The 230,686-nt window shown below is 43.3% G+C and carries 177 protein-coding genes, 8 tRNA genes, 6 rRNA genes, 2 pseudogenes, 1 CRISPR repeat array and 2 riboswitches (2 of these 196 only partly in view); of the genes and pseudogenes, 109 read left to right on the forward strand and 84 right to left on the reverse strand.

Going from position 1 to position 230,686, the window contains the following annotated elements:
* Together AC30SH_RS03160 and qseC are read left to right on the forward strand one after the other, a co-directional pair.
* On the forward strand, positions 1-215 hold the 3' portion of the coding sequence (locus AC30SH_RS03160) for a response regulator (RefSeq protein ID WP_314311217.1). Its footprint begins 451 nt before the window's first position; only the last 215 of its 666 coding nucleotides appear in the window; its start codon lies off the left edge, out of view; its stop codon occupies positions 213-215.
* Positions 205-1,575 (forward strand): quorum sensing histidine kinase QseC, encoded by a 1,371-nt coding sequence (qseC, locus tag AC30SH_RS03165; protein WP_376921990.1) that lies wholly within the window; start codon positions 205-207, stop codon positions 1,573-1,575. Before AC30SH_RS03160 ends, qseC begins: the two co-directional genes overlap by 11 nt.
* A 147-nt stretch (positions 1,576-1,722) precedes the next feature.
* Here the strand turns inward: qseC and argG are convergent, their stop codons facing one another.
* From argG to AC30SH_RS03185, 4 genes are all read right to left on the reverse strand, one after another.
* Positions 1,723-3,060, reverse strand: a complete 1,338-nt coding sequence (argG, locus tag AC30SH_RS03170; protein ID WP_489582095.1) for an argininosuccinate synthase — start codon at positions 3,058-3,060, stop codon at positions 1,723-1,725.
* An 85-nt stretch (positions 3,061-3,145) separates the two neighbouring features.
* Positions 3,146-3,976 carry an SDR family oxidoreductase gene (locus AC30SH_RS03175; RefSeq protein WP_314885357.1) on the reverse strand — a complete coding sequence of 277 codons (831 nt, stop codon included), beginning with the start codon at positions 3,974-3,976 and terminating at the stop codon, positions 3,146-3,148.
* Between the two features lie 65 nt (positions 3,977-4,041).
* On the reverse strand, positions 4,042-4,902 hold the full coding sequence (locus tag AC30SH_RS03180; protein ID WP_485861379.1) for a phosphoribosylaminoimidazolesuccinocarboxamide synthase: 861 nt from the start codon (positions 4,900-4,902) through the stop codon (positions 4,042-4,044).
* A gap of 235 nt (positions 4,903-5,137) precedes the next feature.
* Positions 5,138-6,175, reverse strand: a complete 1,038-nt coding sequence (locus tag AC30SH_RS03185) for a porin (RefSeq protein WP_489582394.1) — start codon at positions 6,173-6,175, stop codon at positions 5,138-5,140.
* Between the two features lie 724 nt (positions 6,176-6,899).
* On the opposite strand from AC30SH_RS03185, the gene prfC reads away from it, so the two are divergent.
* Positions 6,900-8,483, forward strand: coding sequence for a peptide chain release factor 3 (gene prfC, locus AC30SH_RS03190; protein WP_489582096.1), 1,584 nt, complete (start codon positions 6,900-6,902; stop codon positions 8,481-8,483).
* 75 nt (positions 8,484-8,558) lie between these two features.
* Here the strand turns inward: prfC and AC30SH_RS03195 are convergent, their stop codons facing one another.
* On the reverse strand, positions 8,559-9,506 hold the full coding sequence (locus AC30SH_RS03195) for a bile acid:sodium symporter family protein (protein WP_489582097.1): 948 nt from the start codon (positions 9,504-9,506) through the stop codon (positions 8,559-8,561).
* Between the two features lie 178 nt (positions 9,507-9,684).
* Positions 9,685-12,618 carry a bifunctional [glutamate--ammonia ligase]-adenylyl-L-tyrosine phosphorylase/[glutamate--ammonia-ligase] adenylyltransferase gene (gene glnE, locus AC30SH_RS03200; RefSeq protein WP_489582098.1) on the reverse strand — a complete coding sequence of 978 codons (2,934 nt, stop codon included), beginning with the start codon at positions 12,616-12,618 and terminating at the stop codon, positions 9,685-9,687.
* Between the two features lie 245 nt (positions 12,619-12,863).
* Here glnE and cas3 point away from each other — a divergent pair, with 245 nt between their 5' ends.
* The 14 genes from cas3 to bioB all read left to right on the forward strand — a co-directional run bounded on the left by cas3 (position 12,864) and on the right by bioB (position 29,956).
* Entirely contained in the window at positions 12,864-15,155 is a 2,292-nt protein-coding gene (cas3, locus tag AC30SH_RS03205; protein WP_489582099.1) for a CRISPR-associated helicase Cas3', read from the forward strand.
* 80 nt (positions 15,156-15,235) lie between these two features.
* Entirely contained in the window at positions 15,236-16,987 is a 1,752-nt protein-coding gene (locus tag AC30SH_RS03210; protein ID WP_489582100.1) for a hypothetical protein, read from the forward strand.
* An 87-nt stretch (positions 16,988-17,074) separates the two neighbouring features.
* The gene (cas5c, locus tag AC30SH_RS03215) at positions 17,075-17,749 is read left to right on the forward strand and encodes a type I-C CRISPR-associated protein Cas5c (RefSeq protein WP_489582101.1); all 675 of its coding nucleotides are present in this window, start codon (positions 17,075-17,077) and stop codon (positions 17,747-17,749) included.
* Positions 17,746-19,524 (forward strand): type I-C CRISPR-associated protein Cas8c/Csd1, encoded by a 1,779-nt coding sequence (cas8c, locus tag AC30SH_RS03220; RefSeq protein ID WP_489582102.1) that lies wholly within the window; start codon positions 17,746-17,748, stop codon positions 19,522-19,524. Before cas5c ends, cas8c begins: the two co-directional genes overlap by 4 nt.
* An 11-nt stretch (positions 19,525-19,535) precedes the next feature.
* Positions 19,536-20,402: a type I-C CRISPR-associated protein Cas7/Csd2 gene (gene cas7c / locus AC30SH_RS03225; protein WP_005636528.1), complete on the forward strand. Its 867-nt coding sequence runs from the start codon at positions 19,536-19,538 to the stop codon at positions 20,400-20,402.
* Positions 20,312-21,070, forward strand: a complete 759-nt coding sequence (cas4, locus tag AC30SH_RS03230) for a CRISPR-associated protein Cas4 (RefSeq protein WP_489582395.1) — start codon at positions 20,312-20,314, stop codon at positions 21,068-21,070. Before cas7c ends, cas4 begins: the two co-directional genes overlap by 91 nt.
* Positions 21,071-21,132: 62 nt before the next feature.
* Positions 21,133-21,870, forward strand: a complete 738-nt coding sequence (locus tag AC30SH_RS03235; protein ID WP_489582103.1) for a HEPN domain-containing protein — start codon at positions 21,133-21,135, stop codon at positions 21,868-21,870.
* Positions 21,871-22,054: 184 nt separating this feature from the next.
* Positions 22,055-23,068 (forward strand): type I-C CRISPR-associated endonuclease Cas1c, encoded by a 1,014-nt coding sequence (gene cas1c, locus AC30SH_RS03240; protein ID WP_489582104.1) that lies wholly within the window; start codon positions 22,055-22,057, stop codon positions 23,066-23,068.
* Between the two features lie 3 nt (positions 23,069-23,071).
* A complete protein-coding gene (cas2, locus tag AC30SH_RS03245) occupies positions 23,072-23,365 on the forward strand; it encodes a CRISPR-associated endonuclease Cas2 (protein WP_005702619.1) in 294 nt (97 codons plus the stop codon).
* Between the two features lie 191 nt (positions 23,366-23,556).
* A CRISPR array of direct repeats spans positions 23,557-24,458; the repeat unit is 32 nt; unit sequence GCAGCCGCCTCCGCGCGGCTGTGTGTTGAAAC.
* A gap of 114 nt (positions 24,459-24,572) precedes the next feature.
* Positions 24,573-24,660, forward strand: a riboswitch (TPP riboswitch).
* Positions 24,661-24,787: 127 nt separating this feature from the next.
* A complete protein-coding gene (gene thiD / locus AC30SH_RS03250) occupies positions 24,788-25,597 on the forward strand; it encodes a bifunctional hydroxymethylpyrimidine kinase/phosphomethylpyrimidine kinase (protein WP_489582105.1) in 810 nt (269 codons plus the stop codon).
* Between the two features lie 21 nt (positions 25,598-25,618).
* Entirely contained in the window at positions 25,619-26,623 is a 1,005-nt protein-coding gene (thiB, locus tag AC30SH_RS03255; RefSeq protein WP_489582106.1) for a thiamine ABC transporter substrate binding subunit, read from the forward strand.
* 8 nt (positions 26,624-26,631) lie between these two features.
* Complete coding sequence (gene thiP / locus AC30SH_RS03260) at positions 26,632-28,275, forward strand: thiamine/thiamine pyrophosphate ABC transporter permease ThiP (protein WP_489582107.1); 1,644 nt, start codon at positions 26,632-26,634, stop codon at positions 28,273-28,275.
* Entirely contained in the window at positions 28,259-28,906 is a 648-nt protein-coding gene (gene thiQ, locus AC30SH_RS03265; RefSeq protein WP_489582108.1) for a thiamine ABC transporter ATP-binding protein, read from the forward strand. The genes thiP and thiQ overlap by 17 nt, the downstream gene beginning before the upstream one ends.
* A gap of 45 nt (positions 28,907-28,951) precedes the next feature.
* Positions 28,952-29,956: a biotin synthase BioB gene (gene bioB, locus AC30SH_RS03270; RefSeq protein ID WP_479747467.1), complete on the forward strand. Its 1,005-nt coding sequence runs from the start codon at positions 28,952-28,954 to the stop codon at positions 29,954-29,956.
* 80 nt (positions 29,957-30,036) lie between these two features.
* Here bioB and nagE read toward each other — a convergent pair whose 3' ends face one another.
* From nagE to AC30SH_RS03290, 4 genes are all read right to left on the reverse strand, one after another.
* On the reverse strand, positions 30,037-31,503 hold the full coding sequence (gene nagE / locus AC30SH_RS03275) for an N-acetylglucosamine-specific PTS transporter subunit IIBC (protein ID WP_109104185.1): 1,467 nt from the start codon (positions 31,501-31,503) through the stop codon (positions 30,037-30,039).
* A gap of 199 nt (positions 31,504-31,702) precedes the next feature.
* On the reverse strand, positions 31,703-32,836 hold the full coding sequence (locus tag AC30SH_RS03280) for an N-acetylneuraminate epimerase (RefSeq protein ID WP_111294904.1): 1,134 nt from the start codon (positions 32,834-32,836) through the stop codon (positions 31,703-31,705).
* Between the two features lie 165 nt (positions 32,837-33,001).
* Positions 33,002-34,852: a TRAP transporter large permease subunit gene (locus AC30SH_RS03285; protein WP_489582109.1), complete on the reverse strand. Its 1,851-nt coding sequence runs from the start codon at positions 34,850-34,852 to the stop codon at positions 33,002-33,004.
* Between the two features lie 69 nt (positions 34,853-34,921).
* Positions 34,922-35,908: a sialic acid TRAP transporter substrate-binding protein SiaP gene (locus AC30SH_RS03290; protein ID WP_212509760.1), complete on the reverse strand. Its 987-nt coding sequence runs from the start codon at positions 35,906-35,908 to the stop codon at positions 34,922-34,924.
* Positions 35,909-36,157: 249 nt separating this feature from the next.
* Between AC30SH_RS03290 and AC30SH_RS03295 the strand changes: the two genes are divergently transcribed.
* The 6 genes from AC30SH_RS03295 to nagA all read left to right on the forward strand — a co-directional run bounded on the left by AC30SH_RS03295 (position 36,158) and on the right by nagA (position 41,643).
* On the forward strand, positions 36,158-36,859 hold the full coding sequence (locus AC30SH_RS03295) for an N-acetylmannosamine-6-phosphate 2-epimerase (protein WP_109432184.1): 702 nt from the start codon (positions 36,158-36,160) through the stop codon (positions 36,857-36,859).
* Between the two features lie 17 nt (positions 36,860-36,876).
* Positions 36,877-37,755 (forward strand): N-acetylmannosamine kinase, encoded by an 879-nt coding sequence (locus tag AC30SH_RS03300; protein WP_048750301.1) that lies wholly within the window; start codon positions 36,877-36,879, stop codon positions 37,753-37,755.
* 8 nt (positions 37,756-37,763) lie between these two features.
* The gene (locus tag AC30SH_RS03305; RefSeq protein ID WP_212509759.1) at positions 37,764-38,636 is read left to right on the forward strand and encodes a MurR/RpiR family transcriptional regulator; all 873 of its coding nucleotides are present in this window, start codon (positions 37,764-37,766) and stop codon (positions 38,634-38,636) included.
* Positions 38,637-38,649: 13 nt separating this feature from the next.
* Positions 38,650-39,528 (forward strand): N-acetylneuraminate lyase, encoded by an 879-nt coding sequence (gene nanA, locus AC30SH_RS03310; protein WP_021615789.1) that lies wholly within the window; start codon positions 38,650-38,652, stop codon positions 39,526-39,528.
* A 115-nt stretch (positions 39,529-39,643) separates the two neighbouring features.
* Positions 39,644-40,447: a glucosamine-6-phosphate deaminase gene (nagB, locus tag AC30SH_RS03315; protein ID WP_212509758.1), complete on the forward strand. Its 804-nt coding sequence runs from the start codon at positions 39,644-39,646 to the stop codon at positions 40,445-40,447.
* Positions 40,448-40,497: 50 nt separating this feature from the next.
* Positions 40,498-41,643, forward strand: a complete 1,146-nt coding sequence (nagA, locus tag AC30SH_RS03320) for an N-acetylglucosamine-6-phosphate deacetylase (protein ID WP_212509757.1) — start codon at positions 40,498-40,500, stop codon at positions 41,641-41,643.
* 116 nt (positions 41,644-41,759) lie between these two features.
* Here nagA and hemH read toward each other — a convergent pair whose 3' ends face one another.
* From hemH to ydiJ, 3 genes are read right to left on the reverse strand one after another with little or no spacing between them, the layout of a single operon-like run.
* A complete protein-coding gene (hemH, locus tag AC30SH_RS03325) occupies positions 41,760-42,821 on the reverse strand; it encodes a ferrochelatase (RefSeq protein WP_212509756.1) in 1,062 nt (353 codons plus the stop codon).
* On the reverse strand, positions 42,814-43,236 hold the full coding sequence (locus AC30SH_RS03330) for a hotdog fold thioesterase (RefSeq protein ID WP_489582110.1): 423 nt from the start codon (positions 43,234-43,236) through the stop codon (positions 42,814-42,816). The genes hemH and AC30SH_RS03330 overlap by 8 nt, the downstream gene beginning before the upstream one ends.
* Before the next feature lie 7 nt (positions 43,237-43,243).
* The gene (gene ydiJ, locus AC30SH_RS03335; protein ID WP_489582111.1) at positions 43,244-46,333 is read right to left on the reverse strand and encodes a D-2-hydroxyglutarate dehydrogenase YdiJ; all 3,090 of its coding nucleotides are present in this window, start codon (positions 46,331-46,333) and stop codon (positions 43,244-43,246) included.
* A 433-nt stretch (positions 46,334-46,766) separates the two neighbouring features.
* On the opposite strand from ydiJ, the gene ompA reads away from it, so the two are divergent.
* The 10 genes from ompA (at position 46,767) to AC30SH_RS03385 (ending at position 57,760) form a co-directional block, all read left to right on the forward strand.
* On the forward strand, positions 46,767-47,804 hold the full coding sequence (ompA, locus tag AC30SH_RS03340) for a porin OmpA (protein ID WP_212509754.1): 1,038 nt from the start codon (positions 46,767-46,769) through the stop codon (positions 47,802-47,804).
* Between the two features lie 102 nt (positions 47,805-47,906).
* A complete protein-coding gene (locus tag AC30SH_RS03345) occupies positions 47,907-48,488 on the forward strand; it encodes a LemA family protein (protein WP_021615779.1) in 582 nt (193 codons plus the stop codon).
* A gap of 20 nt (positions 48,489-48,508) precedes the next feature.
* Positions 48,509-48,958, forward strand: coding sequence for a TPM domain-containing protein (locus tag AC30SH_RS03350; RefSeq protein ID WP_212509753.1), 450 nt, complete (start codon positions 48,509-48,511; stop codon positions 48,956-48,958).
* Positions 48,951-49,757, forward strand: a complete 807-nt coding sequence (locus AC30SH_RS03355; protein WP_489582112.1) for a TPM domain-containing protein — start codon at positions 48,951-48,953, stop codon at positions 49,755-49,757. The genes AC30SH_RS03350 and AC30SH_RS03355 overlap by 8 nt, the downstream gene beginning before the upstream one ends.
* Before the next feature lie 93 nt (positions 49,758-49,850).
* Positions 49,851-50,180, forward strand: a complete 330-nt coding sequence (grxD, locus tag AC30SH_RS03360; RefSeq protein WP_212509751.1) for a Grx4 family monothiol glutaredoxin — start codon at positions 49,851-49,853, stop codon at positions 50,178-50,180.
* Positions 50,181-50,305: 125 nt separating this feature from the next.
* On the forward strand, positions 50,306-50,758 hold the full coding sequence (locus AC30SH_RS03365; protein WP_048750312.1) for a DUF441 domain-containing protein: 453 nt from the start codon (positions 50,306-50,308) through the stop codon (positions 50,756-50,758).
* Complete coding sequence (locus AC30SH_RS03370; RefSeq protein ID WP_212509750.1) at positions 50,758-51,138, forward strand: DUF423 domain-containing protein; 381 nt, start codon at positions 50,758-50,760, stop codon at positions 51,136-51,138. Before AC30SH_RS03365 ends, AC30SH_RS03370 begins: the two co-directional genes overlap by 1 nt.
* Before the next feature lie 6 nt (positions 51,139-51,144).
* A complete protein-coding gene (gene hrpA, locus AC30SH_RS03375; protein ID WP_489582113.1) occupies positions 51,145-55,146 on the forward strand; it encodes an ATP-dependent RNA helicase HrpA in 4,002 nt (1,333 codons plus the stop codon).
* An 18-nt stretch (positions 55,147-55,164) separates the two neighbouring features.
* On the forward strand, positions 55,165-55,839 hold the full coding sequence (locus AC30SH_RS03380; RefSeq protein ID WP_489582114.1) for a DUF4145 domain-containing protein: 675 nt from the start codon (positions 55,165-55,167) through the stop codon (positions 55,837-55,839).
* Between the two features lie 400 nt (positions 55,840-56,239).
* The gene (locus AC30SH_RS03385; RefSeq protein ID WP_489582115.1) at positions 56,240-57,760 is read left to right on the forward strand and encodes a YadA family autotransporter adhesin; all 1,521 of its coding nucleotides are present in this window, start codon (positions 56,240-56,242) and stop codon (positions 57,758-57,760) included.
* A gap of 81 nt (positions 57,761-57,841) precedes the next feature.
* On the opposite strand, the gene adk is transcribed toward AC30SH_RS03385, so the two are convergent.
* The 4 genes from adk to galE all read right to left on the reverse strand — a co-directional run bounded on the left by adk (position 57,842) and on the right by galE (position 61,295).
* Positions 57,842-58,486 (reverse strand): adenylate kinase, encoded by a 645-nt coding sequence (gene adk, locus AC30SH_RS03390; RefSeq protein WP_111306554.1) that lies wholly within the window; start codon positions 58,484-58,486, stop codon positions 57,842-57,844.
* Positions 58,487-58,617: 131 nt separating this feature from the next.
* On the reverse strand, positions 58,618-59,916 hold the full coding sequence (locus tag AC30SH_RS03395; protein WP_485861356.1) for an MFS transporter: 1,299 nt from the start codon (positions 59,914-59,916) through the stop codon (positions 58,618-58,620).
* 15 nt (positions 59,917-59,931) lie between these two features.
* The gene (gene hypA, locus AC30SH_RS03400; protein WP_111294867.1) at positions 59,932-60,273 is read right to left on the reverse strand and encodes a hydrogenase maturation nickel metallochaperone HypA; all 342 of its coding nucleotides are present in this window, start codon (positions 60,271-60,273) and stop codon (positions 59,932-59,934) included.
* A gap of 5 nt (positions 60,274-60,278) precedes the next feature.
* Entirely contained in the window at positions 60,279-61,295 is a 1,017-nt protein-coding gene (gene galE / locus AC30SH_RS03405) for a UDP-glucose 4-epimerase GalE (RefSeq protein WP_489582116.1), read from the reverse strand.
* A 271-nt stretch (positions 61,296-61,566) separates the two neighbouring features.
* Here galE and AC30SH_RS03410 point away from each other — a divergent pair, with 271 nt between their 5' ends.
* The gene (locus tag AC30SH_RS03410) at positions 61,567-62,898 is read left to right on the forward strand and encodes an NCS2 family permease (protein WP_442540037.1); all 1,332 of its coding nucleotides are present in this window, start codon (positions 61,567-61,569) and stop codon (positions 62,896-62,898) included.
* Positions 62,899-62,950: 52 nt separating this feature from the next.
* Here the strand turns inward: AC30SH_RS03410 and tilS are convergent, their stop codons facing one another.
* The 7 genes from tilS to guaB all read right to left on the reverse strand — a co-directional run bounded on the left by tilS (position 62,951) and on the right by guaB (position 73,114).
* Positions 62,951-64,261 carry a tRNA lysidine(34) synthetase TilS gene (tilS, locus tag AC30SH_RS03415; protein ID WP_489582117.1) on the reverse strand — a complete coding sequence of 437 codons (1,311 nt, stop codon included), beginning with the start codon at positions 64,259-64,261 and terminating at the stop codon, positions 62,951-62,953.
* 44 nt (positions 64,262-64,305) lie between these two features.
* Positions 64,306-65,163, reverse strand: a complete 858-nt coding sequence (gene pdxY / locus AC30SH_RS03420) for a pyridoxal kinase PdxY (protein ID WP_489582118.1) — start codon at positions 65,161-65,163, stop codon at positions 64,306-64,308.
* A 72-nt stretch (positions 65,164-65,235) separates the two neighbouring features.
* Positions 65,236-66,189 carry an acetyl-CoA carboxylase carboxyl transferase subunit alpha gene (gene accA, locus AC30SH_RS03425; RefSeq protein WP_006718686.1) on the reverse strand — a complete coding sequence of 318 codons (954 nt, stop codon included), beginning with the start codon at positions 66,187-66,189 and terminating at the stop codon, positions 65,236-65,238.
* A 596-nt stretch (positions 66,190-66,785) separates the two neighbouring features.
* Positions 66,786-68,345, reverse strand: coding sequence for a glutamine-hydrolyzing GMP synthase (guaA, locus tag AC30SH_RS03430; protein ID WP_489582119.1), 1,560 nt, complete (start codon positions 68,343-68,345; stop codon positions 66,786-66,788).
* 211 nt (positions 68,346-68,556) lie between these two features.
* Positions 68,557-69,912: an anaerobic C4-dicarboxylate transporter DcuC gene (gene dcuC / locus AC30SH_RS03435; protein ID WP_489582120.1), complete on the reverse strand. Its 1,356-nt coding sequence runs from the start codon at positions 69,910-69,912 to the stop codon at positions 68,557-68,559.
* A gap of 154 nt (positions 69,913-70,066) precedes the next feature.
* Positions 70,067-71,443, reverse strand: a complete 1,377-nt coding sequence (locus AC30SH_RS03440) for a nucleobase:cation symporter-2 family protein (RefSeq protein ID WP_489582121.1) — start codon at positions 71,441-71,443, stop codon at positions 70,067-70,069.
* A 204-nt stretch (positions 71,444-71,647) separates the two neighbouring features.
* A complete protein-coding gene (gene guaB / locus AC30SH_RS03445; RefSeq protein WP_315028556.1) occupies positions 71,648-73,114 on the reverse strand; it encodes an IMP dehydrogenase in 1,467 nt (488 codons plus the stop codon).
* Positions 73,115-73,250: 136 nt separating this feature from the next.
* Between guaB and birA the strand changes: the two are divergent.
* The 7 genes and pseudogenes from birA to rrf (AC30SH_RS03480) form a co-directional block, all read left to right on the forward strand.
* Positions 73,251-74,198, forward strand: a pseudogene (gene birA / locus AC30SH_RS03450) (bifunctional biotin--[acetyl-CoA-carboxylase] ligase/biotin operon repressor BirA); the annotation flags it as partial.
* 83 nt (positions 74,199-74,281) lie between these two features.
* Positions 74,282-74,485, forward strand: coding sequence for a YMGG-like glycine zipper-containing protein (locus AC30SH_RS03455; protein ID WP_109860065.1), 204 nt, complete (start codon positions 74,282-74,284; stop codon positions 74,483-74,485).
* Positions 74,486-74,851: 366 nt separating this feature from the next.
* Positions 74,852-76,391 (forward strand): 16S ribosomal RNA (locus AC30SH_RS03460).
* 91 nt (positions 76,392-76,482) lie between these two features.
* A tRNA-Ile gene (locus tag AC30SH_RS03465) sits at positions 76,483-76,559 on the forward strand.
* 97 nt (positions 76,560-76,656) lie between these two features.
* Positions 76,657-76,732 (forward strand) — tRNA-Ala (locus AC30SH_RS03470).
* Between the two features lie 307 nt (positions 76,733-77,039).
* Positions 77,040-79,936: ribosomal RNA gene (locus AC30SH_RS03475) — 23S ribosomal RNA — on the forward strand.
* Positions 79,937-80,086: 150 nt separating this feature from the next.
* A 5S ribosomal RNA gene (gene rrf, locus AC30SH_RS03480) occupies positions 80,087-80,202 on the forward strand.
* Together the 16S, 23S and 5S rRNA genes with 2 tRNA genes alongside form the textbook arrangement of a ribosomal RNA operon.
* 203 nt (positions 80,203-80,405) lie before the next feature.
* Here the strand turns inward: rrf (AC30SH_RS03480) and AC30SH_RS03485 are convergent.
* The 12 genes from AC30SH_RS03485 to AC30SH_RS03540 all read right to left on the reverse strand — a co-directional run bounded on the left by AC30SH_RS03485 (position 80,406) and on the right by AC30SH_RS03540 (position 93,085).
* Positions 80,406-80,717: a c-type cytochrome gene (locus tag AC30SH_RS03485; protein WP_048749103.1), complete on the reverse strand. Its 312-nt coding sequence runs from the start codon at positions 80,715-80,717 to the stop codon at positions 80,406-80,408.
* Positions 80,718-80,725: 8 nt separating this feature from the next.
* Complete coding sequence (locus AC30SH_RS03490; RefSeq protein ID WP_212509735.1) at positions 80,726-81,220, reverse strand: TlpA family protein disulfide reductase; 495 nt, start codon at positions 81,218-81,220, stop codon at positions 80,726-80,728.
* Entirely contained in the window at positions 81,210-81,881 is a 672-nt protein-coding gene (locus tag AC30SH_RS03495; RefSeq protein WP_006718561.1) for an ABC transporter ATP-binding protein, read from the reverse strand. The genes AC30SH_RS03490 and AC30SH_RS03495 overlap by 11 nt, the downstream gene beginning before the upstream one ends.
* Before the next feature lies 1 nt (position 81,882).
* The gene (locus tag AC30SH_RS03500; RefSeq protein ID WP_109433368.1) at positions 81,883-83,022 is read right to left on the reverse strand and encodes an ABC transporter permease; all 1,140 of its coding nucleotides are present in this window, start codon (positions 83,020-83,022) and stop codon (positions 81,883-81,885) included.
* Positions 83,009-84,334: an ABC transporter permease gene (locus AC30SH_RS03505; RefSeq protein ID WP_489582122.1), complete on the reverse strand. Its 1,326-nt coding sequence runs from the start codon at positions 84,332-84,334 to the stop codon at positions 83,009-83,011. The genes AC30SH_RS03500 and AC30SH_RS03505 overlap by 14 nt, the downstream gene beginning before the upstream one ends.
* 2 nt (positions 84,335-84,336) lie before the next feature.
* Positions 84,337-85,755 (reverse strand): Fe-S-containing protein, encoded by a 1,419-nt coding sequence (locus AC30SH_RS03510; RefSeq protein WP_489582123.1) that lies wholly within the window; start codon positions 85,753-85,755, stop codon positions 84,337-84,339.
* Between the two features lie 129 nt (positions 85,756-85,884).
* Positions 85,885-86,406: an iron transporter gene (locus tag AC30SH_RS03515; RefSeq protein WP_006718557.1), complete on the reverse strand. Its 522-nt coding sequence runs from the start codon at positions 86,404-86,406 to the stop codon at positions 85,885-85,887.
* 42 nt (positions 86,407-86,448) lie between these two features.
* Positions 86,449-88,356 (reverse strand): FTR1 family iron permease, encoded by a 1,908-nt coding sequence (locus AC30SH_RS03520; protein WP_489582124.1) that lies wholly within the window; start codon positions 88,354-88,356, stop codon positions 86,449-86,451.
* A 185-nt stretch (positions 88,357-88,541) separates the two neighbouring features.
* A complete protein-coding gene (locus AC30SH_RS03525; RefSeq protein ID WP_489582125.1) occupies positions 88,542-89,249 on the reverse strand; it encodes a LutC/YkgG family protein in 708 nt (235 codons plus the stop codon).
* Entirely contained in the window at positions 89,249-90,661 is a 1,413-nt protein-coding gene (locus AC30SH_RS03530; RefSeq protein ID WP_048749086.1) for a LutB/LldF family L-lactate oxidation iron-sulfur protein, read from the reverse strand. Before AC30SH_RS03530 ends, AC30SH_RS03525 begins: the two co-directional genes overlap by 1 nt.
* Before the next feature lie 6 nt (positions 90,662-90,667).
* Positions 90,668-91,393: a (Fe-S)-binding protein gene (locus AC30SH_RS03535; protein WP_109433373.1), complete on the reverse strand. Its 726-nt coding sequence runs from the start codon at positions 91,391-91,393 to the stop codon at positions 90,668-90,670.
* 96 nt (positions 91,394-91,489) lie between these two features.
* Positions 91,490-93,085, reverse strand: a complete 1,596-nt coding sequence (locus AC30SH_RS03540) for a lactate permease LctP family transporter (protein WP_212509728.1) — start codon at positions 93,083-93,085, stop codon at positions 91,490-91,492.
* Between the two features lie 296 nt (positions 93,086-93,381).
* Here AC30SH_RS03540 and dld point away from each other — a divergent pair, with 296 nt between their 5' ends.
* Positions 93,382-95,073, forward strand: coding sequence for a D-lactate dehydrogenase (dld, locus tag AC30SH_RS03545; RefSeq protein ID WP_212509727.1), 1,692 nt, complete (start codon positions 93,382-93,384; stop codon positions 95,071-95,073).
* A 123-nt stretch (positions 95,074-95,196) separates the two neighbouring features.
* Here the strand turns inward: dld and mrcB are convergent, their stop codons facing one another.
* The 3 genes from mrcB to erpA are packed head-to-tail and all read right to left on the reverse strand — an operon-like array spanning position 95,197 to position 98,305.
* Positions 95,197-97,569 carry a penicillin-binding protein 1B gene (gene mrcB / locus AC30SH_RS03550; RefSeq protein WP_489582126.1) on the reverse strand — a complete coding sequence of 791 codons (2,373 nt, stop codon included), beginning with the start codon at positions 97,567-97,569 and terminating at the stop codon, positions 95,197-95,199.
* A gap of 30 nt (positions 97,570-97,599) precedes the next feature.
* Positions 97,600-97,962 carry a YacL family protein gene (locus AC30SH_RS03555; RefSeq protein ID WP_032997901.1) on the reverse strand — a complete coding sequence of 121 codons (363 nt, stop codon included), beginning with the start codon at positions 97,960-97,962 and terminating at the stop codon, positions 97,600-97,602.
* Position 97,963: 1 nt separating this feature from the next.
* Entirely contained in the window at positions 97,964-98,305 is a 342-nt protein-coding gene (gene erpA / locus AC30SH_RS03560; RefSeq protein WP_315028293.1) for an iron-sulfur cluster insertion protein ErpA, read from the reverse strand.
* 135 nt (positions 98,306-98,440) lie between these two features.
* Between erpA and map the strand changes: the two genes are divergently transcribed.
* Positions 98,441-99,244, forward strand: a complete 804-nt coding sequence (gene map, locus AC30SH_RS03565) for a type I methionyl aminopeptidase (protein ID WP_315028295.1) — start codon at positions 98,441-98,443, stop codon at positions 99,242-99,244.
* Positions 99,245-99,310: 66 nt separating this feature from the next.
* Entirely contained in the window at positions 99,311-101,902 is a 2,592-nt protein-coding gene (gene glnD, locus AC30SH_RS03570) for a bifunctional uridylyltransferase/uridylyl-removing protein GlnD (protein ID WP_315028298.1), read from the forward strand.
* 70 nt (positions 101,903-101,972) lie between these two features.
* Here the strand turns inward: glnD and hemL are convergent, their stop codons facing one another.
* The gene (gene hemL / locus AC30SH_RS03575; protein WP_489582127.1) at positions 101,973-103,256 is read right to left on the reverse strand and encodes a glutamate-1-semialdehyde 2,1-aminomutase; all 1,284 of its coding nucleotides are present in this window, start codon (positions 103,254-103,256) and stop codon (positions 101,973-101,975) included.
* 126 nt (positions 103,257-103,382) lie between these two features.
* Here hemL and wecA point away from each other — a divergent pair, with 126 nt between their 5' ends.
* From wecA to AC30SH_RS03640, 13 genes are all read left to right on the forward strand, one after another.
* A complete protein-coding gene (gene wecA, locus AC30SH_RS03580) occupies positions 103,383-104,456 on the forward strand; it encodes a UDP-N-acetylglucosamine--undecaprenyl-phosphate N-acetylglucosaminephosphotransferase (RefSeq protein ID WP_032997900.1) in 1,074 nt (357 codons plus the stop codon).
* A 166-nt stretch (positions 104,457-104,622) separates the two neighbouring features.
* Positions 104,623-104,699 (forward strand) — tRNA-Arg (locus tag AC30SH_RS03585).
* 32 nt (positions 104,700-104,731) lie between these two features.
* Positions 104,732-104,807: transfer RNA gene (locus AC30SH_RS03590), tRNA-His, on the forward strand.
* 1 nt (position 104,808) lies between these two features.
* Positions 104,809-104,885 (forward strand) — tRNA-Pro (locus AC30SH_RS03595).
* Between the two features lie 186 nt (positions 104,886-105,071).
* Positions 105,072-106,611 (forward strand): 16S ribosomal RNA (locus AC30SH_RS03600).
* A gap of 91 nt (positions 106,612-106,702) precedes the next feature.
* Positions 106,703-106,779 (forward strand) — tRNA-Ile (locus AC30SH_RS03605).
* A gap of 97 nt (positions 106,780-106,876) precedes the next feature.
* Positions 106,877-106,952, forward strand: a tRNA-Ala gene (locus AC30SH_RS03610).
* Between the two features lie 307 nt (positions 106,953-107,259).
* Positions 107,260-110,156, forward strand: a 23S ribosomal RNA gene (locus tag AC30SH_RS03615).
* 150 nt (positions 110,157-110,306) lie between these two features.
* Positions 110,307-110,422, forward strand: a 5S ribosomal RNA gene (gene rrf, locus AC30SH_RS03620).
* A gap of 181 nt (positions 110,423-110,603) precedes the next feature.
* The gene (locus tag AC30SH_RS03625; protein WP_212509719.1) at positions 110,604-111,530 is read left to right on the forward strand and encodes an SPFH domain-containing protein; all 927 of its coding nucleotides are present in this window, start codon (positions 110,604-110,606) and stop codon (positions 111,528-111,530) included.
* A 16-nt stretch (positions 111,531-111,546) separates the two neighbouring features.
* The gene (locus tag AC30SH_RS03630; RefSeq protein WP_109128716.1) at positions 111,547-111,993 is read left to right on the forward strand and encodes an NfeD family protein; all 447 of its coding nucleotides are present in this window, start codon (positions 111,547-111,549) and stop codon (positions 111,991-111,993) included.
* 8 nt (positions 111,994-112,001) lie between these two features.
* Complete coding sequence (locus tag AC30SH_RS03635; protein WP_212509718.1) at positions 112,002-112,613, forward strand: NAD(P)H-dependent oxidoreductase; 612 nt, start codon at positions 112,002-112,004, stop codon at positions 112,611-112,613.
* A complete protein-coding gene (locus AC30SH_RS03640) occupies positions 112,613-113,176 on the forward strand; it encodes a TorD/DmsD family molecular chaperone (protein ID WP_315028036.1) in 564 nt (187 codons plus the stop codon). The genes AC30SH_RS03635 and AC30SH_RS03640 overlap by 1 nt, the downstream gene beginning before the upstream one ends.
* Positions 113,177-113,223: 47 nt before the next feature.
* Here AC30SH_RS03640 and AC30SH_RS03645 read toward each other — a convergent pair whose 3' ends face one another.
* A complete protein-coding gene (locus AC30SH_RS03645) occupies positions 113,224-114,159 on the reverse strand; it encodes a Kdo(2)-lipid IV(A) acyltransferase (RefSeq protein ID WP_315028038.1) in 936 nt (311 codons plus the stop codon).
* Between the two features lie 117 nt (positions 114,160-114,276).
* Between AC30SH_RS03645 and hldE the strand changes: the two genes are divergently transcribed.
* Entirely contained in the window at positions 114,277-115,707 is a 1,431-nt protein-coding gene (gene hldE, locus AC30SH_RS03650; protein WP_314885577.1) for a bifunctional D-glycero-beta-D-manno-heptose-7-phosphate kinase/D-glycero-beta-D-manno-heptose 1-phosphate adenylyltransferase HldE, read from the forward strand.
* A gap of 38 nt (positions 115,708-115,745) precedes the next feature.
* Here the strand turns inward: hldE and AC30SH_RS03655 are convergent, their stop codons facing one another.
* The 4 genes from AC30SH_RS03655 to AC30SH_RS03670 all read right to left on the reverse strand — a co-directional run bounded on the left by AC30SH_RS03655 (position 115,746) and on the right by AC30SH_RS03670 (position 118,003).
* The gene (locus AC30SH_RS03655; RefSeq protein ID WP_048750547.1) at positions 115,746-116,126 is read right to left on the reverse strand and encodes a SufE family protein; all 381 of its coding nucleotides are present in this window, start codon (positions 116,124-116,126) and stop codon (positions 115,746-115,748) included.
* Positions 116,123-117,322, reverse strand: coding sequence for an aminotransferase class V-fold PLP-dependent enzyme (locus tag AC30SH_RS03660; protein WP_212509714.1), 1,200 nt, complete (start codon positions 117,320-117,322; stop codon positions 116,123-116,125). Before AC30SH_RS03660 ends, AC30SH_RS03655 begins: the two co-directional genes overlap by 4 nt.
* Positions 117,323-117,327: 5 nt before the next feature.
* Positions 117,328-117,804 carry a thermonuclease family protein gene (locus AC30SH_RS03665; protein ID WP_212509713.1) on the reverse strand — a complete coding sequence of 159 codons (477 nt, stop codon included), beginning with the start codon at positions 117,802-117,804 and terminating at the stop codon, positions 117,328-117,330.
* 113 nt (positions 117,805-117,917) lie between these two features.
* Positions 117,918-118,003 (reverse strand) — tRNA-Leu (locus AC30SH_RS03670).
* A 249-nt stretch (positions 118,004-118,252) separates the two neighbouring features.
* Between AC30SH_RS03670 and AC30SH_RS03675 the strand changes: the two genes are divergently transcribed.
* From AC30SH_RS03675 to AC30SH_RS03690, 4 genes are all read left to right on the forward strand, one after another.
* Positions 118,253-118,663, forward strand: a complete 411-nt coding sequence (locus tag AC30SH_RS03675; protein ID WP_212509712.1) for a CidA/LrgA family protein — start codon at positions 118,253-118,255, stop codon at positions 118,661-118,663.
* Complete coding sequence (locus tag AC30SH_RS03680; protein WP_489582128.1) at positions 118,663-119,355, forward strand: CidB/LrgB family autolysis modulator; 693 nt, start codon at positions 118,663-118,665, stop codon at positions 119,353-119,355. Before AC30SH_RS03675 ends, AC30SH_RS03680 begins: the two co-directional genes overlap by 1 nt.
* A 1-nt stretch (position 119,356) precedes the next feature.
* On the forward strand, positions 119,357-120,709 hold the full coding sequence (locus tag AC30SH_RS03685) for an anti-phage deoxyguanosine triphosphatase (protein ID WP_109103856.1): 1,353 nt from the start codon (positions 119,357-119,359) through the stop codon (positions 120,707-120,709).
* A 101-nt stretch (positions 120,710-120,810) separates the two neighbouring features.
* Positions 120,811-122,754, forward strand: a complete 1,944-nt coding sequence (locus tag AC30SH_RS03690) for an ABC transporter ATP-binding protein (protein WP_212509710.1) — start codon at positions 120,811-120,813, stop codon at positions 122,752-122,754.
* A gap of 57 nt (positions 122,755-122,811) precedes the next feature.
* Here the strand turns inward: AC30SH_RS03690 and AC30SH_RS03695 are convergent, their stop codons facing one another.
* The 10 genes from AC30SH_RS03695 to argR form a co-directional block, all read right to left on the reverse strand.
* Positions 122,812-124,182: a sodium-dependent transporter gene (locus AC30SH_RS03695; RefSeq protein WP_212509709.1), complete on the reverse strand. Its 1,371-nt coding sequence runs from the start codon at positions 124,180-124,182 to the stop codon at positions 122,812-122,814.
* A 16-nt stretch (positions 124,183-124,198) separates the two neighbouring features.
* Positions 124,199-124,834, reverse strand: a complete 636-nt coding sequence (nth, locus tag AC30SH_RS03700) for an endonuclease III (protein ID WP_111306457.1) — start codon at positions 124,832-124,834, stop codon at positions 124,199-124,201.
* 211 nt (positions 124,835-125,045) lie between these two features.
* Positions 125,046-125,753, reverse strand: a complete 708-nt coding sequence (locus tag AC30SH_RS03705; protein WP_048750538.1) for an electron transport complex subunit E — start codon at positions 125,751-125,753, stop codon at positions 125,046-125,048.
* Positions 125,753-126,364: an electron transport complex subunit RsxG gene (rsxG, locus tag AC30SH_RS03710; protein ID WP_315028042.1), complete on the reverse strand. Its 612-nt coding sequence runs from the start codon at positions 126,362-126,364 to the stop codon at positions 125,753-125,755. The genes AC30SH_RS03705 and rsxG overlap by 1 nt, the downstream gene beginning before the upstream one ends.
* A 10-nt stretch (positions 126,365-126,374) precedes the next feature.
* Positions 126,375-127,466, reverse strand: a complete 1,092-nt coding sequence (gene rsxD / locus AC30SH_RS03715) for an electron transport complex subunit RsxD (protein WP_314885593.1) — start codon at positions 127,464-127,466, stop codon at positions 126,375-126,377.
* A gap of 9 nt (positions 127,467-127,475) precedes the next feature.
* A complete protein-coding gene (gene rsxC, locus AC30SH_RS03720) occupies positions 127,476-130,013 on the reverse strand; it encodes an electron transport complex subunit RsxC (protein WP_489582129.1) in 2,538 nt (845 codons plus the stop codon).
* A complete protein-coding gene (rsxB, locus tag AC30SH_RS03725; protein WP_048750534.1) occupies positions 130,014-130,607 on the reverse strand; it encodes an electron transport complex subunit RsxB in 594 nt (197 codons plus the stop codon).
* Positions 130,607-131,188, reverse strand: coding sequence for an electron transport complex subunit RsxA (gene rsxA / locus AC30SH_RS03730; RefSeq protein ID WP_006718494.1), 582 nt, complete (start codon positions 131,186-131,188; stop codon positions 130,607-130,609). The genes rsxB and rsxA overlap by 1 nt, the downstream gene beginning before the upstream one ends.
* A gap of 153 nt (positions 131,189-131,341) precedes the next feature.
* Entirely contained in the window at positions 131,342-132,235 is an 894-nt protein-coding gene (locus AC30SH_RS03735; RefSeq protein ID WP_315028048.1) for a TIGR01777 family oxidoreductase, read from the reverse strand.
* Positions 132,236-132,259: 24 nt separating this feature from the next.
* On the reverse strand, positions 132,260-132,727 hold the full coding sequence (gene argR, locus AC30SH_RS03740; protein WP_006718490.1) for a transcriptional regulator ArgR: 468 nt from the start codon (positions 132,725-132,727) through the stop codon (positions 132,260-132,262).
* 255 nt (positions 132,728-132,982) lie between these two features.
* Between argR and mdh the strand changes: the two genes are divergently transcribed.
* A complete protein-coding gene (mdh, locus tag AC30SH_RS03745) occupies positions 132,983-133,918 on the forward strand; it encodes a malate dehydrogenase (RefSeq protein ID WP_315028051.1) in 936 nt (311 codons plus the stop codon).
* A 114-nt stretch (positions 133,919-134,032) separates the two neighbouring features.
* Here mdh and AC30SH_RS03750 read toward each other — a convergent pair whose 3' ends face one another.
* Positions 134,033-135,052: a branched-chain amino acid aminotransferase gene (locus tag AC30SH_RS03750; RefSeq protein ID WP_006718485.1), complete on the reverse strand. Its 1,020-nt coding sequence runs from the start codon at positions 135,050-135,052 to the stop codon at positions 134,033-134,035.
* 459 nt (positions 135,053-135,511) lie between these two features.
* Between AC30SH_RS03750 and AC30SH_RS03755 the strand changes: the two genes are divergently transcribed.
* The 15 genes from AC30SH_RS03755 (at position 135,512) to AC30SH_RS03825 (ending at position 152,946) form a co-directional block, all read left to right on the forward strand.
* Complete coding sequence (locus AC30SH_RS03755; RefSeq protein ID WP_006718483.1) at positions 135,512-136,417, forward strand: transcriptional regulator GcvA; 906 nt, start codon at positions 135,512-135,514, stop codon at positions 136,415-136,417.
* The gene (gene rlmM / locus AC30SH_RS03760) at positions 136,410-137,498 is read left to right on the forward strand and encodes a 23S rRNA (cytidine(2498)-2'-O)-methyltransferase RlmM (protein ID WP_489582130.1); all 1,089 of its coding nucleotides are present in this window, start codon (positions 136,410-136,412) and stop codon (positions 137,496-137,498) included. Before AC30SH_RS03755 ends, rlmM begins: the two co-directional genes overlap by 8 nt.
* Before the next feature lie 133 nt (positions 137,499-137,631).
* On the forward strand, positions 137,632-138,084 hold the full coding sequence (gene nrdR, locus AC30SH_RS03765) for a transcriptional regulator NrdR (protein ID WP_048750527.1): 453 nt from the start codon (positions 137,632-137,634) through the stop codon (positions 138,082-138,084).
* Positions 138,084-139,208 (forward strand): bifunctional diaminohydroxyphosphoribosylaminopyrimidine deaminase/5-amino-6-(5-phosphoribosylamino)uracil reductase RibD, encoded by a 1,125-nt coding sequence (ribD, locus tag AC30SH_RS03770; RefSeq protein ID WP_489582131.1) that lies wholly within the window; start codon positions 138,084-138,086, stop codon positions 139,206-139,208. Before nrdR ends, ribD begins: the two co-directional genes overlap by 1 nt.
* A 7-nt stretch (positions 139,209-139,215) precedes the next feature.
* Positions 139,216-140,229, forward strand: coding sequence for an outer membrane-stress sensor serine endopeptidase DegS (gene degS, locus AC30SH_RS03775; RefSeq protein ID WP_109858753.1), 1,014 nt, complete (start codon positions 139,216-139,218; stop codon positions 140,227-140,229).
* An 11-nt stretch (positions 140,230-140,240) separates the two neighbouring features.
* Positions 140,241-140,837 (forward strand): 5'-deoxynucleotidase, encoded by a 597-nt coding sequence (yfbR, locus tag AC30SH_RS03780; protein ID WP_489582132.1) that lies wholly within the window; start codon positions 140,241-140,243, stop codon positions 140,835-140,837.
* 536 nt (positions 140,838-141,373) lie between these two features.
* Positions 141,374-144,217, forward strand: coding sequence for a type I restriction endonuclease subunit R (locus AC30SH_RS03785; protein WP_489582133.1), 2,844 nt, complete (start codon positions 141,374-141,376; stop codon positions 144,215-144,217).
* A 2-nt stretch (positions 144,218-144,219) separates the two neighbouring features.
* A complete protein-coding gene (locus AC30SH_RS03790) occupies positions 144,220-145,599 on the forward strand; it encodes a restriction endonuclease subunit S (protein ID WP_489582134.1) in 1,380 nt (459 codons plus the stop codon).
* Positions 145,600-145,617: 18 nt separating this feature from the next.
* On the forward strand, positions 145,618-146,271 hold the full coding sequence (locus tag AC30SH_RS03795) for an N-6 DNA methylase (RefSeq protein ID WP_489582135.1): 654 nt from the start codon (positions 145,618-145,620) through the stop codon (positions 146,269-146,271).
* Between the two features lie 59 nt (positions 146,272-146,330).
* Positions 146,331-147,170, forward strand: coding sequence for a KilA-N domain-containing protein (locus AC30SH_RS03800; protein WP_314400755.1), 840 nt, complete (start codon positions 146,331-146,333; stop codon positions 147,168-147,170).
* Positions 147,167-148,612 (forward strand): Eco57I restriction-modification methylase domain-containing protein, encoded by a 1,446-nt coding sequence (locus AC30SH_RS03805; RefSeq protein WP_489582136.1) that lies wholly within the window; start codon positions 147,167-147,169, stop codon positions 148,610-148,612. The genes AC30SH_RS03800 and AC30SH_RS03805 overlap by 4 nt, the downstream gene beginning before the upstream one ends.
* Positions 148,613-148,622: 10 nt before the next feature.
* Positions 148,623-150,761: a sensor histidine kinase gene (locus tag AC30SH_RS03810; RefSeq protein ID WP_489582137.1), complete on the forward strand. Its 2,139-nt coding sequence runs from the start codon at positions 148,623-148,625 to the stop codon at positions 150,759-150,761.
* Position 150,762: 1 nt separating this feature from the next.
* A complete protein-coding gene (locus AC30SH_RS03815) occupies positions 150,763-151,359 on the forward strand; it encodes a hypothetical protein (protein WP_314400751.1) in 597 nt (198 codons plus the stop codon).
* Positions 151,349-151,975 carry an HNH endonuclease gene (locus tag AC30SH_RS03820; protein ID WP_314400750.1) on the forward strand — a complete coding sequence of 209 codons (627 nt, stop codon included), beginning with the start codon at positions 151,349-151,351 and terminating at the stop codon, positions 151,973-151,975. The genes AC30SH_RS03815 and AC30SH_RS03820 overlap by 11 nt, the downstream gene beginning before the upstream one ends.
* A 32-nt stretch (positions 151,976-152,007) precedes the next feature.
* Positions 152,008-152,946: an HsdM family class I SAM-dependent methyltransferase gene (locus tag AC30SH_RS03825; protein ID WP_489582138.1), complete on the forward strand. Its 939-nt coding sequence runs from the start codon at positions 152,008-152,010 to the stop codon at positions 152,944-152,946.
* A gap of 434 nt (positions 152,947-153,380) precedes the next feature.
* On the opposite strand, the gene AC30SH_RS03830 is transcribed toward AC30SH_RS03825, so the two are convergent.
* On the reverse strand, positions 153,381-154,160 hold the full coding sequence (locus tag AC30SH_RS03830; RefSeq protein WP_489582139.1) for a TOBE domain-containing protein: 780 nt from the start codon (positions 154,158-154,160) through the stop codon (positions 153,381-153,383).
* Positions 154,161-154,365: 205 nt separating this feature from the next.
* On the opposite strand from AC30SH_RS03830, the gene modA reads away from it, so the two are divergent.
* The 3 genes from modA (at position 154,366) to modC (ending at position 156,974) form a co-directional block, all read left to right on the forward strand.
* Positions 154,366-155,130 carry a molybdate ABC transporter substrate-binding protein gene (gene modA / locus AC30SH_RS03835; RefSeq protein WP_489582140.1) on the forward strand — a complete coding sequence of 255 codons (765 nt, stop codon included), beginning with the start codon at positions 154,366-154,368 and terminating at the stop codon, positions 155,128-155,130.
* Positions 155,131-155,197: 67 nt separating this feature from the next.
* Positions 155,198-155,926 (forward strand): molybdate ABC transporter permease subunit, encoded by a 729-nt coding sequence (gene modB, locus AC30SH_RS03840; RefSeq protein WP_489582141.1) that lies wholly within the window; start codon positions 155,198-155,200, stop codon positions 155,924-155,926.
* Positions 155,913-156,974: a molybdenum ABC transporter ATP-binding protein ModC gene (gene modC, locus AC30SH_RS03845; RefSeq protein ID WP_212509698.1), complete on the forward strand. Its 1,062-nt coding sequence runs from the start codon at positions 155,913-155,915 to the stop codon at positions 156,972-156,974. The genes modB and modC overlap by 14 nt, the downstream gene beginning before the upstream one ends.
* A gap of 116 nt (positions 156,975-157,090) precedes the next feature.
* On the opposite strand, the gene AC30SH_RS03850 is transcribed toward modC, so the two are convergent.
* From AC30SH_RS03850 to fdnG, 3 genes are read right to left on the reverse strand one after another with little or no spacing between them, the layout of a single operon-like run.
* The gene (locus AC30SH_RS03850) at positions 157,091-157,804 is read right to left on the reverse strand and encodes a formate dehydrogenase subunit gamma (protein WP_109128682.1); all 714 of its coding nucleotides are present in this window, start codon (positions 157,802-157,804) and stop codon (positions 157,091-157,093) included.
* Entirely contained in the window at positions 157,797-158,729 is a 933-nt protein-coding gene (gene fdxH, locus AC30SH_RS03855) for a formate dehydrogenase subunit beta (protein WP_212509697.1), read from the reverse strand. The genes AC30SH_RS03850 and fdxH overlap by 8 nt, the downstream gene beginning before the upstream one ends.
* Before the next feature lies 1 nt (position 158,730).
* A complete protein-coding gene (gene fdnG, locus AC30SH_RS03860) occupies positions 158,731-161,814 on the reverse strand; it encodes a formate dehydrogenase-N subunit alpha (RefSeq protein ID WP_249113868.1) in 3,084 nt (1,027 codons plus the stop codon).
* A 239-nt stretch (positions 161,815-162,053) separates the two neighbouring features.
* Here fdnG and fdhD point away from each other — a divergent pair, with 239 nt between their 5' ends.
* Both fdhD and gntR read left to right on the forward strand, forming a co-directional pair.
* On the forward strand, positions 162,054-162,878 hold the full coding sequence (gene fdhD, locus AC30SH_RS03865) for a formate dehydrogenase accessory sulfurtransferase FdhD (protein ID WP_314885613.1): 825 nt from the start codon (positions 162,054-162,056) through the stop codon (positions 162,876-162,878).
* Between the two features lie 50 nt (positions 162,879-162,928).
* On the forward strand, positions 162,929-163,927 hold the full coding sequence (gntR, locus tag AC30SH_RS03870; protein ID WP_230622508.1) for a gluconate operon transcriptional repressor GntR: 999 nt from the start codon (positions 162,929-162,931) through the stop codon (positions 163,925-163,927).
* 211 nt (positions 163,928-164,138) lie between these two features.
* Here the strand turns inward: gntR and AC30SH_RS03875 are convergent, their stop codons facing one another.
* Positions 164,139-164,657, reverse strand: a complete 519-nt coding sequence (locus AC30SH_RS03875; protein WP_109128676.1) for a gluconokinase — start codon at positions 164,655-164,657, stop codon at positions 164,139-164,141.
* Between the two features lie 212 nt (positions 164,658-164,869).
* Here AC30SH_RS03875 and AC30SH_RS03880 point away from each other — a divergent pair, with 212 nt between their 5' ends.
* Both AC30SH_RS03880 and uvrD read left to right on the forward strand, forming a co-directional pair.
* The gene (locus tag AC30SH_RS03880) at positions 164,870-166,219 is read left to right on the forward strand and encodes a GntP family permease (protein ID WP_489582142.1); all 1,350 of its coding nucleotides are present in this window, start codon (positions 164,870-164,872) and stop codon (positions 166,217-166,219) included.
* 166 nt (positions 166,220-166,385) lie between these two features.
* Positions 166,386-168,560, forward strand: coding sequence for a DNA helicase II (uvrD, locus tag AC30SH_RS03885; RefSeq protein ID WP_006718455.1), 2,175 nt, complete (start codon positions 166,386-166,388; stop codon positions 168,558-168,560).
* Positions 168,561-168,615: 55 nt separating this feature from the next.
* Here uvrD and AC30SH_RS03890 read toward each other — a convergent pair whose 3' ends face one another.
* The 4 genes from AC30SH_RS03890 to sfsA form a co-directional block, all read right to left on the reverse strand.
* Positions 168,616-170,070, reverse strand: a complete 1,455-nt coding sequence (locus AC30SH_RS03890; RefSeq protein WP_006718453.1) for a glycoside hydrolase family 32 protein — start codon at positions 170,068-170,070, stop codon at positions 168,616-168,618.
* 73 nt (positions 170,071-170,143) lie between these two features.
* Positions 170,144-171,070 carry a fructokinase gene (cscK, locus tag AC30SH_RS03895; RefSeq protein WP_006718451.1) on the reverse strand — a complete coding sequence of 309 codons (927 nt, stop codon included), beginning with the start codon at positions 171,068-171,070 and terminating at the stop codon, positions 170,144-170,146.
* Positions 171,071-171,158: 88 nt separating this feature from the next.
* Positions 171,159-172,346, reverse strand: a complete 1,188-nt coding sequence (gene tyrS, locus AC30SH_RS03900; protein ID WP_489582143.1) for a tyrosine--tRNA ligase — start codon at positions 172,344-172,346, stop codon at positions 171,159-171,161.
* 234 nt (positions 172,347-172,580) lie between these two features.
* Positions 172,581-173,312 carry a DNA/RNA nuclease SfsA gene (gene sfsA / locus AC30SH_RS03905; RefSeq protein WP_489582144.1) on the reverse strand — a complete coding sequence of 244 codons (732 nt, stop codon included), beginning with the start codon at positions 173,310-173,312 and terminating at the stop codon, positions 172,581-172,583.
* A gap of 298 nt (positions 173,313-173,610) precedes the next feature.
* Between sfsA and pntA the strand changes: the two genes are divergently transcribed.
* The 3 genes from pntA to selD all read left to right on the forward strand — a co-directional run bounded on the left by pntA (position 173,611) and on the right by selD (position 177,808).
* The gene (pntA, locus tag AC30SH_RS03910) at positions 173,611-175,146 is read left to right on the forward strand and encodes a Re/Si-specific NAD(P)(+) transhydrogenase subunit alpha (RefSeq protein ID WP_111294130.1); all 1,536 of its coding nucleotides are present in this window, start codon (positions 173,611-173,613) and stop codon (positions 175,144-175,146) included.
* Positions 175,147-175,156: 10 nt separating this feature from the next.
* Complete coding sequence (gene pntB / locus AC30SH_RS03915) at positions 175,157-176,581, forward strand: Re/Si-specific NAD(P)(+) transhydrogenase subunit beta (protein ID WP_489582145.1); 1,425 nt, start codon at positions 175,157-175,159, stop codon at positions 176,579-176,581.
* Positions 176,582-176,767: 186 nt separating this feature from the next.
* The gene (selD, locus tag AC30SH_RS03920) at positions 176,768-177,808 is read left to right on the forward strand and encodes a selenide, water dikinase SelD (RefSeq protein ID WP_489582396.1); all 1,041 of its coding nucleotides are present in this window, start codon (positions 176,768-176,770) and stop codon (positions 177,806-177,808) included.
* A 523-nt stretch (positions 177,809-178,331) separates the two neighbouring features.
* Here selD and AC30SH_RS03925 read toward each other — a convergent pair.
* Complete coding sequence (locus tag AC30SH_RS03925; protein WP_314311988.1) at positions 178,332-180,326, reverse strand: KAP family P-loop NTPase fold protein; 1,995 nt, start codon at positions 180,324-180,326, stop codon at positions 178,332-178,334.
* Between the two features lie 42 nt (positions 180,327-180,368).
* Positions 180,369-184,059 (reverse strand): annotated as a pseudogene (gene metH, locus AC30SH_RS03930) (methionine synthase).
* 219 nt (positions 184,060-184,278) lie between these two features.
* Here metH and AC30SH_RS03935 point away from each other — a divergent pair.
* The 13 genes from AC30SH_RS03935 to dapB all read left to right on the forward strand — a co-directional run bounded on the left by AC30SH_RS03935 (position 184,279) and on the right by dapB (position 196,950).
* Positions 184,279-185,463 (forward strand): lipoprotein-releasing ABC transporter permease subunit, encoded by a 1,185-nt coding sequence (locus tag AC30SH_RS03935; RefSeq protein WP_489582146.1) that lies wholly within the window; start codon positions 184,279-184,281, stop codon positions 185,461-185,463.
* A 14-nt stretch (positions 185,464-185,477) separates the two neighbouring features.
* A complete protein-coding gene (gene lolD, locus AC30SH_RS03940; protein WP_489582147.1) occupies positions 185,478-186,164 on the forward strand; it encodes a lipoprotein-releasing ABC transporter ATP-binding protein LolD in 687 nt (228 codons plus the stop codon).
* Positions 186,164-187,414 (forward strand): lipoprotein-releasing ABC transporter permease subunit LolE, encoded by a 1,251-nt coding sequence (gene lolE / locus AC30SH_RS03945; protein ID WP_489582148.1) that lies wholly within the window; start codon positions 186,164-186,166, stop codon positions 187,412-187,414. The genes lolD and lolE overlap by 1 nt, the downstream gene beginning before the upstream one ends.
* Positions 187,415-187,516: 102 nt before the next feature.
* Positions 187,517-188,599, forward strand: coding sequence for a 3-deoxy-7-phosphoheptulonate synthase AroG (gene aroG / locus AC30SH_RS03950; protein ID WP_376922319.1), 1,083 nt, complete (start codon positions 187,517-187,519; stop codon positions 188,597-188,599).
* 145 nt (positions 188,600-188,744) lie between these two features.
* Positions 188,745-190,151 (forward strand): replicative DNA helicase, encoded by a 1,407-nt coding sequence (locus AC30SH_RS03955; protein ID WP_489582149.1) that lies wholly within the window; start codon positions 188,745-188,747, stop codon positions 190,149-190,151.
* 24 nt (positions 190,152-190,175) lie between these two features.
* A complete protein-coding gene (gene alr / locus AC30SH_RS03960; protein ID WP_212509684.1) occupies positions 190,176-191,258 on the forward strand; it encodes an alanine racemase in 1,083 nt (360 codons plus the stop codon).
* A gap of 16 nt (positions 191,259-191,274) precedes the next feature.
* Positions 191,275-192,924 carry a glucose-6-phosphate isomerase gene (gene pgi / locus AC30SH_RS03965; protein WP_212509683.1) on the forward strand — a complete coding sequence of 550 codons (1,650 nt, stop codon included), beginning with the start codon at positions 191,275-191,277 and terminating at the stop codon, positions 192,922-192,924.
* A gap of 152 nt (positions 192,925-193,076) precedes the next feature.
* The gene (gene ribH / locus AC30SH_RS03970; protein ID WP_006718423.1) at positions 193,077-193,550 is read left to right on the forward strand and encodes a 6,7-dimethyl-8-ribityllumazine synthase; all 474 of its coding nucleotides are present in this window, start codon (positions 193,077-193,079) and stop codon (positions 193,548-193,550) included.
* A 6-nt stretch (positions 193,551-193,556) separates the two neighbouring features.
* Positions 193,557-193,982: a transcription antitermination factor NusB gene (gene nusB, locus AC30SH_RS03975; protein ID WP_109103870.1), complete on the forward strand. Its 426-nt coding sequence runs from the start codon at positions 193,557-193,559 to the stop codon at positions 193,980-193,982.
* Positions 193,983-194,006: 24 nt separating this feature from the next.
* Positions 194,007-194,990: a thiamine-phosphate kinase gene (gene thiL, locus AC30SH_RS03980; RefSeq protein ID WP_212509682.1), complete on the forward strand. Its 984-nt coding sequence runs from the start codon at positions 194,007-194,009 to the stop codon at positions 194,988-194,990.
* Positions 194,991-195,000: 10 nt separating this feature from the next.
* Positions 195,001-195,492, forward strand: a complete 492-nt coding sequence (locus tag AC30SH_RS03985; protein WP_212509681.1) for a phosphatidylglycerophosphatase A family protein — start codon at positions 195,001-195,003, stop codon at positions 195,490-195,492.
* Between the two features lie 6 nt (positions 195,493-195,498).
* Positions 195,499-196,119 carry a LysE family transporter gene (locus AC30SH_RS03990; protein ID WP_212509680.1) on the forward strand — a complete coding sequence of 207 codons (621 nt, stop codon included), beginning with the start codon at positions 195,499-195,501 and terminating at the stop codon, positions 196,117-196,119.
* 18 nt (positions 196,120-196,137) lie between these two features.
* On the forward strand, positions 196,138-196,950 hold the full coding sequence (gene dapB / locus AC30SH_RS03995; protein ID WP_212509679.1) for a 4-hydroxy-tetrahydrodipicolinate reductase: 813 nt from the start codon (positions 196,138-196,140) through the stop codon (positions 196,948-196,950).
* Between the two features lie 92 nt (positions 196,951-197,042).
* On the opposite strand, the gene yfaE is transcribed toward dapB, so the two are convergent.
* The 10 genes from yfaE to AC30SH_RS04045 form a co-directional block, all read right to left on the reverse strand.
* Entirely contained in the window at positions 197,043-197,291 is a 249-nt protein-coding gene (gene yfaE, locus AC30SH_RS04000) for a class I ribonucleotide reductase maintenance protein YfaE (protein WP_489582150.1), read from the reverse strand.
* 69 nt (positions 197,292-197,360) lie between these two features.
* Positions 197,361-198,746, reverse strand: coding sequence for an SLC13 family permease (locus tag AC30SH_RS04005; protein WP_489582151.1), 1,386 nt, complete (start codon positions 198,744-198,746; stop codon positions 197,361-197,363).
* Positions 198,747-198,930: 184 nt separating this feature from the next.
* A complete protein-coding gene (gene nrdB / locus AC30SH_RS04010) occupies positions 198,931-200,061 on the reverse strand; it encodes a class Ia ribonucleoside-diphosphate reductase subunit beta (protein WP_489582152.1) in 1,131 nt (376 codons plus the stop codon).
* A 156-nt stretch (positions 200,062-200,217) separates the two neighbouring features.
* The gene (locus AC30SH_RS04015) at positions 200,218-201,150 is read right to left on the reverse strand and encodes a DUF2806 domain-containing protein (protein WP_489582153.1); all 933 of its coding nucleotides are present in this window, start codon (positions 201,148-201,150) and stop codon (positions 200,218-200,220) included.
* A gap of 19 nt (positions 201,151-201,169) precedes the next feature.
* Positions 201,170-203,440 (reverse strand): class 1a ribonucleoside-diphosphate reductase subunit alpha, encoded by a 2,271-nt coding sequence (gene nrdA / locus AC30SH_RS04020; RefSeq protein WP_489582154.1) that lies wholly within the window; start codon positions 203,438-203,440, stop codon positions 201,170-201,172.
* 299 nt (positions 203,441-203,739) lie between these two features.
* Positions 203,740-206,835, reverse strand: a complete 3,096-nt coding sequence (locus tag AC30SH_RS04025; protein WP_489582155.1) for a type I restriction endonuclease subunit R — start codon at positions 206,833-206,835, stop codon at positions 203,740-203,742.
* A 192-nt stretch (positions 206,836-207,027) separates the two neighbouring features.
* Positions 207,028-207,969 carry an Abi family protein gene (locus tag AC30SH_RS04030; protein ID WP_489582156.1) on the reverse strand — a complete coding sequence of 314 codons (942 nt, stop codon included), beginning with the start codon at positions 207,967-207,969 and terminating at the stop codon, positions 207,028-207,030.
* A gap of 6 nt (positions 207,970-207,975) precedes the next feature.
* A complete protein-coding gene (locus AC30SH_RS04035) occupies positions 207,976-209,202 on the reverse strand; it encodes a restriction endonuclease subunit S (RefSeq protein WP_489582157.1) in 1,227 nt (408 codons plus the stop codon).
* A gap of 8 nt (positions 209,203-209,210) precedes the next feature.
* The gene (locus AC30SH_RS04040) at positions 209,211-210,758 is read right to left on the reverse strand and encodes a type I restriction-modification system subunit M (protein WP_489582158.1); all 1,548 of its coding nucleotides are present in this window, start codon (positions 210,756-210,758) and stop codon (positions 209,211-209,213) included.
* 187 nt (positions 210,759-210,945) lie between these two features.
* On the reverse strand, positions 210,946-212,856 hold the full coding sequence (locus AC30SH_RS04045) for a site-specific recombinase (protein WP_489582397.1): 1,911 nt from the start codon (positions 212,854-212,856) through the stop codon (positions 210,946-210,948).
* Between the two features lie 424 nt (positions 212,857-213,280).
* Here AC30SH_RS04045 and AC30SH_RS04050 point away from each other — a divergent pair, with 424 nt between their 5' ends.
* From AC30SH_RS04050 to AC30SH_RS04060, 3 genes are read left to right on the forward strand one after another with little or no spacing between them, the layout of a single operon-like run.
* Positions 213,281-214,309, forward strand: coding sequence for an ABC transporter substrate-binding protein (locus AC30SH_RS04050; protein WP_212509670.1), 1,029 nt, complete (start codon positions 213,281-213,283; stop codon positions 214,307-214,309).
* A gap of 57 nt (positions 214,310-214,366) precedes the next feature.
* Positions 214,367-216,385 carry an ABC transporter permease gene (locus tag AC30SH_RS04055; protein ID WP_212509669.1) on the forward strand — a complete coding sequence of 673 codons (2,019 nt, stop codon included), beginning with the start codon at positions 214,367-214,369 and terminating at the stop codon, positions 216,383-216,385.
* Between the two features lies 1 nt (position 216,386).
* Entirely contained in the window at positions 216,387-217,427 is a 1,041-nt protein-coding gene (locus AC30SH_RS04060) for an ATP-binding cassette domain-containing protein (RefSeq protein ID WP_212509668.1), read from the forward strand.
* Between the two features lie 103 nt (positions 217,428-217,530).
* Here AC30SH_RS04060 and AC30SH_RS04065 read toward each other — a convergent pair whose 3' ends face one another.
* The 3 genes from AC30SH_RS04065 to metX form a co-directional block, all read right to left on the reverse strand.
* Positions 217,531-217,851, reverse strand: a complete 321-nt coding sequence (locus AC30SH_RS04065; RefSeq protein ID WP_212509667.1) for an HI1450 family dsDNA-mimic protein — start codon at positions 217,849-217,851, stop codon at positions 217,531-217,533.
* 124 nt (positions 217,852-217,975) lie between these two features.
* Entirely contained in the window at positions 217,976-218,977 is a 1,002-nt protein-coding gene (gene purR, locus AC30SH_RS04070; RefSeq protein ID WP_314885650.1) for an HTH-type transcriptional repressor PurR, read from the reverse strand.
* 306 nt (positions 218,978-219,283) lie between these two features.
* Complete coding sequence (gene metX, locus AC30SH_RS04075) at positions 219,284-220,381, reverse strand: homoserine O-acetyltransferase MetX (RefSeq protein ID WP_489582159.1); 1,098 nt, start codon at positions 220,379-220,381, stop codon at positions 219,284-219,286.
* 193 nt (positions 220,382-220,574) lie between these two features.
* On the opposite strand from metX, the gene AC30SH_RS04080 reads away from it, so the two are divergent.
* On the forward strand, positions 220,575-221,297 hold the full coding sequence (locus tag AC30SH_RS04080) for a SanA/YdcF family protein (protein ID WP_308666023.1): 723 nt from the start codon (positions 220,575-220,577) through the stop codon (positions 221,295-221,297).
* Here AC30SH_RS04080 and cra read toward each other — a convergent pair.
* The 4 genes from cra to AC30SH_RS04100 all read right to left on the reverse strand — a co-directional run bounded on the left by cra (position 221,281) and on the right by AC30SH_RS04100 (position 226,601).
* A complete protein-coding gene (gene cra, locus AC30SH_RS04085; protein WP_489582160.1) occupies positions 221,281-222,270 on the reverse strand; it encodes a catabolite repressor/activator in 990 nt (329 codons plus the stop codon). The two genes, AC30SH_RS04080 and cra, sit on opposite strands and share 17 nt — an antisense overlap.
* A 276-nt stretch (positions 222,271-222,546) precedes the next feature.
* Positions 222,547-223,038, reverse strand: a complete 492-nt coding sequence (ilvN, locus tag AC30SH_RS04090) for an acetolactate synthase small subunit (protein WP_109432460.1) — start codon at positions 223,036-223,038, stop codon at positions 222,547-222,549.
* Positions 223,038-224,756: an acetolactate synthase 3 large subunit gene (locus AC30SH_RS04095; protein WP_489582161.1), complete on the reverse strand. Its 1,719-nt coding sequence runs from the start codon at positions 224,754-224,756 to the stop codon at positions 223,038-223,040. The genes ilvN and AC30SH_RS04095 overlap by 1 nt, the downstream gene beginning before the upstream one ends.
* A 312-nt stretch (positions 224,757-225,068) precedes the next feature.
* Positions 225,069-226,601, reverse strand: a complete 1,533-nt coding sequence (locus tag AC30SH_RS04100; RefSeq protein ID WP_489582162.1) for a Na+/H+ antiporter NhaC family protein — start codon at positions 226,599-226,601, stop codon at positions 225,069-225,071.
* A gap of 95 nt (positions 226,602-226,696) precedes the next feature.
* A riboswitch (Lysine riboswitch) is annotated at positions 226,697-226,870 on the reverse strand.
* A gap of 160 nt (positions 226,871-227,030) precedes the next feature.
* On the opposite strand from AC30SH_RS04100, the gene AC30SH_RS04105 reads away from it, so the two are divergent.
* From AC30SH_RS04105 to ftsH, 4 genes are all read left to right on the forward strand, one after another.
* Positions 227,031-227,429 (forward strand): H-NS family histone-like protein, encoded by a 399-nt coding sequence (locus tag AC30SH_RS04105; RefSeq protein WP_048750438.1) that lies wholly within the window; start codon positions 227,031-227,033, stop codon positions 227,427-227,429.
* Positions 227,430-227,492: 63 nt separating this feature from the next.
* Positions 227,493-228,329: a formyltetrahydrofolate deformylase gene (gene purU, locus AC30SH_RS04110; protein ID WP_314885656.1), complete on the forward strand. Its 837-nt coding sequence runs from the start codon at positions 227,493-227,495 to the stop codon at positions 228,327-228,329.
* Between the two features lie 158 nt (positions 228,330-228,487).
* Positions 228,488-229,117, forward strand: a complete 630-nt coding sequence (rlmE, locus tag AC30SH_RS04115; RefSeq protein ID WP_006718370.1) for a 23S rRNA (uridine(2552)-2'-O)-methyltransferase RlmE — start codon at positions 228,488-228,490, stop codon at positions 229,115-229,117.
* A gap of 115 nt (positions 229,118-229,232) precedes the next feature.
* Positions 229,233-230,686, forward strand: the 5' portion of a protein-coding gene (ftsH, locus tag AC30SH_RS04120) for an ATP-dependent zinc metalloprotease FtsH (protein ID WP_212510749.1). 481 nt of this gene lie beyond the right edge of the window; the window shows 1,454 of its 1,935 coding nt (coding positions 1-1,454); its start codon is at positions 229,233-229,235; its stop codon lies off the right edge, out of view.

A 230,686-nucleotide genomic window follows, 5' to 3' on the forward strand; every position in this document is an offset into this window, starting at 1 on the left:
CCACGCGTGAATACAAACTGCTTGAGCTGTTTATGCTGAATAAAGAACGCGTCCTCACCCGTGATTTTATTGAAGAAAAACTTTACAACTGGGATGACGAAGTCAACAGCAATGCCTTGGAAGTGCATATTTATAATTTGCGCCAAAAACTCGGTAAACAATTTATTCGCACCGTGCATGGCGTGGGTTATGCTTTAGGAAAAAATGATGAATAAGCTTAATTGGCACAAGCGCAGCCTCCGTTTTCGATTAATTGCCACCTTGTCTTTGGTGTCTGTTTTGGTGTGGCTGATCTCCACGGCGGTAGCGTGGTTTCAAGTCCGTAAAGAAGTGAACCAAGTTTTTGATGCACAACAAATTCTCTTTGCCGAACGGCTGGCTTCCTCTGATTTACGCCATCTTTTAACCGAGCGTCACAACCCACAACCACGCCGTCCTTTTAAAAAGCACCGCTTTGATGACGATGCCCTAGCTTTTGCGATTTTTACCACAGACGGCAACATCGTGCTCAGTGACGGTGAAAATGGCGAAAACTTTATTTATGCGCCTAAAAAAGGCTTTTCACTCAGTAAAATTCGAGAGGACGATGATGACTGGCGTATTTTCTGGTTGCCTGTTGCCGGTGGTCGTTTAATGGTTGCCGTGGGGCAGGAGCAGGAATATCGCGATGAACTGATCAATAAAATGGTATTCGGGCAAATGTGGATTTGGTTTGCCGGTTTGCCGTTTTTATTGGCGGCACTGGGATTGATTATTCGCCGAGAATTGCGCAGCTTAAAAGAAGTGGGCGAGCAAGTAGCGAAACGCCCGCCGGATGATACCTCATTGTTACCGACCGACAATCTGCCGACCGAAATTTTGCCGTTAATTAAAAATTTAAATCAATTTTTCGACCGCACTTCTGCCACCTTATTGCGTGAACGCCGCTTTACGTCAGATGCCGCCCATGAATTGCGCAGCCCGCTTGCCGCTTTGCGTATTCAAACGGAAGTGGCGCAACTTGCCGGTGATGACGCTCACTTGCGTGAACAGGCATTGGAAAATCTGACCAAAGGCATCGATCGCGCAACCCAGCTTATCGAGCAATTATTAACCCTTTCTCGCTTGGATAATTTGAAAGAACTGGAGAATTTACAGGAAATTCATTGGGAACAGTTGATTCCGTCGTTGATGGGAGAATTGTATTTTCATGCGGAGAAACACCAAATCACATTGGCATTTGAGCCAATCACCGTGCCGCCGGTAAAAAGGGGGCAACCGTTGTTGTTGGCGCTTATGTTGCGTAATCTGATCGACAATGCCATTCGTTATTGCCCGGCGGGTAGCCAGGTTAAAGTGCGGTTGGAAAAAAACAAGATTTTGGTGGAAGACAACGGTGGCGGTGTGGATGAGGCTAATCTGGCTAAACTCGGTCAACGGTTCTATCGCCCCGCCGGGCAAAACGAAAAAGGCAGCGGCTTAGGCTTGTCTATTGTTCGCCGCATTGCCGAATTGCATCATTACCAACTCAACCTTTCTAACCGTAAAGGTGCTGCCGGTGAACGCATCGGGTTGTGTGCGGAGATTTTGTTGTAAGTCGATGAAAAGGCGGGGCTAAAAGTGCGGTGAATTTCCACCACACTTTTTTATTTGATGCTGTTGAATCGGTTTTATGAAAACAAAAAAGCAAGCCAAAAGGCTTGCTTTTTTTCGCTGTAAAGTGCGGTCCCCAAAGAGAGCGTTTTACGCTTTTTTGTATAATTGCGGTAACGCAGAATCTTTGTTTGTCGCCAGTAAACCGGTGCGGGAATAGATACCGAGTTTGTCACGGGTGTCGGTGATATCAAGGTTACGCATGGTTAATTGACCAATACGATCTACCGGATCAAACGGTGCATTTTCCACTTTTTCCATACTCAAACGTTCCGGATGGTAGGTTAAATTCGGCGATTCCGTGTTGAGTAAGGAATAGTTGTTACCACGACGTAGCTCTAACGTCACTTCACCGGTGACCGCGCGAGCCACCCAACGTTGAGCAGTTTCACGCAACATTAAGGCTTGTGGATCGAACCAGCGACCTTGGTATAACAAGCGACCTAAACGAATACCGTTGATGCGGTATTGTTCAATGGTGTCTTCGTTGTGGATGCCAGTCACTAAACGTTCGTAAGCGATGTGTAACAGTGCCATTCCCGGGGCTTCGTAGATGCCGCGTGATTTTGCTTCGATGATACGGTTTTCGATTTGGTCGGACATCCCTAAGCCGTGACGACCACCAATGCGGTTGGCTTCAAGGAACAATTCTACGATGTTGTCGAACGTTTTACCGTTTAATGCCACCGGGATGCCTTCTTCAAAACGCACCGTCACTTCTTCCGCTTTGATTTGTACGTCTTCACGCCAGAATGGTACGCCCATAATTGGGTTGACGATACGAATACCGGAATTTAAGAATTCCAAGTCTTTTGCCTCGTGAGTCGCGCCAAGCATGTTGGAGTCGGTGGAATAGGCTTTTTCGACAGACATTTTGTAATCAAAGCCGTTTTCAATTAAGAAGTTAGACATCTCAAAACGGCCGCCCAATTCATCGATGAATTTTTGATCCAACCAAGGTTTATAAATTTTTAAATTTGGGTTGGTCATTAAGCCGTAACGATAGAAACGTTCGATGTCGTTGCCTTTGTAAGTACTGCCATCACCCCAAATATTGACATCATCTTCTTTCATGGCGGAGACCAACATGGTGCCGGTTACCGCACGGCCTAATGGAGTAGTGTTGAAATAAGTCAAACCACCTGTCGTCACGTGAAACGCACCGCATTGGATCGCCGCAATGCCTTCTTGGGCTAATTGCGTGCGGCAGTCGATTAAGCGGGCCATTTCTGCGCCATATTCTTTGGCTTTGCGTGGAATAGCCTCGTAATCCTCTTCATCCGGTTGGCCAAGGTTCGCGGTGTAAGCGCAAGGAATGGCGCCGTGTTGACGCATCCAAAGCAATGCCGCGCTGGTGTCTAAGCCGCCGGAAAAGGCGATACCGACTTTTTCACCTTTGGGTAAGTGTTGCAAAATGGTATTTGACATATTTTCTTTCCTTATCTGTGTTTGTTTGAGTGAATGGGGTTGATAAAAGTACGTGGTAAAAACATTTCGAAAAACAACCGCACTTTTATTCTTCTGTTGTCAGCATTAAATTCGGGTCAGGATATTGGTAAACAAATTCTAATTCATGACAAATTTTTTCCGCCATGATAATGCGCTGCGGATCTTGTTCTGAGTTAATAAAGTGCGGTGGTTCTAGCCCGTATTTTTCTGCCGCATACTGATAATAGGCTTCCCGTGTTGGGTGCATTGGCGCGGCCAAATGATATAAACGATAGCCGCCCGGGGTTTCTAACAATAATTGAATGGCGCGTGCGCAATCGTCTAAATGGACTAAATTTACCGGAGAATGACCGCACTTGAGTGCTTGTTTTCCGGCAATGGAATAAACAGGGTGACGATCGTTACCGACTAAACCGGCAAAACGAATAATATCGCAATCAATGTCTTGCATTTTTGCCAAGGCGTTTTCAATTTCAACCAAGGCGCGCCCTATGTCACTGTCCGGCTGTGGGGTGACGGATTCATCAAAATGGGCGGAAATATCAGGAAAAACGGAGACGGAACTAATAAAGATAATGTGGTTTACGCCTTGTAATAAGGCTTCGTTAACCAGATTTTGTACGCCTTCAACATATTGATTGAGATCGAAAAAATATTGGCTTGGTGGAATATTAATGATCAGCGAATCCACATCTAGCAAGGCACTGACATCATCAGGATCCGCATTAATTTCAGGGGTAAGTTCCAAATGATAGGCTTCCAAACGCATTAAACGCATCTGTTCTACACCATCGTGAGTGCGTTTCGTGCCTTTCACTTCCCAGCCTAGATTTTTTAAATGTCGCGCCAGTGGCAAACCTAGCCAACCTAACCCGACAATGGCGACCGACCTCATATTACTCCTATCCGGTTACAAAAAATTCCCACTATTCTAATGCATAGCGGGAATTCCTTTAAGTGTTATTTTGTTAATAAATCCAAGGCTTCTTGGTATTTATCTACAGTCTTCTGAATGACATCCGACGGCACTTTCGGCGCCGGTGGCTGTTTATTCCAACCGCTGTTTTCCAACCAGTCACGAATAAATTGTTTATCAAAAGACGGTGGGTTTGTTCCTTCTTTATAAGTCTCTACTGACCAGAAACGGCTAGAATCCGGCGTTAATACCTCATCCATCAAGGTTAATGTGCCGTTTTCATCCAAGCCGAATTCAAATTTGGTGTCACAAATGATGATACCTTTGGTTAAGGCATATTTCGCCGCTTCGGTATAAAGGGCGATGGCTTTTTCTTTTACTTGCGCTGCTAAATCTTTGCCGATTAAGTTTTCGCACTCGGCATAGCTAATATTAATGTCGTGATTGCCGATTTCTTCTTTGCTGGATGGCGTGAAAATTGGCTCAGGCAATTTGCTGGCTTCTACTAACCCTTTTGGCAAGACTAAACCGCAAATTGTACCGGTTTGTTTGTAATCTTTCAGTCCGCTGCCGGTTAAATAACCGCGTACAATAGATTCGATTTTAATCGGGGTTAAGCGTTTGCACACCACCGCACGATCTTTCACTAAATCGGCTTCCGCTTTGGGTAACACATCGTAAACGCTGTCGCCGGTAAAATGATTCGGCATAATATGCCCCAGTTTGTTAAACCAAAAGTTAGAAATTTGTGTCAGGATTTCGCCTTTACGCGGAATCGGATCATCTAAAATCACATCGAACGCCGACAATCTGTCACTGGCGACCATCAACATTCGTTTGTCATCAATTTCATACAAATCCCGTACTTTGCCGGAATAGATTTTTTTTAGACTAAGTCGTGTCATTTCATTCCCTTTTTATCTGCGTAAAAATAATGGCGCGTATTGTACCGCACTTTTTACGCAAACGTTTGCATTTTTTGGTGAGAATTTTATTTTGTGCTGGATTGATGTCTGCGTAAGGAAATAAAGTGCGGTCAGAAAAAAGAATGTTTTTAAGTGGATTATTCAAAATAAAAAGACCGATAGCTTTCGCTATCGGTCAAAAAGACAGTAGTATGTATTTTATGAATAATAAGAATTAGAACATGATACGGGTACCTAAGCCGATACGGGTTGCATCGGAAACTTTTTCACCGTTTTCTTTAACATTCGCTTTGCCGCCTTCAAGGTAAACAGCAACGTGTTTGTTAAATCTGTGGTCAACACCCATTACCCAACCTCTGTATTTACCGTTAGCTTGGCCTTCATTTTTACCGGTACCCCATAAGTATGCACCGTAAAGGGCATTTTGCTCGGTTAAATCGACTTTCAAACCTAAGTCAAAACGGTCGATTTTTTCGTATCTGCCAACGCCAGTAGCTTTATTACCCATACTGTGTTTGAAGTTGTAGTCTCTGTGACCTTTCATTGATGTACCATGAGCCCAGTCAAAACCAACGCTAACGATTTTATATTTTACGTCAAAACCAACACCGGCAATTTTTTGTTTGTAGTCTTTCGTCATCGCATCAGCTTTTTTCACTTCGATATAGCCGGAACCGAATCTTACACCCACATCGCCCCATTGACCATCATAGAAAGCACCTACGCCAAAACCTTGACCCTCATCTGCTTTAGCTTTATTTGCTTCGCCAAAGTAATAGTCTGCAGCAACACGGAAGCCGGCAAATTTGCTAGACATAAAGTGAACTGCTTTTGCTGCGCTATCGTGTAATACGTTACCGCTTAATTCGTAAGAATAGTTAGCTTTAGGAATGTGGTCACCCAAAGTCAATTGGTTACCGAAAGTCAATGAACCGATATCTTTATGTGCAAATCCACCGAATAAACGTTTAGTGTTGATGCCATCACCAACAGTACCATTTTGAGTGAAACGAATTTCAAATGCGGCTAATGCGCTGAAACCGTTACCAATCTCTTGGCTTGCGCGAACGCGAACGCGGGAACCACGGTCAACTAAATCAGTACGTTTGCCACTAGTGTCAACTTTTTTATCTTTCATGTTAACGATTTCGAATGCGCCACGTCCGTCTAATTCAACTTTTGTGCCTTCGTTTTTATAAACGACAACAGCATTTGCTGAAGCCGCAGCCATTGCTGTTACTACTAGTGCGATAAGTGTTTTTTTTCATGTTAATCACCTTGAGTTTTAGTTTTAACAAAATTGACGTTCTTATTGTATAAAATCGGATGTTTCACTCCATTTTGTTTTTATTAAATGGCGTTTTTCTCGATTTCGGTTCAACGCTAATAAAACTTTTTAGTGCTGTCAATAAACGACAAATTTCACGTGGTTTTTAAAACCATTATTTTTCAAATGGTTATGTAATTCTTCCATTTTTGTTTAGTGGCGAAAAGTGTTATCTGGATCACAATTTTTATATTTTCTTGATCGGCTATTTTCTACTGGATTTGATTTAACTTATTGATTTCTATTTTAATTTTTTTATTTACTAAAATGAGTATTTAATAAAATAAATATGTAAGTACTTTATTTGAGATTTCATCTTATTTTTGTGATGCTGATCACGTAATGGTTGACGAAATTCGCCTTTAAAAACAATGGGATGGGAAAAGTCTTTCACTCCATTTGAAATGAATTTTTATTTGATGAATGAAAGAGAGAATAAATTTTGTGCATTTTTAATACACGCTAAGTGCTTATCATAGTGAAATAGAAATACCCGGAAAATACACCGCACTTTGTTGCAACGTGCTCCCATTTATGATTCTCAAACTTGAAAAAAGTGACTAAAAAGCATATAGTTGCGCCACTCATTTTTGGACCGTCGTTTAAGGCGGTTTCTTTATTTTTTCATCAAACAACACAGACAGAACAGATGACATACCCACAAGAACAAGTTAATAAACGCCGCACGTTTGCGATTATTTCTCACCCCGATGCAGGTAAAACCACCATTACCGAAAAGGTTTTGCTTTATGGTAACGCCATTCAAAAAGCCGGTTCGGTGAAAGGCAAAGGTTCCGCGCAACATGCGAAATCCGACTGGATGGAAATGGAAAAACAACGTGGGATTTCCATTACCACTTCCGTGATGCAATTCCCATACAACGACTGTTTGGTCAACTTGCTGGACACCCCGGGGCATGAGGATTTCTCTGAAGATACCTACCGCACTTTAACGGCGGTGGACAGCTGTTTGATGGTGATTGACTCCGCGAAAGGGGTTGAGGATCGTACCATTAAATTGATGGAAGTTGCTCGTTTGCGCGATACGCCGATCATCACGTTTATGAACAAACTTGACCGTGATATTCGCGATCCGATGGAATTGTTGGATGAAGTAGAAAGCGTATTGAAAATTCACTGCGCGCCGATTACGTGGCCTATCGGTTGTGGCAAATTGTTCAAGGGTGTGTATCACTTATATAAAGACGAAACTTATCTTTACCAAACCGGACAAGGGCACACGATTCAAGAAGTACGCATTGTGAAAGGCTTAAATAATCCGGAATTGGATAACGCCGTAGGTGACGATTTGGCACAACAATTACGTGATGAATTGGAATTAGTCAAAGGCGCCAGCAATGAATTTGACTTAGATTTATTCCTAAACGGTGAACTGACACCGGTCTTTTTCGGTACGGCGTTAGGGAATTTCGGCGTGGATCATTTCCTTGACGGCTTAACCGAATGGGCACCTGCGCCACAAGCTCGTCAAACCGATGTGCGTAAAGTGTCTGCCGATGAAGAAAAATTCAGCGGCTTCGTGTTCAAGATTCAAGCCAATATGGATCCAAAACACCGCGACCGTGTTGCATTCTTACGTGTTGTGTCCGGCAAATATGAAAAAGGCATGAAACTCAAACATGTACGTATCGGTAAAGAGGTGGTCATTTCTGATGCGTTAACCTTTATGGCGGGCGACCGTGCACATGCGGAAGAAGCCTATGCCGGCGATATTATCGGTTTGCACAATCACGGTACGATTCAAATCGGCGATACCTTTACCCAAGGGGAAGACTTAAAATTCACGGGCATTCCAAACTTTGCACCGGAGTTATTCCGTCGTATTCGTTTAAAAGATCCACTTAAGCAAAAGCAATTATTAAAAGGCTTGGTACAGCTTTCCGAGGAAGGCGCCGTGCAGGTTTTCCGTCCGTTGTTGAATAACGATTTAATCGTTGGTGCGGTGGGCGTGTTGCAGTTTGATGTGGTCGTTTCGCGCTTGAAATCTGAATACAACGTAGAAGCCATTTATGAAACCGTCAACGTGGCAACCGCACGTTGGGTGGAATGTGGCGATGCGAAAAAATTTGAAGAGTTTAAACGTAAAAATGAACAAAACTTAGCGTTAGACGGTGGCGATAACCTCACTTATATCGCACCAACGATGGTGAATCTCAATCTTGCGCAAGAACGTTATCCGGATGTGACATTCTTCAAAACCCGCGAACATTAATTCGTTTAAAAACGTTAAAAAAGAAGACCGCACTTTAAGAGATTAAAGTGCGGTCTTTTTTCTAGGTGTTTTTATTTACTTGTTTTCTTCTTCATTACCGTTTTTCAAGGTGGAGAAGTAGTTTGCTAAAATCGGGCCGGAAACGTTGTGCCAGAAACTGAACACAGCGCTTGGTACGGCAGCGATTGGGTTTAAGTGTGCGGTGGCAAGTGCTGCGCCTAAACCGGAGTTTTGCATACCCACTTCAATGGCGATGGCTTTGCTGTCGTAGTTATTTAATTTGAGTAATTTGGCTGTAATAAAGCCGATGAGGTAACCCAAACAGTTGTGCAACACAACCACACCGAAAATCAATAAACCGGAGTCGATGATTTTGTCTTTACTTCCGGCAACCACTGCAGCAAGAATTAAGACAATCGCGATGACAGAAACCAAAGGCATGGTTTGGCTGATTTGCGACATTTGTTTTTTGAACAGGGCACGAATCACTAAGCCTAAGAAAATTGGGAAAAGCACCATTTCTAATACGGAAACAAACATCGCCGTTGCGTTAATTTCGATCCATTGGCTTGCCAAGACATAGAAAATTACCGGCGTTAATAACGGCGCCAACAAGGTGGAAATGGTGGTGCAAGCCACGGAAAGTGCGGTGTTACCACGGGCTAAATAGGTCATCACGTTAGAGGACGTACCACCTGGGCAGGAGCCGACAAGAATCACACCAGCCGCTAAATCATCCGGCAAATTCAATGCTTTTGCGAGGACAAAAGCAATGGACGGCATGATCACAAATTGTCCGACTACACCGACAATGACGGCTTTCGGATGTTTTGCAACTTCACTGAAGTCGTTGAACGTCAGCGTAATCCCCATGCCAAACATGACGATGCCGAGCAAGTAAGGAATATATTGGCGGAGCCATAAAAAGGTTTCCGGCGAGATAAAGGCGAGGAGAGCGAAAAGTAACACCCAAAGGGCAAAGGTTTTACTGACAAATTGGGTAAATTTAAGCAATGCGTGCATAAAAAATCCTTAAAAATTAAAAGTACGAGTAGTGAAAAAAGAGCAGTCAACATAGCAGAAAATAAGCGAAATGAAAAAATATTTTCGGGGCAAAAAAGGAGAAAACGTGAATTTTTTTATTTTCGCAAGAAATTCACGTTTTTAACTCATGAAAAATTCAGTCAAAAATGACCGCACTTTAATGGAACAAACGCGCCCACATCTCTCGCACAAACGCCCGTTCTGCACAAAATTCCGACGCATCTACCACAGAGGGTAAGCCGAGTAAATTCAAATGGTGAATACGGTTGCGCAGGTCCACATAACATTGTTTTAAGCGTTCGCTGTCAGCATCAGAAATCACGCCATATTCCGCCATGATCTCGAAAATCCGTACGTTATCTGACCAACGGGTGAGTGCGGGCTGTTGCTGCGAATGCGCCAACACCAAATATTGTGCGATAAATTCAATGTCTGTGATGCCGCCTTGGTCGGTTTTAATATTGAATTGGACGTCATCATGTTTTGCCAAATGTTCATACATTTTTTCCCGCATTTCGCAGACATCTTGTTTCAGTTGAACTACGTCCCACGGAGCAGAAAGCACTCTGTGGCGAATGGTTTCAAATTCGTCCCGTAGTTTCTGTTCGCCGAACACAGCGCGGCTACGCACCAAGGCTTGTTTTTCCCAGGTCCAGGCTTCGTTTAGTTGATAGTTTTCAAAGGCGGAGAAAGAGCAACCAAGCAATCCTGCATCGCCGGATGGGCGCAGGCGCATGTCCACGTCATATAAAATCCCGGCGCTGGTATTCATGCTGAAGATACTCACGATTTTTTGCGCTAAACGTAAATAAAATTGGTTGCTGTCGATGACTTTTTTGCCGCCAACGGTTTGACTGTTGCCAGCGGGATCGTATAAGAAGACGAGATCTAAGTCAGATTTATAGCCTAATTCAATGCCGCCCAATTTGCCGTAGCCCACCACGAGGAAGTTTTTCTCTCCTTCTGCCAAATGTTCGGGCACCCCAAAACGCACGGCGATTTGTTGCCATGCCAAATTAACCACCGCGCTGATAATCGCCTCTGCCAAATAGGTGAGATGATCGCTCACTTTCATCACCGGCAACACACCGAGAATATCGGCCGCGGCAATACGGAGCAGGGCAGCGTGCTTAAACTGGCGCAAGCCGTCGATAAATTGTTCTTCGTCATCTTCGGGCAGGCGCAATAAATATTGCTGTAATTCTGAGGCGTACTCGGTAAAGTGCGGTGGATTTCGCAGGGATTTTTGATCGAGCAATTCATCGAGCAAAATCGGGTGGCGCGCCACTTGTTCTGCAATAAATTTTGATTGGGCGCAAAGTTCGATAAGTTGTGTCAAGGCTTGCGGATTCTCTGCTAACAGTTCGAGGTAAGTGGTGCGCGTGAGGATTTTTTCAATAATCGTCAAAATCCGTGGCAGTAAAACAGGGCTGTTGGGCGTGTGTAAAACTTGTTCCAGCAGGTTTGGCATTAAGCGATTAAGCACTGCCCGCCCGCGCACACCAATGGCATAACGGGGCAATTCGTTGCGAAATTGCAACAGACGATCCAACACCGCATCTTGTTCCGCCTCCGGCACACCGTTTTGTTGTAAAATGCTGAGTAATTCTTGTTCGTCAAAATCCGTTTCGAGGAAATCTTCCCACGCATTTTCCGATGTGTTTTCCTCTTGCTCATCACCAATTAATGACTGAAAAACCGACCGCACTTTGCGCTGATGTTCTTGTAACACGGCGAGAAAACTCGCCCAATCGTGAATCGGGTAGGTGACGGGAACACTTTCTTGTTGCGCACCCCATTGGGTAAATTCCGCGCAGGCGAAGATTAAACGTTGACGATCCAATTCGTTATCGGGCAGTTGTTGGGTTTGTTGATCTTTGATGGCTTGCAGCACATTTTCCGCGCGACGTAGAAATAAATAGGCGTGGCGCAAATCGGATTCCTGTTCGATGGAAATCAAATTTAGCCTGCTCAGTTCCGGCAATAAATTCAGCAATTCGTGTTGCTGCAAGGCAATTTCCCGCCCACCGCGAATTAACTGGAAAACCTGCGCGATAAACTCAATTTCACGAATGCCGCCCGCGCCCAATTTGATGTTATCGGTGAGGTTGCGGCGGCGCACTTCCCGTTCGATTTTTTGTTTCATCTCACGCAATGCTTGAATTACGCTGAAATCGATGTAGCGACGATATACAAACGGGCGCAATAAATTTTGTAAAACAGTGACATTCGGATCCGTTGCTTGCGCACCCAAAATGCGACCTTTGATCATGGCGTAACGTTCCCAATCGCGCCCTTGATCCTGATAATACTGCTCCATGGCGTTAAAACTGAGTGCCAGCGCGCCGCTGTCGCCAAAGGGACGTAAACGCATATCCGTGCGGTACACAAAGCCATCGGCAGTGTATTGATCCAATGCGTTAATCAAACGTTGCCCCAAACGGGTGAAAAACTTCGCATTATCTACGCTTCGGCGCGCACCTACGGTTTCCCCTTGGCTTGGATAAGTAAAAATCAAATCAATGTCGGAAGAAAAATTCAGCTCAAAGCCACCCAATTTCCCCATACCGAGAATATATAACTGCTGCGCGTTGCCCTGCGCACCCATCGGTGTACCCATTTCTTCACAAGCCCGCGCATAAAGCCAATCCCGCGCACCAATAATCAGGCTTTCCGCCAGTTGCGACAAACGAATAAAAACCTGTTCCACCGTGGCGAAATTCAGACTTTGGCAAACACTCAGCTTCACCATTTCACGGGCGCGAAACAGACGTAATTCCCGATAAAGTTGCTCTTCCGTTTGCACATGCTGTAACACTTCATCCAACCGCTCGGCGTACTGGTCACAGTCCTCAAAGTGCGGTAGTTTTTCCCAACATTTTGCTAAAAACGTAGGCTGTTTCTGCCACGCCTCCGCCACAAAATCCGACATCGCCACCGCCACAGCCATTTGCCCAATATTCGTTGCGGGATCTTCTCTTTGTTGTTCAATTTGTTCAAACAAAGTGGAATCGAATTTTTCCGGAAAAGAGTGAATTAAAGCTTCCGCGAGCGAATGGAATTTATCGGCAAATTGAGCAACAAAAGACATGGTGAATCCTTATGAAAAATGGTGCGTAAACTTTAGCATGAAATGGGGAAAATTTCAGGGGAGAAAAAGTGTGATTGGCATCTCAGAATGAGAGAAAGGTGTTAGATGATATGCAATATTTTTGATACGCTCTGACTACAATAAGTGTGATGTTATTTTTCTAAAAAATCTAAATTTATTCTTAAAGAAACCACGTCTTATTTATTAAATAAAAATGATGGTATATTAAACCTTAGGAAGTCACTATGTCCCAATCTGTTATCCGCTACGCCCATTCCGCCCAAGACAAACTCGGCAACCTCTTGCCTTACGAACATTGGCAAACCTTGCAAAGCCATTCGGTAAATGTTGGCGAAATGGCGGCGGAGTTTGCTCGGGTATTCGGTGCGCAGGAAATTGCCTGCCAGACGGGGAAATTGCATGATTTGGGGAAATATTCAGAAGCCTTTAATCACCGATTGCATGGTGGCCCCTCAGTCGATCATGCTACTGCGGGAGCAAAAATTGCTGTCGAGCGTTGGGGAAATGTTATCGGCAAGCTGATGGCGTTTTGCATTGCGGGGCATCATGCCGGATTGGCAAATGGAAACGGTGAAGGCGATAACCGTCACACGTTAAAGGATCGTTTGGCTTTGAAATTTGGCAAAGATATTCCCGCCCTCGATAACCTGTGGCAACAAGAAATCAAGCTCCCTCAAAACCTGTCCGCACCGCCACTCAAGGCCGACACGCATCATCCTTTTTTCTCCTACGCTTTCTTCACCCGAATGCTCTATTCCTGCTTGGTGGATGCCGATTATCTCGACACTGAAGCCTTTTATTTAAACCTAGAAAACAAAGCCAGTGAGCGCGACGGTTATCCCGATCTAAACGCCTTACAACACAATTTCAATCAATTCATCAACAATTTCAGACGACGTATCGCCCAAGCTCCAGAGCAAACCGAAGCCGAAAAACGCAATGCCGCCTTAAACCGCCTGCGTAGCGAAATTCTGGATCATGCCGTAGAACAAGCGGCGCAACCGCAAGGACTGTTCACGCTCACCGTGCCGACCGGCGGTGGTAAAACCTTCACTTCCATGGCATTCGCACTGGAACACGCCAAACGGCACGGTATGCGACGTGTGATTTACGTCATCCCGTTCACCAGCATCATCGAACAAAATGCCGCCGAGTTTCGCAAAGCCTTTGGCGAATTGGGCGAACAAGCCGTGTTAGAACACCACAGCACCTTCGACGACGGCAAACTGCAAAATGAGGCCGCCAAAGACAAATTGCGCCTTGCCTCGGAAAACTGGGACGCACCGATTGTCGTGACCACCGCCGTGCAATTCTTCGAATCCCTCTTTGCCGACCGCTCCTCACGCTGCCGCAAGCTGCACAACATCGCAGGCTCCGTCATCATCCTCGATGAAGCGCAAATGCTGCCGCTCAATCTTTTGCTACCCATCATGCAAGCCATCAAAGAATTGGCGCAAAACTATCATTGTTCTGTCGTCATGTGTACCGCCACCCAGCCTGCCGTGCAAGCCGAAAACGGCTTCTATCGCGGCTTTGAAAACGTGCGCGAAATCGCCCCAAAACCGACCGCACTTTTCGACAAACTACGCCGCACCACCGTGCAACACATCGGTACACAAACCGACGCCGACCTGCTCGCCAAACTTGGTGAACACCCGCAAATGCTCGTCATCGTCAACAACCGCCGCCATGCCCGCAGCCTGTACGACCAAGCCAAACACCTTGACGGCACGTTCCACCTGACCACCTTAATGTGCGCCAAACACCGCAGTCAAAAGCTTGATGAGATCCGAGGCCGTCTGAAAAACGGCGAACCTTGCCGCGTCATCGCCACCTCCTTAATCGAAGCCGGCGTTGATGTGGATTTTCCGCTGGTGATGCGCGCCGAAGCAGGTTTAGACAGCGTTGCGCAAGCCGCCGGACGCTGCAACCGCGAAGGCAAAAGGCCGTCTGAAAACAGCTTTGTCTGGATATTCGCACCCGAAGACAAATGGAAAGCCCCGCCCGAACTTGCCACCCAAGCCGCCGTTATGCGCCTGACCGCCGACAGTTTTTCAGACGACCTCTTATCCACCCAAGCCGTTGCCGCCTATTTCGCCGAGCTTTATCAATTAAAAGGCAGTGAGCTGGACAATAAAAAAATTCTGAAAATGCACAACGATACAGGGCAAAGCCTCGATTTCCCATTCCAAACCATCGCCGACAAATTCCGCATGATCGAAAGCCATATGCAGCCGCTGATTATTCCGTTCGATGGTGAGGCCGAAAACCTCATCAGCAGCCTGCACCACGCCGACCACATCGGCGGACTCTTACGCAAACTGCAACCCTACACCGTCCAAATCCCCGAAAAAGCTCTCGCCGCTTTGTATAAAGCAGGGCGTATCGAACCGATTAACGAGAAAAACTTCGGCAAACAGTTTTATACGCTGATTGGGTTGGATTTGTATGATGACGTGGCGGGCTTGAGTTGGGAGGATATGGAGTTTTTGAAGGGGGAGAATTTGGTATTTTGATAACAAATTTCATGAGTTAAGAATTTATAGCGAGTGTACTAACTCGTTTTTTAAACTAAATATTATTAAAGGAGCTGATTATGACTAAAGATTGGATTCTACAAACAAAAGAAACTCGTCGTAAATTTGCCAATTCTACTTGGATTCCCTTAAGGTCAATTTGTGAAAGTGAAGAAGGAGATACTCAAAATATTGGTTATGTATCTGAATTATTTTTATGTAATTCTCTTGCTTTTCCTCCTGAACATAAAGATTTGGGTGAAAATTTAGGGTGGTCAGATATAGGAATGATAGGGGTAGAACCATATGCTTTTGGCAGTGGGCATTACAAAACAATCGATCAGTATGAGTGGAATGAAAAAGAACCCGTAGGCGTACATCTTATTTTTGATCATCCTCAACCTGTTATTGGAGGACGCAAGTGGATTATAAATCCAGATTTAATAGTAGCTCTTAGATTAATCAAAGAAAAAAATAGCTGGGTCAGACCAGAGGAAGATTTTGTTGAAGTGATTCGTGAGTCTTTTGATGATGAAGGAAATCATGTGCAAATTGAGATTAAAAAAGAATTCTTAATTGATTATTTGGCAGCAAGAAACCTTTCTCTTCGTCTTACTTACTATCGTCAACGGGTAGAAAACGTTGAAGAAATTGAAAGTAGTGAATATGCGGGCTTGGGAAGTTATCAAGAGGAGCGAGATCAAGGACAATTTAAATTACTTATTCGCAGCTTAAACGATGTTTATGGCGGAAGTTGGGCCTCCTTTCGTGTATGGCGAACTGATATAGATGAAGAGGATGACGCTCCAGTAATGGGGCTAGAGACGAATGAAAATACTGAATCTGAAAGTTCTCAAGGTTTTCATGATGGTTATAGAGGGATAAGAGTAGAAGGAGAATTTTGGCGAGATGAATGGATTGAACATCAAGGTATAAGTACCCGAGTTCGCTACGATAAAGAGCCAAATCTACCAACATTCATTGTAGAAACTGATGGAACAAGAATGCCTTCTACCGAATTAGATAATGAAGATATTGGGAGGTGGTTGTTTTTTCGCTCCAACATTGTGAATGAATTGCTTAAACATCGTGGATTTTCTTTGAAATGGTACACAGCAGAGACAGGCTGTATTCACTCCACATCGGGCTATCATACTCATTTTGGAATTAATGGTGCCGATTTAATTACAGTATATGCTTATGATGTCGCCAAACTTCCATCATGGGAGCAACGTATTTGGGCTGCTCATAATGTTGTTCCAGAAGGGAAGGTCTCCAGTGAATTATTAGCTTCGCAAGTTAGAGTTCAGCCTGCATCTACACATGCTGTTGAAGACTTGTTATTTAAAGTTATGCGAATGTTGGAAGCAAGTTTCAAAAAGAAGTTTAATGTTGATTTATTTTCCCATGACATCAATGATTCAGAGCTTTTGCAGCAGATTTCACGTTTTTCAAGTACTGATAGAACATCATTATTAAGGCTGGCAAAAGATTTGGTTCGTATTTTTACCGATAGACTTAATGTTAAAGCTCTTCGTGAGTTATCTAACCACAAGGATAAAAACAAACTAGGTTCTAATAAATTATTACAAAATATCGTAGCTCAAAAAATTGGAGAAGATTATGCCCATAAGATTTTTGGTGTCATTGTTGGTGTTTATGATATGAGGCTTGGAGATGCGCATCCTACCGGCTCAAAAATTGAAGAAGCAATAAAACTGGCTGGAATAGATGAAAACCAATCTTTTTTGAGACAAGGCGAGCAGCTTATTTCCAATTTCGGTCAAGCAATTTGGTATATCGAAAGCATTCTGTTTAGAGAATCAGAATAAGATTTGAAACTATTTAAGTGCGGTCAATTCTCCCACCATTTTTAAACGTCGCCTGAAACCGCACTTTCCAACCAAAAGGAGAACCAAATGAACCAAATCTGCCTACATGTTTGGGGCGATTATGCCTGTTTTACCCGTCCAGAGATGAAGGTGGAGCGGGTGTCTTATGATGTCATCACGCCGTCGGCGGCGCGCGGAATTTTGGCGGCGGTGCATTGGAAGCCGGCGATTCGGTGGGTGATTGACCGGATTTATGTGTTGAAGCCGATTCGGTTTGAGTCGGTGCGGCGCAATGAGTTGGGCGGCAAGATTTCAGCGGGTAAGGCCAGCGGCGCGATGAAGCGCAAGAGCGTTGCCGATTTATATACGCTGATTGAAGACGATCGCCAGCAGCGCGCGGCGACGGTGCTTAAAGACGTGGCTTATGTGATTGAAGCCCATGCGGCGCTGACGGCAAAAGCGGGGGCGGATGAGACCGTTACCAAGCATATTGAGATGTTCAAACGCCGTGCGAAAAAGGGGCAATGCTTTCAGCAGCCTTGTTTGGGCGTGCGTGAATTTCCTGCCGATTTTGCGTTGATTGACGAAGGCGAGCCGCTGCCGTCGTCAGCGTTATCTGAAAGCGAGGCAAACCTTGATTTAGGCTGGATGCTGCACGATATTGATTTTGATCACGGCAACACGCCGCATTTTTTCCGCGCACAAATGAAAGAGGGCGTGATTGATGTGCCGCCGTTTTACGCCGAGGAGGTGAAAGCATGATTCTTGCGTCCCTTGCCCGCTATTACCGCCGTTTGGCGGCGGAAGCCGATGAAATGGGCAATCCGAAAGTACCACCTTATGGCTTTAGCGAGGAGAAAATCGGCTGGATCTTGGTGTTGGATAAAGAAGGTCGTCTGAAAACTGCCGTGCCGAATCTGACTGCCGATAAAAAGCCGCAGCCGAAGCTGATGAGCGTGCCTCGCCCTGAAAAACGCACATCAGGCATCAAACCGAATTTTTTGTGGGATAAAACCGCCTACGCGCTTGGCGTGGAAGCCAATAAAAACAAAGCCGAAGCCAAAGAAAAACCCTTTACGTCGTCTGAAAAAACTTTTGATGCCTTCAAGCAATACCATCTCGATTTACTGCAAAACAGCGACGATGAAGGCTTACAAGCCTTGTGCCGTTTTCTGCAAAACTGGCAGCCTGCACATTTCGCTGCCGAAAATCTGCCAGCCGAAATGCTCGATGCCAACATCGCATTTTCTCTTGAAAAACCGACCGCACTTATCCATAAACGCGAAGCCGCACAAAGCTTGTGGGCAGGCTGCCTGAAAAGCGACGAAGCACTCGAGGGCTTGTGCCTGATTAGCGGCGACACTGCCCCGATTGCGCGGCTGCATCCGGCGATTAAAGGCGTGTTTGGCGGGCAAAGCTCCGGCGGTTCGATTATTTCGTTCAACAAAGAAGCCTTTGCTTCTTTTGGCAAGGAGCAAGGCGCAAATGCGCCCGTTTCCGAACAATCCGCCTTTGCCTACACCACCGCGCTGAACTATCTGTTGCGCCGCGAAAATAATCACTGTCTGACCATCGGCGATGCCAGCACGGTCTTTTGGGCGGAAGCGGACGATAGCGCAACGGCGCAGGCTGCCGAGAGCTTCTTCGCGCAAGTGTTCACGCCGCCGGATGATGAACAAGAAAGCGCCAAAGTTTTCAACGTATTGGAACAAATCGGCAACGGTCGCCCGCTGCAAGAAATTGCGCCCGAACTCTCTCCCAATACCCGTTTTTATATCTTAGGGCTTGCCCCCAATGCCGCGCGGATTTCTGTTCGCTTTTGGTTGGACACCACGTTTGGGCAGTTGGCAGAAAATTTGGCGCAGCATTGGCAAGATTTAGCCCTTGAGCCTTGCGCGTGGAAAACGCCGCCGTCTATTTGGCGACTTTTATTGCAAACTGCCGTATTGGGCAAAAGCGAAAACATCTCGCCCGTGTTAGCTGGTGAAATGACCCGCGCCGTGATTTGCGGCACGCCGTACCCCTTGAGTTTGCTGTCGCAACTGATTACCCGAATCCGCGCTGACGGCGACGTGAACGGCCTGCGCGTGGCAATGATGAAAGCCGTATTAGAGCGGCGTTTTAGAAAAGGTTTTATCGAAGAAGGAGTTCCTATGAGTTTGAACAATGAAAGTCCGAATCGCGCCTATCTTTTAGGGCGGCTGTTTGCCGTGTTGGAGCGTATTCAATATCAGGCGTTGGGCGAATTAAACGCCGGCATTGCCGATCGCTATTACGGCTCTGCATCCGCCGTGCCGTTTTCGGTTTTTCCGCGCCTTTTGTCGGGTGCAAAACACCATTTGTCGCGCTTGCGTAAAGACAAAGCCGGCATGGCGGTGAATTTGGATAAAGATTTGGGCGAAATCATTGCCAAACTGCCCGAAACCTTTCCGCGCCATTTGAGCATTGACGAGCAAGGCCGCTTCGCCATCGGCTATTACCATCAAAAACAAAGTTATTTTGCTAAAAAAGAAACCGCTGAAACCATTGAAAATTAAGGAGCCAGAAAATGTCTGCCATTCAAAACCGCTATGAATTTGTTTACTTTTTTGATGTAACCAACGGCAACCCCAACGGCGACCCCGATGCGGGCAATATGCCACGTCTTGACCCCGAATCCAGTAAAGGTTTGGTAACCGATGTCTGCCTGAAACGCAAAATCCGTAATTTTGTAGAAATCAGCAGCGAAAACGAAGCCGGTTACGAAATCTATGTCAAAGAAAAAAGTGTGTTAAACCTGCAAAACAAACGCGCTTATGAAGCACTTGGCATTGAATCTGAAGCCAAAAAACTACCCAAAGACGAAGCCAAAGCCCGCGACATCACCGCCTGGATGTGCAAAAACTTCTTCGATATCCGCACCTTCGGCGCGGTGATGACCACCGAAGTCAACAGCGGACAGGTGCGCGGCCCGGTACAACTGGCGTTTGCCCAATCCATCGACCCGATTGTGCCGCTGGAAGTTTCCATCACCCGCATGGCGGTAACCAACGAAAAAGACTTGGAAAAAGAGCGCACTATGGGGCGCAAATACATTGTCCCTTACGCGCTCTACCGTGTGCACGGTTTTATCTCCGCCAACCTTGCCGCCAAAACCGGCTTTTCAGACGACGATTTAGCCAAACTCTGGCAAGCCCTGACGTTGATGTTTGAACACGACCGCTCCGCCGCCCGTGGCGAAATGGCGGCGCGCAAATTGATTGTCTTCAAACACGACAGCGCACTCGGCAGCCAGCCTGCACATAAATTGTTTGACGCCGTGAAAGTCGAACGCGTAAACGGCGAATCAGGTACGCCTGCAAGCGGTTTTGGCGATTACAAAATCAGCGTGGTTTCAGACGGCTTAAATGGCGTGAGTGTGGAAGAATTGCTGTAAAAACACTTAAAAAGATGACCGCACTTTTAACCGAAACTCAAAGGGAAAATCAGGACACGCGCCTGATTCCCCTTTCCGCCCTGCAACACTACGCCTTCTGCCCGCGCCAATGCGCGTTAATTCACAACGAGCAGGCGTGGGCGGAGAACTATTTGACCGCGCAGGGAAGAGCGTTACACGAGCGGGTGGACTCGGGCGAGCCGGAAACGCGCAAGGGCGTGCGCTTTGAGCGGACAGTGCATGTGTCTGCGGAGAAATTAGGTATCACCGGCGTGTTGGATTTGGTGGAAGTAGAAACAAAAACAGGCCGTCTGAAACCCGTGGAATACAAACGTGGCAAGCCCAAACCCGATCCGATGGACGAAATCCAGCTTTGCGCCCAAGGTTTGTGCTTGGAAGAAATGACCGGGCAAACCATCTTCGAAGGCGCGCTGTGGTATATGCAAACCCGCCACCGCGTCCCCGTCGTATTTTCAGACGACCTGCGCACCCAAACACTCGCCACCATCTCTGCAGTCCGTGAATTACTGGAAAGCGGACAAACCCCGCCGCCCGACTACGGCAAACGCTGCAAAGCCTGCTCGCTAGTGGAGATTTGCCAGCCGGAGTTGTTGGGGAAACGGGATAGGAGTGTGGGGTATGTGGAGGGGTTGTTTGGGGAAGATTAGACTACGGGATAATAAATCTTATTTAATTGTATTTAAAACTGAAATTAATATTGGAGGATGTTATGGATACTACTGGGAACAATTTTTCTATAGAAGAGGATGAGTTTTTAGATGATGAATTGGACGAACTTATGAAGAAGTTCGAAAAATTTGAAGAAGAAATGGAAAGTGCTCATCAAGGATTAGATAAATTATTCAATTTACATGATTTTACTTTAGAGTTGTATGAAAAACTTGATGAATGCATGGGTAATTTAAAGCAGTTAGAAAAAATTATTCCTAATATATCTGATTCAGATGTTTTTTTATTAGGTTGTTTTTATTGCAATATATGTTCTGCATTAGAAGGATTTACTCATGAGTTTGTATCTATTTTAATTAAAAATGAGGTGGATATTGATGAGGATAGTCTTGTTTCATCTGCAAATAATAATTTAGGTAAGAAAAGGAAGTTGTTAAATAATATTAATGAAATTATTGAGATTTATAAAAATAAAACCATAAATAACCCTTTTGAAATAGCTGAATTATGCAATTCATTATTCCATTTGAACATTAATTATAATGAGGCGAAATTTAAGAAAAATTGTAATGATATAATAAGAGTTAGAAATAGTTTTACACATAATAATGGCTATAACAATGGAGTTTATATAAATTTGAGCAAGAGTGATGTTAGGAACTTGCTTTCTTTTGTTGAACAATTCATCAATATAGTTACTAAAAAAATTATTGATAAGTTTGATCAACAACTATCTGATGTATTAGATAGGCATGGGTTCAGTACAGAACAAGAGTAGGTTGGGTTAGGCATAGGAGTAACCCAACAAAATACCGAAATATCCAGTTAAGGTCGTCTGAAAAAATATTTGGGAGACTGAATTGTTTTGTTGGATTACAGCGTTCTGCCTAATCCAACCTATCATTTTTAAGTAGCCCAATCATCGCCCCAAAAACTGCGGTCAAAACCCAAGGAGTTTCCCCATGCGCAAACTGCAAAACACGCTCTACATCACCACCCAAGGCAGCTATCTGCATAAGGAGCGGGAGACGATTGTGGTGGAGCAGGAGCGTAAGAAGGTGGCGCAGTTGCCAGTGCATTCCATCGGGCATATTTTCTGTTTTGGGAATGTGCTGGTGTCGCCGTTTTTGCTGGGGTTTTGCGGCGAAAATAATGTGAATTTGGCGTTTTTTACGGAAAACGGACGTTTCTTGGGGCGGCTTCAGGGACGGCAGAGCGGTAATGTGCTCTTGCGTCGGGCGCAGTATCGGGTGTCGGAGCAAAATCCCGTGCCGATTGCGCGCAATATCATTGCGGCGAAGATTCAGGCGAGTAAACGAGTGCTTCAGCGGCAGATTCGTAATTACGGCGAGAATGCGGCGATTCAAAGTGCGGTTGATGCTTTGAATATTTCGCTGCGGCAGTTGAAGGGCGCGGCGGAGCTGGACGTGGTGCGCGGCATTGAGGGCGATGCGGCGGCGCGTTATTTCGGCGTATTCGGGCTGCTTTTGAGCGAAAAAAGCGGCTTTACTTTTGACGGGCGCAACCGCCGTCCGCCCAGAGACGGGGTGAATGCGCTGTTGTCGTTTGTGTACAGCATTCTGGGCAAGGACATCAGCGGCGCGCTGCAAGGTGTGGGGCTGGATCCGCAGGTGGGCTTTTTGCACGCCGACCGCCAGGGGCGTGACAGTTTGGCGCAGGATATTTTGGAAGAATTCCGCGCATGGTGGGCAGACAGGTTGGTGTTGTCGCTGATTAACCGAGGGCAAATCAAACCGCAGGATTTCGTTACCGAAGCAAGCGGCGCGGTAAGCTTAAAAGCCGATGCGCGTAAGCTCTTGTTCCAAGCTTTGCAGGCGAAGAAGCAGGAGAAAATCGTTCATCCGTTTTTGGGCGAAGAAGTGGAAATTGGTTTGCTACCGTATATTCAGGCCATGCTGTTGGCGCGCCATTTGCGCGGGGATTTGGCGGAATACCCGCCGTTTTTGATGAGATAGACCATGTTAATGCTGATTACTTACGACATTTCTTTTGACGATCCAAACGGGCAAGCGCGATTGCGCCGTATCGCAAAACATTGCTTAGATTACGGTGTGCGAGCACAATATTCAGTATTTGAATGCGATGTCACGCCTGACCAGTGGGTTATGTTGAAAAACAAACTGTTGGAAACTTACGACCCCACATGTGACAGTCTGCGTTTTTACCATTTAGGCAGTAAGTGGCGCAATAAAGTGGAGCATCATGGGGCAAAACCGGCAGTAGATGTATTTAAAGATGTGCTTGTCATTTAGTTCGCTAACCTGTTGTTCTCATTAAAACCCTGATGGGATAGCGATCTTCATTTTCTTTAACAATTTGGATGAATTAATCTATTTGTATAACGACAATGTGGCCGTTATACTTACCAAACTCCTTATCATAAAATCAGTTAGCGAAATACAGTGGTTAATTTGCTGATTTTTCTTGCTTTTTTAGGTAGGGAGCAGCCGCCTCCGCGCGGCTGTGTGTTGAAACATTAATTTATATGGACGAAAATGCCTTCGTAGAAAGCAGCCGCCTCCGCGCGGCTGTGTGTTGAAACCCTTTACAGAATTATAGTATACCTTTGAATTTAGGGCAGCCGCCTCCGCGCGGCTGTGTGTTGAAACACCTAATGCCCATTTATACATTTCTTCATAAACTGCAGCCGCCTCCGCGCGGCTGTGTGTTGAAACATACCCAACAGGATTCCTCTCTGTTGTGTCTGATACGCAGCCGCCTCCGCGCGGCTGTGTGTTGAAACTAAGTACTGCTATTGCAACCCCAGTGGATACCGCGGGCAGCCGCCTCCGCGCGGCTGTGTGTTGAAACATCAAAGAAATGCGTCTATTAAGCCGCGATCTGCAGCAGCCGCCTCCGCGCGGCTGTGTGTTGAAACAACGGTAAATTCGCCCGCGTCGCTTCCTGGAAAAAGCAGCCGCCTCCGCGCGGCTGTGTGTTGAAACCATACATAGTCTACACCAATATTATATAAAAGCGCAGCCGCCTCCGCGCGGCTGTGTGTTGAAACACCCGTTTTAGGGCAAATGTATGCAATCTATTTAACGCAGCCGCCTCCGCGCGGCTGTGTGTTGAAACGGCTTTGTCGTAGGTTTTGCCGTCTTTGGCGTAACGCAGCCGCCTCCGCGCGGCTGTGTGTTGAAACTATCGAAGAAGAAACATTGGGGCGTTTGCGCTTAAGCAGCCGCCTCCGCGCGGCTGTGTGTTGAAACACCAGGGGAGAGCTCTTTAATTTTTGCAATGCGATGCAGCCGCCTCCGCGCGGCTGTGTGTTGAAACCGCCCCTTCGATTTGTGCGTGATACTCAGCCTCTGCAGCCGCCTCCGCGCGGCTGTGTGTTGAAACAACCAATACATCAGCGATGAATACTTGGTTGACTTACAGCCACCTTTGGGTGGCTGTGTGTCGATATATTACAATCCCCTTGCCCTTCCCCAACAAAATAGATAGACTGAACCCCGTTATTAGTCGGGGTGCTTTGTGCTGAGATCATACCCGTGAACCTGATACAGTTAATACTGACGTAGGAAACTAACGAGAAAATCATACTTCCTTTATTTTTCTCCACATCTTCTTCATTCGTCATTATTGCTGATTATCTTTTTTCATTAAAAAAGGAACAATGATGCAATATGAGTTTTGTCGTTCTGTGCCGGTAAATGGCGGAGGACGTTATGAGTAAAGTCGCGCAAGCGTTGACCATTGCCGGTTCGGATAGCGGTGGTGGCGCCGGAATTCAGGCAGATTTAAAAACATTTCAAATGCGTGGTGTGTTTGGTGCCTCGGTGATTACGGCCGTCACGGCGCAAAACACCTTAGGTGTCTTTGATATTCACGCCATCCCCCTTCAAACCATTCAAAGCCAGCTGAAAGCGATTGCTGATGATTTCACGATTAGCGCCTTTAAAATCGGTATGTTAGGTACTGCAGAGATTATCGAATGTGTCACTGAGGTATTAAATCAGTATCACTTCGGCTCGTTGGTGTTAGATCCTGTCATGATCGCCAAAGGTGGTGCGCCGTTGTTGCAACAAAGTGCGGTCGATTCTTTGAATACATTTTTATTGCCGTTGGCGGATGTGATTACGCCGAACTTGCCGGAAGCCAAGGCGCTGACAGGCGTGGAGGTCATTGACGATCAAACAGCGCAACAAGCGGCGCAAATCTTGCAGGCGCGTGGCGTGAAAACTGTAGTGATTAAAGGCGGACACAGCGCGCATTCGCAAAGTGCGGTATGCCGCGATTGGGTGTTTACCCCTGAAGGGCACTTTACATTAGAAAGTCCACGTTATGCGACAACACAAACGCATGGTACAGGTTGCACGTTTTCTGCGTGTATGACAGCAGAACTTGCCAAGGGCGCTTCCGTGGAACAGGCGATTAAAACAGCAAAAGACTACATTACGGCGGCAATCAGCCATCCGTTAAATATCGGTCATGGACATGGACCGACTAATCATTGGGCTTATCAAGACAAGGCATAATTCATACTGAGGAACAGACACATGAAAAAAACAACGTTAATTTTGACCGCACTTTCTTTATGCACCGGCACCGCATTGGCGAATCATCATGAAGAAACCGTGAATATTTATACTTACGATTCTTTTACCTCTGATTGGGGCGCTGGTCCGAAAGTGAAGCAAGCATTTGAACAGCAATTTCCGTTTTGCAAAGTGAATTATGTCCCGTTTGAAAGCGGTGGTACGTTGTTTAATCGTGTGCGTTTAGAAGGCCATAAAACCAAAGCGGATATCGTGTTGGGCTTGGATAATTTTGTGTTGGACGAAGCGAAAAAAAGTCATTTATTTGATGCGAATAACGTGGATTTAAGCAAACTTTCTTTACCAAACCAATGGACGGATAACACGTTCTTGCCTTACGATTTCGGTACTTACGCCTTTGTTTATGACAAAAATAAAGTGAAAAATCCACCGAAAAGCCTGAAAGAATTGGTAGGGCGGGAAGATTTACGTGTGATCTATCAAGATCCGCGTACCAGTAGCGTGGGACGTGGTTTATTAGTGTGGATGAATACGGTTTATTCAGCAGACCAAGTGGCGCAAGCCTGGCAACAACTTGCCAAACACACAGTTACGGTGGGCAAGGGCTGGTCTGACACTTACGGCGCATTCCTGAAAGGGGAGGCGGATGTCGTATTAAGTTACACCACTTCGCCGTTATATCACCAATTATTTGAAAATAAAGAGAATTATGCGGCAACCACGTTTGCTGAAGGCAATGTGATGCAAGTGGAATTGGCGGCGCGAATCGCAGAACATAAAAATCAATGTGCTGATCACTTCATGGATTTTTTGGTGACACCGGAAGCGCAAAAACAGATTGTCACGGCAAACGTGATGTTCCCGGTGATCCAAGCGCCGGTTGAACCGCACTTTGATGCCCTAAAAGAAAATGTGTTGAAGCAGTCTTTCTTGAATACCTCCAATGTTAGCCCAGAAACGTTGCGGAGTTGGATTCATCAATGGCAAACCACATTAACTCAATAATCTGAACGGTGTTTTTGTTGTCTCGTTCAGTGTTTACCCGCTTAGTATTTTCCAATCCGCAATTCCGCCCTCGTCATTATATGGGCGGAATTTGCGCCATTTTGCTCATTTCCCTGCTTTATAGTTTCGCCATGCGTGCTGTGTTGATGCAGGGCAGTGAGTTTCAGTGGCAACAGTTTTTTTCCGACAGTTATTTGCACCATGTTATCGCCTTTAGCTTTGGTCAGGCATTACTTTCTGCGTTGTTATCCCTGTTTTTCGGCGCACTGTTAGCCCGTGCTTTTTATTATGTGGAATTTGTCGGAAAAGCCTTTTTGCTGAAAATCATGTCGCTGACTTTTGTGTTGCCGGTGTTGGTGGCGATTTTCGGTTTAATCGGTATTTATGGTGCCTCCGGTTGGATCGCGCAATTCTTCCATTTTTTCGACCGCACTTGGACGGGCAGCATTTACGGTTTGTCGGGGATTTTAATCGCGCATCTTTTCTTTAATATTCCGCTGGCAACCAAACTGTTTTTACAAAGCTTGGAAAGCATTCCTTACGAACAGCACCAACTGGCGGCGCAACTGAATATTCGTGGCTGGCGCTTTGTGCGCTTGGTGGAATGGTATGCACTGCGTCGGCAGATGTTGCCGACTTTCAGCTTGATTTTCATGCTCTGTTTTACCAGTTTTACGGTGGTGCTTACCTTAGGTGGTGGGCCGCAATATACCACGCTAGAAACGGCGATTTATCAGGCGATTTTATTTGAATTTGATTTGCCGAAAGCAGCCGTGTTTGCCTTATTGCAGTTTGTGTTTTGTTTACTGCTGTTTATGTTTAGTAGCCTGTTCAATACCGCTTCACAAACCACCTTAAGCAGCCCGTATCGCTGGCTGGAGGCTCCGAAAAGTGCGGTCAAAATTTTCCATGTTTTTTTGCTCGGTGTTTTTGTGTGTTTTATGTTGTCGCCGTTGTTAAATATTTTGTTTAGCGCACTGACATCAGGAAAATGGCTGACGGCGTGGCACAATCCACAGCTGTGGAAAGCATTAACCTATTCTTTAACCATCGCGCCCGCGTCCGCTTTGCTGGCGTTGCTCATGGCGGTGGCATTGTTGTTATTATCACGCCGTTTGCAATGGCTTTATTATGTGAAAACAGCACAGTTTATTCTCAATGCCGGTATGGTGATTTTAGCTATTCCCATTTTGGTGTTGGCGATGGGGTTATTTTTGTTGTTGCGTGACGTAGATTTTACCAATGCCCATTTATTTGCCATTGTCGTTGTCTGTAACGCCTTGAGTGCCATGCCTTTTGTTCTGCGTATTTTGACCGATCCGTTCAACAATAATATGTTGTATTACGAACGCTTGTGTAATTCCCTTGGCATTGTCGGCTGGCAACGTTTTCGTCTGATTGAATGGCATGCGCTTCGTACACCGATAAACTATGCGCTTGCCTTGGCATTTGCCCTTTCCTTAGGGGATTTCACGGCGATTGCGTTGTTCGGCAATCAAGAATTTACCTCGTTGCCCCATTTGTTATATCAACAATTAGGCAGTTATCGTCACCAAGAAGCCGCTGTCACTGCCGGTATTTTGCTGTTATTATGCGGCGCTATTTTCGCCTTAATTGAAAATCAAAAGGAACAACATGATTCGCTTAGATAACGTATTTTTAGCGGATGACATACTGCCGATGACGTTTGATTTGCAGGTGGCGGCAGGGGAGCGTATTGCCATTATTGGCCCAAGCGGGGCAGGTAAAAGTACGTTGTTAAATTTAATTGCCGGTTTCGTGTTGCCAACACAAGGCAAGATTTGGTTAAACGGTGAAAACCATACGCGTAGCGCGCCGTATGAGCGGCCTGTGTCCATGTTGTTTCAAGAGAACAATTTATTTCCGCATTTAACCGTGCAACAAAATTTGGCATTGGGCTTAAAAACAAGCTTAAAATTGACCGCACTTGAGCAAGATCAGATCGAACAGGTTGCTGATGCGGTAGGATTAACATCCTTTTTATCCCGTCTGCCAAACAGTTTGTCGGGCGGACAAAAACAACGGGTCGCCTTGGCGCGTTGTTTATTGCGCGATAAACCGATTTTGTTGTTGGACGAGCCATTTTCTGCGCTCGATCCTGAATTGAGACTGGACATGCTCAATTTGATTGATGAACTTTGCCACAGTAAAAACTTAACATTGTTACTTGTGACCCATCAACCGTCAGAGCTGATGGGCAAAGTGGATCGTATGCTTCGCATTGAAAATGGTCGGATAAGCCAGCAAGAAAAATGCGCTTAAAATGCACCGCACTTTTTATTTACTTTGTTTTACTTAAGGAGACCTATGTCAACTAGTACCTTACAAATTTACTCCATCACACCGCATCCAACCGCAGAATATTGGTCGGTGTGCAAAGTAGAAGCGTTGTTTGAAACCCCATTTTTAGATTTAATTTATCGTGCGGCACAAGTTCATCGCAAAAACTTTAACCCACGCGCGATTCAGCTTTCTACCTTAATGTCGATTAAAACCGGCGGTTGTCCGGAGGATTGTGGTTATTGTCCGCAATCAGCGCGTTACCATACAGGCGTCCAAAATCAAGAGTTATTAAACGTGGAAGACATCGTGGCGAAAGCCAAAATTGCCAAAGCGCGTGGGGCAGGGCGTTTCTGCATGGGCGCCGCATGGCGTGGGCCGAAACCGAAAGACATCGCCAAAGTGACAGAAATCATCAAGGCGGTAAAAGCGCTTGGTATGGAAACTTGCGGTACTTTTGGTTTATTGCAAGATGGCATGGCGGAAGAATTAAAAGACGCAGGCTTGGATTACTACAACCACAACCTAGACACCGCACCGGAACATTACAGCGAAGTGATTGGTACACGTCGTTTTGACGATCGTATCAGTACTTTAGGCAAAGTACGCAAAGCCGGTTTGAAAGTGTGTTGTGGCGGGATTGTGGGCATGAATGAAACCCGTAAAGAGCGCGCGGGACTTATTGCCAGCCTAGCAAATTTGGATCCGCAACCGGAATCCGTTCCTATCAACCAATTAGTGAAAATCGAAGGCACACCGCTTGCCGATGCAGAAGATTTGGATTGGACAGAATTCGTGCGCACTATCGCCGTGGCGCGTATCACTATGCCAAACAGTTACGTCCGCTTATCCGCCGGTCGCCAAGGCATGAGCGAAGAAATGCAGGCAATGTGCTTCATGGCGGGGGCTAACTCCATTTTCTACGGCGACAAACTGCTTGTGACGGGTAACCCGGAAGAAGACGGCGACCGTTTATTGATGGAAAAACTCGATTTAGAGCCGGAAACGGAAGAGAACAAGCATCTGCGTTGATGGTTAATTGAAACATATAAAAAAGCCACTTTGGCGTCAAAGTGGCTTTTTGTGTTTACGGATTTTTGTGGTATTTGAAATTACTTCAATTGTCCTTTAATTGCCTCAGCAACGAATTCTGCCTCAGGACCAAGGATAACTTGTAACCCGTCGTTACCAAGTTTGACGTTGCCTTTGGAGCCGAGGGATTTAAGTTGTGCTTCGTCAATTTTGCTACGATCCGCTAAGGTTAAACGTAAGCGAGTGATACAAGCGTCAACGGTTTTTAGGTTATCGGCACCGCCTAAAGCGTCGATAAATTTAACCGCTCTTTCTTCACGAGAGTGATTGTGTTCACTTTGTTCTTCTTTTGGCTCTTCAGCTTCTTCGGTACGACCGATAGTTTTTAAGTTGAAGGCTTGGATAGCAAAGCGGAAAACAACGTAGTAAATGGTGAAGAAGACTAAGCCTTGTACCAATAACATGTACCAGTCAACGGCTAATGGGTTGCGTGAAGATAGCACCATATCCACTAAACCTGCGCTGAAGCCGAAGCCCGCAATCCAGTGCATGCTCGCTGCGATAAACACGGAAATACCGGTTAATAATGCGTGTAACACATAAAGAATCGGTGCCACGAACATGAAGGAGAATTCAAGTGGTTCGGTGATACCGGTGAAGAAGGAAGCAAAGGCACCCGCCAACATGATGGAAGCCACTTTCACTTTTTGGCTTGGTTTTGCACATTGGTAAATCGCCAATGCTGCACCCGGTAAACCGAACATCATGACCGGGAAGAAACCGGCTTGGTACATACCGGTGACACCTACCGTAGCAGTGCCTTCAGCGATGGATTTTGCACCACCTAAGAAGTTAGGAATGTCGTTAATGCCGGCAACGTCAAACCAGAATACAGAGTTTAACGCGTGATGTAAGCCCACCGGAATTAATAGACGGTTGAAGAAACCGTAAATACCCGCACCCACAGCGCCTAAATCTTTGATGGATTCACCGAAAGACACTAGTGCGTTGAAGATGTAAGGCCATACATAAAGCAGAATGAAAGAAAGGGCAATCATGGCGAAAGAGACCACAATCGGCACTAAACGTTTTCCGCTGAAGAAGGACAGGGCTTTTGGCAACTCTACTTGATAGAAACGGTTGTAAAGTTCAGCAGAAAGCACACCGATTAAGATCCCGATAAATTGGTTATTGATTTTACCGAAAGCAGCAGGCACTTGAGTTGGATCAAGATGTTGTAATTGTGCCACGCCACCCGGTGCGAGTAGGGTCGTCACAACATAGTAACCCACTAAACCGGAAAGAGCGGCAGAACCGTGTTTGTCTTTGGATAAACCGAAAGCAACACCCACGGCAAATAATAAGCCCATGTTGTCGATGATGGCAGCACCGGATTTGATCAGCAATGCGGCAAGTTGGCTATTCGCCCCCCAACCGTCCGGGTCTAGCCAATAACCAATACCCATTAGTACAGCAGCTGCCGGTAATACGGCAACCGGTACCATTAAGGCTTGCCCGATTTTTTGGGCATAACTGAGAATACTCATAAGAACTCCTTTAATTTATTGATTCCATAAAATAATTTTTTTAGGCCTGCGTAGCATAGCGCAATCAGATTTCTTTTTTCAAATGAAAAGGTGTGTATTTGTGAAGTTATCACAGCTCTGTTGGCGTTGTGCTAAGCAGGTTAAAAACAAAATAACGGATCAAGCGTACTTAATCCGTTAAATTGATACTAAAAGAAGATTATTCTACTTTTAATTGTTTGCCGTCATAGCTCATGGTTTGAACAGATGTTAACGCTTTGCCGCCTTCTGTTTCACCGCCAATGAGCAATACTTTGTTGTCATAAGATACGGCAACACCGTAACCGATACCTGCAGGCAATTCGCCGACAATTTTCCATTTACCGTTGTTAAGGGTGTAAATGTCTTTATGCCATGCTTTGCTCAAGCCTTTATGAGCATGCAACATACCTTCTTTGAATTGTTTTACAGAACCTGGGAAGTTTGCACCGCCGGTGACTAAGTAATGACCGTGGCTGTAACCTGCCATCGCACCTGCTAAACCATCTTGGCTTTGACCTTTTGGTGCCGGTAAATCAGGTAAGTTTTTCCATTGAACACCTTTCGCAGTGAATTTACCGGAATGAGTTTCTGCCGTACGCAAGCCCGGTTTGATTTCACCGTTCACGACAACTAAATCATCACCTTGAATGGTAAATGCTGCACCAGCACGACCGGAGAATGGTACGCGACCTTCATTGCGCCATTTGTTGGTAGATGGCTCATAGCTTAATAATTCGGTTGTGAAGAAATAATCTTCAGGGCGCTGTTCGAAATACGCTTTGGTGATTTCGTCTTTTTTCGCTTTGTCTTCACCGGCTGCAACAGTGTCTTGGAAGAAACCGTTGAAAATAGACAAGTTAGAACCTCCTACGATATACACTTTATCACCGTGTGATGCGCCGGTAGAGCCTACTAAACCGCGTGGTGAGCGGGTTGGTAATTTGCTCCAAGTATTATCAGCCGGGTTATAGCTGTAAGCATCGTTGACTAATTGTAATTCGCCTTTTTCATTTTTTTGTAATCCGCCGAATACATATAATTTGCCGTCAACAGCCGCAGCCACCGGTTGGTTACGGTCACCGCCCGGGAATGCAGCGATTTCTTTCCATTGCGCGTTCGGGGTTTTTAAATCTAACGCATAGAATTTGTCACCGCCTGTACCTAAGCCCACATAAACAGTATCGCCAATTAATGCACCGGCACCGCTTTTAATACCTACCGGTAAGTCAGGATAAGCAGCAGCTTGCGCTGTCGCAGCAAAAGTGGTTGCAGCAAAGAAAAGAGCAGCTAATGTTGTTTTTTGAAATTTCATAATAAACCTCGTTTTTGAGTTATTGTTTGCTATTCGTAAACGGCATGAATAGGTTTTTATGTTTTGAAATTACTGATGCTTAGACAGGTTTAGCAATTGTAATTTCTCTGGGTAAGCAAAGTGCGGTTGAAATTTACTGCGTTTTGCAACCGCACTTTTAGGTTCCTAAGGTATTAACAAATTCGGGATGAATGTGATGATACTTGGGAAAATGGTAATTAATACCAAGGTCACGAAAATCGGGATTAAGAATGGTAATACGCCTTTCGTTACTGTGGAGACGGACATGTTACCCACGCGTGCGACCACGAATAACGCCATACCCATCGGTGGGGTTAAGATACCAATCATCATGTTCAAGGTTGTCATAACACCGAAGAACACAAGGTCGATACCGAATTGCATGGCGATTGGAATTAACATTGGTAATACAAGGAATTGTAATGCTAAGGCGTCAATGAACATACCGAGGAACAATAACAAGGCATTGATCATGACTAACACCATTAACGGAGAATCCGCCACTGCAACGAATACGTCTGCAATACGCATTGCCACTTGTTCACGTGCGATCATGTCACCGAAGAAGGTTACGGTCATAATCATTAATGCAACAACACCGGTAATGGACATCGCTTCCACACAGCTGTTGAAGAGCATTTTCAAGGTTAATTCTTTATACACAAATTTACCGATAATGATGGAGTAGGCAGCTGCAACCACCGCAGATTCAGTTGGGCTGAATAAGCCGGAGAAGATCCCGCCGATAATCAATAATGGGGTTAAAATTGCCCAGAATGCTCTTTTGAATGACGTGCAAAGTTCTTCACGGGTCGCTTTTGGTGTTCTTTGATAGCCACGTTTTTTGGAGACGTAGTAGTTCATTGCCATGAGAGCGATGGTGACTAATATCCCCGGTACGAAGCCGGCAATAAAGAGTTTTGCAATGGATTCGTTCGCGATAACACCGTAAATGATCATGGCAATACTTGGCGGAACCAATGGACCGATGATACAAGAGGCTGCAGTGATACCGCCGCAGATGTCATCATCATAACCTGCATCACGCATGGCTTTGATTTCTAATTGACCTAAACCACCCGCATCGGCAAGTGCAGAACCTGACATGCCGGAGAATAACAAGCTTGCACCGATATTAACGTGCCCCATACCGCCGGTATAGTGGCCAAGTAAGGCTTTGGCGAAGTTAAAGATACGTTCGGTGATACCGCCGGTGTTCATTAAAATCCCGGTAAGAATATAGAATGGCACAGCAAGGAGTGGGAAGCTATTCAAACTCATGGTGAGTTTTTCAGAGGCCGCATTTACCACGTTCCAACGGGTCATGGAGAAGTAGAGTAGGGTCGTGATAAATAATGACCAACCTACCGGTACGCCCAAGAACATGATGACTAACCAGAAGAGCAATGCCACATAGACTGCATTGGAGCCAAATTTGACATATTCGGTTACGCGTAGGACTTTGTACCAGTCAGGGGCCAGGAATAAAATGCCTAATAAAACGACCGCACTTACGATAAAGAAGGTTGCCGGTAAATAACTTTTGTTTTGTTTGAAGTTGTCTGCTTGCGCTTGGAAGAAGCGAACGAGCATTAATACGGCAATGATTGGTAAGGAGGCATAGATCCATTTTTCAGAAATACCGCCTAGCGCATCAATTGGGAAACTGGCACCTAAATAGGTTTTGATACCAAAGTGGATAAAGAAAATCACACCAAGGAAAATCACGATTTGTACGAATGTATTGGTGATTTTTTTGACTGCCGGTGGCATTAAGTTAGTCAAGAAGTCGATATAAACGTGCTCTTGTTTTCTGACGGCAACGCTAATGCCGAGCATACCGACATAAACGAACAGCAATTTGGCAAGTTCTTCACTCCAAATTAATGGCGAGTGGAAAGCTTGTCTGAATAGAATTTGCAAAACAAGAATGCAGAATATCACGAGGAATAATGCCCCACCGATCCATTCTTCGAGTTTATTAAAGATTTTCATATTCAACTCCGTTGAATAATAAAGGAGAGAAAAAGCGTGCCTGCCGAAACAGGCACACGAATAAGAGAATTATTTGCTTACAGCTTGAATTTGTTTAAGTGCTTCTTCGCCTTTCGCACCGTTTTGTTTTACAAAGTCAGCATAGAAAGGTTTCATTGCTTCTTTGAATGGAGTGAGATCCGGATGTGTTACGGTTACACCTTGTTTTTCAAAGAAAGTCACTAATTCTTTTTCGCCGTCAACGAATAATTTGGTGTGGTATTCTGCGGCTTTTTGTGCTGCATCACGAACCACTTTTTGTAAGTCAGCCGGTAAGTCAGCAAAAGTTTCGTTACTTACAAGATAAAGTTGGTCGTTCAAAATGTGGTTGGTCATAGCCAAGTATTTTTGCACTTCATAGAATTTTTGTGCTTGAACCGTTGCCAATGGGTTTTCTTGACCGTCAACGGAGTTAGTTTGTAATGCTAAATACACTTCGGAGAATGCCATTGGTGTTGGGGATGCGCCAACGTATTTCGCATAGGCTAAGTTAGTCGCTGCGTTTGGTACGCGTAATTTTAAGCCTTTCATATCGGCAATGCTGTTGATTGCACGGTTAGAGGTGGTTTGGCGTGTACCGTTATAGGCTTGGGATAATAATGTTAAGCCTAAATCTTTGTTCATTTTTTGGATTAAATCTTTACCAAATGCGGTATCGAATAACGCTTTTTGTGCCACGCTGTAGTCAGTGATGACATAAGGTAATGCAAATACGGCTGCTTCAGGATAGAACAATTGGAAACGGGCAGATTCAGCAAAAGTGAAGTCTAACGCACCGTCTTTTAATTGTTTTAACATGGCGCGGTCGTCACCTAATTGAGAACTTGGGTAAAGTGAAATTTCGATTTTGCCGTTAGATTTTTCTTTCACTTCTTTGGCAAACATTTCAGCGGCTTTGTATTCGTTAGAAGACGTACCTGCGTTCATACCGAATTTTAAATCATACTCTGCAGCGTTAGCAGCGGAAGTCACACCTAATGCGATTGCAGTGGCAAGGAAAAGTTTTGCTAGTTTCATAAGCTACTCCTGTAATGATAGTAAGTTAATTGATGTTTTGAAACATAGTTAGATTACAACTCGGTATTCATTCTAAAGTAAAAAAATCATTTTCAAATAGATTGTGAAGTTTTATTTCAGAAATGAGAGGTAGATCACATCATTGGAAAAACACTTCAAAAAGATATTTTAAAATGAAGTATTGTTATCATATAATGCACAATGACAAGAATGACTGCCAAATGCAGCCGCAAATTAATAGGAGTTTTTATGTCATTCACTCAACACAAATTATCCCACCAAGAGGTTTTTGCCAAAATTCAAAATGGATTGATTGCGTCCTGCCAGCCGGTCGATGATGGCCCGATGGATAAGCCAGAAATTGTTGCCGCCATGGCACAGGCTTCCGTTGTCGGTGGTGCGGCTGGACTACGTATTGAGGGCGTGGACAACTTGAAAGCAACGCGTCCAACAGTCAATGTACCGATTATCGGCATTGTTAAACGCGATTTGCCGGACAGCCCGGTACGTATCACCCCGTTTTTACAAGACATTGAGGATTTAGCGCATGCCGGTGCGGATATCATTGCAGTGGATGGCACCAATCGTCCGCGTCCTGTTGATATTGAAAGTGCGGTCAAAAAAATTCATGAAATGGGCTGTCTTGCCATGGCGGATTGCTCCAATTTAGAAGAAGGGTTGTACTGTCAAAAATTAGGCTTTGATATTGTGGGTAGCACCATGTCAGGCTATACCGGTGGTGCTGTACCGGATGAACCGGACTATCAATTAGTGAAAGATTTAAAAGCGGCCGGCTGCAAAGTGATGGCAGAAGGTCGTTACAACTCGCCGGAACTTGCCAAAACAGCCATTGAGATCGGTGCGGATTTTGTGACCGTAGGATCTGCGTTAACCCGTTTAGAACATATCGTGAGCTGGTTCTCAAGTGCGGTTAATTCTGCAAATAAATAATTAAGAGGGAAAACATGATGCGTTGCTTAGCCTTAGATATCGGCGGAACTAAAATCGCCTCAGCCATTGTGTCAGGGAACCAAGTGACACAACGTCAACAAATCCATACACCGCAAGAAAACGTGGTGGAGGCAATGCATCAAACGCTCGCACAATTACTTTCGGATTATGCGGGGCAATTTGATTATGTTGCGGTTGCCTCCACAGGCATCATCAATAAAGGAATATTGACCGCACTTAATCCGAAAAATTTAGGCGGACTGGCTTATTTCCCTCTAAAACAAAGCATTTCTCAGCATACGTCAAAGCCCGTGTATTTATTGAATGATGCGCAGGCAGCGACTTATGCAGAATATCAACTGCAAGATAAAAATAACCTTCAAAACTTTGCTTTTATTACCGTCTCTACCGGCGTAGGTGGCGGGTTAATTTTAAACCACCAATTACTCACCGAACCGAACGGCATTGCCGGCCATATTGGGCATACTGTTGCGGATCCAAATGGTCCTGTGTGCGGTTGTGGTCGAGTCGGTTGTGTGGAAGCCATCGCATCAGGACGTGCCATTGAAGCGGTTTCTAAACAATGGGACGATCCTTGCGATCCAAAAGAAGTCTTTGCCCGTTTTAGAAAAATGGATGAAAAAGCGACCGCACTTGTGTCTCGTTCAGCAAAAGCGATTGCCAATTTAGTGGCGGATTTAGTGATTGGTATGGACGTACAACACGTGGTCATTGGCGGTAGCGTTGGGTTGGCTGAGGGCTATTTGCCTTTGGTGAAACAGTATTTGGCGCAAATGCCGGAAATTTATCGTTGTCCGTTGGATGCGGCTCAGTTAGGGCAAGATGCCGGACTTATCGGCGCGGCTGCATGGGCACTCACTCAAATCAATCGTTAGGAGCATTTATGGCAAAAAACGGCAGTGTACTGAATACCATTAGCTCTTTGTACCAGAGTTTAACGAAAACGGAGAAGAAAATCGCAGACGCCATTAACCGCTCGCCGGATATCGTTATGCGACACTCTTTAGCCGAGCTGGCGTCTTACTTAGATGTGGGCGAAGCCACTTTCGTACGTTTTTGTCGTACTCTTGGCTTTCGTGGGTTTAGTGATTTCAAATTGGAGTTTTCTATTGAAGTGGCTAAAACGCAAGGTGGCAAAGATAACAGTTTATTGGATACAGAAGTTACCGCAGATGATGAACCGGTAAAAATTGCCCGCAAATTGCAGTCCGTGATTAATACGGTGATGGATGAAACCATTGATTTGCTGGATCTGAATCAGCTGGAGTTAGTGGTTCGTTTCATTCGACGTGCGAATCGTGTTTTTATCTTCGGTGTGGGCACCTCTGGGGTGACAGCGGAAGATGCTAAAAATAAATTTATGCGTATCGGCATTCCGGTTGATGCGAGCGGTAACAATCACTTTATGTATATGCAAGCGGCATTGTTACAACCCAATGATGTGGCGATTGGCATCAGTCATTCCGGCTATTCGCAAGAAACCGCACATGCGTTAAAGATTGCAAAAGACAACGGTGCAACGACAGTGGCATTGACCCACAGCATGCGCTCACCTTTGACTGAACACGCAGATTTTGTGTTGGTCAACGGTAATAAACAAGGAAAGCTGCAAGGCGACTCCATTGGTACGAAAATTTCTCAATTGTTTGTCTTGGATTTGATTTATGCGTTGATAGTCCAAGCCGAGCAAGAAAAAGCGACGCAGACAAAAGAGAAAACCCTTAATGTCATTTTAGAACAACGTATTAAATACTAAACAGGAGAAAACAATGCGTGATTTAAAAGGTATTTTCAGTGCGTTATTAGTGTCATTTAATGAAGATGGCTCTATTAATGAAAAAGGCTTACGCCAAATTATTCGCCACAATATCGACAAAATGAAAGTCAATGGTTTGTATGTGGGCGGTTCTACCGGTGAAAACTTCATGCTTTCTACTGAAGAGAAAAAACAAATCTTCCGTATTGCAAAAGATGAAGCAAAAGACCAAGTGGCGTTAATCGCACAAGTGGGTAGCGTGAATTTACACGAAGCGGTGGAATTAGGTAAATATGCCACTGAATTAGGCTATGACTGCCTTTCTGCGGTAACACCGTTCTACTACAAATTCAGCTTCCCTGAAATCAAACACTACTACGACACCATCATTGCCGAAACCGGTAACAACATGATCGTTTACTCCATTCCGTTCTTAACCGGCGTAAACATGGGCGTAGAACAATTTGGCGAACTTTACAAAAACCCGAAAGTGCTTGGCGTGAAATTCACTGCAGGTGACTTCTACTTATTAGAACGTTTACAAAAAGCGTATCCAAACCACTTAATTTGGGCCGGCTTCGATGAAATGATGTTGCCGGCGGTGGCTTTAGGTGTGGATGGTGCTATCGGTAGTACATTCAACGTGAACGGTGTTCGTGCAAGACAAATTTTTGACTTGACCAAACAAGGCAAACTGGCTGAAGCACGTGAAATTCAACATGTGACCAACGATTTAATCGAAGGTATCTTAGCGAATGGTTTATATTTAACCATCAAAGAATTGTTGAAATTGGAAGGTGTGGATGCCGGCTATTGTCGTGAACCAATGACGGCAAAAGCGACCGAAGCACAATTAGCCAAAGCAAAAGAATTAAAAGCGAAATATCTCTAATTTAATGGAAAAAGAGACCGCACTTTTGCTTGTCTAAAATTGCAAACTTCGTAGGGATGGGCTTGATGCCTGTCCCCACATATAGAGAGCGCGGTCACAATAAAGGAAGTTTATTATGCGCCTCATCCCTCTACATAACGAACAACAAGTTAGCCGTTGGGCAGCACGTCATATCGTTGACAGAATCAATCGTTTTAATCCCACCGAAGAACGCCCGTTTGTATTGGGTTTACCTACCGGCGGAACGCCACTTAAAACTTACCAAGAACTGATCCGCTTAAACCAAGCCGGTGAAGTGAGTTTTAAACATGTGGTCACATTCAACATGGATGAATATGTGGGCCTTCCGAAAGAACATCCGGAAAGCTATCACAGCTTTATGCACAACAATTTTTTCAGCCACATTGATATTCAGCCGCAAAACATCAATATTTTAGACGGCAATACGGACGATCATGATGAAGAATGTCGCCGTTACGAAGAAAAAATCAAATCTTATGGCAAAATTCATTTATTTATGGGCGGCGTTGGCGTAGATGGGCATATTGCCTTCAATGAGCCGGCTTCTTCATTGAGCTCCCGCACCCGTATTAAAACCTTAACACCGGATACCATTATTGCGAACTCCCGTTTTTTTGATAACGATATTACTCAAGTGCCGAAATATTCATTAACCATTGGCGTAGGCACCTTGTTAGACGCAGAAGAAGTGATGATTTTGGCTACCGGCCATGCGAAAGCGTTAGCTGTGCAAGCCGCAGTTGAAGGCGCAGTGAACCATATGTGGACAGTGAGTGCGTTGCAATTACATCGCCATTTTGTGTTGGTGTGTGATGAACCTGCATTGCAAGAATTGAAAGTGAAAACCGTGAAATATTTCACCGACTTGGAAAGTCACGCCATTCACAGCGTGTTGTAATGTTTAGCGCAAAAGTGCGGTGAATTTTTAGATTATTTAAAGGTACGATTATGAAATATGCATTAATTAATTCCGTCATTTACACCAAAGATGAAATCCTTCGGGATTATGCGGTGGTGGTGAATGGCGAACACATTGAAGCCGTGATTCCACAAAGCGAATTGGAAAGCGGTATTAAGACCCTTGATTTAGAGGGGCATAACCTCACTGCCGGTTTTATTGACTTGCAATTAAACGGTTGTGGTGGTGTGATGTTCAACGACCAAACCAGCGTGGAAACCTTAGAAATCATGCAAGCAACCAACCTGAAATCCGGCTGTACCAGTTTCTTACCAACCTTTATTACCGCACCGGATGAAGGCATTAAAAGTGCGGTGAAAATTATGCGTGAATATTTGAATAAGCATAAAAACCAAGCACTGGGTTTGCATATTGAAGGGCCATATTTGAGCGTAGAGAAAAAAGGCGTACACCGTCCGGAATATATCCGTGAAATTTCACCTGAAATGAAAGATTTCTTGTGTGAAAACGCCGATGTGATCACGAAGCTCACTATTGCCGCGGAAAACCCAACCATCAACTATACGCCTGATTTTGTGAAAAGTGGCATCGTGGTTTCAGTCGGTCACTCTAATGCTACCTATGACGTGGCAAAAGCGGCTTTCCGTAAAGGCGCAACTTTCGCAACGCACTTACACAATGCGATGTCACCGGTCAGTTCCGGTCGTGCCATGGGCGTAGTAGGTGCCGTGTTGGATTCTGACGTTTATACCGGCATTATCGTGGACGGCGTACACGTGGATTTTGGCAATGTGCGTTTGGATAAAAAAGTGAAAGGCGACAAACTTTGTATTGTGACCGATTCTTTAGCGGCTGCCGGTGCAGGCCCTGAATTAGAAACCTTCACCTTTGTGGGGAAAACCATTTATGTGAAAGAAGGACGTTGTTATGACGGTAACGGCACGATCGCAGGTGCTTCTATCACCATGATGGAATCCATCAAAAATGCGGTGGAATATGTTGAGATTCCTCTTGCCGAAGCGATTCGCATGAGTAACCTTTATCCGGCACGCGCCATTGGTGTAGATGACCGTTTGGGGTCCGTTGAAGCTGGCAAAGTCGCTAACCTTGCTGTCTTCACGAATGATTACCACGTCGTTGGTACCGTTGTGAACGGCGAGTGGAAAGCGAATTAATCATAGCAAGAATCATAGTAAGGTGCGTTTATTTGCACCTTATAAAACAAAAGTGCGGTGGATTTTCTAAGTGTTTTTAACACCTCAAAAATCCACCGCACTTTTTTATTTTTCTTTTAATGACAACGGCTACTGAGATTGTTTGACGTTGGCACCGTAATGGTTGGAATAATGGCAATGTTTGGTGAAGCGCAGTTATTACACTTCATTTTTGCCATTTGATTAATTACTAATCTTCCCAAGGTTTCGATATGTGCTGGAGAGGCGTTTAGCGCTGGGATGTATTGATAACTTTCACCGCCGTTAGAAAGGAAATAGTCTTTATTTTCCTCAGCGATTTCTTCCAAAGTTTCCAAACAATCCACAGCAAAGCCCGGGCAAATCACCGCCACTTTCTTAATGCCCTGTGCTGCAGCGTTAGACAAAAACTCATCAGTATAAGGCTGTAACCATTCTTCTTTACCAAAACGGGATTGGAAGGTTAAACCCCATTGTTTTTCATTTAAGCCCAACCCTTGTGCCACCGCGGCTGCGGTTTGTTGGCAATGTGTGCGGTAGTAATCGCCGGTGTTTTCATAACGTAACGGAATGCCGTGAAAGGAAAACAGTAAAAACTCATCTGCCTTTAACCGTGCTTTGCAAGAATCAATGAGGGCAGAAATATAATGTTGGTTGAGCGGATAGGAATGAATAAAATCAAAGGGCACAATGCCTCGTTGCTGTTTTAATGCCTCTGCAAAAGAGTCGAACACGGCACCTGTTGTACTACTGCTGTATTGTGGATAAAGCGGGAGTACGATGATGTGCTCCACTTTTTTATCCATTAATTTTTGCACCGCACTTGGCATGGACGGATTGCCATAAGTCATGCCAATTTCGATTTCCACATCCAGTTGCTGTTGTCGGAAGAAGTCGATTAAGCCTTGTTTTTGTTGTTCGGTGAACACCATTAACGGAGAACCTTGTTCGGTCCAAATAGAACGGTAGTCTTTTGCGACTCGTTTAGAACGCAACGGCAAAATAATGGCTTTAAGTAACGGATACCATTTACAACGCGGCAAATCGACCACGCGGGGATCCGTTAAAAATTGCCATAAATAACGGGAAATATCCTTAGGACTTGGTGAGTCCGGCGTACCTAAATTGGCAAGAATGACGCCGATTTTTAAATTAGTCATGTGTAATAATAGAAAGAGTTAAACGTGAAACGCAGCACAGTTTATCTTGTGCATCTCGAATGTCAATTTGCCAAACCTGTACATTTTTACCTAAACGAATCGGGCTTGATTTAGCGCAAACATAGCCTTGTTTTACAGGACGTAAATGGCTTGCGTTAATTTCTAAACCAACCACAGCTTGATTGGCTTCTACACAGCAAAAACCGGCAGTGGAGGCAACGGTTTCCGCAAGTGCCGCGGAAATGCCACCATGTAAAAATCCCATGGGTTGAGTAGTGCGGTGATCTACCGACATACGGGCTTCCAGCCAATCATCGCCCTGTGCGGTAAATTCAATGCCTAAATGTGCCACGGCACAGTGTTGGCAGAAGTCATTTAGTTGTTGTAGCGTGAGGTGTTTCTTCCAAATGCTCATGGTGTTGTTATTTCAATAAAGTTAATAAGGCTTGTACAGGGTGTTTCGGCTGATAATAGGCGAAACGCTTCACTTGGCTACGACAGGAATAACCGGTTGCCAAACAGAAGTTCGGATCTTTATTTTGCAGCTTTTTCTCCCATGAGGCTTCATAAATGGCTTTCGACATTTCAATATGCTGGGTTTCGTGCCCGAAAGTGCCTGCCATGCCACAACAGCCGACACTTTCAACCTGCAACTGCTGGTCGAAGGCTGCAAAAATGTGTTGCCATTCTTTGCCACTGTTTGGCATCGCGGTCGTTTCTGTGCAGTGTGGGAATAAATACCACTGATGCGGCTCAAAAGTGCGGTTGTTTTTTTCGGTGTTTTGTGCGGATAACAAGATACCATTATCCAACTGTTGCTTGAGCCATTCGTGGGCGGTCAGCACATGGAAATTACCGCGCTCAGCACCAAGAATTTCTTTATATTCGTCACGATACGACAACACAATGGCGGGATCCACACCAACCAAAGGCATACCTAGTTTTGCCATACGATTAAGGAACTCAGCCTGATTTTTTGCGGTTTTTGCAAAACGGGTTAAAAAGCCCTTAATGTGTTGCGCTTTGCCGTTAGGTTTAAATGGCAGCATGACAGACTTAAAGCCAAGTTTTTGGGTTAACGCCACAAAATCGGCAACGACTTTGGCATCATAATAAGAAGTGAAAGGATCTTGTACGATAAGCAAAACACGTTGTTTTTCCACCGCACTTAAACTTTCTAATTGCTCTAATGAGGCGTTTTGATGACCAAGTTGAATGAGTTGTTGTTGCAGATTTGGCGTGGAGAGCAACGGTAAATCTGTCATGCCCAAACATTTTTCCGCCACTTTTTGACTAAATTTAGTCGCTGTAAAATAATTAAAGAGCTTCGCTTGTTTTGCCATTAGCGGCGCAATGTATTCCACGTTAGAGACCACATAATCTTTGATGGGGCGCAGATAACGTTGGTGGTAAAAATGGAAGAACTTCGCGCGGAAACTCGGTACGTCAATTTTAATCGGGCATTGGCTCGCGCAAGCTTTACACGCCAGGCAAGTATCCATTGCCGCTTTCACTTCATGAGAAAAATCGTATTCACCACGGCGTTTTTGATAGCTGTTTTGGATTTTATGCACAATATCCGTGAGTTTTACCGTGGACTGTTTGAAATCCAATTGCGCCGGGGTAACTTGCTCATTCGCTAATAAACGCAACCATTCACGTACCATGGCGGCGCGGCCTTTCGGTGAAAAGACACGATTTTTACTCACTTTCATAGACGGGCACATGGTACTGTGGACATCAAAGTTAAAGCATAGCCCGTTACCGTTACAATTCATGGCTCCGATAAATTCTTCTTTTATTTGAACGGGAATTTGGCGATCGAGGTCGGCTCGCATTGGCGATAAAATCGAATAAAGCTCTTGTTCGCTATTTAACGGCGTGCAGATTTTGCCCGGATTGAGGCGATTTTGTGGGTCAAATAAGAATTTGATGTAACGTAATTCACGCCATAATTCGGGGGTAAAGAATTTTTCGCCGTATTGCGAGCGCATTCCTTTGCCATGTTCACCCCAAATTAAACCGCCGTATTTGCGGGTGAGTTCCGCCACCTCGTCGGAAATCTGTTTGAATAATTTCACTTGCGCTAAATCGCATAAATCTAATGCAGGACGAACGTGTAACACGCCTGCATCCACATGGCCGAACATGCCGTATTGTAGATTATGGCTATCTAATAAAGCGCGAAACTCTGTAATGTAATCCGCCAAATTTTCCGGCGGCACACAAGTGTCTTCCACAAAAGGAATCGGTTTTGCTGCGCCTTTTGCGTTGCCAAGTAACCCTACGGCTTTTTTCCGCATGGCATAAATACGTTCAATGGACGGCAAATGATCGCAAACTTGATAGCCGATAATATGATCTTTGCCTTCAGCAATTTTTTGATCTAATTGTGCACATAACTGCGCCACTTGTTTTTCAATTAATGCCTGATTATTGCCGGCATATTCCACAATATTTAAGCCAAGAATCGGATGTTGTGCGTCTTCTGTTAACAGTTCTTTGACGGAATGCCAAATAATGTCTTGTTTTGCCAAATTCAACACTTTGGAATCTACGGTTTCTACGGAAAGTGCATTGGCTTTGACCATAAAAGGCGCGTTGCGTAATGCCGCATCAAAAGAATTGTATTTAATGTTAATTAACGTACGATGTTGTGGTAGCGGCATTAAATCCAACGTGGCTTCGCAAATAAAAGCAAGTGAGCCTTCAGAACCTGTCAAAATGCGGGTTAAATTGAATTCGCTTAAATCATCATTAAACACATTTTTTAAATCGTAACCGGTCAGAAAACGGTTCAATTGGGGCAAATCACTCAGGATTGTTGATCGCTTGTCTTTACAACGTTGAAAAATCTCTTGATGTATTTTTTTCACATTGGCAGAGAGAGAGCTTTCTTCTGTATAGCGAAAAACGTCGTCAGATTTGACCGCACTTGTTTCCAAAATTTCGCCATTGATGAGTACGGCGCGTAAACCGAGCACGTGGTCGGAGGTTTTCCCGTATTGTAAAGAACCTTGTCCTGACGCATCCGTAGTGATCATGCCGCCTAAGGTGGCGCGGTTACTGGTGGAGAGTTCCGGCGAGAAAAATAAACCGTGCGGCTTTAGAAATTGATTAAGCTGATCTTTCACCACGCCGGCTTGCACGCGTACCCAACGTTCTTTTAGGTTGAGTTCTAAAATCTTTGTCATGTGGCGAGAGAGATCAACAATAATGTTGTTATTGATGGATTGCCCATTGGTGCCAGTGCCACCACCACGTGGCGTAAACGTGAGAGAAAGGTATTGTTCCTGTTGTGCGAGTTTGGTTAGGCGTACCACATCGGCAACGCTTTTCGGAAATAAAATCGCTTGCGGAAGTTGTTGGTAAACACTGTTGTCGGTGGCAAGGCTGAGACGATTGGCATAACTTGAGGCAATGTCTCCTTCAAAATGTTGCAATCGTAGCGTATCTAAATAATCACTGACTAATGGAGAAAGTTGAGGGATCTTTGTTAAGCGGGGTAGCATGTTGCACCACTCTATATTGGTTAATGTTTGTTTGGGATTAGGTGGAGTAAAAAGTAACCAAAGTTTAACATAGAAAATCATTTGATAAATATTAAATTTATTGAAGAAATATTGGGATGGGGTTGCAAAATAGACAAAAAGAATGTTTAATTGCTTAAAAATTAAGCAATAAGATGTCTATTTGTTTGATTTTATGTTCTTTCAGTAGGATAATGCCGCAACTTTTGAGGGGAGTTGGATATTTCTCATCAAAAGAAATAGGAAAACTTCAATCCTATTTGAAACAACATCTTAAGCTGGAAATTGTAAAAAATTTCACTTTTAGGGTTAAACGGTTTAAGATGACGGTGACACAAGTTCTTGTGTCGGTTTTCAGCTATATCAGCTGATACTTGTTTTAAAATAGATGACTAAATTAAAGAGGATCATCAAAATGAAAAAAACTGCAATCGCATTAGCTATCGCTGGTTTAGCAGCAGCAACAGTAGCACAAGCAGCTCCACAAGCTGACACTTTCTATGCCGGCGCAAAAGCTGGTTGGGCATCTGTACATCACGGTCTTAACCAATTTAAAGATGAACCAGGTCAAACAGTTAGCCGTAACTCTGAAGCTTACGGTGTGTTCGGTGGTTATCAAATCACTGATAACTTGGCTGTTGAAGCAGGTTACGAATATTTCGGTCGTGCTAAAGCTAAAACCAACGGTGAACAATATTTTAGACACACAGCGCACGGTACTACTTTAGCGCTTAAAGGCAGCTACCCGGTATTAGCAGACTTAGATGTTTATGGTCGCGTTGGTGCAGCATTAATCCGTAGCGATTATAAAGTTACTGATGGTAGTGATGTTTATAAATACCACAACCTAAAAGTATCTCCAGTATTCGCAGCAGGTGTTGAATATGCAATTCTTCCTGAATTAGCATTACGTGCTGAATACCAATGGGTTAGCCGTGTAGGCAACTTAGGTAAAGCTGAAAGAAAAGCTGGTGTTGACTCAGATACTCGTTATTCCCCAGATATCGGTTCTGTAGCTTTAGGTTTATCTTACCGTTTCGGTCAAGGTGCACCAGTTGTAGCGCCTGAAGTTGTAAACAAAACTTTCAACTTAAACTCTGATGTAACTTTCGCATTCGGCAAAGCTGACTTAAAACCACAAGCACAAGGCGTGTTAGATGGTATCTACGGCGAAATCGCACAAGTTAAAAGTGCAAACGTTAAAGTTGCAGGTTACACAGACCGTATCGGTTCTGACGCTTACAACCAAAAATTATCTCAAAAACGTGCTGAAACTGTAGCTAACTACTTAGTTGCTAAAGGTGTTTCTCAAAACGCTATTTCTGCAACCGGTTACGGTAAAGCAAACTCAGTTACTGGTAACAAATGTGACGCAGTTAAAGGCCGTAAAGCGCTTATCGCTTGCTTAGCTGATGACCGTCGCGTAGAAATCGCAGTTAGCGGTACTAAATAATTAGCGTTTTGTTAATTATTTTCAGATAAAGATAAAAAAGACCTAAACTTATGTTTAGGTCTTTTGTTTTTTAGCTAAGTTTAATGATTGTAAGGGAAAAAAATGAAAAAATGGCTTGTTCTGATTATTGTTGCCGTTGTTGCGGCCATGACCTTAATTCCAAGTTATAACGGCTTGGTTGCTGCGGAAGAACAAATTAATTCTGTGTGGGCAAATGTAGAATCGACTTATCAGCGTCGTTCCGATTTGATCCCGAATTTAGTGAATACTGTGAAAGGCCAGGCAAACTTTGAAAAAGAAACCTTGACCGGTGTTGTTGAAGCGCGTGCCAAAGCAACGCAAACCAAAATCGATCCGTCTAATTTAACGGAAGAACAATTAACCCAATTCCAACAAAATCAAAATGCGGTGGGTTCTGCGTTGTCCCGCTTATTGGTCAGCGTAGAGAATTATCCTGAATTGCGTGCGAACGAAGGCTTTATGAACTTACAAGCGCAATTGGAAGGTACCGAAAATCGCATTAATGTCGCGCGTAATAAATTCAATGAAGCAGCGCGTGAATACAACCAAAAAATTCGTACTTTCCCAACCAAAGTGGTTGCGATGATTTTTGGTTTCAAAGAAAAACCTTATTTCAAATCTGTTGCGGGTGCTGAAAATGCGCCAACAGTGAATTTTAACTAAACGGACAACAAGGTGGCGCGATGCCATTATTTTCAAAAATCCCGATAGATAAAAAACAGCTCGAGGCGGAGATTAGCTGCCTTGAGCGACAAACCTCCGCTGAATTTCGGATTTTTATCGAACGAAAAATACCGTCAAAACCGACCGCACTTTCTGTTTATGAACGTGCGTTGGGTGTTTTTTCACAACTTGAAATGCATCAAACGGCGGCGCGTAATGGCGTGTTGATTTATATTGCCTATGATGATCGTCAATGTGCGATTATCGGTGATATCGGTATTCATCAGTATGTGGGCGATGATTTTTGGCAAACAGAATGTGCCCGCATGATTGCGCATTTTAAACAAAAGCAATATACGGAAGGTATTTTGGCTTCGATGCAGAAAATTGGTGAACACTTAATTCAGCATTTTCCGGTTCAACCGGATGATAAAAATGAACTGGATAACGAGGTGATCATTCATGATTAAACGCGTATTTGGTTTATTGAGCTTAAAAAGTGCAGTCATTTTTTTCTGCATTTTTATGGCGACGACTGTTTCCGCCGTCACCTTTCCTGATTCCCCAAAACCTTTCCGTTATGTGAATGACTACACGAACACCTTATCGGAAAAGCAGCTTGGCGTATTAGAGGCTAAGTTGGTAGCCTATGGCAAAGAAACCAGTTCGCAAATTGCGGTGGTGATTATGCCGACGACCGGTGAATATGAGATTTCTCAATATGCCTTTGAATTAGGCGATAAATGGGGTATCGGGCGAAAAAATCTGAATAACGGTGTGTTGTTACTCATTGCCAAAGACGATCGCAAATTGTTTATTGCGGTGGGACAAGGCTTGCAAGGCGTGTTGACCGATGCCCTTGCATCACAAATTATTCGCAACCAAATTCGCCCTTATTTCCGTAACGAGCAGTATGCCCAAGGCATCGATAATGGCTTGGATTACATTATTGCTGCAACCAAAGGCGAATTTGCCGCACAAGCGGAAGAAGAGAATGATTTCGGGGATTTTGTGCCCTTTATCATGTTAGCGCTGTTTATTTTGATTGTGGTGGTGGCGGAAATGAACAGTCGCCGACCTTATGTCACGCCAACCAATAATCATGTGCTAAATGACGTATTGCGAAAATCCATGTCAGACCGTCGTCGTAACGACAGAGATGGCGGTGGTTTCGGTGGTGGCTTTGGCGGAGGCGGTTTCGGCGGTGGTTCCGGTGGCGGATTCGGTGGAGGCGGCTTTGACGGCGGTGGCGCAGGTGGAAGCTGGTAAATAACGTAGTAAAACGCTCGACTTTTATTTGTGGCAACTTGGGTTTGTGATACAATGCGCGCGTTTTCTCATTCAATGAATACAAGGAACATTATGGAAACTCTAGATAAAATCAAAAAACAAATCAGCGAAAATCCGATTCTGATTTACATGAAAGGCTCGCCAAAATTCCCTTCTTGCGGTTTCTCTGCTCGTGCGGTGGAAGCGTTGATTAACTGTGGCGTACCCTTCGGTTATGTGGATATTTTGCAACATCCGGATATTCGTGCTGAATTACCGGCTTACGCCAATTGGCCGACATTCCCGCAATTATGGGTAGAAGGCGAGTTAATCGGCGGTTGTGACATCGTGTTGGAAATGTTTCAACAAGGTGAACTTAAAACCTTATTAGAAGAAGTCGCCGCAAGACATACGCAAGCATAAAAACGTTTTGAAATACAACCGCACTTTGGCTTCCCCAAGTGCGGTTTTTTGTTGTCTGCCACAGGGCAAATTTGATGGCTTATGCTATAATTCTCCGCAAATTTTTACCGCACTTTAGGATCAATATGTCGCTTCAATTCAATATGATTGCGTTACTTTTAGTGGTGTTAATTTTGCTCGGCATTCTTAGCCACAACAGCTCTATCACTATCTCTGCCGCAGTGCTGCTGATCATGCAACAAACGCTTCTCGCTAAATATATTCCCTATTTGGAAAAATACGGCTTGAGCATTGGTATTGTGATTTTAACCATCGGCGTTTTGAGCCCGTTGGTTTCCGGTAAAATTCAGCTTCCCGGCCTGTCGGCATTTGTCAGTTGGAAAATGTTCGTTGCCATTGCAGTGGGTGTATTGGTCGCCTGGCTTGCGGGCAAAGGCGTTCCGCTGATGGGGGAACAACCTGTCTTAGTGACAGGCTTGGTGATTGGCACCATTATTGGTGTCTCTTTTCTGGGCGGTATCCCTGTCGGACCACTTATCGCTGCCGGTATTTTGGCATTACTCATAGGAAAATTCTAATGAAAAACAAATGGTTATTTATCGCTGCATTGAGCGGTTTCTTATGTGTGACGATTGGCGCTTTTGCGGCACACGGATTAAGCAAGGTTTTAGATCCTAAAGCTTTAGCGTGGATTGAAACCGGTGTGAAATATCAAATGTTCCATACCCTTGCCATCATGGGTATCGGCATTGCGCAATTGTGCCGTGAATCATTGGTTGCCGGCAAAATGGCCAATTTCGCTGCGGGTGCATGGGCATTCGGTATTCTTCTTTTTAGCGGCAGTCTTTATGCACTCGCGCTTGGCGCAGGACAATTCCTGGTTTGGGTAACTCCTGTCGGCGGTACGTTATTTTTAATCGGCTGGTTTTGCTTGGCTTACGGCAGTTTGAAAAAGTAAATAGGTATGAAGAACAAATCAGTAAAACGTGAAGTAACCTCTTTACAGCAATCCCTTTTTTCTCAACTCAACGACATCATGCGGCTGGATCAACGCCGTTTATCCGCCCGCATTCATGGCATCGGCAAGATTAAAAGCCAAGAGGCGCAACAAGCCGTTGCGGCTGAAATCCAACAACAAATTGAACAAGCAAGATTTCGTGTAGAACAACGGAAAAGTGCGGTGCAAAATCTCATCGTTTTTCCGGAAAGCCTGCCTGTTAGCCAACGCAAAGCAGAAATTCAAAAACTGCTTTCCGAGCATCAAGTGATCGTCGTGGCGGGGGAAACCGGTTCAGGGAAAACCACGCAGTTGCCGAAAATGTGTTTGGAGCTTGGCTTAGGCAATCTCGGCACAATCGGACACACCCAACCGCGCCGTATTGCCGCCCGTTCGGTAGCTGCTCGAATCGCCGAAGAATTACAAACAGAGCTTGGCGATTTAGTGGGGTATAAAGTCCGTTTTAATGATCAGATTAGCGATAACACCCAAATCAAGTTGATGACAGACGGGATTTTGCTGGCTGAAATTCAAACGGATCGTTTCCTCAATCAATATTCTTGCCTGATTATTGATGAAGCCCATGAACGCAGCTTGAACAACGATTTTATTCTCGGTTATCTGAAACAGTTGCTACCACGCCGTCCGGACTTAAAAGTCATTATCACCTCGGCCACCATTGATGTGGAACGTTTTTCTAAACATTTTAATAACGCGCCGATTATTGAAGTCTCGGGCAGAACTTATCCCGTGGAAGTGCGTTATCGCCCTGTTGCGGAAGAAGACGATCAAGATCAGCTACAAGGCATTCTTAATGCGGTGGATGAGCTGCAAGCGGAAGGGCGCGGCGATATTTTGATCTTTATGAACGGTGAACGGGAAATTCGAGACACCGCCGAAGCCTTGCAAAAGCAAAATCTAAAACACACGGAAATCCTACCGCTCTTTGCCCGCTTGTCTGCGCAAGAACAAAACAAAATTTTTCATCCGAGTGGGCTAAATCGCATTGTGTTAGCGACCAACGTTGCGGAAACCTCGCTCACCGTGCCAGGCATTAAATATGTGATTGACCCAGGCACGGCGCGTATTTCCCGTTATAGCTATCGCACCAAAGTGCAACGCTTGCCGATTGAGCCGATTTCACAGGCTTCTGCTAATCAGCGAAAAGGTCGTTGCGGACGGGTAAGTGAGGGCATTTGTATTCGTCTTTATTCGGAAGAGGATTTTAATAATCGCTCGGAATTTACCGATCCGGAAATTCTGCGTACCAATTTGGCTTCTGTCATTTTGCAAATGACGGCGTTGGGTTTGGACGACATTGAAGCGTTTCCTTTTGTCGATGCGCCGGATAAACGGCATATCCAAGATGGCGTGAAGTTATTGGAAGAGTTAGGCGCGATTCAACCGAAAAAATATAAATCTCATGATGGCGCGCGTCTCCCGACGCGTGTCCAAAATTTGACAAATGAAAGCTCGCGTCAGGAGACGCGCGCTAGCGAATTGACAGAGAAAAAGCAAGGTTGGGAACTTACCCCAATCGGTCGCCAACTTGCCCAACTTCCTGTCGATCCGCGCCTTGCCAAAATGCTTCTAAGTGCGGTCGATTTTGGCAGCGTTTATGAAGTGATGATTATTGTCTCGGCGTTATCCATTCAAGATCCGCGTGAGCGCCCAACCGAAAAACAACAGGCTTCCGATGAAAAACATCGTCGCTTTGCCGATAAAAAATCGGATTTCTTGGCGTTCTTGAATCTTTGGCATTATGTGCAAGAACAGCAAAAAGAATTAACGAAAAACCAATTCCGCCGTCAGTGCCAAAAGGATTTTTTAAATTATTTGCGCATTCGTGAATGGCAGGATATTTATCAACAAATTCGCCTTGCTGTGCGTGAAATGGGCTTGCCGATTAATTCGGAAAAAGCAGAATATCAGAAAATTCACACCGCACTTTTAAGTGGCTTGCTGTCGCATATCGGCTTAAAAGAAGCTGAAAAACAACAATATCTTGGCGCCCGCAATGCGCATTTTGCGATTTTCCCTAATTCCGTGCTTTTCAAAAAACAACCGAAATGGGTGATGGCGGCAGAGTTGGTGGAAACCTCCAAACTTTGGGGGCGCATGGTGGCGGAAATTGAGCCGGAATGGATTGAGCCGCTTGCCGAGCATTTAACGAAAAAATCCTATTCCGAGCCACGTTGGTCGAAATCTCGTGGGGCGGTGATTGCCGATGAAAAGGTGAGCTTGTATGGCGTGCCGATTGTGGCAGCCCGACCGGTGAATTATGGCTCGATTGACCCAATAGTGAGTCGTGAGCTCTTTATTCAATCTGCCTTGGTGGAAGGGGATTGGAACACCAAGCACAAATTTTTCAAGCAAAATCAGCAGCTGATTCGTGAAGTGGAGGAATTGGAACATAAAAGCCGTCGCCGCGATATTTTGGTGGACGAGCGCACCTTATTTGAGTTTTACGATCAGCGTATTGGCACGGAAGTGGTGTCGCAAAAACATTTTGATACTTGGTGGAAAAAGGTAGAAAAACAAGATCCCGAGCTGCTTAATTTTGAACGCTCATTCCTGATTAACGATGATGCGGAACAAGTGAGCAAGCTGGATTTCCCGAATTTCTGGCATCAAGGCAATTTAAAACTCAAATTAACTTATCAATTTGAACCGGGCACGGATGCGGACGGCGTGACCGTACATATTCCGTTGCCGTTGCTCAACCAAGTGGAAATGACGGGCTTTGATTGGCAAATTCCTGGTTTACGGGAAGAACTAGTCATCGCGCTGATTAAGTCTCTGCCGAAATCCTATCGCCGTAATTTCGTGCCTGCACCCAATTATGCGCAAGCCTTTTTAGGGCGTGCAGTGCCGTTGGAAAAACCGCTATTGGATACGCTGATTTATGAATTGCGTCGCATGAAGGGCGTCACCGTAGAAGCGGAACATTGGCATTGGGAACAAATCCCAAGCCATTTAAAAATGACTTTCCGCGTGGTGGATGAAAACGGCAAGAAAATCGCCGAATCCATGAATTTGGACGAGCTGAAATTTAGCTTAAAAGACCGTGTACAAGAAAGCATTTCTGCTGTGGCAGACGATGGCATTGAACAAAGCGGACTGCACATTTGGAGTTTTGCGGAGTTGCCGCAATGTTACGAACAAAAGCAGCGCGGTTTCAGTGTGAAAGCCTTTCCTGCCATTGTAGACGAAAAAGACGCAGTGGGCATTAAACTGTTTGAAACGGAATTTGAACAAGCGGTGGCAATGCAACAGGGGTTGCGCCGATTGTTGCTGCTCAACGTGCCGTCACCGATTAAATATCTGCATGAAAAATTGCCGAATAAGGCCAAATTGGGGCTGTATTTCACGCCATTTGGTCGTGTGTTGGATTTGATTGACGACTGCATCGCCTGTGCCGTGGATAAACTGATTGCGGATTTTGGCGGCTTTGTGTGGAATGAAGAAGGCTTTGATAAGCTACGCGATTTTGTGCGTGAAAATGTTAATGAAGTCACCGTAGATATTGCGCAAAAAGTGGAGCAGATCCTTACGCTCACACATCAGCTCAATCAACGCCTTAAAGGAAAAATGGATTTCACCATGGCGTTTGCCCTGTCTGATATGAAAAGCCAGATTTCAGGTTTGATTTATCAAGGCTTCGTGCAAAAAAGCGGCTATACCCGCCTGCCGGACTTACTCCGCTATCTGCAAGCCATCGACAAACGCATGGATAAACTCACTCAGGATGTGAATCGCGATCGTGCCGCTATGTTACGCGTGGAACAAGTGCAACAAGCCTACCAACAACTTCTTGCCAAACTGCCAAAATCCAAACCGATTTCTGATGAAGTGGCAGAGATTCGCTATATGATTGAGGAATTGCGCGTGAGTTTATTTGCGCAGCAGTTAGGGACCAAGTATCAGGTGTCGGATAAGCGGGTTTTGAATTTGATTAATGAAATTTAATAATTATGGGGAAAATATATGAACAACTATGTTGCGCCGAAATTTGATCTTAAGGCTTTTAATTGCCCGTTTTGTAATGCGTATGCCCATATGGAATGGGTGAGTTATCCAATAGGTGCATTTTCTGATTATAGTGAGGCTGAATGTTATAAATGTAAGAAAAAAAGTTTATGGAGAAAAGAAACACATACCGTTCCACTTGTAGGTGTAAGGACCGTAGGATTTATGATTTTCCCTGATACGGGAAATGCACCTTTTCCAGTAGACGATATGCCCGAAGATGTGAAGACAGATTATATGGAAGCAGCTTCTATTTTTAGCAAATCTCAGCGTGGTGGAGCAGCTTTGCTAAGATTGGCATTGCAGAAGTTATTAAAACACTTGGGTAAAGAGGGTAAAAACATTAATGCTGATATTCGTGCATTAGCAGGTGATGGTTCTTTGCCTGCTAAGGTGATACAAGTTGCAGATACCTTAAGAATTACTGGAAATAATGCAGTTCACCCAGGAACTATGTCAGATGAAGATTTTGATGATGTTGCAGAAAAAATGTTTGACTTAATTAACTTCATTGTTCGTAAAGCTATTACAGAACCAAAAGAGCTGGATGAATTATATTTGAAGACTCCTGAATCAGCTAGAAAGTCTGCAGAAAGCCAAGATACTAGAAATAGGGCTAAGTCTGAAGAGTAAATTTTGGAAAAGGCTAATACCACGATAGCGTGTGCGCTATCTATATTAGCCTCTAAGATAGCGCAAGCGTCCACGCTTGTGCTTATTTGGTCCAAGCGAGGACGCTTAAACCATCGTTCTGTTTTTAAAAGGTGCGGTCATTTTCCTCATCGTTTTTCATTTGCGTCTTGTATCTTCGATTTAAGAGGTGAATCGGGAGATATGCATATCATAGATTGATTGTGTCTTTATGTAATAATTTATGTTTATGATGCCTTGGAGCTAAATACTTAATAAGCATAAAGAAATCAAATGGAGTGATGGTGATTTTTTTTTGTGCTAAAATTTTAAGAGAAGTGCAAGGGTGCATTTCTTATCATTGATGATAACTAGTCTATTTTTTAACTTTATGGTACCTATTATGAAAAATGTAAGTAAGTTAAATAAAAATACAAGCATGAAATTATCTACGGCAGCAGTCGTACTTCTTTCTGCATTTGGTGTCTCTACGCTTGCCAACGCAGCAGCACCGGAACACTTTATTAGTGTTGCTCCTGGGGCTCCTACAACAAAAGGCAACTACAATAATGATGGGGCAAAATCAGACGATTCCGTTGCTATTGGTAAAGATGCTGCGGCTGGTTTTTCAAAGGATGTTGCAGTTGGTGATAATGCTAAGGCTAATGACCATACTACCAGCAAAGACCAAAAAATTGGTGGCGCAACAGCTATTGGCACTGACACAGTTGCTAGAGGAAATGGTGCTAGTGCATACGGTTATGGTGCAAAAGCTATAGGCGACTATAATTCTGCATTAGGTAATCAGGCTAGTGCGACAGGGACTGCTACAACTGCAGTTGGGGTATCAAGTAATGCTTCAGGCGCTTACTCTGCCGCTTTGGGTATAGCCTCAAAAGCAACAAATACCGGTTCAATTGGTATTGGTTTAGCATCAGATGCAGATGCCGGTGCGACAGGTTCTGGTGCAGTTTCAATCGGTAGTCAAGCTGGTGCAAGCATTCAAGATTCTGTAGCGTTGGGATCTAATTCTAAAACAACCGTAAATAGCGGTGTTCAAGGTTATGATCCATCAACCGGAAACAAAACCGATGCAACTTGGCAATCAACGAAAGGGGCAGTTTCTGTTGGTGATGTTGACAAGAATATCACTCGTCAAATTACCAGTGTTGCCGCTGGTAAAAAAGACACTGATGCAGTGAACGTGGCTCAGTTAAAATCTTTAGACGGTAAAGTTGAGAAAAACAAAGCAGATATTGCAACCAACAAAGCAGATATTGCAACCAACAAAGCAGATATTGCAACTAATAAAGCTGATATCGCAACCAACAAAGCAGATATTGCAACCAACAAAGCAGATATTGCAACCAACAAAGCAGATATTGCAACCAACAAAGCAGATATTGCAACTAATAAAGCTGATATCGCAACCAACAAAGCAGATATTGCAACCAACAAAGCAGATATTGCAACTAATAAAGCTGATATCGCAACCAATAAAACCAATATTACGACTAATACAGCTAATATTGCGACTAACACGGGTAAGATTACAGCTAATACAGCTAATATTGCGACTAACACAGCTAACATTCAGACCAATGCGAATAATATTGCGGCGATTAACACTCAATTAGCGGCTAATAACAATTCCATCAATGAATTGCGTGGCAATGTAAATCTCTTAAACAAAGACTTAAGAGGCGGCGTTGCGAGTGCGATTTCTCACGCTTCCGTTCCTCAATCCACGAAAGCCGGTGCAATCGGTGTGGGTGTGGGTACCGGTTTCTATGGTGGTCAATCTGCGGTTTCTCTTGGTGTGTCCGGTGTTACCCCTAATGAAAATTGGGTGTTTAAAGCCAGTGTTTCTACCAACAGCCGTGGTAACTACGGTGTGGGTGCCGGTGCGCTTTACCAATGGTAATAAACCGTTAATCCCGAGTTAATCGGAGCATAATAAAAAAGCCATTCTGAAATAGAATGGCTTTTTTGTTGCGATGAGGAATTACGCCAAGATTTTGTCTAATTCTTTGCTGACATCTTCCACTTTTTGCGTGCCGTCTAAACGGAAATATTGGGTGTTGCCCGCTTTGGCTTCTGCTTGGTAGTAGTCTACTAATGGTTTGGTGGTGTTGTGATACACTTTCAGGCGATCTAACACGGTTTCCGGTTTGTCGTCGGCACGGATAATTAAATCTTCGCCGGTCACATCGTCTTTACCTTCCACTTTTGGTGGGTTGTAAACGATGTGGTAAGAACGACCGGAAGGTTGGTGTACACGACGACCGCTCATGCGTTCTACGATCACTTCATCTGGCACATCAAATTCCAATACATAATCAATCGCGATACCGGCAGATTTCAATGCGTCTGCTTGTGGAATCGTACGAGGGAAACCGTCAAGTAAGAAACCTTTGGCGCAGTCAGGTTGTGCTACGCGTTCTTTTACTAAGGAAATGATTAAATCATCCGGCACTAATTGACCGGCGTCCATTAAGGTTTTGGCTTGTTTGCCTAATTCGGTGCCGGCTTTGATCGCAGAGCGTAACATGTCGCCCGTGGAAATTTGCGGGATGGCAAATTTATTCATGATGAATTGTGCTTGTGTGCCTTTTCCTGCGCCCGGTGCGCCTAATAGAATAATTTTCATGTTGTCCTCTTTTTTAAATGAAAAATAACTGAAAAAACCACCGCACTTTTCCGCTAATGGGAAGAAAGTGCGGTCGTTTTTGAAAATGTTTTATTAATCGTGGCGTATGGTTGCTTAATTCCCTAAAAATGTCAATTGCCAGCATTCAGCGTGGTGACTTTTTCATTCCACGGAGCTACCCAGCATAAGCAGAGCATGCCCGGGATGGCTAAAAATAAGCAAATCCAGAAGAAATAGTAGTAGCCTACTGCCGCAACGATTTCGCCGGACAGTGCGCCAAGCCCTTTGCTCGGTAAGGCGGCAAGGCTGGTAAATAACGCCAGTTGAGTCGCGGTGTAAAGCGGGTTGGTTTCACGTGCCATAAAGGCAACAAACGCCGCGGTGCCAAGCCCCACGCCAATATATTCACCACAAATCACAATGCCGAGCTTTAAGCGTGCTGCGTTATCGACAACGTGGAAATAATCAAATCCGGCAAGCCAAATAAAGCCACCGATAGTAATCAGTTGAATAAAACCAAAGACCCAAAGCGCGCGGTTAATGCCGAGACGCAACATCACAATGCCGCCTGCCATGCCGGCAATAATGCTCGACCACAGCGCCGTGCTTTTTACCACTAAGGCAATGTCGGTTTTGCTAAAGCCCATGTCCACGATGAATTTACTTTGTAACGTGGTGGCAAGGGCATCGCCGAATTTATACAGGAACAGAAAGGCAATAAAGCCAATACCTGCATAAATGCCTTTACGTTGGAAAAATTCTTGTAGCGGAATGGTAAAGGCTTGATAGAACGGCTGTTTGTTTTGATGAATTTGAATTTGTGGCTCGCGGCTTAAAAAGAAGGTCATGAACAGTCCGCACAGCATGAAAAGTGCGGTCAATAAAAACACCGTTTCCCATGGCAGGAACGTGGCGAGATACAATGACAGTCCACCGGGAATCAAGCCTGCAATGCGATAAGCATTAATGTGAATGGTATTGCCCAAACCCAGTTCGTTATCGCGCAAAATTTCTCGTCGATAGGCATCTAACACAATGTCTTGAGTGGCGGACATAAAGGCGATGAACGTGGCCAGAAAAATGACAATCTGCATTTGTTCTTTCGGATCGTATAAACCGATCAGGTAAAGACTCAGCAGAAGCAAGAGTTGGGAAATGGCAAGCCAACTGCGACGGCGACCGAGAAATCGAGGAAAATAGCGATCCAGTAAAGGCGCCCACAAAAATTTGAGCGTGTAGGGTAGGGTGACTAAGGTAAAAGCGCCGATGGTTTGCACGCTAATGCCATTGTCCGACAACCAAATCGGCAACATCTGCAACAGCACGAAAAGTGGCAAACCGGAGCTGAAGCCGGTAAAGACACAAATCAGCATATTTCGGCTGAAAATTTGGGTGGCGAGAGAAGGCTTAATCGGTTGTTCTGTCATCATGATTTCAGGGCAATTTTATTCGACGGCAATTTCTTTAATGCGGAGTTCATCGCCGCTTTGGCGTTGTAAATGCGCGCTGCCGCAATTTGGGCACGTGCTGTTATTGGCTTGAATTTCGACGAGTTGTTTACAATCCCAACACCAAGCTTTGGCGGGAATGGAAATTAAATGAAGCTTACAATTTTCCGCCGGTGTGCCTTGCGCTGCCATTTCAAAGCCAAACTCTAACGCACTGGGCTCAATGCAAGAAAGGGCACCGACCTCCAGCCAGAGGTCGGTGACTTTGTTGACATTGTGTTGTTTGCATTGCTGCTCAACAATTTCAATGATGTTTTGACACAAAGAGAGTTCGTGCATAAGGCTTAATCCCGATAGCCTTTTGGATTATTTTTTTGCCAATTCCACGTGTCTTTCATCATTTGAGCTAAGCCACGTTCTGCTTTCCAGCCCAATTCTTTGGCCGCAAGGCTCGGGTCGGAATAACAGGTGGCGATGTCGCCCGGACGACGATCCACTAATTTATAAGGAATTTGAATGTCATTTGCTTGTTCAAACGCTTTCACCATATCTAATACGGAATAGCCCACGCCGGTGCCTAAATTATAAATGTGCAAACCGGCATCGTCTTGATGGCGATCCAACGCTTTTGAGTGGCCAATCGCCAAATCCACCACATGAATGTAATCACGCACGCCGGTGCCATCATGGGTGTCGTAGTCGCTACCGAATACGGAAAGCTGAGGCAATTTGCCGATTGCCACTTGGCTGATATAAGGCAATAAGTTGTTTGGAATGCCATTCGGGTCTTCACCAATTAAACCGCTTTCATGTGCGCCCACCGGATTGAAATAGCGCAAAATGGTCATGCTGAATTTCGGCTCTGCTTTGGCAATATCACGTAGGATTTGTTCCACCATAAACTTAGAGGTGCCGTACGGGTTGGTCGTGCCGCCCACTTTGCAGTTTTCGGTAATCGGAATGATTTCAGGATCGCCGTAAACGGTGGCGGAAGAACTGAAAACAAAATTCCACACGCCGGCTTTTTTCATTTCTTGTAATAAAACCAATGAGCCGGTGACGTTGTTCATATAGTATTCAGCAGGTTTTTGCACGCTTTCGCCAACGGCTTTTAACCCGGCGAAGTGAATGACGGAATGAATCTGATTTTCAGCAAAGATTTTTTGTAACAAGTCGCGATCTAACACATCGCCTTCATAAAATTTTACGCTCTTGCCGGTGATTTGTTTTACGCGTTCTAAGGATTTTGGCGAAGAGTTGCAAAGATTGTCTAATACCACCACATCTTTGCCTGCGTTTAATAATTCGACGACAGTATGCGAGCCGATATAACCGGCACCGCCGGTCACTAAAATGGTCATTGGGTTTCTCCTTAATTTATAAAATAAATTTGGCGCTAGTATAGCACCGATTGTTTCATCAAAAAATGAGCTTTATTAATAAGTTATTTACTTTTAGAGAATTGTTTTTATCAAGATTTCTATGTTGTTAAAACTAAGGGATTTTTAGTGTTTAAGTAGCCTAAAAAAATAATGATGTTTTTTAACGATTTCTTGCGCAAACGTTTACTTCTTTTGGCGTTGAGGTAAAATAGCGCCTCTTTTTTTCAACGACAAATTAAAAGGTAATTTCATGTCATCTTCTCCATCTTCCGCTTTAGAAAAACGCTTTGAGTTGACTAAACGCGGTTCTACCGTACGCAAAGAAATTGTTGCCGGTTTAACCACTTTCCTTGCCATGGTGTATTCCGTTATCGTTGTGCCGAACATGTTAAGTGCGGCGGGTTTCCCGGCGGAATCGGTCTTTATTGCAACCTGTTTAGTTGCGGGCTTAGGCTCACTCTTAATCGGTTTTTGGGCGAATGCGCCAATGGCGATCGGTTGTGCTATTTCTTTAACCGCATTTACCGCGTTTAGCTTGGTTATCGGACAAAAAGTGAGTATTCCGGTCGCCTTAGGTGCGGTCTTTTTAATGGGGGTTTTCTTCACCCTGATTTCTGCCACAGGTATTCGCGCTTGGATTTTACGTAATTTACCGGTGGGTATTGCACACGGTGCGGGTATCGGTATCGGTTTATTCTTGCTTTTAATTGCCGCAAATGGGGTTGGGCTTGTGGTGAGCAACCAAGCTGGTTTGCCGGTAAAATTGGGCGAGTTCACTGCGTTTCCGGTGATGATGTCATTAATTGGTTTGGCGTTAATTATCGGCTTAGAAAAAATGCAAGTGAAAGGTGGTATTTTATGGGTGATTATCGCCATTACCGTGGTCGGCTTAATTTTCGATCCGAATGTCACCTTTAACGGCCAGGTCTTTAAAATGCCAAGTTTCGGCGAGGAGTCTTTATTCTTGCAATTAGACATCATGGGCGCATTACAACCGGCGATTTTACCGGTGGTGTTCGCTTTAGTGATGACTGCGGTATTTGATGCTACAGGCACCATCCGTGCAGTGGCAGGACAAGCGGATTTATTGGATAAAGACGGTCAAATCATTAATGGCGGTAAAGCCTTAACGTCCGACTCCGTAAGTAGCTTATTCTCCGGTATTTTCGGCACAGCACCGGCAGCCGTGTATATCGAATCCGCAGCAGGGACTGCTGCTGGCGGCAAAACCGGTATCACCGCCATCGTTGTTGGCGTATTGTTCCTATTAATGTTGTTCTTCCAACCATTAGCGTTTTTAGTGCCAAACTATGCGACAGCACCGGCGCTAATGTACGTGGGATTATTGATGTTAAGCAACGTCAGCAAATTGGATTTTGACGATTTCGTTGGCGCCATGAGCGGGTTGATTTGTGCGGTATTTATCGTGTTAACGGCAAATATCGTGACCGGCATCATGTTGGGCTTCGCTGCATTGGTGATTGGCCGTGTGGTGAGTGGCGACTTCAAACGCTTAAATATCGGTACCGTTGTGATTGCTGTTGTTTTAGTGGCTTTCTACGCTTGCGGTTGGGCGATTTAATTCAGCCAATAAAGACAACAAAGGCGCATTTTGATGCGCCTTTTTGTTTGCCTTAATTTTGAAAAACAGTGAAAAAACCGACCGCACTTTGTAGCTTATCATCGTAGAAGATCAGCGGAATGCGTTGGCGTTGCCAAGGGGCGACGTTCAACTGTTGCCACACTTTTTTAATGTCTTTATTCACGCCGTTTGGGGTTAATTTCACCTTACCCGAATAACGAAATCGAATCCAAATTTTCGTTCTCTCTAACGGTAAAGCCAAGGTTTCTTTATGTGTGTTGCCGTTTTCATCCTGCCAAAGTGCGGTCATTTTTTCGGTTGTTTTTTGTAGCAACAGCGTGCCTAAATGATCCGGCAAGGGAATGGGGTGATCAAATGTTGCCTCAACATATTTCTGTGAAATATCGGTAAACATCGGTGTGAGAAATAAACGGTTTTGATAGCGGCGGACAATGTTATCGTCTAGGCGAAATTGTGGTTGTGCATCGGCTTTCGCGAAAATAACATCCGAAATAATTTGTTCTAATTGCGCGAGAGAGGGGAGGGCAACGCCCCAATCTTGCAACCATAAGCGTAATAAGGCGCGTTGTTTCACAGAGGAATAGTTGGCGAAATGTTGTAGCTGAAAAGTGCGGTCATTTTTTACGATGTTTTTTTGATATTCTTCCGCTAACAGTTCATTAAGTAGTTGCTGTTGTTCATAGCAATGTTGTGCGGAACGTTGCACTGCCGAATCAAAATGCGCCCAGCGTTGGCGCAATTCAGGCAACACGATGTTACGCAGGAAATTGCGATCGTATTGATTATCTTCGTTGCTTTCATCCTCAACCCAACTCAGTCCTTGCTGTTGTACAAATGCCTGTAATTGTTGGCGGCTAAAATTCAATAAGGGGCGAAAAATGGGTACACCGTAAACGTTGCTTTTCGACGGCATGGCGCCTAAACCTTGCACGCCACTGCCGCGTTTTAGGGCAAGAAAAAACGTTTCCGTTTGATCTTGTTGATGGTGTGCCGTGGTGAGCCATTCAGTTGGTAAAATTTGCTGTGCAATGGCTTCATAACGGGCTTGGCGGGCACCTGCCTCAATGCCGTTTTCTATGCTGACGTTCACGTGTTGAATTTGCAATGGAATATGGAATTGGCGGCAAATTTGTTGACAATGGGCTGACCAAGCATCGGCATGGGCGCTTAATCCGTGATGAATATGAATGGCGCGCAGCTGAAAGTGCGGTTGCTTTTCACGGAGTTTCGCAAATAAAGCGAGCAGCGCGGTGGAATCCAAACCACCGCTAAACCCAATAAGAAAGTGAGTTTGGTTTGGGGCTAGTCGTTGTAATTGCTGTGAGAATTGTTCAAGAAGCATAGGCGGATAAAATTTCCTCCCGTTGGACGGGAGGAAGTTGAGAATTATGCAATTTTTTGTGCTTTGTAATGGCTGCGCGGATGGACGATGAGCTCTCGGGCGGCAATGATTTGTAATTCATATTCGCTCCGTTCTAACGTCGTTTGCATGACATCATTGACAGCATTCGCCATGTGTTCAAACGCCTCTACATCTGATTTGCCATTGAGTAGGTTGGCGAGGAATAAACCGGCGGTTAAATCACCCACGCCGACAGGTTCGCGATCAAATGGATGCAACGGACGGGAAATGTGCCACATGCCTTGTTCGGTTGCCAACAACATTTCAAATTGTGTTGCATCTTTGCCTACTTTGCTTAAATGCTTGACTAGCACTTTTTTCGGCCCTTTTGCCAAAATAGCTTGTACGGCAGTCAGTGCCTGTTCAAAGTTTTCAACCAGTAGGCCGCTTAATTCACGGAGTTCCACCAAATTCGGTGTAATAATATCCGCTTCTGAAACAATGTTAATCAGACCTTCACGCACACCGTCTGCCACGATACAGCCTTTATCCGGGTGTCCCATCACAGGATCGCATAAATAAAGTGCATGAGGATTGATGGCCTTGATTTTATGAACAGCGTTGATAATTTCGTCAATTTGCTCGGCAGACCCCAAATAACCGGAAACCACCGCATCACATTTTTTCAAGGCATCAATTTCATCAATGCCGCGTACGATTTCGCCGATTTGTTCTTTTGGAATGACAATGCCTGTCCATTTTCCGTATTGGGTGTGATTGGAAAATTGCACGGTATTTAACGCCCAAACGTCAATACCGTGCAATTGCATTGGGAAGGTTGCCGACTTGTTGCCGGCGTAGCCATAAACCACATGAGATTGAATTGAAAGTACGTGTTTCATTGCCTTTTCTCCTTTTCTTCTCTTTTGACTACGCCGGAAAGTGCGGTGGGATTTTTATTTGTTTTTCTTTGTCTATGCGTAACCGTAGCTCATTAAGCGTTGATAACGGCGATCCAACAGATTTTCTTGATTTAGCACGTCTAAATCAGCTAAGTCTTCAAGTAAACGTTTTTTCAAGTTTTTCGCCATTTCAGCATAATTACGATGTGCCCCACCGAGAGGTTCACGCACGATGTTGTCAATCAAACCAAGTTCTTTTAAACGATTGGCGGTTAAACCCATTACTTCTGCTGCGGTGGAGGCTTTATCGGCGCTTTTCCACAAAATAGATGCACAACCTTCCGGAGAAATAACAGAGTAGGTGGAGTATTGCAACATGTTGACTTTATCACCTACGCCGATAGCCAAGGCACCGCCGGAACCGCCTTCACCGATAACGGTACAAATCACCGGCACTTTTAAGAGGGACATTTCGCGTAAGTTACGTGCGATGGCTTCTGATTGACCGCGTTCTTCCGCGCCTACGCCAGGGTAGGCTCCCGGGGTGTCAATGAAGGTGATTATAGGCAATTTGAAACGCTCTGCCATTTGCATGAGGCGTAATGCTTTGCGGTAACCTTCCGGTGCCGGCATACCAAAGTTACGTTTTACTTTGTCTTTTACCGTACGGCCTTTTTGGTGGCCAATAACCATGACCGGTCTGCCGTCTAAACGGGCTAAACCACCGATGATTGCTTTGTCATCGGCAAAAGCACGATCGCCGGCAAGTTCTTCAAATTCGGTGAAAATATGTTCGATGTAGTCAAGAGTATAAGGACGATTTGGATGACGGGACATTTTAGAAACTTGCCACGCATCTAAATTTGCAAAAGTTTTTTCGGTTAATTCGATGCTTTTTTTCTGTAAGCGAGCAATTTCATCATCAAGATTAATGTCATTATCTTGGTTTGCCATAGCGCGTAAAGATTCGATTTTCGCTTCAAGTTCGGCAATGGGTAATTCAAAATCTAAGTATTCTTGACTCATTTGTAATTCCTAATTTTATGAAAAATTTGTACCGCACTTTAACAAGATTTTAGAGTGGGTGCAATCAGACGGAATATTTTATGTGTTTTTTTCATAAAAGTCATAAATTTTAATCTGGTAACACCAGCTAAGGCTATGTAATCAAAGTAATTTATGGTGTTTATCGAATAAAGGAAGAATGAAAAAAATGACTGAAATATCGAGTTATGCTTCAATTGACAATCAGCTAAAACGATTTTATTATGTAGTCACTTTCAAGATAAGATGTCTGAAAGTCAGGATTGGTCTCCTGAAATAAGCGGGCTGAAGGTATAAACACTTTTAGTATCAGTTTTATGTCGCAAGCTACAAACCATCATCAGTCAATGGTGGACTAGGTAGAAACCCGCAGGGATGCGACGCAGTATACCGCTTACTGTTAAGACCAATTCTGCTTAGTTCACCACCCAATCCTAAGTTTCATTTCTAATTAATCTTAATTTCGATATTTTCTTTCTGACCGATGTTACTTCAGGTGTTTTTCTAGCTTTAAAAATGTATTTACAGAAATAAAAAAGCCCTGAAAATTCAAGGCTTTTTTTACTATTTTTACTACGTTATTCCCACTCAATCGTTGCTGGTGGCTTGCCGCTAATGTCATACACGACGCGGGAAATACCGTTCACTTCGTTGATGATACGGTTGGAGACTTTGCCTAATAAATCATAAGGCAAATGTGCCCAATGTGCGGTCATAAAATCGATTGTTTCTACGGCACGCAAGGAAATCACCCAGTCATATTTACGTCCGTCGCCCATGACGCCGACAGATTTCACCGGTAGGAACACGCTGAAGGCTTGGCTGGTTTTTTCATACCAACCGCTGTTGCGTAATTCTTCGATAAAGATGGCATCCGCACGGCGTAATAAATCGCAGTATTCTTTTTTCACTTCGCCGAGTACACGCACGCCTAAACCCGGGCCAGGGAATGGGTGGCGATTGATCATTTCAGCCGGTAAGCCTAAAGCTAGACCGATTTTACGCACTTCATCTTTGAACAATTCACGTAACGGTTCGACTAAGCCGAGTTTCATATAATCCGGTAAGCCGCCTACGTTGTGGTGGGATTTAATCACATGCGCTTTGCCTGTTTTGCTCGCAGCAGATTCGATCACGTCAGGGTAAATGGTACCTTGTGCCAACCATTTGACGTTGGTAAGTTTTTTCGACTCATCATCAAAAACATCCACAAACACCTTACCGATAATTTTACGTTTCGCTTCCGGATCCGATACGCCGGCAAGTTCGCCTAAGAAACGGCTTTCTGCATCCACACGCGTGATGTTCAAGCCGAATTTATTGCCGAACATTTCCATGACTTGATCGCCTTCGTTTAAACGCAATAAACCGTTATCGACAAACACGCAATGTAAGTTTTTGCCGATGGCGCGATGTAATAACAACGCAACTACAGAGGAATCCACGCCGCCGGATAAACCTAAAATCACTTCGTCATCGCCTACTTGCTCTTTAATGCGGGCAACGGCGTCTTCAATGATGTTTTCGGCAGTCCATTTGGTTTCGCAACCGCAAATGTTCACCACGAAATTGGTTAATAATTCCAAGCCTTTTTTAGTGTGTGTGACTTCAGGGTGGAATTGTACGCCATAGAAATGGCGGCTTTCATCAGACATTGCGGCAATCGGACAAGTTGGTGTTGTACCGGTCACTTGGAAGTTTTGTGGCAAGCGGGTGACTTTGTCGCCATGGCTCATCCACACATCCAATTTATTGTCGCCGTCATTGAGATCGGCGAAAAGTGCGGTGGCATTTTCCATTAAAACGGAAGCATAGCCGAACTCGCGGTGATCAGAGGTTTCTGTTAAACCGCCAAGTTGCATTGCCATGGTTTGCATGCCGTAGCAAATGCCCAGTACCGGCACACCCGCGTTAAAAACATATTCTGGCGCACGCGGGCTGTTTTCTTCCGTGGTACTTTCCGGGCCACCGGAAAGAATAATCCCGGTTGGGTTGAAATCACGGATTTGTTGTTCAGTCACATCCCACGCCCAAAGTTCGCAATAAACACCGATTTCACGCACACGACGGGCGATAAGTTGGGTGTATTGGGAACCAAAGTCGAGGATGAGGATTTTATGATTGTGGATGTTGGTCATGGTTTTCTCTAACAATTTCTATGTATGCTGGGATAGATTGAATTTCGGTCGCACTGTCATGACAATAAATTGTACCGCGCGCCCAAACTGGTGGCGCATTCTACCATTTCCCCCTTATAAGGTAAACGATAGCATCGCTTGGCAACGTAAAGTGCGGTGTTTTTTTCTGCGTTTTAAAACGCGTTGAAAACCGACCGCACTTTATGCCGTATTAAACGGCAGGAATGAAGAATTCAGTAGCGATGATGACGCAAATAAAGCCGACGAGCATTGGCACAGACATACGTTTTACGATTTCAAATGGTGAAATTTTTGCCATACCGGATACGGCAACTACAACGCCGGAGACAGGTGATAAACCACGACCCAAGTTGGACGCTTGCAACATCGGGATCGTTAAGTAGGCAGGGTTAGCGCCCATTTGAGTGGCAAGTTTCGGAATTAATTCAGCGAAGGCGTAGAAGGCTGCGTTGCCGGAACCAGTTGCCATCGTCGCCAAAATCGTAATGACGGCGAGCACCAACATCATGATGAGTCCGCTGCCACCGAAGGATTGGGCAGAATCAATGAGGTTCGTGATGAAACCGATTGTGCTTAAGCTTTGGGCAAAGACTCCGGCGGCTACTAATAACATGACTACGCCGGCAAAGGCATCTGCCATACCACGATAAGCCACGATTAAGTTATCGAAGGTTTTTTTCGCGCTGAAATTACGGGCAAAGTCAATTATCGCCGTGATGATGAAACAAAGAATGATAATGGTGACAATGTGTAATTTCGGTAAGCCCCATTGGCCATCAAACAGCAATACGCCGATAATTGGCAGTAAAGGTAAAATGGCATAGAACGTTGGCACGTCGGTTTTGATGTCGGTGACATCCAATGTGGTGGTTACCACGCCTTCTTTGCGATCTAAATAACGTTGCCAGAAGAAATGCGCAATGGCGATACCGCAAATAGCAAAGAGGGAAACCGGCAAGCTAGTAGAAAAGGCAAATTCGCTCAGTGGAATTTTAGAGATTTCCGCAGACAACACCACATCACCGGAGGTCGGGGATAAAATGATGGAAATCGGTGAAGCGCAGATTGCCGCCGCCGCGCCGCGGGAAATACCCACGTTGACCATCACCGGGAATAACGTCGCCATCAATAGCACACCTAAGCCTGTTGCTGAAGAAACTGCAAAAGACATTAAGCAGGCGAGAAAGTAAGCAAAGATCATTAAAACGTAAGGGGAACGTACATTTTTGAGTGGTTTGGAAACAAGTTTCACCACCATATCGTTTGCGCCTAAATGCGTCATGTAAGCGGAGAAACCGCATAACACCATGATCATTAAGCCTAAACCGCCGCTACGGTTAGACAGCAAGTATTTTACATACTCAATAATGTCTAAATAGGTTGAACCCGTGCTTTTTACATTTTCCGGCAAAATAGAATGTCCCATCAGCACAGAAAGTAGTAGTAACACTAAACCGCCGAACATTAACACGCCCGTGGCGGAATAACCTTTTACGATGTAATACGCAACGAGCACAATTGCGACTAGACCGATAATTAAATCCATAATATCTCCTTAGGTTGTATTTATAGATGCCTGAATGTAGCGAAAAAATAAAGCCGTTGTAAACGGCTTTAATTTGAAATTTTGAGGTTGATCATAAAAAGTGCGGTGTTTTTTTCAGGTGTTTTTCTTACACCGCCTTTTCTTGCGATCCTTTTTATTTTTCGCTTAAGTAAATGCTTTTATCTTGCGCATCTCTTGGCAAGATTAAGTTTAATACCACAGCCGTGATGCCACCTGCTGCAATGGCATTGCGGAAAACATCCGGCAGCATTTTGAACACTTCCGGTTCAAAAGCGACACCTAAACCCACGCCCACTGCGGTGGCCGCGATAACCGCTTCACGGCGATTGATTCCGTGAGTCATGATGATTCGCACACCGGCGATGGCGATTAATCCGAACATTAATACCATTGCGCCACCGAGTACCGGGCTTGGAATGGTGGTGAATGCGCGTCCGACAATTGGGAATAAACCAAATAACACTAAAATGGCCGCGATAAATTTCCCAACATGACGTGAAGCCACGCCGGTCATTTGAATGACACCGTTATTTTGTGCAAAGGTGGTGAGCGGTAAAGATCCTAAGGCAGTGGCAATCACAGACACCAAGCCATCGGCAAACACGCCACCGCGTAAACGTTGGCGGAATTCTTCACCTTCATAAGGTTGACCGGAAACCATTGCTGTTGCCGTTAAGTCACCGACAGCTTCAAAAACACTTAATAAATAGATGATGGCGGCAACCCAAAATGCTGACCAGTCAAAAGCAAAACCATACTTAAATGGCACTGGAATGGTAAAGATGTCCACGTTTTTTAATGGAGAAAAATCGACCATGCCCAAGCATAACGCAACGATATAGCCTGCGATTAAGCCAACGGCAATGCCGCTCATGCGTAAAAACGGATTGCGCATGCAGTTAAAAATTAACACAACGACCAGCACTAAACCGGCTAAGCCGATGTTTTGTAGTGAGCCAAAGGCTTCTGTTCCTTTGGCACCGAAACCGCCACCAAAATCGGTAATGCCGATATCGATCAAACTTAAACCGATAAGTAATACCACGACACCGCTTACGGTTGGAGTAATGACGCGTTTTAAATAAGGCAAAATCCAAGCCGCACCACAAACTAAAAAAGCACCGACGAAAGAAATACCAAGCAAGGTTGAAATCATGGTGTGTTCGTCAATGCCATTGTCTTTCATGCTCAATCCCACAGCAATCATGACGCTCACGAAAGAGAAATTGACCGATTGAATGGAAAGCATGCCCGAGCCAATAAAACCGAAACGATGCACTTGAATATAGGTACCGATGCCGGATGCAACCATGGCCATAGACACTAAGTAGGCGGTCATGTGTACCGGTAAATTTAGCGCGCCCCCGACAATCAGGGCAGGGGTAACCATCGGCACAAAAATGGCTAATAAATGGGTGATTGCACTAATTAGTGCGTTGAAAAAGGGCGGTTTATCTTCGAGGCGATAGACTAAATCCGCTTCCTCTGTTTGGTGTTGAGCGTGTTCCATAAAATGATCCTTAGATACGCTGGGGTTAGGAGAATAAGAGGGCGGTATTTTAGTGAATTTTATGATCTTGCGCAAACGATTGCTTTTATGTTGGGAAAAATATTTTACGTTTATTAAAAGGACTAGAAGAGAAAATAAAAAGTGCGGTCGATTTTCAAAACGTTTTTAAAATCGACCGCACTTCTTGTGAAAGATAAAACCCAATTAGCTCATGCGATAGTTCGGAGCTTCTTTGGTGATGGTGACATCATGTACGTGGCTTTCTTGAATACCCGCGCCACTGATACGCACGAATTGTGCTTTTGTACGTAATTCATCGATGGTGGCGCAGCCGGTTAAGCCCATACAAGAACGCAATCCGCCCATTTGTTGGTGAATGATTTCTTTGAGTAAACCTTTATAAGGAATACGGCCTTCAATACCTTCCGGCACTAATTTGTCGGCAGCGTTATCGGATTGGAAATAACGGTCGCTTGAGCCTTTCGCCATGGCACCAAGAGAGCCCATGCCGCGATAAGATTTGAACGCACGGCCTTGATACAGTTCAATTTCGCCCGGTGCTTCTTCTGTACCGGCAAACATGGAACCGACCATGACGCAACTGGCGCCTGCAGCAAGTGCTTTCGCGATGTCGCCGGAGTAACGGATACCGCCGTCAGCAATGACTGGGATGCCGCGATCTTTTAAGGCTTCAGCCGCATCAGAAATGGCGGTAATTTGTGGCACACCCACGCCGGTGACGATACGGGTGGTACAAATAGAGCCGGGGCCAATTCCTACTTTAACTGCGCTAGCACCGGCATCTGCCAAGGCAAGCGCACCTTCTGCGGTGGCGACGTTACCGGCAACAATCGGTAAATTCGGATATTTTGCACGCGTTTCACGCACACGTTGTAACACGCCTTCGGAGTGGCCATGAGAAGAGTCGATTAATAAAACATCGACGCCCGCTTTGACTAACGCATCAATGCGTTCTTCGTTGCCAGGACCTGCGCCAACCGCTGCGCCGACGCGCAAACGACCAAATTCATCTTTACAGGCATTCGGTTTTTGTTCTGCTTTTTGATAGTCCTTTAAGGTAATCATACCTTTTAATTTGAAGTTATCATCAACAATTAACACTTTTTCTACGCGATGTTCATGCATTAATTGGAAGATTTCTTCACGTTTTGCCCCTTCTTTAGCAGTAACCAAACGAGATTTCGGTGTCATGAAATCGGCAACGGTTTTGTTTAAATCAGACACAAAGCGGGTATCGCGACCGGTGATAATACCGACCAAGTTACCTTCAGCATCGACAACCGGATAACCGGCAAAGCCATTTTTCTGTGCAATGGCTTTTAATTCGCTGATGGTTAATGTTGGTGTTACCGTAATGGGATCGGATACCACACCGCTTTCAAATTTTTTCACTTTACGCACACGATCCACTTGGCGTTCAATGGACATATTTTTATGAATAAAGCCAATACCGCCTTCTTGTGCAAGGGAAATAGCCAATTTCGTTTCGGTTACCGTATCCATTGCCGCTGACAACATAGGAATGTTTAAACGAATCGTTGAGGTTAATTGAGTAGAAAGGTTAGCTGTGTTAGGCAACACAGTAGAGTGAGCTGGAACAAGAAGAACGTCGTCAAATGTGAGTGCTTCTTTTAAGATGCGTAATGCCATTGCAATATCTCTCTTTAAGTTAAAATGATGAAAAAATATTGCGGGCGGATTATACAGATCCATCCTGTATTTGAAAAGAAAAAATGATAAAAAATTTGCATTTTTAGCGTATGATAGCCATCGTTTAAACGCTGAAAAACAGGAAGGATTTATGGCGAAATTACTAGAATTACTGACAAGCGATGTAGAAAATTCATTGGAAAATTTGACCGCACTTTTAGCTTGCAGCAAAGAGGAATTATTCGCAGAAGTGCGCCAGATGGAGCAACAAGGACTGTATTTTGCGTTAGAAAATGATCATCTTTATTTGATCCCTGAATTACCTTTATTAAATGAAAAACGTCTAGCGGAGGCGTTGAAACCTTATCATGTGGTGGTTAAACCGGTCATTTCCTCAACCAATCAATATTTATTAGAGAATGTTGCTCACCTTCAAAAAGGTGATCTTTGCTTGGCTGAATATCAAACCGCCGGGCGTGGTCGCCGTGGGCGACAATGGATTTCGCCTTTTGCCGGGCAAATTATCATGAGTTTCTACTGGCAATTGGACCCTCGTAAACCTTTGGATGGGTTAAGTACCGTGATTGGCTTGGCGATTGTGCAAGCGCTAGTTGAATTGGATATGTACGGTTTTCAAGTAAAATGGCCGAATGACATTTTGGTTAATGAGCGAAAACTGGCCGGTATTTTGGTGGAAATCGTTAATCATCCAAACGGTAAATTAAATTTGGTTGTTGGTATCGGCATGAATGTTTTTCTTGGACAAGAAAAACAAATCGATCAACCTTGGGCAGAGTTGACGGAATTTTTTCCATATATTGATCGAGAGAAACTGATCATACAAATAGTCAATACCATTTATCGTTATTTAGCGCGTTTTGAACAGCACGGTATTGATGCGGAAATGCAACAACAATGGCTGGAATATGATGCCTATCTAGGTACTGAAGTGAATGTGATAAGCGAAAAAAGCACCATTTCAGGTATTGAACAGGGGATTAATGCACAAGGTCATTTATGTCTCATGACAGAAAATGGCATTCAATATTTTAATGCAGGTGAAGTTTCGTTGCGGAAAAAGTAAAACTTTCGAGAAAAAAATGCGTCTAATTTTATGAGTAATCGTGAAGGTATTACTTATTTAACTTATAACTCATGAGGTTACATATGAAAAAGACAGTTAAATTTTTAGGCATTGTGACACTAGTAGTGGCATTAGGTGCTTGTAGTAATTTAAGTAAAACCCAGAAAAACACGGCTATCGGTGCGGCTGTAGGCGGGGTTGCCGGTAACATGATTGGTGGCTCAACTGGAGCAACGCTAGGTGGCGCAGCATTAGGCGGCTTAATCGGAAGTCAAGTGGGTAAATAATTGAATTCACTCAGGTTTAGCAAGTAAAGTGCGGTTAGAAATAGGTAGGTTTTCGACCGCACTTTCCTATTTAGGAATAGCTAAAAAATAATCAGTTAAAAAATATTTTGCAAAAAAACGTAAAAAGGGGTTGCAAGGGAGTGATAAATGCCTATAATACGCCCCCACAACGACGCGCCGTTGTAAAGCATAAAACCGCGCGTCGTTTTTTGTTCTTTAACAATCAATCAGACAAACTGTGTGGGCACTTGAAGATTCGTTTTTATCATTAAAGATTTTAAAATTGAACTGAATAGTGCTACGAAAAACGTTTATTTATTTATAGATAGATTACTTGGCTAGCAGTATTGAGCGATTAAACTTTTTGAACTGAAGAGTTTGATCATGGCTCAGATTGAACGCTGGCGGCAGGCTTAACACATGCAAGTCGAACGGTAACAGGAGAAAGCTTGCTTTCTTGCTGACGAGTGGCGGACGGGTGAGTAATGCTTGGGAATCTGGCTTATGGAGGGGGATAACGACGGGAAACTGTCGCTAATACCGCGTAGAGTCGAGAGACGAAAGTGCGGGACCGCAAGGCCGCATGCCATAGGATGAGCCCAAGTGGGATTAGGTAGTTGGTGGGGTAATAGCCTACCAAGCCGACGATCTCTAGCTGGTCTGAGAGGATGACCAGCCACACCGGGACTGAGACACGGCCCGGACTCCTACGGGAGGCAGCAGTGGGGAATATTGCGCAATGGGGGCAACCCTGACGCAGCCATGCCGCGTGAATGAAGAAGGCCTTCGGGTTGTAAAGTTCTTTCGGTATTGAGGAAGGTTGTTGTGTTAATAGCACGACAAATTGACGTTAAATACAGAAGAAGCACCGGCTAACTCCGTGCCAGCAGCCGCGGTAATACGGAGGGTGCGAGCGTTAATCGGAATAACTGGGCGTAAAGGGCACGCAGGCGGACTTTTAAGTGAGGTGTGAAATCCCCGGGCTTAACCTGGGAATTGCATTTCAGACTGGGAGTCTAGAGTACTTTAGGGAGGGGTAGAATTCCACGTGTAGCGGTGAAATGCGTAGAGATGTGGAGGAATACCGAAGGCGAAGGCAGCCCCTTGGGAATGTACTGACGCTCATGTGCGAAAGCGTGGGGAGCAAACAGGATTAGATACCCTGGTAGTCCACGCTGTAAACGCTGTCGATTTGGGGATTGGGCTTTAAGCTTGGTGCCCGAAGCTAACGTGATAAATCGACCGCCTGGGGAGTACGGCCGCAAGGTTAAAACTCAAATGAATTGACGGGGGCCCGCACAAGCGGTGGAGCATGTGGTTTAATTCGATGCAACGCGAAGAACCTTACCTACTCTTGACATCCATGGAATCTTGTAGAGATATGAGAGTGCCTTCGGGAACCATGAGACAGGTGCTGCATGGCTGTCGTCAGCTCGTGTTGTGAAATGTTGGGTTAAGTCCCGCAACGAGCGCAACCCTTATCCTTTGTTGCCAGCGATTTGGTCGGGAACTCAAAGGAGACTGCCGGTGATAAACCGGAGGAAGGTGGGGATGACGTCAAGTCATCATGGCCCTTACGAGTAGGGCTACACACGTGCTACAATGGCGTATACAGAGGGCGACGAAGCCGCGAGGTGGAGTGAATCTCACAAAGTACGTCTAAGTCCGGATTGGAGTCTGCAACTCGACTCCATGAAGTCGGAATCGCTAGTAATCGCGAATCAGAATGTCGCGGTGAATACGTTCCCGGGCCTTGTACACACCGCCCGTCACACCATGGGAGTGGGTTGTACCAGAAGTAGATAGCTTAACCTTCGGGGGGGCGTTTACCACGGTATGATTCATGACTGGGGTGAAGTCGTAACAAGGTAACCGTAGGGGAACCTGCGGTTGGATCACCTCCTTACCAAAGATAGACTCGACTTTAAGTGTTCACACAGTTTGTTTGATGGTTGTAGACAAGGAAAGAACAACAATATCGAAGACAAAATCCTATTGGGTCTGTAGCTCAGGTGGTTAGAGCGCACCCCTGATAAGGGTGAGGTCGGTGGTTCAAGTCCACTCAGACCCACCACTTAGACTGGTGAGTTTGGTAGATTAGTTTTTATTACATTAACTAATTTTAAACATATCAAGCCACTATGTGTGAGTGAAAGCCAAGGGATGTGATTGGGGATATAGCTCAGCTGGGAGAGCGCCTGCCTTGCACGCAGGAGGTCAGCGGTTCGATCCCGCTTATCTCCACCAATATCGTCATAGTTAAGTTTATTGAAGTATATTTTTTATCATTTTATTTGATGGTATTAAATATTGTGTTGTGTTAGTTAAAATGAATTTAACTATGATGATGGTAAGTAAGTTAACTTACATTGTTTTATCTGTTCTTTAAAAATCTGGAAACAAGCTGAAAACGAGACTTTCAAGAAAGTCTGAGTGAGAGTGATTGATAAAAGGCGATTGCTCTTAATTAACTGTTATTAATCGTAGCTGAAGTGTTTGAAAGTTGTTGTTTAATATTATTTAAATAATAAGGTAAGAATACTTGAGGTTGTATGGTTAAGTGACAAAGCGTACAAGGTGGATGCCTTGGCAATCAGAGGCGAAGAAGGACGTGCTAATCTGCGAAAAGCTTGGATGAGTCGATAAGAGGCGTTTAATCCAAGATGTCCGAATGGGGAAACCCAGTGGGTGAAGAACCTACTATCATTATCTGAATCCATAGGATAATGAGGCGAACCGGGAGAACTGAAACATCTAAGTACCCCGAGGAAAAGAAATCAACCGAGATTTTGTGAGTAGCGGCGAGCGAAAGCGAAGGAGCCTGTTAGTGATAGCGGAAGTATTAGAGGAATTGGCTGGGAAGCCGAATCGTAGAGGGTGATAATCCCGTACTCGAAAATACTTTTGTGGTACTGAGCTAACGACAAGTAGGGCGGGACACGTGATATCCTGTTTGAAGATGGGGGGACCATCCTCCAAGGCTAAATACTCCTGATTGACCGATAGTGAACCAGTACTGTGAAGGAAAGGCGAAAAGAACCCCGGTGAGGGGAGTGAAATAGAACCTGAAACCTTGTACGTACAAGCAGTGGGAGCCCGAAAGGGTGACTGCGTACCTTTTGTATAATGGGTCAGCGACTTATATTTTGTAGCGAGGTTAACCGAATAGGGGAGCCGAAGGGAAACCGAGTCTTAACTGGGCGGCTAGTTGCAAGGTATAGACCCGAAACCCGGTGATCTAGCCATGGGCAGGTTGAAGGTTGGGTAACACTAACTGGAGGACCGAACCGACTAATGTTGAAAAATTAGCGGATGACTTGTGGCTGGGGGTGAAAGGCCAATCAAACCGGGAGATAGCTGGTTCTCCCCGAAATCTATTTAGGTAGAGCCTTGAGCGGACACCTTTGGGGGTAGAGCACTGTTTCGGCTAGGGGTCCATCCCGGATTACCAACCCGATGCAAACTACGAATACCAAAGAGTGATACTCAGGAGACACACGGCGGGTGCTAACGTCCGTCGTGGAGAGGGAAACAACCCAGACCGCCAGCTAAGGTCCCAAAGTCTATATTAAGTGGGAAACGAAGTGGGAAGGCTTAGACAGCTAGGATGTTGGCTTAGAAGCAGCCATCATTTAAAGAAAGCGTAATAGCTCACTAGTCGAGTCGGCCTGCGCGGAAGATGTAACGGGGCTCAAATATAGCACCGAAGCTGCGGCATCAGACGTAAGTCTGTTGGGTAGGGGAGCGTTGTGTAAGCGGATGAAGATGGTTCGAGAGGGCTGTTGGACGTATCACAAGTGCGAATGCTGACATAAGTAACGATAAAACGGGTGAAAAACCCGTTCGCCGGAAGACCAAGGGTTCCTGTCCAACGTTAATCGGGGCAGGGTGAGTCGGCCCCTAAGGCGAGGCTGAAAAGCGTAGTCGATGGGAAACGGGTTAATATTCCCGTACTTGGATAAACTGCGATGTGGGGACGGAGTAGGTTAGGTTAGCGTGCTGTTGGATATGCACGTTTAAGTTGGTAGGTGGGAAGTTTAGGCAAATCCGGACTTCCTTAACACTGAGAGATGATGACGAGGCTCTACGGAGCTGAAGTAACTGATACCACACTTCCAGGAAAAGCCACTAAGCTTCAGGTTTATCTAAACCGTACTGAAAACCGACACAGGTGGTCAGGTAGAGAATACTCAGGCGCTTGAGAGAACTCGGGTGAAGGAACTAGGCAAAATAGCACCGTAACTTCGGGAGAAGGTGCGCCGGCGTAGATTGTAGTCCCTTGCGGGCGAAGGTTGAACCGGTCGAAGATACCAGCTGGCTGCAACTGTTTATTAAAAACACAGCACTCTGCAAACACGAAAGTGGACGTATAGGGTGTGATGCCTGCCCGGTGCTGGAAGGTTAATTGATGGTGTAATCGAAAGAGAAGCTCCTGATCGAAGCCCCAGTAAACGGCGGCCGTAACTATAACGGTCCTAAGGTAGCGAAATTCCTTGTCGGGTAAGTTCCGACCTGCACGAATGGCATAATGATGGCCAGGCTGTCTCCACCCGAGACTCAGTGAAATTGAAATCGCCGTGAAGATGCGGTGTACCCGCGGCTAGACGGAAAGACCCCGTGAACCTTTACTATAGCTTGACACTGAACATTGAATTTTGATGTGTAGGATAGGTGGGAGACTTTGAAGTAGTCACGCCAGTGATTATGGAGTCGTCCTTGAAATACCACCCTTTAACGTTTGATGTTCTAACGAAGATTACGAAACGTGGTCTCGGACAGTGTCTGGTGGGTAGTTTGACTGGGGCGGTCTCCTCCCAAAGAGTAACGGAGGAGCACGAAGGTTTGCTAATCACGGTCGGACATCGTGAGGTTAGTGCAATGGTATAAGCAAGCTTAACTGCGAGACAGACAAGTCGAGCAGGTACGAAAGTAGGTCATAGTGATCCGGTGGTTCTGCATGGAAGGGCCATCGCTCAACGGATAAAAGGTACTCCGGGGATAACAGGCTGATACCGCCCAAGAGTTCATATCGACGGCGGTGTTTGGCACCTCGATGTCGGCTCATCACATCCTGGGGCTGAAGTAGGTCCCAAGGGTATGGCTGTTCGCCATTTAAAGTGGTACGCGAGCTGGGTTTAGAACGTCGTGAGACAGTTCGGTCCCTATCTGCCGTGGGCGTTGGAGAATTGATTGGGGCTGCTCCTAGTACGAGAGGACCGGAGTGGACGCATCACTGGTGTTCCAGTTGTCTCGCCAGAGGCATTGCTGGGTAGCTACATGCGGAAGAGATAAGTGCTGAAAGCATCTAAGCACGAAACTTGCCAAGAGATGAGTTCTCCCACACATTAAGTGTGTAAGGGTTGTTTAAGACTAAGACGTAGATAGGTGCGGTGTGTAAGTGTAGTGATACATTGAGCTAACGCATACTAATTGCCCGAGAGGCTTAGCCATACAACGCTCAAGTGTTTTTGGGGTTACCCTGGACATGAGCGAGTTGGAAGGATAACAGTTAAGAGAATGGACGTAGAAGAGAGAGTTGAGAGAAGGCTTGTTTTTAGATTAAGAAGACGCGAATAAGAAGAGATAGAAATCATAAAGAATATTGGCGGCGATAGTGCGGTGGGCCCACCTGACTCCATACCGAACTCAGAAGTGAAACGCCGTAATGCCGATGGTAGTGTGGGGCATCCCCATGTGAGAGTAGGTCACCGCCAAGCCTGATACGAACCCCTGATGTGAGTGCATCGGGGGTTTTTGCTTTTTACAGCATAGGAATTTAGTCGTATTAAAAAAGAATAGAAGAAAACTGACAATAAACTATAAATGGCTGAGATAAACCATAAGAAAACCGCACTGAGATTTTTATCTAAAGTGCGGTTTTTTATAACTTTTTCGGAATTTAGGATATTAAGACAACGTACTATTGTTTGAGTGTTTGGATATAGCTTGCTACATCTTGCATGTCTTGATCACTCAGCCCTTCTTTTACGTGATTGCCGCCACCATAAATTTTTCCGCTTTTGCGATCTTGAAGTGAGCTAATAATTTTTTCTTCGTTGAAGGTATTAATAATTTGGGATTGTCCCATAGCCGATTTTTCAGCTTGTTTCCCATGACAGAGCACACATGAACGGTTAAAAATTTTTTTGCCGTGTTCTAAGTTGCCTTCAGCTTGAACGGTAGAAATAGCACTGAGTGCGATAAGAGGGAGAATAGCGTAGTAAATTTTCATGATTTTCCTTAATTTATTTTCGTTGGGGTAAAGAGTTGTTTCAGCTCCTTTTCGGGTAGCAAGCCTTCAAATTTATATATCAGTTTGCCGTTTGGGTCAACCACGAAAGAGGTTGGCGTGCCGACAAGTTGATAACGTTCGGCAGTGATTTTCATTTGATCTTTAAACACCGGCAAGGTGAGTTGTCGTTTGGTGACAATCGCTTGTGTGTCGGCCTTTTCGCCGTCGATATTCATGGCGATCAGTTGTACTTGGTTTGGGTATTTTTCCGCCCATTGTTGCAAGGTTCTTAATTCCGCAATGCAAGCGCCGCAGGTTTCTGACCAGAAGTTTATGAGCATGGTTTTGCCCTGCCAGTCGCTTAAGGTGGCTTTATTGCCTTGCAGATCGAAGGCGGCAATTTCCGGTGCGGGTTGGCCGATTTGCGCGGATTCCTCCTTGCAGGAAATACTGAAAAAAACGACCGCACTTATACCGAGAAAACGAAGGAAATTAGCCTGCATTTTTTTCCTCACGCAATAATTTGCCGTGTTGCAAATAAATAATACGATTGGTGAGTTTGCCTAAGTCCGGGTTATGGGTCACCATGACGATAGTGCGCCCCTGCCGGTTTAATTCCGTGAGTAAATTTAATACCAAATTTTCATTTGTCTCATCGAGGTTGCCGGTCGGTTCGTCGGCAAAAATGACCGGTGGCTGGTTCACTAAGGCGCGCGCAATGCACACCCGTTGTTGTTCCCCGCCGGAAAGTTGGCTTGGGCGGTGATTCATCCGATGCGCCAAGCCCACTTGATCTAATACGGCTTTGGCGGCGGCTTCATCTACCACGCTGTGATAATGTTGCGCCAGCATCACGTTTTCAAGCGCAGTTAAATAAGGGATAAGGTGAAATTGTTGGAACACCAAGCCGATTTTTTCCGCGCGGAAACGTTGTCTGCCCGTTTCGTCCAGTTGTGCGGCATCCACACCGTCTAAAATCACTTTGCCTTCGGTTGCGGTATCCAAGCCGGTGAGAATATTCATTAATGTGGTTTTACCTGAACCGGAGGCACCCATGATAGAGACGAATTCACCCTCGGCAATTTGAATATTAATGTCTTCAAGTGCGGTCACTTGGCCGAATCTTTTGTATAAATGTTGTGTTTCAATGACGGGTTTAGCCATATTATTCCCCTTTCAATACGTTGGCGGTTTGAATGTCTAAAGCGCGGCGGGTCGGTACGATAACCGCGATAAACGCCACTAATAAGGATAAAGTGATGGTAATTGGGAGCACCGGCAGGCGCATATCAATATAGGCTTTGAATACGGTTAAGCCGAGCACCTGTGCTAATAGGTAGCCGATGATTAAGCCGCATACAATGGCGCAAAGGGCGATAATCAAGGTTTCTGCGCCGATTTGTTTAATGATGTCTCGACTTTTCGCGCCAAGGGCTTTTTGTAACGCAAACTCTTTCGCTCGTTCGCCCACAATGGCGATTAAGGTGGTGTTCACGCAAAGGGTGGCTAAAATCAAAATCACTACAGAAATCAAGCCCATCAAGCCTTTGATTTTATCTAAAATTTGCCCTTCGGAGGCGGAGACTTTGCGGATCGGGTGAATGTCTAAATCGGGATACTGTTGTTGCAACTGTTGGGCGAATTGATCCACTTGGCCTTGATCGTTTTTGACGTTTAACAATACGTTGGTCGCCAAGTTTTCTTTTTCTAACCAGTTTTGTGCAAAATCGAGGCTCACGATCAACATATTGTCGGTAGCATCGCCTGCTTCTACGATAGCTTTAATATTGAACTGGTGTTTATCCACGGAATTGAGGCTTAACGTGAGTTTATCGCCTACGTTTAAATTGAGCCGTTCCGCGAGAGTTTTACCGATCATAGCGTTGCGTTCGTCGAAGTTTACCCCGATAGGATTGCCTGTGATTTGCCAATAAGGCGCAAGGGTTTTCATGTCTTCAAACCACACGCCCATTATCACGATTTTTTCTAAATCACTACGTGTCACGCCATATAAATAGGGGCTTGCAGCCGTGATTAAGCCTTTCGGTGCTTGGTCAAGAATCTGTTGCACTTGATCCACTTTGATTAAATTGCCGTTGCTTGGGCCAATATAAAAATTGGCGCCGAAGGTACGCAGTTCTTGGCTCATTTTAGTGTTGATGTCGAAGTACACTGCCGCCATTGCCGTCACAATGCTTGCGCCTACCGTGAGTGCGGCAAAAATGATGAATACCCGCTGCAAGCGCAGACGCAAGGCGCGTAACACCAAGCGCCAAAACATATTGATAGGTTTATTGTCTGCCATAAAGTACCTCAATAGGATAAAGACGGGCAATACGGTGTGCCGGGAACCAAGCGCCGATCACGGCGATCAAGACGGAAAGTACCAGTACGCAAGGGATAACGATCCAGGCGAAACTGAGCGGTGCGCCAAATAACGTGGCACCGATAAAACGTGCTAAGCCCCAACCGGCAATGCAACCTAAGATACCACCGATTAAGCCGCTGATGATGGCTTCGCAATAAAACAGCAAGACGATTTGCCATTGATAGGCGCCGAGCGCTTTCATTAAGCCAATTTCTTTACTACGTTCGATAATGGTTGTAGTCATTAATGAAGCTATGCCCATGGCGGCAGCACTCAGTGCGGCAAGGGTGACGACAGCGAGTAATAATTGAATTTTTTCAATGACGACGCCTTCGGAAGCCGCGACTTGCCAAATAGGGCGAACAATTGCGCCGGAAATCGCTTCTTCCAATTGATGGGAAATAGAGGAAACGTAGGCCGTGCAATACCAACGGTCATATTCCTCTGCGGCCAAGCCGTCCACGTTGGCGCGGGCTTTGCGGGATAAATCATTTTCCGGCACTGTTAGCGCGGAGACTTTAATCGCCTGTACCTTGCCTTCTAATCCAAGTAAATTTTGCACCGCACTTAACGGCAAAATCAGTTGTTGTTCTTCTGTGCCACCGGTTTTAACAATACCTTTCACGATGGTGGTCATGTGTTGTGGTGACGAGTTTTCTTCCGCTTGATAACTTAAGGTAATCACATCGCCGATTTTCCATTGCTGTTGTTTGGCAAGCTGGGCACCGAGTAGGGCAGGAATTTGTTCACCGAAATCATCCGTAGCATCATCCACCCATTCGCCTTCTACTTGCCAGTAAGGACTGATGATTTTTTGCCCGGTGTGGTAATCCTCTTCATCCGGCACAGGAATATTATGATCAAAAAACGTCCCGAGGATGCTCACATCGTTTTCTGCGCCGTTAGCCACGCTGGCTTTCACCTGCGTGCTGAGTAAGGGGGCAAACCCCACAATGTTGTTGCGCCAGAAAATGTCTTTTACATTCGGCAGTTCTTTTTCATCTAAAAAATCTTGCGTAGCGAGGGAGCTACGACCGCTGACATCATCCGGCAAAACGGCACTGCTAGCCGGTTCCACCAAAATATTGGCTCCGTAAGATTTCAACTCTTTTGCCATTTTGTCGCCAATGTCGATGGACACGGCGAGCAAGGCGGAAATCAAACCGGCAGCGAGGAAAATGGTGACAATGGCAAGAAACTTACGCTTTAAACCATAACGCCAAGATTGAAATAACATTCGCGCTAACATGATTATTTTTCCTCCTTGGCGGTTGTGGCTTCATCGGCTTGGTTTAAATAGGCCTCAGGATTATCACGGAACAGTTCTAAGTTCTTTTCATCAGTAAAGAAATAGGTTTTGCCTTCATGGTTGTATTTGTGTTCCGTTTTCGTGTTGGTCAATTTCTTACCATTTACGGGATCCACCACTTCAATTTCAATGATCGTACTGAAATAGTTCAAGCCTTCTTCCAAGTTTTTCTTGTTGATGACCACTTCCGTATCCGTTTGTTTCCAATCATCAATCGGCACCGGGTTACAACCGCCCGGTTTGCCGATGGAAGGGGTAAACATACGTACGCCGCAACCTACGCATACCACTTGATTGCCTTCCATTACATAACCTTGGTCGCCACATAAAATGCAGGCATCGAATACGGCAGCAAGACTGAGTTTGTCGGGCAGACGATTAATAATGAAGAAACGTACCGCTTTGCCATCGTCGGCAACCCAAAGAAAACGGTGTAATTTGCCATCTTTTACTTGTTCGATTGGAATGTGTACGTTGTTTTCCGCGTCTAACGTGACTCTTTGGGCTTCGGAAAGTTGTGGTGGCTGGGATGCGATTCTGTCCCAATAAAGTTGGGAAAGAAGGATGATAGCGATTGCGGCTAAACCGTAACCGATAATTTTGCCGGAGGTCCGTTTGGCGGCAATCGCTTTGCGTTTTTCAATGGGGGCTTGTTCTTGCTTAACTTGGCGAAGACGGGGTAAGTGTGTTTTAAACGCAAATAGGATCACAATAAACGCCAATACAGTCGCATTAATATAATTTAAATAGACAGAAATATTGCCTGATTTTGCCGCAAAACTTAACCGCACTTTTGTAAGTTCGAGCACTTGGAGTTTCATTAAAATCAACAAAACATCGCCAAATAACGGGGTTATCAATAACAGCGTGAAAAGGGAGGTTAAGAAAACAGAAAGTGCGGTCGTTTTTCCGGACGTTTTTTGTTGTTGAAATAAAATAAATAGCCAACCGGCGACAATAATGCAGAAAATAACGCCCAAAATGATCGCGCTGAATTGAAGTAAAAAGTCGGTGTTAATGACGTCTGTGCCGGTGATAGCCGCAATATTGGGATCTTTTGCCCATAAGTGTCCGGCAAGCATAGACAACATGATATGCCAAAGGGTATTGAGTTTTTGCCAATGGATAAATTGGCTGAAATAAGCAAACAATAAAATACACAATGCAATAATGGTAGCAGCGAGTTTTGCACTTTGTGTTGCAGGTAAATTCAGCGAGATGAGGCTACCGATAAAAAATCCGAAAAGAGAAAGCCAAATGAGTTTTTTCGCATCGGCGTTCGGGTAATGCGCCCAACTGCAACTGAGCAAAATAGAAATAGGGAGTAGGGTTTGAATGAGGAAAACAAAAAAATAGTTCATAGCTTACTCCGAAAGGGTGAATGAATCATATCGCTTATTTTTGATCAGAGATTATGCTCTAGCATAAAAAAACACCTTGAGTGATTTCAAGGTGTTTTTATTGTTATTTTTAGTTAACACCTGAAAGGCTTATTTCAAACCGGTGAATTTGAATTCATAGTTAACATCAAACGGTTTCCACCAACGGCCAACACCGGTTTCTTCGTCAGTGTGACGGTGCATACCGGCTTTTGGTGGCGGGTCAATGTGATAGGTTAATTTATAGTTACCCACGCCCATCATTTTGATGTTTGCACCATAGTGAGGACCGTCGCTGGCCACCATCGGCATGAAGGTGCCTTCTTGTTTTTCACCGGTGTCGCTGTTGACCAAGGTATATTGAATGGTTAAGTAAGGCATCCATTCGCCTTCACCGAAACCGTTTTTGTTGCCTTTGGTGGCGTGAATATCCGCTTCTAAGTGAATATCGGATTTCGCTGCCGGCAAGCCCATGCCACGTGGTTCCATGTCAACCGGTTGTAAATACACGGCGGCAATTTCCATTTCGTTCATAGTCACCGGTTCACCGACAGGAAACTCTTTGAAGCCTAAGGCTGCCGGTGCGGTGATCATGCCTGCTAAAAGTGCGGTGGCGATTAATGTTTTTTTCATACTTAGTTTCTCCTTAACTGAATAAGTATAGCTTGTGCGACATTAAGCAGATTTTCTGCTTTGGTACTTCATATAAATGAATGCAAAAACAGCAGCCACCAACAAGACAGCCTGCGGAACCAATGTTTCTACATAAGGATAAATACCCAACCATGAGATTTCCGTGATACCGGAAACCAAGGTTGGTTCAAATAATTTGCCTTCGATAAGTTCCAGTACGCTTTTACCGGCAAACACAAAGGCCATTAAATACATGAATGAACCGGTGAACATAAAGAACGGTTTAAGCGGTAGTTTCACCACGGTGTAGCGCATGAGAACATAACACACGGCGAGAATTATTACGCCAAGGAAAAAACCGCCGAAAAGATAGAAATAATCCACCGCACTTTGTGCATCGCCAACGAGGGCATAGTAGAACAACACGGTTTCTGCGCCTTCACGATACACGGCAAGGAAACTGGTCAGCCACAAACCCACGAGCGAGCCGGTGGTGAGCGCGGTAGAGAGTTTGCCTTCCAAATAGCGTTTCCAGTTTTGCGCTTCCACTTTCGACAGCAACCAGTAACTCATCATGAACAACATCACCACCGCAATCATCATTGTGAAGCCTTCCAACAATTCTCGGCTGGCACCGGAATTAGAGAAAATAAGTTGGAAAATCACAGCGGTAATGAGGCTACCGAGTAATGCCACATAGACGGATTGACGAATGACAGGTAGTTTGTCCTGATGGTTATTTTTTACTAAATATGCCACGATGGCAGCAACGATTAATAGCGCCTCCAAGCCTTCACGCAAGATGATTAATAAGCTGTATAAGAACATACTCCATGCAGTTTGTTCTCCGCCCTGTAACATTTCTACAGCCTTGCTCAAATCTTGGCTTAATCCTTGCGCTTGTTCTTGCAACTTTTCTTTCTCTGCGCCGGCTTTCATTAAGCTCACCAAACGGGTGAAATAGCCTTCTAATTGGGTTTTGAAATTGCTGTCGCGGGAACCCACTTTGTTTTCCATGCCAGTGCTTTCAAAAATGTCAAAGTAGGTATCTTGCACGGCCAACATGGCTTTTTTGGCTTCGCCTTGCTCGTACAAGCTGATGGCTTGTTGAATACCTGCATTCACTTGTGCACTAACCTGCGACCAGTCTTTGTCCTGCGTGGTATCCGCGATAGTTTGATTAGCCGGCTGTTCCACTTGTGTATCACGGGTGGTTGGTAAGTCAGGCAGTTGCTCTTCAACGTCTTGTAATAACGTCGTGATTTGATAACCAAAATTGCTGATTTGATCCGGTTGCTCGCTCAGTTTGATTAAATCATAAAACTGTTGATTAAGGTTGCCGGAAATGGCAGCGGAACGATTTTGGCGAATGGACATTTCCATTTCGGAATTTTTATACCCATCGTATTGCGCTTGTTGTACCAGTTTTTTGGCGGTTGCATAATCTTTCGCTTCATACGCCGTCATGGCTTGGGCTAATAAATCATCGATAGTTTTAAAGCTTTTTTGCCAATGCGGGGCGATAGTTTGGTTTTCATATACGCCATGTTGCGCGGAGGCGTTAAGTTGATGCCCCTCTTTTAAAGAAGGAAGCACTTCTTGCAATTCGGCTTTGAGACCGTCGATTTTAGCTTTGACTTGCTCTTGTGGCAGACCGTCACCAATCATCTTACGAATTTCGCCAAAGGTGGCTTCCATTTGATAGCTTTTTTGAGCGGAAAAGTTAATACGAATAGGGCCTTCAAGATTTTCAAATACTTCAAAATAGGCCATTTGGACTTCAGTTCGGGCGTCATCTATTTTATTTTCGGCATAAAGTGCGGTGGTTTTATCCAATCGATTTTCAATGTCTTGTACCCATTGCTGATAGTTATCTTCTGCGTGGGTAAATGCTGAAAACAGAAGCATAAAACTAAAAAGAACAGATTGAGACCAACGGGAAAAACACATGCGCATCTCCTTGATTTATTGCATTTGCCTATAGATGTGATTGAGAATTATTATCCTCTAATGAATTTTTAGTGCAAGTAAATTCTTGTTTGATCTCTGAGGTAGATCACAAAATGAGCATTTTTTATGGCGCATAAAAAAGGAAAGTTTGGCAACTTTCCTTTTTATCTCATGGAGAGGATGTTTTAGTTTTGTGCTAAATCATCAATGACAAGATAGATTTTCGCCACTGGGCCATGCACGCCAACGACTTTGATTAATTCAATATCTGCCGTAGAACTTGGGCCGGAAATGATATTAATACAAGAAGGCATACGTTCGCCTTGTTGGGCTTTGTCATGTAGGATTTTTGCCAGTTGTGCTACACGAGGGAGTATCTTGCTTTTACGTACAACGGCAATGGATTTCTCCGGCAGTAAGCTCACAGAACGACCACGTTCAGCTTGGGAAAATAGCACGATGCCGCCCGATTCGGTTAAACCGTATTCGGCGTAAACGATCCCGATATTGGCTTGTTCCGATTTGGTAATGTTGGCTTCCGCCTGTTCCGGTGACCAAATGTGGCAAGTGTATTTTTCTTGAACCGCTTGGGTAATACCGAGTTCTTCCAGACGAGGGTCGTCGTTTAACACGATATCGCCGCCACCGTATTTTTCGCAAAGCTCAAGTGCGGTCTGTTTTGCTAACGTTTCTGACGTCACAACCACATCCACCATCATCACTTTGGCAAAGTTTACAAATTCATCGCAAAGTTCTGCTTGTGTTAAATGGGTTAGGCGTTCTGTCGGGTGAGTATTCACCGGCGTTGCCATGACTTCAGGCACATTGGCACGTTGTTTACCCATTTTGGCTGCCAATTTATTGAGGAAGTTTTCTCTATTTTGTAAATCCATTAGTTTGCTCCTCTTTTGTTAAACCATTGACGGAAGCTTTCGCCTTCAGGTGTCGGTAAATCACGGGCTTTTGTCCATTCAGCCAAGGCTCCCATTTTAATTGGCGCTTTGCCGTTCTTAATGAGTTTACCCGCTAATTTGGCGCCGGTGTTTACACCGATTTTCCATAAGGTTGGATGGGAGTTGGCAAAGCCAAAACCGAAAATGGATAAGCGCTCCAAGGCTGGCGTTTTGCCTTGTTCCACCATTTTTTCACGGTGTTTTAAAATCAGTTGCGCTAACGGAATGCGTACCGGACAAACGGAGTTACAGGCGTTGCACAAGGAACAGGCATACGGCAATTCTTTGAATTCGTCATAGCCGCCAAGTAACGGAGAAATCACCGCGCCAATTGGACCCGGATAAATAGAGCCGTAACCATGACCACCGATTTGACGGTAAGCCGGGCAGGTATTTAAGCAGGCACCGCAACGAATACAACGTAAAACTTCTTGGAATTCGGAAGCCAGAATATCGGAACGACCATTATCAACAATAACTAAATGGAACTCTTCCGGACCATCGGTTTCACCGGCAAGACGAGGGCCGGTAAGCCAGGTGTTGTAACCGGTTAATCTGGCGCCCACCGCACTACGGGCAAGCATGGTAATTAACACGTCTACTTCTTGGAACGTCGGTGCCAAGCGTTCCATCCCCATTACGGCAATGTGGGTTTTAGGAAGGGTGGTGGCTAAACGTAAATTACCTTCGTTGGTCACCAAACAAACAGAGCCGGTTTCCGCCACAGCAAAGTTACAACCGCTTATGCCGATGTCTGCTTCTAAGAAATCCTGACGAATTTTTTCACGCACGAAACGGGTCATGTCTTCTGGCGTTTCTGCACCTTCATAGCCGAGTTTTTCATGTAAATCTTTACGAATTTGGTGGCGATCTTTGTGAATCGCAGGTACCACGATGTGAGACGGCTTGTCACCGGAAATTTGCAATAAATATTCACCTAAATCGGTTTCAATGACTTGCATGCCTTCTTTTTCCAACACCCCATTTAACCCGATTTCTTCGGTTACCATGGATTTGGATTTCACGATTTTCTTGGCATTTTTTTTCAGCGCGACTTGGCGAATGTATTCGGTGGCTTCTTCAGCGGTTTCGGCAAAATAAACCTTACCGCCGTTTTCCATGACTTTTTCGCTAAGTTGGTACAAATAAGCATCAAGGTTTGCTAAAACGTGGTTACGGATTTGTTTCGACAAATCACGCCATTCTTCCCAGTGGCCTAATTCATCCACCATTTTTTGACGGTTTGTGCCGATAGTTTCTTGGGCTTTTACCACCGCTTTGCGCATGATTTCATTATGGACTTCGCGATCGACGCGTGCTTTAAATGCAAGATTGCTAGTTTTTAATGACATAGTTTATTACTCCTGCATTAACACTTCTGCGATGTGCATCACTTTGATTTTGCTGCCTTCACGTTGTAGGCGACCACCGATATTGAGTAAACAGCTCACGTCTGCACCAATTAAGTATTCCGGTTCGACTTCCTCAACGTGTTCCACTTTTTCTTTTACCATTTCACCGGAAATTTCTGCCATTTTGACCGAGAACGTGCCACCAAATCCGCAACAAGTTTGTTGATTGTGAATAGGTAACAGTTCCAAACCTTTAACGTGTTTTAGCAACGTAATCGGTTCATCCACGATGCCAAGTTTACGGAATAGACTGCAGGAGGGGTGATAAACTGCACGACCTGGTAGATGGGCACCGATGTCGGTAACACCCAGTTTATTGACAATAAAATCTGTTAAGTCATAGAAACGAGCGGCGACTTTTTTCGCGCGTTCCGCCCATTCCGGTTCATTGGCACGAGTGAAATAATCCGGGTAATTTTTTACGGCATAAACGCAAGAACCGGCAGGGGCTACGATAGGGTAGTCATTGGCTTCAAAGGTTTCGATCAAGTTTTTCATGCCGGGCAGGGCTTGTTTGGTATAACCGCTGTTTAATGCAGGTTGTCCACAGCAACCTTGTTTTTCTAAAAAGGTCACCTGACAGCCCAACTTTTCCAGTAATAGAACGGTGTTTTTCGCCACACCGCTCTTTACTACGTCGGCAATGCAGGTCACGTAGAAATTCACATTCATAGTAATACTCCAATGTTAAAAAAGAGAAATAAGGTAAAAATTAAATGACGACCGCAAAAGTGCGGTCGTTTTTTTAGTTAATTTTATGTGTTGCTGCTATAACGTGTAGAACAACGGGATTAATAGCGTGGCACAAAGCGCAGCAATAATACCGTAAATCACCATTGGAATGATCGTTGTTTTGATGATGGTGCCTTCTTGATTTTGAATGTTTAATACGGAGGACACGGCAACGATATTATTAATACATACCATGTTACCCATCGCACCGCCGGCAGATTGTAGTGCCAAGATTAATGCGACAGATAAACCGGTGGTCTCTGCGGTGGATAATTGTACGCTACCGAAGGTTAAGTTCGACACGGTGTTAGAACCGGAGAAGAACGCACCTACCGCACCAAGGTAAGAGGAGAAAATCGTCCAGTTATTACCGCTCACTTCTGCAAAGGTACGGCCAATGATTTTCACCATAGAATGTTCGCCACCCACTAACATTAAGTTCACCATCACTAAAGCACCCATTAGGGCGATAAATGGATTTTTGGACTGTCTTAAGCTCGACGTAAAGATGTCTTTGACTTTTGCTCCGGAAACCCCGAATACCGGAATGGCAATTAATACGGTGATAACAAATGGAATTAATGCCGGCACGTAAAGCAATTTATAGCTTGAGGAAACATCAGAACCGAAGATATTTTTTAGGCTAAAGATAAGGCCTTTACTCACTTCAAATGTACCTAGTGAACCTAATACGGTAGTAAACCAAACGGTGGTGTCGTTCATCATCGCTTTAAACGGCAGTTGATGAATACGCGTCACGATTAAGAACGCAATTAATAAACCGGTAGGGAAGAGTGCCTTGATCACTTGACCGGTGGTTACTGCATTGCTATCCAACGTGTTTTCGACTTTCGCCAAACCGATATTACGATTCGCTGCCCATACGGAGATAAACAAACCGATTGCACCGCCCACTAAAGAAGGGAATTCATAGTTAACTTGTGCAATGAGGAGATAAGGCACAACGCAAGCAAATACGCTGATATAAATAAAGACCAAGTTTTTACGAATATCGTTCCAGCTGACTAATACACGAAGTGCCAGTAATGGGATGATAAGCGCGGCTACGGCGTGGATAAGTGCGGTCATGGAGCCGATTTCTAAAATCATGTCTTCAGACAATTTAAGCGGACCGAAACCGAACCAAGTTGGAGTGCCCACCGCACCGAAAGAAACCGGAACGGAGTTCATGATTAAGGCAAGCATCGCTACTTTTAACGGATTAAAACCTAACCCCATCAGAATTGGTGCGGCAATAGCGGCGGGTGTACCAAAACCACTGGCGCCTTCAATCATAAAAGCAAACGCCCAACCGATAATCATCAATTGTGCAACCGGGTTTGGGTTAATGTTACCTAACCATTTACGCATGATGTCGGTTGCACCGGACACTTCACTAAAACGGTTGAATAAAATCGCGCCGAAAATAACGGTAATTGGGGTTTGTACCGCCACAATTGCCGAGGTTACATTCGCGCTGATGGTAATAATGTCTGTATTGAAGTGCAATAAATGCACACCCATAACAAGTGTTGCAATCCAAGGTAATGCAACGTAAGACGGTAAAGCATTACGCTTCACCATTAAATAGATCAATAAAGCAATAGGTAAGACGCTTAGGAAAAAAGACATGTTTACTCCTGTTAATAATAATTAGCGATTAAAACATCGCAGGAATTCTAGGAAATACGCTTAGAAAAAATATACCTATTTGGAGAAAGTGTGATCTAGTTATCAAAAAGTGCGCATATTTTTTTAAAAAATGTGATCTATGTAACTTAATTGTTTCAGCTTTAATTAAATTAGTACTTTTGTACAAACAAGTGCGGTCTAAAAAAAGTGTGTTTTTACTGTGTTTTACTGGTTAATTTCTGTTATTCTTTTGGCGTTTTTCGTTAACGTTATTTTTAACATAAGGGTAACAATCTATGACCAGTACTTCATTAATTAGTCAACTTCGTCAAATTGTCGGAGACAAATATTTGATTACCGACCCAAGCAAATCGGAAGCCTATCGCAGTGGTTATCGTTTTGGTAACGGAAACGCTTTGGCCGTAGTCCGTCCGGGAAATTTAACGGAATTTTGGGCGATTCTTAAAGCTTGTGTGGCGGCAGATGTTATTGTTATTGCTCAAGCCGCCAATACCGGTTTAACCGGCGGTTCTACGCCCGATGGCAATGATTACGATCGTGATATTGTGATTATCAACGCGATGCGTATTTCTGGCATTCAATTAATTAATGATGCACAGCAAGTGGTTTGTTTGCCGGGCTCTACGCTAAATGAATTAGAGATTGCTTTAAAACCGCACGGACGTGAACCGCACTCTGTCATCGGTTCTTCCTGTATTGGCGCCTCGGTGATTGGCGGTATTTGTAATAACTCCGGTGGGGCGTTGGTGCAACGTGGCCCGGCTTACACGGAAATGGCGCTTTACGCCCAATTAACAGAGCAGGGAGAATTGCAACTCGTTAATCACCTAGGCATTGATTTGGGTGAAACGCCGGAAGAAATTTTAGCGAATTTGGAGAATCAACGTTATCAACGTAAAGACATTCAATTAGATTGTGGCAAAGGTCATGATCACGCTTACTGCAATCATGTGCGCCAAGTGGATGAAGACAGCCCAGCACGTTTTAATGCCGATCCGGCACGTCACTATGAGGCTTCCGGTTGTGCGGGTAAATTAGCGATTTTTGCCGTCCGTTTGGATACCTTTGTGGCGGAGAACAAGACCGCGGTATTTTATATTGGCACCAACCAAACTGAAGCATTAAATGATCTTCGTCGTCATATGTTGGCGAATTTTAAACAGCTACCGATTTCCGGCGAGTATATTCATCGTGATGCGTTTGATGTAGCTGCCAAATACGGTAAAGACACTTTCTGGGTTATCAAGAAATTTGGCACACATTGGTTGCCGAAGTTATTTGCCATGAAAGCCAAAGTGGATCGTTTGGCTAAAAAAATCAGTTTTATGCCAAGTCATTTCAGCGACAAAATCATGCAGGCGATTTCAACGGTCTTGCCGGAACATTTGCCGAAAAAATTATGGCAATATCGTGATCAATACGAACATCACTTGATTGTTAAAATGGGCGGTGATGGCGTACAGGAAGCGCGGGATTATTTAACCTCTTACTTTAAAGAGAGCAGCAAAGGCGCTTTCTTTGAATGTGATGCCGTAGAAACTCAAGCGGCGATGTTACACCGCTTTGCCGTTGCCTCAGCAGCGATTCGTTATCGTGCGATTCATGAAAAAGAGGTGGAAGACATTGTGGCACTGGATATTGCATTACGTCGTAATGATCGTGAGTGGTTTGAAATGCTGCCGCCTGAGATCGACCAAAAAATCAGTCATAAATTGTATTACGGGCATTTTATGTGTCATGTTTTCCATCAGGATTACATTGTGAAAAAAGGCCATGATTGCATGGAATTGGAGCATCAAATGTTGGAATTGCTTGATAAACGCGGCGCACAATACCCGGCAGAACATAATGTGGGCCATTTATATGAAGCGAAACCGGCGTTGCGTAAATTCTATAAAGCGCTCGATCCAACCAACAGTTTTAACCCGGGCATCGGGCATACATCAAAGAAGAAACACTGGCAATAGCAACATCATTTTGTGAGGGATTCATGTTGTTGTGCCCTCACAAAATACATTAAAAACAGACCGCACTTTAGGCGTTAAAGTGCGGTCTTTTTTTACGGTGTTTTTCTCAGGTGAAAACTTGACTTAATTCGCCGGTCTTGCGTCTTCCACCGGTGCCGAATTACCCTCGTTTAGCACGTCCCAAACGCTTTCTTGTTTTGGTGCATTATTGCTTTCAACGGCATTGGCGGAAGGTGTTGTTGGCGTAAATTCGGTTTGTTGGCAGAAAGATTGATTTCTGTCTACCCAAACAGGAATGGTACGAGCACTACTGCAATCCCAACCACCATAGGCATTGATACCGACCCATTTAATGTCTTCCGGTTTATGAAGTTTTAAAGGTTGGGTGGTGGCTCGTTTTAAATACTCTTTATAGACCTGTAACGCACCGCTGGCACCGGTGAGTTTCGTTTCGCCGTTATCGTCTCGACCAAGCCAAATAGTCGTGACGTTTTCACCGTCAATTCCGACAAACCAAGTGTCACGAGCATCGTTAGTGGTACCGGTTTTGCCGGCTAAGTGTAAATGAGCGTAATCCGGTTGTAGGCTGTGAGCTGTGCCGCGATCGACCACTTGTTGCATGGCAAAGAGCGTTTGGAAGGCGGCTTCACGTGGAACCACTTGCTTCGGCTCAAATTCACGGGAATAAACCACATTGCCTTGTCTATCCACCACACTGTTGATGGTATTGAGCGGAATGCTCGCACCTTCATTAGCGATGGTTTGGTAAAGTTTGGTCACGTCATAAGGCGAAATGGCGTAGGAACCCAGCAACATTGAAGGCACTTTCGGAATCGTGACTTTATCCCAACCCATGGCTTGTTGGACGGAAATCACTTTGGTTAACCCTAGCTTCATGCCGATATTGACCGTTGGAATATTCAATGAGCGAACTAATGCATCCATCAGCATGACCGAGCCGCTGTATTTGCGGTCGTAATTGCGCGGCTGCCAAGGCGGACTGCCTTTTACATTGATCGTTATCGGTTGGTTGTTAATTGGTGTGTTCAACCGAAATTGATCCGGATACATAAGTGCGGTCAAATAAACAGACGGTTTTACTAACGAGCCGATTTGGCGTTTAGCCGATAAGGCACGGTTGAACCCGGCAAATTGCGTTTGCAGCCCGCCCACAATGGCGCGCACTTCACCGGTTTGATAATCGGCAACCACCATGGCGGATTCCAAAAATGGATTCTTATGTTTGAGCTGTAAATCGGATACGGCACTGATTACCGCTTGTTCTGCGCGATCTTGTTGTTTCACGTCCAATGTAGAGAAAATTCGCGCCCCCAGGAGATTTTCTGTTTTGCCTTCGCCAAGTTGGTGGCGTAATTCGGTTTGTAAGGTTTGAATAAACGCCGGGTATTTACGGCTAATTTTCCCTTTTTCTTGCACACCGAGCGGGCGTTGGCTCAATAATTGATACAGTTCCTCACCGATAATTTTATGTTCTAACATCAAATGCAACACCACATTGCGGCGTTCAAGGGCATTAGTAGGATTACGCCATGGGTTATAGAGGGAAGGGCCTTTGACCATGCCCACTAATAACGCAATTTGATCTAGGCTTATTTCTCGCACGGAACGTCCGAAATAAAACTGACTGGCCAATTCAAAACCATGAATTTGGTTATCGCCGTTCTGCCCGAGGTAAATTTCGTTTAAGTAGGTTTCCAAAATACGGTTTTTGTCGTAACGCCAATCAAGAATTAATGCCATTAGGGCTTCATTAATTTTACGGGTGAAGGTGCGTTCGTTACTTAAAAATAAGTTTTTAACCAGTTGTTGGGTCAGCGTGCTGCCACCTTGCACTGTATGACCAGCTTGAATATTGGTGATGACGGCACGCAAAATACCCAGAGGGCTGATGCCATCGTGTTGGAAAAAACGACGATCTTCTGTCAGTAATAAGGCATCAATGAGTAAGCGTGGGTATTGTTGCAAAGAAATCGCAAGGCGTTCTTCTTTGTCCGATTGCAAAATGGCAATTAACTTCGGCGCCAAGCGAAATTCATCAATCGCTTTGACGTTAATCAGATCTTCAATGACTGCCAGTTTGTCATTTTCAAAACGCAGACGAAAAACCCGTTGTGCCTCCGGTGTGTCGGGGAAAGGGAACGCACGGCGCAATAAGACAATGGTGTTGTCTTCGATTTTAAAATCGCCCGGTGCTGCGATCATCGTGGTTTGGCGATATTCGTTATCGAGTAGGAGCTGTTTAATTTGTTCAAGGCTGAGTTGGTCGCTGACCCGAACGCTTTCAATACGGCTATACACTTCCGCCGGCAAACGCCAAATTTGTCCGTCCATTTTGCTACGAATTTGCCAATCCAAATAAGCGGAATAGCAAAACAACATACAAAAGGTGGTAAATGCAATTTTTAATAATTGCTTCGTCCAAGAGGTTTTTGATGATGGTTTGGAAGACGTATTTTGAACGGGTGTTGTTGCCATGTGCGTTACCGTTTGGGCTGAATGTTGGGATTAGGCGCGGATAAAATCCAAGTAAGAATGTAAAAAACGGGCAAAATCTTCAATGCCACAAAAGGCGATACTTTCATCATCGTAATAATAAAAACCGTCTTCCAATGCGTCTTGATTCTCAATGGCGAGATTATTTGCCTTTGCCATCACCTCATCCGCATTAATGTATAAGCTGTATTCGGCACCGGTTAACACCACATCCGCCGCATGAGGCGCGGGCAAGTTTTGTAAATGAAAAAGTGCGGTGGAAATCAGTTGTGGATTTGACCGCACTTCAATGTTAAACCAGTTGGCAAAGGCTTCGTGCTCCATTGAGCACTTCGCGACAGTGTTGCCTTGATGGGAGGTAAACTGAAAATCCATATTAGATGCTGAAAGAGGATCCGCAACCGCAAGTGGATGAGGCATTCGGGTTATTCACGACAAAACGTGAGCCTTCCAAGCCTTCGGTATAGTCAATGGTGCCGCCGATTAAATATTGTAGGCTCATCGGATCGATAACTAATTGTACGCCGGCATTTTCTACGGTTAAGTCGCCTTCATTGACTTTTTCGTCAAAGGTAAAGCCGTATTGAAAGCCGCTACAACCGCCGCCGGTAATATAGACGCGCAATTTAAGCGCCGGGTTTTCTTCCTCGGTAATTAAAGACTTCACTTTTTGTGCTGCAGCATCAGTAAAGTTTAACGGAACGGATATCTCTGTCATATTGTGTAATTCCCCACGATTTATTTGAGCGCGTATTATCCAATAACCGACTAGTCCATTCAAGAATTTATCAAGGATTTTTCTCTGTCACAGTGCTATAATTCCGCTCATTAATTTTTAAATAGGGAGATAAACATGAGTATTCCATTAAGAACGGAAGAGGAAATTATTAAATTACGCGAAGCTTGCAAACTGGCATCCGACGTGTTGGTGATGATTGAACCGTATATTAAAGAAGGCGTGAGTACCGGTGAATTGGATCGCATTTGTCACGATTATATGGTGAACGTGCAAAAAGTTATTCCAGCTTGCTTGAATTATCATGGTTTCCCGAAAGCGACTTGCATTTCCATTAACGAAGTGGTTTGTCATGGCATCCCAAGTTTTGATAAGCATCTGAAAAATGGCGATATTGTGAATATTGATGTCACGGTGATAAAAGACGGTTATTTTGGTGATAATTCCAAAATGTATATCGTTGGCGAAACCAATTTACGCAGTAAAAAGCTGGTGGAAGCGGCGCAAGAAGCCCTTTATGTCGGTCTGCGTACGGTTAAACCGGGTATCCGTTTAAATGAGATCGGTAAAGCAGTACAAAAATATACGGAATCTCAAACTTTTAGTGTGGTGCGCGAATATTGCGGCCATGGCATTGGGACGGAATTCCACTGCGAACCACAGGTTTTGCATTATTACGCAGACGATGGCGGCGTGGTGTTAAAACCGGGCATGGTATTTACCATTGAGCCGATGATTAACGCCGGTAAAAAAGAAGTGCGTTTAATGGGCGATGGTTGGACGGTAAAAACCAAAGACCGTAGCCATTCCGCCCAATTCGAGCACCAAATCGTGGTAACGGAAAACGGCTGTGAAGTGATGACCATCCGTGATGAAGAGATTGCCGAAGGGCGCATCCAACGAGTTATGGTGAATGTTTAATTAACCGAAATCCGCTGCGTTTCCCGTGGCGGATTTTTTCTATTTCCTGCTTTTGCAAGACGACCTATGCTTTTTCCTTACGATACCCAAGCCGAGCTTACGCCAAGTGCGGTTAAAATTCAGAGAGAAAATTTAAAACAGTTTGAACTGGCGAATTTTGACAAAATAGCCATCGATCAACTGATTGCCAATCGTACCGCGTTTTACGATCAATTCCTTTTGCACTTGTGGCGTCATTTTCAATTTGCCGACAATCCCACATTAAGCCTGATTGCTGTGGGCGGTTATGGGCGGCAGGAAATGTTCCCTCTTTCCGATTTGGATATTTTGATTTTAACGGAGCAAGTCCCAACCGAGGCGTTACAAGAAACACTCGGTCAATTCGTGCAATTTTTATGGGATTGCGGTTTTAACGTCGGGCAGAGCATCCGTACCCTTGCCGAATGCGAAACGGAAGGCATGGCGGATATCACGGTGGCGACAAATTTGTTGGAGGCGCGTTATTTAATCGGCAATCAAACGTTATTCAAACAGTTGGTCGCATTGGTGCAACAACCGACTTTTTGGTCAAAAACCGATTTCTGTCAGGCAAAGATTCAAGAAAAAAATGAGCGTTATCAACGTTATAACAATACGTCTTACAATCTTGAACCGGACATTAAATACAGTCCGGGTGGTTTACGGGATTTGCATTTGTTGTATTGGATTGCCCTTCGTCACAACGGAGCGAAAAATTTGCAGGAAATTTTGCAAGCGGGATTTATTCATCCAGCGGAGTATGCTTTGTTGCTGAAAAGCCAACAATTTCTGTTTAAAGTGCGGTATGCATTGCATTTAATCTTGAAGCGTTATGACAACCGCCTCTTATTTGATCGTCAATTAAAAGTCAGCGAATTATTGGGATTCCAAGGCGAGGGCAATCAAGGCGTGGAAGCCATGATGAAACAATTTTTTCAGGCGCTACATTCCATTTCGTTGCTGAGCGAATTACTGGTCAAGCATTATCAGGAGCATTTTTTAACCCCACATGAAGTGGTAAACGAGCAAGTGCTTGATGTGAATTTCAGCTTGATAAATCAATCCATTTGTTTGCGTCATCGCCAATGCTTTGAACAACAGCCGGAAAGCATCCTCGATCTTTTCTATTATTTAACGCAATATCCGCAAGCGGAGATCCATTCCTCCGTATTACGTGAGCTGTATTTGGCGCTAGAGCAACGGCAAGGGTATTTATGCGATTTACCGACGGCACGAGAAAAATTTATTCGATTGTTTAATCAGCCCAATGCCATCCAACGCGCATTTTTCCCCATGCACCAATATGGTGTGCTGACCGCCTATTTACCGCAATGGGGCAATATTGTCGGCTTAATGCAGTTTGATTTGTTCCATTGTTACACCGTGGATGAACATATTCTGCGCGTGATGTTAAAGCTGGAAAGTTTTTTAGCGGAAACGTCGGCGCAAAATCACCCGATTTGCCATCAAATAATGCATCAAATTTCTGACCGCACTTTATTGTATATCGCTGCTTTATTTCATGACATTGCCAAAGGGCGTGGTGGTGCGCACGAATTGCTGGGGGCGGAAGATATACGCGAGTTTGCCGCACTGCATGGCTTCGACCAACGGGAAACAGAAACCATGGCATGGCTGGTAGAACAGCATTTGTTGATGTCGGTGACCGCACAACGACGGGACATTCATGACCCAGAAATTGTGTTGAGTTTTGCCGAACGGGTACGTAATCAGGTGCGCTTAGATTATTTAACATGCCTCACTATTGCCGACATTGTGGCGACCAATGAAACCTTATGGAACAGCTGGAAGCGTTCTTTATTGGCGACTTTGTACGATTACACCACGCAACAATTTGCCCAAGGGCTGGCAACCTTGTTGGATAATCAGGCAAAGGCTGAAGAGCATCGCCACTTAGCGTTGTTAGAAATACGTGAAAAAAATACCGCACTTTCTGAGTCGCAAATTGAAAAGCTATGGCAACGTTGCCCGTTGGATTATTTTTTACGTAATTCGCCGCAGCAAATCAGCTGGCATACGCAACTGCTTGCCGAGTTTCGCGGTGATGTGTTGGTAAAAGTGAGCAATCGGTTTTCCGCCGGTGGTACGGAAATTTTTATTTATACCAACGACCGCCCGAACCTGTTTAATAAAGTGGTGAGTACCATCGGAGCGAAAAAACTCAGCATTCACGATGCGCAAATTATTACTACGCAAGACGGCTATGTGTTGGACAGTTTTATTGTGACGGAACTGGATGGCGCCGAGTTGGCTTTCGATCGTCGTCGTATGTTGGAAGACGCGTTGACGAAAAGCCTAACGTCAGAAACGGTGAATAAACAACGCCTGCGCGAAAAACACCATTTGGCTCACTTTCATGTGAAAACCGACGTGCGTTTTTTGAATCTTGATAAAACCGATCAAACTGAAATGGAATTGTTTGCGCTGGATCAGGCAGGTTTGTTGGCGGATGTGAGCGCGGTCTTCTGTGACTTGGAGTTGAACTTACTTAATGCCAAAATCACCACCATTGGTGAAAAGGCTGAAGACTTCTTTATTTTAACGAACAAATTCGGACGTGCCTTGGATGAGTCGGAGAGAGCTACGTTATTGACGCGTTTGTTGCAAATTTTAAATTAGTGTTTAAACATAAAAGTGCGGTCAGATTTAAAAACGTTTTTAAAACTGGCCGCACTTTGTGTTTTATGAATTATGCCAATTCAGCAAAAGCAATATCTGCTGCCGCTAGCGTGCGCTCGATGTCTTCATCAGAATGCGCAAGAGACATAAAGCCTGCCTCAAATGCAGACGGCGCCAGATAAACGCCTAAATCCAACATTTTGTGGAAAAAGCGTTTAAATTTTTCGGTATCGCACGTCATCACGTCTTGATAACAAGTCACTTCTTTTTTATCAGTAAAGAAAATACCGAACATGCCGCCGACATAATTGACGGTAAACGGCACTTGATGCTTATCGGCAAGCTGTTGCAAGCCTTTTGCTAATTTTTCTGTTTGTTGCACCAGTTTTTGCTCATTACCGGTTTTTTTCAACTCCGTTAAGCAAGCGATACCGGCCGCCATAGCAATCGGGTTGCCGGATAGGGTACCCGCTTGGTAAACCGGGCCGGTTGGAGCAATGTGTTGCATGATTTCTTTTTTACCGCCAAAGGCGCCTACCGGTATACCGCCGCCGATTACTTTGCCTAAACAGGTTAAATCCGGTGTGACATTGTAGTAACGTTGTGCACCGCCAAGCGCCACACGGAAACCGGTCATTACTTCATCAATGATGAATACGGCTCCGTATTGATCGCAAAGTTTACGTAACCCTTGCAGAAAATCATTTTTTGGTGGAATACAGTTCATGTTGCCCGCGACCGGTTCAACAATCACGCAAGCGATGTCGTCAGGATATTGCTCGAAGGCTTGTTTGACAGAGTCGATGTCGTTATAGGTACAGGTGAGCGTGTGTTTGGCAAAATCTGCTGGCACACCCGGTGAGTTAGGCTGCCCCAATGTTAATGCACCAGAACCGGCTTTGACTAACAGGGAATCCGCATGACCATGATAGCAACCTTCGAATTTGATGATTTTATCTCGATTTGTATAGCCACGGGCTAAGCGAATGGCTGACATTGTGGCTTCAGTGCCGGAGCTCACCATTCTGACCATTTCAATTGAAGGGATAAGTTCACACACTAATTCGGCAAGTTCGATTTCCAACGGGGTCGGTGCGCCGAAACTCAAGCCGTTTTGTGCTGTTTTTATCACGGCATTTAAAATAGTGGGGTGATTGTGTCCTAAAATCATTGGGCCCCAAGACCCTACGTAGTCGATATATTGTTTACCGTCTGTGTCATAAATATAAGCGCCTTGCGCTTTTTCAATAAAGACCGGTGTGCCGCCGACACCGTTAAAAGCACGAACCGGTGAATTAACGCCGCCCGGAATAACATGCTGAGCGCGGGAGAAAAGTGCGGTTGAATTTGCCATCGTTTTTATCCTTATATACAAAAAAGTGCTTTATTGTACTGAAAAAAAGGAAGGTGAGTAAAAATATTTATGTAGCCTTTTGCCTTTGTGATATCCTTTGCGCATTTTATTTTCATGGTAAAACCTATGTTATTGACGTTATTTGTTACATTTCTTGGGGCACTTTTAACTTTACTTGTGATGCGTCCCGTTGCTATTAAAATCGGTTTGGTGGATAAGCCTAACTATCGTAAACGCCATCAAGGCGCAATTCCGTTAATTGGCGGCATTTCATTGTTTATGGGGAATCTTTGTTTTTATCTCATGCAGTGGGATCAAACGCGTTTACCTTATCTTTATTTATTCAGTATTTTAGTCTTGCTATTAATGGGCATTATTGATGACCGTTATGATATTAGCCCTTTCTTGCGCGCAGGTGTTCAGGCATTTTTAGCCATTCTCATGATCGATATGGGGAATGTTTACCTCGATCATTTAGGGCAAATTTTAGGGCCATTCCAGCTTACGTTAGGATCTATCGGCTTAATTATTACTGTGTTGGCGACCATCGGCATTATTAATGCTTTTAATATGATTGATGGTATTGACGGTTTGCTTGGTGGGTTGTCTTGCGTTTCTTTCGCTGCGATCGGTATTTTGATGTATCGCGATGGGCAAATGGATTTGGCTTATTGGAGTTTTGGCTTAATTATTGCAACAATTCCTTACTTAATGATGAATCTAGGGATTCCGTTAGGGCCTAAATTTAAAGTCTTTATGGGCGATGCCGGTAGCACGTTGATCGGTTTTACGATTATTTGGATTCTGTTGCTAAGTACGCAAGGCAAAGGTCATCCGATGAATCCGGTGACCGCACTTTGGGTGATTGCTATTCCTTTGGTGGATATGGTGGCGATTATTTATCGTCGTTTAAGAAAAGGGAAGAGCCCATTCCGTCCGGACCGCTTGCATGTCCATCATTTGATGGTGCGCGCAGGGTTAACTTCCCGTCAGGCGTTTTTGTTAATTACCTTTGTTGCGGCATTGTGCGCCTGCTTTGGGATTTTAGGGGAAATTTACTATATTAATGAATGGATCATGTTTATTGCATTCATTATTCTCTTCTTCCTCTATTCTTATTCTATTACGAAAGCATGGAAGATTACCCGCTGGATACGTCGAATGAAACGTCGCGCAGCTAAACGGGCTAAAACTAAATAGAAGTTAAATTTTTCACTAAAAAGTTAGAGTTAAATAAAAAATAACCAGAAATTTTATAAATTATATTCATTTTGGCTAAAAAAATAGCTGATGATAAATTTTTATAAAAAAAAACTAGACAAGCACTTTTTAAACTTTTAATATACGCCCCGCAACGACGCTTCTAGCGCTCGTAGCTCAGTTGGATAGAGCGTTGGCCTCCGGAGCCAAAGGTCGCAGGTTCAAATCCTGTCGAGCGCGCCAAAGGTCATGCGAGTTCAACTAATTAAAATATGGTGGCTATAGCTCAGTTGGTAGAGCCCCGGATTGTGATTCCGGTTGTCGTGGGTTCAAGTCCCATTAGCCACCCCATCGGCGAGTAGCGCAGTTTGGTAGCGCAACTGGTTTGGGACCAGTGGGTCGTAGGTTCAAATCCTATCTCGCCGACCAATTTTAATTCTGAGGCTTCTCAGAATTTTTTGTTCTTTAACAATCAATCAGACAAACTGTGTGGGCACTTGAAGATTCGTTTTTATCATTAAAGATTTTAAAATTGAACTGAATAGTGCTACGAAAAACGTTTATTTATTTATAGATAGATTACTTGGCTAGCAGTATTGAGCGATTAAACTTTTTGAACTGAAGAGTTTGATCATGGCTCAGATTGAACGCTGGCGGCAGGCTTAACACATGCAAGTCGAACGGTAACAGGAGAAAGCTTGCTTTCTTGCTGACGAGTGGCGGACGGGTGAGTAATGCTTGGGAATCTGGCTTATGGAGGGGGATAACGACGGGAAACTGTCGCTAATACCGCGTAGAGTCGAGAGACGAAAGTGCGGGACCGCAAGGCCGCATGCCATAGGATGAGCCCAAGTGGGATTAGGTAGTTGGTGGGGTAATAGCCTACCAAGCCGACGATCTCTAGCTGGTCTGAGAGGATGACCAGCCACACCGGGACTGAGACACGGCCCGGACTCCTACGGGAGGCAGCAGTGGGGAATATTGCGCAATGGGGGCAACCCTGACGCAGCCATGCCGCGTGAATGAAGAAGGCCTTCGGGTTGTAAAGTTCTTTCGGTATTGAGGAAGGTTGTTGTGTTAATAGCACGACAAATTGACGTTAAATACAGAAGAAGCACCGGCTAACTCCGTGCCAGCAGCCGCGGTAATACGGAGGGTGCGAGCGTTAATCGGAATAACTGGGCGTAAAGGGCACGCAGGCGGACTTTTAAGTGAGGTGTGAAATCCCCGGGCTTAACCTGGGAATTGCATTTCAGACTGGGAGTCTAGAGTACTTTAGGGAGGGGTAGAATTCCACGTGTAGCGGTGAAATGCGTAGAGATGTGGAGGAATACCGAAGGCGAAGGCAGCCCCTTGGGAATGTACTGACGCTCATGTGCGAAAGCGTGGGGAGCAAACAGGATTAGATACCCTGGTAGTCCACGCTGTAAACGCTGTCGATTTGGGGATTGGGCTTTAAGCTTGGTGCCCGAAGCTAACGTGATAAATCGACCGCCTGGGGAGTACGGCCGCAAGGTTAAAACTCAAATGAATTGACGGGGGCCCGCACAAGCGGTGGAGCATGTGGTTTAATTCGATGCAACGCGAAGAACCTTACCTACTCTTGACATCCATGGAATCTTGTAGAGATATGAGAGTGCCTTCGGGAACCATGAGACAGGTGCTGCATGGCTGTCGTCAGCTCGTGTTGTGAAATGTTGGGTTAAGTCCCGCAACGAGCGCAACCCTTATCCTTTGTTGCCAGCGATTTGGTCGGGAACTCAAAGGAGACTGCCGGTGATAAACCGGAGGAAGGTGGGGATGACGTCAAGTCATCATGGCCCTTACGAGTAGGGCTACACACGTGCTACAATGGCGTATACAGAGGGCGACGAAGCCGCGAGGTGGAGTGAATCTCACAAAGTACGTCTAAGTCCGGATTGGAGTCTGCAACTCGACTCCATGAAGTCGGAATCGCTAGTAATCGCGAATCAGAATGTCGCGGTGAATACGTTCCCGGGCCTTGTACACACCGCCCGTCACACCATGGGAGTGGGTTGTACCAGAAGTAGATAGCTTAACCTTCGGGGGGGCGTTTACCACGGTATGATTCATGACTGGGGTGAAGTCGTAACAAGGTAACCGTAGGGGAACCTGCGGTTGGATCACCTCCTTACCAAAGATAGACTCGACTTTAAGTGTTCACACAGTTTGTTTGATGGTTGTAGACAAGGAAAGAACAACAATATCGAAGACAAAATCCTATTGGGTCTGTAGCTCAGGTGGTTAGAGCGCACCCCTGATAAGGGTGAGGTCGGTGGTTCAAGTCCACTCAGACCCACCACTTAGACTGGTGAGTTTGGTAGATTAGTTTTTATTACATTAACTAATTTTAAACATATCAAGCCACTATGTGTGAGTGAAAGCCAAGGGATGTGATTGGGGATATAGCTCAGCTGGGAGAGCGCCTGCCTTGCACGCAGGAGGTCAGCGGTTCGATCCCGCTTATCTCCACCAATATCGTCATAGTTAAGTTTATTGAAGTATATTTTTTATCATTTTATTTGATGGTATTAAATATTGTGTTGTGTTAGTTAAAATGAATTTAACTATGATGATGGTAAGTAAGTTAACTTACATTGTTTTATCTGTTCTTTAAAAATCTGGAAACAAGCTGAAAACGAGACTTTCAAGAAAGTCTGAGTGAGAGTGATTGATAAAAGGCGATTGCTCTTAATTAACTGTTATTAATCGTAGCTGAAGTGTTTGAAAGTTGTTGTTTAATATTATTTAAATAATAAGGTAAGAATACTTGAGGTTGTATGGTTAAGTGACAAAGCGTACAAGGTGGATGCCTTGGCAATCAGAGGCGAAGAAGGACGTGCTAATCTGCGAAAAGCTTGGATGAGTCGATAAGAGGCGTTTAATCCAAGATGTCCGAATGGGGAAACCCAGTGGGTGAAGAACCTACTATCATTATCTGAATCCATAGGATAATGAGGCGAACCGGGAGAACTGAAACATCTAAGTACCCCGAGGAAAAGAAATCAACCGAGATTTTGTGAGTAGCGGCGAGCGAAAGCGAAGGAGCCTGTTAGTGATAGCGGAAGTATTAGAGGAATTGGCTGGGAAGCCGAATCGTAGAGGGTGATAATCCCGTACTCGAAAATACTTTTGTGGTACTGAGCTAACGACAAGTAGGGCGGGACACGTGATATCCTGTTTGAAGATGGGGGGACCATCCTCCAAGGCTAAATACTCCTGATTGACCGATAGTGAACCAGTACTGTGAAGGAAAGGCGAAAAGAACCCCGGTGAGGGGAGTGAAATAGAACCTGAAACCTTGTACGTACAAGCAGTGGGAGCCCGAAAGGGTGACTGCGTACCTTTTGTATAATGGGTCAGCGACTTATATTTTGTAGCGAGGTTAACCGAATAGGGGAGCCGAAGGGAAACCGAGTCTTAACTGGGCGGCTAGTTGCAAGGTATAGACCCGAAACCCGGTGATCTAGCCATGGGCAGGTTGAAGGTTGGGTAACACTAACTGGAGGACCGAACCGACTAATGTTGAAAAATTAGCGGATGACTTGTGGCTGGGGGTGAAAGGCCAATCAAACCGGGAGATAGCTGGTTCTCCCCGAAATCTATTTAGGTAGAGCCTTGAGCGGACACCTTTGGGGGTAGAGCACTGTTTCGGCTAGGGGTCCATCCCGGATTACCAACCCGATGCAAACTACGAATACCAAAGAGTGATACTCAGGAGACACACGGCGGGTGCTAACGTCCGTCGTGGAGAGGGAAACAACCCAGACCGCCAGCTAAGGTCCCAAAGTCTATATTAAGTGGGAAACGAAGTGGGAAGGCTTAGACAGCTAGGATGTTGGCTTAGAAGCAGCCATCATTTAAAGAAAGCGTAATAGCTCACTAGTCGAGTCGGCCTGCGCGGAAGATGTAACGGGGCTCAAATATAGCACCGAAGCTGCGGCATCAGACGTAAGTCTGTTGGGTAGGGGAGCGTTGTGTAAGCGGATGAAGATGGTTCGAGAGGGCTGTTGGACGTATCACAAGTGCGAATGCTGACATAAGTAACGATAAAACGGGTGAAAAACCCGTTCGCCGGAAGACCAAGGGTTCCTGTCCAACGTTAATCGGGGCAGGGTGAGTCGGCCCCTAAGGCGAGGCTGAAAAGCGTAGTCGATGGGAAACGGGTTAATATTCCCGTACTTGGATAAACTGCGATGTGGGGACGGAGTAGGTTAGGTTAGCGTGCTGTTGGATATGCACGTTTAAGTTGGTAGGTGGGAAGTTTAGGCAAATCCGGACTTCCTTAACACTGAGAGATGATGACGAGGCTCTACGGAGCTGAAGTAACTGATACCACACTTCCAGGAAAAGCCACTAAGCTTCAGGTTTATCTAAACCGTACTGAAAACCGACACAGGTGGTCAGGTAGAGAATACTCAGGCGCTTGAGAGAACTCGGGTGAAGGAACTAGGCAAAATAGCACCGTAACTTCGGGAGAAGGTGCGCCGGCGTAGATTGTAGTCCCTTGCGGGCGAAGGTTGAACCGGTCGAAGATACCAGCTGGCTGCAACTGTTTATTAAAAACACAGCACTCTGCAAACACGAAAGTGGACGTATAGGGTGTGATGCCTGCCCGGTGCTGGAAGGTTAATTGATGGTGTAATCGAAAGAGAAGCTCCTGATCGAAGCCCCAGTAAACGGCGGCCGTAACTATAACGGTCCTAAGGTAGCGAAATTCCTTGTCGGGTAAGTTCCGACCTGCACGAATGGCATAATGATGGCCAGGCTGTCTCCACCCGAGACTCAGTGAAATTGAAATCGCCGTGAAGATGCGGTGTACCCGCGGCTAGACGGAAAGACCCCGTGAACCTTTACTATAGCTTGACACTGAACATTGAATTTTGATGTGTAGGATAGGTGGGAGACTTTGAAGTAGTCACGCCAGTGATTATGGAGTCGTCCTTGAAATACCACCCTTTAACGTTTGATGTTCTAACGAAGATTACGAAACGTGGTCTCGGACAGTGTCTGGTGGGTAGTTTGACTGGGGCGGTCTCCTCCCAAAGAGTAACGGAGGAGCACGAAGGTTTGCTAATCACGGTCGGACATCGTGAGGTTAGTGCAATGGTATAAGCAAGCTTAACTGCGAGACAGACAAGTCGAGCAGGTACGAAAGTAGGTCATAGTGATCCGGTGGTTCTGCATGGAAGGGCCATCGCTCAACGGATAAAAGGTACTCCGGGGATAACAGGCTGATACCGCCCAAGAGTTCATATCGACGGCGGTGTTTGGCACCTCGATGTCGGCTCATCACATCCTGGGGCTGAAGTAGGTCCCAAGGGTATGGCTGTTCGCCATTTAAAGTGGTACGCGAGCTGGGTTTAGAACGTCGTGAGACAGTTCGGTCCCTATCTGCCGTGGGCGTTGGAGAATTGATTGGGGCTGCTCCTAGTACGAGAGGACCGGAGTGGACGCATCACTGGTGTTCCAGTTGTCTCGCCAGAGGCATTGCTGGGTAGCTACATGCGGAAGAGATAAGTGCTGAAAGCATCTAAGCACGAAACTTGCCAAGAGATGAGTTCTCCCACACATTAAGTGTGTAAGGGTTGTTTAAGACTAAGACGTAGATAGGTGCGGTGTGTAAGTGTAGTGATACATTGAGCTAACGCATACTAATTGCCCGAGAGGCTTAGCCATACAACGCTCAAGTGTTTTTGGGGTTACCCTGGACATGAGCGAGTTGGAAGGATAACAGTTAAGAGAATGGACGTAGAAGAGAGAGTTGAGAGAAGGCTTGTTTTTAGATTAAGAAGACGCGAATAAGAAGAGATAGAAATCATAAAGAATATTGGCGGCGATAGTGCGGTGGGCCCACCTGATTCCATACCGAACTCAGAAGTGAAACGCCGTAATGCCGATGGTAGTGTGGGGCATCCCCATGTGAGAGTAGGTCACCGCCAAGCCTGATACGAACCCCTGATGTGAGTGCATCGGGGGTTTTTGCTTTTCTGGTGGGAAGATAATAATAAACAGAAGAAGATTGTACAACTGCAGACAATAAAACCTACCTGAATTGTTATATACAAATTTTGTGCTAATTGTTATTCTTTAAAGGGTAACTGTTGATGTTTTAAGGAGAAAATTATGTATTTTTTAGATGGCTTACCAATTGCCGCTATTGTTTTTGTCGTGCTTGTTGGCGTATTGCTTTATTCTACGCTTAAGACTGTTCCTCAGGGCTATAACTGGACTATTGAACGTTTTGGTCGTTATACCCGTACTTTAATGCCTGGTTTGAATTTTGTTGTTCCATTCGTTGATCGTGTAGGTCGTAAAATTAATATGATGGAACAGGTTTTAGATATTCCATCACAAGAAGTTATTTCAAAAGATAATGCCAACGTAGCTATTGATGCGGTATGTTTCGTTCAAGTTATTGATGCACGTAATGCTGCTTATGAAGTAAATCATTTAGAGCAAGCTATCATCAACCTTACTATGACAAATATTCGTACTGTATTAGGTTCTATGGAATTGGATGAAATGTTATCTCAGCGCGATTCTATTAATAGCCGATTACTGTCTATTGTGGATGAAGCCACAAATCCTTGGGGAATCAAAGTCACCCGTATTGAAATCCGCGATGTTCGTCCTCCACATGAACTTATTGCAGCGATGAATGCACAAATGAAAGCAGAACGTAATAAACGTGCAGATATTTTGGAAGCAGAAGGGGTGCGTCAAGCTGAGATTTTACGAGCAGAAGGGGAAAAACAATCGCGCATTCTGAAAGCCGAAGGGGAAAGACAAGAGGCATTCTTACAGGCTGAAGCCCGTGAACGTGCAGCTGAAGCAGAAGCAAAAGCGACTCAAATGGTATCTGATGCTATTGCTAATGGTGATACTAAAGCAATTAATTACTTTATTGCACAAAAATATACTGAGGCTTTAAAAGAAATTGGTGGTTCGGATAACAGTAAGGTTGTTTTAATGCCTTTAGAAGCGGGTAATTTAATCGGTTCAATTGCAGGAATCTCTGAGCTATTAAAATCCGATAAAAGAACAAATTAATAAAGTAGAGGTTGGTATGGAATGGTTAACAGACTGGGGTGTTTGGCATTGGCTTATTCTTGGTTTTGTCTTGCTTATTGCTGAAATTTTAGTGCCTGGTGTTTTTCTTTTATGGTGGGGATTATCTGCCATTGTGATTGCAGTTATTACAAAATTGATTCCTACGCTACCTCTTTCTTTTCTTGCGGTAATGTACGCCGTTATTGCCAGTATTTTCAGTATTATCTGGTGGCGTTATCAACACGCTAAAGATCAAATCGATCAATCAAAAAGTGTTCTTAACCAACGGGATCATGCAATGATAGGGGCGCAGGGCAAAGTTTTGGAAATTGGTGAAAATGGTATTGGTAGAGGCGCTTTTGGCGATACTACTTGGCGAATACAAGGATGTGATTTAGCTGTCAATGACATTGTTGAAGTAACCGCTGTGGATAGCATTACATTAAAAGTTAACAAGATTTAAGGATATTAATGAAGCATTTAATTATTTTTGCTCACCCTAACCAACAAAGTTTTAATCGAGCTTTAGTAGAATGTATTGTTCAGGCATCGCATGAAATGAATGTAGAAACGATTGTGCGAGATCTTTATACGTTAAATTTTAATCCCATTTTATCTTGGGATGAATTAGGTGCTTGTCAGGCTGGTATTGTACCGGCAGAAGTGAAATTTGAACAAAGTCTGATAAAACAAGCTGATTTGATTACGTTGGTCTATCCTCTTTGGTGGATGGGATTTCCAGCAATTTTGAAAGGCTATTTGGATCGCGTGTTGAGTTATGGCTTTGCCTATCAAACTGAAAATGGTTGTTCGGTAGGTTTATTGAGCAATAAGAAAATGCAGCATTTTATCACCATGGGAAATAATCTTGAGCGTTACCAAAGTCTGAATTTTGATAAAGCGTTGCAAACCTGTTTGGTTGATGGTTTATTTAATTTCTGTGGTATTACGGATATTCAGCATGATATTTTTGGCGATATACATTTATTAAATGAAGCAGGTTATTTGAATATTTTTAATCGTGCGACACAAAAAACGCAAGAAAATCTGACCGCACTTTTAGCGAAAGAGGATAAGGCATAATGCAAGAGAACCTACAATTAAATAACTTTTCTTTGATTAGTCGATTATTTGGTAATTTATTTTATCGCCAGCCGACAGAACCTATTTTATCCGGTGTATTTGCTTGGCTAAATCAAGGTAATTTATCTCAAGTTTGGGCATTAAACGAAGATAATGACAGCCAAAAGGCGTTAGATTCATTACAAATGGCAATTGATTTAACCTTGTTAGATAAAGAATACCAAAAGCTTTTTGGTGAATCCGGAAATGTTGCAACGGAAATTTCTGCGTATGACATTTCTATTGAAGAGTTTCATGCTTTTCGTCAAGTTCGTGGTTTGCCTGAAGCCGAGGATATCGATCATTTTGCCATGTTATTGTTAACCGCATCTTGGTTAGAAGATAATGCGGATTCTTTAAGCGCTCAACAGGAATTATTTGAACGTTTTCTTCTGCCTTGTGCAGCTAAGTTTTTAGTGAAAGTTGAAACACAGGCTACACTGCCGTTTTATCGTTCTTTGGCTTATTTAACGCGTGAAATTCTCTCTGCGATGGCTGATGAGTTAGATTCAGAAGCATTATAAAAAATCATTCAAAATAAAGGTGAGCTTGCGGCTCACTTTTTTTGTATCTAGTCTTTATATAAATGATTGTCTTCATTCGGTTGTGTTTTAAAGCGGCGATGGAGCCACATATACTGTTCAACGCCTTTCATAATTTCTGTTTCAATCACTTGGTTCATTCTTGCCGCAATTTCAGTTTCATCATGTAGATCAGAAAAATCGACCGGCGGAGAGATAGTGACCGTATAGCCGGAATTATCTGCGTTTCTAAGCGGCGCGAAAGGAATCACTTTACTGTTTGGAGAAGACTTTAATAAGTAATAACTACCGGTTGTTGTTGCAGCGTGAGGAACCGCAAAGAACGGCACGAAAACGGCATTTTTTCGACCATAGTCGTGGTCAGGTGCATACCAAATAATATCGCCGTTTTTTATTGCCTTAATCATGCCACGAAGATCTTTACGATCCAGCATCGCTTTATTGGAGCGTAATCTCCCTTGTGTTTGAACCCAATCAAACAATGGATTATCGTTAGGGCGATAAACCCCAATCCCCGGTTGATGAATGCCAACAATACGAGCGCCCAATTCAAGCGTTAAGAAATGTACGCCGACGAAAATGATGCCATCGGCCAAATTGTTTTGTAAATAACTAAGTCCTTCAATTTTTGACCATTTTTTTATACGGTGATCAGACCAAAACCACGCCATGCCGGTTTCAATAATCGCCATACCAGTAGAGCGTAAATTGGCGTGTAAAATCTGATGAATTTGTTGTTCAGACCAGTCAGGAAAGCAAAGTTCCAGATTACGTTTCGCGATCTTAGCGCGTCTTTTGCCCACACCGGTTTTAGCAAACAGCCAACCTAATCCATTGCCAATTTTGCATAAAATAGGGTAAGGCAGAAGTAAAATTAAGCGGAAAATACCGAGAGCGAGCCAAAAGCCCCAGTGTTTTGGATGGAGAAATTCAATTTTAAATGTCGGAAGAACTGATTTTGCCATAAGGATTACAGGGTGACTTCAATTGGTTTTTAGTTTAACGGAATTTTTAGGAAATAGCATTTCCCCTGTGGTAATATTAGCAAAATTTTTTATTTCAATAAGTTAAGAGAAAATCAAATGGGTCAATATTCTGCACAATTTAATCAGGCAAAAGTTTTGGTATTAGGCGATGTGATGTTGGATCGCTATTGGTTTGGTGCGACCAATCGAATTTCGCCGGAAGCGCCGGTGCCGGTGGTACGCGTTCAGAAAAATGAAGAGCGTGCGGGCGGTGCAGCAAACGTGGCGATGAACATTGCGTCATTAAATGTGCCGGTACAGTTGCTTGGTTTGACCGGTCAGGATGAGGCGGGTGTTGCATTAACCGCATTATTACAACAACAAAAAATCGATTGTAACTTTGTCCAATTATCTACCCATCCAACGATTACCAAGTTACGTATTTTATCCCGTCATCAACAGCTTTTACGTCTTGATTTTGAAGAAGGCTTTCAAAATGTGACAAGCGAAAATTTATTACAAAAATTAGAAAGTGCGATCAAAAATTACGGCGCTTTAGTGCTTTCGGATTACGGCAAAGGTACCTTAAATGATGTACAAAAAATGATTCAAATTGCGCGCAATGCCAATGTGCCGGTGTTGATCGATCCGAAAGGGACTGATTTTGAACGTTATCGTGGAGCCACTTTGTTAACACCGAATATGTCGGAATTTGAAGCGGTCGTGGGGAAATGTCATTCCGAACAAGAGATTATCGACAAGGGGCTGAAACTCATTTCAGACATCAATCTCACCGCACTTTTGGTGACACGTTCTGAAAAAGGCATGACCTTATTGCGTCCAAATCAACCGGTATTCCATTTGCCGACAGAGGCAAAAGAAGTCTTTGATGTGACAGGGGCAGGCGATACGGTGATCAGTGTGCTTGCAATCGCGTTAGCGGATGGCCGTAGTTTTGAAGAGGCCTGTTATTTATCCAATGTGGCCGCCGGTATTGTGGTGGGTAAATTGGGCACATCAACCGTTTCAACTGTCGAGTTGGAAAATGCGATTCATGGACGAACTATCACCGGTTTTGGTGTGATGACCGAAGATGAATTGAAACAAGCGGTTAAATTGGCAAAAGATCGTGGCGAGAAAATCGTGATGACAAATGGGTGTTTTGATATTTTGCATCCTGGTCACGTGTCTTACTTAGAAAATGCCCGTAAGCTAGGTGATCGTTTAATTGTTGCTGTGAATACGGATGAATCGGTAAAACGCTTAAAAGGGGAAGAACGACCGATTAATCATTTGGCCTCGAGAATGGCGGTGCTTGCCGGTCTTTCTTCTGTGGATTGGCTGGTTGCCTTTGATGAAGATACGCCGCAACGTTTAATTGGTGAAGTCTTGCCTGATTTATTGGTGAAAGGCGGCGACTATAAACCGGAAGACATTGCCGGTAGTAAAGAAGTCTGGGCAAACGGTGGCGATGTGAAAGTACTGAATTTTGAGAATGGTTTTTCCACATCGAACGTGATCAAGAAAATTAAGCATTTGGAAAAATAAAGCCAATAAAAAAGCGCGGGTAAACCGCGCTTTTTTGTTTATAAGTGATGCAAAATTTCTTCAATATGCTTTAAACCATTTAATCGAGTGGAACTTAACCGTTGAGCAATGCCTAATTCATTGAAATAAGTGGTTAGATCAAATTGGTGCAAAGCTTCAGCCGTTTGATTTTCAATGCGCTGCAACAAAATCCATAACAAGCCATTCATAATCCGCGCTTCGCTGTAAACTTGAAAGTGAAAAGTGCGGTCCGTTTTTTCGGTGAATTTAAACCAGACTTGCACTTCACAGCCCGGAATGGTTTGCATCGTTGCCAATTCTTCTTCATTTGGCTCAGGAAGATTTTTTCCTGCTTGAATAATCAAGCGATAGCGATCTTCCCAATGTTTTGTTTCAACTAATTGTTGTTCAATATTCATCTTAATAACTCTAAACTTTTATCTAATGCGTTAAAGAAGGTTTCGACCTCTGTGGCTACATTGTACGGCGCAAAAGATAAGCGCAACGTAGCCGTTTGTCCTAAACGCGCCAAATAAGGCTGGGCACAATGTTCTCCAACGCGTAGTGCAATCTGTTGTTCTGCGAGTAAGGTGGCTAAATCGGAAGCATTAATGTCTTCAAAAACGAAACTGACCACCGAACTTGGTTGTGGCGAATTAAAGAGTTTACATTTTTCATAATGGCTTAAGCGCTGGCGAGTGATTTCTGCTAAATGTACAGCGGAGGATTCCATTTCTGCAATATCCCATTGGCTTAGCCACGCTAACACTGCATTAAAACCAATGACGGCAGCAATATTGGGTGTGCCGGCTTCTAAACGGTAAGGCAATCCTGAAAACGTAATTTGCTCTTTGCTGACTTTGCTGATCATTTTACCGCCATATTGGAGCGGTTGTAGCAAATTGAGTGAGGATAATTTTCCGCTTAACACGCCAAGTCCGGTTGGCCCGTAAATTTTATGGGCGGAAAAAGCAATAAAATCCACATCCAATTCGGCTAAGTCGATTTTAACGTGGCTAATTGCTTGCGCTGCATCTAACAAAATTAAGGCAGAACTCTTGTCTCGAATATGCTGAATCAGTTGTTTGACTGGTTGCTGAGTACCGGTGACATTTGATGCAAAATTTAACGCCACCAGTTTAGTGTTTGGATTTAATTGTTTTAGCAAGGTTTCGGTGTTAATTAACCAACTATCATCCATCGGTAATACATGAAGTTTTGCCCTGCTTTTTTCGGCAATTTGATGCCAAGTAACGAAATTGGCGTGATGATCCGCTTCACTAATAATAATTTCATCGCCAGTCTTTAGATGTGGCAATAAGCCATTTGCAACGGTATTAATCGCTTGAGTGGTGCCCGATGTCCAAATGACGGCTTGTTCATCTTCTGCATTAATGAGATGTTTTACTTGGGTACGTGCTTGTTCATAAAGTGCGGTCTGTTTTTCATCATATTGGCTACGATGCACCGAACCGGCAGACCGGTAAAAATCCACCGTGGCATCAATGAGACATTGTGGTTTTAATGCTGTTGCGGCGTTATCTAAATACACCACCGCATCGTTATGCGTGAAATAAGGAAAATATTGACGAAATGTCATAGGCTCAAAATTCATATAGCTTACCTTTTGGAATGACGCCATAAGTGCGGTTCAATTGGAGAACGATCCTGCCATAAACCAAGGCGTTTATTTTGGGCAATTTGTTCGGCTTGGGTATAAATGGGCGTCGTCGCATATTGTTTATATGCCCAGGCCATGCCTTGCTGCACCATGATTAAATTGACATTTTGCCCTTGGGAATTATATACCGTGGCTAACGTGCGATGATAACGATCTTCTCCTGTAACCGCCAGTTTGACATGTTGTTGGTGAATGAGTGAAGCGAGTCGTTGACGAGATTTTTTACCGAAAGGTTGGTTATGCTCAGGGGCGTCAATTTCGGCTAAACGTACTTTTATCTGTTGGTTATTTGTGGTTAGGCAGCTAAAGGTGTCGCCATCAGTGATGCCTACAACACGACAGGTAAGCGTTTTTGCCTGAAGTGTAAAAGAGAGCAGCAACAGTAGAATGCAGAAAAATCCTTGTGGCATAATCATTAGCGCATTAAAAGTGCGGTCGTTTTTCTCGGTAAATTTTAAGCGGAAGGGAAGATTCAGTTACAAAAAAAGCTGCGTTTTACCGCAGCTTTCATTTTTCTGAAACTTATCATTGGTGCCTAGGGTCGGACTCGAACCGACACGTTTATTCAACGGCGGATTTTGAATCCGCTGCGTCTACCAATTTCGCCACCCAGGCAACACTGATAAGTCTCGTAAAAACGAGCGGTATTATAAGGGATTGTATTTCAGTTGCAAGTAAAAACTTTGTAATTTTATTTAACTGTATAAAATTCAACACATTTGATGATTTTTTATCTGTGAAATGTTGACCGCACTTTTTTCTTTTTCTGGCTTTATTCCCTCCACGTTTTGAATAAAAAATTCCCCTCCTAACCAAATAGGAGTAAAATTATTTTAAAGTTTAAAAAAAAGTTGAGTTTTTATAATGTATCGGAAAGTTTTTGATTTAGTCAGATCGTTGCTTGTATTGTATTTCATGTTGTATTTGGGCGAACTTATCGCCTATTACGTTCCTATTGGTATTCCATCGAGTATTTGGGGATTATTGTTACTGTTTACTTGTTTGATATTACGTATCGTCAAAGTGGAGTGGGTGATGTTTTCCTCCCGTCTTTTAATTCGTTATATGGCGTTATTATTTGTGCCGGTCAGTGTGGGAATCGTCAAATATTCCGGCTTGCTCATGGATCAAATGAAAGAATTATTAGTGCCGAATATTGTCAGTACTTGCGTGACCTTGGTTGTGATCGGTTTACTGTCTGACTATCTGTTTTCCCTCAAATCCTTTACGCACCTCAAACATAAAATCATGAAAAAACGGATGAAGGAGGAATGATGTCTTATTTTGTTTATGCTTATACATTATTGACAATTCTTGCTTTTGTTTTGGCGGTGAAAATCAATCAACGTTGGAAATCGGTGGTATTAAATAGCTTTGTGTTAACCGTGCTAATGTTAGTGGCTATCTTGTTGGCATTTCATCTACCTTATGACACCTATATGGCCGGCAATGCGCCGCTGAATAATTTATTGGGCGTGAGTATTGTTGCATTGGCGGTGCCGTTATATGAACAAATTCGTCAAATTGCTCGTCATTGGCAAATCATTTTGATTACCACCGTGTCCGCCTCTCTTTTATCTATGATTAGCGGCGCCGTATTGGCATTATTTCTCGGGGCGAAACCAGATATTGTGGCGACCATTTTACCGAAATCTATTACTACACCGATTGCCATGGCAGTATCTGAAAATTTGGGTGGGATTCCTTCGGTGGCAGCTGTTGGGGTTGTTGTTGCCGGTTTGCAAGGTTCGATTTTTGGTTATCTGCTCTTGAAAAAAATCGGGTTGAAAAATCAAGAAGCGATCGGTTTATCCGTTGGGGCGATTTCTCATGCGCTAGGTACGGTCAGTTGCATGGAAAATAATGCAAAGGCAGGGAGTTACAGTTCCATTTCTTTAGTATTGTGCGGTATCATTAGCTCAATTTTGGCACCTTTTGTCTTCAAATTGATCTACGTATTGGTATAGCATGAAAAATCAAATTAATCCCCGTTGGCAGCAACGTTTTATTGACGATAAACCACGGGAAAAAGACCACCGTCCGCCGTTTCGTCGTGATCGCGGGCGTATTCTTCATTCCGCCGCTTTTCGTTGTTTACAAGCAAAAACGCAAATTCATGCGGTGGGCGAAAATGATTTTTACCGCACTCGATTAACCCATTCTTTAGAAGTGGCACAAATCGGCAGTAGCCTTGTGGCGCAACTCAAATTTGCTGAAGCCTTTGCTACCTTGGCACAACAACTGTCTCAGGATAAAAGCGAGTTGCAAAAGCAACTTAGCCCTTTGTTGCCCACCAATGATTTAATCGAAAGTTTGTGTTTTGCGCACGACATCGGCCATCCGCCTTTTGGGCATGGTGGCGAGGTCGCACTCAATTATATGATGCGCAATAATGGCGGTTTTGAGGGAAATGCACAGACTTTTCGGTTGCTCACCAAGCTTGAACCTTACACGCCCAATGCCGGCATGAATTTAACCCGTCGCACCATTCTTGGCATTGTGAAATACCCGACCATTTTGGATGTCTCTTCCGCGCAATATGATCAATTCGCTGAAAGCCAACACAGTGATCCTCGTTATGTCAAAATCGCTGACTGGCGGCCCGGGAAAGGATTATTCCGTGACGATCTTGACATGTTTAACTGGTTGCTTGAGCCGCTTTCTGAAAGCGATCGTGCGTTATTCGGTTCACTCCAAAAAGTGCGGTCAAATCCGCAAGAGATTTTAAAGACTCGTTTTAAATCCCTCGACTGTAGCATTATGGAGCTAGCGGATGACATCGCTTATGGCGTGCATGATTTGGAAGATGCCGTCGTCGTCGGTGTGGTCAATGTGCAGCAATGGCAAGAGGCCTTGAATGCATTGAAAGACTGTCAATCAGATTGGATGCGACAACATATTGAAGATATCAGTACAAAACTGTTTTCCGATCAACATTACTTACGCAAAAACGCTATCGGTGCGTTAGTGAATTATTTCATCACCAATGTGCGTTGGAAAATTCAACCTGAGTTTAGCGATCCGCTGTTGCGTTATAACGCCGAATTACCGTCGGAAGTGGTGGGCGTGCTAAAAGTATTCAAAAATTTTGTCCAGAAATACGTGATCAATAATGTGGAAACGCAACGTGTAGAATACAAAGGTCAGCGTATTTTGACGGAACTGTTCCAAATTTTTGATTCGGATCCGCAACGCTTACTCCCAACCAACACCGCCAACCGTTGGCGGAATGCAGAAGAAAACGGTAAAAAACGCGTGATTTGCGATTACATTGCCGGCATGTCGGATGCGTATGCATTGAAAGTGTATCAGCAACTTTAAAGTGCGGTCGTTATTTATCATAAATGTGAAATGGCGCTTGCTGAGCTTGTCGAAGCATAAGTCATTTCATTACTATTTTTTTTATTTTTAAAGGATTTTTTGTGGCACTTATCAGCTTAACCAACGGATATCTTTCTTTCAGCGATGCCCCTTTATTGGATCATGCCGAACTACATATTGAGCCTAATGAGCGCGTGTGTTTAGTCGGTCGCAATGGCGCCGGCAAATCTACGTTGCTTAAAATTATTGCCGGAGATGTCATTATGGATGACGGCAAAGTGCAGTATGAAAAAGACTTGGTCGTGTCCCGCTTGGAGCAGGATCCGCCGCGCCATGCAGAAGGCAATGTGTTTGATTATGTGGCGGAAGGGATTGAGCATTTGGCGGATTTATTGAAGGAATACCATCATATTTCCGTGCAGCTAGAGCAGTATTACAGTGATCAGACGTTAAATCAGCTTGCCCAAATTCAAGCGAAATTGGAACACGCTAACGGTTGGCAATTTGAAAATAAAATCAATGAAGTGTTACAAAAATTGGAATTAAATCCGAATACTAAGCTTGCTGATTTATCCGGTGGTTGGTTGCGTAAAGCTGCTTTGGCGCGTGCCTTGGTGTGTAATCCGGATGTACTGTTGTTGGATGAGCCGACTAACCACTTGGACGTGGATGCCATCGAATGGCTAGAAAATTTCCTGATGGAATTTGGCGGGAGCATCGTGTTTATTTCCCATGACCGTTCTTTTATTCGCAAAATGGCGACCCGCATCGTGGATTTAGATCGCGGCAAATTGGTTTCTTACCCCGGCAACTATGATTTATACCTTACCGCGAAAGAAGAAAACTTGCGGGTAGAAGCGTTACAAAATGAGCTGTTTGATAAACGCTTAGCGCAAGAAGAGGTTTGGATTCGCCAAGGCATTAAAGCCCGTCGCACCCGTAATGAAGGACGCGTGCGCGCGTTAAAAGCCATGCGCGAAGAACGTCGCCAACGTCGTGACGTGATGGGCACCGCAAAATTGCAATTAGACACGTCTAGCCGCTCCGGCAAAATCGTGTTTGAAATGGAAAACGTCAGTTACGACATTGACGGCAAACAATTACTTAACGATTTTAGTACCACCATTTTACGCGGCGACAAAATCGCTTTAGTCGGCCCGAACGGGTGTGGTAAAACCACCTTTATCAAATTGCTGCTCGGTGAAATTCAACCCACAAGCGGTTCTATTCGTTGTGGTACTAAATTGGAGATTGCCTATTTTGACCAATACCGTGCTGATCTTGATCCGGAAAAATCCGTGATGGATAACGTTGCCGATGGCAAGCAGGACGTGGAAGTCAACGGCATCAAACGCCATGTGTTGGGCTATTTGCAAGATTTCTTGTTCCCACCGAAACGCGCCATGACGCCGGTAAAAGCCCTTTCCGGTGGTGAACGTAACCGCTTGTTATTGGCAAAATTATTATTGAAACCGAATAATTTATTGATTCTCGATGAACCGACTAACGACTTGGACGTAGAAACCTTAGAGCTTTTGGAGGAAATCCTCACCGATTACCAAGGCACATTGCTCATCGTCAGCCACGACCGTCAATTCATCGACAACACTGCAACGGAATGTTACATCTTTGAAGGCAAAGGCGTGTTGAACAAATACGTTGGTGGCTTCTTCGATGCCAAACAGCAACAAGCCAATTATTTCGCTCAAAAAACTGAACAGAATGCAGAGAAACAGAAAAAAGTTGAGCCGAAAAAAGAAGAAAGTGCGGTGGAAAATAAATCGGTTTCCAATAAACCCAAATCCGTCAAACTTTCTTACAAAGAACAGCGTGAACTGGAACAACTTCCGCAACTGTTGGAAGATTTAGAAGAAAAAATCACCGCACTTCAAACCGAAATCGGTGACCCGAATTTCTTCCAACAATCTCACGATGTGACGGATGCCAAGCTGAAAGCCTTGGCTGACGCCGAAGTCGAACTGGAAACGGCATTTATGCGTTGGGAAGCATTGGAAGAGAAGAAAAATTTGGCGGAAGGGAAGTAGTTAAATTGTTTGGTATGAAATAAAAAAGTGCGGTGAATTTTTACCGCACTTTTTTTGTTAAATCAGGTTACTAATAAAAATTACCAAAATAATAAACGGCACGACAAATTTCACATAGTTAAACCAAATGTTGGTAAAGAGAGAATTTGGTGTCGGAGAGAGTTCTTTTTTCGCTTCGTCTTTTAGCACGAAACCAACGAAAAGGGCGCAACCAAGTGCGGTTAACATAAACAGAATATTGCCGCTGACAAAATCAAAGGCATCGAAAATGCTTTTACCGAAGAAGGTCACGTCTTTCCACAGATTGTCGCCGAGAATTGCCGGTACGTTGCCTAAAAGGAAGATACCGCCCAAGGTCAAGATAATGGCTTTGCTACGACGCATTCTGAGTTTTTCTTGCAGGGCTGTGATAATCACTTCGTAAATGGTAATAGATGTCGTTAAAGCGGCGATAAGCAATAAGCCGAAGAAGATAATTGCAAAGAATTTACCTGCCCATAAATGGGAGAACACAATCGGCAAACTTTGGAACACTAAGGTTGGGCCTGCATTTGGTTCAATACCGAAGGTAAACAAGGATGGGAAGATCATAAAGCCGGCTAACACGGCGATAATGGTGTTACTGAAGCCGGTGATAACGGCGGTTTGGATTAAATTTTCTTCTTTATTTAAGTAACTGGATAGGGTGATTAATACGCCAAAACCCAGACTTAATGCGAAGAAAACTTGACCTAATACAAAAATAAATAATTCCGCGGTGATTTTAGAGAAATCCGGTTTGAGGTAGAACGTAATCCCTTCCATGGCGCCCGGTAAGGTCACGTTACGAATGACCATACCGATTAAGAAAATAAACAACAATGGCATTAAGTATTTCACTGAGCGCTCGATACCACCGATAATGCCTTTTGCCAAAATAATGTAATTCACCAATACGAAAAGTGCGGTGTAAATGATGATTTCAACCGGACTGTTACTGATGTGTAAATCGTAGAAATCTTTAGCTACATCTTTGGTGATCGGCACAGAAATATCGAGAGTACCGCTGATGAGATTGATGATATAGGTAATTACCCAGCCGCCAAGCACCATGTAATAAGCCATGATCCCAAATGCTCCCAATAAGCCCATGTAGCCGATGATTTTCCAGTATTTTGAAATGCCTTTACCTTTATCAAGGATCTTGTCACCGAAGGCATCGATGGAGTTAACACGTAAACGACGGCCGATGACGTTTTCTACTAAAATCATCGGGATCCCAATTAAAATCATGGCTAAACAGAACAGCATGACATAGGCACCACCGCCGTGTTCTCCCACTAAATAAGGAAAGCGCCATGTTGCGCCAAAGCCTACGGTTGCACCGGCAACGGTAAGTACATAAGTTAAGCGACTGGACCAAGTTTGTCTTTCTGATTTTGTTGTCATAAGTTTTCCTGTATTTTTAATATTCTGTTTTATTTTTATATTCACATAAATCTTCAATCATGCACGCACCACAACGAGGTTTACGGGCGACACAGGTGTAACGTCCGTGCAAGATTAACCAATGGTGGACATCCACTTTAAATTCGGCGGGCACGACTTTAATCAATTTTTCTTCGACTTTCACCACATCTTTGCCGGGAGCAAACGCCGTACGATTGCAGACGCGAAAAATATGGGTATCCACGGCGATAGTCGGGTGTCCAAATGCGGTGTTTAACACGACATTCGCGGTTTTTCTTCCCACGCCGGCAAGTGCTTCTAACGCTTCGCGATCTTCCGGGACTTCGCCGTTATGTTTTTCAATTAAGTCACGGCAGGTTTTAATGATATTTTCTGCTTTGCTATTAAATAAGCCGATAGTTTTAATGTATTCCTTTAAACCATCTACGCCTAAAGCCAAAATCGCTTGTGGCGTATTGGCGACAGGAAACAGCTTATCCGTCGCTTTATTCACCCCTTTATCGGTGGCTTGTGCCGACAAAATCACCGCAATTAATAATTCAAAGGGCGAGCTGAAATTCAGTTCCGTTGTTGGGTGCGGGTTTGCCGCACGCAGACGTTTTAGAATCTCAATTCTTTTTTCTTTATTCATACTTTTCCTTCTACTTTTTTGCTTGTGCAAAAAAGTAGCAAAAAACACACCCCAAGCTAATTTGCTTGTCTGAGCTTGGTGAGAATTTTCCTTACGGAAAATTTAGAACTCGCAACTAGGTTGCTCAAACAAGCTAAATTTTCCTAAAAATTCTCAGTCGCTCAGGCAAATTAGATGGGGACGAATTATCTGAGCATTATTTATTTTTAAACTACTTTTTTGTATCTATGATATTTTTTAACGCTAATAGCAATGCTAAACCGATAAATGCACCGGGAGGCAAAATTGCCAGTAGCAGATTACTGTCGCTATGGAAAAACTCAATTCGCATAAATGCAGCCCAATCGCCTAGCAGATTTTCAATGCCGTCAAACAGGGTGCCGTTGCCGATAATTTCACGGATAGCACCGAGAGCGACCAAACCAAGCAACATGCCCAATCCCATAGAAAAACCATCCCATGCAGAATGGGCTATGCTGTTTTTAGAGGCGAAAGCCTCCGCACGACCGATTACAATACAGTTGGTGACGATAAGCGGAATGAAAATACCGAGCGATTGATAAAGTTCGTAAGTATAAGCGTTCATCAATAATTGCACCACCGTTACTGTGCTGGCGATGATCATGACATAAATCGGAATACGAATTGCATTTGGAATGTGTTTACGGAATACGGAAACCACCGTGTTGGTACAAGTAAGCACCAGCATAGTGGCTAAACCTAAACCCAGAGCATTAGTGACGGAGTTGGAGACTGCCAATAATGGACACAAGCCAAGCAGTTGCACCACCGTGGAGTTATTGGTCCAAATGCCCTGAATGAAGATTGTTTTCCAAATGTTGTTTTTATCTGAAATATTCACCGCACTTTGAGTGTCATTTGCTTGTGAGGTTTCTACGGTCTCATTTAATTTATCCATTATTCTTTCTCTTTCGGCAAGTTATCCAACATGGCAAGTGCAGCACGTTTTACTTGGTTGACAACGGCACGTGGCGTAATCGTGGCGCCGGCAAATTGATCGAATTTCCCACCGTCTTTTTTCACCGCCCATTCTGCCGCTTTCTCTTGGCTGATGATTTGATGATCAAACCCCAAAATCCAATTGGAAATGCGCGTTTCGATTTTATCGCCTAAACCCGGTGTTTCATGATGTTCTGTAATTCGCACACCAAGCACTTCACCGTCCGGTTTCATGCCGACTAAAATACGAATATCACCGGAGTAACCGTCATGCGCCACGCTTTCAAAAGCATAAGCGGTGATTTTGCCGTCTTTTTTGGCTGTACAAATTTTCTGAATAGAGACATTTTGTAATGCGTCGATTTTCGGTACATCACAATCTTGCGTTAAATTGTTAGTAAAGTAGTCCTGTGGAATCACTTGTAATAACAACGCCCGTTGTTGCTCTTGCATCGCTTGAGCGATTTTATCTTTAGTTAAAAAATAAACCCCACTGGACATTGCCGTGCAACAAAATGCCACGAATGCCAACAACATGGCGGATTTTGAGGTAACTTTAATGGTTTGCATGGCGAAGTCCTTATTTCCGATGGCCGGCAACGCGCGGACGGGTATAGTGATCAATTAATGGCACACAAATGTTACTGAGTAAAATAGCGAATGCGACACCGTCAGGATAATTGCCGTAAAAACGGATTAAATATAGTAAGCTCCCCACGAGAACACCAAATACCAGCTTGCCTCGTGGCGTAATAGAGGCGGTAACCGGATCGGTGGCGATAAAAAATGCACCGAACATCATGGCACCGCTGAATAACTGTGCCGGTACGGTTAAGTGTGTACCATTGCCGAAGAATTCGGTGAGCAAGCTCAATAGCGTAAAACTGCCTAGCATCGCCACCGGAATTTGCCAGTGAATCACCTTTTTCAGTATTAAAAAGATGCCACCCAGTAAAAAGGCTAGGTTAATTTGCCACCAACCTTGTGCGAAGTCCCAACCGTTTTGCGTGAAAATCGGTAAGTTAGTCAATTCATAAAATGCCACTTCGGAACATATCGCATCGGTTATGCAGGAACTAGCAGAAGAATAAAAGGTTCGTACGGTATCTAACGGTGTTGCTTGCGTAATGCCGTCAATGGACGCCGTTAATTGATGAAGACTAAAACCGTCGGAAGTCAGTCCGGAGAAAATCAACAATGCCGCATCATGAAAGGTCGGCGGCTCCGCCAATAACGCAATGGGCGGCATCCAAGTGGTCATTTGTAATGGGAACGATACGAGCAGCACCACATACCCCACCATGGCAGGGTTAAACGGATTCTGTCCCAAACCACCATAAACATGCTTGCCGAGAATCACCGCACAAAATGTGCCAATAAGAATAATCCAATAAGGTGCATAAGGCGGAATCGCCACAGCAAGAATCAGTGCGGTTAAAATGACGCTAAAATCAGAAATATCGCTCAGAGCCGGTCTTTTGCGTAATAGCGAGACGCTCCATTCCAGTAATAACGCCAGTCCGATGGCTAATGCGGATTGAATCAATACGCCAAATCCAAAATAATAAATTTGCAAAATGATTGCCGGAATCATGGCGAGAATCACCCAAAACATCACGCGCGCCGTGAGTTTGCCTGAATGGGTGTGAGGTGAACTGATCATCTTAAACATGTATATTCCTTAATCCTGTTCATTTTGTTGTGCCTGTTGAGCGGCTTTTTTCGCTTTGGCACGTGCGATAGCGGCAGCAATAGCGGCTTTGCGCGGATCTGTTTCCGCTGGATTTTCATCTGAAATTTGAACCGCACTTTGGGCTGTTTCAGGTTCGGTAGAGGTTACGAATTCCCCTTGCTGAACGGCTTTTTTCGCTTTAGCACGTGCGATAGCAGTCGCAATAGCGGCTTTGCGTGGATCCGTGTTTATCGGATTTTCATCTGAAATTTGAACCGCACTTTGTGCTGTTGCAGGTTCGGTAGAGGTTACGAGTTCCCCTTGCTGCGCCGCTTTTTTCGCTTTAGCACGTGCGATAGCAGTCGCAATAGCGGCTTTGCGCGGATCCGTTTCCACAGGTTTTTCATCTGAAATTTGAACCGCACTTTGTGCTGTTTCAGGTTCAGTTGAAGTTACGGTTTCTGCTTGCTGCGCCGCTTTTTTCGCTTTGGCACGCGCGAGTGCGGCAGCAATCGCAGCTTTGCGCGGATCCGTTTCTGCTGGATTTTCATCTGAAATTTGAACCGCACTTTGGTCTGTTGCCGGTTCGGCAGAGGTTACGGTTTCCCCTTGCTGCGCCGCTTTTTTCGCTTTGGCACGCGCGAGCGCGGCAGCAATCGCAGCCTTGCGCGGATCCGTTTCTGCCGGATGTTCATCTGAAATTTGAACCGCACTTTGTGCTGTTTCAGGTTCGGTAGAGGTTACGAGTTCCCCTCGCTGAACGGCTTTTTTCGCTTTAGAACGTGCGATAGCCGCCGCAATAGTGGCTTTGCGTGGATCCGTTTCTGCTGATTTTTCATCTGAAATTGGAACCGCACTTTGAGCTGTAGCCGATTCGGCAGATGCTACGGTTTCCGCTTGACGAGCTAATCGGCGTGCCTTGCGTTGTGCCATGATGTCGCTATTGTCAGGCTGAATATGGCCTTTTTCATCAATAAGGGTTTTTTGCTCAATTTGCGCATTTTCTGCAGACTCGGCTTTTTTCGCTTTTAAACGTTCTAAGGCAGCAGCGACCGGATCGACGCCTTTTTGCTGTGCTAATTCTTCACGGCGTGCTGCAGCGGCTCGTTGAGAACGCGCTTTGCGCTCTTGTTCTTCCCGTTCTAGGCGGGCTTGGCGTTGTTCAAAACGGATCTTCGCTTCTTCTGCTAATTTTGCTTTATGTTTAATTTCCCAAATTTTGGCTTTTTCTTGGCGGAAATATTGAATAAGCGGAATGTGGCTTGGGCAAACATAGGCGCACACACCACATTCAATACAGTCTTTGAGAGAATATTCTTCCGATTTTTCGTGATTTTCGCTTCGCGCAAACCAATAGAGTTGCTGCGGCATCAGTTTTACCGGGCAAGCGTCGGAACAGGCAGAACAACGGATACAGCTTTTTTCCTGTTCCGGTGGCGCATATTCAAAATGATCCGGTGCCAATAAGCAGTTTGCCACTTTGGTCATCGGCGCATTTAAGTCAGGTAGAATGACGCCCATCATTGGACCGCCCATGAAGACCGGGAAACGGTCGTCATATTGGTAGCCCGTTTCGCGCAATAAATGAGAAATTGGGGTACCGAAGCGTGCCCAATAATTGCCTTTATTAGGAATTTTATCGCCGGTGAGGGTGACAACGCGCTCAATTAAAGGCTCGTCATCAAGTACGGCACGTTTAATGGCAAAGGCGGTTCCCACGTTTTGCATGAGTACACCAATGCTATAAGAGCGTTGTCCGCTTGGTACTTCCATGCCGGTCAGTACTTGAATGAGTTGTTTTGCCGCGCCGGAAGGGTATTTAGTCGGAATGACGCGGATTTCAATATCATTCGCGCCATGTAACGCACGTTCTAAGGCGGATACGGCTTCAAGTTTATTGTCTTCTATGGCGATAACGACTTTTTCAGGGCGCAAAATATAACGCAAAATACGCACGCCCTCGATGATTTCACCGGCGTAATCGCGCATTAAGCGATCATCGCAGGTGATGTAGGGTTCACATTCTGCGCCGTTAATAATCAGCAGTTTAACCTGTTTTTCAGCAGAGTGAATTTTGGCGGCTGTCGGGAATACCGCGCCACCCAAGCCGGCAATACCTGCTTGATAAATTTTTTCAATCAGCTGTTCCCGAGTTTGGGTGAAAAAATCCTCGATTGGCATTTGTGGTCGCCATTGATCCAAGCCGTCTGCTTGAATATGTACGCAGGTTTCTGTCAATCCGGATGGGTGCGCAGCGACATAAGGGCCTACAGCAATGACTGTACCGGAGGTTGGTGCATGAATAGGTAAGGTGCGCCAGCCATCACCTTGTGTCAGTGGTTGTCCTTTGAGTACGCGATCACCGGGTTTTACCAATAGGTTTCCTGCTGTCCCGGCGTGTTGTTTTAGCGGGACATAAAAATCATCGGGCAGAGGAAGCGTGCGAATAGGCGTGCCGTTAGATTGGGACTTCATATCCGGTGGATGAATGCCACCATCAAATTCCCAAAGTTTGCCACTGTTGAAACGTGTTAATACATCCGCCATTTATTTCCCCACAATGATTTTCTTTTCAGCCGATGTGGTATCAACAATCGGAATCACTAAATTAGGATCGAATTTCCAATCCCAAGTATCAATATTTTTTTCGACTTTAATCATGGAAATACAGCTCGTTGGGCAAGGCTCAACACAAAGCTCGCAACCGGTACATAAATCGGGAATGATGGTATGCATGAGTTTATTGCTACCGATAATGGCATCCACCGGACAAGCCTGAATACATTTGGTACAGCCGATACACATATTCTCGTCAATAAAGGCGACTTTCGGTGTAGGATCTTCTGCTAAATCGTCTGTTTCCGGTGGTTCAACACCAAGGAGTTCGGCAATTTTAATGACAGTTGGTCTGCCACCCGGAATACATTTCGTAATTACATCTCCATTGGCAATGGCTTCTGCGTAGGGTTTGCAACCGGGATAGCCACATTGTCCACATTGGCTTTGCGGTAAAATCGCATCGATTTTTTCGACAATAGGATCGGCTTCGACTTTCAGTTTTACTGACGCAAAGCCCAAAATGGCGCCGAAAATCAGCGCCAATACAACAATGGCAATAAGAACATAATAGAAAGTCGCCATTATAGTTTCACCAATCCGGTAAAGCCCATGAAGGCGAGAGACATTAAGCCTGCCGTAATCAAGGCGATAGACGCACCGCGAAATGGCATCGGCACATCAGCGGCAACCAGACGCTCACGCAATGCGGCAAATAAGACTAAAACTAAGGCAAAACCGGCAGAGGCACCAAAGCCATAAGCCACCGATTCCGTTAAATTATGCGCAAGATTAACGTTTAATAACGCCACGCCAAGCACGGCACAGTTGGTGGTAATGAGCGGTAGGAAAATCCCTAATAAACGATATAACATTGGGCTGGTTTTATTGATGACCATTTCGGTGAATTGCACCACCACGGCGATCACTAAAATAAAGACAAGCGTGCGTAAAAAAGTCGCATTTAATGGCGCGAGAATATAATTATCCACTAAATAGGAGCAAAGCGCCGCCACTGTCAGCACAAAGGTTGTTGCCAAGCCCATGCCGATAGCGGTTTCGATTTTTTTTGAGACGCCCATAAAAGGGCAGAGTCCAAGGAATTTCACCAACACGAAGTTATTAATCAATGCCGTGCCGATGATCAGTAGAATGTAATGTGTCATAGCGTTCAATTCGTTCGTATAAGCGGTGTATTATCGCCATTTATGGGCTTAAGAACAATAAAAAATTGGGAGAAATTCTAGCAAAAACCACCGCACTTTTTTATACGTCAAAAAGCGTATTTTGGAAAAGTGCGGTGGAAAATTCGAGAGATTTTATTTAACGGTGATTTCTTTCTGGAGGAATTGAGCAAGATCAGGATGTTCAAACTGAAACCCTTGAGCTAGCAAATGTTGTGGCACGAGATTTTGACTGTCGAGTAATAAATTTGCACGTTCGCCGAGTAACATTTTCAACATAAACGCCGGAGCGGTTGCTATGTGAGGGCGGTGCAAGATTTCACCTAATAACACATTAAATTCGGCGTTACGTATTGCATGTGGAGCAACGAAATTAAATGCGCCCCGGCAATCGGTATTTTCCAATAAAAATAAAATGCCACGTACCATATCCTCTAAGGCAATCCAACTCCAGAACTGTTTGCCAGAACCCAGTTTTCCACCTAAGCCACAACGATATAACGGCAACATTTTTGCCAATGCACCACCTTTTGTACCAAGCACCATACCCGTGCGCACGAGGCATACTCGCGTGTTGGCTTTTAAGGCTGCGGCTTCCCACTGTTGACATAAGCGAGCGGCAAAATGATCTGCCGTTGGCGTATTTTCATCAATCCGTTGTTCACCCCAATCACCGTAATAACCCGTGGCGGAACCGGAAATAAAACATTGAGGCGGATCGTCACTACGATTTATCAGGTGTGCCAGTTTTTCTGTTAATGAAATGCGGCTAGATTCTAACCGCTCTTTTTGTGTGGTTGTCCATCGACGAGAAAATATCGGTTCTCCGGCTAAATTAATGACCGCATCAAACTGATTAAAATGCTGAAAGTAATCTAATGTATTAATGAATTCAATGTGATAGGAGAGTTGCTGTTTGGCTTTTGCCGGATGGCGCACCAAGGCGGTAATTTGATGATTTTTCGCCAATAATGAAGGAATCAACGCGCTTCCGATAAAACCGGTAGCTCCAGTAATGAGAATTTTCATGCAGTTTTTCTGTTTTTGTCGAACTTAAAGGGTATTTTCGAATAAGTCTTGAATACGCAACATTAAGTTATTGATGTCAGTTTCTTTGGTTGGTGTCACAAAAATGGTGTCATCCCCAGCAATATTGCCCAAAATGCCTTCCATTTTACTCACGGAATCCAGCAGACGCGCGATAAGTTGTGCTGCGCCCGGTGTTGTTCGAATGACGATCAACATGTTGTTATGATCAATGTCTAACACTAAATCTTTTAAGGAACTCCGCGTATTTGGCACGCTTAACTCACTTGGCAAGCAATAGACCATTTCCATGCGGGTATTACGGGTGCGAACCGCCCCAAATTTACTGAGCATACGGGAGACTTTCGATTGATTAACCGAGCTAAATCCCATTTTATGTAATTCGGTGACGATTTCACTTTGTGAACCGTATTTTTCTTGGCGCAATAGATCCTTGAATGCTTTTGTCAGGTTATCCGGATTTTCGTTTAACATGAACCTTTCTCTTATCAGATTAAAGTGGCTGAATTTTGCATAAAAATAGCGTTTTTAGCAAATAAATATTTACTTTATAAGGTGAAAGTGCGGTGGAAATTTAAGGCGTTTTTTATGACCTTTTTTACGGGGGAAAAAGAAAAAATTTGAGTTAGATCGCACATTTGAATTTGTCTGTTTGAATTTAAACGTTGGTAGGCGTACAATTTTTACAAATTTTTAACTACCCATTTCTTACTACATGAGGAGAATGAAATGAAAGTTGCAGTTTTAGGTGCCGCAGGCGGTATCGGTCAAGCATTAGCATTATTGCTGAAACTACAGTTGCCGGCAGGTTCCGAGCTATCACTTTATGATATTGCACCGGTAACCCCGGGCGTTGCTGTGGATATCAGCCACATTCCGACCGCGGTTAAAGTGGAAGGTTTTGCCGGTGAAGATCCGACACCTGCATTAAAAGGCGCGGATGTCGTGCTGATTTCTGCCGGTGTAGCACGTAAACCGGGAATGGATCGCTCAGATCTATTCAACATTAACGCAGGCATCGTACGTAACTTAATTGAAAAAGTCGCTGTGACCTGTCCGAAAGCATGCATTGGGATCATTACCAACCCGGTAAATACTACCGTTGCGATTGCAGCAGAAGTCTTGAAAAAAGCCGGTGTTTATGACAAACGTAAATTATTTGGCGTGACCACATTGGACGTAGTTCGTTCAGAAACCTTTGTTGCCGAATTAAAAGGCTTAAACGTTTATCGTACAACCGTGCCGGTGATTGGCGGACACTCCGGCGTGACCATTCTTCCTTTATTATCTCAAGTGCCATACGCTGAATGGAAAGAGGAAGAAATTGAACCATTAACTAAACGTATTCAAAACGCCGGTACTGAAGTGGTGAATGCTAAAGCTGGTGGCGGTTCTGCAACCTTATCCATGGCTCAAGCTGCGGCACGTTTTGCAAATGCGGTAGTACGCGGATTACAAGGCGAAACGGTGATTGAATGTAGCTATGTCGAAGGCGATGGTAAATATGCTCGCTTCTTTGCTCAACCGGTTCGTTTCGGTAAAGAAGGCGTAGAAGAAATCCTGCCAATTGGTAAACTCAGCGCGTTTGAGCAACAAGCGTTAGATGCTATGTTGCCGACATTACGTGCAGATATTGAATTAGGCGAAAAATTTGTTAATCCATAATTCAACTGGAAAATAAAAAATCCCCGTAGCCCTAAGGTTATGGGGATTTTTTTCGGATGTAAATAAAAAGTGCGGTCGAATTTGACAGCACTTTTATCCTTTGGAAAGCAGAAATTAATCTACTTTTACAATCCAACCTTCCGGTGCTTCTACGTCACCGAACTGGATGCCGGTAAGTTCTTCATAAAGGCGTTTAGTGATTGGACCCACGTCAGTTTCTGAATAGAAAACGTGGAAGTCATCGCCATATTGAATGCCGCCGATAGGTGAAATAACCGCAGCTGTGCCGCAAGCACCCGCTTCGGCGAATTGGTCTAATTCATTGATATAGACATCACCTTCAATGGTTTCCATGCCTAAGCGTTCTTTGGCTAAATAGAGCAGTGAGTATTTGGTGATACTTGGCAAAATGGATGGCGAAAGTGGCGTGATGAATTTGTTATCGCGTGTGATACCGAAAAAGTTTGCCGCGCCCACTTCTTCAATTTTGGTATGGGTTTTCGGATCAAGATAAATGGCATCAGCAAATTTGCGTTCAGCGGCAAGTTCATGTGGTAATAAACTTGCAGCATAGTTTCCGCCCACTTTGACGCCACCGGTACCATGTGGTGCAGCGCGGTCATAATCGGTTACCAAGAAATTAGACGGTTTCATACCACCTTTGAAATAGGCGCCTACCGGGCAACAGAAAACGGAGAAAATGTATTCCGGTGCGGGGCGTACGCCGATGTTTTCACCGACACCGATAACGAATGGACGAAGATAAAGTGTGGCCCCGCTACCATATGGCGCAAGCCATTTTTCGTTGGCTTTGACCACTTCTTTACAGGCGCGGATAAATAATTCTGTCGGAACTTGTGGCATTAACAGGCGATCGCAGGTGTTTTGCATACGTTTCGCATTTTGATCCGGACGGAAAAGGTTGATTGAACCGTCTTTGCAACGGTAGGCTTTTAAGCCCTCGAAACATTGTTGTCCGTAATGCAGCGCGGTGGAACCTTCGTGAATATGCAATGTGCTGTCAGTGGTTAATTCACCATTGTCCCATTTGCCGTCTTTCCAATGGGCGATAAAACGATAATCTGTTTTGATATAACTGAATCCGAGATTTTTCCAATCAAGTAAGTCTGACATGGTTTTTCCTTAATATAGATTGAGATTTAAGTCGTTTTTAATCTACACCATTCCATCAGGATTGAAAATATTTTAGTCGTAAAAACAAATGAAAAGTTTAAGTGGGAAGACTCTCGTTTGTGGAAGAGGAATAGGGCAGGAAATAACAGCAGAACTATGTTAAAATCGCCCATAAAAAACACCGCTCTTTTAGGAGCGGTGTCTGGCGAAAATGCCGAAAATACAGGAAATGAAAAGAAAAAGTAACTTTCGTTACTTTGGTTTGGAAAAACCAAACAATATGCAAACACAACATCATACTTAATTCGAAAATCTTAACAGTTAAGAAATTGTGACTTAAGTATGGTTTCATTTTAAGTAGAATAAGTATAACGGGCAAAAGAGATTTTTTTATTAGATTGATAAAAAAAAGTAATCTGATTTAAATTTTTTCTAAGAAATGAATCATTGGGAAATAACATGTATAAACGTTTGCCACCTTTAAATTCGCTAAAAGCATTTGAGTCAGCCGCGAGATTTTTAAGTTTCACGAAAGCGGCGGATGAATTATTTGTGACGCAAGCAGCGATTAGCCATCAAATAAAAATTTTGGAAGATTTCTTAGGCGTTACGTTATTTAAACGTAAAAATCGTGCGCTGGAGTTAACTGATTTTGGCAAAGCCTACTATGCGGACATCACCAAAATTCTGCACCGTTTAGCGGAGGCGACGGATAAATTATTCGCTTTAAAAAATGATAAACATTTAACCATCAGTGTGCCGCAAACTTTTGGTATTCAATGGTTGGTGCCACGTTTAAGCGAATTTAATAAATTATATCCCGACATTGAAGTACGCTTAAAAGGTGTCGATCAAGATGAAGGCTTGCTTAGCCAAGACATTGATATTGCGATTTATTACGGCAAAGGCAACTGGGATAACTTACAAGTGGATCGTTTGGTGGAAGAGGATTTACTGGTGCTTGCTGCACCGAAATTATTGGCACAAAAACCAATTCATCAGCCACAGGATTTAAAACATCATACCTTGTTGCACATTCATGCCCGCGATAATTGGCAACATATGGCAAATTATTTGGCATTGGAAGAATTGAATATTCAGCAAGGCCCAATCTTTAGTCATACCTTCATGGCCTTGCAAGCGGCAATTCATGAACAAGGCATTGTGCTTGCCAATCGTATTTTAGCGCAACAAGAGTTGGACAACGGCAATTTACAACCGGTATTTGATACCCATTTGCGGGATCCGAAATCCTTTTATGTGGTCAATCATTTAGATAACAGTAATGATGAGCGCATTGTAGCGTTTCGTTCCTGGATCATTCAAACCATTAATCAAGAAGAAAATAAACAAGAAAATGAATAAGTTGGCATTATATTGTCGGATGGGATTTGAGTGCGAGTTGGCGGCAGAAATCACCGATAAAGCAGCAGAAAAAGGCGTCTTTGGCTTCGCCCGTGTCACCGAAAACAGCGGCTATGTGATTTTTGAATGTTATCAGCCCGGTGAGGCGGATTTATTAGCCCGAGAATTGCCCTTTCAACAGTTGATTTTTGCGCGTCAAATGATCGTGGTTTCCGATTTGCTGACGGATTTACCGCAACAGGATCGTATTACCCCGATTCTTCAACAATATCAGCAAATTGCGGAAAGCATTCCATTAACAAACAGCAATGAATTATGGGTAGAAACCGCCGATACGAATGAAGCGAAAGAATTACTGGGATTTTGCCGTAAATTCACGGTGCCACTGCGCCAAGCCTTGAAAAAGCAAGGCTGGCTGAGTGCTAAACATCACCTAAAGTGCGGTCTGACATTGCATGTTTTTTTCTTACAAAATAATGCTTGTTATGTGGGTTACTCTTACAATCACAATCATTCTGCACACTTAATGGGTATTCAACGCTTAAAATTCCCTGCCGATGCGCCAAGCCGTTCGACATTAAAATTGGAAGAAGCCATTTTGAATTTTATTCCGCGCCAAAAAGAAGCGGAATTGCTTAACGAAACCATGTATGCCGTGGATCTCGGCGCTTGCCCGGGCGGTTGGACATATCAGTTAGTGAAACGTGGTTTATTTGTATATGCCGTCGATCACGGCAAAATGGCAGCCGGTCTGCATGATACGGGGCGCATTGAACATTGTGCGGAAGACGGTTTTAAGTTTCAGCCGCCGAAACGACGTAAAATTGATTGGCTGGTGTGCGACATGGTGGAGCAACCAAGCCGAATTGCCGAGTTAATGGTGAAATGGCTGTTGAACGGTTGGTGTCACAGCATGATCTTTAATTTGAAGCTACCGATGAAAAAACGCTATGCGGAAGTACAACAATGTCTGCAATTTATTGCGGATAAATTGTCGCAGCAAGGGTTAAAATTCCAGTTACAGGCAAAACACCTGTATCACGATCGGGAAGAAATCACGGTTTACTTGCGTTTGCTATAAACGATTGTCTTGAAGTAAGACTTAAAAATTTTGGTTTTTTATACCGCACTTTGTGCAAATAATTTGTAAAATAACTGCGCTATTTACGCCAAAGTGCGGTTGTTTTTTTCGCTATTTATGATGGGAGACAAGTATGCGTTGTCCTTTTTGTTCGACAGAAGAAACCAAGGTAATCGACAGTCGTTTGGTTTCTGACGGTTTTCAGGTGCGTCGCCGCAGAGAGTGCGGTCAGTGTCACGAACGTTTTACGACCTTTGAAACGGCAGAATTGATTGTGCCAAAAGTGATTAAAAATAACGGCAATCGTGAGCCGTTTAATGAAGATAAATTACGTCGTGGTATTCAACATGCCTTGGAAAAACGCCCTGTGAGTGCGGACGATGTGGAAAAAGCCATTAGCCGCATTATTCATAAATTGCGCGCAACCGGCGAGCGCGAAGTGCCGAGTCAACTGGTGGGCACGTTAGTGATGGAAGAATTAAAGCATTTAGATAAAGTGGCATATATCCGTTTTGCCTCCGTCTATTTGAGTTTTGATAACATTAACCAATTTAGCCAAGAAATCGAAAACTTAAAGGATCATTAATGAACGAACCATTTAGCCCGCAAGATGTTGCTTTTATGCAACTGGCGCTTGATTTAGCCAAACAGGGCGAGTTCACCACAACGCCAAATCCTTCCGTGGGCTGTGTTTTGGTGAAAGATGGCAAGGTGGTCGGCAAAGGATTTCATGCCAAAGCCGGTGAGCCGCATGCGGAAGTGATGGCATTACGTGAAGCCGGTGAAAATGCCCGTGGTGCAACAGCGTATGTTACCTTAGAGCCCTGTTCTCATTCTGGGCGTACGCCGCCTTGTGCGAAAGGCTTGGTTGAAGCAGGCGTGAGTAAAGTGATTGCTGCGATGTGCGATCCGAACCCACAAGTGGCGGGCAAAGGGTTACAGATTTTAAGCGATGCAGGCATTGAAAGTGCGGTGGGATTATTGGAAGAAAATGCCGAACAGCTAAACAAAGGCTTTTTGAAACGCATGCGTACCGGCAAACCTTTCGTACAGTTAAAACTGGCCATGAGTATTGATGGCAAAACTGCCATGGCAAGTGGTGAAAGCAAATGGATTACCGGCGCACAGGCAAGAGCGGATGTGCAGCAATATCGCGCTAAGGCTTCTGCAATCTTATCGACTTCACAAACCGTGCTGGCGGATGATCCAAGTTTAAATGTGCGTTGGGAAGAATTGCCGCTTGACGTAAAAGCCGGTTATCCACAAGAAAAACTACGCCAACCGGTGCGTGTGATTTTGGATTCTAGCCATAAAGTGCGGTCGGATTTTAAGGTGTTTTCAACGGAATCACCGGTTTGGTTGGTGGGCGAAGATGATTATCCGCTTACTGGCTTTCCAGTCTTTACTGATTACTTGCAATTAGACCGAAATCAAGGCGAAACGCGCTTGCAGGCATTGATGGCAGAGTTAGGCAAGCGTCAAATTAACACCCTTTGGGTGGAAGCGGGCGCGACGTTGGCGGGCGCATTAATTGCTGAAAATCTGGTGGATGAACTGATTATTTACATGGCGTCAAAATTGTTAGGCGATCAAGCCAGAGATTTATGCCATTTGCCTAATTTAACGCAACTTGCCGATGCGCCTTTATGGCAACTGCAATCTTGCGAACCTGTTGGCGATGATCTCAAGTTAATTTATATAAGAAAATGAGGAACTGATGCTAAAGAAACTTTTTCATTCGGCGATTATCGGCTTGGCTTCTGCTGCCGTGATTTTGTATGTCATGCCTAAAATCACTGACTCTCAACATGATGTTGCTTCCTATCGGGATGCTGTGCGTATTGCCTCGCCTGCGGTGGTGAATGTTTATAATCAAGCCTTTACTTCCTCTTCCTCTCAGTTCCAAGTGAATAACTTGGGGTCCGGCGTGATCATGTCGAAAGACGGCTACATCCTGACTAATAAGCACGTGATTCAAAATGCCGATCAAATTGTGGTGGCATTGCAAAACGGCAATATTTTTGATGCGGCACTCATTGGTTCGGATGCGTTAACGGATTTAGCTGTGTTAAAAATCAAAGCGGATAACTTATCCACGATTCCACAAAATCCCAATCGCCCTGTGCATGTGGGCGATGTGGCGCTGGCCATTGGTAATCCATACAATTTGGGGCAAAGTGTGTCGCAAGGGATTGTCAGTGCGGTAGGGCGTAGTGCGGTCGGTGAAGCGCTGGGTCGCCAAAACTTTATCCAAACTGACGCCTCCATTAACCGAGGTAATTCCGGTGGGGCGTTAATTAATTCTGCCGGTGAGCTATTGGGTATCAGCACGTTGAGTATCGGCAAAACCGCCAATGAAATTGCAGAAGGGCTAAATTTTGCCATTCCGATTGATTTGGCAAACGACGTTATGAAAAAAATTATTCGTGATGGACGTGTCATTCGTGGCTATTTCGGTGTGCAAACGGATATTTTATTTAGTAATGGGCAAGGCGCATCTTCGCAAGGTGTGCTCATCACCAGCATTATTCCGAATAGCCCGGCAGCAAAAGCTGGGTTACAGGCAGGCGATATTATTCTGAAAATCAATGAAGTTGAGGCACGTTCGCCGGCTGACATGATGAAACTTATCGCGGATGTGCGTCCGAATACACAGGTTCAGGTTGAAATTTCCCGCTTGGGTCAAGTGTATAAGATTCCTGTGGTTATCGAAGAATATACCTTTAATTAATGGGGTGTGGCATGGAACAAATTAAAATCAGTCATTTTTTCGCCTGTTTGGATCGCTTACGATTGATTCAGCGCTGGTCGCTTATGCGCAATATTGAACGAGAGAATTTAGCGGAACACAGCTTGCAGGTGGCTTTTGTTGCTCATGCGTTGGCCCTGATTAAAAACCGTTTTTACGGTGCCCAACTCAACGCGGATCGTATTGCTGTCATGGCGATGTATCACGACACCTCGGAAATTTTCACCGGCGATTTACCTACCCCGATTAAGTATTTCAACGACGAGATCACGCATGCCTATAAACAAATTGAAACGGCGGCTGAGTTGCATTTAATGAGTTTACTGCCGAAAGCATTACAAGCCGATTTTTTACCCTACTTGGATAATCAATGTTTTGCTGAGGAAGAAAAGCACATTGTGAAGCAGGCGGATTTAATTTGTGCTTATATTAAGGTGAAATTTGAGCTGGAAAATGGCAATCAGGAATTTAAATCGGCAAAAGTGCGGTTAGAAAAATTGATGGATCAATGGCAAAGCCCCGAAATGAATTATTTTTTGCAGGTGTTTGTACCGAGTTTCGGCAAATCCATTGATGAAATTACGTTGTAAATTTTGTTACTTCTAAGAATCAAATATTCTTATAAACTTATTTAGCTACTTTATTTTCGTATATCGCGATTTCTCTTAAGAAATAAGGCTGTCTCATAAAAACAGCCTTATTCATTATAAATTTTCCTTAAAGAAAACCATCAGTATTCCAACCGATTTGTCTGCATCTTTATCATATAAAGAAACGTGGGTTACGCCTTTAATGCGCACCAGCTCTTTCTTGGCGGAAGCCGCTCACTCTCAAATTTAATGGTGTTGCATGGGATTTGGGTACGTTGTTGCATATAAAGCTCCAGGCGTTTTATCAGGTTGAATAATTAAAGTGCGGTCCTCTTATGAAGGATTCGTGGAAATGTATATTTCTACAAAGATGAACTTTATTGTTCTGAATTGGGGGGATAATAGAGAGCTGTCTGAAAACTCTTTTAAGATTTCGATAGGAATTTTATATTGATTCTGTAAAATATTTCATTAAAACCATTAAACCTAGCAATTAAAGTTTATCTTTGATTTAACTCATCATCTAGGAAACATCTATGACCAAGCCGGTAACCTACAACCAGCATCCCGAACAGCAAGCCCGCGACATCATTGACCCAAAATTGGAGCAGGCAGGCTGGACGATACAGTCGGTGAAGCACTTTAATCCCAATAGCAGTTTGGGCGTGGCAGTGCGTGAATATCCAACCGACAGCGGTCCGGTAGATTATCTGTTATTTGTCGATAGAGAGCCGGTTGCCATTATTGAAGCTAAAGAAGAAAACTTTGGCCATAAGCTCAATACGGTTGAAGAGCAAAGCGCGCGTTATGCCGATAGCGAACTCAAACATATCCCGCAAGCGGATATTGCTTTTTTATATGAAAGCACGGGTGTCATTACTCGTTTTACCAACCGCAACGATCCCGCGCCTCGTGCCCGTGAAGTATTTCATTTTCATCGTCCTGAGACATTGCAAAAATGGGCAAACGAAGGCAAAAACACCCTACGCGCCAAACTCAAGGCTATCCCGCTACTTAATCCCAATCATCTATCTGCGGCTGAACTCGGATTGCGCGATTGCCAATTAACCGCCATCGAAAATATGCAAGATTCTTTGGCAAAAGATTTGCCGCGCGCCTTGATTCAGATGGCCACAGGTGCAGGTAAAACTTATACCGCCATTAGCATTATGTATCGTTTGCTCAAATACACAGGCAAACGCCGCATTTTATTTTTAGTCGATACCGTCAATTTGGGCGAACAGGCCGAGCAGGAAATGTTGGTTTTTACTCCACCTGATGACAACCGAAAATTTACCGAACTCTACAACGCTCAAGTCATTAAATCACCGCATATTCCCAACGGCGTAGAAGTCTGCATTTGTACCATTCAGCGCATGTATTCCCTATTAAAAGGGGAAGATCTGGCGATACCGGATGACAGCATGGAATTGGAAGAATGGGAAAACCGCTTAAAAGAACCCTTGCCCGTTGCCTATCAACCGGATCTGCCACCTGAATTTTTTGATTTTATCTTTATCGACGAATGCCATCGCTCCATTTACAACCTGTGGCGACAAGTGTTGGATTATTTTGATGCTTACCTGATCGGCTTAACTGCCACACCGGACAACCGCACTTTTGGTTTTTTCAATCAAAATGTCGTCAGCGAATACAGCCACGAGCAAGCCGTTGCCGATGGCGTAAACGTAGGCAATGAAGTCTATCTGATCAATACCAAAATCAGTCTTGATGGCGGCAAATTCAAAGCCGAAGAATTGATCGAACATCGCGAACGCACCACACGCCGTAAACGCTGGCAGCAGCAAGATAGCGATGAGGCCTATACTGCCAAGCAACTCGACAGGGATGTCGTCAATCCAAGCCAAATCCGCACCATTATCCGGACATTCCGCGACCATTTGCCCGTAATGTTCCCAAATCGTCAAGAAGTACCCAAAACCTTGATTTTTGCCAAAAACGACAGCCACGCCGACGACATCATCAAAATGGTGCGGGAAGAGTTCGGGCAAGGCAACGAATTTTGCAAAAAAATCACTTACAAAGCCAAAGACGATATTGTGGGAGAGAACGGCGAAATCATCGAACAAGGCGAAGAACCCAAAACCGTCTTAGCGAATTTCCGCAACGATTACAACCCGCGCATTGCCGTTACCGTCGATATGATTGCCACGGGAACCGATGTCCGCCCGCTCGAATGCCTGCTGTTTATGCGCGATGTCAAAAGTCGCAACTATTTCGAGCAAATGAAAGGACGCGGCACACGCACGCTTGATAAAGAAGGCTTGCAAAAAGTCAGCCCTTCCGCATCATCGGCCAAAACCCATTATGTGATTGTCGATGCCATCGGTGTAACCAAATCCCTCAAAACGGCAAGCCAGCAATTAGACACCAAGCGTTCCGTCAGCTTCTCCGAATTGGGCAAAGCCGTCGTCTTCGGCGGCGCATTTGATAGCGACAGCATCAGCTCACTGGCGGCACGCCTTGCCCGTTTAAACAAACAGCTTGATGACGAACAACAGCAGCAAATCACCGCCATTACTGGCGGCATCCCATTACCGCAATTGATTAAAGACCTGTTTCATGCCATCAATGCCGACGAAATCCATCGGGCAGCTTGCGAGCAAGAAGGCATTTCCATTGATGATATGCCGTCTGAAAAAACCGTTTTACAGATACAAAAACAACGCGTCAAAGCCGCCACACGTCCGCTTTCCATGGAGCTCATCACCACATTGGACGACATCCGCAAACAAAACGAGCAGAAAATTGACGCCGAGATTGATGAAGTCATCCACGCAGGCTGGGCGGAAAATGATGAAACCCTGACCCAAGATTTTGCCGAATGGATACGCAGCAACAAAGACGAAATCACCGCCTTACAGATTTTCTATAATCAGCCTTATCAACGCCAAGCCTTAAGCCTTGCGATGATTAAAGCGCTGGCAGATGCCATCAAAAAAGCCAAACCGAAATTGGCATTCAGTCATATCTGGCAGGCATACGCGCGTTTGGATAACGTCAGCGAACAGGTAGAAAACGAACTCACCGCCTTAGTCAGCCTTGTTCGCCGCGTGATTGGCATTGATGACAAAATCACGCCGTTTAGCAAAACCGTGCGTAAAAACTTCCAAACATGGACGTTTGAACACAACGCCCGCGCCGACAAACCGCTGACCGAAGAGCAAATGCAATGGCTGACCATGATTCGCGACCACATTATCACTTCCTTTGCCATCGAAGGGAACGACTTTGAACTTACCCCATTCAATCAATACGGCGGCTTAGGGCAAGCCTATGATGTATTGAGTGAAATTGCCGCCAACGACCAAGACTTTAACACCCTATTAGACGAGATTAACCGACAATGGACAGCATAAAAATGACCGCAGAACAGCAGTTGCCAGAAGGGTGGGAATACGTTCCTTTTAATATGTTTTTTAATGTCGTATCTATAAGTGATAAAAAAATCTCTCAAAAAGAATATCTTGATAATGGGAAATACCCTGTAATTGATCAGGGAAATTTATTTATTGGTGGATATTCAAACGATGAAAGTTTGATCTTAAAAATAAGCAGTCCTGTAATAGTCTTTGGCGATCATACAAAATGTTTTAAATACGTTTCTTTTCCATTCGTTGCTGGTGCTGATGGAATCAAAGTTTTAGAGCCCCAAAATGGTATCTATCCTAAATATGCTTATTATTATTGTTTATCAATAGATTTGACTGATCGAGGCTACGCTCGCCATTTTGCGTTTTTAAAAAAATGCCAATTTTTAATAGCCCCTATTGAAACCCAACAAGCCATCGTCAATAAAATCGAAAGCCTGTTTGACGAAATCGACGAAGGCATAGGCCGTCTGAAAACCGCAGCACAGCAAATCCAGCAATACCGCCAATCCCTGCTTAAAAACGCCTTTAACGGCGAGCTCACCAAAGAATGGCGTAGCAAGCACGCAGATACCTTGCCGTCTGAAAACGAACTGCTCGCCCAAATTCAGACGACCCGCGAACAACACCACGCCCAACAGCTTGCCGACTGGCAAACAGCCGCCAGCCAATGGGAACAAAATGGAAAAGAAGGGAAAAAACCGAGCAAGCCCAAAGCACCGACACAAGCGGTTAAGTTTGAAGACAATTTTGCAGGCTTGCCGAGTGGGTGGGGAATGATTAAATTGGAAACTCTCTCAAGAAAAATCACAGATGGCGAACACTTTAAACCTCCAGTTCAAGAAGATGGAATTTATTTCTTATCCGCAAAAGATATAAGAGAAAATGGCATATCACTAGATGAGCCACTATTCATTGATCAAGCAACAGCAGAAAAAGCACGTCGCCGTTGTGATCCTGAAAAGGGAGATCTTGTAATTGTTAGTCGTGGAGCTACCGTAGGAAGAATGTGTCTTGTTAATATTGATGAAATTTTTTGTTTACTTGGGAGTGTCATCTTAATTAAACCATTAGATTTTATTAATAATGTATTTTTAAATTTTGCAATGCAATCGCCAAAAACGAATCAAGAAATGATAGGCTTATCAGGTTCAACTGCTCAACAAGCTATTTATTTGAGAGATATAAAGAATATTAATATCCCCATTTGCTCCCCAGCAGAACAAACCCAAATCGTTGCCATTTTGGAAAGCAAACTCACCGCCTGCGACCAACTCGCCGCCGAACTTGTCAAACAACTCAAACAAGCCGAGCTGCTTAAACAGGCGGTCTTAAAAGCGGCTTTTTCAGGTAGCCTTTTGGATAAATAAATTAAAGAGAAAACGAATATGACCACAACGCAAAACCACACTTCAAACGCCATCGTCCAAAAGGTTTGGAGTTTCTGCCATATGCTGCGCGATGACGGCGTGAGCTACGGCGACTATTTGGAACAAATTACTTATCTGATTTTTTTGAAAATGGCGTTTGAATACAGCCAGCCGCCCTACAATCGTGATGTCGGCATTCCCGAAGAATACAACTGGAAAAGTCTGACCGACCGCACAGGCGCGGAATTGGAAAGTCATTATCTCGCTTTGTTGCGCGATTTAAGTATGCGCAAAGGCTTGCTTGGTCAAATCTTTGCCAAGGCGCAAAACAAAATCCAAGACCCGGCCAAATTATCCCGTTTGGTAGCGATGATTGATGAAACCAAATGGACGCGCTTGGGCGTGGATGTAAAAGGCGATATTTACGAAGGCATTTTGGAAAAAAATGCCGAAGATACCAAATCCGGCGCGGGGCAATACTTTACGCCGCGTGCTTTGATTCAAGCAATTGTCGAATGCGTCCGCCCGCAGGCAGATACCCTGATTGCCGACCCGGCAGCAGGGTTTCGTGTCATAATAATGACACAGGCAAATAGTCAAGTAAATACAATGGTTTTAGAGCTTCTACCAAAGTTTAAAATCAAAAAAATGAATCGTTGGTGTGCTGTTTAGAGCAGTTATTACGAAAATAAATGTTGTAAACAGTACATCAGCATAAAGGAGGCACTCACATGTCTAAGGTGAAAAAAGACACGATTGAAGCAAAAGGTTTTGCTATTCAAATTTATACTGAAGACTTTAAAAATGACTATATAAGTTTAACGGATATTGCAAGATACAAAAATGTGCATGAACCTAAAGATGTTGTTAAAAACTGGCTAAGAGTAAGAGATACAATTGAATTCCTTGGTCTATGGGAGACTATTCATAATCCTAATTTTAAAGGGGTCGAATTCGACTCCTTTAGAAAGGAAGCAGGAACAAATGCATTCACATTATCGCCTCAAAGATGGATTGAAAATACAAATGCGATTGGTATTGTTTCTAAATCTGGGAGAGGCGGAGGAACGTTCGCTCATCCTGATATAGCAATGGAATTTGCTTCGTGGATTTCAGCAGAGTTTAAGCTCTATTTAATCCAAGATTACAAAAGGCTTAAGTTAGATGAAAATTCTAAGCTATCATTAGGTTGGAATTTGAATAGAGAAATTTCTAAGATTAACTATAAAATCCATACAGATGCAATCAAAGAATATCTATTAAAGGATCTTACCAACGAACAGTTATCCTATAAATATGCAAGTGAAGCAGATATGCTCAATGTTGCCTTATTTAACAAGCGAGCAAAACAGTGGCGTGAAGAAAATCCAGATTTGAAAGGCAATATGAGAGATTATGCAAGTCTGAATGAGTTACTGGTGCTTGCCAATATGGAAAGTTATAATGCAATTCTTATTGGAAAAGGTATGGAACAAAAAGAAAGAATGATAGAACTTAGAAAGCTTGCTATGAAACAGATTATTTCTTTGGAGAAGTTAAATAGTGAAGTAATAAAAATTGGATTATTATGATGATAAAAAAAACAAATGAAAGAAATATAGTAAATAAGTGTCAAATCTTTACTCCTGAAAATTATGTTAAAGAGTTATTGGATTCTGTTGGTTATTGTAAGAATATAGTAAATAAAACAATATTAGAGAATTCTTGTGGTGATGGCAATATTCTTATTGAAATAGTTGTAAGATATATTGAAGAAGCAATGAAACTGAAATATTCCAATGAGGAAATAAAAAATGGTTTAGAAAATAATATTTTTGGATTCGAAATTGACAAAAAGCAATTTGAAAAGTGTATTTTTAACTTAAATTTAGTTGCAAAAAAAAATGGAATACAGGACGTTAAATGGAAAATATATAATGAAGATTATCTAAAAAATGAGTTAAGTATACCAGTTGACTTTATAGTAGGTAATCCTCCATATATAACTTACAGTGATTTATCTCAAGATGAAAGAAAATTTGTTAAGGAGACATATGAGACATGTAGACAAGGAAAATTTGACTATTGCTATGCATTTATAGAACATAGTTTAAAGCATTTATCAAATGAAGGTAAGATGTCTTATTTAATACCGAGCAGTATATTTAAAACAGTTTTTGGTGATAAACTTAGAGAATTTATGATTGAGGATATTGTTGTTATAAAAGATTATACAAAAGAAAAAATATTTGGTGATGCGTTAGTTAAGTCAGCTATTATAATTTTTGATAAAAACTATATTAGTGAAAAGATTAAATATTTCGACATGTGTTGTAATAATCAATTATCCATTAGTAAAAAAACAATGAAAGGGAAATGGATTTTTTCTAATGAGTTTAATATAGGAAATAACCGATTTGGCGATTATTTCAAAGTTTCACATGTGGTAGCAACATTATTAAATAAAGCATATGTAATTAATGAAAATATGTATAATGAAATAGAGGGATATTATAGGGTTGGGAATTTCATGATTGAAAAAGATGCAATTATGCCAACTGCAGCACCAAGAACTATAAGGTATGGTAAAGTTGAAAAAATCATTTTTCCATATAAGTATATTAATAATCGGTTAATAAAATATGAAGAAAATGAATTTGCAAATTTATATCCTGGTGCTTTTTCCTATTTGAGCCAATTTAAAAGAGAATTAACAGAAAGAAAATCTGATAAAAAATCAAAGTGGTTTGAATATGGAAGAACGCAAGCACTTTCAGGGATTAAATGCGAAAAACTTCTTATATCAACAATTATTACAGATAAAGTCTGTATATATAGGATAGAGGAGGATTGTATTCCATATGCAGGAATGTATATATCCTTAAGAGATGAAAGGCAAGAATATAATCTGGATTTTGCAAAAAGAATTCTTGAAAGTGAAAATTTCATGGACTATGTAAAGAAGGTAGGGATAAATATTAGTGGAAGTTCATTGAGAATTACATCAAAGGATATTGAAGAATTTAATTTTTAGTGGGGGAAATATGGAATATCTTAAATATAGTATTGAAGATAGTACAATTGCAGAACTTTTAGGTGTACAAAACTTTTCCAATGATGAGGCGGCAGTTTTAGAATTGGTTAAAAATGCATATGATGCGAATGCTTTGGTTGTTACATTAGAGTTTATAGATAAAACAACGCTGAAAATAACTGATAATGGAGATGGCATGGATTCAGAGGATATAAAGAAACACTGGATGCATATTGGGAAAAGCAATAAAGGATATGATTTCATTGATACAAATAATAATGTTAGAGTGCAAGCTGGAGAGAAAGGAGTAGGTCGTTTTGCCTTGTCAAGATTAGGTAAAAATATACAATTGTATAGTAAAAAGGCACAAAAAAACGGAGTTGTTTGGAAAACAGATTGGAATAAATCCACATTAGATTCAGATTCTAGCATAGAAAATAAAGGTACTTGTATAGTAATAAACAATCTTAGAGAAAAATGGACTCCTAAGAGGATTGAAAAGTTAAATAAGTACCTTGAGAGAACATATAATGATACAGCTATGAAGATACGGATTATAGCTAATGAATATGATGAATTTGTGAAGTTGCATTTTCCAAAACCTGAACCTGGAAAAAATTGTAGAGCGAATATATTGCTAAAATATAATAAAGGAATACTAACTGTATCAGTGCTTTCAGACGAGTTTAATAGTGAGGCCATAAAGTATTGTCCAGAAATAGATTTAAATACATACAATAGTGAAGTGAACATTTTTGATGAATTTGAAGGTAATGAAATTTCTGAGATGGGAGGAGAAGAATTATTTTCTGAATTAGAGAAACTTGGGAGATTTTCTGCAAACTTACTTTTCAACTTCAATGCGACAAAGCAAGATAAAGAAAAATTTTTATATAAATATCTAAGTACTGATGAAAGTGTCGATAGTGGTGTGATTCTTTATAGAAATGCTTTTAGCATATCATCGTTTGAAGGTGAAAAAGATTGGTTGGGATTAGGGAAAAGAACAAGAAAATCTCCAGCAGCGGCATCACATCCCACAGGGGCTTGGAGAGTTAGAGAAAATCAAGTGTCTGGATATGTATTGATTGATAAGCAACAAAATATAGTATTGCAAGATCTTATGAATAGACAAGGATTAGATGAGAATATATACTATAAATTATTCGTTCAAATTATATTAACTGGGATCAAAGAATTTGAAAGGTATAGACAAAAGATAATTCGAAAAATAAATGAAAAAAATAGAGGTGAAGAAGAGCTTATAAAAAAAATATCAGATGAAATTGTTAAAAATCCTAAAAGGATAGAAAATTTAGATAAAAGTGAACAAGATAAGCTTGTTAATGAGCTTAAATTATTTAAACAAAATAGTGAAAAATTTGAACAAGAGAAAGCGAATGTAGAAGCAAGGTATAAATATGATGTTAGAATTTTAAATGCTTTAGCAACATCTGGAATGAAGGCTACATCAATAGCACATGAGATAAATAACGATAGAAACCAAATGGAACCATCCTATGATGACATTGTTAATGCTCTACAAAAATATGAAGTTTGGGAAATTGTTAATAGTCCAGAGAATAGAAAAATTGCGTGTGAAGATATACCAGGTTTATTAAAAAATAATCATAGAGCAGTAAAAAAGATACTTAGTTTTATTGATGCAATTTTAGAAAAAGTAGAAAAGAAACAATTTTTTGCAGAACGTTTAAATATAAAAGAAATTGTAAATTCGATATTAGAAGGTTGGAAAAAAGATTATTCTTGGTTAAACATAGAAACATGTATAGATGATAAAGTAGAATTTAATATTTCAAAAGACACATTCTATACTATATTTGATAATTTAATATTAAATAGTGTTCAACAAAATAGCGAAACTAATGAGTTAAAAATAAAAATTGTAATTAGTAGGAATAATAATAAGCTGAAAATATCGTATTATGATGATGGGAAGGGATTGTTGAAAAAATATTTAGATAACCCAAGAATTATTTTAGAGCCACATGAAACAAGCAGAACAAATGGGCATGGTCTCGGGATGTGGATAATTAACAATACAATTAATTTACAAAAAGGAGAAATTCTTTCTATTTCAGGAGAGGGTGGATTTGGATTTATTTTTGAAATGGAGGAAACGATTTAAAATGGAATTGATAACTATGCTTTATGTAGATGACAAAATTGATTTGTATGTTTCGAGATATTTAAATTCATATTCAAATAATAAGGCTGAATATAAATATTCAGAATTAAAATTTGAAAATAAATATTCCTACGAAGACTTGCTTGAGAATAATGAAATTCAAAAAGCTGATATATTATTTTTGGATTCAATGCTTTTTGAAAATGGAAACGTAGAAAATAATAAAATTTCTGGTGAAGAGCTTGGTCTAATAATTAAAAAAATTTTCCCATTTAAAGAAATAATAGTAATTACTCAATACCAAGACAAAATGGAATATAGTACATTAAAAAAATATAATTCTAGTACCTATCCTTGCGATGTGGATTCGTTTTTTCAAGATAATTGGAATGAAAAAATAGTCAATGCTACAAAAAATATCCTTTTAAATAGAAATATTTTGAAAAATATTTCTTCAAAAAGATATGTTGAAAAATATCTATTTGAAAAAATGGAGAATTCTATTAATGGATTATCAAATTACGATAATTTAACAAAGGCTGATATAGATAGTCTTATTAAGGCTTTTGAAGAAATGAGAAAATTATATGAAGAATGATTATAGAAATACGATATATTGTGTTTCAAAAAAAAATATTGTGCCTGAAAAAGACGCTTTAGAAAAGAAAATAAAAGCTGAACATTCTCGAACTAAAATAATATATAATCAAATAAATAAAAAAGATAGTGTTTATAATAAGTTGTTTAGAAACATATACAGCGATAAATGTTCATATTGTGGAATAACAACGGATGTAGTAAGTTCTGAATTATTTGAAATCGATCATTTTTTATGTGAATCATCATTTAATGGAGATTCTATAAATGCAGGTAAAATAAAAAATTTAGTGCTTTCGTGTAAAAAATGTAACAGAGCAAAGAAAGATTTTATATGGGATGAAGTATATTCTTCGAAATTTAATGTTGATGATGGAAGTATAACAGAATTATTTTATAGAGATAAGAACTACTATATAAAAGTGGAGAATAAATTTATTACAGATAAAACTATTTGTGAATTCTATAGAAAGTTGAAATTGGACGAAGAAATTAGGAGATTAGATTTTTTGCTCATGAATATGTATGGCTTCTCTAAAAAACATTCTAGTGATAGAATATCTGAAAAAATATCAAAATGCGTTGTTCTTTTGCAACAAAAAAGAAATGAGTTGTAGTTGATGTATCATGTGGCACCGGCGGCTTTTTATTGGCGGCGGCATACAGTTATTTGGAAAAACACGCCAATCTAAACACCGAGCAAAAAGCGCGGTTAAAAAACGGGACGTTTTTCGGCAATAAAATTGTCGCCAATACCCGCCGTTTGTGTTTGATGAACCTGTTTTTACACGGCATCGGCGAAATGGACGGCGAAAGCCCGATTAGTTCCGATGACTCCTTGGTTGCACCCAGCGCACGCAAAGTGGACTTGGTTTTAGCCAATCCGCCATTCGGCAAAAAAAGCAGCATGACCATTACCAATGCCGAGGGCGAAGCCGAAACCGAAGATTTTGTCTATAACCGCCAAGACTTTTGGGCAACCACCTCCAACAAACAAGTCAACTTCTTGCAGCATATTTACACCATGCTCAAAAACAACGGGCGGGCTGCCGTGGTCGTACCCGACAATGTGCTGTTTGAAGGCGGCGCAGGCGAAACTGTGCGTAAGAAACTATTGCGGATGACCGATTTACATACAATTTTGCGTTTGCCAACGGGGATTTTCTACGCCCAAGGCGTGAAAGCAAATGTGTTGTTCTTTGATAACCGCCCCGCACAGGAAAAAGCCGTTACCCAAGAAGTCTGGGTGTATGACTATCGCACCAACGTGCATCACACGCTGAAGAAAAAACCGATGCAGTTGGCAGATTTGCAGGATTTCATTACCTGCTATTGCCCAGAAGACCGTTCCAAGCGGGCAGAAACCTATCATGCCGAAAACAATCCCGACGGACGCTGGCGTAAATTTAGTATCGATGAAATCAATCAGCGCGAAAAAACCAGCTTGGATATTTTCTGGCTGAAAGACCATTCTTTAACCGACTTGGACAATCTGCCCGCCCCTGATATTTTAGCTGATGAAATCATTGAAAATATCGAAGCGGCTTTGATGAGTTTTCGAAGCGTTGCTGAGCAGTTGGGGAGATAAGTGATGTTGGTCACATCGTGATGCTTTGTTTCTTAGACTTTAGAAAATAGAGGATGTCTGAACATTTTCAGACACCCTCTATTTTACAAAGAGTTTCAAAAAAACAACTGCATTTTATATAGAAAACTTTAGATTTTGCCAAAGCCTAAAATCAGCACATAACGAAGCAAGCTATTTTCTTGAGTAACTTGAGTAAATCGGAACTAATAGTAGTCAATTTGCTATTGCTAGAACGATCAAAATCACTGGCTAATTCTTGTAATTTTAAGTGAAAAAGTGCGGTCAGTTTTCAAAATGTTTTTTAATCTAACCGCACTTTGAGCTGTATCCTAGTAGCTGAGTGAGTGAAATAAAACTGGGTAAACTATTTAGAATCTAACTTAAGATTTATCTATCCAACTTTTCAATGATAGATGACTTGCTACGTTTCAGCCTTAATAAAGCGTCGCAATAATCACTTGTTCCGGATCAACAGAAGCCCAAACGGACTGATTGATTTCCACATGTTGATCTTTCGTGAGTGTTGCACAGAATTCGATGTTTGAGCCTTCTAACACTAAAATCGCTTCACCGGCTTCGCCTTTGTCAATAATGGAAGTGACCGTCGCTTTAAATTGATTTGGCAAATTCTCTTGCGGATTGGTGGTAATTTTGACCCATGGCGCTTTAAACATCACCATTACTTCTTTGTCAGATTCAAGTTTTAAACGCACCGCACTTTTTTCAGTGATAGAGACAGTCAGCGGTTTGTCAAAATCTTCTAAAAGAATGTCCACAAAACAGTGAACATCTTCAAATCTTAATGCTTGTACTTTGCCGAAAAATTGGTTTCTGGCACTGGTTTGCAAAGAAAAACGCGCCATGGCAGAGAGCAAACTGTTTAACGGCACTTTTTCATCATGCAAAATATCAAAGGCTTTTTCTTGGGTTTGTTCTAATAGATCATAGAGTTTCAATAAACGTTGTGCATAAACGGTTAATGCCGTTCCGCCACCATTTCGCCCACCGATATTACGTTCTAGTAATGGTTTGGGGCTAATTTGATTCATCGCCTCAAGGTGATCCCAAGCACTTTTATAACTGACATTGGCATTTTTAGCCGCTTGATTGATGGAACCGCATTTTTCAATTTCTTGTAATAAACGGATGCGTTTAGGATCGGCGAAAAGGGTCTCTTTCAGTTTGATGGTGAGTAAAATTTCTGTTCCGTTCATTGTGTTCCTCAAAATTGCGCTGACGACTATATGCGGCACATCATACTATATTTCTAAAAGAATAAGAATGTTTAACCCTACCTCTGAAAGGTTAGGCCATATTTTGTTTTTTAAATAATGGGTTATACGCCTTTTATTTCTCTATTTTCGTTGTATAATTTATGCTATATATAACTTGTTAACCAACCAAAACGGAGTTTTTACTATGTTTAAATATTCAAAAATCGCTGCCGGTTTAGCGGCGGCTTGTTTAGCATTCTCTCTTTCTGCACAAGCAAAAGTGACTGTGTTTGCCGCTGCTTCCATGACCGATTCATTAAAACAAGTGGCAGAAGATTATAAAAAAGTAAATCCAAAAGAAGACGTGGTATTTTCTTTTGCGTCTTCTTCAACTTTAGCAAAACAAATTGAAGAAGGTGCGCCAGCGGATTTATTTATTTCCGCCAGCACTAAATGGATGAAATACCTTTCAGAAAAAGGGTTAACCGTTAAAGAAACCGAAAAATTATTAGTGGGTAATGAACTGGTTCTAATTTCACAAAAAGACAGTAAATTACAAAACATTGATATCGCAAAAGGCGAATGGATCAAGCAATTAAAAGATACTTATTTGTCTGTGGGTGACCCTGCACACGTACCTGCCGGTCAATATGCGGAAGAAGCGTTAACCAAATTAAACTTATGGGATCAAGTCAAAGACAAATTAGCTCGTGCCAAAGACGTGCGTGCGGCATTAGCCTTAGTTGAACGTGGTGAAGCTCCTTTAGGTATTGTGTACGCAACCGATGCGAAAGTGAGTAAAGAAGTGAAAGCGATTGGTGTGTTCCCACAAGATTCTTACAAACCGGCGTATTATCCGGTTGCGATTTTAAAAGATCACAACAATGCGGAAACGCAAGCATTCTTGAAATACTTAGAATCGCCTGAAGCGAAAAAAGTATTTGCTGATTATGGTTTCTCTGTAAAATAAGCAAACCGACTTTGACTCATTAAGCGTAGCCATTGTGCTACGCTTTATTTATATAGGGAATTGAATTTTGTTTACAGAGTTTCTGGTGTTATTAGGCTTAAGCCCATTAGAAATCGATGCTATTCGCTTGAGTTTAGAAGTGTCCGTCAGTGCCATGGTATGGAGTTTGCCTATTGCTATTTTGGTGGCATGGCTTTTGGCACGAAAAGATTTTTATGGCAAATCCATTGTGGGCGGGATTATTCACTTGCCTTTGGTGTTGCCGCCGGTCGTCATTGGTTATCTTTTATTGGTTGCTATGGGACGCAATGGGTTTATCGGCAAGTATTTGTATCAATGGTTTGGATTGACCTTTGGATTTAGCTGGAAAGGGGCTGTATTAGCTTCTGCGGTGGTGGCATTCCCTTTGGTTGTGCGTGCCATTCGCCTTTCCCTTGAAAGTATCGATTTAAAATTAGAGCAGGCCGCCAGAACATTAGGTGCTTCTGCATGGCGGGTATTTTTAACTATCACCTTACCGTTATCTTTACCGGGCATTCTTGCCGGCATTGTGCTCGGTTTTGCGCGTTCTTTAGGGGAATTCGGCGCCACCATCACCTTTGTGTCCAATATTGCCGGCGAAACCCAAACCATTCCCTTGGCCATGTATTCCTTTATTCAAACACCGGGAGCGGAAGAACAAGCGGCCAGATTATGTGTCTTTGCTGTGATTTTATCGCTGATTTCTTTATTGTTATCAGAATGGTTGGCAAAACGTATGCAAAAAAGATTAGGACAAAGCGATGCTGCACATTGATGTAAAAAAACAGTTAGGTACTTTACCCCTAGAAGCGCATTTAGATATTCCATCGCAAGGTGTCACCGCACTTTTTGGTTTGTCAGGTTCGGGGAAATCTTCCCTCATTAATCTTGTCAGCGGATTGATTAATCCGGATGAAGGTGTGATTGCGTTAAATGATCGTGAATTGTTCAATTCGGCAGAAAATGTTTGTGTGCCGATCAATCAGCGCAACATAGGCTATGTTTTTCAGGATGCCCGTTTATTTCCTCATTATACGGTGAATGGCAATTTGCGTTATGGCATGAAAAACACCAGCAAAGATGAATTTAACTATATTGTTGAGTTGCTAGGTATCGGCCATTTGTTAAAACGCTATCCGATAACCTTATCCGGTGGTGAAAAACAACGGGTTGCCATCGGGCGTGCATTATTGACGGATCCGGAAATTTTATTAATGGATGAACCCCTTTCTGCGTTGGATTTACCGCGTAAACGTGAGTTGATGAATTATCTGGAACGGTTATCGAAAGAAATTAACATCCCTATTTTGTATGTGACCCACAGTCTTGATGAATTGTTGCGTTTAGCTGAGCGGGTTGTATTGCTCACTAATGGCAAAGTTGAAGCTTATGATGTGTTAGAAAGTATTTGGGAAAGTCCGCTGTTTCTTCCTTGGAAGCAAGAAAACGAACAAAGTGCGGTGCTTTCTTTGCCTGTTTTTATGCATAATCCATCTTATAAAATGACCGCACTTTCGATTGGCGATCAGAACATTTGGATTAATCAAGTTGAGGCGCAGATCAATGAGAAAGTGCGAATTTGCATTCATAGTTCTGATGTGTCGATTAGTTTGAATAAAGTAGAACAATCGAGTATTCGCAACACGTTGTATGGACGGATTGTTAAGATTTTAGAACTGGAAAATCGAGTAGATTTAAAACTGGATATTGGCGGAAAACACCTTTGGGCAAGTATCAGTAAATGGTCTTTCCATGATTTAGCGTTACAACTGGGACAATTGGTTTATGCGCAAATTAAAGCGATTTCCGTGATGTCGGCATAATTTTATTGATACATACAAAAACAGCACCTTTAAGGTGCTGTTTTCTTTTCTTTAATAGTTTGCTTCAACAAGAAGTGCGGTCAAAATTGATTGCGTTTTTTAACCGCACTTTTAGATTAGCTAAATTTCTTAAAGATGACTTTGGTCTTTTCGCCTTTCTCTTCCCGTACAACGTCTTTTTCTAACTCAGGAAGCACTTCTTCGCGATACCATTTCGGGTGGTGTTTTTTCGCCCAGCGAACGGTTACCCAGCCTTCAACGACACCACGAATGGAGCCTTTCACCCAGAATGCCATGTACATGTGTACTAGGATACCGGTGAACAACATAAAGGCACAAACAGAGTGCAACAAGATGGCGATACGCAACACCGGAATAGAGAAGTGGTGCGAGAAGTATTGACGCCACATAATGATGCCGGAGCCCATTAAGGTAAACATGGCAAGGATCAATGTCCAGAACAACATTTTTTGACCCAAGTTATATTTACCGTTATCAGCAACAGCGTGCTCGTTACCTTTTAAGACTTCAAGCATTCCTTTCGCCCAACGAATATCGTTTTTCTCCGGAATGTTATGGTGCCAGTAGAGTGAACATAAGAACACAAAGGCAATAAACATTAAAATACCGGTGAACGGGTGAATCGCACGGGCAAGTTGTGGTGTACCAAGAATTTCCGTTAACCATGCAAAGTCAGGGAAGAAGAACGCTACCCCGGTAAACATGGTTAAGAAGAAACTGATTACTAAGAACCAGTGACTTAGACGCGCTGGGAGTTTGTGACGAATGATACGGGTATCATTGGTAATCTCAAATTTACCTTTACTCATCTTTTTTGCCTCCCTCTTTATCTTCAAATTCTTCGTGATGATCTTCAACATCTTCTTCCTCATTCGGGCCTACTGTGAGGTAGTGACCGATTTCAGCAAGTGCAAGACCACCCATGGCAACCGCAGCAACCGGTTTCAGGATGTCTTTCCATAACGTAACGGTTGTGTCGATTTGTGGATCTTTCGGTAAACCGGAATACAATTCAGGTTTATCTGCATGGTGTAATACATAGATTACATGCGTACCACCGACGCCTTCCGGATCGTAAACACCGGCATTTTCATAGCCGCGCGCTTTAAGATCTGCGACACGTTGTTCCGCGTAGATTTTCATTTCTTCTTTGGAACCGAAACGAATTGCACCGGTCGGACAGGTTTTCACACAAGCCGGTTCTTGACCCACAGAAACACGGTCAACACAAAGGGTACATTTGTACACACGATTGTCTTCCGGATTCATGCGTGGAATGTTGAACGGACAACCTGCGATACAGTAACCACAACCGATACATTTGTCAGATTGGAAATCCACGATACCGTTTGCATATTGGATAATCGCACCCGGTGCCGGACAAGCTTTTAAACAGCCCGGCTCTTGACAGTGCATACAACCGTCTTTACGGATTAACCATTCTAAACGATCATTTTCTTCCACTTCGTTGAAGCGCATCACCGTCCATGCTTTTGCATTGAGATCAACCGGGTTGTCATAAATCCCCAAACATTGGGCATTCACATCAGAACGAATATCATTCCATTCCGAACAACCTACCTGACAGGCTTTACAACCGATACAGGTGGATACATCAATGAGTTTTGCCACTTCAACTTTGTGATCACGCGCACGTGGCGGCTCAGTTAAACCTGATGTAGCGGAGATCTTGATAATGTCTTGCGTTTGAACGCCTTGAGCAGTTCCAGCCATGTTATACCTCCGCCTTCTCAATATTAACTAGGAATGTTTTGTATTCCGGGGTTTGTGTGACTGATTCACCCCAAGATGGCGTTAAGGTATTGGTGGAGAAACCACGGTTACCTTTACCATTTAATACTTTCATATTCCAGTGAATTGGGATACCTACATGGTGTACTGTTCTTCCGTCAACTTCTAACGCTTTCAAACGTTTTGTCACCACAGCAACAGCTTTGATATAACCACGACGAGAGGTAACTTTTACCATATCGCCTTTTTGGATGCCTTTTTCTGCTGCAAGTGCCTCACCGATTTCCACAAATTGTTGTGGTTGCGCGATAATGTTTAATGCCGCTTGTGCCGTCCAGCTGTGGAAGTGCTCGGTTAAACGATAAGTTGTTGCGACAAACGGATACTCTTTATTTGAACCGATAAATTCACGGTCTTCTTTATAAATACGTACCGTTGGGTCGGTGACAACACTTGGGTGTAACGGGTTCGTATCAATTGGACTTTCAATCGGCTCATAATGCTCCGGTACCGGTCCACTATTGACTTTATCAACAGCAAACAAGCGGCCAACACCTTCAGCAGACATGATAAACGGACCTGCATCAGAACCTGGTGGTTGTGTGCCATAGTCAGCAATATCAAACCAGTTCCAGTTTTTGCCGTTCCATTTGATTAACTGACGATGTTTATCCCATGGATTACCGTTAATGTCTAAAGACGCACGGTTATAAAGCACGCGACGGTTTGCCGGCCATGCAAAACTCCAACCTAAGTTACAACCTAAACCGGATGGATCGGAATTATCACGGTTTTCTGTTTGGTTACCTTTTTCAGTCCATTGACCTACATAAATCCAGTTACCGGAGGACGTTGTACCGTCATCACGTAAGTGTGCAAAGGAGTTAAGTAGTTGACCTTTTTTATACATTAGGTTGCCATTTGCGTCATAAAGATCTTCTAAAGCATAGCCGTTAACTTCTTTAGCAAGTTCAGCTGATGATGGCGCATGTGGAATATTATAGTTCCATGTCATGGCTTCAAAGGACTCAATACCGCGACCACCTTCTTTCTTGTAAAGCTCATGCATTTCTTCACGGAGCATAGATAAAATCTCTACATCCGGTAAGGCTTCGCCTGGTTGATCGCAAGATTTTTGGTGCCATTGCACCCAACGACCGGAGTTAGCGATAGAACCATCTTCTTCTGCGAAACAGGTGGTTGGTAAACGGAATACTTCTGTTTGGATTTTGGACGGATCTACATCGTTCGCTTCCCCAAAGTTTTTCCAGAATTCGGAACTTTCGGTTTGCAATGGATCCATAACGACTAAGTATTTCAACTTACTCATACCTGCAACAGTTTTGTTTTTGTTCGGTAATGAGTTCAATACGTTGAAACCTTGTAAAATCCAACCGTTCAATTCACCGTCATGCATCATTTTGACATGAGTAATCGGGTCATAGACGCGATCGACTTTTGGTAAGAAGTTAAAGCCCCAACCGTTTTCTTTTGTCGCATTATCGCCATAGAAAGTCTTCATCATACTGGTGAAGAATTTTGATGTATTACGATAATAGTTTGTTTGGTTTGGCACGATGTCTTTCGGCGTAATTGCATTCATGAATTGGTCGAAGGACGTTTCTTTGTCTGTCGGTAAACGCATATAGCCAGGTAACATTGTCGGTAACAAGCCCATATCGGTTGTACCTTGTACGTTAGAGTGACCACGTAATGCGTTAATACCACCACCCGGCATACCAATATTACCCAAGAGCAATTGGATCATTGCCATGGAGCGAATATTTTGTGTACCGATTGTGTGCTCGGTAAAGCCAAGCGCATATAAGTGCGTCATGGTTTTATTTGGTACCGATGTTTTACCGATTTCTTCACAGATTTGTAGGAAGGTTTTTTGTTTTACACCGGTAACTTTTTCAACCATTTCCGGGGTATAGCGGGAAACGTGTTCTTTTAATACGTTAATGACACAACGTGGGTGTTGTAATGTCATATCACGTTTAGCATGACCATTTTCATCAAATTGGTAGTTCCAAGTTGATTTATCATACTTACCTTTTGCTTCGTCAAATCCGGAGAATAAACCGTCTTCGAACTTATAGCCTTCATTCACTAAGAAGGATGCATTGGTATAGTGTTTAACGTATTCGTGTTGAATTTGATTGGTTTCCAATAAGTAACGGATCACCCCCATTAAGAAGGCAATGTCAGAACCGGAACGAATTGGTGCGTGAAGGTCAGCTACGGAAGCTGTACGGTTAAAGCGCGGATCGACAACGATGATTTTCGCACCGTTTTTCTTCGCTTCAATGACCCAACGGAAGCCAACAGGGTGAGCTTCAGCAGGGTTACCGCCTTGAACAAGAATAAGATTGGCGTTTTTGATATCAACCCAGTTGTTTGTCATGGCACCGCGACCAAATGATGGAGCAAGACTTGCTACCGTTGGTCCGTGTCAAGTATTCGCTTGGTTACATACCGGAAGCATCCCTAACATGCGAATCCACTTATGGGTTAGCAATGCGGCTTCATTACTGATTGCCGATGCCGTCATAATCCCCGTGGTTGTCCAACGGTTGACCGTGTTGCCTTCAGCATTTTTCTCAACGAAGTTGGCATCACGGTCATCTTTCATCAAGCGGGCAATGCGTTTAATCGCATCTTGCCAAGAAATACGTTCCCATTTATCGGAACCCGGCGCGCGGTATTCCGGATATAAGGTTCGGCTTTCGCTATTGATAAAGTCTAACGCACCGGCACCTTTAGGGCATAACGCACCACGGCTGATCGGATGATCCGGGTCGCCTTCGATATGGAATAATTTAGAACGGGTATTTGTCGCGGTGTGGCCACTTAAGGTATTAGATGGTGTACCTGTACTGTACATCAACATACCGCAACTTACCGAGCAGTATGTACAGGTTTGACGCGATTCTTTCGCACGCAATAGTTTGTATTCGCGTGGCGCAGCTAAGGCCGTAGCCGGAGCAAAGCCTAACATCGCAACCGATGTTCCTGCCATACCGCCGGCACAGACCTTGAAGAATTTTCTTCTTGTGATCTGCATAAACACTCCCCACAATCAACAAAATTTGTTGTTGTTTTCAGTTTGATAGTTTTAAATTTGTATTTAACTAGATAATCTGATGGTCGTTTTTGTTAAATTTGTATTAAAATTTAGCGAAACGATGCTGAGTAGTTATGTAACAATTAAAATGCATAGTTACCTGACTAGTAGCGGCGGGTAGAATACCTATTTTTTGTACAGAAATCCATAATTAATAATGGCTATAAGGATAGAAAATTTTGAGTTGGATCAAAAAAAAATTAATTCACTTTATTAAAAAATTAACAAATGAGCAACAAAGCGATAACAAGATTGCTATTTCTGAGAAACAAGAGATTTTAGCCACTGAAACGCCTGTGGCGTTGGTTTATAACGATATTTCTCACACAGTGATGATGTGTTCTCCACGAGATTTGGAAGATTTCGCGATGGGGTTTTCTTTATCGGAAGGAATTATTGATAAACCTAGTGATATTTATGGCATTGATATTGAAGAAGCCTGCAATGGCATTGAAGCGAGAATTGAGTTGGCGACCCGCTGTTTTGTGGCATTGAAAGATCATCGACGCACCTTAACTGGACGAACCGGTTGTGGCATTTGTGGTGCGGAACAGATTCAACAGGTTTATAAAAATGTCAAAAAATTAGACCGCACTTTAACCTTCCGTGTGGCACAACTAGACGATTGCTTACAGCAATTACAGGACGCTCAGGAACTAGGTAAGCAAACAGGTTCCACGCATGCGGCGGCATTTTTCTCCATGGAAGGTAAATTACTTGCTATTCGTGAAGATGTCGGCCGCCATGTAGCATTAGATAAATTATTGGGGTGGCATGCTAAAGCAAGTAAACCGCAAGGCTTTATTGTTGTGACCAGTCGCGCCAGTTATGAAATGGTGCAAAAAACAGTATCTGCAGGCATAGAAATGTTAGTCGCAATTTCGGCTTCAACAGATTTGGCGGTAGAAATGGCAGAACAATACAACTTAACGTTAATTGGTTTTGCCAGACCGGGGCGTGCGACGGTTTATAGTGGTAGAGAACGTTTAGAAATTTGTGATTGATTTTGCCTTAGTCTAAAATCATCTTATTTATTCTTTAGGCTTTCTTCTTTATGACAAAAAATAAACGCCCGACATTACAAGATATTGCCGATTACCTTGGCATCACGAAAATGACCATTAGTCGCTATCTACGAAATCCTGATTCAGTGGCGAATGGTACACAAGCACGCATTGCCGAAGCCATTGAACGTTTCGGCTATATTCCTAATCGCGCACCGGATATCTTGTCCAATGCTAAAAGTCGGGCAATTGGTGTGTTGGTGCCGTCGTTGACTAATCAAGTTTTTGCCAATGTGATTCGCGGTATTGAGCAAATCACCGATAAAGCCGGTTATCAAACCATGTTGGCGCATTACGGTTACAGTGAAAAGAAAGAGGAACGTCGTATTGAAAGCCTGCTGTCTTACAACGTGGACGGCATTATTTTGTCGGAAAGTCAGCATTCCGAAAAAACTAAAAAAATGCTCAAAGTGGCGAATATTCCTGTGATTGAAATCATGGATACCACCGAGGTTGGTATCCAACAGGTTGTCGGTTTTGACAATATTGCGGCGGCACAAGCGATGGTGGAAACCATGATTAATCGAGGGCATCGCAACGTAGTTTATTTTGCGGCGCGTCAAGATAAACGCACGCGTTTACGTCAGCAAGGCTATGAAAATGCCATGGCAAGGCATCAATTAACACCACATGTGATCGCCACTAAAGAACATTCTTCTTTTACGCTAGGCGGCGAATTGTTGCATCAGGCACTTGAAACATTTCCGCAAATTGACGGTATTTTTTGCACCAATGACGACATTGCTATTGGCGCTATTTTTGAATGTCAACGTTTAGGCATTCAAGTGCCCAAGCAAATTGCTGTTGCCGGTTTCCACGGACATGATGTAGGTCAATCGATCACGCCGCAACTTGCTACGGTGATCACGCCGCGTTTAGATATCGGACGCATTGCTGCGCAGGAATTACTGGCGCGCATTGACAATATTCCCGCGCAAAGTGCCATCATCAATTTAGGCTACCAGATTCATTTAGGGGAAAGCATATAAAAGTGCGGTGGTTTTTTTAGACGTTTTAAAACACTTGCAGTATTACGGAGAAAATGCACAAAACGCTTGCTGAGCTTGTCGAAGCATTAGTTTTGTGCATAGGAGAGACTGAAATTACTTACACTTCGACAAGCTCAGTGACCGTAATTTCAGCTTTGTGCAACTGCTACATAATTTCGAACACTTGAAAAATAGACCGCACTTTTTTGTTTTAAGAGAGATAAGGCTGCAGCGCCTGAATACAACGTTCAACCACTTCGTCAAAAGGCGCATTAATATCAATAGAAATCACATCCGGTTCATCTGCGCCCGGCACTTCTAGGGTTTCAAACTGGCTTTTCAGCATACTTTCTTTCATGTAGTGCCCTTTGCGTTGGCGCATTCGTTCCAAAATTACATCATAAGAACCGTGTAAAAATAGGAATTTTACATTGCTGTTGCCGTCACGAATTTGATCACGATATTTCTTTTTCAGTGCCGAACAAACAATAATGCCTACCTCGCTTTTATGCTCCAAGCTAAATGCTGCATCCCGAATGCGTTCTAACCAAGGCGCGCGATCTTCATCGTTTAATGGATGACCTTCACCCATTTTGATGATATTGGCGCGCGGATGCAGATCGTCTCCGTCAATCAGTTTTATTCCTAGACGGTGCGCCACTTCCGTCCCCACAGATGTTTTACCGGTGCTGGATACCCCCATTAAAATAAAACTTTTACCTGCCGCCATGTGTTTCTCCTTCTCTGATTTTTAATAGACTTAGCTTAGCGCAAAAATGTTATCGGTAACAATCCTTTTAGGCTATAAAATGTTCGATTTTGCAGATGAATTAAGCATGAATATATTTTTTGTGATTGTGATCACAGTTATAAATGATATCTATTTACCAATTTTGCGATAAAGAGTATGTTACCAGTAACATTTTAACGTGAGGACGAATTATGTTAATTTTCATCATGATCGTAGCGGTACTTTTATTATTGTTGCTCATCATTAAATTTAAAATGCATGCCTTTGTTGCATTGGTTTTAGTTAGTTTATTGACCGCACTTGCAGCAGGCATTTCTGTTGACAAGATTTTGCCGACGCTATTAACCGGCTTCGGCAATACGTTGGCATCGGTTGCCTTGTTGGTTGGCTTGGGCGCCATGATTGGGCGTTTGCTTGAAGTGACCGGTGGAGCAAAAGTGCTTGCCGATACTTTAATCAATAAATTCGGCGAACAAAAAGCACCTTTTGCCCTTGGGGTTGCCGCCTTATTATTCGGTTTTCCGATTTTCTTTGATGCCGGTTTGGTCGTGATGTTGCCAATCGTCTTTAGCGTGGCAAAACGCTTTGGTGGTTCTGTCTTACGCTATGCCTTCCCGGTTGCCGGTGCTTTCGCTGTCATGCACGCCTTTTTACCACCGCATCCAGGTCCAGTTGCTTCCGGCGATTTGCTGGGTGTAAATATGGGATTGATGGTGCTTGTCGGGTTAATTTGTGCTATTCCAACTTGGTACATCGGGACATATTTGTTCAGTATGTACATCAGCAGAAAATTCTTTGTGGAACTGCCGAAAACCTTTTTGAATAGTTCTGCCATTAGCGAAACTTCCGTTCAAAACCCGCCACCGTTTCGACGCGTGCTATTTATTTTGGTTTTACCGATTTTCTTAATTCTGTTTGATACCGGCTTAAATACGCTCAGCGTTGCAAAAGTCATCGACGGTTCAGCCTTGTGGGTGGAAAGCTTGCGTTTAATTGGTAAAACACCTATTGCTTTATTAATTACATTGCTAATCGCGATTGCCTTATTGCGCGGTGAACGTAGCTACGAACAAATCGAAAGCCTCTGTAACAGTGCGCTAGGGCCGATTTGCTCCATTATTTTGGTCACCGGGGCTGGCGGTATGTTCGGTGGCGTATTACGTGCCGGCGGTATCGGCGATGAATTGTCCGCCATGTTATCCAATACCGGTATGCCAATTATTATTGCCGCCTTTATTATTTCCATGGCGTTACGTGTAGCACAAGGCTCGGCAACGGTTGCATTAACTACAGCTTCTGCATTAATCGCACCGACCGTTGCTGCGGCGACCGATCTTAGTCAATTGGACTTATGCTTTATCGTGATCTCCATCGCCTCAGGTGCCACAGTGTTCTCTCATGTCAATGACAGCGGATTCTGGTTGATGAGCCGCTTCTTGGAAATGGACACTAAAACCACGTTAAAAACTTGGACTATGTTAGAGACCTCAATCGGCTTTGTTGGTTTTATCATCGCATTAATCGGTAGCATTATTTTCTAATACTTCTCGTTTTACTAAAGCGCATCTTTTATGGTGCGCTTTTTTATAAAAAACATTTGAAAAAAACACCGCACTTTTTCTTCTTTTCCCTTTCCTTCATTGAGTTTTTAGCAAAAATCGCTATAATTTCGCCTGTACAAAAAAACAGTGTTTGTGAGTGAAAATAATGGATTTCGCAGAATTATTAGATGGCTTAAACGATAAACAACGGGAAGCGGTGAGTGCGCCATTGGGCAATTATTTGGTGTTGGCGGGCGCGGGGAGTGGTAAAACCCGCGTATTGACGCACCGAATTGCGTGGCTGATTGGCGTTGAAGGTGTCTCCGAAGGGAGCATTATGGCGGTGACTTTCACCAACAAAGCTGCGGCAGAAATGCGTCATCGTATTGAATCCGTCTTGTTCGACGGCAATCAGCGTTTGTTTGGTATGTGGGTCGGCACCTTTCACAGCATTGCTCATCGACTTCTGCGTGCTCATCATCTTGATGCGGATTTGCCGCAAGATTTCCAGATTTTAGATTCGGAAGACCAATTGCGTTTACTCAAACGCCTCATGAAATTACATCATTTTGACGAAAAAAGTTTCCCGCCAAAACAAGCTGCTTGGTATATCAATAATAAAAAAGACGAAGGCTTGCGCCCGAATCAAATTGATGATCATCACGATCGTCAAGAACGAGAATGGATTCGAATTTATCAGATTTATCAAGATGCTTGCGATCGTGCAGGACTGGTAGATTTTGCTGAAATTTTATTGCGCTCGTACGAATTGTTTTTACATAAACCACTGATTTTACAACGTTACCAACAACGTTTTCAGCATATTTTGGTGGATGAGTTTCAAGACACTAACAAAATTCAATATGAATGGATTCGTTTATTGGCGGGCAAAACCGGCAAAGTGATGATTGTAGGGGATGACGACCAATCTATTTACGGCTGGCGCGGGGCAAAAATCGAAAATATTCAGTTATTTTTGAAAGAGTTTGCCAATGCACAAACCATTCGATTAGAACAAAATTACCGTTCCACCATGAATATTTTGCAGGCTGCTAATGAGTTAATTTCTAATAACAACAACCGACTAGGGAAAAATTTATGGTCGGAAGGAAATCAAGGCGACCCTGTAGGCATTTATGCGGCTTTTAACGAATTGGATGAAGCGCTGTTTGTTGCCTCACAAATTAAAACTTGGATTGAAGACGGCGGCAAACTCAACGATTGTGCCATTTTATATCGCAGTAACAGTCAATCACGGGTGATTGAAGAAGCGTTGATTCGTTCACAAATTCCGTATCGTATTTATGGTGGCATGCGCTTCTTCGAACGTCAGGAAATCAAGGATGCCTTGGCGTATTTGCGCTTAATTGCTAATCGCCAAGACGATGCCGCCTTTGAACGCGTTATTAATACACCACCACGGGGCATTGGTGATCGCACGTTGGACACTTTGCGTAACCTGACTCGCGAACATCAAATCACGTTATGGCAAGCCACCAATTTGGCATTGCAGGAAAATAAACTGGCAGGCCGTGCCGCGACCGCTTTGCTTCGCTTTATGGAATTAATCAATTCTCTGCAACGGGATACGGAAGAGATGCCGTTGTTTGCACAAACGGATTTTGTCATTAAGCATTCCGGTTTGTATGAAATGTATAAACAGGAAAAGGGCGAAAAAGGCGAGGTACGCATTGAAAACTTGGAAGAATTGGTCTCTGCCGCTCGCGAATTTATCAAGCCTGAAGAGGCGGAAGATATGACAGAGCTTACGGCTTTCTTGACGCACGCGTCGTTAGAAGCGGGCGAAGAGCAAGCGGCACCGCACCAAGCCTGTGTGGAAATGATGACCTTGCACTCAGCAAAAGGCTTGGAGTTTCCTCGAGTGTTTATGATTGGCGTAGAGGAAGGGTTATTCCCAAGTTTCCGTTCCTTTGAAGAAGCGGGGCGTTTGGAAGAAGAACGTCGTTTGGCTTATGTGGGGATTACCCGAGCCAAACAAAAACTTACCATTTCTTACGCGGAAAGTCGTCGTTTATATGGCAAAGAAGAACGTCATTTGCCTTCTCGTTTTATCACGGAATTGCCACAACAATGTTTACAGGAAATCCGTTTACGCGGCACCGTTACACGCGCCTTGAATCAATCTAAAGTAGGCAGTGTTTCGCCGATTGCCAACGAAAGCGAATGGAAAATGGGACAAAAAGTGAAACATGAAAAATTCGGTTTTGGTACGGTGATTAATGTAGAAGGGGCGGACAATAATTTGCGCCTACAAATTGCGTTCCAGAATCAAGGAATTAAATGGCTGATCGCCCATTTGGCGAAGTTGGAGAAAGTTTAAGTTTCGTTTTGTCATTAATGCAAAAAAAGTGCGGTGAAATTTCACCGCACTTTTTTTATCGATACTGAATGGCTTTTGGGTAACCAATCTGTAACGTTAATTTTTGATTGCTTTCCACAACATTTTTCCGTGCTTGAATAAAAAAACGAGAGGTCATGGCTTTTTCACCGTGATTGAGAAAAATTTCTACGATAGAACGATCAAAGAAAATTTCCACCGTTTGTAGTTTCTCAATTTCGCAGAAACGTTTACTACCGAATTTTTCCATCAACGCGGTTTGTTCACTTTGGCTACGCTCTAAACAAACTAATCCGTTTTCATAAGAAAGACGTAAGGATTGTCCTTGTTCATTTTGGAAGAAGGTTAAATCAAAGGCTTGATTATTCGCTTCAAATTTCACATAAGCACGATCTAAATCTACAATTTCGGCTTTGCCATCAAGATGAAATGTAGAAAGTGCGGTCAGATTTTTATACGTTTTGGTGATAGGGCGTTGGTGGATTTTGTTGCCTTCTAAGCGTAATTCTCTCGGCAGCGTTAAAGCCGAATGCCATTTGAATTTGTCTGTCGGATAGGTTAAGTCCGGCAATCCGATCCAACCGAACAGGATGGCATTTTCTGTCTTGCTAAGACCTGCAAAAGTTTGTGGTGCGTAGAAATCAAAGCCTTGATCCAGTTCGGCGATGTGTTCGGCGTGAAAGGTTAAGCCGTCTAGTTTGCCAACAGCATACACGGCGTGGTAGTTATTTTGAAATTGATGAGGCTCACGCGATTTGCCTTGTGGCGACCAAATAAACACATCTTTATCGCCGAGTTTCAATAAATCAGGACATTCCCACATAAACACCTTGTTATTATCAAAGGCAGTCAAGGAAAGTTCGCCGAGTAAACGCGGTGTATCCTCAAGATTGTCCATTTCAAAAATAATCGCCGTACCGGTGAGATTTTCCCGTTGTGCACCGCAGATAAAACGGATTTTTCCGTTTTCGGCAAAATAAGGTTTGGGGTCACGAACGTGTTCCGTATAGCCTTCAGGCGCATTTTCAATTAACGGACGTTTGCTTAACAATTTCCCATTAAGATCGAAAATCGCTAAATTTTGGTAAGGCACGCGTTGATTGTCACTTGGGCGACGGGTGTTGCCGGTGTAGAACATGGCTAATTTATCACCGACTTTTAATGCGCCACCCGAATAACAGCCGTGAGATTCAAAAAGCTCACAAGGAATGAGATCGTCAGCGGATTGATAATGTTGGAAATCTTTGGTGATTAAATGCTTCCAATGTTTCATGCCGTGTAGTGCATCAAAAGGAAACCATTGATAAAAAAGGTGATATTTCTCGCCATCAAAGATGAGACCATTAGGATCGTTCATCAGCCCTGTTGGTGGCGCAATATGAAAGTGCGGTCGAAAATCTTTGTCTTTTTGTACGGTTTGAGCAATTTCTGCAAGCTCACCGGATGCTGCCGCAAGGATGCTTTTGTATTTTCCATTGTTGAAAATAGGCATAAGGTTTCTCCCCCTCTGTTGGGGCAGGTGGCACGCATCATAAGATGCGTGCTATTGGATTGAAGCAATGGGATCAGTTTGCCAAAAATTCCGCTAATTGTGCTTTATTTGGCAGGGCAGACATAGCACCTTTTGCCGTAGTAGCTAACGCGCCACAGGCATTAGCTTGACGGAGAATTTGCTCAAGCACAGCGGTTTCTTGCCAATTTACATGTTGTGAAAGGGCGGAAAGAAGACCACCAACGAACGCATCACCTGCGCCAGTGGTGTCAACCGGTTTTAAGGCTTTGCCGGCAACGATGTCTTTTTTACCGGCTAAATGATAGCGTGCGCCGTCTTTGCCCAAGGTCACGATAATCAATTTTTCCGGATAAAGTGCGGTGATTTTTTCAAATGCGTCGTCTAAGGTTTGCGTGTCAGTGAGGAGCGTCAATTCTTCTTCTGAAAACTTCAACACATCCGCGAATGCCACCGCCTTCATCACCGTTTCTTTCATGTCTTCAAAGCTTGCCCACAGGGATTCGCGCAAATTCGGATCGAAAGAGAAGAATCCGCCCGCGGCTTTAATGCGGCGAATGGCTTCAAAGGTGGTTTCGCGGGAAGGATTGTTAATTAAGGCAATGGAGCAACAATGGAGCCATTCGTTTGCTTGGAAATTCGGTAAATCCGCCACTTGTAAAAATTGGTCGGCACTTGGATTCACCATAAAGGTAAAGCTCCGTTCGCCGTTATCTAACCCGACCACGACAGTGGAGGTACGCTGTTGCGGATCAAGAATCATGTGGCTGGTTTGTACGTTTTCCTGTTGCAGGGTTTGTAGCATAAATTCGCCCAATGGATCTTTGCCCACGCGACCGATAAACGCACTTTCACCGCCTAAACGGGCAATACCTACTGCCACGTTTGCCGGTGCACCGCCAGCACAACGCAAATAATGATTTTCTCCGTCCGGGATTAAATCCACTACGGCGTCACCTAATACCCAGATCTTTTGATGCATATTCTGCTCCTTGTGTTAGCCCTAAAAACGCGGATAAAAATAACCGCACTTTATGATGACATAAGTGCGGTTCGTTTTTGTGATGTTTTTATTTCACCGTGACTTTGGCGAACTTACGTTTACCTACTTGGTAAACCGCAGTCGAAGCGCTGATAACAAGTTTGGCGTCTTCTACTTTTTCACCGTCAATTTTCACGCCACCTTGTTGTACCATGCGGTTGGCTTCTGAAGTTGAAGCGACCAAGCCGGCTTCTTTTAACAAGTTGGCAAGGCCGATTTCACCTTCAAAGGTAAATTCAGGCATGTCATCAGGCATCGCGCCTTTTTGGAAACGGTTGATAAATTCTTGTTCAGCCGCCTCTGCCGCCGCGTCATCATGGAAACGGGCAATAATTTCTTTGGCTAATAAGATTTTTACATCCCGTGGATTTTTACCATTTGCCACATCTGCTTTTAATTGGGCGATTTCAGCTAATGGACGGAAAGAAAGCAGGTTATACCAATCCCACATTAAGTCATCGGAAATGGACATGATTTTGCCGAACATTTCGCTTGGTGCTTCGGTGACACCGATATAGTTGCCGAGGGATTTAGACATTTTTTTCTCGCCATCCAAGCCCACTAATAACGGCAGGGTAATCGCCACTTGTGGTTTTTGACCGGCAGATTTTTGTAATTCGCGACCCACTAATAAATTGAATTTTTGGTCGGTTCCGCCTAACTCAACATCGGCTTCCAACGCAACAGAATCATGACCTTGCAAGAGCGGGTAAATAAATTCATGAATCGCAATCGGTTGATTGTTAGAGAAGCGTTTTTTGAAATCATCACGTTCTAACATTCGGGCAACAGTGTAGTTGCTTGCTAAACGAATCATGCCTTCGGTGCCTAATTTACCCAACCATTCAGAGTTGAATACGATGCGGGTTTTTTGCGGATCGAGAATTTTGTAAATTTGTTGTTTGTAGGTTTCCGCATTACGTAACACATCTTCGCGGCTAAGCGGTGGACGAGTCGTGTTTTTACCGGATGGATCGCCCACCATGCCGGTGAAGTCACCGATTAAGAAATAAACTTCGTGGCCTAATTGTTGGAATTGACGTAATTTGTTTAATACCACAGTGTGACCTAAATGAATATCCGGTGCGGTTGGGTCTGCGCCGAGTTTCACGCGCAATGGGCGATTTTCTTTAAGTTTTTCAATTAAATCCTGTTCAGAAAGAATTTCATCTACGCCGCGTTTTAGTTCCGCGAGAACGGTATTCATATCAGTCATGTCTTTTCCTAATGTTATTCAATTTACCGAAAGGCTACATTATAGAGGTTATTCGACAAATTTGAATTATTTTTAAGGAAAAGGCCGGATTTCAGGCGAAAAAAAACGCCTCTTGTGGGGGATGAGGCGTTGAAGTTGGAGTGATTATCTATAATTTGTTTTGGTGATTGAATGATAATTATTCTCAAAAACAATGTCAAGCACTTTAATGAAAATAATTCTCAAATAATTTGCTTAAATTGAGTTTATCTTAAGTGGTACGACCTTTGTGAGATGAAGTGCGGTCGGAATTCCTTGCGTTTTTTCAAATTCAGCGGCATATGCATAGGCTTCCACGCCTTCTTTTAGCGCTTGCTGGAAAAGCGCGTCATATTTGGCGTCAATGTGTTTTGCGATTTGAAAATGATCGAAGCCATCGTGTAAGCCACAGAAGAAAATCACCGCACGATGGCCTTGTTTTTTCATGGCGATCAATTCGCGCAAGTGTTTTTGTCCGCGTGTCGTGACGGCATCAGAAAACATACCGATTTTTTTGTCGTTATCCACATACGTGATGGATTTTACTTCCACATAACAATCAGGCAGATCTTTGCCTTTCAGCAGAAAATCAATGCGGCTGTTTTCTTCGCCGTATTTCACTTCCGGATGAATTTCATCATACATAGCCAGTTCAAGAATGTGTTTTTTCTGTAAGGCATCAAAGGTGAGCTGATTAGAGCGGTGGGTGTTAATGCAAACCATATTGCCATTGGCTAATTGGGTTAGCTCCCAAGAGCTTGGGTATTTCCGTGTGGCGCTGTCGGAGGTGGAATACCAAACGGTGTCGCCTTCTGCACCACAGCCAATCATCGCGCCGGTATTGGCGCAGTGCAGCGTAGTGATGTCGCCGTTAGGCAGTTGCACATCGGTTAAGAAACGTTTGTAACGACGGATTAAGGTGGCGGATTGTAGAGGAGGTAATTGCATTGTGTTTGACCTTGAGTATCAAAGTGCGGTTAAGTTTTTCCGTGTTTTTTACTGACCGAGTGTGAAGCGGCAGCAAAAATATTTGCGCGCTAAGATAGCAAAGCGGGGGAGGAATTTCTAATTTTTTTATGTGCTACCACAAATTGTAATAGGGATCACATATTGAATAAAAAGCCGAAAATTTTTTTTCGTTTTTAGGGGAACAATGATAGAGTGAGGGCTAGTTTGACAGCCTAGAGGCGTCATTTCGGGCGGGTAAATTTGTTACCTACATCTTAATCTATCAAAGGGAATCATTATGTTAATTGGTGTACCTAGAGAACTGCTTGATAATGAAAGTCGTGTGGCGGCAACGCCAAAAACAGTTCAGCAAATTTTGAAGCTTGGCTTCGACGTGATTGTTGAACATGATGCGGGTTTCAAAGCGAGTTTTGAAGATCAGGCATTTGTAGCTGCCGGTGCGAAAGTCGGTGATGCCGCACAGGTTTGGCAAGCGGACATTATTTTTAAAGTCAACGCGCCGACTGATGATGAAATCGCTTTAATTAAAGAAGGGGCAACCTTAGTCAGCTTTATCTGGCCTGCGCAAAATCCGCAGCTCATGGAAAAACTGTCAGCGAAAAAAATCAATGTGTTGGCGATGGATGCCGTACCACGTATTTCACGTGCGCAAGCATTGGATGCATTAAGTTCAATGGCAAATATTGCGGGTTATCGTGCCGTGGTAGAAGCCGCACATGAATTCGGCAGTTTCTTCACCGGACAAATTACCGCCGCAGGTAAAGTACCACCGGCAAAAGTGTTGGTGATTGGTGCGGGTGTTGCCGGTCTTGCCGCGATTGGTGCAGCAAACAGCCTTGGTGCTATCGTTCGTGCCTTTGACTCCCGTCCGGAAGTAAAAGAACAAGTAGAAAGTATGGGCGCCAGCTTCCTTGAAATCGATTTCAAAGAAGAAGGCGGCAGTGGCGATGGTTATGCGAAAGTGATGTCCGAGGAATTCAATCGTCGCGCGCTTGCCCTTTACGCTGAACAAGCGAAAGAAGTGGACATTATTATTACCACTGCGTTAATTCCGGGCAGACCGGCACCGCGCTTAATCACCAAAGAAATGGTGGAGTCCATGAAACCGGGTAGCGTGATCGTCGATTTAGCGGCGGCAACCGGCGGTAACTGTGAATTAAGTAAAGCCGGCGAAGTGGTGGTCACCGACAATCAAGTGAAAATCATTGGTTACACTGATTTGCCAAGCCGTTTACCAACGCAATCTTCCCAACTTTACGGTACCAACCTGGTTAACTTATTGAAATTGCTTTGCAAAAACAAAGACGGTCAAATTGACATCAATTTCGACGACGTGGTATTGCGTGGCGTGACAGTGATTCGTGATGGCGAAGTCACATGGCCGGCACCGCCGATTCAAGTGTCCGCTCAACCGCAACAACAAGCGAAAGCCGCAAGTGCGGTCAAAAAAGAAGAGGAAAAACCAACGGATCCTCGTAAAAAATACGGCATTATGGCGGCAGTGGGTGTGCTTTTCTTATGGCTCACATCTATTGCACCGGCGGCTTTCCTTTCTCACTTAACCGTGTTCGTCTTGGCTTGTGTCGTGGGTTACTATGTGGTTTGGAATGTGAGCCATGCGCTACACACCCCATTGATGGCGGTAACGAATGCGATTTCAGGGATTATTATCGTGGGGGCGTTATTGCAAATCTCACAAGGTAATTTCTTCATTAGTGTGTTGGCGTTTATTGCGATTTTAGTGGCAAGCATCAACATTTTCGGTGGCTTCCGCGTCACTCAACGTATGCTTTCCATGTTTAGAAAAGGCTAAGGAGAAAATCATGTCAGAAGGTTTTGTACAAGCTGCGTATATTGTTGCAGCGTTGCTCTTCATTATGAGCTTAGCCGGTCTTTCTAAACACGAAACGGCAAAAGCAGGGTGCTGGTATGGCATTATCGGGATGGGGATTGCTCTCATCGCCACCATCTTCGGTCCAAAATCCGAAGGCACATTGTGGATCATCATTGCGATGGTGATTGGTGGCGCAATCGGTATTCAACGTGCATTAAAAGTCGAAATGACAGAAATGCCGGAATTGGTGGCGATCTTGCACAGCTTCGTCGGTTTGGCTGCTGTATTGGTGGGCTATAACAGCTACGGTTTGCATGATATCCCAACCATGCCGAGCGGTTTAAATGACATAGAGCAAGCGAAATTCTTAGCGGAACAAGCTGCACTTGCTAGCGTGCATAACGTGGAAGTGTTCTTGGGGATCTTCATCGGTGCGGTGACCTTCACCGGCTCCGTGGTGGCATTTGGTAAATTAAGCGGAAAAATTAATTCCAAAGCCTTAATGTTGCCACACCGCCATAAATTAAACTTGGGGGCGCTCATCGTTTCTGCCTTATTAATGGTGGCGTTCTTAAGTGAACCGGAAAATATCTTCCCGGTATTAATCATGACCGTGATTGCACTCGCTTTCGGTTGGCATTTAGTGGCCTCTATCGGTGGTGCAGATATGCCGGTGGTGGTGTCCATGTTGAACTCCTATTCCGGCTGGGCGGCTGCGGCGGCAGGTTTTATGCTTAGCAATGACTTGTTAATCGTGACTGGTGCGCTTGTAGGTTCTTCTGGTGCGATCTTGTCTTACATTATGTGTAAAGCCATGAACCGCTCTTTCATCAGCGTTATTGCCGGTGGTTTTGGTAATGACGTTCAAGTGTCTTCCGATACGGAACAAGGCGAACATCGCGAAACAACCGCAGAAGAAGTAGCGGAATTGTTGAAAAATTCCAGCTCTGTGATCATCACCCCGGGATACGGCATGGCGGTTGCGCAAGCACAATATCCGGTGGCAGAAATCACCCAAAAATTACGCGAACGCGGCGTAAACGTGCGTTTCGGTATCCACCCGGTTGCCGGACGTTTGCCGGGCCACATGAACGTGTTATTGGCGGAAGCCAAAGTGCCTTACGACATCGTGTTGGAAATGGATGAAATCAATGACGATTTCGCTGACACCGACACCGTTTTGGTTATCGGCGCGAACGACACCGTAAACCCTGCGGCAATGGATGACCCGCACAGCCCAATCGCCGGTATGCCGGTATTGGAAGTGTGGAAAGCGGCTAACGTAGTGGTATTCAAACGTTCTATGAATACCGGTTACGCCGGCGTACAAAATCCACTGTTCTTCAAAGAAAACACCCAAATGCTGTTTGGTGATGCGAAAGAACGTGTGGATGACATCTTAAAAGCGCTGTAATTTGCTTTGGATGACAAGCTAAAAAATAAAAGTGCGGTGAGTTTTCACCGCACTTTTTGTTTCTGAGAAATGCATTTCAATTAATGAATCATTCGTCCAATAAAGCTATAATTACGCCATTCGTTTAATAAAAAGGAAGTAAGCATGACAGAGCAGGCTTTGCACGCGGAGCAGAATGAATGCGTCATAACAAACGACATTCGGCTGACGCAATATAGCCACGGCGCCGGTTGAGGCTGCAAAATATCGCCTAAGGTTTTAGAGGAAATTTTGCATACCGAAATGACACCGTTTATTGACCCGAATCTCTTGGTTGGCAATGATACCAAGGATGATGCGGCGGTGTATGATTTAGGCAATGGTACGTCGATTATCAGTACCACAGACTTTTTCATGCCGATTGTGGACGATCCTTTTGATTTCGGACGCATTGCGGCAACCAACGCTGTGAGCGATATTTTCGCCATGGGCGGCAAGCCGATTATGGCGATTGCGGTGTTTGGCTTCCCGATTAACAAATTGCCTGCAAACGTGGCGCAACGCATTATTGACGGCGGTCGTTTCGCTTGTCAGGATGCGGGCATTGCCCTTGCCGGCGGACATTCTATTGACTCGCCTGAACCGATTTTCGGCTTGGCGGTGACCGGCATTATCGATACGGAGAAAGTGAAACGAAATGCCTCTGCTGAAGCCGGTTGCAACTTGTATTTAACCAAGCCATTGGGCATCGGCGTATTAACCACGGCAGAAAAACAAGGCAAATTAAAAGCAGAACATAAAGGTTTGGCGACCAAATGGATGTGCCAAATGAATTTACTGGGAAGCCAGCTTTCAAATATTGACGGAGTCACTGCGATGACGGATGTCACCGGTTTTGGCTTGTTAGGGCATTTAGCCGAAATCTGTGAAGGCTCCAATCTCAATGCCGAAGTGGATTTCGCTAGCATTAAAACCCTAGACGGTGTGTTCGATTACATCGCACAAGGTTGTATTCCGGGCGGTACAAACCGTAATTTCGACAGCTACGGACACAAAATTGCACCAATTACAGATTTACAAAAAGCCGTGCTATGCGACCCACAAACTTCCGGCGGTTTGCTCATCGCCGTCAAACCGGATTCGGAAAAAGAGTTTTTTGCTGTCGCCGAAACTGCCGGTGTTGAGCTATATCCTATCGGTAAACTCATGGAACGACAAGCCACACCGGAATTTATTGTGGTGAAATAGCGTTGATTTTTTGATCAAAGTGCGGTCATTTTTCCAAGTGTTTTTTGAAATGAAAAACGTTTGAGGAAATGACCGCATTTTTTTAGTCATGAAAATTTACGCTGGCGCGCATTTCCTAATACGTGCCTTAGAAATTAAAGTGCGGTGAGTTTTTGAAGTGTTTTTTCGTGAAATTAGGCACACGTTGGGAAGCGTGCGCCAACAGAGATGTGTAAATAAAGAAAGATAGCGCCAGCGTCCACGCTGGTGCTGTTTAATAAAATCATTGCGAGTTTTACCCGTAAGCCACTGGCAGAACCAATATTTAAAATTCTTTGGATTTTTTGACCGCACTTTTAGTTGATAGGCACAAGCGAGGACGCTTGCGCCATCGTGGGGTTGCCACTCGTGTTGGAGAACACAGCCCCAGCGGGGCTGAATTATGCGTAACCATGTACGGCTTTGCCGTGCATGGGAAAAAATAAGCGGTGAAATCTTGCAAATTTTTTGCAAAATCTTACCGCTTGTTCTTTTGAAAAAAGCATTAAAACTCATCTAAATCATCTTCATGATTCATTGATTTTTTATGTCGGTATCCATTCTTATATTTAATTGCAAGTTCCATATAATCTTTATTTCTAAGTTCTTCATCTTCAGCTATTTTTTCAATTAAACTATTTACTTTATCCTCATCTCCACAAATTTTAATTAAGGCATCCCAAAGTAGAATTTTCTCTCTATGTATTGTAGGATCACCCCCTCTTTGAGATTTACGTTCTGATATTGAAGATTTAAGTAATGATAAAAATACTTCAGGGGAACTTAATATATCATCAGAAAAATGGTTTCCAATTGAAACAAAGAAATAGATTATATGTGACAAATTATAGGTTCCTGCAAGTTCTTTAATTGTTGCAGAGCGAATATTATTTAAAAATATTTCCTCTAAGTCTTTTGCATCCGATTCAGATACTAATTGATGACCTCGGCCCTCTCGATATCCAATAATTCCTACAATTTGATATTGCCCATATAGATCGCTAGAATTTAATAGTTGAGTAATAACTTCTTTTTTATCCTTCTCAGGAAGTCTTCTAAGTAATCTATAAACTAAGCGACTCCAAACCATATCCGCCCCAAAGTCAAAGAATCCTAGTTCTTTTTCAGGCACTCTTGGTAAATTTCTATATAATGTTGGTATAGTTGCTAGAGCTATTTCTTTAGTAAAGTCTTTTTCATAGTCAATTAAATTGTTAACTACATTTTCTAGAGAATCGTCAGGAACAGCTGATAAAGCGATCTTGAAATCTTCTTCTGACTGCATTGCAAGCCAAACTTTTTGTGATAATTTAACATTTATGAACTCAGGACTCATAACTTGTTCAAAATATAAATCAAAGAATGCCGAATAAGCAATCCTTCTATTTTTTAGGAATTCATTATTTGAATTTATATTATCAATATCAAATAAAACTTCTAGAAAAGACGCATACATTTCATTATCTTGAATAAAATCACTTAACTTAACTTTTCTTTTGTCATTATCTGATCGTGCCAAGAGATAATCTTTAAGTTCAAAAATTTCTTTAAATTTATCTGGAAAGAAAATTCTTATCGCTTCAATAGTGAGTAAATCAACCACATCAATTTCTTTACCTAATTGTTTAAAGATATTCGATAGAGAAGATGTGTAACGCTTAATATCTCGAATATTTTTTATTGTTGGCTTAATGATATTCCAATATGCATTAGACCAACGAGCCTTATCTAGGTAAACATCCCTTAAAATCTTATCTAAAGATGAAAATAAATTTTCTTGTAATAGTTTTTTAGGTACCTGTGGTATATCGAATGGAATCTGAATTATCTTCTCTAAATAATCCCGTCCATCAATGTTATTATCATTTAATGTTTTAATTACTCTATTTTTATCAAATGATAAAACATAAACAATATTAGGAAAGTTTCCTGTAACTCTGACCAATTTTAGAATTGATTGTAATTCATCAGATGATAAACGGTCTATATCATCTAAAATTACAGTAATAGGTTTACTTATTTCCTTTAGAACTTTAATTAATTTATCACGTTGATTTTTCAAACTGTTTTTTTCTTTCTTTTTCTTTGAAAAAAAACTTAAACCGCCACCCAAGACACTAAAATAATTTCCTACAAATGGAATAGGTTTTAAATTAGATAACAACTCTCCAAAACTACTCAAACTATCAATTAGCTCATTATCATCCTCATAATCTCTTAACTGAGCAGAGATTTCAGTAAAAAATAAAGCAACTAAGTTATGAGCATCACTAAACATCCAAGGATTAAAATCAAGTACAAAAGAATTTTTTTCTAATTCTGGTCGCATTAAATTTATATAGGATGTTTTACCATTTCCCCATTCTCCACATAATCCCACAACCAAACCTTCTTTATAGTCAAATGAAAAAATGTGTTTAGCAAATGCTTCTGCACTACTAGCTCTACCTAATAAATCATTGCTAGAATCTTTTATTGGATTATCGCTTATTAATTCCATATATTTTCCTTTAGTAAATGCTCATATCTTTTATGTGTAACCCTACTTCATCGCCACACCCAACCACTTCATCATCTCTCTCATCCCAGCCTTTACGTTTGGCATAATCTTGAGCTTGGTCTTCATCAATGCGACCTAAAGTGAAATAGTTACTTGCCGGGTGGGTGAAGTACCAACCGCAGACGGAAGCTGCCGGCCACATGGCGTAGCTTTCGGTGAGTTTCATGCCAATGCGTTGTTCGACTTCTAATAAATCCCAAATCAAGGCTTTTTCGGTATGTTCAGGGCAGCTTGGATAACCTGGCGCCGGACGGATGCCGACATAGTTTTCATTGATTAACCCTTGGTTGTCGAATTCCTCTTGAGTGTAGCCCCAAATGCGGGTGCGTAGCTCAAAGTGCAGGTATTCTGCCATGGCTTCGGCGAGGCGGTCGCCTACGGCTTGTAGCAAGATGGCGTTGTAGTCATCGCCTGCTGCTTTGTAGCCTTCCACTAAATCCATTTCTTCAATGCCGGCGCACACGGCGAACATGCCCATCCAGTCTTTTTTGCCGCTTTCGCGATCAGCGATAAAGTCGCTCAAGGCAAAGTTAAATTGGCTTTTGCTGTTTTTGCCACGTTCCGTTTGTTGGCGTAAGCCGTAAGCCGTGCCGATAGGTTGAGTGCGGTCTTCATCGGAGAATAACACCACATCATCGCCCACACGTTCCGCAGGGAAAATACCTAAAATACCACTTGGATTGAGTTTGTGGTTTTTCTCGAATTCATCCAACATGCCTTGTGCATCATTCCACACGCGTCGAGCTTCTTGTCCGCTTTCCGGATGATCAAACGCATCTGGATAACCGCCCATCAAGCCCCATACGCGGAAGAACGGCGACCAGTCGATAAATTTGCGCAGCTCGGCAATCGGCACGTTTTTAAATTCCACAATGCCTGTTTGTTTTGGCGTTGGCGGAACATAATCCGCCCATTCGCCGCTAAAGCCATCAAAACGGTTGGCGCGCGCTTCTTCAATGCTAAGTTGTTTACGCAGTGGTTTGCGGTTGGCGAAGGATTGTTGGATTTTCTCGTAATCCTTTTTGAACTGTTCCCACAATGCCGCACGACCTTCAGGGTTCATCAATGTGGCACACACCGTTACCGCACGGGAGGCGTTTGAGGTATAGAACACGCCGTGTTGTTTATATTTTGGATACAGTTTAATGGCGGTATGTTCTTTGGAGGTCGTTGCACCGCCGATCAAGACTGGCAAGTTCAAACCTAAACGTGTCATTTCGCCAAGGAAGTATTCCATTTCGTCTAAAGATGGCGTAATCAAACCGCTCAAACCGATAAGATCCGCTTTTTCATCAATCGCCGTTTGAATGATTTTATCTGCCGGCACCATCACGCCCAAGTCAATCACTTCAAAGTTATTACATTGCAACACCACGCTCACGATGTTTTTGCCAATGTCGTGTACGTCACCTTTCACTGTGGCGATCACCACCTTGCCGTTGCTGGAGCCTTTTTGTTTGGTGGCGTTGATAAACGGCTCTAAATACGCCACGGATTGTTTCATCACGCGTGCAGATTTCACCACTTGCGGGAGGAACATTTTGCCGTCGCCGAACAAATCGCCCACCACGTCCATACCCGCCATGAGCGGACCTTCGATCACCTCTAACGGTGTTGGCAATTTTTGGCGGGCTTCTTCGGTGTCTTCGATGATGTGCGTAGTAATGCCTTTCACCAGCGCGTGTTTTAAACGTTCTTCCACCGGCCAAGTGCGCCATTCGGCCACAGAATCCACCGCACTTTCATCGTTACCTTGGTTGCGATATTTTTCCGCAATATCCAATAAACGTTCTGTGCCATCCGGCGTGCGGTTCAAGACGGCGTCTTCAATCACATTGCGTAATTCCGGATCAAGATCATCGTAAATCGCGAGCTGTCCTGCGTTCACGATTCCCATATCCATGCCTTGTTTGATGGCGTGATAGAGGAAAACGGCGTGAATGGCTTCACGCATCACGTTGTTACCACGGAAGGAGAAGGACACGTTTGACACACCGCCGGAAATTTTGGCGTGCGGAAGACTACGTTTAATACGACCTGTGGCGTTAATGAAATCCACGCCGTAATTGTTGTGTTCTTCAATCCCGGTGCCGATGGCGAAAATGTTCGGGTCGAAAATAATGTCTTCCGGCGGGAAGCCAAGTTGGTTGACTAAGATGTTATAAGCACGGGTACAGATTTCCACTTTGCGATCTTCGGTGTCCGCTTGTCCCACTTCGTCGAACGCCATGACAACTACGGCTGCGCCGTATTTACGCACCAGTTTGGCGTGTTCGATAAAGATCTCTTCGCCTTCTTTCAACGAGATGGAGTTCACAATCGGCTTACCTTGCACCGATTGCAAGCCCGCCTCAATTACTTCCCATTTGGAGGAGTCAATCATCACCGGCACTTTTGCTGCATCGGGTTCGGTCGCCATAATATTGAGGAAACGGGTCATGCATTTTTTGCCGTCGAGCAAGGCTTCGTCCATGTTCACGTCGATCACTTGCGCGCCGTTTTCCACTTGGTCTATGGCAATTTCAATTGCTTCGGCAAATTTGTCTTCTTTAATTAAGCGTTTAAATTTCGCCGAGCCTGTCACGTTATTACGTTCGCCCACGTTCACGAACAGGCTTTCATCATCAATATTAAGCGGTTCTAAGCCCGATAAACGCATGGCGGTTTTAATTTGTGGCAATTTGCGTGGTGGGATGTTTTCTACCGCATCGGCAAAGGCTTTGATGTGTTCCGGTGTGGTGCCGCAACAGCCACCGATAATGTTTACAAAGCCGCTTTCCGCCCATTCTTTAAGGTGTGCCGCCATGTCTTCCGCACCGAGATCGTAGCCGCCGAAGGCATTTGGCAAGCCTGCGTTCGGGTGGACGGAAACATAGGTTTCACTGATTTTAGACAGTTGTTCAACATACTGGCGTAATTCTTTCGGGCCTAACGCACAGTTCAAACCAAACGTGAGCGGTTTAGCGTGACGAAGCGAGTTGTAGAACGCTTCAGTGGTTTGTCCGGAAAGGGTACGGCCGGAAGCATCGGTAATGGTGCCGGAAATCATAATCGGCAATTCCACGCCCAATGCTTCAAATACAGTTTCAATGGCAAACACTGCCGCTTTGGCATTCAGCGTATCGAAAATGGTTTCGATCATAATTAAATCGGCACCACCTTCAATTAAACCACGTGTAGCTTCGGAATAGGCATCTACTAGTTCCATAAAGGTGACATTACGGAAACCGGGATCGTTCACGTTCGGAGAAATGGACGCGGTGCGGTTCGTCGGGCCGAGAATCCCCGCGACGAAACGTGGTTTTTCCGGCGTGCTGTATTTATCCGCCGCCAAACGTGCCAGTTTTGCGCCGGCAAAGTTGAGTTCGTAAGCAATAGATTGCAAGTCGTAATCCGCTTGCGCGATGGTGGTGGAGCTGAATGTATTGGTTTCAATGATATCCGCGCCGGCTTCTAAATATTTTTCATGAATGGCAGAAATGAGTAACGGTTGGGTAAGGGTTAGCAAATCATTATTGCCGCGTAAATCGACCGCACTTTCAGCAAAGCGTTCACCACGGAAATCCGCTTCGGTGAGTTTATATTTTTGGATCATCGTCCCCATGGCGCCGTCTAAAATGAGGATACGTTCGGCAAGGGCGTTTTTTAGTATTTCAGTGGTGTTTTTCAAAATAAGCTTTCCGTTTGTTGGAGTTCAAATAAATGGGAGGAATAGTAGGAAGATGTGCTTGCGCTGTCAAATGTTATCTCTCTAAAAGTGCGGTGTTTTTTTAACGCATTTTTCTAGTAGGCATAAGAAGAGAATTCTTTGCCGATTTTCTGCTTTTTATCTTGGTATATGCTAAACTAGCGCGCAATTTTTCTCGTATTTTTAATGATTTTTTTATCCCTTATGACCTTATCTACCCCTCTTTTTATTGCATTGCGCTATTGGCGGGCGAAAAGTGCCGATCGTTTTGGGCGGTTGGTGACGAATTTAGCTAGTTTCGGCATTGTGCTTGGCGTGATGGCATTGATTATTGTGCTGTCTGTAATGAACGGTTTGGAAGGCTATCAAAAGCAACAAGTGCTTTCTTCCATTCCACACGCCATTGTCAGCCCGAACGGTAAGGTGAAGATTGATGATGCCGAGCCGCCTATGCCGAATTTCGTGCAAAAAGCCGTGCCGATAAACATGACGAATGTGATTTTTCAAACCGCGGGCGGTGTCAGCGCAGGGCAGGTGATTGGGATTCGACAATTTTCGGATGACCCAATTTTATCCACATTGACTGAGCAGAATTTTGAGGATTTGCTACCGACAGGCGAATTTAAAATTATCATTGGCGATCAACTGGCGCAAAAATTAAACCTGCATGTTGGCGACAAAGTGCGTTTAATGATTACCGAAAACAGCCAATATACGCCTTTTGGGCGCGTGCCGTTGCAACGTTTATTTACCGTCAGTGAAATCTATTTTGAGACGGGCGAAGTATCCGGTTATGAAGCGTTTGCCAATTTAACGGACATTGGACGCTTAATGCGAATTCAGCCGGGCGAAGCACAAGGTTTCCGTTTATTTTTAACAGATCCGTTCCAAATTACCGAGCTGCCGGCCGCGTTTCCTTCTGCAGAGCAAATCACCGATTGGCGCACACAAAAAGGCGAGTTTTTCCAAGCGGTGCGTATGGAAAAAAACATGATGGGCTTGTTGGTGAGCTTAATTATTGTAGTGGCGGTGTCTAATATTATTACGTCTTTAAGCCTGATGGTGGTGGACAAACAGGGTGAAATCGCCATATTGCAAACTCTTGGTTTAACGAAAGGGCAGGTGCGTTCCATCTTTATTTATCAAGGTTTATTAGTCGGTTTGATGGGCACCTTGATAGGCGCCATATTGGGCGTGTTAGTGACGTTAAATTTGGACGCTATCGTGAATATCTTAGGCGCAAAAACGATGTATTTGCCGACCGCACTTGAGCCTTGGCAAATTCTGACGATTATCGCGTTTTCCTTATTATTGTCATTGTTATCCACCATTTATCCGGCCTATCGCGCCGCGAAAGTGGAACCGGCAGAAGCCTTGCGCTACGAATAAAAAGAGATGAAAAAATGAATACAGCATTATTATCTTGCCAAAATGTGAGTAAATTTTACCAAGAAGGCACACAACAAACGGAAGTGCTAAAACAGGTGTCTTTTTCTATGCAACCGAGTGAATTGGTGGCGATTGTGGGGAGTTCAGGTTCGGGCAAAAGTACGTTGTTGCACACCTTGGGCGGATTAGATCAACCGAGCAGCGGTGAAGTGTTTATCAAAGGACAATCGTTGCAACAAATGAGCCCGAATGCCTTGGCGAAGTTGCGCAATCAATATTTAGGCTTTGTGTATCAGTTTCATCATTTGATGGCAGATTTCACTGCGCTTGAGAACGTGATGATGCCGATGCTTATCGGGCAACAAAACAAAACGGAAGCGCAGGGTCGTGCCGAACAGATCTTAAGTGCGGTCGGTTTACAGCACAGAATTTCACATCGCCCGTCTGCGTTATCCGGTGGAGAACGCCAACGGGTAGCAATTGCCCGAGCGTTGGTGAATAATCCGGCATTGGTACTGGCGGACGAACCTACCGGCAATTTGGATCACAAAACCACGGAAAGCATTTTTGAGTTGATTCAACAGCTTAACCAAGAAAAGCAAATTGCGTTCTTATTGGTCACCCATGACTTGAATTTGGCGGAAAAATTGAATCGCCGTTTAATTATGCAAGACGGTGTGCTACGCGAGGAAAATGACTGATGAATACGCCATTTTTTATTAGTTGGCGCTATCAACGCAGTAAACATAAAAACCGTTTGGTGTCGCTGATTTCGTTTTTTTCCAGCATGGGGATTGCCTTGGGCGTGGCGGTGTTAATTATCGGCTTAAGTGCCATGAACGGCTTTGAACGTGAACTCAATCAACGGATTTTGGCAGTGGTGCCGCATGCGGAGATTTCCTCTGCAAACGGGCAAAGCAATGCACCGATTGATTATTGGCAACATCTTGCCGCCAAGCTACGACAAAATCCGCAAATTACCGGCGTTTCGCCTTTTGTCAGTTTTACTGCGCTCGTGGAAAACGGCGCGAAATTAAAAGTGGTGCAAATCAAAGGCGTGGAAACGGCGTTGCAAGATCAAGTGAGTTCCCTTGGGCGTTTTGTGTTAAATCAGGGATGGCAAAATTTTGCGCAACATGGCGGGTTGGTGCTGGGCTCGGGAATTGCTCGGGATTTGGATGTGCAAGAAGGGGATTGGGTTTCACTGTTAATTTCACAACAAACAGGCTCGGAAAATTTGACGCAGCCGTTGCGAGAACGTATCCAAGTCACGGGGATTTTGCGTTTAGACGGCCAGTTGGATCACAGTTATGCCCTCATGCCATTGGCACAGGCGCAGCAGTTGATGAATTATCAAGCGGAACAGGTGAGCGGAGTGGAACTGAAAACCACCGATCCGTTTAACATTCAAACCCTTGATTATTCTATGTTGCAAGATTATCCGCAGATGCTCTACCTGCAAAACTGGATCAGTAAATTCGGCTATATGTATCGTGATATTCAGCTGATTCGCACGGTGATGTACATTGCTATGGTGCTGGTGATTGGGGTGGCGTGTTTTAATATCGTGTCCACGCTCATCATGGCAGTGAAAGATAAAGCCGGTGACATTGCCATCATGCGTACCCTTGGGGCGAATAATGGGTTTATTAAGCGTATTTTTATTTGGTATGGCTTGCAGGCGGGCATGAAAGGCTGTCTCATTGGCATTGTGTTGGGCGTGATTTTGGCCTTAAATTTGACCGCACTTATACAGGGTTTGGAAGGTTTAATCGGTAGGAAATTATTATCTGACGGCATTTATTTCGTGGACTTCCTACCAACCGAGCTACATTGGCAAGATGTGTTGCTGGTGTTGCTTTCTGCGTTAATTCTCAGTTTATTTGCCAGCCTTTATCCGGCAAATCGTGCGGCGAAATTGCAACCGGCACAGGTATTAAGCGGTCATTAAAAAAGAAATCAAATAAACTAGTTTACTAGTACAAATTGCAGTGGTAGAGTAATACCACTTTTTCGGTCATTTTAGAATTTTATGAAGATAAGCGAGTGAATAATGAATACAAAAAACGATATTTCTATTGAAAACGATGATACGCGAATTGGCAAGATTGAACAGGTGTTACCCCCGATTGCGTTGCTAGAAAAATATCCGGCAAGCAGCGTTGCGGTGAAAACGGTGGAAAATGCCCGTCACGAAGCGCATAAAATTATTCATGGTGAAGATGATCGTTTACTTGTGGTTATCGGGCCTTGTTCCATTCATGATCCGAAAGCTGCATTAGAATATGCGAAACGCATTAAATTAATGCGTGAAAAATACCAGGATACCTTACAAATTATCATGCGTGTGTATTTTGAAAAACCGCGTACCACTGTGGGCTGGAAAGGTTTAATTAATGACCCGCACTTAAATAATACCTATGCCTTGAACGACGGTTTGCGTATGGCACGTAAATTATTGTCTGACATTAACGATTTAACCGTGCCGACGGCAGGGGAGTTTTTGGATATGATCACGCCGCAATATTTAGCGGATTTCATGAGTTGGGGCGCGATTGGTGCAAGAACCACCGAATCCCAAGTGCACCGTGAACTGGCTTCCGGTTTATCTTGTGCCGTTGGCTTTAAAAATGCGACCAACGGTGGCGTAAAAATTGCCCTAGACGCGATTGGTGCCGCAGAAGCACCACATCATTTTTTGTCTGTTACGAAGTTTGGTCATTCTGCTATCGTTTCCACCAAAGGTAACGAAGACTGCCACATTATTTTACGTGGTGGTGACAATGGCCCGAATTACAGCGAACAAGATGTTGCCGAGGTGTGCGATGAACTTGCCAAAGCAGGTTATAGAGCCCATGTCATGGTGGATTTCAGCCATGCCAACAGCTACAAACAATTCAAAAAACAATTAGATGTGAGCCGTGAAGTGGCACGTCAAATTGCCGCAGGTTCCGATAAAATTTTCGGCGTGATGATTGAAAGCCATTTGGTTGAAGGCCGTCAAGATTTGGTCGAAGGCAAACCATTAACTTACGGCCAAAGCATTACCGACAGCTGTATCGGTTGGGAAGACAGTGAAAAAGTCTTGCAAGAGTTATCCGATGCGGTGGTGGCAAAACGCAAATTAAACGGCTGATCTTTCTTTTCACCCGTTCATTTCAAACAAAAGTGCGGTGGATTTTCAGAGCGAATTTCCACCGCACTTTTTTTGACTTTTAAGTTAAACCGCCTCCGGATTTGGTATATCATATAGGGACTTATTTTTATCCACTGAGGCAATAATGGCGTCTAAAAATTCTCCTCCGGCAAAAGAACAAAACACCACCAATTTGAACATTCCACCTCATTCTATTGAAGCAGAACAAGCCGTGTTGGGCAGTATTTTGCTGAATAACATGTATTGGGATGATGTGGCAGAAAATGTGGTGAAAGAGGATTTTTATCGCTTTGAACATCGTCTGATTTTCGAGGAAATGGAAAAGCTGATTGCCCAGCAATCGCCGGTGGATTTAATTACCTTAGAACAGGCACTAAAAAGTCGGGAAGTCATCGAACAGGTGGGCGGTTTTGCTTATTTGGCGGAGCTTTCCAATAACACGCCGAGTGCAGCCAACGTGATGGCTTATGCCAATGTGGTGCGAGAAAAGGCGATCATGCGCGAGTTGATTTCCGTTGGGAACAAAATTGCGCAAAACAGCTATTCTCCAAAAGGACAGGATGTGAAACATTTGCTGGATGAGGCGGAGCGAGAGGTTTTTGCCATTGCTGAGAAGCGCACATCCGGTACTGAAGGCCCACAAAATATCATTTCCATTCTGGAAAACACCATTAACAAAATCGAACAACTCAGCCAAATTAAAGATCATTCCGGTGTCACCGGCGTTTCCACCGGTTTCAAAGATTTAGATAAGAAAACGGCAGGCTTGCAAAAATCCGACTTGATTATTGTGGCGGCGCGTCCTTCCATGGGGAAAACTACCTTTGCCATGAACCTATGTGAAAATGCGGCGTTAGGCAGTGATAAACCCGTCTTGGTGTTCAGTTTAGAGATGCCGGCAGAACAGATTATGATGCGTAGTTTGGCGTCACTTTCACGCGTGGATCAAACGAAAATTCGTACCGGTCAGGGCTTGGATGACAACGATTGGGCAAAAATTTCCAGTACCATGGGTATGCTGGCGAAAAAACCGAATTTATTTATTGACGATTCTTCCGGTTTAACGCCGACGGAGCTGCGTTCCCGTGCAAGACGGGTTTATCGTGAAAATAACGGCTTAAGTTTAATCATGGTGGACTATCTTCAATTAATGCGTGCCCCGGCTTTTTCTGAAAATCGTACGTTGGAAATTGCGGAAATTTCCCGTTCTTTGAAAGCCTTGGCAAAAGAATTGGAAGTGCCGGTGATCGCCCTGTCACAATTAAACCGTACCTTGGAAAACCGTCAGGATAAACGCCCGGTCAACTCAGACTTGCGGGAATCAGGCTCTATTGAGCAGGATGCGGACTTGATTATGTTTATTTATCGCGATGAAGTGTATAACCGTGAGTCGGAAGAAAAAGGCATCGCGGAAATTATCATCGGTAAACAGCGTAACGGGCCGATTGGACGCGTGAAATTGGCATTCCAAGGCAATTTTTCCCGTTTTGATAACTTAGCAGAACATCATCATTATGATGACGAATATTAGATAACAGAGTAAAAGAGATAAAAAATGCACATGAAACCTGCAACAGCGAAAATCAGTTCTGTTGCGTTAAAACACAATATTCAAACCATTAAACAAAAAGCCCCAAATAGTAAAATTATTGCGGTGGTAAAAGCCAATGCCTACGGACACGGCGTGGTGTTCGTCTCTTCTGCCGTAGAAAGTATGGTGGACTGCTTTGGCGTGGCGCGTTTAGAAGAAGCACTAAAATTACGCTCCAACGGCATCACCAAACCGATTTTGCTGTTAGAAGGTTTTTTCTCTTCCAAAGACCTACCTATTTTAGCCGTTAATAACATTCAAACTGTCGTGCATAGCCAAGAACAGTTAGAGGCTCTTGAAGAAGCCCAAACGCCTAATCCGGTGAAAGTGTGGTTAAAAATTGATACAGGAATGCATCGTTTAGGCGTGCATTTGGACGAAGTGGACAACTTTTATCAAAAACTCAAATCGCTTCCGTGTGTTGATTCGAATATTGGCTTTGTGAGCCATTTTAGCCGTGCTGATGAGCTAGAGTGCGGTTACACAGAAAAACAATTAAGCCGCTTTTTACAGGCAACGGAAGGCAAAGCCGGTGAGCGGAGCATTTCTGCTTCCGGTGGTATTTTGTTCTGGCAGGACGCGCATTTAGACTGGATTCGCCCTGGCATCATTATGTACGGCATTTCTCCAAATAATACCGCAGGAAAAGAATACGGTTTAACGCCGGTGATGAATTTAACCTCCTCCTTAATCGCCGTGCGCGAACATAAAAAGGGCGAGCCGGTGGGATACGGCGGTGTTTGGACAAGTGAAAAAGATACGAAAATCGGTGTGGTAGCTATCGGGTATGGTGACGGTTATCCGCGTGATGTGCCACAAGGGACACCGGTTTATCTGAATGGTCGCCGTGTGCCGATTGTGGGTAAAGTGTCCATGGATATGCTGACTGTCGATCTTGGCGCAGACAGCCAAGACAAGGTCGGCGATGAAGTGATCTTGTGGGGCAAAGAATTACCGATTGAAGAAATCGCAGAAATTACGGGCGTTATCAGTTATGAATTAATCACTAAATTAACCCCGCGTGTATTAACCGAATACATTGATTAAATTTAAAGGAGTGCTTATGCAAAATATCAATCCAACCCAAACGAATGCATGGAAAGCGTTAACCCAACATCATGCGCAACATAAAAATACAACCATTCAAGATTTATTCGCGCAAGAGAAAGATCGTTTCGCCAACTATTCCTTAACCTTTAACAACGAGATTTTGATCGATTTTTCCAAAAATAACCTGACTCAAGAAACCCTTGGTTTATTGCGTCAACTCACTGAAGAGTGTGGTTTAACCCAAGCTAAAGAAGCCATGTTCAACGGTGAAAAAATCAACCGTACGGAAAATCGTGCCGTATTACATACCGCACTTCGTAACCGTTCTAATACGCCGGTTTTCGTGGATGGCAAAGATGTGATGCCGGAAGTGAATGCCGTGCTCGCCAAAATGAAATCGTTCTGTGAACGCGTGATTTCCGGTGAATGGAAAGGTTATACCGGCAAAGCTATTACCGATGTGATCAATATCGGTATCGGCGGTTCCGATCTTGGCCCTTACATGGTGACCGAAGCCTTGCGCCCGTATAAAAATCATTTAACCATGCATTTTGTTTCTAACGTGGACGGGACACACATTGCGGAAACGTTGAAAAAAGTGAATCCGGAAACCACTTTAATTTTAGTGGCGTCCAAAACATTCACCACCCAAGAAACCATGACGAATGCCTTGTCTGCCCGTGATTGGTTCCTTGCTGCAGCAAAAGATCCTGCCCATGTGGCAAAACACTTTGCCGCGCTTTCGACCAATGCAAAAGCGGTCGCAGAATTCGGCATTGATACCAACAATATGTTTGAATTCTGGGATTGGGTAGGCGGTCGTTATTCTTTATGGTCTGCTATTGGTTTGTCTATTGCGCTTTCTATCGGCTTTGAAAACTTTGAAGCCTTATTAAGCGGTGCCCATGAAATGGATAAACATTTCCGCAATGCGCCATTAGCACAAAATATTCCGACAACGCTAGCTTTAGTGGGCTTGTGGAACACCAACTTCCTCGGTGCACAAACGGAAGCGATTTTACCGTACGACCAATATTTACACCGTTTTGCCGCCTATTTCCAACAAGGCAACATGGAATCTAACGGTAAATATGTCGGCCGTGATGGCAAAGTGATCGACGGCTATCAAACCGGCCCAATTATTTGGGGTGAACCGGGCACGAACGGTCAGCACGCGTTTTATCAATTGATTCACCAAGGTACCACATTAATTCCTTGTGATTTCATTGCACCGGCGCAAAGCCATAATCCGTTGTCCGATCATCACAACAAATTGCTTTCCAACTTCTTTGCCCAAACCGAAGCGTTGGCATTTGGTAAAACCAAAGAACAAGTGGAAGCCGAATTCTTGAATGCAGGTAAAACCTTGGAAGATGTGAAAGACATCGTGCCGTTTAAAGTGTTTACCGGTAACAAACCGACCAATTCCATTTTGTTACAAAAAATCACACCGTTTAGTTTAGGGGCGTTGATTGCCATGTACGAACACAAAATTTTCGTACAAGGTGTGTTGTTCAACATTTACAGCTTCGACCAATGGGGCGTGGAACTAGGTAAACAACTTGCTAACCGAATTCTGCCTGAATTAGTAAATAACGAGAAAGTGGAAAGCCACGATAGTTCAACCAACGGCTTGATTAACCAATTCAAAGCTTGGCGTTAATTCTGTCTGATTGGCAATGCTAATTAGCAATAAAGTGCGGTTATAAAAAACAGTGTTTTTTAACCGCACTTTGGCTTTTTCTTACTGCCAGAAAATGAATTTTATGCTAGAATCCGCGCACTCTTTTTTATTCATCTTACAAAGGAAATCACATGAAAATTTTAGAAGGTCATATCGCTGCACCAGAAGCGAAAGTTGCCGTTGTTATCGGACGCTTTAACAGTTTTATCAATGAAAGTCTTTTGGAAGGTGCTCTTGATGCGTTGAAACGTGTCGGTCAAGTAAAAGACGAAAATATCACTTTAGTTCGCGTACCGGGCGCGTATGAATTGCCATTAGTTGCGCGTCGTTTGGCGGAAAGCAAAAAATTTGATGCTATCGTGGCTTTAGGCACGGTGATTCGTGGCGGCACAGCGCATTTTGAATATGTGGCAGGCGAAGCCAGCAGCGGCTTAGGCAAAGTGGCGATGGAATCTGACATTCCGGTAGCATTCGGCGTATTAACCACTGAAAACATTGAACAAGCCATTGAACGTGCGGGCACCAAAGCGGGTAATAAAGGCGCGGAAGCCGCCTTGGTTGCGTTAGAAATGGTAAATCTTTTAAATCAAATTCAGGCAGCCTAAGTGACAATGACGGAACAAGTAAAGAAAATTTCTCCTCGTCGTCGTGCGCGTGAATGTGCCGTGCAAGCGTTATATTCTTGGGCGGTTTCACAAAATTCACCGGAAATCGTAGAACTCAATTTCATGACCGAACAGGACATGAAGGGCGTGGATACCCCGTATTTCCGTAAATTATTCCGCCAAACGGTGGAAAATGTGGAGGCAGTGGAGCGCACCATGCAAGGCTACTTAGATCGTGGTTTAGAGGAACTGGATCCAATCGAAAAAGCCATTTTACGTTTAGCGGTGTATGAGCTGCAATTTGAGGCGGATGTACCTTATAAAGTGGTGATCAACGAAGCAATCGAAGTCGCCAAAGTTTTTGGCGCAGATGAAAGCCACAAATACATCAACGGTGTGTTGGATAAAATCGCACCGGTTGTACGACGTTAATCTTCATTGAGACAAGGAGGCACAATGACAGAGGGTGAATTTGATATTATTCAACGCTATTTTACCGCCTCTAAACGTGTGCCTCGCAAAGATGTCCTCCTTTCTGTCGGTGACGATTGTGCCGTCACCGAATTAAATCCTAATCAGCATCTTGCTATTACCACCGATACTATGGTGGAAAACATCCATTTCTTGCCGAATATTCGTCCTGCCGATTTGGCGTATAAAGCCGTTGCGTGTAATTTAAGTGATCTTGCCGCCATGGGCGCAGAGCCTGCTTGGATTTCATTAGCTTTAACCTTACCAAAAATTGATCATGATTGGTTGGCGGAATTCAGCGAAAGCTTTTTTGATATCCTCGATCATTACAACGTGGATTTAATTGGTGGAGATACAACCAAAGGGCCTTTAAGTGTCACCATTACTGCGCAAGGGATTATGGCGAAGAACAAATGCCTTTGTCGCCATCACGCCAAAGTGGGCGATTGGATCTATGTATCCGGCACCTTGGGCGATAGCGCTGCGGGCTTGTCTTTCCTATTGCAGGGCAAAAGTGCGGTCAATTCTGCGCAAGAATATTTAATTCGTCGCCATTTACATCCTACACCAAGAGTCCTATTTGGCATGGAACTGGCGATGACCGGTGTTGTGAATGCCGCCGTGGATATTTCTGACGGGTTCGTTGCTGATCTTGGACATATTTTAACGCGCAGCCAATGCGGCGCGGTGGTTGAGTTGGACAAACTCCCACTTTCCCCTCAATTAATTGAGGAATTTGGCGCGGAACAAGCGGAACAATTTGCCTTATCGGGCGGTGAAGACTATGAATTATGTTTTACCGTTCCAGACAGCCATAAAGCAAAATTAGAAAAAGCCTTGGCGCATCTTGGCATTTCTTATACCTGTGTCGGACAAATTCGCCATGCCGGCAAAAAGCGCATTCAATTTCAACGTAACGGTCAACCGGTTGACATCGTGACCAGTGGCGGTTTCGATCATTTTAAATAGGTCTTTTATTATGACTGCACCACAAAATCCTCTCGAACGGGTAACGTTGCGCAACCCTATTCATTTTCTCGCATTGGGTTTCGGTTCCGGTTTATTGCATCCTGCGCCCGGTACTTGGGGCAGTTTAGTGGGCGTGATCGTTGGCGCATTATTACTGCCTTGGCTGGGTGCAAAAACGTTTTTTATATTGACCGCACTTTGTTTCTTTCTTGGTATTTGGTTATGTGAACGTACCAGCCATGACATGGGTGTGCACGATCATGGCAGCATTGTTTGGGATGAGATCGTCGCGGTTTTCTTGGTGCTGTTGGCTGTGCCGGAAGTGTCCTTATTTTGGTGCGCCGTTGCTTTCGTGACCTTCCGCCTGTTTGATATTTTAAAACCTTACCCGATTCGCTATTTCGATGAAAAACTCACCAACGGCTTCGGCATTATGGTGGATGATATTTTGGCGGCAGGTTATAGCATTCTCGTCATTCTCGCCTTAGCACATTTTATCTAGCAAATCATGTTACATTTAATGTTCGTTCATTTAATGGGGTTGCTTTCGCCTGGGCCTGATTTCTTTTATGTCAGCCGTACCGCTGCAATACATTCTCGGCGAACCGCAATTTATGGTGTGATTGGCATTACGATTGGCGTGACCATTTGGGCGACGGCCGCGGTGTTAGGTTTGGCGATTGTGTTTAAAACGATGCCGGCGTTGCAAGGTATTGTGATGGCATTGGGCGGTAGCTATTTGTTTTATCTGGGTGTGAAAATGGCTCGGGTCACAACCAATGCGGTATTTGATGAAAGCAATTTGGTGCAAAACACAGCGTCTAAAAATGAAATCATCAAAGGACTGCTGGTGAATTTATCCAACGCCAAAGTGGTGATTTATTTCAGCAGCGTGATGTCTTTTGTCCTCGTCAACATCACTGAAACGCGGCAAATGTTGACCGCACTTTTGATTATCACGATAGAAACCTTTGTTTATTTCTATGTGATTTCCCTCTTATTTTCACGCCCCTTTGCAAAACGTTTTTATAGCCGATATAGTCGCTATATAGATAACGTGTCAGGCGTGATTTTTATTCTGTTTGGCGCGTACTTAATTTACAGTGGTGCGTTGAACATCATGAGTTAGTTTAAATCGGAGAAGATTATGGCTTTAAGAATTGCAATCGTAGGCGCCGGCGGACGCATGGGGCGCCAGTTGATTCAAGCAGTACAGAACGCAGAAGGCGTGGTATTAGGCGCGACATTTGAACGTAAAGGTTCCTCATTGGTGGGCGCAGATGCCGGTGAGTTGGCGGGCATTGGTCACTTAGGCATTCAGGTGGGCAATGATTTAAACGCGGCAAAAGAACAATTTGACGTGCTGATTGATTTCACTCGTCCGGAAGGCACCTTGGAGCATTTGGCATTTTGTGTGGCGAATCAAAAAAATATCATTATTGGCACAACAGGTTTTGATGACGCAGGCAAAGCAGCGATTAAAGCCGCTTCGGAGCATATTGGTGTTGTGTTTGCCTCTAACTTCAGCGTGGGCGTGAATCTGGTGTTTAAATTATTGGAAAAAGCCGCCAAAGTGATGGGCGATTATTGCGACATTGAAATCATTGAAGCGCATCATCGCCACAAAGTGGATGCGCCGTCCGGCACCGCACTTTCCATGGGCGAACACATCGCCAAAACGTTGGGGCGTGATTTGAAAACCCACGGCGTATTTTGCCGTGACGGCATTATCGGTGAACGTAAACGAGATGAAATTGGCTTTTCTACGATTCGCGCTTCTGATGTGGTTGGCGAACATAGCGTTTGGTTTGCCGACATCGGCGAACGCGTTGAAATTGCCCACAAAGCTTCCAGCCGTATGACCTTTGCTAACGGCGCTGTGCGTGCGGCGAAATGGCTTGAGGGAAAAGACAAGGGCTTGTTTGATATGACGGATGTGTTGGATTTGAATAATCTATAAAAGTAGGGGCGAGTAAACGCCCCTTTTTGTATCCGAAATTGATCATCATTTCAGCTTCATCGATCAAAGTGCGGTCATTTTTTACGGCATTTTTAAAGTTCAATCTCCAAATCTTCTTCTACCTGACAACAACACAATAAAATCTCATCTTGTTGTAAAAAGGCTAACGGTGTTTCCGCATAGGACACTTTGCCTTTTTTTATTTTTACTCGGCAGGAACCGCAATAGCCACTGCGGCATTGGTATTCATGGTAAATACCATGTTGTTCCAAGCGATTGAGGAGCGGGATTTGATTATCGTGTTCGATGGTTTGACGGCTGTGCAATAAATGAATTTTCATGATCATTAAAATAAAAAAAGAGCAGTTAGAAAACTGCTCTAAATAGCATTGGGCGTATTGTAATCGAAATTAGATCCACACGAAATATGCCATGCCGCCAATTATTCCGATACAGAAAAGGTTGAGAATAAAGCCGACCTTTGCCATATCCACTTGTTTGACATGGCCTGTCGCGAACACGATAGCGTTCGGCGGTGTGGCGATTGGCAACATAAAGGCACAACTTGCACCGCAGGCGATGATGGCAGCGAGGGCGATTGGTGGCAAGTTTAAGGTTTGCGCCACTGAAATCACAATCGGCATGATCAATGCTGCGCTGGCGGTGTTGGAGGTGAATTCTGTGAGGAAGATGATGAATGCGCTGACGACGAAACAAAGCACCCACAACGGTTTTTCATTGGTAAATTGCACAATGGTATCTGCCATGATTTTACTGGCACCGGAGTCTTTCATCACGATACTCAAAGTTAAACCACCGCCGAAAAGCATTAACACGCCCCATTCCACACGTTCTTGAATTTCTTTCCATTTGGCTACACCGGTCACGCCGATAATCACCACGACGGTTAAGGCGATAATACTGTCGAAACTATCAATTTTTTTCTCTAAGCCCAGTAAACCCGAGAACCAAGGATTGAGGACAGAACTAAAAAGGAGCAGTAATGCCATCACACTGAAGATGATTAGCGTGATGATGTTCTTTTTCGTGAAAGAGACTTTTTCAAGAGAAGGGGAAAATTCAACATGAAAGTTGGGACGTAAAATGACCCAAAGGGAAAATAACATGGAAGGTAGCAACAACAGCATTACCGGGAAGCCATAGCCTAACCACTCGGTGAAAGTTACTTGAATTTGAGAGGCCAAGATGGCATTAGGAGCGCTACCGACCAAGGTGCCAATGCCGCCAATACTGGCACAAAACGCCATGCCTAACAAGGTAAACGCATACAGGCGATAATTTTTTTCTGCATTCAACCCTTTTAACATTCCGATGGTGAGTGGCAACATCATTGCCGCGACAGCCGTGTTGTTGATCCACATAGATAAAAAGGTGGTGACCCCAAATAAATACGCTACGGAAAGTTTTAAATTGCCTTTAGCGAGTCGCACGATGTAATTCGCGATGATTTTATCCAGTTGCTGAATTTGTAATACTGCCGCGATAACAAAGCCGCCGAAGAACATATAAATAATCGGCGTAGCAAAAGGCGCAAGGGCTTTCTGTGTGTTAATGAGTCCCAAACCAATGGCGAGAATCGGCACCATAAGCGAGGTTACCGTAATATTAAAGGCTTCTGTCAACCACAAAATACCGATGAACGTTAGCAAGGCCAAGCCGCGGTTTTCCTTTGGTGAGAAGGGCAGCGTGTTGATTAACACCAACATCAAGATAAAATCCAAAACAAGAATAATCAGGCTTTTATATTTAGCAAAGAAAGGGATTTGTGTTTGCATAATAAATGTCCTCCATGACTGCTATTTATTAGCATTGTTTTAATAAACTGGAAACATTTTTTTAACAAATTTGTGACGGCTATCAAATATATTTTGTGAAGAAGAAAGAGATAAAAGTGCGGTGGATTTTACTGGCGTTTAAAAACACCCCAAAAATCCACCGCACTTTTAGCGATATGAAAGATTACAGATCGAAATCGTCGAAATCTTTGGTGTCCACTTTGGAGTCAATTTGACCCACAAGATAAGAACTCACTTCCACTTCTTGCGGTGCCACTTGTACGTTGTCGGAAACTAACCACGCGTTGATCCAAGGGATCGGGTTGGAGCGCGCTTGGAACGGCAATGGCAAGCCTACCGCCTGCATACGGATATTGGTGATGTATTCCACGTATTGCACCAAAATGTCTCTGTTCAAGCCGATCATGGAGCCGTCTTTGAACAAATAATCCGCCCAGTCTTTTTCTTGTTCTGCTGCCGCCAAGAATAAATCGTAGGCTTCTTTTTTGCATTCCTCGGCAATTTCCGCCATTTCAGGATCGTCTTGACCTGCCGCCATGATGTTTAAAATATGCTGTGTGCCGGTTAAGTGCAACGCTTCATCACGGGCGATAAATTTAATGATTTTCGCATTTCCTTCCATTAGTTGACGTTCAGCAAAGGCAAAGGAACACGCGAAAGACACATAGAAACGAATGGCCTCAAGCGCGTTCACACTCATCAAGCAAAGGTAAAGTTGTTTTTTCAAGTTACGCAAGGTGACGACACATTCTTTGCCATCTACAGTGTAAGTGCCTTCACCGTATAGGCTGTAAAGTTGGCTGTCGCGGATTAAATCGTCGTAGTAAGAAGAAATATCGCGCGCGCGTTTGATGATTTCTTCGTTGGTCACGATGTCATCAAACACGATAGATGGATCGTTCACAATATTACGAATAATGTGCGTGTAAGAACGGGAGTGGATGGTTTCGGAGAACGTCCAGGTTTCGATCCAGGTTTCTAATTCCGGAATGGATACCAATGGCAACAACGCAACGTTCGGACTACGACCTTGAATGGAATCCAACAAGGTTTGATATTTTAAATTGCTGATGAAAATGTGTTTTTCATGTTCAGGCAATGCGGCGTAGTCGATACGGTCTTGCGACACATCCACCTCTTCCGGACGCCAGAAGAAAGAAAGTTGTTTTTCAATGAGCTTTTCAAAGGTCTCATATTTTTGTTGATCGTAACGCGCAACGTTAACGTTTTGACCAAAGAACATCGGTTCTTTTAATTGGTCGTTTTTGTTTTGTGAGAAAGTGGTGTATGCCATTTTTTTGTCCTTTAATCTTATGAGTAAAGTGTGGTTATTTTTTTAAATGTTTTTTATGCTGGCACAAGCGTCTTCTCTTGTGTCCTAACTAAATCTACTTAGCACAAGCGTGGATGCTTGCGCTATCAGAGGAGAAAGTAGTATATGCACTTAGTTTTATCCTAAGTGATGATTATTTTTATCTTTTTTATTTATTATAGTAACTTTTGCTGAGGGGTATTTTCTCTCAAAATACTCCTTCATTGATTTAAAATAGTTTAAATCTTCTTCAAAATCTATAACTTTAAGCAAACTTCTACCTGCCTCAGAGAAAACATAACAACCTTCAGAAAACTCAAATGGTTCGCTATTAGTATTAAGTATGAAAGTATAAAATCTTGAATTAACCATCATTGGCTCACTTGAAGATACCATTCGAGAAATTGTTGGTGGCATAGTAGATACTTGAGTTACTAACCCAATATCTTGTAGGGTTACCCAATTTGCATAAGTTAATTTTTTTGATTCAGGGATTGAATCTATTCTAAAAATAATATTTGCATCATTAAAAGAAATGCTGACCGCTTTTAAAAATAGTTCTGCGTCCTCTTGAGTTAAATTTTTAAGAGTATCTAATGTTCTAGGAGAAAAAGTACCTTTATTTTTTATTTCACCAGCTAAAATCTTTCCCCATAAAGTATGTGCATGTTGATTAGAAAAGCGAGAGGCTTTTTCTTGCCAATCTTGTAGCCAATCAGCTTCTGGCATTGAATGTTTACTAGAATTTAAATCTTCCGATTTAAATTCTTTAATAGCTTCAACAAGAGAATACATAATATTTTGTTGTTTTCTTAGCTGGTCTATTTGGCTATTTAAATCAGCTAGATCGGCAATGATTTGATTACGTTCAATTCTTTCTACAGTAAAACCTAGTTTTTCACGTAGCTTTTCTGCATTGTATTCAGCGTAAACTTTAGCTTCTTCCAATTCAATTAATTCTTCTTTTTTTAATTGAATCTCCGTTCTGCCTTTTTCCAATAACAACTTCTTATTATTAGATAATCCAAATTCAACAAGCTTTTTTCCAATCCATATGGCAATTTCATTCATTATTTTGAACCGTGTTTTATTAAATCTTACAAGCCCCACCGGCACAACCATCATCTAAATCTTCTTGGCTGTCTTCTGCACCATCGCGGGTGTTTTGATAGTAGAGGGTTTTTAAGCCGTATTTGTAAGCGGTTAAGAGATCTTTTAACAACACTTTCATCGGTACTTTGCCATCTTCAAAGCGTTTCGGATCGTAGTTGGTGTTGGCGGAGATGGCTTGGTCCACGAATTTTTGCATGATGCCAACCAAGTGCAAGTAGCCGTCGTTGCCCGGGATGTCCCAAAGCAATTCGTAGTTTTCGCCAAGGTTTTCATAATCCGGCACCACTTGTTTCAAAATACCATCTTTTGAAGCTTTGACGCTCACATGGCCGCGTGGCGGTTCGATACCGTTAGTGGCGTTGGAAATCTGTGAAGAGGTTTCCGACGGCATGAGGGCGGTGAGGGTAGAGTTGCGCAAGCCGAATTCTTGAATGTCACGGCGTAGGCTTTCCCAGTCGTAATGCAACGGCTCGGAGGTCAAGCTGTCGATGTCTTTTTTGTATGTATCGATTGGTAAAATGCCTTGTGCGTAAGTCGTTTCGTGGAAGTATTCACACGCGCCTTGTTCTTTTGCCAAGTTCATGGAGGCTTTCAATAAGTAATATTGAATAGCTTCGAAAGTGCGGTGGGTTAAATCGTTGGCGCTGCCGTCAGAATAACGCACGCCGTGTTTCGCCAAGTAGTATGCATAGTTGATAACGCCGATACCTAAAGAACGACGGGCAAGGGAACTGCGTTTTGCCGCTGCCACCGGATAATCTTGGTAATCCAACAAGGCATCTAATGCGCGAACGGCAAGATCTGCCAAATTGTCTAGCTCGTCTAAGTTGTCCAATTTGCCTAAGTTAAAGGCAGAAAGGGTACAAAGAGCGATTTCACCTTCTTCATCATTAATGTTATTTAATGGTTTGGTGGGTAAGGCGATTTCCAAGCACAGGTTAGATTGACGCACCGGCGCCACTTTCGGATCGAATGGCGAGTGGGTGTTGCAGTGATCCACGTTGTGAATGTAAATACGACCGGTGGAAGCACGTTCTTGCATTAATAAAGAGAACAATTCCACGGCTTTTACGGTACGTTTACGAATGGATGGATCCTGTTCGTATTGCACGTAAAGTTCTTCAAACTTGTCTTGATCCGCAAAGAACGCTTCATAAAGCCCCGGCACGTCGGACGGGCTAAATAGGGTGATGTCGCCGCCTTTGATTAAGCGTTGATACATTAATTTGTTCAGCTGTACGCCGTAGTCCATGTGACGCACGCGGTTGTCTTCCACACCACGGTTGTTTTTTAATACTAGCAGGCTTTCTACTTCTAAGTGCCAAATTGGGTAATACACGGTTGCCGCACCGCCACGCACACCACCTTGAGAGCAGGATTTCACGGCAGTTTGGAAATATTTATAGAACGGAATACAACCGGTATGGAATGCTTCGCCACCACGAATTGGGCTACCCAGCGCACGAATCGCACCGGCATTTACACCGATACCGGCACGTTGAGAAACATATTTCACGATGGCAGAGGCGGTAGCGTTAATGGAATCCAAGCTGTCGCCACATTCAATCAACACACAAGAGCTGAATTGACGGGTTGGCGTACGTACGCCAGCCATGATAGGGGTTGGCAAGGAAATTTTGAAGGTAGAAGTCGCATCGTAGAAACGACGGATATAATCCAAGCGAGTTTCTTGCGGGTATTTGGAGAACAGACTTGCTGCCACTAATAAATAGAGGAATTGGGCGGATTCGTAGATCTCACCGGTCACGCGGTTTTGAACGAGATATTTGCCTTCTAATTGTTTTACTGCCGCATAAGAGAAGGTCATGTCGCGCCAATGGTCGATAAAACCGTCCATTTCATCCCATTCTTCACGGGTATAATCATCCAATAAGGCATGATCGTATTTGCCCATGCGCACGAGTTTTTTCACATGATCGTATAAACGAGGCGGATCGAAATGGCCGTAAGCCTTTTTACGCAAATGGAACACTGCAAGGCGCGCAGCAAGGTATTGATAATCCGGAGAATCTTTGCTGATTAAGTCTGCAGCTGCTTTGATAATGGTTTCGTGAATATCAGAGGTACGAATGCCTTCGTAAAACTGAATGTGAGAACGCAATTCCACTTGTGAGACGGACACATTGTCCAGTCCTTCTGCCGCCCATGTAATTACGCGGTGGATTTTATCGAGGTTAATCGGCTCCAGTGTGCCGTCACGTTTGGTGACCATTAGTGCCTTATTCATAGAAGATGCCTGCTCCTTGTGAAATGTGTTAAAACACAATATATAGTTATTGTTCGAAAAATCGCGCACAAGATAATGTGTTCTTATTGAAAGTTCAAGCGGTATATTTTTTCTCAATAGAGTTGACATCAAATAACTGGTTATAAATAAAGAAGATTTTTCTATGGGCGGAAATAGGCATTTATTAAAATTTGTGCGCGAGATCAAATTTTGAATTAAAAACGGATCCGAGGATGTTTTTGGAGATCAAAAGTGCGGTGAAAAAGTAGATTGAATTTCAACCGCACTTTTTTATTTGACTAGAGAGTTCCTCCAATCCCTTTAAATTTCTCAACAAATGCAGCGATTTTTTGGAATATACGTTGTTTGGTTGTGAGATACTGCGGATTAAGTGGGCTCATTTTCGGGAGCGCATCATTTAAATCCGTACCTTGTTCACTGGCGTATCCGCGTTTTAAAGATACGCTCATGTAACGTTTTGCGGCATCAATATTCAGTCCTTCACTGCTCATCAATTCATCGGCTTCTTGTTGTTGCTCTTTTTGGGCAAATTGGAAGAATGACTCAATAATGCCAGCTTTGTCGGCAATGTTATCCAAGTCAGTTTGATTAATAAAATCCACAATCAAACTTTCTTTTGCTCGGTTTCCTAGGCTTGCTCGAATGATAGATCGAATTTCATTAATCAGCTCAGCTTTGTTTTTCGTTTTCTTATTGTGTTCGAAAATCAATTCTAAGATGTAATCTAGATTGATTTCTTGAGATTTTAATAAATCCACTTCAAACACCACATCGTCCCAATCAATCGTTGATTTTGCTTTTTCCTCACCCTCTTTTTGATGACGGAGCCAATCGCGAATATCATTGTAAGTAGAGCGATAATTTTGAATATTACGTTCGCTCGGTATATCAATGGGGCGCATTTCAGCAAAAGTCTCATCCGTTAAATAATACTTTTCTTTAAAGGCTTCAACGGCTTTTTCATCCGTAGTATCAAGTGATTGGAAGGCTTGCAAAGCGGCGAATTCGTCATAATTTTGCAGAATATTTTCAACCCGCAAATATTCACCAAATAATTTCACAAAGTCTTTCTTATCTTTTTCCGTTTGAATTTCACTTGGGTCAGGAAATTTTTCTTTTAGCTCAGTCACAATATCAATATATCCACGGCAAGCAACACCGGCATCAGTAAAGCCTTCCATATATTGTTGATAACTTTTTTCCAAAACGACATTGCGTGTATTGGATTTACCGAAAAGGGTAATCGCATCAATCGTATCTTGTTCCAAATCACGGAAAGTGACGATATTGCCAAAACTTTTGGTACTGTTGTAAATGCGGTTTGTTCGAGAGTAAGCTTGAATCAAACCATGGTAGCGTAGGTTTTTATCCACAAATAACGTGTTTAACGTTGGGGCATCAAAACCAGTTAAAAACATTCCAACGACAATCAGTAAATCCACTTCTTTGTTTTTGACGCGTTTAGCGAGATCACGATAGTAGTTTTGGAACGATTTCGCATCCACATCGTAATTGGTCGCAAAATAGCCGTTGTAATCATCAATAGCAGATTTTAAAAATTCCTTAGCAGAAGAGTTCATTGCCTCTACTTCAAAACTTTCATCAACAATATCACCAATCGCATCTTGCTCTTCATTCGCGGCAAACGAAAAGATTGTTGCAATTTTAAGTGGATTTTTGACCGCACTTTGTAACTGTTTAAAAGTTTGATAATAAGCTTTGGCCGCATCCACGCTACTTACTGCAAACATGGCATTAAAGCCATTATTACCGGCATTAAAGCGATGGGTCTTTTGTTTGAAATTATCTAAAACATATTGGGCAATTTGCTCAATACGTTTAGGTTGTAAAAAGGCTTGTTTTTTCTCGAGTTTTGTCAGCTCTTCAAGATTCTTTTCAGTTTCAATGCTCTTGAATTGCGGCCGTACATCATTGTAATCCACTTTAAATTTCAGCACTTTTTCATCACGAATCGCATCGGTGATAATGTAAGAGTGGAGTTCAACGCCAAAAACGCTCGCTGTAGTTTCAGCACCTAATGCGTTAGTTGGAAAAATAGGCGTGCCGGTAAAACCAAATTGATAGTATTTTTTAAATTTTCTCGTTAGATTTTTTTGCGCTTCACCAAATTGAGAACGATGGCATTCATCAAAGATAAAAACGACCTGTTTATCGTAAATCGGTAATTTATCTTCCGATTTCATCAGATTATTGAGTTTTTGAATCGTAGTAACAATGATCTTATTGTCGTCTTTTTCGATATTGCGTTTTAATCCTGCCGTACTTTCTGAACCATTCACGCTATCCGGTGAAAAACGTTGATATTCTTTCATAGTTTGATAGTCCAAATCCTTTCTATCTACTACGAAGAATACTTTTTCAATAAAGTCTAATTCTGTTGCAAGACGTGCGGCTTTAAAGCTGGTGAGTGTTTTGCCTGAGCCGGTGGTGTGCCAAATATAGCCACCACTTTCTTTATTGCTCCAGCTTTTTGCTAAATAAGAACTTTTGATTTTCCATAAAATACGCTCGGTGGCGGCAATTTGATACGGACGCATAATCAATAGGGTATCGGATACATCAAACACGCAGTAATTTACCAACACATTGAGCAAAGTATGTTTTTGTAGGAATGTCGCCGTAAAATCCTTTAAATCTTTAATCAGAGTATTTTTTGCCGTTGCCCAATTCATTGTGAAGTCGTAGCTATTTTTATCGCGTTTGGTGGTATTGGCAAAATAGCGAGTATCCGTGCCATTAGAAATGACAAAAATCTGAATATATTTAAAGAGAGAATTTTCTTTATTGAAGCTTTCTTTGCTGTAGCGATGAATTTGATTAAAGGCTTCACGAATGGCTACACCGCGTTTTTTCAATTCAACATGTACAAGGGGTAAACCATTCACCAAAATTGTCACATCATAACGATTATCATAGCTGCCGCTTTGCTCAAATTGATTGATGAATTGCAGAGAATTATTGGCAAGATTTTTTTTATCTAGCAGATAAATATTCTGAATGCGTCCATTATCAAACACAAAATCATAAATATAGTCATCATGGATTTTGCGGGTTTTCTCAATCAGACTATCACTGGTTTTATCCAAATATTCCTCTAAAAAACGTTGCCATTCCGCATCGGAGAAAACCACGTTATTCAAGCGCTGTAATTGTGCCCGTAAATTTTTAACCAATGCATCATGGGTATTGAGCCCTTGTAAATACTCATAACCTTGCGCCTGTAAATCACGAATAAATTCACGCTCAAGGCCCCCTTCCGTTTGATAACCAGCGTTAGGCTCTTCCACAAATTTATTATATTGATCTAAAACGATAAAATTATTGGATTCAGCGATGGTTTTGTATTGGGTCATGATTTTTCCTTAGTATATTTTTCAGTTATTTAGTAATACTGAATAACTTGAGTTATTATAAGTTATTGAATAATAATCTTATTTTTATAGTTTAAATATTAATCAAGAAAACTTTAGTTTTAACTAAAGAACTTGACCTCGGATCCATATTTTTATACTATGTACGCCAACAGTTCCCCTGGCTTTGCCAACTCAAGTGGTTGGATTCACAAGGCTAGGGGCCATTTTTTTCCATAGATTCCATTCTTTTAGGTCAATAACTAATCCTGTATCTCTTATTGAAATTGCATTATTTTGCACCTTAGGAAATTCATCAAGAACCGTTAAAAAACGTTCTCCCCACGTTGAATTTGGACAAATAATATCTAACATTCTTTTCATCAAACAAAAATATACGAATACTTGTTTCGTTGAGAGCATTTTCCACTGTGGGTCATTTAGCCCTTTTAATGTTGCATTTACGGGAATAGAACGATTCCATAATCTGCTATGATGTGCGGAAATGTTGCGAATGATATTAAAAGCGTGAAGATGAGTTTGTAAATGTCTTCCACTTTTTAAATGATATATTTTAGCAATATGGTCTTTATCTTCTTCTTTCATCCCACTATAAAGTTTTGACATTGTGCCAAAATCCCAAACTTCACAGCATACCCAAATAGGTAGATCTTCGTATTGTTCTAAATGATGTTTTACAAAACTTGTTTTTCCTTCTCGGCGAATTAAACTATCAAGTTTATCTAACCATTCTGAATGTCGGAAATTAGAATCAAAAAATTCACTTTTTTTATGGGCGAGCGGATGATATTTTCCTAATTGATAAGCAATATTCACACGCATAGCGACTTCAATTCTTTCTAAAGCATCAAGTGCTAATTGTCGTAATTTTTTATCAAAAAGGTAAAGTTGTTTTACATCAGTAAAAGATGTATTTTCAGTAAAGCGGTCTAATTTTTTCTCAGGATTACAAATATCTATTTGGCGAAAAGGATAAAGATAGCCACTAACACGATAATATCCAATTGTTTTTAAATAACCTAAGGCTTTTAAGTCATTCTCAATAACAAGCCCACGTGTTTTTAATTGCGAGAGTTGGTCATCAAAACTTTTCCATTCTTTTAATGTTTTTGGCATATTTTCTTATTGTTTAAAATTTAGTAATAATTCTCTGTAATATTCATACCGCTTTTGACTTTGTTCAATCGCTAAAGGCAAGCCTTCGGTGATGGAATTGGTTAAGGTTTCAAATTTATCTAGGATTGAAACGATGCGTTGTTGTTGTTCGAGTGGGGGAACATCAAACTCATATTGCAAAATTGCAGTTTTATCCCCTCGAGGCATTTTGGCACCTTTTGAATATTTAACGTTGTATTCAAAGAAATGTTCATTTGCCAATATATGATAAAGATAACGTGGAATAACATTTTCATCTGTCAATCGTATAACTAACACATCACCATTTGTTCCACCAGTTTTATCTGCTAACCAAATTTTTCTTAAATAGGGACGAATGTTTCCAATTAAAATATCATCAGGAAGATATTCAATAAATGAGCCTTCAGTTGGTACATAATTGGAACTTGTTTTACCCAGTTTATTTTGAAGTAAATTTTCAACCCCTATATAATTTTCTTTATCCAATTTATCAGTCGAGATGCGTGATTTTGCATAAATAGCCACATCAATAAGTTTCTTCTTCCCCCCCCCCGAATTTAATTGCTCTAAACTATCAAAAGATAATAATTTTTCTCGATAGTATTCATATTGCTTCTGGCGTAGTATAAGCTCGCTGGTAAGCTCGCTGGTAAGCGCTGTCAATGCGTCCAAAATTTTTACGATTTCGGTTTGAACGGATAGTGGGGGGATGGGGATTTTGATTTTCTTAAATCTTGCTTTAGAAATATTGAATCTGGTTACTCCACTAGCTGATTTCACAATCTCTTTGCGAATAGAGAGCGTTCTAAATAGAAATTTAGAAAATTCAGGCAATAACTCTATATCATCATTAAATCTTAATCCAAACGAAAAACTATTTAGATAGATTTTTTGTTCTGTTTTTGTTGTAACAGCAGAAGACATCCCTGCTTCTTCAGCAGTTTCTGAAGAACCAGTAAATAAGACATCTCCATATTTTATGGTATATTGCTTTTCATCATCAGACACATTTACGGTGTCAAGATTATTAAAATCAACTTCAATGTTATTGAAGATATTTTTGTAAGGTACATAAAGGGCATTTCCATTTTCAAAGTCAGCTTTGCCTTTTCCTGTTAGCCCACCATAAATAGAAGATATTTCGTCGAGTGTTTTCCACTCAACCTCAGCCCCATCCAATAATTTTTCTAAAAAAGTGCGGTTGTTTTTCATTGTGTTTTTTACCCCTCAATCTCCGCCACAATTTTGTCAATTTCCGCACGCAAGCGGTCGATATTGGCAACTGTTTTACGAATTTCCGCATTGAGTTCATCAATATTAATCACTTCGCGAGTGTCTTTTTGTTCCACATAAGAACTCACCGCAAGGTTGTATTCATTTTTAACGATGTCTTCAAAGGACACGGATTTGGCTAAATGTGGCACATCCTCTTTATCGGCAAACAATTTGAGAATTTGCTCAATATGTTCCTCTTCTAAAATATTGTTATTGGTGGCGGATTTAAATAAACCGCTGGCATCGATAAATTGGGTTTGGGTATCTGGTTTATGTTTGGAAAGTACCAAAATATTCACCGCAATACTGGTGCCGAAAAAGAGATTTGGCGCAAGCGCAATCACCGTTTCTACATAGTTATTATCGACCAAATATTGACGAATTTTTTGCTCCGCACCGCCGCGATAAAAAATGCCGGGGAAGGAGACAATCGCCGCACGGCCTTTTGCTGAAAGATAACTTAACGCATGCAAAATAAAGGCAAAATCCGCTTTAGATTTTGGCGCAAGCACGCCTGCTGGGGCAAAACGCTCATCATTAATCAGTGTTGGATCGTCCGAGCCAATCCATTTCACGGAGTAAGGCGGATTAGAAACAATGGCATCGAAAGGTTTATCATCGCCAAATTGCGGATTCATTAAGGTGTTGCCAAGGGCGATATCAAACTTGTCGTGGTTGATGTTATGCAAAAACATATTCATACGAGCAAGGTTGTAAGTGGTGTGATTGATTTCTTGCCCAAAGAATCCTTCTTCAATGATGTGTTCATCAAATGGTTTTTTCGCTTGCAATAATAAAGAACCAGAACCAGCTGCCGGGTCATAAATTTTATTGACCTTGTCTTGTCCATATAAAGCCAGTCGAGCAATCAGCTTGGAAACGCATTGTGGCGTAAAGAACTCACCACCCGATTTACCGGCATTAGCGGCATAGTTGGAAATTAAAAATTCGTAAGCATCACCGAATAAATCAATATGATTATCTTCAAAGTCACCAAAATCTAACTCGGCAACGCCTTTTAATACCGCAGCTAGACGGCTGTTTTTATCGGCAACGGTATTGCCTAAGCGGTTGCTGGTGGTATCAAAATCGGCAAACAAGCCTTTGATATCCTGTTCGGAAGGGAAGCCAGTAGCGGAGTTTTCGATATCAGTAAAAATACTTTTTAGATCTATATTTAGATTCGGATTAGTATTGGCTGTCGCCACGACATTTTTAAATAGCTGGCTTGGGTAAATAAAATAGCCTTTTGCTTTGATGGTGTCTTCTTTGATCGCTGCAATAATAGGGTTGTCATCATTAAAAGTAGAATAATCAACGCTATCATCTCCACCTTTAATATAGTTGGCAAAATTTTCACTGATAAAACGATAGAAAAGTGTACCCAAAACATACTGTTTAAAATCCCAACCATCGACGGAACCGCGTACATCATTAGCGATTTGCCAAATACGTCGTTGAAGTTCGGCGCGTTGTTGAATTGCAGCTGCCATTAAAAGCTCCTTTGGAGAATAGAGTATTAAGTTAAGGCGCTATTCTACCTTTCGCTAGATCATTTATAAACATCAATAAGGCGGTTCGTATAATAAAAATCCCCATGGAAATAAATTCATGGGGATTTCAGATTATCTGAACAATGATAAAAATGCCGTAAAAAATGACCGCACTTTTATCTCAAATTTACCTTTCCAACTGTACGGGTAGGAACAAGCTCAATGGACGTTGTTTGAGGATTTGCCAGACACCGATCCAAATGTCGCACCAATTATCCACTTCGGTGTTGAGGGAGCGGAGGGCGAGCCATAAGGTGAGGGCGAAGCTGACGATAAGATTAACCAAACCGATGAGCAAGACGAAGACAATGCTTTGCGTTAATAATATCCAACCGAAATCTCCGCTGACAGCGATGTAGCCTACGTTGGCCGAGGAGAAGGCAACATGACGAATATCCAGTGGAAGACCGGTTAAATAGCCAATGACACCGGTTAAGCCGAGCAACATACCGAAGCACAAATTTCCCATGATGGAGCCATAGTTATCGTGTATATAATCAGCAAATTTGGCGCAGCATCTATTAGTTAATATGCGTTTGAGCAATGGGTGCTCGCGTAATCGCATTTTGAGGTTGAGATAATTACTGCGGTTATCGAAGAAACCCGAAATAATCCCGGAACAGAATAGCCATACTCCGGCAATGGCGGCAAACCATAAACTGCCTGCTAAAGGATCAATACTGTGTAATTGATACTCAATCATCTCTTTGTTTAATAATGGTGTTCCTGTTTGCTGTTCCACAACAAAAGCAATCAGAGCGGCCAAGCTGATGGCAACCATCACATTGCCTAACACGGCAACACTTTGTGAACGAAATACATCTACTAATAATTGTGCCAATTTGATGTTTAAGTTGCGATCTTGCGGATTGCGTTCTACTGCTTCGGCAAAGCGGGCAGCTGTCATTGCAGGCTGTTTGGTGGCAACAGTGAAGTGCAACATAAAAATTAAGGTGAAGCCGAAGCCATAATTTAATCCTTCTACGATGCCTTTCCACACTTTGTCGTCAATGACTGTGCCTAAGTAAATTTTAAATAAGGCCATTAAGGCGATTAAGATTCCGCCCCCCGCTGCAGAATAAAACATGGCGAAATATTCTTTTCGGTTACGTGTGATGTAATGTTCGCCGTGGTCTCCTGCGTTTTGCGTAATGCTTCGAGCCACCAGTTTGTTGCTCTGTTTCCATAATCGGGAAATGCTGTGTTGCTCAGCGGACGCACCGGCAAGGGTACCGGCTAATAAGAGAATTCGACGTGGCAAATAACGGTTAGACGCAAAAATCGCCATGAGTTTTTCTAAGCGTTCTAAGGTTTGTTCGAGACGTTCCAGTAAATAAGTGACATTGAATGAGGTGCCGACAACCGTCCCGCGTTTTTGCAGGCGATCAATTAATTCGCGACATTGTTCTATCATGACCTGTAAATGGCTGTCATCAAAAGCGTGTTGAGCACGGCGGGCTTGTAACCAGTCCACCACTTCACGGTGTAGTGCAACAAAAGGCGAATCAGCATTGAGCAATGTAGGTTCCATTCGCATGAGTTCCGGTTCCATGTCTTCGGCAGCGATCCAAATTGAGAGCATTTCAATAGCGAATAAGCCTTCTGCTTGAAAGTGTTGATGTACCCGCTGTTTATCGATGTCAGTGGCATGACGACGTAATAAACGGATCAAACCGCACCATTCTTTTAATGGGACGGCATTAATCCAACGGGCGTCGTTTTTATCACTGAATAACAAATAAAACACATCGCGTAGATCGTTAACGTCTTTAAAAGAAGGATTAATTCGTTCATATAAACGATTCTTCATTTCACGCCCGAAACCTTCCCGTGCCAAAATGCCACTGCTAATAAATAAGGGATATAAACGCATACTGCAGAGCCAGCCACAAAGCATTGCACTCAGCTCTCGAGTTAATCTTTTATTTTCTTTTAGGTTGTTCTTAAGAAGACGTAAGGCGGGTAACACTTGTTGTGGTTCACATTGACGCAACCAATAACAAAGACCTTCTAACAGCTCGAAGGTATTATTTTCCATAGTGTGTTGTTGTAAGAATGCATTTAAGGTCTCTGGTGTAAATGACGAATATTTCACGAATATAGGGCCTTTTTGAATGTTTATGGTTTATTTTGAGAGATGGATTATAAAGAAAATCAAAAGTCAAATGCAAATGAGGTAAAAATGCGGTCGAAAAACATCTTGTTTTTAGAAATATTGGGTTAACCTTTGATGTTAAAGGGAAAATCAAGTGACTAAGCACCTTATAGATTATTTTATTGATGAGTTTGAATAGGATATAAAAGTCTTCGTCGTGCTATTTTTCACTTTTTATAGATTATTGGTTGTACCTGTGTTTACGAGGTTTTCATTGGCATAAAAATTAAACGCAATCGATTTCGATTTTTTCATGTAATGGCATATAATCTCAGCCTTTCATTATGTCAGTTAAGAGAGCGTTGAAATGCAAAAATGGTTTAAACATAGTTTAGGTTTGGTGTGTCTTTCGTCTTTATTTTTTAGCCAACAAGTTGTGGCAGAAGGGCGTTTGACCGTGTATTGCACGGTGCAAAATGCCTTGTGTGAAAAAGTGACGACGCAGTTCGGGGAAAAATATGATGTGAAAACTGAATTTGTACACGGGGGCACGGAAACCATTTTTGGCAAGATCAAAGCGGAGAAAGACAATCCGCAGGCGGATTTTTGGTATGGCGGCACCATTGAGCCGCATTTCCAAGCAGGCGAGTTGGGTTTGTTAGAAGCCTACCGTTCGCCAAAACAAGTGGAAATCTTACCGCAGTTTAAATCGCTTATGATGCAAAAAGGCGATTTTACTTCCGTGGCATACATGTTGGTGTTGGGCTTTGGTGTGAATACACAAAAATTGGCACAACTGGGTTTGCCCGCACCACAAAGCTGGGAAGATTTGCTCAAACCGGAATATAAAGGTGAAATTCAACTGCCCGATCCGCGCGCTTCCGGCACGACCTATACCATCATGGCAACCTTGATTCAGCTTTGGGGCGAAGAAAAAGCCTTTGATTATTTGAAAAAGCTCAATGAAAACGTGTCGCAATATGTGAAAAGTAATTTAGTGACGGCGAATTTATCCCGTGGTGAAAGTGCGGTGAGTGTCGGTTTTGTGCATGCGTATGCCACCGAGAAAGAAAAAGGCGCGCCGGTGGAAACGGTGATCCCACAAGGTAAAACCGGTTATGCATTGGGAGGTGCAAGTATTATTAAAGGTGCACGTAACCTCGATAATGCTAAACTTTTTATGGATTTTGTACTGTCGAAAGAGGTACAGGAAATACCATGGCGTGAATTCGGTTTATATCAAATCCCAACCAATGCCAATGCGGAATCTTCACCAAAATCCGTTGACCCGAAAAAATTAGATTTTGTTGAATTTGATTTTGTGAAATTTGGTTCTAAAGACGAAGGCAAGCGATTAATTAATAAGTGGCTGGCTGACATCAAATTATCGAAATAACCCTACCTATGCTCGGCATAAATATTGTGCCGAGCAAGATCTTATGCTGACGTATCCATGCTAAAACACCTATTCCATCAACCTATCACTTGGATTTTGCTCGCTTTCTTGGCATTTGCCTGTTTGCCGGTGCGTGCCTTGGATTATGGCCTTTTCGGGGCGACCGCGAAAGAATATTTCGCCGCGATGGGATGGGCTCAGGTCAATATCAGTTGGCTGTGGTTTGGTGCATTGTGGATTTTCCCCTTTTTTCAGCGACTGCCTGATTCTCGTCGCTCGGCAAAAATAATCGTTATTTTGACCGCACTTTTGAGCTTCTTCATTTGGTTCTCCGCGGAAGCTTATGCTTTTCGCTTCGGTTATGCGGTGATTTTCCTGTTTATTGCCATAGGCTCCATATTCGTCAATGCCTTGGCGTGGTTAGGTTTTTTACGGGGAGATCGTTTTTTATTGGCGGTCGCCACAGGCCTTGCCGTGTTGGTGATCGGTTTTATTTTTTATCCGATCACCGCATTATTTACGATCTTTTTTACTGGCGAATCCGGTGAATTTGGCAATGTTTTTACGCTATTAAACCACCTCGGCTTGTGGAAAGTCATTGGTAATTCCTTGGCGGTCTCCTCTGCGGTCGGCGTATGTTCTGTTATGTTTGCTCTTGTTTTGGCGTTGTACACCACAAGAATTGCCAAACGCAGTTTGTTTATCAGCAAGATCTTTTCCTTATTGCCGATGGTGACGCCGCCTTTTGTTGTGAGCTTAGGTGTGATGTTGATGCTTGGGCGCTCAGGCTATGTCACTCAATTTCTTACGCAACATTTCGGCGTGAACCCGAATTGGCTTTATGGTTTTAACGGTATTCTTATTTCTCACACGTTGGCACTCACGCCCATGGCATTTATGTTGTTGGAAGGGGCATTAAAAAATCTTTCACCGAAATTGGAAGAAGCCGCCGTGATGCTCGGCGCAAATCGTTGGCAGAGTTTCCGTTTTATCGTGTTGCCGTTATTAAAACCGGCACTAGCCAATGCCTTTTTAATCGTGATGGTGCAATCTTTGGCGGATTTCAGCTCGCCTTTTGTGTTAGGCGGCAATTTTGACGTGTTGGCAACGCAAATTTATTTTTACATTGTGGGGGCACAAAACGACTATGTCTCTGCAAGTGCCTTGGGGATTATTTTGTTAAGTATCTCCCTCGGGATTTTCTGGCTGCAATATCATTTTATCGGGCGTAAAAATTACGTTACGCTCTCGGGCAAAGGGTTTGAAGGTCGAAGCACGCCTTTATCTTTCGGTTTAAAGATTACCGTTGTAAGTATTTTTGCTGCCTGGGTTGGTTTCAATGCTTTATTGTATGGCAGTATTTTTTACGGCAGCGTGATGCAGAACTGGGGTGTTAATCACACTTTTACTTTGCAACACTACATCACGCTATTCGGACAAGGCTGGAAGAACGGTGCGATTCCTTCTTTACTGCAAACTGTCTTGTTCGCAGTGATCGCCGCCCCTTTTACGGCAGTGAGTGGCTTTTTGTTGGCTTATTTCTTTTCTCGTCATCGTTTCTTCGGACAAAAACACATTGAATTTCTCACGTTGCTCAGTTTTGCGGTGCCGGGAACAGTTGCCGGGGTGTCTTACATCCTTGCGTTCAATAATGTCCCGCTCTATTTAACCGGCACAGGAGCGATCATTGTGCTTTCGATGGTGACTCGCAATATGCCTATTGGTTTGCGTGCCGCATTAGTGAATTTTAAACAATTAGATCCGGCATTGGATGAAGCTGCCTATTCTTTAAAAGCCAGTGCGTTTCAGACGTTACGTTTTATTACTTTGCCTTTATTGAAGCCCGCTTTATTGTCTGCTTTAGTGACCAGTTTTGTGCGTGCCATGACGACCATTAGTGCGATTATTTTCTTAGTTACGCCAAGCACCCGCGTGGCAACGTCGTTTATTTTAAATCGGGTAGAAGATGGCGATTACGGTTTAGCCGTGGCCTATGGCGCTAGTTTAATTGTGATTATGATGCTGGTTATCGGCTTATTTGGTCGATGGGTTGGTGAGACAAAGTTAGGACGATAACATGACACAACATATTGAATTAAAACAGGTTTATAAAGCTTTTGGTTCAACCAAGGTATTGCAAGATTTCAATCTTTCTTTTGAAAAAGGCAAATTTACGACCTTATTGGGTGCATCAGGCTGTGGCAAAACCACCATTCTGCGCCTCATTGCCGGATTAGAAGATCTCGATCAAGGGCAAATTTTATGTGACGGAAAAGACATCAGTCGGTTACCGCCACAACAGCGTGGTGTCGGCATTGTGTTTCAATCCTATGCGCTTTTCCCGCATTTAACCGTCGGGGAAAATGTGGCGTTCGGTTTGAAAATGCAGGAAACCCATTCCTCAGACATCGCCGAAAAAGTCAGTCAAGCATTAAAAATGGTGGAGCTCGAGGGGTTTGAACATCGCCGTATCGAACAACTTTCCGGTGGGCAACAACAACGTGTCGCCTTGGCGCGGGCGTTGGTAATTGCGCCACAAATTTTATTATTTGATGAGCCGTTAAGTAATTTGGATACCAACTTGCGCCGCACCATGCGTGAGATGATTCGCCATTTACAACAGAAATTGGGCATTACCGTGCTCTATGTGACCCACGATCAAACAGAAGCCTTTGCTATTTCTGATGCAGTCGTGGTGATGAATCAAGGAAAAGTCGAACAGATTGGTTTGCCGAATACGCTCTATCATCATCCAACCTCTCGTTTTACGGCAAACTTCATGGGGGAAGTGTCTTTCTTTCCTGTGACGGTAAAAAACGGAAACTATGTTCTGGCAGAAAATCCCTTGTCGATTGAATCGAATGAGCTACCACAGGATGGAAATTATTTACTCGGTATTCGCCCGGAAGGTGTGTTATTGGCATTAACCGGCGAACCTGCAGAACGTTGTGATGTGCAATCGGCGATTTCTATGGGGAATTATTGGGAGATTCAGGTGCGATGGCATGGATTGCCATTATTGGTGCATTTAAATCCGAATGATTACATACCAAATCAGCCCGAGTATTTTGTTAAGTTACGTCCGATTGGTTGGTTTGTGCTGCCTGTAGAGAAATAGGAAAGACGGAAAGTGCGGTGGGTTTTACCGTGTTTTTCGCCCTGTGTTAGACGAACAGGGCAGGGCGAGGGTTTTCGCGTGCCGGAATGAACGGAAATACGCGTTATTCTTTCCAAATAATATGATATTGACGATCTTCTTCTCGGTGAGAAATTAAAAACTTGGCAAAAATATCATCCATTTCGTCTTGTTCATTCACCAGTCCAATCCAGACTTCGGCATATTCTTCCGGATCAATTAACACACCAATTTCTTCTTCCCAGTTATCAGCGGTTTCGACGAACTCCACAGCGCCATGTTCTTCAAATTGCAGATTAAATAACAGAATATCGGCAGGATCGAGATTTTCCGGTGCCATTTCAAGAAAAATATCATAGGCAATATCAATAGCCGTATCGGGATCCAGTTTTTTGAATTCGCTCATTTGTGTATTCCATGCAAGTAAATTGGGGGCTCATCATAGCATAATTGCGGCGAAAGTGCGGTCGGTTTTTGTGGCGTTTTAAATGTAAAGAAAAGAGGCTTTTTTGAGCCCCTTTTTTATTTGTTTATGACATTTTTTTCACCGATTTGCGAACCACCAATTCAGGGTGGATTTCAATTTTTTCTTTCTGATCGGATTTATGGTTAATGCGTTCAAATAATAAATTCACGGCTTGCACACCTAAGCGAGACTTAGACTGGTGCACGGTTGTCAGTGGCGGTGAATAAAAACGCGAGGCATGAATGTTGTCATAACCGATAATGGAAATGTCTTCCGGTACACGTAAGCCTTTTTCGCCAATCGCAGAAATTGCGCCCAACGCCATGACATCGTTACAACAAAACACGGCGGTTGGTAGGTTGTCTTGGCTTAAAATTTTATTCATGCACTCATAGCCGTCTTCCGGTTCAAAAAAGCCTTCCATTACCCAGTTCGGATTAACGGTTAAACCGGCTTCTTTCATCGCATGGATAAAGCCTTCATAACGGGTTTTAGCCGTTGTTTTGGTGAGCTCACCGGCAATAATGCCGATGTATTTATGGCCGTTTTCAATGAGATGTTTAGTGGCTAAATAGCCGCCATCAAAGCTATTATCTTGGATGATATCAGTGTGTACGTTCGGGCCCCAATCCATCACGACCATCGGGATATTTTCAAAAGAATAGAGTAGGTTTAAGGAATCCGGAAAATATTCGGAACACATAACCAAAATGCCATCTACGCGTTTTTTCGCTAACATTTCCAAATGGTTTTTGATTTTTTCCGCATTATTTTGCGTGTTACACAGAAACAATGAATAACCTTGGCGATAGCAATGTTCTTCTACCGTATGAATGATTTCCGCAAAATAAGGTGCTTCACTGGTGGTGACGATCATGCCGATAGATTTGGTGGTATTCACTTTAAGGCTACGCGCCACCGCACTTGGAGAATAATTAAGATCTTTGATGGCCTGTAAAACCAAACTTTCGGTTTCTTGTGCCACAAAGCGGGTTTTATTGATTACGTGCGACACCGTGGTGGTGGATACGCCTGCCATTTTGGCAACATCTTTGATGGTAGCCATAATTTTCTCCCTAAAAATTTTGGCTATTATAAAGAGGTAAGTGCTTTTGGTTAAGGGCATAACACAGAATTTTTATTAATCTGTCGGCTTTTTCATATTTGGTTGGCTTTTTATGTGAATTTTTTGTTAAGATATAGGCTCTTTTAACATAAAGACAAAAAAAGAGGTGAATCATGGGGACTTTCGGTTATGCAATGATGACGGTTGCGCTTTCTCTTAGCGTGATTCTTGTTTTAGCGTTTTCCATTTTCTAATGAAAAACACATCAAAAAGAAACCGCACTTCGTTTTAAAGTGCGGTTTCTTTTTAGAACCTTTCTTCTGTTTCTCCTGCCAATCCATCACGAATTTTATGTTCAAAAAAGGCATAGTCCACTAAAAAGGCATCATGACCATAGTCTGAGCTGAATTCGTAATAGTTTAAATTCACGCCATTTTCTTCCAATAGCTGTTTGCTTTTACGTAATTCCGGCAATTTGAACAGTTGATCGTTATCCACTGAGACTAGCGTGTAGCGTGCTTGAATGCGAGAAAGAGCGGTTTTTAAGTCAGCATAACCGAGGCTTGGATCGTATAAATCCAAGGCGCGTAACAAATGCAGGTAGCTATTGGCATCGAAGCGCGCAAGAAATTTCTGTCCTTGGTAGCTCAAATAAGATTCCACTTGGAAATAGTCACCCTGCAAATTGCCTTCTGCTTTGGTCGCGCGTCCGAAAGCTTTGGTCAGCTGAATATCCGTACGATAGGTGAGCATGCCAAGCATACGCGCTAACGCTAATCCTTTATCCGGTTTTGCGCCGTCGTAATAATCGCCGTTATTGAAGTTTGGGTCACTGATAACCGCTTGACGCATAACGTGATTAAATCCGATGGCTTCTGCACTGAAAGACAGAGAAGAGCATAAATTCACTACGTTGGAAACAAAATCAGGGTAATCAATCGCCCATTGATTGGCTTGCATGCCGCCAAAAGAGCCGCCAATGATGGCGTGTAAATGTGGAATCGCCAGCGAGTCTAATAAGGCTTTTTGTACTTTCACAATGTCTTGTACGACGACGGTAGGAAATTGGCTACCATACTGGCGACCGGTTTGCGGATTCATTGAAGAAGGGCCGGTTGTGCCTTTACAACCACCAAGCACATTGGAACAAATAAAGAAATAGCGCGAAGTGTCTAATGCCAATCCGTCACCCATGAAGTTTTGCCACCAACCTTGTTGGTTTGCCTCTTGATCAAAATAAGGTTCAGCATCCCCGGTAAGGGCATGGCAAATTAACACGGCATTGCTTTTATCCGCATTCAATACACCGTAAGTTTGATAGGCAACGTCGATGTGTTCCAGTTGACCGCCTAACGTAAGCTGTAAAGGTTGATGGGTAAAAACGGTGGTCTTTTTTATTGTCATTGCAAAATCCGGTGCAATTTCTCTTGTTATCAGTAAAGGTGAGTAACGTTACATCCTGCGACTATCCCTTGTCAAGAAATTTTAGACGTCTAAACATCTGGAAGTTTTTAAGGCTATAAATAACGAAATTACACTTGAATTCCAGGCTTTTTTTCATTATGTTGAATACCAATTTTTTCTGATAAAACAGCTAATGAAATTGAATTTAAAAGAAAAGTTACAAACATATTTCACACTAACGCAGATGAAACGGCTTTCCCGTTACATGGCGTTATTTATGGCTTTTTTTGCGATTTTATTGGTGATTGTTGATCAGGCCATTGGATACTATGTGCGTAATGACATTTACTACGACATCGAAAAAGTGCCAAATCGTCCTTATGGGTTGGTGCTTGGCACGTCAAAATATTTCTCGGATAACACTCTGAATCTCTTTTATTACAATCGATTATTGACTGCGCAACGTTTGTTTGAAAAAAGAAAGGTGGATTATTTGTTGTTAAGTGGTGATAACCGTACGTTGCAATACAATGAACCGCGCACCATGTTAAAAGATTTGAAAAAAATGGGCGTGCCGCAAGAGTTTATTTATTTGGATTTCGCCGGTTTTCGCACGTTGGATTCCGTAGTTCGTGCCGATCAGGTGTTTAAAGCACATTCTCTTACAATCATTTCACAAAAATTCCACTGTGAACGAGCCTTGTTTATTGCGAAATTCCACAATATTGATGCCATTTGTTTTGTTGCCGATTATCCGCAAGGTTATACAAAAGTGCGAGTGCGAGAATTTTTTGCCCGCTTGCAGGCTGTGTGGGATTTATTAATGGAAAGGGAACCGCACTTTTTAGGGGCGCCGGAACCTTTGCCCCCACCGGTGACGATTCCCGATGTGACGGATGCTAGCAGTGGTACTTAATCACTTTACGGCTTAAAGGTGTGCTATTTACTGTCGTTTTATGTTTTTTTGAAATAGCATCAAAGGCCAAATTCAATAGAGATTGCGATACTTTATCGTAATCTTGTACGCTACAAATCACCGGATTCTCCAATAACTCCAACATTTCAAAATGACCAAAGGTTGCAATCGTTAAGTGATGAGGCACATGGCCAAAACGTTGTAATAATACCAACATCACGCCTTCTAATAGCGTAAATGAAGTGGTAAAAATGGTTGTTGGCAAATTTCCTTTTTCTGATAACCATTGTGCAAATGTGTTTGCCGCATTGTTTTTATGAAATTGATCCGTATATAAATAATCAACTTTTACCGTTTTATCTTTCAGTGCTTTGCGAAAACCCAACTCACGTTCTTTGCTAGTGGGTAATTCGGGTAATGCACCAAAAAATAACACTTGCTGTTGATTCGGTAGTTTGAGAAATTCCTCTGCTAAGCGGCATGCATCGCCTTCATCATCGGTCAAGACATTTACCACATTGGGTGATTGAATACGGCGATCAAACCCAATAACAGGTACATCGGCATTTTGATAAAAATCTGTGTCATAAGGCAGAGCAGAAGAGACAAGCAACGCATCAACTTGACGTTGTAATAAATGTTTTACGCAGTCTTGTTCATTTTCAATGTGATCATTGGAGCAAGAAATTAAGAGTTGATATCCTTTTTCCCGCAAACGATTTTCTAACTTGTTGGCGATTTTTGCGTAGCTGATATTTTCAAAATCAGGAATAATCAAACCAATAGTTTTACTTCTGCCCACGCGCAAGCTTGCCGCCATGGCATTGGGTTTGAAATCATATTGCTTAATCAGCGCCTGCACTTTTGCTATCGTGCTATCGCTTACGCGATATTGTTTAGCTTTTCCATTCACAACGTAGCTCACCGTTGTGCAAGAAACGCCCGCTAACTTGGCGATTTCATCTAATTTCACATTAACTCCTTATAAATGTCAGAAATAGATCGTAGATTAATTAAATTGCACAAATTTTGCATGTAACTACGCAAATTATATCACCTCATTTTATTAAAAATGGAATGCATGTCACAAAATTGTTTATATGTTCAAAATATATTGGGATTGGTTGGAAATAATCTTATTAAATTGTTAAGTGGGATTTGCTTTGCTCTTGCGTATTTAAAAAATTAAATAAAAAGTGCGGTCAAAATTTACAACGAATTTTGACCGCACTTGATGTTTATATAGCGGCTATAAATAGCCCTTTTCTCCACGTGGTAAGCTCACTAAACCGGAGCGGACGATTTCGATGACAACGGCTTCTTCTTTTAGTGTACTCACGAAGGCATCCAGTTTGTCTTTGGTGCCGGTGAGTTGGATGATGTAAGATTTCGTGGTGACGTCCACAATTTGTGCACGGAAAATATCCGTCAAACGTTTCAGTTCTTCTCTCGCCGCGCCTTGTGCTCGGACTTTAATTAACATCACTTCACGCTCAACGTGTTCACAGTCGCTTAAATTAATCACTTTGAACACATCCACTAATTTGTGCAATTGCTTTTCAATTTGCTCTAGCACTTGTTCATCACCGTAGGTTTCGATAGTCATACGGGATAACGTCGGATCGTCTGTGGGGGCCACGGTAAGGCTCTCGATATTGAAAGCGCGTTGTGAGAATAAGGCGACGACGCGGGATAACGCACCTGATTCATTTTCAAGTAATACTGATAAAATTCTACGCATTATGCATTCTCCGGTTTAGTCAAAATCATTTCATTCATGGCGCCGCCACGCACTTGCATTGGGTAAACGTGTTCGTTGGCATCAACGTTGACATCAACAAAGACCAGTTTATTTTTTATACTGAACGCTTGTTTGAGTTTTTCTTCCAGTTCTTCCGGTTTGGCGATTTGAATACCCACATGATCGTAGGCTTCCGCTAATTTCACGAAATCCGGCAATGAGTTCATGTAAGTTTGCGAATGGCGACCGGAGTAAATCAAATCCTGCCATTGTTTCACCATGCCGAGGAAGTGATTGTTCAAACAAATGACAACCACAGGAATATCATACTGTTTGGCGGTAGAAAGCTCTTGAATGTTCATTTGAATACTCCCATCACCGGTAATACAAACTACCGTCGCTTTCGGATCGGAAAGTTTTACGCCAAGTGCAGCAGGCAAACCAAAGCCCATAGTGCCAAGCCCACCGGAGTTGATCCAACGCCGTGGTTGGTCGAACGGGTAGTGTAAGGCGGCGAACATTTGGTGTTGTCCTACATCAGATGCCACATAGGCATCACCCTTGGTGAGGCGATAAATCGTTTCAAGCACTTGTTGTGGTTTTATCACACCACTGTGACGATCGAAATCTAAGCATTTCTCTGCTTTCCATTGTTCGATTTCTTTCCACCAATCGGTTAAATCAGATTGGGACTTCGCAAGGTTTTCATCTTCCAATAACGATAAAAATTCGTCTAATACGCTTTCTGCACTGCCTACAATCGGAATTGCCACCGGTACGGTTTTGGAAATGGAGGTGGGATCCACATCCACATGAATTACTTTGGCATGCGGGCAATATTTCGCGAGATTATTGGTGGTGCGATCGTCAAAGCGAACGCCGATACCTAAAATCAAGTCACTGTTATGCATAGCGGTGTTGGCTTCATAAGTACCGTGCATACCAAGCATACCAAGGAATTGTTTATCCGTGCCAGGGAAAGCACCTAAGCCCATAAGAGATGAGGTAACCGGCAAATTCAACTGTTTAGCAAAGCGTGTTAAGGCATCGTGGCAGTTGCCCGAAATGACACCACCACCCACGAAAAGCACCGGTTTTTTTGCCACCAATAAGGCTTTTAATGCTTTTTTGATTTGCCCTTTGTGACCTTGCACCGTTGGGCTGTAAGAACGCAAAGTGACTTCTTCCGGATAAGTGTAGGCGAATTTGTTTAATGGATTAACGACATCTTTTGGTAAGTCAATCACCACAGGACCGGGACGACCGGTAGAGGCAATATAAAAGGCTTTCTTAATAATGGTCGGAATGTCTTCCGGATTTTTAACTAAAAAACTGTGTTTCACGACCGGACGGGAAATCCCCACCATGTCGCATTCTTGGAAAGCATCACTACCAATTAATCCTGATGGTACTTGTCCGGAAAGTACCACTAACGGAATAGAATCCGCATATGCGGTAGCAATGCCGGTAATGGCATTGGTGGCACCAGGGCCGGAGGTAACTAAAACACAGCCTACTTTACCGGTGGCTCGTGCGTAACCATCAGCCATGTGTACTGCGGCTTGTTCGTGGCGTACTAAAATATGTTCAATACCGCCGAGGGTATGAATGGCATCATAAATGTCTAAAACTGCACCGCCAGGATAACCAAATAAAAATTCAACACCTTGATCACGCAAGGATTGAACGACCATTTCTGCTCCCGATAATTTTTTCATTTTCACCTCTTAATATGTTGTCTTAAAAACACTGTTTTTTTTGACCGCACTTTTACATGGGCAACGTAAATGTGGGTACTTTGTAGGGGATGGAATTATTTGTAATGGAAAGCAGCTGAGTTGTCTATTTAAAATTTGATGGAAATATGAAATTTTTCTGGATTTATCAGTATAAAATTCTTTTAAAGTTTTAATTTTGGTATTTTATAAAATTATTTTTGTTTTAATTATAAAAAATGCGACTTTATGCCGCATTTTATAAATTTAACAAAATTATATTTTTTATTTTGGTTTTGTGCGCTAGATCACAATTTAGCGTTTTTTAAAGATAAACACGAGTAAGGCAAGTACAGCACCTGTGGTGATAAAACCAAGTAGGCCGGAATAGGTAAAGCCAACGACGATATAACCTGCGATAGTCGCGATTGCCACGGTAAGTGCATAAGGCAACTGTGAGGTGACGTGATCCATGTGATCACATTTTGCCCCAGTGGAAGACAAAATGGTCGTATCGGATACCGGTGAGCAGTGGTCACCGCAAACCGCTCCTGCCATAACGGCGGATAAGCAAGGCAACATAAATTCTACAGAGCCCGGCATTGCATGAGAAGCAATCGCAGCAGCGATTGGCAACATAATACCGAATGTTCCCCAGCTGGTGCCGGTGGAGAATGCCATGACGGATGCCAAAATAAATAAAAGTGCAGGTAATAAAGCAAGTGGCAATGTATCGGAAACTAAAGACGCTAAATAAGCACCGGTTTTCACATCGCTTACCACATTATTAATTGTCCATGCGAAGAATAAAATGAGAATTGCACCGGACATGGATTTAATCCCTACGCCCCATGCTTTGATATATTCGGAGGCATTCACCAAACGATCGGCAAAAATACAAAGTGAAGCAACTAATACCGCACTTAAACCACCGGTCACTAATGACACACCAACGGTGGTATTTTCAAATGCACCTAAGATAGAGAAAGGTTTGCCATCGGCGGCTAAGGCTTCGTTACCCGTATACATCATGGCGGAAACGGTCACGATAATTAAGGTTAAAATCGGTAATACAAGATTACGTACATGACCTTTGACGTCAGAGAGTTGTTCTTCTTCTGTATTTTCAGCTTCTAACGCTAGCTTCTCATGTTGTGCCATCGAGCCAATATCAAAAGAGAAATAGGCAACAAAGAACACCATTAAAATGGAGAAAATGGCATAAAAGTTCATGGCACTCATCGCCATAAATGCGCCGATTGGGGTATAGCCGGTGAGTGAGTAGGTTGCAAATAAACCTGCGATTAACGTAATAATGTATGCTCCCCAGCTGGACACCGGCATAAGCACACACATCGGCGCAGCAGTAGAGTCGAGAATATAAGCTAATTTAGCGCGAGATACTTTGAATTTATCGGTAATTGGGCGAGCAATTGCACCGACGGCTAAGCTGTGGAAATAGTCATCAATAAAGGTAATGAAAACTAGTGCTGCGGCAACTAATTTTGCACCACGACGATCTTTAATGTGTTTTTGCGCCCATTCGGCAAATGCACGGTTACTGCCGGACATGCTTAAAAGTGCGGTCAAAACACCAAGCAATAATAAGAAAAGCAGAATGTTAATGTTGTTGCTATTCAAACCGTCTTCTGTAATGAAAAGGGAAGAAATATTATTTTTTAAATACACTAAGGTATTCAGCGGTTCAAAGTTCGCCAACATGGCGGCACCGACCAGAATCCCGACACTTAAAGAAAGGATAACTTTACGCGTAACAATCGCTAATAGCAACGCAAGTAAAGGAGGAAGTATTGACCAAATTGACGATGAGTAATCGATGAGTTCCATATGTTGTTCTACCTAAAATTAAGGGAGAACCACTGACTTTAAATATTTAGAATAATCAGAAATGATTTAAAACGGTAGGCATATCAAGACCTAACCTAACCAGTAGCGCTCCATAGTTGTTATTGACTATGACAGTGACGGTTCTTTCGAAGACGCCACCAACCAGTTAAAACGACTTTTAACTGATTTCGGCAAACGTTCCTTTCCATTTTCTTCATCGTTATCCACTCTGAAAATATACTTATAACGTTTGCACCTCTACGTATGTATAGGACACCACAAGACTACAATAAAAAAAGAGAGATGCCAATAAGGAAAATGAAATTTTACGTCATAAATAAATTCGATGAATTCTGTTTACCTAGAATATTTATTTGTTTATGATAGTTAAGGATTTTATATTAATAATGAATATCGGAGGTAAATTTAATGGCTGAAGTGTTAAAAGTTTTAACAAATATTCGTAGTTTACGTGTACTTGCCCGAAACGAATCGTTGGAATTATTAGAAAGTATTTTAGAAAAGTTACAATTGGTTATTTCTGAAAAAAGAGAAGAACTTTTGAAAATTCAACAAGAGGAAAAAGAGCGTCAAGAACGCATCGCTAAATATAAAGATTTATTGAAACAAGAAGGTATTACCGTCGATGAATTAGCTGAGATTTTAGGTGCGGAAGTTCCTCGTAAGAAGCGAGAAGCACGCCCTGCAAAGTATCAGTATGTTGATGAAAATGGCGTGACAAAAACTTGGACAGGTCAAGGTCGTACGCCAAAAGCAATTCAAACAAAATTAGATAAAGGTCAATCTTTATCCGATTTTGAAATTTAATACTATTTTTAATTATCGAGAGAAGCCCATTTTTATGGGTTTCTTTTTTATTAAGAGGATAATATGGTTGAAAATAAAATATTATTGACGGATTGTCCCGATGATAAAGGACTTATTTCTAAGATCACAAATATTTGTTATAAGCATCAATTAAATATTGTGCACAATAATGAATTTGTTGATTTTGAAACTAAACATTTTTTCATGCGTACGGAACTGCAAGGGATTTTTAATGAAGAAACCTTGTTGGCCGATTTGGCACTGAGTTTACCTGAAGGGACCAATTGCCGTCTCATCAGTACAAAACGTAAACGAATTGTGATTTTAGTCACGAAAGAAGCGCATTGTTTAGGCGATATTTTAATGAAAAATTACTATGGTGGTCTTGATGTGAAGATTGCTGCAGTGATTGGAAATCATGATTCATTGCGTACGTTGGCAGAGCGTTTTGATGTACCGTTTTTCTGCATTAGTCATCAAGATTTAACCCGTGAAGAACACGATCAGTTGCTCGCTGAAAAAATTGACGAATTTGCACCGGATTACATTGTGCTTGCAAAATATATGCGCGTGCTAAATCCAAAATTTGTGGCTCGTTATCCTAATCGAGTTATTAATATTCACCACTCATTCTTACCGGCATTTATTGGTGCGAAACCTTATCAACAGGCTTATGAACGCGGCGTGAAAATTATTGGTGCAACAGCGCATTTTATTAATAATGAGTTGGATCAAGGACCGATTATTATGCAGAATGTGATCAATATTGACCATACTTATAGCGCGGAAGCCATGATGAAAGCCGGTCGTGATGTAGAAAAAACAGTATTGAGCCGAGCTTTAGATTTGGCATTGCACGATCGTATTTTCGTTTATAAAAATAAAACGATCGTTTTATAGACCGCACTTTAATTGCTACAATAAGCACCCTTCTGATTTAAGCCACCTTTCCGCCAAAAATCGAGGAAAGGTGGATTTTTTATTAATGATGATTTAAGGCTTGAAAAGTAAAGCTTAAGCCTTCATATACAACGACATTACAAAATATAAGACAGGTTATGGGCAAGAAAAAACGCTCAGCGAGTTCTACTCGCTGGTTAAACGAACATTTTAAAGATCCTTTTGTACAAAAAGCGCATAAACAAAAACTGCGTTCCCGTGCATATTTCAAACTTGATGAAATCCAGCAAACAGACCGTTTATTTAAACCGGGTATGACAGTGGTCGATCTTGGTGCCGCTCCGGGTGGTTGGTCGCAGTATGTCGTCAGCCAAATTGGTCGGAATGGACGCGTTATCGCATGCGATATTTTGGAGATGGATCCCATTGTAGGGGTTGATTTCCTACAAGGGGATTTCCGTGATGAAAATGTCCTGAGTACTTTGCTAGAACGCGTTGGTGAAGAAAAAGTCGATGTGGTGATGTCGGATATGGCGCCTAATTTCAGTGGAATGCCATCAGTGGATATTCCACGTGCAATGTATTTGGTCGAGCTTGCATTGGATATGTGCAAACAGGTGTTGGCAAACAAAGGCAGTTTTGTTGTAAAAGTTTTTCAGGGTGAAGGTTTTGATGAATACTTAAAAGAGATTCGTTCTCTCTTTAGTGTAGTAAAAGTTCGGAAACCTGAGGCCTCTCGAGATCGCTCTCGGGAAGTTTATATCGTTGCAAGTGGCTATAAGTTTTAATGGGTTAAGTAACAAAGAAAGACAATCAATTTGATAACTTTAACTTTCGAAACAAATATAGTAACCTTGCAACATTTTATTAACTTTATAAGTATGGGGTAATGCCTTGAACGATATGGTAAAAAATTTAATTCTTTGGGTTGTTGTTGCTGTTGTCATGATGACGGCATATCAAAGTTTTAATTCGACTTCTACCGGCAGTGTAACGGACTATACAACTTTTATTACTGATGTTGAAAATAGTCAGGTGCGTCAGGCTAAGTTTGAAGACAATGAAATTTTAGTTACCAAAGCAGACGGTTCTAGATATACAACAGTCATTCCTTTAGAAGATAAAAACTTACTGAATGATTTATTAAATAAAAAAGTCAAAGTAGAAGGCACACCTCCGGAAAGAAGAGGCTTATTATCTCAAATCTTGATTGCTTGGTTCCCGATGTTGTTATTAATCGGCGTCTGGGTTTTCTTCATGCGTCAAATGCAAGGCGGTGGCGGTAAAGCCATGAGCTTTGGCAAAAGCCGCGCGCGTATGATGACACAAGAGCAAATCAAAACCACTTTTGCTGATGTAGCCGGTTGTGATGAAGCAAAAGAAGAAGTGGCTGAAATCGTTGACTTCTTACGTGAACCGAAAAAATTCCAAAATTTAGGCGGTAAAATTCCAAAAGGGATTTTAATGGTGGGGCCTCCAGGTACCGGTAAAACGTTATTAGCAAAAGCAATTGCCGGTGAAGCTAAAGTACCTTTCTTCACGATTTCCGGTTCTGATTTCGTTGAAATGTTTGTGGGGGTCGGGGCTTCTCGTGTGCGGGATATGTTTGAACAAGCGAAGAAAAATGCGCCTTGTTTGATTTTTATCGATGAAATCGATGCCGTTGGTCGCCAACGTGGTGCTGGGCTTGGTGGTGGTCATGATGAACGCGAGCAAACCTTAAACCAAATGTTGGTTGAAATGGATGGATTTGAAGGCAATGAAGGCGTTATCGTGATTGCTGCAACTAACCGTCCGGATGTTTTAGACCCAGCGTTAACCCGCCCGGGACGTTTCGACCGTCAAGTTGTGGTTGGATTGCCTGATGTGAAAGGTCGTGAGCAAATTCTTAAAGTTCACATGCGAAAAGTGCCTGTTGGGCCGGATGTTGATGCAATGACCCTTGCGCGTGGTACGCCAGGTTATTCCGGTGCGGATTTGGCAAACTTGGTGAATGAAGCGGCGTTATTTGCTGCACGCACCAATAAACGTATCGTTACGATGGTTGAGTTTGAAAAAGCCAAAGACAAAATCAACATGGGACCTGAACGTCGTACCATGATCATGACCGATAAGCAAAAAGAGTCCACTGCATATCATGAAGCGGGTCATGCCATTGTCGGTTATTTGGTGCCGGAACACGATCCAGTGCATAAAGTGACAATCATTCCGCGCGGACGTGCTTTAGGTGTAACCTTCTTCTTACCGGAAGGCGACCAAGTGAGCATTAGTCAAAAACAATTGGAAAGTAAACTTTCTACGTTGTATGCAGGGCGTTTAGCAGAAGACTTGATTTACGGCGAAGAAAATATTTCGAC

Source organism: Aggregatibacter sp. HK296 (assembly GCF_980469475.1).

Bases quoted from the DNA above. Each gene is read 5' to 3' on its own strand.
- qseC (WP_376921990.1), top strand. From the start codon at position 205: ATGATGAATAAGCTTAATTGGCACAAGCGCAGCCTCCGTTTTCGATTA.
- argG (WP_489582095.1), bottom strand. From the start codon at position 3,060: ATGTCAAATACCATTTTGCAACACTTACCCAAAGGTGAAAAAGTCGGT.
- AC30SH_RS03175 (WP_314885357.1), bottom strand. From the start codon at position 3,976: ATGAGGTCGGTCGCCATTGTCGGGTTAGGTTGGCTAGGTTTGCCACTG.
- AC30SH_RS03180 (WP_485861379.1), bottom strand. From the start codon at position 4,902: ATGACACGACTTAGTCTAAAAAAAATCTATTCCGGCAAAGTACGGGAT.
- prfC (WP_489582096.1), top strand. From the start codon at position 6,900: ATGACATACCCACAAGAACAAGTTAATAAACGCCGCACGTTTGCGATT.
- AC30SH_RS03195 (WP_489582097.1), bottom strand. From the start codon at position 9,506: ATGCACGCATTGCTTAAATTTACCCAATTTGTCAGTAAAACCTTTGCC.
- glnE (WP_489582098.1), bottom strand. From the start codon at position 12,618: ATGTCTTTTGTTGCTCAATTTGCCGATAAATTCCATTCGCTCGCGGAA.
- cas3 (WP_489582099.1), top strand. From the start codon at position 12,864: ATGTCCCAATCTGTTATCCGCTACGCCCATTCCGCCCAAGACAAACTC.
- AC30SH_RS03210 (WP_489582100.1), top strand. From the start codon at position 15,236: ATGACTAAAGATTGGATTCTACAAACAAAAGAAACTCGTCGTAAATTT.
- cas5c (WP_489582101.1), top strand. From the start codon at position 17,075: ATGAACCAAATCTGCCTACATGTTTGGGGCGATTATGCCTGTTTTACC.
- cas8c (WP_489582102.1), top strand. From the start codon at position 17,746: ATGATTCTTGCGTCCCTTGCCCGCTATTACCGCCGTTTGGCGGCGGAA.
- cas7c (WP_005636528.1), top strand. From the start codon at position 19,536: ATGTCTGCCATTCAAAACCGCTATGAATTTGTTTACTTTTTTGATGTA.
- AC30SH_RS03235 (WP_489582103.1), top strand. From the start codon at position 21,133: ATGGATACTACTGGGAACAATTTTTCTATAGAAGAGGATGAGTTTTTA.
- cas1c (WP_489582104.1), top strand. From the start codon at position 22,055: ATGCGCAAACTGCAAAACACGCTCTACATCACCACCCAAGGCAGCTAT.
- cas2 (WP_005702619.1), top strand. From the start codon at position 23,072: ATGTTAATGCTGATTACTTACGACATTTCTTTTGACGATCCAAACGGG.
- thiD (WP_489582105.1), top strand. From the start codon at position 24,788: ATGAGTAAAGTCGCGCAAGCGTTGACCATTGCCGGTTCGGATAGCGGT.
- thiB (WP_489582106.1), top strand. From the start codon at position 25,619: ATGAAAAAAACAACGTTAATTTTGACCGCACTTTCTTTATGCACCGGC.
- thiQ (WP_489582108.1), top strand. From the start codon at position 28,259: ATGATTCGCTTAGATAACGTATTTTTAGCGGATGACATACTGCCGATG.
- bioB (WP_479747467.1), top strand. From the start codon at position 28,952: ATGTCAACTAGTACCTTACAAATTTACTCCATCACACCGCATCCAACC.
- nagE (WP_109104185.1), bottom strand. From the start codon at position 31,503: ATGAGTATTCTCAGTTATGCCCAAAAAATCGGGCAAGCCTTAATGGTA.
- AC30SH_RS03280 (WP_111294904.1), bottom strand. From the start codon at position 32,836: ATGAAATTTCAAAAAACAACATTAGCTGCTCTTTTCTTTGCTGCAACC.
- AC30SH_RS03285 (WP_489582109.1), bottom strand. From the start codon at position 34,852: ATGAAAATCTTTAATAAACTCGAAGAATGGATCGGTGGGGCATTATTC.
- AC30SH_RS03290 (WP_212509760.1), bottom strand. From the start codon at position 35,908: ATGAAACTAGCAAAACTTTTCCTTGCCACTGCAATCGCATTAGGTGTG.
- AC30SH_RS03295 (WP_109432184.1), top strand. From the start codon at position 36,158: ATGTCATTCACTCAACACAAATTATCCCACCAAGAGGTTTTTGCCAAA.
- AC30SH_RS03300 (WP_048750301.1), top strand. From the start codon at position 36,877: ATGCGTTGCTTAGCCTTAGATATCGGCGGAACTAAAATCGCCTCAGCC.
- AC30SH_RS03305 (WP_212509759.1), top strand. From the start codon at position 37,764: ATGGCAAAAAACGGCAGTGTACTGAATACCATTAGCTCTTTGTACCAG.
- nanA (WP_021615789.1), top strand. From the start codon at position 38,650: ATGCGTGATTTAAAAGGTATTTTCAGTGCGTTATTAGTGTCATTTAAT.
- nagB (WP_212509758.1), top strand. From the start codon at position 39,644: ATGCGCCTCATCCCTCTACATAACGAACAACAAGTTAGCCGTTGGGCA.
- nagA (WP_212509757.1), top strand. From the start codon at position 40,498: ATGAAATATGCATTAATTAATTCCGTCATTTACACCAAAGATGAAATC.
- hemH (WP_212509756.1), bottom strand. From the start codon at position 42,821: ATGACTAATTTAAAAATCGGCGTCATTCTTGCCAATTTAGGTACGCCG.
- AC30SH_RS03330 (WP_489582110.1), bottom strand. From the start codon at position 43,236: ATGAGCATTTGGAAGAAACACCTCACGCTACAACAACTAAATGACTTC.
- ydiJ (WP_489582111.1), bottom strand. From the start codon at position 46,333: ATGCTACCCCGCTTAACAAAGATCCCTCAACTTTCTCCATTAGTCAGT.
- ompA (WP_212509754.1), top strand. From the start codon at position 46,767: ATGAAAAAAACTGCAATCGCATTAGCTATCGCTGGTTTAGCAGCAGCA.
- AC30SH_RS03345 (WP_021615779.1), top strand. From the start codon at position 47,907: ATGAAAAAATGGCTTGTTCTGATTATTGTTGCCGTTGTTGCGGCCATG.
- AC30SH_RS03350 (WP_212509753.1), top strand. From the start codon at position 48,509: ATGCCATTATTTTCAAAAATCCCGATAGATAAAAAACAGCTCGAGGCG.
- AC30SH_RS03355 (WP_489582112.1), top strand. From the start codon at position 48,951: ATGATTAAACGCGTATTTGGTTTATTGAGCTTAAAAAGTGCAGTCATT.
- grxD (WP_212509751.1), top strand. From the start codon at position 49,851: ATGGAAACTCTAGATAAAATCAAAAAACAAATCAGCGAAAATCCGATT.
- AC30SH_RS03365 (WP_048750312.1), top strand. From the start codon at position 50,306: ATGTCGCTTCAATTCAATATGATTGCGTTACTTTTAGTGGTGTTAATT.
- AC30SH_RS03370 (WP_212509750.1), top strand. From the start codon at position 50,758: ATGAAAAACAAATGGTTATTTATCGCTGCATTGAGCGGTTTCTTATGT.
- hrpA (WP_489582113.1), top strand. From the start codon at position 51,145: ATGAAGAACAAATCAGTAAAACGTGAAGTAACCTCTTTACAGCAATCC.
- AC30SH_RS03380 (WP_489582114.1), top strand. From the start codon at position 55,165: ATGAACAACTATGTTGCGCCGAAATTTGATCTTAAGGCTTTTAATTGC.
- AC30SH_RS03385 (WP_489582115.1), top strand. From the start codon at position 56,240: ATGAAAAATGTAAGTAAGTTAAATAAAAATACAAGCATGAAATTATCT.
- adk (WP_111306554.1), bottom strand. From the start codon at position 58,486: ATGAAAATTATTCTATTAGGCGCACCGGGCGCAGGAAAAGGCACACAA.
- AC30SH_RS03395 (WP_485861356.1), bottom strand. From the start codon at position 59,916: ATGATGACAGAACAACCGATTAAGCCTTCTCTCGCCACCCAAATTTTC.
- hypA (WP_111294867.1), bottom strand. From the start codon at position 60,273: ATGCACGAACTCTCTTTGTGTCAAAACATCATTGAAATTGTTGAGCAG.
- galE (WP_489582116.1), bottom strand. From the start codon at position 61,295: ATGACCATTTTAGTGACCGGCGGTGCCGGTTATATCGGCTCGCATACT.
- AC30SH_RS03410 (WP_442540037.1), top strand. From the start codon at position 61,567: ATGTCATCTTCTCCATCTTCCGCTTTAGAAAAACGCTTTGAGTTGACT.
- tilS (WP_489582117.1), bottom strand. From the start codon at position 64,261: ATGCTTCTTGAACAATTCTCACAGCAATTACAACGACTAGCCCCAAAC.
- pdxY (WP_489582118.1), bottom strand. From the start codon at position 65,163: ATGAAACACGTACTTTCAATTCAATCTCATGTGGTTTATGGCTACGCC.
- accA (WP_006718686.1), bottom strand. From the start codon at position 66,189: ATGAGTCAAGAATACTTAGATTTTGAATTACCCATTGCCGAACTTGAA.
- guaA (WP_489582119.1), bottom strand. From the start codon at position 68,345: ATGACCAACATCCACAATCATAAAATCCTCATCCTCGACTTTGGTTCC.
- dcuC (WP_489582120.1), bottom strand. From the start codon at position 69,912: ATGGATTTAATTATCGGTCTAGTCGCAATTGTGCTCGTTGCGTATTAC.
- AC30SH_RS03440 (WP_489582121.1), bottom strand. From the start codon at position 71,443: ATGGAACACGCTCAACACCAAACAGAGGAAGCGGATTTAGTCTATCGC.
- guaB (WP_315028556.1), bottom strand. From the start codon at position 73,114: ATGGCATTACGCATCTTAAAAGAAGCACTCACATTTGACGACGTTCTT.
- AC30SH_RS03455 (WP_109860065.1), top strand. From the start codon at position 74,282: ATGAAAAAGACAGTTAAATTTTTAGGCATTGTGACACTAGTAGTGGCA.
- AC30SH_RS03485 (WP_048749103.1), bottom strand. From the start codon at position 80,717: ATGAAAATTTACTACGCTATTCTCCCTCTTATCGCACTCAGTGCTATT.
- AC30SH_RS03490 (WP_212509735.1), bottom strand. From the start codon at position 81,220: ATGCAGGCTAATTTCCTTCGTTTTCTCGGTATAAGTGCGGTCGTTTTT.
- AC30SH_RS03495 (WP_006718561.1), bottom strand. From the start codon at position 81,881: ATGGCTAAACCCGTCATTGAAACACAACATTTATACAAAAGATTCGGC.
- AC30SH_RS03500 (WP_109433368.1), bottom strand. From the start codon at position 83,022: ATGGCAGACAATAAACCTATCAATATGTTTTGGCGCTTGGTGTTACGC.
- AC30SH_RS03505 (WP_489582122.1), bottom strand. From the start codon at position 84,334: ATGTTAGCGCGAATGTTATTTCAATCTTGGCGTTATGGTTTAAAGCGT.
- AC30SH_RS03510 (WP_489582123.1), bottom strand. From the start codon at position 85,755: ATGAACTATTTTTTTGTTTTCCTCATTCAAACCCTACTCCCTATTTCT.
- AC30SH_RS03515 (WP_006718557.1), bottom strand. From the start codon at position 86,406: ATGAAAAAAACATTAATCGCCACCGCACTTTTAGCAGGCATGATCACC.
- AC30SH_RS03520 (WP_489582124.1), bottom strand. From the start codon at position 88,356: ATGTGTTTTTCCCGTTGGTCTCAATCTGTTCTTTTTAGTTTTATGCTT.
- AC30SH_RS03525 (WP_489582125.1), bottom strand. From the start codon at position 89,249: ATGGATTTACAAAATAGAGAAAACTTCCTCAATAAATTGGCAGCCAAA.
- AC30SH_RS03530 (WP_048749086.1), bottom strand. From the start codon at position 90,661: ATGTCATTAAAAACTAGCAATCTTGCATTTAAAGCACGCGTCGATCGC.
- AC30SH_RS03535 (WP_109433373.1), bottom strand. From the start codon at position 91,393: ATGAATGTGAATTTCTACGTGACCTGCATTGCCGACGTAGTAAAGAGC.
- AC30SH_RS03540 (WP_212509728.1), bottom strand. From the start codon at position 93,085: ATGTCTTTTTTCCTAAGCGTCTTACCTATTGCTTTATTGATCTATTTA.
- dld (WP_212509727.1), top strand. From the start codon at position 93,382: ATGACCAGTACTTCATTAATTAGTCAACTTCGTCAAATTGTCGGAGAC.
- mrcB (WP_489582126.1), bottom strand. From the start codon at position 97,569: ATGGCAACAACACCCGTTCAAAATACGTCTTCCAAACCATCATCAAAA.
- AC30SH_RS03555 (WP_032997901.1), bottom strand. From the start codon at position 97,962: ATGGATTTTCAGTTTACCTCCCATCAAGGCAACACTGTCGCGAAGTGC.
- erpA (WP_315028293.1), bottom strand. From the start codon at position 98,305: ATGACAGAGATATCCGTTCCGTTAAACTTTACTGATGCTGCAGCACAA.
- map (WP_315028295.1), top strand. From the start codon at position 98,441: ATGAGTATTCCATTAAGAACGGAAGAGGAAATTATTAAATTACGCGAA.
- glnD (WP_315028298.1), top strand. From the start codon at position 99,311: ATGCTTTTTCCTTACGATACCCAAGCCGAGCTTACGCCAAGTGCGGTT.
- hemL (WP_489582127.1), bottom strand. From the start codon at position 103,256: ATGGCAAATTCAACCGCACTTTTCTCCCGCGCTCAGCATGTTATTCCG.
- wecA (WP_032997900.1), top strand. From the start codon at position 103,383: ATGTTATTGACGTTATTTGTTACATTTCTTGGGGCACTTTTAACTTTA.
- AC30SH_RS03625 (WP_212509719.1), top strand. From the start codon at position 110,604: ATGTATTTTTTAGATGGCTTACCAATTGCCGCTATTGTTTTTGTCGTG.
- AC30SH_RS03630 (WP_109128716.1), top strand. From the start codon at position 111,547: ATGGAATGGTTAACAGACTGGGGTGTTTGGCATTGGCTTATTCTTGGT.
- AC30SH_RS03635 (WP_212509718.1), top strand. From the start codon at position 112,002: ATGAAGCATTTAATTATTTTTGCTCACCCTAACCAACAAAGTTTTAAT.
- AC30SH_RS03640 (WP_315028036.1), top strand. From the start codon at position 112,613: ATGCAAGAGAACCTACAATTAAATAACTTTTCTTTGATTAGTCGATTA.
- AC30SH_RS03645 (WP_315028038.1), bottom strand. From the start codon at position 114,159: ATGGCAAAATCAGTTCTTCCGACATTTAAAATTGAATTTCTCCATCCA.
- hldE (WP_314885577.1), top strand. From the start codon at position 114,277: ATGGGTCAATATTCTGCACAATTTAATCAGGCAAAAGTTTTGGTATTA.
- AC30SH_RS03655 (WP_048750547.1), bottom strand. From the start codon at position 116,126: ATGAATATTGAACAACAATTAGTTGAAACAAAACATTGGGAAGATCGC.
- AC30SH_RS03660 (WP_212509714.1), bottom strand. From the start codon at position 117,322: ATGAATTTTGAGCCTATGACATTTCGTCAATATTTTCCTTATTTCACG.
- AC30SH_RS03665 (WP_212509713.1), bottom strand. From the start codon at position 117,804: ATGATTATGCCACAAGGATTTTTCTGCATTCTACTGTTGCTGCTCTCT.
- AC30SH_RS03675 (WP_212509712.1), top strand. From the start codon at position 118,253: ATGTATCGGAAAGTTTTTGATTTAGTCAGATCGTTGCTTGTATTGTAT.
- AC30SH_RS03680 (WP_489582128.1), top strand. From the start codon at position 118,663: ATGTCTTATTTTGTTTATGCTTATACATTATTGACAATTCTTGCTTTT.
- AC30SH_RS03685 (WP_109103856.1), top strand. From the start codon at position 119,357: ATGAAAAATCAAATTAATCCCCGTTGGCAGCAACGTTTTATTGACGAT.
- AC30SH_RS03695 (WP_212509709.1), bottom strand. From the start codon at position 124,182: ATGACAACAAAATCAGAAAGACAAACTTGGTCCAGTCGCTTAACTTAT.
- nth (WP_111306457.1), bottom strand. From the start codon at position 124,834: ATGAATAAAGAAAAAAGAATTGAGATTCTAAAACGTCTGCGTGCGGCA.
- AC30SH_RS03705 (WP_048750538.1), bottom strand. From the start codon at position 125,753: ATGGATAAATTAAATGAGACCGTAGAAACCTCACAAGCAAATGACACT.
- rsxG (WP_315028042.1), bottom strand. From the start codon at position 126,364: ATGCAAACCATTAAAGTTACCTCAAAATCCGCCATGTTGTTGGCATTC.
- rsxD (WP_314885593.1), bottom strand. From the start codon at position 127,466: ATGTTTAAGATGATCAGTTCACCTCACACCCATTCAGGCAAACTCACG.
- rsxC (WP_489582129.1), bottom strand. From the start codon at position 130,013: ATGGCGGATGTATTAACACGTTTCAACAGTGGCAAACTTTGGGAATTT.
- rsxB (WP_048750534.1), bottom strand. From the start codon at position 130,607: ATGGCGACTTTCTATTATGTTCTTATTGCCATTGTTGTATTGGCGCTG.
- rsxA (WP_006718494.1), bottom strand. From the start codon at position 131,188: ATGACACATTACATTCTACTGATCATCGGCACGGCATTGATTAATAAC.
- AC30SH_RS03735 (WP_315028048.1), bottom strand. From the start codon at position 132,235: ATGAAAATTCTCATTACTGGAGCTACCGGTTTTATCGGAAGCGCGTTG.
- argR (WP_006718490.1), bottom strand. From the start codon at position 132,727: ATGTTAAACGAAAATCCGGATAACCTGACAAAAGCATTCAAGGATCTA.
- mdh (WP_315028051.1), top strand. From the start codon at position 132,983: ATGAAAGTTGCAGTTTTAGGTGCCGCAGGCGGTATCGGTCAAGCATTA.
- AC30SH_RS03750 (WP_006718485.1), bottom strand. From the start codon at position 135,052: ATGTCAGACTTACTTGATTGGAAAAATCTCGGATTCAGTTATATCAAA.
- AC30SH_RS03755 (WP_006718483.1), top strand. From the start codon at position 135,512: ATGTATAAACGTTTGCCACCTTTAAATTCGCTAAAAGCATTTGAGTCA.
- rlmM (WP_489582130.1), top strand. From the start codon at position 136,410: ATGAATAAGTTGGCATTATATTGTCGGATGGGATTTGAGTGCGAGTTG.
- nrdR (WP_048750527.1), top strand. From the start codon at position 137,632: ATGCGTTGTCCTTTTTGTTCGACAGAAGAAACCAAGGTAATCGACAGT.
- ribD (WP_489582131.1), top strand. From the start codon at position 138,084: ATGAACGAACCATTTAGCCCGCAAGATGTTGCTTTTATGCAACTGGCG.
- degS (WP_109858753.1), top strand. From the start codon at position 139,216: ATGCTAAAGAAACTTTTTCATTCGGCGATTATCGGCTTGGCTTCTGCT.
- yfbR (WP_489582132.1), top strand. From the start codon at position 140,241: ATGGAACAAATTAAAATCAGTCATTTTTTCGCCTGTTTGGATCGCTTA.
- AC30SH_RS03785 (WP_489582133.1), top strand. From the start codon at position 141,374: ATGACCAAGCCGGTAACCTACAACCAGCATCCCGAACAGCAAGCCCGC.
- AC30SH_RS03790 (WP_489582134.1), top strand. From the start codon at position 144,220: ATGACCGCAGAACAGCAGTTGCCAGAAGGGTGGGAATACGTTCCTTTT.
- AC30SH_RS03795 (WP_489582135.1), top strand. From the start codon at position 145,618: ATGACCACAACGCAAAACCACACTTCAAACGCCATCGTCCAAAAGGTT.
- AC30SH_RS03800 (WP_314400755.1), top strand. From the start codon at position 146,331: ATGTCTAAGGTGAAAAAAGACACGATTGAAGCAAAAGGTTTTGCTATT.
- AC30SH_RS03805 (WP_489582136.1), top strand. From the start codon at position 147,167: ATGATGATAAAAAAAACAAATGAAAGAAATATAGTAAATAAGTGTCAA.
- AC30SH_RS03810 (WP_489582137.1), top strand. From the start codon at position 148,623: ATGGAATATCTTAAATATAGTATTGAAGATAGTACAATTGCAGAACTT.
- AC30SH_RS03815 (WP_314400751.1), top strand. From the start codon at position 150,763: ATGGAATTGATAACTATGCTTTATGTAGATGACAAAATTGATTTGTAT.
- AC30SH_RS03820 (WP_314400750.1), top strand. From the start codon at position 151,349: ATGAAGAATGATTATAGAAATACGATATATTGTGTTTCAAAAAAAAAT.
- AC30SH_RS03830 (WP_489582139.1), bottom strand. From the start codon at position 154,160: ATGAACGGAACAGAAATTTTACTCACCATCAAACTGAAAGAGACCCTT.
- modA (WP_489582140.1), top strand. From the start codon at position 154,366: ATGTTTAAATATTCAAAAATCGCTGCCGGTTTAGCGGCGGCTTGTTTA.
- modC (WP_212509698.1), top strand. From the start codon at position 155,913: ATGCTGCACATTGATGTAAAAAAACAGTTAGGTACTTTACCCCTAGAA.
- AC30SH_RS03850 (WP_109128682.1), bottom strand. From the start codon at position 157,804: ATGAGTAAAGGTAAATTTGAGATTACCAATGATACCCGTATCATTCGT.
- fdxH (WP_212509697.1), bottom strand. From the start codon at position 158,729: ATGGCTGGAACTGCTCAAGGCGTTCAAACGCAAGACATTATCAAGATC.
- gntR (WP_230622508.1), top strand. From the start codon at position 162,929: ATGACAAAAAATAAACGCCCGACATTACAAGATATTGCCGATTACCTT.
- AC30SH_RS03875 (WP_109128676.1), bottom strand. From the start codon at position 164,657: ATGGCGGCAGGTAAAAGTTTTATTTTAATGGGGGTATCCAGCACCGGT.
- AC30SH_RS03880 (WP_489582142.1), top strand. From the start codon at position 164,870: ATGTTAATTTTCATCATGATCGTAGCGGTACTTTTATTATTGTTGCTC.
- uvrD (WP_006718455.1), top strand. From the start codon at position 166,386: ATGGATTTCGCAGAATTATTAGATGGCTTAAACGATAAACAACGGGAA.
- AC30SH_RS03890 (WP_006718453.1), bottom strand. From the start codon at position 170,070: ATGCCTATTTTCAACAATGGAAAATACAAAAGCATCCTTGCGGCAGCA.
- cscK (WP_006718451.1), bottom strand. From the start codon at position 171,070: ATGCATCAAAAGATCTGGGTATTAGGTGACGCCGTAGTGGATTTAATC.
- tyrS (WP_489582143.1), bottom strand. From the start codon at position 172,346: ATGACTGATATGAATACCGTTCTCGCGGAACTAAAACGCGGCGTAGAT.
- sfsA (WP_489582144.1), bottom strand. From the start codon at position 173,312: ATGCAATTACCTCCTCTACAATCCGCCACCTTAATCCGTCGTTACAAA.
- pntA (WP_111294130.1), top strand. From the start codon at position 173,611: ATGTTAATTGGTGTACCTAGAGAACTGCTTGATAATGAAAGTCGTGTG.
- pntB (WP_489582145.1), top strand. From the start codon at position 175,157: ATGTCAGAAGGTTTTGTACAAGCTGCGTATATTGTTGCAGCGTTGCTC.
- AC30SH_RS03925 (WP_314311988.1), bottom strand. From the start codon at position 180,326: ATGGAATTAATAAGCGATAATCCAATAAAAGATTCTAGCAATGATTTA.
- AC30SH_RS03935 (WP_489582146.1), top strand. From the start codon at position 184,279: ATGACCTTATCTACCCCTCTTTTTATTGCATTGCGCTATTGGCGGGCG.
- lolD (WP_489582147.1), top strand. From the start codon at position 185,478: ATGAATACAGCATTATTATCTTGCCAAAATGTGAGTAAATTTTACCAA.
- lolE (WP_489582148.1), top strand. From the start codon at position 186,164: ATGAATACGCCATTTTTTATTAGTTGGCGCTATCAACGCAGTAAACAT.
- aroG (WP_376922319.1), top strand. From the start codon at position 187,517: ATGAATACAAAAAACGATATTTCTATTGAAAACGATGATACGCGAATT.
- AC30SH_RS03955 (WP_489582149.1), top strand. From the start codon at position 188,745: ATGGCGTCTAAAAATTCTCCTCCGGCAAAAGAACAAAACACCACCAAT.
- alr (WP_212509684.1), top strand. From the start codon at position 190,176: ATGCACATGAAACCTGCAACAGCGAAAATCAGTTCTGTTGCGTTAAAA.
- pgi (WP_212509683.1), top strand. From the start codon at position 191,275: ATGCAAAATATCAATCCAACCCAAACGAATGCATGGAAAGCGTTAACC.
- ribH (WP_006718423.1), top strand. From the start codon at position 193,077: ATGAAAATTTTAGAAGGTCATATCGCTGCACCAGAAGCGAAAGTTGCC.
- nusB (WP_109103870.1), top strand. From the start codon at position 193,557: ATGACGGAACAAGTAAAGAAAATTTCTCCTCGTCGTCGTGCGCGTGAA.
- thiL (WP_212509682.1), top strand. From the start codon at position 194,007: ATGACAGAGGGTGAATTTGATATTATTCAACGCTATTTTACCGCCTCT.
- AC30SH_RS03985 (WP_212509681.1), top strand. From the start codon at position 195,001: ATGACTGCACCACAAAATCCTCTCGAACGGGTAACGTTGCGCAACCCT.
- AC30SH_RS03990 (WP_212509680.1), top strand. From the start codon at position 195,499: ATGTTACATTTAATGTTCGTTCATTTAATGGGGTTGCTTTCGCCTGGG.
- dapB (WP_212509679.1), top strand. From the start codon at position 196,138: ATGGCTTTAAGAATTGCAATCGTAGGCGCCGGCGGACGCATGGGGCGC.
- yfaE (WP_489582150.1), bottom strand. From the start codon at position 197,291: ATGAAAATTCATTTATTGCACAGCCGTCAAACCATCGAACACGATAAT.
- AC30SH_RS04005 (WP_489582151.1), bottom strand. From the start codon at position 198,746: ATGCAAACACAAATCCCTTTCTTTGCTAAATATAAAAGCCTGATTATT.
- nrdB (WP_489582152.1), bottom strand. From the start codon at position 200,061: ATGGCATACACCACTTTCTCACAAAACAAAAACGACCAATTAAAAGAA.
- AC30SH_RS04015 (WP_489582153.1), bottom strand. From the start codon at position 201,150: ATGAATGAAATTGCCATATGGATTGGAAAAAAGCTTGTTGAATTTGGA.
- nrdA (WP_489582154.1), bottom strand. From the start codon at position 203,440: ATGAATAAGGCACTAATGGTCACCAAACGTGACGGCACACTGGAGCCG.
- AC30SH_RS04025 (WP_489582155.1), bottom strand. From the start codon at position 206,835: ATGACCCAATACAAAACCATCGCTGAATCCAATAATTTTATCGTTTTA.
- AC30SH_RS04030 (WP_489582156.1), bottom strand. From the start codon at position 207,969: ATGCCAAAAACATTAAAAGAATGGAAAAGTTTTGATGACCAACTCTCG.
- AC30SH_RS04035 (WP_489582157.1), bottom strand. From the start codon at position 209,202: ATGAAAAACAACCGCACTTTTTTAGAAAAATTATTGGATGGGGCTGAG.
- AC30SH_RS04040 (WP_489582158.1), bottom strand. From the start codon at position 210,758: ATGGCAGCTGCAATTCAACAACGCGCCGAACTTCAACGACGTATTTGG.
- AC30SH_RS04045 (WP_489582397.1), bottom strand. From the start codon at position 212,856: ATGGAAAATAATACCTTCGAGCTGTTAGAAGGTCTTTGTTATTGGTTG.
- AC30SH_RS04050 (WP_212509670.1), top strand. From the start codon at position 213,281: ATGCAAAAATGGTTTAAACATAGTTTAGGTTTGGTGTGTCTTTCGTCT.
- AC30SH_RS04055 (WP_212509669.1), top strand. From the start codon at position 214,367: ATGCTAAAACACCTATTCCATCAACCTATCACTTGGATTTTGCTCGCT.
- AC30SH_RS04060 (WP_212509668.1), top strand. From the start codon at position 216,387: ATGACACAACATATTGAATTAAAACAGGTTTATAAAGCTTTTGGTTCA.
- AC30SH_RS04065 (WP_212509667.1), bottom strand. From the start codon at position 217,851: ATGAGCGAATTCAAAAAACTGGATCCCGATACGGCTATTGATATTGCC.
- purR (WP_314885650.1), bottom strand. From the start codon at position 218,977: ATGGCTACCATCAAAGATGTTGCCAAAATGGCAGGCGTATCCACCACC.
- metX (WP_489582159.1), bottom strand. From the start codon at position 220,381: ATGACAATAAAAAAGACCACCGTTTTTACCCATCAACCTTTACAGCTT.
- AC30SH_RS04080 (WP_308666023.1), top strand. From the start codon at position 220,575: ATGAAATTGAATTTAAAAGAAAAGTTACAAACATATTTCACACTAACG.
- ilvN (WP_109432460.1), bottom strand. From the start codon at position 223,038: ATGCGTAGAATTTTATCAGTATTACTTGAAAATGAATCAGGTGCGTTA.
- AC30SH_RS04095 (WP_489582161.1), bottom strand. From the start codon at position 224,756: ATGAAAAAATTATCGGGAGCAGAAATGGTCGTTCAATCCTTGCGTGAT.
- AC30SH_RS04100 (WP_489582162.1), bottom strand. From the start codon at position 226,601: ATGGAACTCATCGATTACTCATCGTCAATTTGGTCAATACTTCCTCCT.
- AC30SH_RS04105 (WP_048750438.1), top strand. From the start codon at position 227,031: ATGGCTGAAGTGTTAAAAGTTTTAACAAATATTCGTAGTTTACGTGTA.
- purU (WP_314885656.1), top strand. From the start codon at position 227,493: ATGGTTGAAAATAAAATATTATTGACGGATTGTCCCGATGATAAAGGA.
- rlmE (WP_006718370.1), top strand. From the start codon at position 228,488: ATGGGCAAGAAAAAACGCTCAGCGAGTTCTACTCGCTGGTTAAACGAA.